Genomic DNA, 230,686 nt, shown 5'->3' on the forward strand with positions numbered 1-230,686 from the left:
CAGGTCGAGACCGCGGCGGACGGCCTGGTGGTGTGGTTCAACAGCGAACCCAAGCTGCATGGCGAGCATATCGACGGCACCGTGGCGCTGCTGTTCGACGCGCTGGGCAAGGCCGCCGGCGGGCAGCTTAAGGTCAATGACAAGGATGTGAACTGGCGCATCCGCAAGACCGATGCCGGCTTGCTGCTGAACCTGGTGGCGGCTCGGCCGTTGCGCGGGGAGTGGAAAGGGGAGAAGGCCGATGGCCGTTGGCGGTTGCAGATCCATCTGCGCGAGGAATAAAAGAGGGAATCCCCGGCCTGCCTGTACCAAGGTTCCCAAAACGGGCTGGGGCTACGGGCGCTGTGCCACATAAGCCCCGGGTGTAAAGAAGGGAGTTCCCGGCCTGCCTGTACCAGGGCTCCCAAAACGGGGTGAAGCCAAAGGCTTCGGTGTTAAAGAGGGAATCCCCGGCCTGCCTGTACCGAGGTTCCCGAAACGGGTGTGGGGCGCGACGCGATCCGCATCAAGCACCCGGGTGTAAAGAGGGGATTCTCGGCCTGCCTGTACCAAGGTCCCCGAAACTGGGTAGTACAAGGGTTGTTGCAGGGCGCGTGCCAGAACTTGCAATGTGTGCCAAAAAAAATTGCCAGAAAGCGCAAAGCCCCGAAATACGGGGCTTTGGTGTTTTTGGCGATTCATTTTTTGTTAATGATTTGGTCGTTTCAGGGGTTGGAGCAGTGCCCGATGCCGGTTCATGGTGCATTGAAGCGGTGCACGGTCTGAAGCCTGGTGGAGATCCAAACGTGCAGGAGATTCAAATGTGGGAGGGGGGCAAGCCCCCTCCCACATTTGATATTCAGTGGATGAGAAGGCTGTGATCAGCCCTCATCACCCTCATCATCATCGCCGCCATCGACCTTCATCCCCAGCTCCTTGATCTTGCGCGTCAAGGTATTGCGGCCCCAGCCCAACAGCACGGCGGCGTCGCGGCGGCGGCCGGCGGTGTGCTTCAAGGCGGTTTCGATCATGATCCGTTCGAACGCCGGTACGGCGCTGTCGAGCAGGTTCGACTGGCCGCGTGCCAAGGCCTGATCGGCCCATTGGCGCAGCGCCTGTTCCCAGTTGGTCACCGGTGCCGAGTCCTGCGGCAGGCTCAGCAGCTCCGGCGGCAGGTCGCTGATATGCACTTCACGGCCGGAGGCCATGACGGTGATCCAGCGGCAGGTGTTCTCCAGCTGCCGCACGTTGCCCGGCCACGGCAGATTCTTGAGATATTCCTCGGTCTCGCTTTTGAGCAACTTCGGCTCGACGGCCAGCTCTTGAGCGGCGCGGCTGAGGAAGTGACGAGCCAGGGTCGGAATGTCTTCGCGGCGATCCGACATGCGTGGGATGTGAATGCGGATCACGTTCAGACGGTGGAACAAGTCCTCACGGAATTTGCCCGCGTGCACCAGGGTTTCGAGGTTCTGGTGGGTCGCTGCAATGATGCGCACATCGACCTTGACCGGCGTGTGCCCGCCCACGCGATAGAACTCACCGTCAGCCAATACGCGCAGCAAGCGGGTTTGGGTGTCGGCCGGCATGTCGCCGATTTCATCCAGAAACAACGTGCCGCCGTCCGCCTGTTCAAAGCGCCCGCGACGCAGGTTGGCCGCGCCGGTAAACGCGCCTTTTTCATGGCCGAACAGCTCGGATTCCATCAAGTCCTTGGGAATCGCCGCCATGTTCAGCGCGATGAACGGCGAAGCCGCCCGCGGGCTGTGGCGGTGCAAGGCATGAGCCACAAGCTCTTTGCCGGTGCCCGATTCGCCGTTGATCAGCACGGTGATGTTGGAGTGGCTCAAGCGCCCGATGGCGCGAAACACTTCCTGCATCGCCGGCGCTTCGCCGATGATTTCCGGGGTGCGGGTCAGGGCCGGTGGGGCTTCCTGGTTCTGTTGTTCCTGGGCGTGCTGGTTGGCGCGCTTGACCAGCGCCACGGCCTCGTCCACGTCGAACGGCTTGGGCAGGTATTCAAAGGCACCGCCCTGATAGGACGCGACAGCGCTGTCCAGGTCCGAGTGCGCGGTCATGATGATCACCGGCAGGCGCGGGTGCTGCTCGCGGATGCGCGCGAGCAAATCCAGGCCACTGGCGCCGGGCATGCGGATGTCGGAGATGATCACGTCCGGCTGCTGGCGCGCCAGGCGGCTCATCACCCCGTCGGCGCTGTCGAAGCTCTGGGTGGTCATGCCTTCCTGTTGCAAGGCTTTCTCGAGGACCCAGCGGATAGAACGGTCGTCATCGACGATCCAGACAGTTTCACTACGGCTCATGTCGATGGGGCTCCTTGTTCCAGAGGCAGAAAGATCGAGAAGGTGGTGTGACCGGGATGGCTCTCACACTCGATCAAACCCTGGTGCTGGCTGATGATGTTCTGGGTAATGGCCAGGCCCAGCCCGGTACCGTCCGGGCGGCCGCTGACCATGGGGAAGAAGATGGTTTCCTGCAGCTCTGCGGGAATGCCCGGGCCGTTGTCGATGATCTCGACCTTGGTTACCAGGCGGTGGCGCACATGGCCGATGGTGAATTGGCGCAGCGCGCGGGTGCGCAGGCTGATGCGACCCAGGCGCAGCTCGTTCTGGCTGCTGATGGCCTGCATGGCGTTGCGCACGATATTGAGCACGGCCTGGATCATCTGTTCGCGGTCGATCAACACGTCCGGAATGCTTGGGTCGTAGTCGCGTACCAGGGTGATGCAGCCTTGGCTTTCGGCCTCGACCAACTGGCAAACGCGTTCCAGCACTTCGTGCACGTTGGTCATCGCCAGCGACGGCAATTTGTTGGAGCCGAGCATGCGGTCCACCAGGTTACGCAGGCGGTCGGCTTCTTCGATGATGACGTTGGTGTAGTCCTTGAGGTTCTCGTCCGGCAGCTCGCGGGCCAGCAATTGCGCGGCGCCGCGAATCCCGCCCAGCGGGTTCTTGATCTCATGGGCCAGGCCGCGCACCAGCATCTTGCTGGTTTCCTGCTTGGACAGCTGCGCTTCTTCTTTAGTAATACGCAGCAGGCGGTCGCGCGGGTGCACTTCGAGCAGCAGCAAGGTGGCGCCGTTGCTCAGGATCGGGGTTACTGCGTAGTCGACGGTCAGCGTCTGGCCGGTGAGGGCGGTGAGCATCGCTTCGCGCTTGGTGAACGGGTGTGCCTGCTCCACCGCCTGGCGCAACGAGCTCAAGGCTTCGGCCGACTCGGTGAACAATTCGCTGATGAACTGCCCATGGCTGCGCTGGCCGCTGATGGCCAGGAGCATCTCCGCCGCCGGGTTCATGTACTCAAGACGCAAGTCGTCATTGAGCAGAATGGTCGCGGTGGTCAGGTTGTCGAGTAATAAACGGTGCAGTGCATCGCTGATGGTCATCAGGACCTCTTTTGGAGCAAGGCGCGGGCTTGAGGCACACGCTGATACAAGGAAAATGCAAAAACCAAACCAAGGCTCCGAAAAGAAGCGTTAAAGCCCTGAAATAGGGGTTTAAGGCGCGAAACTGTGGCGTTCTGCCAGCTCACTCGGGAAGATTCGAACCAAAATGGGCTGCCGGGGTGGGAAGGGTGCGGCGCTACGCACCAATATAGTGCAGTTTTGCGGGGTTTGTTCAGGAAGGTTTTTTAGGCGTGCTTTTTCGATTGTTCAGGCAAGGCTTGATGACCTCGCGCAAGCCTGTGCTGTCTTTGGGCAGGATGAACTCGGCGCTCAGTGGCGAATCACCGGGAATGGCGGAGGGAATGGTCATCCTGATGCGCTGGCCACCCATGTCGTCGGTGATCCACTCGCGCAGCTCTTGGCGGTTGGCGGGCATGGTGAGTTTGAACAGCACGCCGTGCTGCTGCGTGGGCTCGGCGCTGTAATAGCCGTTTACGCGGTAAGTGCGGGCTGGAAGCACGCCGGTGGTGAGGCTGAGCGGGCCGGTGGAGCGAGCATCCGGGCCTTCATAAATACCGGGTTTGAAATGCAACTGGTCGGTGTGGGTGAGCAGCGAGATCATTGGGCGCAAGGGCGCGCTGTAGCACGCCACATGCAGGATCGCCATGCTGGAATTGCCGTCGTGGGCAGCGGTGCCATTGATGCGGGCATTGATAATCGTGCTTTGCGGGTAAGGCGCTTCTACCGTCCAGGCCGTGGGCTCAAGGTCGAGGGTCGTTGACGGTGTGGGTTTTTGCGCTGCGGCGATTGGGCTGAGCACGAGCGTCAGTGAACACAGGGTCTTACAGATAAGGTTCATCGCAAAAACATCGGCGAGTGGCGGCAGGACGCTGCATCGTAGAGGCGCGATGGCCTGGGATGTATCAGACATTTCCGCGATTTAACCAAAATGCGGGAAAGGGCCTTCAATGAAGCAGGCCCTTATCCTTCAAGGCGTGTAGACGCACAACTCGGCCGTGGCGCGGGTCATTGCGATCTGCACCAAGGGATCGTTAAGCGGTTCGTGCACGGCCAGGGCTACCCAGTGCGGGCACTGCGGGTTGCTGCGCTCGGGGCCGAAGTCGGCTAATTGTTGCAGCATGCGTTTTTGTAGTTGGTCCAGTTGAGGGCGAATCTTGCCGGTCAGGTCCGGGCGCGGCGTATCGGGCGCCTTGCCTTTAAACTGCCAGTCGGACAGTCGGGTGTATTGCACCAGTTTATTCGCCTCTATCTGCGCGGAGAAAAACTGCTCCGCCGCCTCGGGCGAGACTTTGTAGTCGGGGGCCTGGGCTCTCGCGCTGGCGATTACAGCCTGTTCGCGAGGGCGATCTTCCACGGCTTTGTGGCTGTCCCATTTGCTCAGTGCGACCTGGTCGGCGATGGTCAGACGCTCGGCGATGCTGTTGAGCAGCGGTTCGAGTGTCGGCGGCGCGGCAGTGGCGGTGGCGCTGGCGAACAGCAAGGCAAGTACGAGTCGATGTTTCAAAGGCGGTCCCCTGTAGGCACGAGCGTGTTCGAAGGTCGCCAACGATAACGCGTAATTATTGAAGGCGCGCGGCACGCTTGAGCTTTTTTGCGCGCGCCCGCGCCCGGCAGTTAGTGGCGCAGGCCAGCATCAATCGGTGTGGGAGAGCGGCATGCCGGGGCTGCCGGCATAAAACACCAGTAACTCCACCGGCGTATCCCCTGTGACGCCTCGATGGACGATGTTGACCATCTCGGCGAGTGTCTGCCCTTGTCTGAAAACCCGGGCGTGCCCGCTGTCGCGGCTTTGCACCGTGAGTTCGCCGCTGAGTATGTAAGCCGCATTGGGCATCGGGTGTGTGTGCCAGGCGAGGGTGGTGTGTGGCGCAATCTTGAGCTTCAACAGTGTCAGCTCCGGGGCGCTTTGGGGGTAGCCGGTATAAGGCGTACCGTCCCAGGATGCGCTGCTTTGCAGCAGGATTTGCCTTTCGATCGGCGCAGGGGCTTTGGGCGGGGTGCCACACCCGTGCAGAAACAGGCAGGCGATGAGCGCGAGCGAGCGGTTGTACATGATTTGATCCGTTGAGCAGAGTAGTGCCTCAGGCTACGGGCGTTAGATCGGGATGGATGTCGGGCGAGGCGGTGAGTCTGCGCAGTTATCTGCCTGTGTGATGTAAGAGGTGGGCGTGGCAGGTGCCGCAACGCCGCCAGAAACACGATGGCTTTGACGGGTACCGACGGCGGCCGTCTCTCACGCCGCCCGGGTAGCTTCGATATTTTCAGGCATAAAAAAGGCCTCCCGAAGGAGGCCTTTTTTGTCACGCCGCTTTAAGCGGCGCTACCGGATCAGCAGCTGTAGTACAGCTCGTATTCCAGTGGGTGTACGAAGGTGCGTACTTTGATTTCTTCTTCGCTTTTCAGCTCGATGTAGGCATCGATGAAGTCGTCGCTGAATACGCCGCCTTTGGTCAGGAACGCACGGCCCTTGTCCAGCTCTTCCAGGGCTTCTTTCAGGCTGCCGCACACTTGTGGGATCTCTTTGGCCTCTTCAGGCGGCAGGTCGTACAAGTTTTTGTCGGCGGCGTCGCCTGGGTGGATCTTGTTCTGGATACCGTCCAGGCCGGCCATGACCAGGGCAGCGAAGGCCAGGTACGGGTTGGCTGCTGGATCCGGGAAGCGCGCTTCGATACGGCGAGCGCGAGGGCTGGACACGTAAGGAATACGGATTGAGGCGGAACGGTTACGCGCCGAGTAAGCCAGCATTACAGGTGCTTCGAAACCTGGGACCAGACGCTTGTAGGAGTTGGTCGACGGGTTGGTGAAGCCGTTCAGGGCCTTACCGTGCTTGATGATACCGCCGATGAAGTACAGGGCGGTGTCGGACAGGCCGGCATAACCTTCGCCAGCGAAGGTGTTTTTGCCTTCTTTAGCGATGGACAGGTGAACGTGCATACCCGAGCCATTATCGCCGTACAGCGGCTTAGGCATGAAAGTAGCGGTACGGCCGTAGGCATCAGCCACGTTGTGTACGCAGTATTTCAGGGTCTGAACTTCGTCAGCCTTGGCCACCAGGGTGTTGAACTTCACGCCGATTTCGTTCTGGCCGGCAGTCGCCACTTCGTGGTGGTGAACTTCGATGACCAGGCCCATTTCTTCCATGGCGTTGCACATGGAGGTACGGATTTCATGGTCGTGGTCGAATGGCGGAACTGGGAAGTAGCCACCTTTGATGCCTGGACGGTGGCCTTTGTTGCCGCCTTCGATGTCCTGGTCGGACATCCACGAACCTTGTTCGGAGAAGATTTTGAACATGGAACCGGAGATGTCGGACTTGAACTTGACCGAATCAAAGATGAAGAATTCTGGCTCTGGGCCTACGAATACGGTGTCGCCGATACCGGTCGACTTCAGGTATTCCTCGGCACGCTTGGCGATCGCACGTGGGTCGCGGTCGTAGCCTTGCATGGTCGAAGGCTCGATCACGTCGCAGACGATGATCAGGGTTGGGTCTTCGGTGAACGGGTCGAGAACGGCAGTGCTGTCGTCCGGCATCAGGATCATGTCGGAGGCTTCGATGCCTTTCCAGCCAGCAATGGAGGAACCGTCGAACATTTTGCCTTCTTCGAAGAAAGCATCATCCAGCGCGTCGCGAGCCGGCATGGTCACGTGGTGCTGAGTACCTTTAGTGTCCGTGAAGCGCAGATCAATCCATTTAACGTCATGATCTTTGATGAGTTGAACCGACTTCGACATGGTGTCCTCCGGGTGGCTTCGGGCTGGGGTAGTGGAGTTAGCCCTTAGAATGTGGGTGATGCCGGCGCGAATACTCGACCAAGGCAACCTGCCTCACAAGAGAGCAAATTGCATGCCAGTGCGCCAACATGGCCTTTTTGCCTCAAAATGGCCCCTATAAAGGTGCAATCCGCTGAAGCGCAATAAATAACGCACTGCAATGTAGCGCCAATTTGCGCAAATGACCCGTTTTGGTGCGTGTTGTGTCTGATGCATATTAACTGGTTAAACCTTGAGCGATTTCCGCTATAATCCGCGCCCCCCTTTTTCAGCAGGCCCGGCGCGCGCTGTTTCCATGAAATTAATCGTTAAAGTGTTCCCCGAGATCACCATCAAAAGCCGACCGGTACGGACGCGTTTCATCCGTCAGTTGGCCAAGAACATCCGTGCCGTGCTCCGTGACCTGGACCCGGCTGTGGTGGTGAACGGCGTGTGGGACAACCTCGAGCTGGAAACCCGTGTCACCGACGCCAAAGCCTTGAAGGACATGACTGAGCGCCTGAGCTGCATGCCGGGCATCGCGCATTTCCTGCAGGTGGATGAGTACCCGCTGGGCGACTTCGACGACATCACCGAAAAGTGCAAACAGCACTACGGTAGCGAGCTTGAAGGCAAGATCTTTTCGGTGCGCTGCAAGCGCGCCGGCAAGCACACCTTCAGCTCCATGGACGTCGAGAAATACGTCGGCAGCAAGCTGCGTCGCGAGTGCGGCGCTGCCGGAATTTCCCTGAAAGCGCCGCAAATTGAAGTGCGCATGGAAATTCGCGACCAACGGTTGTTTGTGATCCACAGCCAGCACAACAGCATCGGCGGCTACCCGCTGGGTGCCCTGGAACAGACCCTGGTACTGATGTCCGGCGGTTTCGATTCCACGGTGGCGGCCTACCAGATCATGCGCCGCGGCCTGATGAGCCACTTCTGCTTCTTTAATCTGGGCGGGCGTGCACACGAATTGGGCGTGATGGAAGTCGCGCACTTTATCTGGAAGAAGTACGGCAGCTCCCAACGCGTGCTATTCGTAAGCGTGCCGTTTGAGGAAGTGCTGGGCGAAATTCTCGGCAAAGTCGATAACAGTCATATGGGCGTAGTATTGAAGCGTATGATGTTGCGCGCTGCGTCGCGGATTGCCGATCAGCTGCAGATCGACGCGCTGGTGACCGGTGAAGCGATTTCCCAGGTCTCCAGCCAGACGCTGCCGAACCTGTCGCTGATCGACTGCGTGACCGAGAAGCTGGTGCTGCGCCCGCTGATTGCCAGTCACAAGCAGGACATCATCGACCAGGCCGAAGAAATCGGCACGGCAGCGTTTGCCAAACACATGCCTGAATATTGCGGGGTCATCTCGGTGAACCCCAAGACCCACGCCAAGCGCAACCGCGTGGAGTACGAAGAACAACAGTTCGACATGGCGATTCTGGAGCGTGCGCTCGAGAACGCCAAAATGGTCCCGATCGATCGCGTCATCGACGAACTGGGCCAGGATGTGCAAATCGAAGAAGTCAGCGAAGTCCTGGCCGGCCAGATTGTCGTCGACATCCGTCATCCGGATGCCGCCGAAGATGAGCCGCTGGAAATCGCTGGCATCGACGTGCAAACGCTGCCGTTCTACGCATTGAACGCGCGTTTCAAGGAACTGGATAACAGCCGTCAGTACCTGCTGTATTGCGACAAAGGCGTGATGAGTCGCCTGCATGCCCACCATTTGCTCAGTGAGGGGCATGCCAATGTGCGCGTTTATCGACCGAGCTAAGAGCCCGGGGCTGTTTGCCTGTGGCCTGCGTCACCGGCCCCCGACTCTGCCGTCAAGCTGTAACGGCAAGGCCTGACTCTACTGTTAATCGCTGCCACGACCTGTCAGCACACCGAATCCTCTGATCGAGATACACAAGTGATCGAAAATCTACGTAACATCGCCATCATTGCTCACGTTGACCATGGTAAAACCACCCTGGTAGACAAACTCCTGCGTCAATCCGGCACCCTGGAGCGCAACGAGCTCAACGACGAGCGCGTGATGGACTCCAACGACCAGGAAAAAGAGCGCGGTATTACCATCCTGGCTAAAAACACCGCTATCAACTGGAACGGCTACCACATCAACATCGTGGACACCCCGGGCCACGCCGACTTCGGCGGCGAAGTTGAACGTGTAATGTCGATGGTTGACTCCGTTCTGCTGCTGGTTGACGCTCAAGACGGCCCTATGCCGCAAACCCGTTTCGTGACCAAGAAGGCGTTTGAAGCCGGCCTGCGTCCGATCGTGTGCATCAACAAGGTTGACCGTCCAGGCGCGCGTCCGGACTGGGTTCTGGACCAGATCTTCGACCTGTTCGACAACCTGGGTGCTACCGAAGAACAGCTGGACTTCAAAGTCGTCTACGCCTCGGCCCTGAACGGCATTGCCGGTCTGGAACACACCGACATGGCTGAAGACATGACCCCGCTGTACCAGTCGATCGTCGACAACGTACCGGCGCCAAAAGTTGACCGTGACGGTCCGTTCCAGATGCAAATCTCGGCACTGGACTACAACAGCTTCCTGGGTGTTATCGGTGTTGGCCGTATCGCTCGTGGTAGCGTCAAGCCGAACACACCGGTTGTCGCCATCGGCGCCGACGGCAAGAAACGCAACGGCCGTATCCTGAAGCTGATGGGTCACCACGGTCTGCACCGTATCGACGTTGAAGAAGCGTTTGCCGGTGACATCGTGTGCGTGAGCGGTATGGACTCGCTGTTCATCTCCGACACCCTGTGCCAGCCGGACAACGTCGAGGCGATGAAGCCTCTGACCGTTGACGAGCCAACCGTTTCCATGACCTTCCAGGTAAACGACTCGCCTTTCTGCGGTAAAGAAGGCAAGTTCGTGACTTCCCGTAACATCAAGGAACGTCTGGACAAAGAGCTGCTGTACAACGTTGCACTGCGCGTTGAAGAAGGCGACTCGGCTGACAAGTTCAAGGTTTCCGGCCGTGGTGAGCTGCACCTCTCGGTACTGATCGAAACCATGCGTCGCGAAGGCTTCGAAATGGGCGTTGGTCGTCCTGAAGTGATCATCCGTCAGGTTGACGGCGTGAAGCAGGAACCGTTCGAAAACGTCACCATCGACACCCCTGAAGAATCCCAGGGCAAGGTCATGGAAGAGATGGGCCTGCGTAAGGGCGACCTGACCAACATGGTGCCGGATGGCAAAGGCCGTGTGCGTCTGGAATACAACATCCCTGCTCGTGGTCTGATCGGTTTCCGTAACCAGTTCCTGACCCTGACCAACGGTGCTGGCATCCTGACCTCGATCTTCGATCGCTACGACACCATGAAGTCCGGCGACATGTCCGGCCGTCAGAACGGTGTTCTGGTATCGGTAGAAACCGGCAAGGCACTGACCTACTCCCTGGAAACTCTGCAGGCGCGTGGCAAGCTGTTCGTTGAACACGGTCAAGAGATCTACAACGGTCAGATCGTTGGTCTGAACAGCCGTGACAACGACATGGGCGTCAACCCAACCAAAGGCAAGAAGCTCGACAACATGCGTGCTTCGGGCAAAGACGAAACCATCGCTCTGGTTCCACCTGTTCGCTTCACCCTGGAACAGGCCCTGGAATTCATCCAGGACGACGAGCTGTGCGAAGTCACGCCTAAGTCGATCCGCCTGCGTAAGAAGATCCTGGACGAAGGCGAGCGTACCCGCGCTGCCAAGAAAGCCAAGAACTGAGTTAACTCAGGCTGAATGAAAAACGCCCCCGGTCGAAAGGCCGGGGGCGTTTTTTTGTGCCTGCAGAATTTGTGGTGAATGTACCGGCCCTATCGGGGGCAAGCCCCCTCCCACCTTTGAAATGCGTTCCAATGTGGGAGGGGGCTTGCCCCCGATAGGGCCCTCAAAGCCCCACAAAAACCGGATCAGAACTTATCGAGCGTCTTGAACTTGGTCTCGCGCACCACTTCCTTGGGCTTATACGCGCAGTACCCCGGCCGCGGCCCGATTTTGGGGTGGTTGCGGCACGTATCCGGACGCTTGTCATAAATAGTGCAGAAGCGCGTTTTACGATCCAGGTACAGGCAATCGTTGTTGCTCATGCGCTGCAAGGTAAAAATCTCGGATTTGGAATTGAAACGCTCGACGATGCCTTCTTTCTGCAAGCGCTTGGCGATGTTCTTGGGCGGGTCGCCGCGCTCGAATTCATCGACGATGCCAATGCGGATAAGGTCCTTGATCTTCACCTCAACCGGCAGCGTGCAGCAGCTGGACACGCAGCCACCGCACATGTGGGCGGAATATTTCTGCCAGGTCTCGAGACGGTCGAGTTCCGCGGCGGCGATCAGTTGAGGCTTCATCAGGGTTCCAAGGTGGGGCTGTATCCGGGCGCGCGATCATACCGGGATTGATGGTTTTTTGAACAATATTTTGTGGTTTTCAGCCCGAAGGCTGCTCAAGCACCGATTGGGCACGACCCCTGCATCAATTTGCCGCAAAGGTGAATGAGTAAAAATACTGCCGAACCAGAGCGTCTACCGTCTGTCAGACCGACTAGGCTCTAGCAACTCCTTCAATCTCGCCCGAGGTCGCACCGATGTCTCAGGAACCGCTTGCACGAGAAGCAGAGGTAGCCGCATTCCGCGATGCTGTCTTGACCAAACTCACCTACGCGGTGGGCAAGGACCCCGACCACGCCTTCGACCACGACTGGTTCGAAGCCATTGCCCTGGCCGCCCGCGACCAGATGGTCGATCACTGGATGGACCACACGCGGCGCATTTACCGCAAAGGCCAGAAGCGGGTTTATTACCTTTCCCTGGAATTTCTTATCGGCCGTTTGCTCTACGACAGCCTGAGCAACCTCGGCGTGCTGGAGATCGCGCGCGAAGCGCTGTCCGAACTCGGTGTGGACCTGGAGCGCATCCGCCTGCTGGAGCCCGACGCGGCGCTTGGCAACGGTGGCCTGGGCCGCCTGGCCGCATGCTTTATGGAAAGCATGTCGACCTTGGGCATTGCCGGCCACGGTTATGGCATTCGTTACGAGCACGGTTTGTTTCGCCAGGCGATCGTCGATGGCTGGCAACAGGAGCAGACCGAGCGCTGGCTGGACTTTGGCAACCCGTGGGAATTCGAACGGGCCGAGGTGATTTACCCCATCGGTTTTGGCGGCAGCGTCGAAACCCTGGCGGACGCTTCCGGCAAGATGATCCAAGTGTGGTCGCCGAATGAAACCGTGCGCGCGGTGGCTTATGACACTCCCGTGGTCGGCTGGCGCGGCGCCAGCGTCAACACCCTGCGCCTGTGGCGTGCACGCGCCGTGGAAGACTTGCACCTGGAGCGTTTCAACGCGGGTGACCACTTGGGCGCCGTCGCCGAAGTCGCCCGTGCCGAAAGCATCTCCCGTGTGCTTTACCCGGCCGACAGCACCGAAGCAGGGCAGGAACTGCGTCTGCGCCAGGAATACTTCTTCGTCTCTGCCTCGCTGCAGGATCTGCTGCGCCGCCACAAAAACATGCACGGCTCGGTATTGAGCCTGGGCGAACACGCCGCCATCCAGCTCAACGACACGCACCCCTCGATTGCCGTCGCCGAGCTGATGCGCCAACTGGTCGACCTGCATGACATTCCGTGGGAAGCGGCGTGGGACGTGACGGTTGAAACCCTTTCCTACACCAACCACACCTTGCTGCCCGAAGCCCTGGAAACCTGGCCTGTAGGTTTGATGGAACGCATGCTGCCGCGCCACATGCAGATCATCTACCTGATTAACGCCCAGCACATCGACTCGCTACGGGCCAAAGGCATTCACGACTTCGACGTGCTACGCGCCGTGTCGCTGATCGAAGAAGACAACGGCCGCCGCGTGCGCATGGGTAACCTGGCGTTCCTCGGCTCGCATAGCGTCAACGGCGTGTCTGGCCTGCACACCCAGCTGATGCGCAGCACGGTGTTCTCCGAGCTGCACAAGCTGTACCCGGAGCGCATCAACAATAAAACCAACGGCATTACCTTCCGCCGCTGGCTGTACCAGGCCAACCCCAAGCTCACCGATATGCTGGTGGACGCGCTGGGCCCGGACATTCTCGACACCATGGAAACGCGCCTGACGGAGCTGGAAACCTTCGCCGAGAAGCAATCCTTCCGTAAAGCCTTTGCCGATCAGCGCCTGCACAGCAAGCGTGCACTGGCCGAGATCATCCATGAGCGCCTGGGTATTTCAGTGAACCCGGCGGCGATGTTCGACGTGCAGGTCAAACGCATCCACGAGTACAAACGCCAGCTGCTCAACCTGCTGCACACCGTGGCGTTGTACCAGGCGATCCGCGCCGAGCCTGGCACCGACTGGGTGCCACGGGTGAAGATCTTCGCCGGCAAGGCCGCGGCGAGTTACCACCAGGCCAAGTTGATCATCAAGTTGACCAACGACATCGCCCGTACCGTGAACAACGACCCGACCGTGCGCGGTTTGCTCAAGGTGGTGTTCCTGCCCAACTACAACGTCAGCCTGGCGGAAAGCATCATTCCGGCGGCGGATTTGTCGGAGCAGATCTCCACGGCCGGCTTTGAAGCCTCGGGCACCAGCAACATGAAGTTCGGCCTCAACGGCGCGCTGACCATCGGCACCATGGACGGCGCCAACGTGGAGATGCACGAGCGCGTGGGCGCCGATCACATGTTCATTTTCGGCCTCAGTGCTCAGCAGGTCGAAGCCCGCAAGCACGCGGGCGAATTCAACGCCGGGCCGGAAATTGCTGCTTCTCATCGTCTCAACGACGTGTTGCAAGCGATTCGGGGCGGGGTGTTCTCGCCGGATGATCCCGGCCGCTATGTGGGCCTGATCGACGGGCTGATCGACTACGACCGCTTCCTGGTGTGTGCCGACTTCGACTCCTACTGGGACGCCCAGGCGCGGGTCGAAGCGCATTGGCATGACTCCAAAGCGTGGTGGCGCTCGGCTGTGCTGAATACGGCGCGGATGGGCTGGTTCTCGTCCGACCGCACCATCAGGGAGTACGCGACCGAAATCTGGAAAGCGCTCGACTAATCACCGCAATACAAAAATGTGGGAGGGGGCTTGCCCCCGATAGCGAATTGCCAGTTTGCAGATATATCGACTGGCACACCGCTATCGGGGGCAAGCCCCCTCCCACATTGGCCCCGCGTCGATATACTAGGCCCCGGTTTGCCCGCCTCGGGCTGCTTAGGGATATCAACCATGCAATGGATTTTCATGCTGATTGGCCTGGTGCTCGGCTGGACACTCGATGAGTCGTTCAGTGATGCGGGTATCGGTGCGCTGCTGGGCTTGGGCATTGGCCAGGCCATCCGCCTGGCGAAGCTGTCGGCGCAAGCGGACCAGCAGGCGCGTCAGTTGGAAACCACGCAAAAGGCGCTGATTGCGCTGGGTGAGCGCCTGCGGCAACTGGAGGTGCCCGCGCCGACGAACAGCGTGATTGTCGAACCCTCCGTGCCTGAACCTCCTCCTGTCGTTGCAAAGCCCGAACTTGTCTGGGAGCTGCCCGCCGAACTGGCGCCTGTCGCCGTGGTTGCCGAGGCGAGCCAGCCGCTGCCGGATCACGTCTGGGCCCCAGCGCCGACGCCAGAACCTAAAGAGCCTGCTATTGCCCGCGGCCCCAACCTGATCGAGCGCGCCATCAGTGGCGCACGCAATTGGCTGTTTGGCGGTAACACCGTGCTGCGCGTCGGCGTGGTGCTGTTGTTCCTGGGCCTGGCCTTTTTGCTGCGCTATGCCACCGAAGGCGTGGTGGTGCCGATCGAGTTGCGTTACGCCGGGGTTGCCGCTGCCGCCATCGGCCTGTTGGGCCTGGGGTGGTGGTTGCGGCTGCGTAACAGCAATTACGGCCTGATGCTGCAAGGCACCGGCATTGCCGTGTTGTACCTGACGGTGTTCGCCGCAATGCGCTTGCACCCGTTGATCGATCCGGGCGCCGCGCTGGGCCTGCTGGTGGCGGTCACGGTGTTCTCGGCGATCCTGGCGATCACCCAGGATGCCCTTGGCCTGGCTTGCGCGGCGGCGTTGGGTGGCTTTGCCGCGCCGATTCTCACGTCAACCGGCGCCGGTAACCACGTGGCGTTGTTCAGCTACTTCGCTTTGCTCAACGCCGGCATCCTCGCCATCGCCTGGTTCAAGGCCTGGCGCTTGCTCAACCTAATCGGGTTCGTGGGTACTTTCGGCATTGGTTTCGCCTGGGGCATGCGTTCCTACACACCGGAACTGCTGTGGAGCACCGAGCCGTTCCTGATCCTTTTTTTCCTGATGTACCTGGTCATCGGCCTGTTGTTCGCCCGGCGTAAACTGCTTGAGATGAGCGACGCACCCGAAGACGACAGTCGGGGTGCGCTGCTGCGCTGGTCGGCGGCCAAGGGTGATTACGTCGACGGCAGCATGCTGTTCGGCCCACCGTTGGTGGGCTTTGGTTTGCAGTTCGCGCTGGTGCAGCACCTGGAATTTGCCACCGCATTCAGTGCGCTGGGCCTTGGCATCCTCTACATGGGGCTGGCGCAATGGCTGCGTGGCGGGCGCGCCTTGCTGCTGGCGGAAACCTGCCTGGCGTTGGGCGTGATCTTTGCCAGTTTGGCGATTCCGCTGGGCCTCGACGCACGCTGGACGGCTGCGGCGTGGGCGGTGGAGGGCGCGGGGATTTTCTGGCTCGGCTTGCGTCAGCAGCGGCCACTGGCGCGCGCGTTCGGCCTGTTGCTGCAATTGGGCTCGGCGCTGGCGTTCCTCAGCGAACTGCGCGTAGGCGAACTGACCTTGCTTGACGGTGCGCCATTGGGCGCGCTGTTGCTGGGTGCGGCGCTGTTGTTCAGCTTTAATCAGTTGCGCAAGGCGTCGACCGAGCAGGCGGCGGACTGGGAGCGCAAAGGCCTGCCCGTGCTGGCGAGCCTGGGCCTGAGCTTTTTGTACCTGCTTGCACCGTTGCTGCTGCTGACCCAAGGCACCGCCATCAGTTGGGCAATCGCGGGTCTTGTGACGCTGCTTGTCGGCCTGCGCATCGGCTCGCGCACCTTCCTGTTCACCGCGTTTGGCGTGCAATTGCTCGGTGGTGCGTTGTTCCTGTTGCGCTTGCAGGGCGGTGACGGCGCGGCGGTATTCAGTGCGGGCTGGAGCGGTTTGCTGACCGCCTCGCTGATCGGCCTGGCGTTGGTCGGCGGCATGCTGCTGGCCGCGCGCGACGACAAGGTGCGCAGCGACATAGGCCTGCTGCGCGGTCTGTCGGTGGTGCTGCTAGCCGGTCTGGTCCTGATCAACCTCGCGGTGCTGTTCGTGCTGCCGTGGGAAAGCGCCAGCGGCGTGTGGGCGGCCAGCGGTTTGCTGATTATCTGGCTGAGCCTGTACCTGCAACAGCGTGTGAGCTTTGTGTTTGGGTTGCTGCTGCAACTGATCGGCGGCGCCTCGTTCCTGTTGGCGGTGCCACAGCTGCTCGGGTCGTTGAGCAGTGAAGGCTTGCGCCCCTTGGCGCACAGCGGTTTCTGGACGCCAATGGTGTTGGGCCTGGCTGCCTTGGTCGGCGCCTGGCGCTTGCAGCGTGAGCCGCATGCGCCGGTGTTTGCCGTGTTGAAACTGCAACGCCTGTCTGACCTGCTGCTGGTGTGGGGCGCAGCCTGGTGGACGCTGGCGCTGATCGGTGAAGTGTTGCGGTTTATCCCGCAGTCGCTGCAAGGGCCATTTTTGCTCGGCATCGCGGCGGTGAGCGTGGCGATCTGGGCGCTGCTGGCCGAACGTTCGCGCTGGGCGTCGCTGGGCATGCTTTGCACCTTGCTGATGCCGGCGGCGGGTGTGGTGTTGCTGGCCTCAGCCGATGACTACTACCACCCGGCAGCGCAGTACGGCTGGCTGGCCTGGTTGGCAGTGTTTGTGGTGCATTTCATTTCGCTACGGCGTTTGGCGGCGGTGGTGCCGAGCAACGTGCTGAGCATCGCTCACGTACTCGGCTGCTGGATGCTGATCGGCGTGCTGGCGCTGGAGCTGCGTTACGGCCTGTTGCTGCTGTCGAGCGAATACAACGCCTGGCGCTGGCTGGGTTGGGCGATCCTGCCAAGTCTGTACCTCGTGTTGGCGGCTGCGCCACGCCGCTGGCCATGGCCGGTGTCGGCGTATCCGCGTGAATACCGTGTGCTCGCCGCGCTGCCGCTGGCGGTGTTGATGCTCGGCTGGTTCTGGTTGGCCAATATCTTCAGCGACGGTACGGCCAAACCGCTGCCGTATGTGCCGCTGCTCAGCCCCTGGACCTGGGCCTGCTGTTCGCGTTGCTGGGTATTTACCTGTGGTCGCGCAGCGTAGCGCCGCAGCGCGGTCCACGTGCCGAGCTGATCGCCCAAGGTGTCGCGGGGGTTTCGCTGTTTGCCTTTTTCACGGCCCTGGTGATGCGCGCTGCCCACCATTGGGCAGGCGTGCCGTTCCATCCGGAGGCGTTGCTGGAGTCGATGCTGGTTCAGGCCGGCCTATCGATTGTCTGGACCCTGATCGCCCTCGGGCTGATGATCGGCGGCCATCTGCGCCATCGTCGCGAAGTGTGGTTGATCGGTGCGGCGCTGATTGCGGTGGTGGTCGCCAAGCTGTTCTTCGTCGAGCTGAGCAACCGTGGCGGGCTGGCGCGGATCGTGTCGTTTATCGGCGTGGGTGGGTTGCTGCTGGTGGTGGGTTACTTTGCGCCGCTGCCGCCCAAGCGTGCCGAACCTGTGTTGGAAACTGAAGGAGCATCCTCTTGATCGGTAAGTTGAGCGTGATCGCGGTGGGCGTGTGTATGACGTCGTCGGTGTGGGCGCAGGAAACGTCTGCCGACTTCACCACGCAAGTGCCGCTGGCGGTGAGTGGCAGCGGCCCTTGGTATCGCCTGGAGCTGCCGCTGTCTGTGCAACTGAGCGCGCGTCAGGCGGATCTCGGCGATGTGCGCGTGTTCAATGCCGCCGGTGAGCCTCAGGCCTACGCGCTGTCACGCCAATCTGCGCAACGCACTGAAAGCCGCACTGTGACCGACGTGAAGTGGTTCCCGCTGTACGCCGCCGACACGCGCGAAAGCGTGCCGGATGTGGTGATGAAATCCACGGCCGAAGGCACGCTGCTCGAAGTGCGCCCGTCCAAGGCGGGCAAGCAAGTGCTGCGCGGCTGGGTGCTGGACGCCAGTGCGATCAAGGCGCCGTTGCAGCAACTGAGCCTGGACTGGAGCCGCGAACAGGACGGCTTCCAGCGTTTCAGCATTGAGGCCAGCGACGACTTGCAGCACTGGGAGTCGTGGGGCGATGGCCAGGTGGCACGTCTGTCGTTTGCCGACGAGCGTGTCGAGCAACACGAGGTTAGTTTGCCGGGGCAACCGGCGCGTTACCTGCGCCTGGTGTGGCAGGGCCAGGTCGCGCCGACGCTGACCTCGGCCAAGCTGGTGAGCGCCACCAGCAGCAGCCTGCCGATGGCATTGGTGTGGTCGCAGCCATTGTCGGGTGCGCGGCTCAAGGCGGGGGAGTACAGCTGGCAGTTGCCGACGGGGCTGCATGTCGAGCGTCTGCGCATCGAGCTCAAGCAGCCCAACACGCTGGCGCCCGTCACCTTGGCGGGGCGCCGTGACGCCAATCAAGCCTGGCAGCCGCTGAGCAATGGTGTGTTGTACCGCTTGACCCAGAATGGCCAGGACGTGGTGCAGGATGAGTTGCAACTGCCGGGAGTGGCTGTCGGCGAGCTTAAATTGCAGGTGGATGAGCGCGGCGGTGGCCTGGGCGTTGAGGCGCCAGCCCTGCGTTTTGCCGTGCGCGCCACGCAGTTGGTGTTCCTGGCGCGCGGTGAGCCGCCGTTTACCCTGGCGTTGGGCAATGGCGCGGTCAAGGCGGCAAACCTGCCCTTGTCGACCTTGATTCCCGACTACAGCGCCGAGCGCCTCAAGACGCTGGGCCAGGCCAGGGTCAGCGGTGACGCTGTGGTTAAAAGCGCCAGCGTTGCCGCATCGCCCGAAGTGGGCACCGACTGGAAGAAACTCGGCCTGTGGGCCGTGCTCCTGTTGGGTGTGGCGGCGCTGGGGGCGATGGCCTACAGTCTGTTGCGTGCGCCTGCGGCCAAATCGTGAACTCTATTGGCGTTAAATCCTCTGATTAGAGGAAATAACCCTCGACTCGCGTTAAACTGCGCGGGTTTTTAAGCCCCCCATTCTCCGGAGCCTTACATGTCCCGCGTTACCCTGAGTCGCTATTTGATCGAGCAGACCCGCAGCAACAACACGCCTGCCGATCTGCGCTTCCTTATCGAAGTGGTGGCGCGTGCTTGCAAGGAAATCAGCCACGCCGTGTCCAAAGGTGCACTGGGTGGTGTTCTGGGCAGCATGGGCACTGAAAACGTCCAAGGCGAAGTGCAGAAGAAGCTCGACGTGATCTCCAACGAGATCCTGCTCGAAGCCAACGAATGGGGTGGTCACCTGGCCGGCATGGCGTCCGAAGAAATGGACAATGCCTACCAGATCCCGGGCAAATACCCGAAAGGCGCCTACCTGCTGGTGTTCGACCCACTGGACGGTTCGTCCAACATCGACATCAACGCGCCGGTCGGCACCATCTTCTCGGTACTGCGTTGCCCGAACGAATACCTGAGCCAGAACGAAGCCCTGAACGAAAAGGCCTTCCTGCAGCCAGGCACTGAGCAAGTGGCTGCCGGCTACGCGATCTACGGCCCACAGACCATGCTGGTGCTGACCCTGGGCGACGGCGTCAAAGGCTTTACCCTGGACCGTGAAATGGGCAGCTTCGTGCTGACTCACGAAGACATCACTATTCCTGCCTCTACCCAGGAATTCGCGATCAACATGTCCAACCAGCGCCACTGGGAAGAGCCGGTGACTCGCTACGTCGGCGAGTTGATGGCAGGTGAAGAAGGCCCGCTGAAGAAGAACTTCAACATGCGCTGGGTCGCCGCGATGGTAGCTGACGTGCACCGTATCCTGACCCGTGGTGGCTTGTTCATGTACCCGCGTGACAGCCGCGAGCCGTCCAAGCCTGGCAAGCTGCGTTTGATGTACGAAGCCAACCCGATGTCCTTTCTGGTTGAGCAAGCGGGCGGCGCGTCCACCGACGGCCACCAGCGCATCCTCGACATCCAGCCCGAAGGCCTGCACCAGCGCGTGGCGGTGTTCCTGGGCTCCAAAGAAGAAGTTGAGCGCGTGACCGGTTACCACAAGAAGTAAGACGCGGCGATAACTTATCCGCGATGTTGTGAGGCTGTTCACTGTTGAAAAAGCCCCGAAACGTTTCAGCGTTTTCGGGGCTTTTTTGTTTTTGCTCATCGGGAACCAGACACCTCTTTTCCCTTCTAAGCTTCTGGCAGATACCCAAGCTGCTTCGTCCCTCCAGGAGTTTTTCCATGTCGTTACGCCGTCTCGCCCTGCTGGCTTTTTGCGTGCTATTGGCCGCTTGCAGCAAGGTCAACCAAGAAAATTACGCGAAGTTGTCGGCTGGCATGGCCAAGGCTGAGGTGGAGTCGCTGCTGGGCAAACCGACCGATTGTTCTGGCGCACTGGGCATGTCCAGTTGCACCTGGGGCGATAAAAACAGCTTTATCAGCGTTCAATATGCCGGTGACAAAGTTTTGATGTTTTCCGGGCAAGGCCTGAAGTAAACCGGGCGCGAGCCTGCGGGAGAAGAAGAATGATGCGTTTTGTTTTTTGCCTTTGTGCCAGCCTGTTTTTGGCAGGCTGCGCCAGCCATTCTGGCGATGATCTGCAACCCAAGACAGCAAGCAACGTCAACCTCAAGCGTTACCAGGGCACCTGGTATGAGTTGGCCCGCTTGCCCATGTACTTCCAGCGCAACTGCGCGCAGTCCGAAGCCCGCTACACGCTGCTGCCCGATGGCGACATGTCGGTGTTCAACCGCTGCCTGACGCCTGAATGGAAGTGGGAAGAAGCCAAGGGCACGGCCACGCCGCAAGTGCCAGGCAAGACCGACAAGCTTTGGGTGGAATTCAATAACTGGTTCACGGCGCTGCTGCCGGGCGTCGCCAAGGGCGATTACTGGGTGCTGTATGTCAGCGATGACTACAAGACCGCCATCGTCGGCAGCCCAAGCCGGCGTTACATGTGGATATTGTCACGTACGCCGACGGTGAATGCCGACACCCGCGAAGACCTGCTGAGCAGGGCGCGTCAGCAAGGGTATGACACCACGCGATTGATCTGGCGTACGTCGGACAAGCAGATGGCCAAAACCTCGCAGTAATCTGAGGTCACCCTCAATCTAATGTGGGAGTTGGCTTGCCTGCGATAGCATCACCCCGGTGTAACTGATACACCGAGGTGTCTGCATCGCAGGCAAGCCAGCTCCCACATTTGTTATGGGTTGTTGGTCAACCGAGCAAGTCCCTCAAGACCTGCGTGAATGCCCGGCTGCTCTCTTCTTCACCGGCATGGCGGCCATCGCGCACCACCCACTTGCCGTTGACCAGCACATCGCGCACTTGCCGATCACCGCCGGCGAACAGCCAGCGATTGAGAATCCCGTCCTCGGTTGCCGTTGCCAGGTACGGATCGCTGCCGTCCAGCACTATCCAATCCGCGCGTTTACCCACTTCCAACCGACCAATCGGCTGGCCCAGCGCCTGGGCGCCGCCGTCCAGCGCGGCATCAAACAGCGTGCGGCCGACCATCGGCTGATCACTGCGGTACAAGCGGTTGCGTCGTTGATCGCGCAGGCGCTGGCCGTATTCCAGCCAACGTAATTCTTCCACCACACTCAACGACACATGGCTGTCGGAACCGATGCCCATGCGCCCGCCTTGAGCGAGGAAATCGACTGCGGGGAAAATCCCGTCGCCCAGGTTGGCTTCGGTGGTCAGGCACAGACCGGCAATCGCGCGGCTCTTGGCCATGCGCGCCACTTCGTCAGCATCAGCGTGAGTGGCGTGCACCAGGCACCAGCGCTCATCCACCTCAACGTTGTCATACAGCCATTGCAACGGGCGCTTGCCGCTCCAGGCCAGGCAGTCATCGACCTCTTTTTGCTGCTCGGCGATGTGGATATGCACCGGGCACGTCTTGTCGCTGGCAGCCAGGACCTCATTGATTTGTTGCGGCGTGACGGCGCGCAAGGAGTGGAAGCACAGGCCCAACTGCTGCGCCGGTTGCGCGGCGAGGATTGGCTTGAGGCGCGCTTGCAGGTCCAGGTAGTTCTCGGTGCTGTTGATAAACCGCCGCTGGCCTTCATTCGGCGCCTGGCCGCCAAACCCGGAATGGCTGTAGAGCACCGGCACCAGCGTCAGGCCAATCCCGCTGCTGGCGGCCGCCTGGCTGATCTGCCGCGACAGCTCCGTGCGGTCGGCATACGGCTGGCCGCTGACGTCGTGATGCACGTAGTGAAATTCGGCCACCGAGGTGTAACCAGTCTTGAGCATCTCGATATACAGCTGGCGCGCGATGATCTGGAGTTGGGCCGGGTTGATCTTGCCGACCATGCGGTACATCAGATCGCGCCAGGTCCAGAAGCTGTCATTCGGGTTGCCGGCCACTTCCGCCAGGCCCGCCATGGCGCGCTGGAATGCATGCGAATGCAGGTTCGGCATGCCCGCCAACACCGGGCCTCTGAGCCTTTCGGCGCCGTCTGCACTGGCGTTGGGCTCAACGTGGGTCAGCACGCCATCGGCGCTGACTTCAAAGCGTACATCGTTGGCCCATCCATTAGGCAGCAGCGCGCGTTCGGCAAAGAAAGCGGACATGATCAAGGCACCCCGGTCGTGTGTTTATTTGTATATACATATACAGACGTTTGCCTGCTCGGTAAACTCCGGCAATCTATGCATCTTTTCCCCCTGCAAGGATTCCCTGTGCCGACTCCGCCTGCCAAGTCTTCGCTGGCTGCCCACATGGACGAAAGTCCGGCGCCCTTGTATGCCCGCGTCAAACAGATGATCAGCCAGCAGATCCTCAACGGCAACTGGCCGCCGCATTACCGCGTGCCGTCCGAGAGCGAGCTGGTCAGCCAGCTGGGCTTCAGCCGCATGACCATCAACCGCGCCCTGCGTGAACTCACCGCCGAAGGGTTGCTGGTGCGCATGCAAGGCGTCGGCACGTTCGTCGCCGAACCCAAGAGCCAGTCGGCGCTGTTTGAAGTGCACAACATTGCCGATGAGATCGCCTCCCGCGGCCATCGGCATACCTGCCAGGTCATCCATTTGTGCGAAGAGGCCGCAGGCTCCGAGCGCGCCGTCGCCCTGGAAATGCGCGAAGGCGGGCGGGTGTTCCACTCGCTGATCGTGCACTTCGAAAACGACATTCCAGTGCAAATCGAAGACCGTTTCGTCAATGCCCTGGTCGCGCCGGATTACTTGCAGCAGGACTTCACCCAGCAAACGCCATATGCCTACCTCAACCAGGTTGCACCGCTGACCGAAGGCGAACACGTGGTTGAAGCGATCCTCGCCGATGCCGAGGAGTGCAAGCTGCTGCAGATCGAGCCGAGCGAGCCGTGCCTGTTGATTCGTCGGCGTACCTGGTCCGGTCGCCAACCGGTGACCGCCGCGCGTTTGATCCACCCCGGTTCCCGCCATAGCCTGGAAGGACGTTTCAGTAAATGAGTGCAGTGAAAGTCTGGCGCGCCACCGATTACATCCGCATGCCGTGGAAGAACGGCGGCGGCAGCACCGAAGAAATTACCCGTGACGCTGGCACCGGCCTGGATGGCTTCGGCTGGCGCCTGTCGATTGCCGATATCGCCGAGTCGGGTGGGTTTTCCACCTTCGCCGGCTACCAGCGTGTGATCACTGTGATCAAGGGTGCAGGCATGGTCCTGACCGTGGATGGCGAAGAGCAGCGTGGTTTGTTGCCGCTGCAGCCCTTTGCGTTCAGCGGTGAAAGCGAGGTTTCGTGCCGCTTGATCACCGGGCCGATTCGCGATTTCAACCTGATTTATTCACCGCAGCGTTATCAGGCACGCTTTCAGTGGATTGATGGCGTGCAGCGGTTTTTTACCACGGCGCAGACGGTGCTGGTGTTCAGCGTGGCGGATGAAGTGAAGGTGCTGGACCAGAAGCTGGGGCATCACGATTGTCTGCAGGTGGACGGTAACACAGGCCTATTGGATCTCTCGGTCAGTGGCCGCTGCTGCGTCATCGAACTGACCGCACGCGGTTAAAAAATGTGGGAGGGGGCTTGCCCCCGATTAGGGTGCATCAGTACCCGATGGGCTGGCTGATACACCGCAATCGGGGGCAAGCCCCCTCCCACATTTGCTTCTGTGGCGCTCACAGAATCTGTTTCCAGTCCCGCACCAATTTGTTACCGAACGCCCCAGCGTGGCGCAAAGCCGCGCCATCGTGACAAATTTCCCTCGCTTAAAAACGCCTCTGTAAGAAATTTCACCAAACCTCCAAGCCTTAATTTTCAAGGCTTACACACGCCTTCCAAAAAAATCCCAACAACTCACCCGCAAAGTTGGCCGCTTGATTGCATATGCTTGTATGTACAAGTAAAGATGTGTGCGTAAGACTCTCCTTCGCACCATCAATGTTCGCGCATCGATCGCCGAGGAGTCTGTTGTGACCAAGCCTACAAAGTACCGTGACGTCGAAATCCGTGCCGCTCGCGGTAACAAGCTCACCGCCAAAAGCTGGCTGACTGAAGCGCCGCTGCGCATGCTGATGAACAACCTCGACCCGCAAGTGGCCGAGAACCCGAAAGAATTGGTGGTGTACGGCGGTATCGGCCGTGCAGCGCGCAACTGGGAGTGCTACGACCAGATCGTCGAAAGCCTCACCAACCTGAATGACGACGAGACCCTGCTGGTGCAATCCGGCAAGCCGGTCGGCGTGTTCAAGACCCACAGCAACGCCCCGCGCGTGCTGATCGCCAACTCCAACCTGGTGCCGCACTGGGCCAGCTGGGAGCACTTTAACGAGCTGGATGCCAAGGGCCTGGCCATGTACGGCCAGATGACCGCCGGCAGCTGGATCTACATCGGCAGCCAGGGCATCGTCCAAGGCACTTACGAGACCTTCGTCGAAGCCGGTCGCCAGCATTACAACAGCGACCTGACCGGCCGCTGGGTCCTCACCGCCGGCCTCGGCGGCATGGGCGGCGCGCAGCCGTTGGCGGCAACCCTGGCCGGCGCCTGCTCGCTGAACATCGAGTGCCAGCAGGTCAGCATCGACTTCCGCCTGAGCAGCCGCTATGTCGACGAGCAAGCCACCGACCTCGACGACGCCCTGGCCCGCATCGCCAAATACACCAAGGAAGGCAAGGCCATCTCCATCGCCTTGCTGGGTAACGCGGCGGAAATCCTGCCGGAACTGGTCAAGCGCGGCGTGCGCCCGGACATGGTCACCGACCAGACCAGCGCCCACGACCCGCTCAACGGCTACCTGCCGGCCGGCTGGACCTGGGACGAATACCGCGCTCGCGCCAAGACCGAACCAGCTGCTGTAATCAAGGCCGCCAAGCAGTCGATGGCCGTGCACGTCAAAGCCATGCTGGAATTCCAGAAGCAAGGCATCCCGACCTTCGACTACGGCAACAACATCCGCCAGATGGCCCAGGAAGAAGGCGTGGAAGATGCCTTCGCTTTCCCAGGCTTCGTGCCGGCCTACATCCGCCCACTGTTCTGCCGTGGCATTGGCCCGTTCCGTTGGGCTGCACTGTCCGGCGACCCGCAGGACATCTATAAGACCGACGCCAAAGTCAAAGAGCTGATCCCCGACGACGCCCACCTGCACAACTGGCTGGACATGGCCCGCGAGCGCATCAGCTTCCAGGGCCTGCCGGCACGTATCTGCTGGGTTGGCCTGGGCCAGCGCGCCAAGCTCGGCCTGGCGTTCAACGAAATGGTGCGCAGCGGCGAGCTGTCCGCGCCGGTAGTAATCGGCCGTGACCACCTCGACTCCGGCTCGGTTGCCAGCCCGAACCGCGAAACCGAAGCCATGCAGGACGGTTCCGACGCCGTGTCCGACTGGCCACTGCTCAACGCCTTGCTCAACACCGCCAGCGGCGCAACCTGGGTGTCGCTGCACCACGGCGGCGGCGTGGGCATGGGCTTCTCGCAGCATTCGGGCATGGTGATCGTCTGCGACGGCACCGACGAAGCGGCTGAGCGCATTGCCCGCGTGCTGCACAACGACCCGGCCACCGGGGTGATGCGTCACGCCGATGCCGGTTACCAGATCGCCATCGACTGCGCCAAGGAACAGGGCCTCAATCTGCCGATGATCAAGTAACGAACGGCCAGGTTCCGGTGGGAGTGGGTTTGTGTGGGAGCTGGCTTGCCTGCGATGCGGGCGACTCGGTCTCTCGGCAGAACCGAGGGGATGCCATCGCAGGCAAGCCAGCTCCCACATTTGCCCTGCTGTTTACACAAAACCTGTTTCACCCGCACCACCGAAAAACAATCCATCAGAGGTTGAACACACATGGCTGCAAATGACGCACGTGCAAGCACTACCCCGTTGATCGAAAGGCGTTCGATCGACTACATCCCGGAAGCGGAAAGACACGGTCGTCTATTGAGTCAGTTCACCCTGTGGCTGGGTGCCAACCTGCAAATCACTGCGATTGTTACCGGGGCCTTGGCCGTGGTGCTGGGCGGTGATGTGTTCTGGTCGTTGATCGGTCTGTTGATCGGTCAACTGCTGGGCGGCGGCGTGATGGCGCTGCATGCGGCGCAAGGCCCGCAACTGGGCTTGCCGCAGATGATTTCCAGCCGCGTGCAGTTTGGCGTGTATGGCGCGGTGATCCCGCTGGTGCTGGTGTGCCTGATGTACATCGGTTTTTCGGCCAGCGGTTCGCTGTTGGCGGGGCAGGCGGTGGCGCAGCTGCTGCACGTCGAAGACTGGGTCGGCATCGTGTTGTTCGCCGGGCTGATCATGGTGTTCACCGTCTTCGGTTACCGCGTGATCCACGGTATTGGTCGCGTCGCCAGCGTGCTCGGCGTGGTTGCCTTCATCTACCTGTTCTACAAATTGCTCGCCGCAAACGATGTCGGTGCGCTGTTGGGCAACAAGCATTTTTCGCTGAGCAGTTTTCTGCTGGCGATTTCGTTGTCGGCGTCCTGGCAGATCGCGTTCGGCCCGTATGTGGCGGACTACTCCCGCTACTTGCCGCGCAGCACGCAGGCGTCGAAAACCTTCTGGGCGGTTGGCCTGGGTTCGGTGATCGGGGCGCAGGCGTCGATGGTGTTCGGTGTGTTCGCGGCGGCCCTGGCCGGTGCGCAATTCGCCCACCACGAAGTGTCGTTTATCGTCGGCTTGGGCGGCACCGGCATTGTCGCGGCGCTGCTGTATTTCAGCATCGCCTTCGGCAAGGTCACGGTGACCACGCTCAATGCCTACGGCAGCTTCATGTCGATTGCGACGATCATCAGCGGCTTTCGTGGCAGCCGGCACATTTCGAGTGCGGTACGCCTGCTGTACATCTTCCTGATGGTGTCGATTGCCGCCGCACTGGCGTTGCTGGGCAAGGACTCGTTCCTCAAGGATTTCTCCGCGTTCATCCTGTTTCTGCTGGCGTTTTTCACGCCGTGGAGCGCGATCAACCTGGTGGATTTCTACTGCATCACCAAAGAGCGCTACGACATTCCGGCGCTGTCCAACCCCAATGGTCGCTACGGCCGCTGGAACTGGATGGGCATCAGCATCTACGTGCTGGGCGTGCTGATTCAGATGCCGTTCATCTCCACGCATTTCTACACCGGCCCACTGGTTGCCAGCCTCGGCGACACCGATATCTCCTGGATCATCGGCCTGGTGGTGCCCGCTGCGCTGTATTACTGGGCCGCGAAAAAGTGGCACAGCGCAATTCCTGAGCACCTGATCCTGCCGGTAGAGCAGGGCGCTATACCAACGACAAACGGGCTGGCCGCACAAGCCTGATGGGACGTGGACAGGGCAGGATGCCTACTGACTGCCGTAATCCATTTCAAGATTGGGAGCGTCACAACAATGAAAATGAATAAGACCCTGCTGGCCACGCTGCTCTCTGCAGGCTTGCTCGCCTCCGCTGGCGCACAGGCGGCCGGTTGGTGCGAATCCGGTAAGCCGGTGAAGTTCGCAGGCCTGAACTGGGAAAGCGGCATGTTGCTCACCGACATCCTGCAAACCGTGCTGGAAAAAGGCTACGACTGCAAAACCGACAGCCTGCCGGGTAACTCCATCACCATGGAAAACGCCCTGAGCAGCAACGATATCCAGGTGTTTGCCGAAGAGTGGGTCGGCCGCAGCGAAGTCTGGAACAAGGCCGAGAAGGCCGGCAAAGTCGTCGGCGTCGGCGCGCCCGTTGTCGGTGCCGTCGAAGGCTGGTACGTGCCGCGCTACGTGATTGAAGGCGACGCCAAGCGCAAGTTGGAACCCAAGGCGCCGGACCTGAAAAACATCGCTGACCTGGCCAAATACGCCTCGGTGTTCAAGGACCAGGAAGAACCTTCCAAAGGCCGTTTCTACAACTGCCCGGCCGGCTGGACCTGTGAGCTGGACAACAGCGAAATGCTCAAAAGCTACGGCCTGGAAAGCACCTACACCAACTTCCGCCCAGGCACCGGCCCGGCGCTGGATGCGGCGGTGCTGTCGAGCTACAAGCGTGGCGAGCCGATCCTGTTCTACTACTGGTCGCCGACGCCGCTGATGGGCCAGGTCGATCTGGTCAAGCTCGAAGAAAAGCCTGGTGTGGATAAAAGCGTGAGCATCAAGGTCGGCTTGTCCAAGACCTTCCACGAGCAAGCGCCAGAGCTGGTGGCTGTGCTGGAGAAGGTCAACCTGCCGATCGATTTGCTTAACCAGAACCTGGGCCGCATGGCCAAAGAGCGAATTGAGTCGCCAAAACTGGCGAAAATTTTCCTCAAGGAACATCCTGAAGTCTGGCACGCATGGGTGAGCGACGACGCAGCCAAGAAAATCGACGCGGCCTTGTAGGTCAAGCGTGTCCGACTACCCTGAGGGGCTCGTCGGACACCCGGCCACAACCCACTGGATCGAGAGCACGCTATGTTTCCTGAGAGTTTTACGTTTTCCATCGCCGACTGGGTCAACGGTTGGGTGGACTCACTGGTCACCAACTACGGCGATGTGTTCCGGCACATCTCCGACACCCTGCTGTGGGCCATCGTCAACCTGGAAGGGTTGCTGCGCGCGGCGCCCTGGTGGCTGATGCTGGTCATCGTCGGCGGCATCGCCTGGCATGCCACCCGCAAGGTAGTGACCACGGCGGTGATCGTCGGCCTGTTGTTCCTGGTGGGCGCGGTTGGCCTGTGGGACAAGCTGATGCAGACGCTGGCGCTGATGATGGTCGCCACGGTGATCTCGGTGCTGATCGGCATTCCGCTGGGCATCTTGTCGGCGCGCAGCAATCGCCTGCGCTCGGTGCTGATGCCGTTGCTGGACATCATGCAAACCATGCCGAGCTTCGTGTACCTGATCCCGGTGCTGATGCTGTTCGGCCTGGGCAAGGTGCCGGCGATTTTCGCCACGGTGATCTACGCCGCGCCGCCGCTGATTCGCCTGACCGACCTGGGCATTCGCCAAGTCGACGGCGAAGTCATGGAAGCCATCAACGCCTTCGGTGCCAACCGCTGGCAGCAACTGTTCGGCGTGCAACTGCCGCTGGCGCTGCCAAGCATCATGGCCGGTATCAACCAGACCACCATGATGGCGTTATCGATGGTGGTTATCGCCTCGATGATCGGCGCGCGTGGCTTGGGTGAAGACGTGCTCGTCGGCATCCAGACCCTCAACGTCGGCCGTGGCCTCGAAGCCGGGCTGGCGATTGTGATTCTCGCAGTGGTCATCGACCGCATTACCCAGGCCTATGGTCGTCCACGGCATGAGGCGAGCAAATGACTACTGTCAGCAAAATTGAAGTTAAAAACGTCTTCAAGATTTTCGGCAACCGTTCCAAGGACGCCCTGGCCATGGTTAGCCAAGGCAAGACCAAGGATCAGGTACTGGCCGAGACCGGTTGCGTGGTCGGCGTCAACGACTTGTCCCTGAGCATCGGCACCGGCGAGATCTTCGTGATCATGGGCCTGTCGGGCTCGGGCAAATCCACGCTGGTGCGTCACTTCAACCGCCTGATCGACCCAACCAGCGGCGCGATTCTGGTGGACGGCGAAGACATCCTGCAACTGGACATGGAAGCCCTGCGCCAATTCCGTCGGCACAAGATCAGCATGGTGTTCCAGAGCTTCGGCCTGCTGCCCCACAAGAGCGTGCTCGACAACGTCGCCTACGGCCTGAAAGTGCGCGGCGAAACCAAGCAGGTGTGCGCCGAGCGCGCGCTGCACTGGATCGAAACCGTGGGCCTCAAAGGCTACGAAAACAAATACCCGCACCAGCTGTCCGGCGGCATGCGCCAGCGTGTGGGCCTGGCCCGCGCCTTGGCAGCCGACACCGACATCATCCTGATGGACGAAGCCTTCAGCGCCCTCGACCCGCTGATCCGCGCCGAGATGCAGGACCAGTTGCTCGAGCTGCAAAAGACCCTGCACAAAACCATCGTGTTCATCACCCACGACCTCGACGAAGCCGTGCGTATCGGCAACCGCATCGCGATCCTCAAGGACGGCAAGCTGATCCAGGTCGGCACGCCGCGCGAGATTCTGCATTCGCCGGCGGATGAGTATGTGGACCGGTTTGTTCAGCGGCGGGCGGCGGTGGTTTGAGCCCGATTGTGTGGTGAGGCTGCGGGCCCTATCGGGGGCAAGCCGCCTCCCATAGGTTGAACTGTGAACACCTTCAAAGGTGGAAGGGGGCTTGCCCCCGAAGAGGCCGGTAAGGCTGCACAAGAATTGAAGAAGGTATGAAGATGTCCCAGGCAGCAAAAATCATCATCGCCGACGCCCCCCTGCGTTGGCAGGACGTGGTCGCCGTCGCCCGCTTTGGTGCGCAGCTCGAACTCTCGGGCCACGCCTGGGCGCGCATCGACAATGCCCAGGCCATCGTGCAGCGCATCGTCACCAGCGGCGAGCGCGCCTATGGCGTGAACACCGGCCTGGGCGCGCTGTGCAATGTGTCGCTCAAGGGCGAGCAACTCAGCCAGCTGTCGCGCAATACCTTGCTGAGCCACGCCTGCGGCGTCGGCCCGGTGCTGAGTGACGAGCAAACCCGCGCGATTATTTGCGCGGCAATTATCAACTACAGCCACGGCAAATCCGGCCTGCACCCACAGGTGGTGCATTCGCTGCTGGCGCTGCTCAACCACGGCATCACGCCGCAAGTGCCGTCCCAGGGTTCGGTGGGTTACTTGACTCACATGGCCCACGTCGGCGTGGCGTTGCTCGGTGTCGGCACGGTGAGCTATCGCGGTCAGATCGTGACAGCGCAAGAAGCATTACACGCAGAAGGTTTGCAGCCGGTGATACTCGGCGCCAAAGACGGCCTGTGCCTGGTCAACGGCACGCCGTGCATGACCGGCCTGAGCTGCCTGGCCCTGGCCGACGCACATCATTTGCTGCAATGGGCCGACGTGATCGGCGCCATGAGTTTCGAGGCCCAGCGCGGCCAGATCGACGCCTTTGACGAAGCCATCATCGCCCTCAAGCCGCACCCGGGCATGCAGCAAGTCGGCATCAACCTGCGCGCGCTGCTCGATGGCAGTGAAGTGATCGCCAGCAGCCAGGGCATTCGTACCCAGGACGCCTTGAGCATCCGCTCGATCCCGCAAATCCACGGCGCCGCGCGCGACCAGGTTGAACACGCCACGCGCCAGATCGAGACCGAACTCAACAGCGCCACCGACAACCCGCTGGTGCTCGGCACGCCAGACGCCTACCGCGTAGTGTCCCAGGCCAACCCGCACGGGCAGTCCGTGGCCTTGGCGGCCGACATGCTCGCTATCGCCATGGCCGAAATCGGCTCGGTGGCCGAGCGCCGCCTGGACCGCCTGATCAACCCGCACGTCAGCGTCTTGCCGGCGTTCCTGGTCAGCAACCCAGGCGTCAACTCCGGGATGATGATCGTGCAATACGTCGCCGCCTCGCTGTGCGGGCAAAACCGCCAGCTGGCGCAACCGGCGGTGCTCGACAACTTCGTCACCTCCGGCCTGCAGGAAGATCACCTGAGCATGGGCACCAACGCCGCGCTCAAGCTGCACCAGTTGCTGGCCAACGTCACCCAGATTCTCGCCATCGAGTACCTGCTGGCGGCCCAGGCTTTCGAGTTTCTCAAGGACCAGCGTTTCGGCGCGGGCACCGACAGCGCCTGGCGTCTGCTACGTGAAAAAGTCCCACCTTACGAGCAAGACCGCTGGCTGGCGCCGGACATCGCCAGCGCCGCCGCGTTGCTCAAGGACACCGCTTTGCTGCACCACGTATTACCCCATTTGCACTGATTACTTATTCAAAAATTTCAGAAGAACAATTCAAAGGAGCATGAATGTGACTGCGCTAAATCTGATTCCAGGCCAACTGAGTCTTGCCCAACTGCGGGCCATCTACCAGCAGCCGGTAACCCTCAGTCTGGATGACAGCGCCACGGCGCAGATCGAAGCCAGTGTTGCCTGCGTGGAGCAGATTCTCGCCGAGAATCGCACCGCCTATGGCATCAACACCGGTTTCGGCCTGCTGGCCTCGACCCGCATCGCCAGCGAAGACCTGGAAAACCTCCAGCGTTCGCTGGTGCTGTCCCACGCCGCCGGCGTTGGTGAGCCGATCAGCGACGCGCTGGTGCGGTTGGTTATGGTGCTCAAGGTCAACAGCCTGAGCCGTGGTTTCTCCGGGATTCGTCGCCAGGTGATCGACGCGCTGATCGCACTGATCAACGCCGAGGTGTACCCGCACATCCCACTCAAAGGTTCGGTCGGCGCTTCGGGCGACCTGGCGCCGTTGGCGCACATGTCGCTGGTGCTGCTGGGCGAAGGCAAGGCGCGCTACAAAGGCGAATGGCTGGAAGCCACCGAGGCACTCAAAGTCGCAGGCCTGACGCCGCTGACCCTTGCCGCCAAAGAAGGCCTGGCCCTGCTCAATGGCACCCAGGTGTCCACCGCCTATGCGCTGCGCGGCCTGTTCGAGGGCGAAGACTTGTTCGCCGCTGCACTGGCGTGCGGCGGGCTGACCGTGGAAGCCGTGCTCGGCTCGCGCTCGCCGTTCGACGCGCGTATTCACGCCGCGCGTGGCCAACGTGGGCAGATCGATTCGGCTGCGGCCTATCGCGACCTGCTCGGTGAAAGCAGCCAGGTCTCCCAGTCGCACCAGAACTGCGACAAGGTGCAAGACCCGTACTCCCTGCGCTGCCAGCCACAAGTCATGGGCGCCTGCCTGACCCAGTTCCGCCAGGCCGCCGACGTGCTGGTGGTAGAAGCTAACGCCGTGTCGGATAACCCGCTGGTGTTTGCTGCCGAAGGCGACGTGATTTCCGGCGGCAACTTCCACGCTGAACCGGTGGCCATGGCGGCTGACAACATGGCGTTGGCCATCGCCGAAATCGGCTCCCTGAGCGAGCGCCGTATCTCGTTGATGATGGACAAACACATGTCGCAATTGCCGCCGTTCCTGGTGGGCAATGGCGGGGTCAACTCCGGCTTCATGATCGCCCAGGTGACTGCTGCTGCACTCGCCAGCGAGAACAAGGCGCTGTCCCATCCGCACAGCGTGGATAGCCTGCCGACTTCGGCGAACCAGGAAGACCACGTGTCCATGGCCCCGGCTGCGGGCAAACGCCTGTGGGAAATGGCTGAGAACACCCGTGGCATCCTGGCGGTGGAATGGCTGGCCGCGTGCCAGGGCCTGGACCTGCGCGACGGTTTGAAAACCTCGCCGAAGCTGGAAAAAGCCCGTGGCATCCTGCGCGCCAAGGTCGGCTTCTACGACAAGGACCGCTTCTTCGCCCCGGACATCAATGCCGCCAGCGAACTGCTCGCCAGCCGCTGCCTGAATGAGCTGGTGCCGGCCAAGTTGCTGCCGAGCCTCTAAGCTCGCCGCTGTCCAACTGTGGGCGCTGGCTTGCCTGCGATAGCTATCTGTCAGTTGACACATGTGTGACTGACATACCGCCATCGCAGGCAAGCCAGCTCCCACAGGTTGAGCATTCGCCGATTTGAATTTTCTCGGGATAACAATAACTAGGGAAGAGAAATGCACCAGCAAGAAAAGGGTTTGAAACGCGGGCTGAACGCCCGACATATTCGCTTCATGGCACTCGGTTCCGCGATCGGCACCGGGCTGTTCTATGGCTCTGCCTCCGCCATTCAGATGGCCGGCCCCGCCGTGCTGCTCGCCTACCTGATCGGCGGCGCCGCTGTATTCATGGTGATGCGCGCCCTCGGCGAAATGGCTGTGCACAATCCGGTTTCCGGCTCCTTCGGCCAGTACGCCAGCACCTACCTGGGCCCGATGGCCGGGTTTATCCTCGGCTGGACCTATGCGTTTGAAATGATCATTGTCTGCCTCGCCGACGTCACCGCGTTCGGCATCTACATGGGCTTCTGGTTTCCCGAGGTCGCGCGCTGGGTGTGGGTGCTCGGCATTGTGTTTTTGATCGGTGGCCTGAACCTGTGCAACGTCAAAGTGTTTGGCGAGATGGAGTTCTGGCTGTCGCTGCTCAAGGTCGGCGCCATTGTGGCGATGATCCTCGGCGGTTTCGGCATCATGCTGTTCGGCATTCATTCGGCCGGCGACACCCAGGCCAGCGGCATCAGCAACCTGTGGGCCCATGGCGGCTTCATGCCCAACGGCGTTGGCGGCCTGATCGCCTCGTTCGCGGTGGTGATGTTTGCGTTCGGCGGCATCGAAATCATCGGCATCACCGCCGGTGAAGCCAAGGACCCGCAACGCGTGATCCCCAAGGCGATCAACGCAGTGCCGTTGCGCATCCTGTTGTTCTACGTGCTGACGCTGTTCGTGTTGATGGCGATCTATCCGTGGCCGCAGATCGGCAGCCAGGGCAGCCCGTTCGTGCAGATCTTCAGCAACCTGGGCATCGGCTCGGCGGCGACCATCCTTAACATCGTGGTGATCTCGGCGGCCGTCTCGGCCATCAACAGCGACATCTTTGGCGCCGGCCGCATGATGTACGGCCTGGCCCAGCAAGGGCAGGCGCCCAAGGGCTTTGCGCAGCTGTCCAAACAGGGCGTGCCATGGATGACCGTGGTGGTGATGGGCGCGGCGTTGCTCGGCGGCGTGGTGCTCAATTACCTGATCCCGGAGAACGTGTTCCTGGTGATCGCCTCGATTGCCACCTTCGCCACTGTGTGGGTGTGGCTGATGATTCTGTTCACTCAGGTCGCGATGCGCCGCTCGATGACCAGGGAGCAGGTCGCCGCGCTGAAATTCCCGGTGCCGTTCTGGCCCTATGCGCCCGCAGCGGCCATCGTGTTCATGCTGTTCGTGTTTGGCGTGCTGGGTTACTTCCCGGACACCCAGGCCGCTTTGCTGGTCGGCGCCGTGTGGATTGTGCTGCTCGTCGTCGCTTACCTGCTGTGGGTCAAACCCGCTGCCGGGCAAGCGGCCAAGGTTCATTACGACCCGGCTTTGTCTCATCGTTAACTTAGGGAGGCGTTGATGAAAACGCTTTGGCAACACTGCCACGTCGCAACCATGGCAGACGGCAAATACTCGATCATCGAGGACGCCGCCATGGTCACTGCCAATTCGCTCATCGAGTGGATCGGCCCCCGCAGCCAGGCGCCGACGGCGGATTACGCCCAGGTGCATGACCTGCAAGGCGCGTGGGTCACCCCCGGGCTGATCGACTGCCACACCCACACGGTGTTCGGCGGCAATCGCAGCGGCGAATTCGAGCAGCGCCTTGAAGGCGTGAGCTACGCCGACATCGCGGCCAAGGGAGGCGGTATTGCCAGCACCGTGCGCGCCACCCGCGCGGCCACTGAAGATGAGCTGTTTGCCAGCGCGCACAAGCGCCTACGCAGTTTGCTGCGTGACGGCGTGACCACGGTGGAGATCAAGTCCGGCTACGGCCTGGACCTGGCCAGCGAGCGCAAACTGCTGCGGGTCATCCGTCGCCTCGGCGAAGCGCTGCCGGTCAGCGTGCGCGCCACGTGCCTGGCAGCGCACGCATTGCCGCCGGAGTACAAGGACCGCGCCGACGATTACATCGACCACATCTGCCACGAGATGCTGCCGGCCCTGGCAGCCGAAGGGCTGGTGGACGCGGTGGACGCCTTCTGCGAATACCTGGCGTTTTCTCCTGAACAGGTTGAGCGCGTGTTCAAGGTCGCCCAGCAACTTGGCCTGCCGGTGAAGCTGCACGCCGAGCAACTCTCTTCGTTGCATGGCTCAAGCCTGGCCGCGCGTTACCACGCGCTGTCGGCGGACCATCTGGAATTCATGACCGAAGACGACGCCATCGCCATGGCCGCGTCGGGCACCGTCGCCGTGTTGCTGCCGGGCGCGTTCTACTTCCTGCGTGAAACCCAGCTGCCGCCGATGGATGCGCTGCGCAAGCACGGCGTGAAGATTGCCATCGCCAGCGACCTCAACCCCGGCACCTCGCCGGCGCTGTCGGTGCGCCTGATGCTGAACATGGCCTGCACGCTGTTCCGCATGACCCCGGAAGAAGCCCTGGCCGGCGCCACGCAACACGCGGCTACCGCGCTGGGCATGGGCGACACCCACGGCTCGCTGGAAGTGGGCAAGGTCGCCGACTTTGTCGCCTGGCAGATTGATCGCCCCGCCGACCTGGCCTACTGGCTGGGCGGCGAGCTGGATAAACGCGTCGTGCGCCACGGCGTCGATGTCACTGTTTAAGGAGCACTGCTGTGGATAAGGTTCTGAACTTCAAACAAGGCCGAGTGCCGCTGCTGATCAGCATGCCCCACGCGGGCCTGCGCCTGACGCCTGCGGTGCAAGCCGGGCTGATCCCCGAGGCACACAGCCTGCCGGACACCGACTGGCATATTCCCACGCTGTATGACTTTGCCGAAGACCTGGGCGCCAGCACCCTGTCGGCAGAGTACTCGCGGTTTGTGATCGACCTGAACCGGCCATCGGACGACAAGCCGCTGTATGTCGGTGCCACTACGGGGCTGTACCCGACGACATTGTTCGACGGCGTGCCGTTATTTCGCGAAGGCCTGGAACCTTCCGCCGAGGAGCGCGCCACCTACCTGCAGAAGATTTGGGGGCCGTACCACCGCGCCCTGCAAGAGGAACTGGCGCGGCTCAAGGCCGAGTTCGGCTACGCGCTGCTGTTTGATGCGCACTCGATCCGCTCGGTGATCCCGCACCTGTTTGAAGGCAAGCTGCCGGACTTCAACCTCGGCACTTTCAACGGCGCCGCCTGTGATCCTGAGCTGGCCAGCCAGCTGGAGGCGATTTGCGCCGCGCACCTGCAGTACACCCACGTGCTTAACGGGCGCTTCAAGGGCGGGCATATCACTCGCCATTACGGCGACCCGGCGCAGGACATTCACGCGGTGCAGTTGGAGTTGTGCCAGAGCGCTTATATGGAGGAGTTTGAGCCGTTTCGTTATCGGCCGGATTTGGCCGAGCCGACACGGGTGGTGTTGAAGCAGTTGCTGGAAGGGTTGTTGGCCTGGGGGCAGAAGCGTTACGGCTGAAATGGCTATCGCAGGCAAGCCAGCTCCCACATTTGGAATGCATTTCAAGGTGGGAGCTGGCTTGCCTGCGATGAGGCCTCACAGTCGCCCCAGTGCAACTGCCGGTCGCCACAGGTCGTGTTAACAGAGGTCCCGCTGGTTAAGGTTGTGGGCAGGGCGCGCCAGACGCCACTCCCCACAATAAAGCTGCCGAGTGAGACCTCATCCATGAAAAGACTGTTGTTGATCCTCACCGGTGCCGCTTTGATCAGCGCCAACGCCATGGCCGCAGAACCTGCATCCTGCAAAGCCATACGCATGGGCGTGGTCAGTTGGACCGATGTGGTCGCCACCTCCGGCATGGCCGACGTGCTGCTCAATGGCTTGGGCTACGACAGCAAACAGACCAGCGCCGTGCAACAGATCATCTTTGCCGGCATCCGCGACAAGCGCCTGGATATTTTCCTCGGCTACTGGAAACCGGCGATGGACAACAACATCGCGCCGTTCCTGGCCGCCAAGCAGGTCAAGGTCTTCGACACGCCCAGCCTGTCTGACGCCCAGGCCACTCTGGCGGTGCCGCAATACGTGGCCGATGCCGGGCTGAAAACCTTTGCCGACATTGCGCGCTTCAAGGACAAGCTGGGCGCCAAGATCTACGGCATCGAGCCTGGCAGTGGCGCGAATACCGATATCCAGAAAATGATCGACACCAACCACTTTGGCCTGGGCGGCTTCAAGCTGGTTGCCTCCGGTGAAGCGGGCATGCTCGCGGCCGTACAGCGTGCGGTGAACCGCAAGGAGTTTGTCGTGTTTGTCGGTTGGACCCCGCACCCGATGAACATCAACATGAAAATGGCTTACCTCACCGGCAGCGAAGATGTGTTTGGCGCTGACGAAGGCCGGGCCACGGTGTCCACCGTGACCGCGCCGGATTTCGCCGAGCGTTGCCCCAACGCCAACCGGCTGCTGACAAACCTGACCTTCACCGCCGCGCAGGAAAGCCAGTTGATGGTGCCGATCATGGAGCGCCAATCGCCGCAGGACGTCGCCAAGCAATGGCTGCGCGAGCACCCCGAGGATTTGCAGCGCTGGCTGGCTGGGGTGACAGCGTTTGATGGCGGCGATGGCGTCGCGGCCGTCCAGTCCAGCCTCAAACCCTAAGCCAACGCACGGTAGCTCAAACAACACAGGGCAAATGTGGGAGCGGGCTTGCCCGCGATGGCGGCGTATCAGGTCATTCACAAGTGGCTGACACACCGCTATCGCAGGCAAGCCAGCTCCCACACTTGATCTACAGCGATTAGGGATATTTGCGCATGTATCCGATTTCTCCGCAGCTTGCGGCCTTCGTCACTAAAACCGAATCCTTCAGCAGCGACGACTCGTCGCTCGCAGGTTTGCGCCGCAACTACGACCGCATGTGCCAGGCATTCACCCCGCCGAAGCCAGCAGGGCTGCAAGTCGCTGACTTTGCCCTCGGTGCAGTCGGCGTGCGCAGCTATCTCCCTTCGGCGCCCACGCCAACCGAAGGCTGGCCATGCCTGCTTTATATGCACGGCGGCGGCTGGGTGGTCGGCGGGCTGGATTCCCATGACTTCATCTGCTTCGAGCTGGCCAGCACGCTTGAAGTACTGGTGATCGCCATCGACTACCGCCTGGCGCCGGAACACCCGTTCCCGGCGGCATACCAGGATTGCCGCGCAGTGTGGCAGGCCATCCAGGCCGGGCAGGGGCCGCACGCCATCAACCTGCAGCGCCTGGTGGTGATGGGTGACAGCGCGGGCGGCAATCTGGCTGCGGCGTTGTGCCTGGGTTTGCGCGATGACGGCCAGCCGCTGCCCCGCGCCCAAGTGCTGATTTACCCAGGTTTGGGCGGCGCGGCGGACCTGCCGTCGCGCCGTGATTGCATGGATGCGCCCTTGCTCAGTACTGCCGACACCGACTGCTACCTGGCGCTCTACCTGCCGGGCGCGGACACGCCATCGGCCTATGCCATGCCACTGCTGGCCAAGGACTTCAGCGGTTTACCCAAGGCGCTGATCGCCGTGGCCCAGTTCGACCCGCTGCGCGATGACGGCATGCTGTATGCCGAACGCCTGCGGGCGGCAACTGTGGAGGCGGTGTTGTATCCCGGCAAAGGTCTGGTCCACGGCTGTTTGCGCGCGCGCGGCCAAGTGGCGCAGGTGGATCAGCTCTACGACTATCTATTGGGCTACGTGCGGCGCTGCCTGGGGAGCGAAGGGCTGACACAGGTCTAAGTGCTCAAGGACATGCTCATTGCACAATTCGGGTTTATGATGCCAGACGGCAAAAATAATAGACGTCCCCTCAGGGATGAATCCGACACCCTACGGAGCGCGCAATGCAGACTTGGTACCCGCAGATCAAACCCTACGCCCGGCACGATCTGGCCGTCGATGACACCCACACCCTGTACGTCGATGAAAGCGGCTCCCCCGAAGGCTTGCCCGTCGTCTTTATCCACGGTGGCCCGGGCTCCGGCTGCGACGCCCAGAGCCGCTGCTACTTTGATCCGAACCTGTACCGCATTGTCACCTTCGACCAGCGCGGCTGCGGACGCTCCACGCCTCGCGCCAGCCTGGAAAACAACACCACCTGGGACCTGGTCGCCGACCTTGAGCGCATTCGCGAACACTTGGGCATCGAAAAGTGGGTGCTGTTTGGCGGCTCCTGGGGCTCGACCCTGTCGCTGGCTTACGCGCAAACCCATCCCGAGCGCGTGCATGGCCTGATCCTGCGCGGGATCTTCCTGGCGCGTGACCAGGACATTCACTGGTTTTACCAGGAAGGCGCGAGCCGCATGTTCCCGGATTACTGGCAGGACTACCTGGCACCGATCCCGGCGGATGAGCGCCACGACCTGGTCGCCGCGTACCACAAGCGCCTGACCGGCAACGACCAGATCGCCCAGATGCACGCCGCCAAGGCGTGGTCCGGCTGGGAAGGCCGCATGCTGGGCCTGTGCCCGAGCCCGCAGCATGTCGAGCGGTTTTCCGAGCCGCAGCGCGCGCTGTCGATCGCACGTATCGAATGCCACTACTTCACCAACAACTCCTTCCTGGAACCCAACCAGCTGATTCGCGACATGCACAAGATCGCCCACTTGCCTGGCGTAATCATTCACGGGCGCTACGATATGATTTGCCCGCTGGACAATGCCTGGGAGCTGCATCAGGCGTGGCCCAACAGTGAGCTGCAGGTGATTCGCGAGGCCGGCCATGCCGCGTCCGAGCCCGGCATTACCGATGCCTTGGTGCGTGCAACCGGCGAAATGGCACGGCGCCTGCTTGATCTGCCGCCAGAAGAAGCATGAAGGGCCTGTTGCAACGGGTGCGTGGCGCCCGCGTCGAAGTGGCGGGCGAGGTCGTAGGCGCAATTGACCAGGGTTTGCTGGTGCTGGTCGCCGTTGAGCCTTCAGATACCCCAGAGAGCGCCGACAAACTGTTACACAAGCTGCTTAACTACCGGGTATTCAGCGATGACGAGGGCAAGATGAACCTGTCCTTGAAAGACATTGGCGGCGGTTTGCTGCTGGTGTCGCAGTTCACCCTGGCGGCCGATACCAAAAGTGGCCTGCGGCCAAGCTTCTCCACGGCGGCCCCTCCGGCGCTGGGAGCAGCGCTTTTTGATCACTTGCTGTTACAAGCGCAACAATTGCATGGCAAGGTGGCGTCAGGGCGTTTTGGGGCGGATATGCAGGTGCATTTGGTCAATGATGGCCCTGTGACCTTCCTCTTACAGACATGAATGTATTAAAAACGACGTTAATGCCTAAAAACGCAGGGTTTCGCTACAAATACTTCGTTGTCCCTGATGCGTTGTTTCGCGGGCTACTAGATAATCGCGCGCTACGGGGATCAGCGTTGTTTGGTCCATTTTTGACTTAGGTAGAGACTTGTCCGACAAACCAATGGGGAATCATTTTGACCCAAGGGAGTCGGAACAATGCTCGCCAACCTGGCATATAGATAGCTGGCCGTTGGTTTTTTGATCTGTTTTCGGCGAGGGTTGCTCGTGATTGTTAGTCCCTGTAATGCACCAAAATTGTCTGCCAAACGGTTACGAAACGCACTGGTAACGGGCTCTGCCCTGTTTTGCCTGTTCGGCGCGGGTCAACTGTGGGCATTCAGTCTGGATGATGTGTCGGCCAAGGCAAAAGAGCTGGCCGGGCAGAAATACGAAGCTCCGCGCAGCAATCTGCCGAACGAATTTCGCGAAATGAAATTCGCCGACTATCAGAAGATTCGTTTCCGTAACGAAAAGGCCGAGTGGGCCGATCAGAACACGCCGTTCAAGTTGTCCTTCTATCACCAGGGCATGCACTTCGACACGCCGGTGAAAATCAACGAAGTCACCGCCGACACCGTCCAGGAAATCAAATACGACCCGACGCGTTTCGATTTCGGCGACGTGAAATACGATCCCAAGTCCACTGAACAGCTGGGTTATGCCGGTTTCCGTGTGCTGTACCCGATCAACACGCCCGACAAGCAAGACGAAATCATGACCATGCTTGGCGCCAGCTACTTCCGCGTCGTCGGCAAAGGCCAGTCGTATGGCCTGTCTGCCCGTGGCATGGCGATCGACACTGCATTGCCGTCCGGTGAAGAATTCCCGCGTTTCACCGAATTCTGGATCGAGCGTCCAAAACCGGGTGAAAAGCAGTTGGTGATCTTCGCCTTGCTGGACTCCCCACGCGCCACCGGCGCCTATCGCCTGACCCTGCGCCCTGGCACCGACACCGTTGTCGACGTCAAGTCGCAGATGTTCCTGCGCGACAAGGTCAGCAAACTGGGCGTTGCCCCGCTGACCAGCATGTTCCTGTTCGGTGCGAACCAGCCGTCCAAGGTGCTCAATTACCGTCGTGAACTGCACGATTCCAGCGGCCTGTCGATCCATGCAGGCAATGGCGAGTGGATCTGGCGCCCTCTGAACAACCCTAAACACCTGTCGGTCAGCAACTTTGCCATCGAAAACCCGCGTGGTTTCGGCCTGCTGCAACGTGGCCGCGACTTCAGCCACTACGAAGACCTGGACGACAACTACGACAAGCGCCCAAGCGCCTGGATCGAGCCTGAAGGCGACTGGGGCAAGGGTTCGGTCGATTTGGTAGAGATTCCGACCGCCGATGAAACCAACGACAACATCGTTGCGTTCTGGAGCCCGGCCGAGCTGCCAAAAGTCGGCGAGCCGCTGGACATCAGCTACCGCCTGCACTGGACCATGGACGAGAAAGCCCTGCACCCGGCCGACAGCGCCTGGGTCAAGCAGACCCTGCGTTCGACCGGTGACGTGAAGCAATCCAACCTGATCCGTCAGCCGGACGGCAGCGTGGCCTACCTGGTTGACTTCGAGGGCCCGTCCCTCAAAGCCCTGCCGGCAGACGCCGCGGTGCGCAGCCAAGTGAGTGTCGGCGACAACGCCGAAATCGTTGAAAACAGCGTGCGTTACAACGAACACACCAAAGGCTGGCGCTTGACCCTGCGGATGAAGATCAAGGACGCAGGCAAACCGACTGAAATGCGTGCGGCCCTGGTCCAGGACATCCCGCAGCCGGAGCCTGAAAAAGCGTCGACCCAAGTGATCAAGGCCGACAAGCTCTTGGCCAAGCAACACGAGAAGCAGGCCAAGAAAGAAGCTAAAGAAGCTAAAGAAGCAAAAGACGCGAAAGAAGCCAAAGACAAGGAAGCCAAGCAGCCAGAAGCTGCCCGGCCACGCCACTCTCTAATCCGGAGCCGGCCAAGACAGAACACGTCCTGACCGAAACCTGGAGCTATCAGTTGCCTGCCGATGAGTAATTCTCAAGCCACGCCCGAGACTCTGTCCGAGTACCTGGCGCACCTCCCGATGACCGCCGAGCAGCGCGCCGAGCTGGCGGGCTGCACGTCCTTCAGCGAGCTGCATGAGCGGCTTTCGTCCGCGACCTTCGATGCACCAACCGACGCTGCCCAAGCGTCGGTCGGCCGTCGGCTGACGCTCAACACCGCCGAAGAGCTGCAAGACGCGGAAATGCTTGCGCTCGACGCCAGTGGCCGGGTTTGCCTGAAGGCCACACCGCCGATCCGTCGGACCAAAGTGGTGCCTGAGCCTTGGCGCACCAACATTCTGGTGCGCGGTTGGCGCCGGATGACCGGTCGCACCAACCCGCCGAAGCCGCCCAAGGACGATCGTGTACTGCCGGCCGCGCGCTGGCGTACCGTCGGTTCGATCCGCCGCTACATCCTGCTGATTTTGATGCTCGGTCAGACCATCGTTGCCGGCTGGTACATGAAAGGCATCATGCCGTACCAGGGCTGGTCACTGGTCGACTTCGACGAAGTGCGCAACCAGACCTTGCTGCAAACCGCGACCCAAGTCCTGCCTTACGCCCTGCAAACCAGCATCCTGATCATGTTCGGGATCTTGTTCTGCTGGGTCTCGGCCGGTTTCTGGACCGCGCTGATGGGCTTTCTGGAACTGCTCACCGGCCACGATAAATACCGGATTTCCGGTAAAAGTGCCGGTGACGAGCCGATTCCCAAAGACGCCCGCACCGCGCTGGTAATGCCGATTTGCAACGAAGACGTGCCCCGGGTATTTGCCGGTCTGCGCGCCACCTTCGAGTCGGTGGCCGCCACGGGCGATCTGGACCGTTTCGATTTCTTCGTCCTCAGCGACAGTAACGAAGCCGATATCTGCATCGCCGAACAGCAAGCCTGGCTTGACGTGTGCCGCGAAGCCGGAGGGTTCGGCAAGATCTTCTATCGCCGCCGTCGCCGTCGCGTCAAACGCAAAAGCGGCAACCTCGACGACTTCTGCCGTCGCTGGGGCGGTGACTACAAGTACATGGTGGTCCTCGACGCCGACAGCGTAATGAGCGGCGAATGCCTGACCAGCCTGGTGCGCCTGATGGAAGCCACGCCGGATGCCGGGATTATCCAGACCGCGCCGCGTGCGTCGGGCATGGACACCCTGTATGCGCGCATGCAGCAGTTCGCCACCCGTGTGTACGGCCCGCTGTTTACCGCTGGCCTGCACTTCTGGCAGCTGGGTGAATCCCACTACTGGGGCCACAACGCGATCATCCGCATGAAGCCGTTTATCGAGCACTGCGCCCTGGCGCCGTTGCCGGGTAAAGGCGCGTTTGCCGGTGCGATCCTCTCCCACGACTTCGTTGAAGCAGCGCTGATGCGCCGTGCCGGCTGGGGCGTGTGGATTGCCTACGACTTGCCGGGCAGCTACGAAGAACTGCCGCCGAACCTGCTGGACGAACTCAAGCGTGACCGTCGCTGGTGCCACGGTAACCTGATGAACTTCCGCCTGTTCCTGGTAAAAGGCATGCACCCGGTGCACCGCGCGGTGTTCCTGACCGGCGTGATGTCGTACCTGTCGGCGCCGTTGTGGTTCTTCTTCCTGGTGCTGTCGACGGCGTTGCTGGCGGTGAACACCCTGATGGAGCCGCAGTACTTCATGGCGCCACGCCAGTTGTACCCGCTGTGGCCGCAATGGCATCCGGACAAGGCGGTGGCGTTGTTCTCCACCACCATCGTGCTGTTGTTCCTGCCTAAGTTGCTGAGCATCATCCTGATCTGGGCCAAGGGCGCGAAAGAGTTCGGCGGCAAGTTCAAGGTGACCTTGTCGATGCTGCTGGAGATGCTGTTCTCGATGCTGCTGGCGCCGGTGCGGATGATCTTCCACACCCGTTTCGTGCTGGCCGCGTTCCTCGGCTGGGCTGCGACCTGGAACTCGCCGCAGCGTGACGACGACTCCACGCCGTGGAGCGAGGCGGTCAAACGTCACGGTCCGCAAACAGTGCTCGGCTTCCTCTGGGCGTTGTTGGTGGTGTGGCTGAACCCAAGCTTCCTGTGGTGGCTGATCCCGATTGTCGGTTCGCTGATGCTGTCGATTCCGGTGTCGGTGATTTCCAGCCGCGTGAAGCTGGGCCTCAAGTCCCGCGACGAGAGCCTGTTCCTGATCCCTGAGGAATACAATCCGCCGCAGGCCTTGCTGTCGACCGAGAAGTACACCCACGAAAACCGCTGGCACGCGCTGAACGACGGGTTTGTGCGTTCGGTCGTCGACCCGCAGCAGAATGCGCTGGCCTGCGCCCTGGCGACCTCGCGTCACCGTGAAGCGGAGCCGATCGAGCATCTGCGTCAGGAGCGTGTCCGCCACGCATTGAAAGTCGGCCCTGCCGGCCTCAACAACGGCGAGCGCGTGGCGCTGCTCAGCGATCCGGTCGCCCTGGCTCGCCTGCACCAGCAAGTCTGGAGCGAAGGCCACGCCGAGTGGCTCGGCGCCTGGCGTGCTTCGATCAAGGCGGACCCGCACGCGCCTTTGCTGCCGCTGCAACCGCTGTCGTCCCAGGCTCAACCGGCCTGATTCATACGCCCCCGAGGGCCCACCTCGGGGGCGTTTGAAGCGCTGGTCCTACAGCGTTTCGCGCTTCTTCCTCTACGCACTAACGCCTTGTTATTTCGAAACAAAAGTCCTTTGTTCGCGACGTATTGCCGTGCCTGTGGCTGGGTTAGCATCGCCCCCTCGAATTGACGAGGTCACAGGGGGAATCATGAGCAAAAGCTATTGTTGGGCGTGGCTGACAGGCGCTGTCGCATGGGTGTACGCGGGCCTGCTGAGTGCCGGCGCCCTGGATGACGCCGTGCGCCGTGGCGTGCTTAAGGTCGGCACCACGCCCGCCTATGTGCCCTTCGAGATGACGGACAAGCAGGGACGCATCGTCGGCTTCGAGATCGATTTGCTCAAGGCCATGAGCCACGCCCTGGGCGTCCAACTCGAATTGGTCACCATGCCCTATACCGACCTGGTACCGGGGCTGATGGCGAACAAGTTCGATCTGATCGGCAGCGGCATGACGGTCACTCAAGAGCGCAATCTGAAGCTCAATTTCAGCGACTCCTTCATCGTGGTTGGCCAAACCGCGCTGCTGCATCCGAGCCTGGCCGGCAAAATTTCCAGTATCGAAGACCTCGACGAAGCGGGTTATCGGATCGCCGCCACGGCAGGTACCACCGCAGAGACAGCGGCGCGACGCTTTCTCGGGGCAGCCCGGTTAAGCAGTTTCGCCACCGCGGAAGAGGGCGTACGGCAGGTGGTGGAGGGCAATGCCGATGCCTTCATTCATGACGCACCCTACAACCTGATCGCAATGGCCCGGCCGGAAAACCGCACTCTGTTGGCGCTCGAGCAGCCATTCACCTTTGAGCCTCTGGCGTTCGGGTTGAAAAAAGGTGATTACGACAGCCTCAACTGGATCAACCACTTCCTCAGCCAGGTGGCCCAGGACGGGACCTACGATCGCCTGCACGACAAGTGGTTCAAGGACACCGCCTGGATGGCCGAGATTGATTGATCGTCATAACCACTTATCTATCAAGACGTTGCCGCGCTCTCCCGCTGAACCTGTCTGACCCTGCGCGTTGCTGCACCGTTGTGGGGCTTTTCCGACATACGCAGGGAACATTTACCCGTGAAACCTTTGTGACGGGCAGCGAGTGGGGTAGGATCGCACCCCGAATTGGTGCAGCCCTTTTGCGCGCCGACTTTATAAGAACCGTTCAGGGGACTTGATGATGAAAAAGTATCTTTCGATGCTGATGCTCGGCGTCACCGCGCTGGTCGCGGCCACTGCGGCCCACGCTGGCGCCATCGATGATGCGGTCAAGCGCGGCACGCTGAAAGTCGGCATGGACCCGACTTACATGCCGTTCGAAATGACAGACAAGCGCGGTGACATCATCGGCTTTGAAGTCGACATCCTCAAGGCCATGGCCAAATCGATGGGCGTCAAACTGGAGCTGGTGTCCACCGGTTACGACGGCATCATCCCGGCCTTCCTGACCGGCAAGTTCGACATGATCGGCAGCGGCATGACGCTGACTCAGGAACGCAACCTGCGACTCAATTTCAGCGAACCCTTCATCGTGGTCGGCCAGACGTTGCTGATTCGCAAGGACCTGGAAGGCACCATCAAGTCCTACAAAGACCTCAACGATGAGAAATACCGCCTGACCTCCAAGCTGGGCACCACCGGTGAGATGGTCGCCAAAAAGCTGATCTCCAAAGCCAAGTACCACGGCTATGACAACGAGCAGGAAGGCGTGCTCGACGTGGTCAATGGCAAGGCTGATGCCTTTGTGTATGACGCGCCGTACAACGTGGTTGCCGAGAAAAAGGTCGGCAACGGCAAACTGGTGTTCCTGGAAGAACCCTTCACCTTCGAGCCGTTGGCGTTCGGCCTGAAAAAAGGCGATTACGACAGCCTCAACTACATCAATAACTTCCTGCACCAGATCCGCAACGACGGCACCTACGATCGCATCCATGACAAGTGGTTCAAGAGCGCCGAGTGGCTCAAGGACATGGAATAAGGGCTGACACCCAGTCGACTTCATCGCAGGCAAGCCAGCTCCCACAGTTGAAATGCGTTCCCTTGTGGGAGCGGGCTTGCCCGCGATGACGGCATGCCAGGCGATACATCTTCGGAAAGTGAAATGAAACAGAAAAAAGCCCAATGGCCCTGGCACCTGCTGACCGTGGTCGTGCTGGTTGGCCTGGCTGGCGCGTTGTACTACGCCACCTCGCTGATGTCTTACGAGTGGCGCTGGAACCGCGTGCCGCAGTACTTCGCCTATCAGGCCGAAACGTCGCAGCGCGCCGCCGACATCTCCACCGTGGTGGAACTGGTGCACAAAGGCGACGTCGCTGAAGTGACCCTGCGCAACGACGCCGGCACTGAGCAAAAGCTCACCGTGGCCGACAACAGCCTGCAAGTGTCGCGTGGCGACGATGTTGCCGAGGGCGACGTGGTGGGCGTCACCCGGCATTGGGCGCTGGGGCCGTTGATGTGGGGCTTGTGGACCACATTGTGGCTCTCGGTGGTGTCCGGCATTCTCGGCCTGGCGATCGGTTTGGCAACCGGCCTGTGCCGTCTGTCCAGTAACCCGACCCTGCGCGACCTGTCGACGATCTACGTCGAGCTGGTACGCGGTACGCCGCTGTTGGTGCAGATCTTCATTTTCTATTTCTTCATCGGCACGGTGCTCAATCTGTCGCGGGAGTTTGCCGGGATCGCGGCGCTGTCGCTGTTCACTGGCGCTTATGTGGCGGAAATCGTGCGCGCCGGTGTGCAGTCGATCACCCGCGGCCAGAATGAAGCCGCGCGTTCGCTGGGCCTCAGTGCCAGCCAGTCGATGCGCCATGTGGTATTGCCGCAAGCGTTCAAGCGTGTGCTGCCGCCTTTGGCCGGGCAATTTATCAGCCTGGTCAAGGACACGTCGCTGGTGTCGGTAATCGCGATTACCGAGCTGCTCAAAAGTGGCCGCGAGGTGATCACCACCTCGTTCTCGCCGTTTGAAATTCTGTTCTGTGTGGCAGGCCTGTACCTGCTGATCAACCTGCCGCTGTCGAAAATGGCCAGCCGGCTTGAGCGGAGGCTCGCGCAAAGTGATTGAAGTCCGCGATCTGGTAAAAGTCTTCGACACCCGTGGTCACGTGGTGCGCGCGGTGGACCACGTCACCACCCAAGTCGCCAAGGGCGAAGTGCTGGTGGTGATCGGCCCGTCGGGTTCCGGCAAATCCACCTTCCTGCGTTGCCTGAATGGTTTGGAAGCATTCGACTCGGGCTCCGTCAGCATCGACGGCCTGCAACTGGCTGACCCGAAAACCGACGTGAACGCCTACCGCCGCGAAGTCGGCATGGTGTTCCAGCATTTCAACCTGTTCCCGCACATGACGGTGCTGGAAAACCTGTGCCTGGCGCAAAAAGTCGTGCGCAAGCGCGGCAAACAAGAGCGCGAGGCCAAGGCCCTGGCGCTGCTCGAAAAGGTCGGCATTGCGCAAAAGGCCAACGAGTTTCCGTCACGTTTGTCCGGTGGACAGCAACAGCGCGTGGCCATCGCCCGCGCGTTGGCGATGGAACCCAAGGTCATGCTGTTTGACGAGCCCACTTCGGCGCTGGACCCGGAAATGGTCGGTGAAGTGCTGGACGTGATGAAGACCCTCGCCCTGGAAGGCATGACCATGGTCTGCGTCACCCACGAGATGGGTTTTGCCCGCGAAGTGGCCGACCGCGTGCTGTTTTTCGACCATGGCAAATTGCTGGAAGACGCGTCTCCTGCCGCGTTCTTTGACGCGCCGAAAGACCCGCGGGCCCAGGCCTTCCTGCGTCAGGTCCTGTAAACCTCAACGCCGGGCACGACTGGGTCAACTGAGCACCGGCCGCCGCGGGGTGTGGCGACACACCGCACCCTCATCACACCGCGATTAATCTTCCCCGGCACGGTGCCTGCAAGCGGGTGAGCCGAAACAGGCTCAAACGCTCAATGGATTCGGCGGCTCGGGTCGGCCGCCGTGCAAGGCGGCTCAGATGCGGAAGCGGCCTACCAGGGTTTGCAAGTAAATCCCCAGGCGCGCCAGTTCGGCACTGGAGGCGGCGGTTTCCTCACTGGCCGAAGAGGTCTGTTCAGACACATCGCGCACATTCAGTACACTGCGGTTGATCTCTTCGGCCACGGCACTCTGCTGCTCGGCGGCGGTGGCGATCTGCGAGTTCATCGCCTGAATGGTCGAGACGGTGCGGGTAATATTGCCCAGCGCGTTGCCGGCCCGACGGGTCAGCTCGACGCTGCTGTCGGTGAGGCCACGGCTGTTGTCCAGGATGGTGGCCACCTGCTGGGTGCCGCTTTGCAGGCCGACGATCAGCTCTTCGATCTCTTCAGTGGACTTCTGCGTACGCTGGGCCAGGCTGCGCACCTCATCGGCGACCACGGCAAAGCCACGTCCGGCTTCACCGGCACGCGCGGCCTCGATCGCGGCGTTAAGCGCCAGCAAGTTGGTTTGCTGGGCGACCGACTTGATCACGTCGAGCACGCTGCCGATCTTGTCGCTTTCGCGCTTCAGATGGCCCATGGCTTCGGTGGAATTGCCCACCTCAGTGGCCAGGCGCTCGATCTGGGCGATGGCTTCACCCACGACCTTGTCGCCTTCGCGGGCCTGCTGGTCAGCGGCCACGGCGGCTTCAGAGGCTTCCTCGGCGTTACGCGCCACTTCCTGCACGGTGGCCGCCATTTCATTCATGGCAGTGGCCACCTGATCGGTCTCGACCTTTTGGCTATTGACCCCCGCGCTGGTCTGCTCGGTGACGGCCGACAGTTGCTCGGCGGCGCTGGCGATCTGAGTGACGCCATCGCTGATGCCGCCGATCAGCTCGCGCAGGCCGACGGTCATGCTTTGCGTGGCGCGTTGCAGCTGCCCCAACTCATCCTGGCGCGCAGAGTTGAGGTTGTGGCTCAGGTCGCCGGAGGCGACGTGCTCAGCGACTTTGAGCGTCTGGTTCAGCGGAATGACGATTTGGCGCGTGATGGCCCAGGCGGCGACCACGCCGAAGATCAGCGCCAGTACGGTGGCCAGCAGCAACAGCTGCTTGGCATGCGCCGCGTCGGCATCGCGTACTGCGGTTTGCGAGACGGTGAGTTTTTCGCTGTGGCCCAGCAGGATATCGCCTTGCTCGGTCATGATTTTCAGGGCCGCAGCGCTGGCGACCTGGGAGTCGCGGTACTGGCTGACGGCGGTGCGATAGGCTTGCAGCGACACGCCGGCTTCTTGCAGGTTGGCCTGGTACTGGGCAGGCAATTGGCCTTCCAGTTCGGTGATTTTCTTCAGGGCGTTGTCGATGGCATCCAGGGCAGGCTGCTCGGCCTCCGTCTTGGCGCTGTAGGTGTAGCCGCGCACCTGGAAGCGTGATTGCTGGATCAGCTTGCTCAAGTCGACCACGCTGTTGAACTGGGTAACGCTGTCACCTTGCAGCAGCGCCTTCTCGACCTCATTGGTCTTGGCCACGGCGTTGTCGGCGGTGTCGCCGAGCTTGCTGCGCGCGCCTTCGCGCTTCAAACCGGCCTGGACCATGGTGGCGAAGGCTTTTCTGTATTGGTTCAAGGCCTCCTGTTGTTGCTCCACCAGGGCCTTGTCGTCGGGTTGCTCGATCAGGGTTTGTGCGGTTTTAAGGCCGTTGTCCAGCTGGGTAAGTAGGCTGTTGACCGCATCCGTGCCTTGTTCGCCGCGACGCATTTCGAAGTCCAGGCGTGCCAGGCGCAGGTCTTTGGTCAGGCCGTTGAGGCTGGAGATAAAGCCCAGTTTGTCACCGCGACTGATCACATCGCCCAGGCCGGTCCAGCCGGTGAAGGTGGTCAACAACGTCAGGACTAACACCAAGCCAAAGCCAATGCTCAGCTTGCGGTTGACGCTCACATTCCCCAGTTTTTCGGCTAACCAACGATACATACTGCGAACTCCCTTTGAACAAGGCTTGGACTTATTCAGAGGCTATCGGCTGCGCAGGACTATTCTGTAGGCGCGATGGATCATGTTGCGCGTTTGAGGTGGGCAGGTTTTTTGTGGCGAGCGGGCTTGCCCCGCGTTGGGCTGCGCAGCAGCCCCAGTCAGAGCAACGCCGTATGTCAGGCATACCCAGTTGACCGTTTTTGGGCTGCTTCGCGCCCCAACGCGGGGCAAGCCCCCACAAAAAGCCCGCTGGGCAGCAAACGGCGAGGTTTAGAACAGGCGGGCGAGCAGGGCGGTCACGGCGGTTTCTACGCGCAGGATTCGTGCGCCGAGCTGCACGGGTTGCAAGCCGGCTTTGGTCAGCAGGTCCACTTCGTAGGGTATCCAGCCACCTTCCGGGCCGATGGCCAGCGTTACCGGTTCATCCAGCGCACGCGGGCAGGCTGGGTAGTCGCCGGGGTGGCCGATCAGGCCGAGGGTGCCTGCGGTCATGGCTGGCAGGCGATCTTCGACGAACGGCTTGAAGCGCTTTTCGATAACGATCTCGGGCAGCACCGTATCGCGCGCCTGCTCCAGACCCAGAACCAACTGCTCGCGAATCGCCTCGGGCTCAAGGAACGGGGTTTGCCAGAAGCTCTTCTCCACGCGGTAGCTGTTGACCAGCACCACCTTGGGCACGCCCATGGCTGCGACGGTTTGCAGCACTCGGCGCAGCATCTTCGGGCGCGGCAGGGCCAGCAGCAGGGTCAGCGGCAGTTTGGCCGGCGGCTGCAGGTCGAAGCTGACTTGCAGTTCGGCTTCGCCCGGTTCCAGGCGCAGCAGTTGGGCGTTGCCCATCAGCCCGCCAATGCGCCCCACACGCAGGTTGTCACCCACCACTGCGCGGTGGACGTCCTGCATATGCACCAGGCGCCGATCACGCAGAATCACCCGGTCGGCCGCGATAAAGTCGGCCTCCTCAAGCAGCAGCAGGTTCACGGCTGGGTCGCTGGCGGTTGATCGTCGTCGGCGGGTTGGTCATCCGGATGCTCGCCACGTTTGCTGATCAAACTGCCAAACAGGATGCCGATCTCGAACAGCATCCACATCGGCACAGCCAACAGGGTCTGCGAGAAGATGTCCGGTGGCGTCAGGATCATGCCGACCACAAAGCAACCGATGATCACGTACGGGCGCACTTTCTTCAGGTACTTGACGTCAACCACGCCGATCCATACCAGCAGCACCACGGCGACCGGGATTTCAAAGGCCACGCCAAAGGCGAAGAACAGCGTCATCACGAAGTCGAGGTAACTGGTGATGTCGGTCATCATCTCCACACCGGCCGGGGTGGCGGCGGCGAAGAACTTGAAGATCAGCGGGAACACCAGGAAATAGGCGAAGGCCATGCCGGTGTAGAACAGCAGGATGCTCGACACCAGCAATGGCACCGCGATGCGTTTCTCATGCTTGTACAGGCCCGGCGCGATAAAGCCCCAGATCTGGTGCAGGATCACCGGGATCGCCAGGAACAGCGAAACCATCATGGTCAGCTTCAACGGCGTCAGGAACGGTGACGACACGTCGGTGGCGATCATCGTCGCGCCGGCCGGCAGGTACTGGCGCAGCGGTGTCGAAACGAAGGTGTAGATCTGCTGGGTGAAGGCGAACAGCCCGGCAAAGATGATGAAGATCGCCGCTACGCAACGCAGCAGGCGGGTACGCAGCTCGGTGAGGTGCGAGACCAGCGGCATGTGCTGGTCGTTTTCCGGTTTATCAGCGCTCATGGGGCTCGCGGCGGCAATGTAGGGTCATGGGGAGCGGGCGACGCAACGGGCGTCGGCGCTGGCGCTGTCGGGGCAGGTGCGGTGGGTGCCGGGGTGTGTTCCATCACGGGGGCAGCATCAGCCGCAGCCGGCGGCGCGATGCTGTGCTCGGCCACGGGCTCTGTCGGTTTGCTCGGCTCATTGACCGGCGACAGAATCTTGCGCGCTTCCTGCTCCAGCGAAAGGATATGTTCGTTGTGCAGTTGGCGGCGAATCTCGTCAGCGCCGATTTCCCGTTCAACTTCCTGTTTGATGGCGTTGAAACTGCGTTTCAGGCGCCCGATCCATAGGCCGGCCGTGCGCGCGGCACCGGGCAGGCGTTCCGGCCCCAATACCAGCAGGGCGACGAGGCCGACGAGGAGCAGTTCAGAGAAGCTGATACCAAACATTAGTCAGTGCTCACGAGTCTTTGCGGGTCGGCTCTTGGACTTTTTCAGCCTGCACGTCGAAGGTACGACGCTCGGTGATGGGCTGGGTGGCCTGCGGGTGCACAGGCTGCGCCGGGGGACCGGGTTGGCGGCAGGTTCGGCGGGCTTTTCATCGTCGTTCATGGCTTTGCGAAAGCCCTTGATCGACTCGCCCACGTCAGTGCCCAGGTTTTTGAGTTTCTTGGTGCCGAACACCAGTACCACCACCACCAGAATGACGATCCAGTGTTTCCAGTCAAAAATGCCCATGCTGCAATTCCTCTGTAAAAGTTATTCAGGTGGACGGGCGCGAGGCCTTTTCGGCATGCCCGGACAAGCCGAAGCGACGGTCCAGTTCATCCAGCACTGCCTGCGGATGCTGCCCCAGTTGGGCGAGCATGACCAGGCTATGGAACCATAGGTCAGCGGTTTCGTAGATGACATCGCTGCAGTCGCCGCTGATTTGCGCATCCTTGGCAGCAATGATGGTTTCGACGGATTCCTCGCCGAGTTTTTCCAGAATCTTGTTCAAACCCTTGTGGTACAGGCTGGCGACATAGGAGCTGTCGGCGTCCGCGCCTTTGCGGTCTTCCAGCACCTGGGCCACGCGGTTGAGGGTATCGCTCATGTCTAGTGTCCTGCCGAGTAAATGGCGTGCGGGTCTTTGAGCACCGGTTCGACCACCTTCCATTCGCCATTCTCGAACACGCGATAGAAGCAGCTGTGACGGCCGGTGTGGCAGGCGATGTCGCCGATCTGCTCGACTTTGAGGATTACCACGTCGGCGTCGCAGTCGATGCGCATCTCGTGCAGGGTTTGCACGTGCCCGGACTCTTCGCCCTTGCGCCACAGTTTGCCACGCGAACGTGACCAGTAAATGGCGCGCTGCTCAGTGGCAGTGAGGCTCAGGGCCTCACGGTTCATCCAGGCCATCATCAGCACGCGCCCGGTCTTGTAGTCCTGGGCAATGGCCGGCACCAGGCCGTCACTGTCCCATTTGATCTCGTCCAGCCAGTCTTTCATGTTCCGCTCCGGCAATTTGCGACAGTGTATAACCGGATCGGCTATCGACGCACGATCAGATAAACACCCACGGCGACCATGATGCCGGCCGGCCAGTGGCCCAGTTGGTTCAGCGGCCCACCGATGGCCAGCATCACACCGCCGACCAGGTGCGCGGCGCCCAGCAGGCGCAGGAACCAATCGTCCTTGCGCTTCTGCCAGGGCGGCGCGGGGTCTTTGGCGTGGGGCTGGGACATGCGCTCGAGCAGGTCGCGCGTCATGTTGGCCAGGTGCGGCAGTTGCTCGACCTGGCTTTGCAGGTTGCCCAGCAAGGTTTTCGGGCTGACCCGCTCACGCATCCAGCGCTCCAGGAACGGCTGCGCGGTGTTCCACAGGTCGAGGTCGGGGTACAGCTGACGGCCCAGGCCTTCGATGTTGAGCAGGGTTTTCTGCAGCAGCACCAGTTGCGGCTGCACTTCCATATTGAAGCGCCGCGCGGTCTGGAACAGGCGCATCAGTACCTGGCCGAATGAAATATCTTTTAACGGTTTTTCAAAGATCGGTTCGCACACGGTGCGGATGGCCGCTTCGAATTCGTTGAGCTTGGTTTCTGCCGGCACCCAGCCCGAATCGATGTGCAGTTGCGCCACGCGGCGGTAGTCACGCTTGAAGAAGGCGAACAGGTTGCGCGCCAGGTAATCCTGGTCTTCCGGGGTCAGGCTGCCGACGATGCCGCAGTCGATCGCAATGTACTGCGGGCTCCACGGGTTGACGGTGCTGACGAAGATGTTGCCCGGGTGCATGTCGGCGTGGAAGAAACTGTCGCGGAACACCTGGGTGAAGAAGATCTCCACGCCGCGCTCGGCGAGCATTTTCATGTCGGTACGCTGGTCGGCCAGGGTGGCGAGGTCGGTCACTTGCACGCCGTAGATGCGCTCCATCACCAGCACTTTGGGGCGGCACCAGTCCCAATACACTTGCGGCACGTACAGCAGTTGCGAGCCTTCGAAGTTGCGCTTGAGCTGGCTGGCGTTGGCGGCCTCGCGCAGCAGGTCGAGTTCGTCGTAGATGGTTTTTTCGTAGTCGGCGACCACGTCCACCGGGTGCAGCAGGCGTGCGTCGGCGGAGAAGCGCTCGGCGGCGCGCGCAAGAATGAACAGCCACGCCAGGTCCTGGCCAATGATCGGCTTGAGGCCGGGGCGAATCACCTTCACCACCACTTCTTCGCCAGTTTTGAGCTGCGCGGCGTGCACTTGTGCGACCGAGGCCGAAGCCAGCGGGTCGACGTCGAAACGGCTGAATACTTCGCTGATTTTTTTGCCCAACTGCTCTTCGATCAGCTTCATCGACTGTTGGGAATCAAACGGCGGCACGCGGTCCTGCAGCAGCATCAACTCGTCGGCGATGTCTTCGGGCAACAGGTCGCGGCGGGTGGAGAGGATCTGCCCGAACTTGATAAAAATCGGCCCCAAATCCTGCAACGCCAGGCGCAGGCGCGCGCCACGACTCAGCTCCAGCGGTCTGCGCGGGAACCAGCGCCACGGCAGCACATAGCGCACCGCCAGCAGAAACCACGGCAAGGGCAGGGCGAACAGCAGGTCATCGAGGCGGTAGCGGATTACGACGCGCTGGATACGAAACAGACGGCGGACGGCGAGCAGCTTCATGCGTTATCGCTTGGATCAAGGGAACGGCTCAGGCGCTCAACGCGCGCTTCGAGGCGTTCCAGGTCGATTTTGGCCTTGTCGAGTTCGCGAAAGCGCGCTTGCGCTTCCCGTTCTCCGACCAGGGTGCGCGATTCTTCGCTCAGGTATTCGGCAAGGTTCTGGTTGAGGGCGGCGAACCCTTGCTGGTACCAGCGCGAGCGGCTGCGCAGGTGCCCGCTGATCAACTGGGTAGCCACGGGGCCGATCCAGCGTGACAGCTCGTATTCCCAATCCAGTTCCAGGTCTTGCAGCACGGCGGCCAGGTCCATCAGCACCGCGCTGTCGCCTTCCAGTTCCACGTCGGGGCCGTGGAGGATGGCGGTTTTGTTGCGGCTCAGCACCAGGTGCAACAGGCTCGAGGCGGGCGCACGCAGGGTGCAGTCGGCTTCGGCGGCCCATTGGGTCGCGAGCAGCACGCCTTCATCGCTGGGCAGGATAAACAGCTGCAAGGCGGGGCTCGTGCAGTCGACGGCAATGATTTTGCCGTTCAAGTGCGCGAGCCGCGCCAGGGCGGTGCTGTCCAGGCGCAGCACACGGTTGAGGCCGTGTTCAACGCTGGCGAGAAGGCCTGCGAACAGCATCAGGGTTTGATGCCGCGGTGCAGGGCGACGATGCCGGAGGTCATGTTGTGGTAGGTCACGCGGTCGAAACCGGCGTCTACCATCATCGACTTCAGCGTTTCCTGGTCGGGGTGCATGCGGATCGATTCGGCCAGGTAGCGGTAGCTCTCGGCGTCATTGGTGATCAGCTTGCCCATCAACGGCATGAAGGCGAACGAGTAGGTGTCGTAGACCTTGGACATCAGCGCGTTGGTCGGCTTGGAGAACTCCAGCACCAGCAGGCGGCCACCCGGCTTGAGCACACGCAGCATCGAACGGATGGCGTCTTCTTTGTGGGTTACGTTGCGCAGGCCGAAGGCGATGGTCACGCAGTCGAAATGGTTGTCCGGGAACGGCAGCTTTTCAGCGTCGGCCTGGACGAATTCGATGTTGCCGGCCACGCCTTTATCCAGCAGGCGATCACGGCCAACCTTGAGCATCGAGCCGTTGATATCCGCCAGCACCACCTGGCCGGTCGGGCCGACGAGCTTGGAGAACTTGGCGGCCAGGTCGCCCGTGCCGCCGGCAATGTCCAGCACGCGGTTGCCGGTGCGTACACCCGACAACTCGATAGTGAAGCGCTTCCACAGGCGGTGCATGCCGCCCGACAGCACGTCGTTCATCAGGTCGTACTTGGCGGCTACGGAGTGGAACACCTCAGCGACTTTTTCCGCTTTCTGGCTTTCCGGAACGTTCTTGAAGCCGAAGTGAGTGGTGGGTTCGGCATCGCTGCCTTTGCGCTGATCAGTCATATCGCTGTCACCAAAAGAGAATGCGGGACATGATAATCCCCAAGGCTTGCTTTGTCTTGGCAAGGCTGAAGGTAAGATAGACGGTCACCGAGACCTTTTGCCGCATGGCAGGTGTTCTGAGTCGTTATAAAGAGGAGTCATTGCAATGGCCCGTATTACCGTAGAGCGTGCACATTCCCTGGGTAAAGAAGGCGCGCGGGCGAAGGCCGAGAAGTTGGCGCACAAACTCAAAGAGCAATATGGCCTTGAGCCCACGTGGTCCGGCGACACCCTGATGCTCAAACGGTCCGGGGTGAAAGGCACGGTACTTGTAGCGGATGAATCGCTGCGCATTGATGTGGAACTCGGCCTGTTGATGTCGGCCATGAGTGGCACTATCAAATCCGAAATCGAGAAAGCCGTGGATAAGGCGTTGGCCTGATTCGAGTGCGCTTAGGGTGCCGATTCTAATTTTTCACCCTACTTTGTGCCCAAGCCCCCAACTCCTGTGGGCCGTTCCTCGACCCTGATTTGCGTGAGGTGCACCATGGCCAAAGTTATTTTGAAGAAAAAAATCGACATTCAGACCACCGCCCTGAGTGACGTTAAAAGCTACGCCCGCAAGATCTGGCTGGCAGGTCTTGGTGCCTACGCCAAGGTCGGCAATGAAGGCAGCGAGTACTTCAAAGAGCTGGTTAAGACTGGTCAACATGTTGAAAGTAAAGGTAAAAAAGTTGTCGTTGAACAACTTGATGCTGCCAACAGTCAGATTGATCAAGTAAAGAGTAATGTCTCAAGCGTCAAAGGCTTGGTTGAAGTTCAACTGGATAAAGTTGAAAAAGCTTTTGACACGCGTGTTGCAAGTGCCTTGAATCGGATCGGCATTGCGTCTAAACATGACGTTGAGACACTCTCTGCTAAGCTCGAAGAGCTGACGGCATTGCTAGAACGTGTCGCGCGTAAACACTAAGGAGACATCGGGATGGCTGTTAAAAAGACTACTCAGAAAGAAGGCAGCTCGTGGATCGGGGAAGTTGAAAAATATTCCCGTAAGATCTGGCTTGCTGGTTTAGGCGTGTACTCGAAGGTTAGCAGTGACGGCGGTAAGTACTTCGAGACTTTGGTCAAGGACGGCGAAAAGGCCGAGAAGTTGACCAAGACTACAGTCGGTAAGAAAGTAGAAGCGGCAAAGGCGAGTGCGGGTTCTGCCAAGTCGAGCATTTCTGACACGTGGGGCAAGTTGGAAGAAACTTTCGACAAGCGCCTTAACAGTGCCATTTCGCGACTGGGCGTGCCGAGCAAAGCTGAGCTGAAGACGCTGCACGGCAAGGTCGATACGCTGACCCGTCAAATCGAAAAGCTCACGGGCGCAAAAGTGGCCCCGGCTAAAACCGCAGCGGCCAAACCAGCTGCCAAGCCTGCCGCTAAAACGGCTGCGGCTAAACCTGCTGCGAAAGCTGCAACCAAGCCTCTGGTTAAAGCGGCGGCTAAACCCGCTGCCAAACCTGCGGCCAAGGCTCCAGCCAAAGCCGCGGCTAAACCGGCTGCCAAGCCTGCCGCTAAAACAGCCGCTGCTAAACCTGCCGCCAAGTCTGCTGCTAAACCCGTGGCCGCTAAAGCAGCCACCAAGCCAGCGGCTAAACCTGCTGCCAAGGCGGCTGCGAAACCTGCGGCTAAAACGGCTGCTGCAAAACCCGCTGCCAAGCCTGCCGCGAAATCTGCAGCCAAGCCAGCCGCGGCAAAACCGGCTGCCAAAGCTGTGGCGGCCAAGCCAGCGGCAAAACCAGCCGCCGCCAAGAAGCCTGCTGTAGCGAAAAAACCAGCAGCGGCAAAACCGGCGGTTGCGGCCAAGCCTGCAACGCCGGCGCCGACCGCTTCGACAGCCAACTCGGTGTCCGCACCGACGCACGCTGCTACTGCCCCGACTGCATCGCCGGCAACCCCGACGCCATCCAGTCAGTCCTGATTTTTTCAGGGCACAAAAAACGCCGGCCTGTGAAGGTCGGGCGTTTTTTATTGGCGATCTTATTACCCACATAGTTCCAATGTGGGAGCGGGCTTGCCCGCGATTGCGGTCTGCCGATGACATAGGTGCTAACTGACTCACCGCTATCGCGGGCAAGCCCGCTCCCACATTTTCAATCCAGATCATCCAGATATTTCAGGGCAAACTTCTCGGTCGCCTGCCGTGCCGGCAACAGCAAGTGCGGCGCCACCAGCATCATGATCTGGTACACCACCACGCGCACTTCGCCTTCTCGGTCGAGGATGCGCTGGTAGTCCAGCGAAAACAGCAGCGTCAGAGTGATCTGCTCTACCAATTGGCCCAGTGCCTGGGTATCACTGACCAACTGCCCCGCCGCCTTCAAACGCGCAAGCAGCGATGCCAGCGTGCGCTTGAGCGCCGTGAGCAAGGTGCGAATGCCCTTGGCCAGCTTTGGCAGGCGCCCCGCCAGGTTTGACAGGTCCTGAAACAGGAACCGGTAATGGGCCATGCGCTCGACGATCAGGTGCAGGAACAGCCAGTAATCCTCGGCGCTGAGTTGCGCGTCCGCCGGCGGGTCAAGCAGCGGCGCCAGTTCATTCTGAAAGCGCTCGAACAGCCCGAGCACTAACGGCTCCTTGCCATGGAAGTGGTAGTAGAGGTTGCCGGGGCTGATCCCCATTTCATTGGCTACCTCCATGGTCGACACGTTCGGTTCGCCCTTGTGGTTGAACAACTGCAAGGCACATTCAAGGATACGGTCGCGGGTCTTCATCCAGTCTTCTTAATGTGATCGTTGAGCTCAGCGCACATGCACGTAAGTGCCCGGCGCCGCTTCCATCGGTGGGTAATTCTGGTTGCCCAGGGCGGTGAGGGTTTCGCGCTGCACGCCGGAGCGTTGTTGAATCCACTCCAGCCACTGCGGCCACCAGCTGCCTTCGACGTGGTGGGCGTCGTAGTACCAGGCACGCGGGTCGCTGCTCAGCTTGAGGTTTTCGACGTAATTGGCCTTGGGGTTGCCCGGCGGGTTGAGAATGCTCTGCACATGCCCGCTGTTGGACAGCACGAAGCGCCGCTCACCGCCCAGCAATTGCGTGGAGCGATACACCGCATCCCACGGCGTGATGTGGTCGTTGATGCCCGCCACGCTGAAGCTGTCCACCGTGACTTTCTGCAGGTCGATAGGCGTGCCGCACACCTCCAGGCCACCGGGATGGCTCAACGGGTTGTGCTTGAAGAAGTCCAGCAAGTCGCCATGCAGCGCGGCAGGCAGGCGCGTGTTGTCGTTGTTCCAGTACAGGATGTCGAACGCCGGCGGCTCCTTGCCCAGCAGGTAATTATTGATCCAGTAGTTCCAGATCAGGTCGTTGGGACGCATCCAGGCAAACACCTTGGCCATGTCCCGGCCGTCGAGCACGCCTTGCTGGTAGGAACGGCGCTTGGCGGCTTCCAGGGTCTGCTCATCGGCGAACAGAGTGGCGGGGCTGTCGATCTGGCTGTCCAGCAGGCTCACCAGGTAACTGGCGCTGGAGATGCGTCGCAACTGGCGCTTGGCTTGCAGATGGCCTTGCAGTGCGGCGATGGTCAGGCCACCCGCGCAGGCGCCCATCAGGTTGACTTCGCGGGCCCCGGTAATCGCGCGGCACACGTTCAGCGCTTCCTCCAGCGCGGCGACGTAGGTGGACAGGCCCCATTCTCGGTGACGCACATCCGGGTTACGCCAGCTGACCATAAACGTCTGCAGGCCGTTTTTCAGTGCGTACTGCACAAAGCTGTTGGCTGGGCTGAGGTCAAAAATGTAGTACTTGTTGATTTGCGGCGGCACGATCAGCAGCGGCTTGGCGTACTGTTTTTCGCTCATGGGTTTGTACTGGATCAGCTCCAGCAGCTCGTTGCGAAACACCACCGAGCCGGGTGTGGTCGCCACGGTCTTGCCGACTTCGAACGCATGCTTGCTGACCTGGCGGGGCAGGCCGTTGTTGTGCAGCAAATCATCAACTAGGTTGCTCACGCCGCGCACCACGCTGTTGCCGCCGGAGTTGAGCAGTTCCTTGACGGCCAGTGGGTTGAGCAAGGTGTTGGAGGGCGACACCGCATCGTTGAGCAGCGAGAACGCAAAGTGCGCGCGGGCGCGATCGTCAGGGTTGAGGGTGCTGTCGTCGATCCAGTGGCGGGTTTGTTTCTGCCAGCTCAAATAGGCTTGCAGGCTGCGGCGGTACAACGGGTTGAGCTTCCAGGTCGGGTCAATGAAGCGCGCGTCGTTGGGGTTGGGCTCATGCACGGTTTCGCCCAGCAGCACGCGGCCCAGCTGACCACTCAGCGCCAGGGCGTGGCGCGCGGTGTGCACCGGGTTGCGCAAGCCGTGGGCGGCGACGCTGCGCAGGGTCGCCAGCAAATCCCGACCGCGCAGGCCGGTGATTGCATTTTGCGCGTTGATGAACACGGCAGGGGTGGGCGCCGGGTTCGTCACGGGTCTTTCTCGCATGAGCCAACACTCCTTCGTCAAGGCAACAACGGGCACGCCAATTCAGAACCATAGTCGGTTCTCGGCAAGTTGCGCGGCGGTGCGGTCCTTACACGGCCGGTCGCGGGTGAATCACGGCCCGCAGGCGCTCCTCTTCGAGAAACTTCATGATGATCGGCGCCACGGCTTCGGCCCGGGTGATCAGGAACAGGTGACCGTCATCGATGATGTGCAACTGCGCGTTGGGAATCCGCCAGGCCAGCATGCGCATATTGATCAGCGGAATCAGCGGGTCGTCGTCGCCCGCCAGCACCAGCGTGGGTTGGCGGATCTTGTGCAGCCAGTGAATGCTGGTCCAGCCCAGCCCGGCGAACAGCTGCCAGTAATAGCCGAGCTTGCCGGCCGAGCGCACTTTGCTGGCGTGCTCGGCGGCCAGTTTCGCGTCACGCCGGAACGAGCCGCCATAAATCATCGGCGCGATGCGCACCACGTGGGACGGTTGGATATAGCGCCGTGGGCTTGCCATCAGCCACAGCACCTTGGGCTTGCCCGGCACCATAAATGCACCGGCAGCGGTGGCGGCGAGGATGAGTTTTTTGCAGCGCTCCGGGTAGTCATAGGCGAACTGCTGCGCGAGCGCGCCGCCCCAGGACACACCCACGGCATTCACTTGGCCGTAGTCGAGGTAATCGAGCATGCGCGCGGTGAGTTTGGCCAGGCCAGGAAAGCGATAGGGCCGACTCGGTGTCGAGGAACCACCGACGCCGGGCACATCGAAGGCGATCACTTCCAGGTCCGGGTCCAGCGCCTGGACGAACGGAAACACCAGCTCAAGGTTGGCGCCGATGCCGTTGAAAATCAGCAACGGCGTCAAGTGAGGCTTGCCCGGGCGTACCGCCGTGCGGATGGCTTGGCCATCCAGGTCGATGGTACGGAAGATGAACGGTTGCGGCATGGGCTTACCCTGCAAAATGGCGCTATTTCCCTGCGGGAACACGGTCAATGTGGGAGCTGGCTTGCCTGCGATAGCAATCTGTCAGTTAGCTCATCATCTAGCTGACCCACCGCTTTCGCAGGCAAGCCAGCTCCCACATTGACCTCATTTCAAGCACAAAATTTATTTATCGTTCATGCACATAAGTACCCGGCGCCGCCTCGCCGGCGGCATAGGTCTTGTTACCCAGGCTTGTAGGTGCTTTCTTCATTTTTCCCGCGCGCTCTGCCTGCCACACCTGCCAATGCAGCCACCACGAGTCAGTGTGTTTGGTCGCATTTTCCTGCCATTCCAGCGCCTTGCCCGCCAGGCCATCGCTGGTCTGGTAGCGTGCCTTGGGGTTGCCCGGCGGGTTGAGGATGCTCTGGATATGCCCACTGCTGGACAACACAAACTCGACCTTGCCGCCAAACAACTGCGCCGACTTGTAGCAGGATTGCCACGGCGTAATGTGGTCGTTGGTGCCGGCCAGTGAGTAGATGTCGGCGGTAACCTGCTTGAGGTCGATCGGCGTGCCGCACACTTCCAGTGCGTTGGCACGCACCAGCGGGTTGTTCTTGAACAGTTCAATCAGGTCGCCGTGAAAGGCGGCCGGCAAACGCGTGGTGTCGTTGTTCCAGAAGAGGATGTCGAACACCGGCGGCTCGTTGCCCAGCAGGTAGTTATTGACCCAGTAGTTCCAGATCAGGTCGTTGGGGCGCATCCAGGCAAACACCTTGGCCATGTCGCGGCCTTCCAGCACGCCGGCCTGGTAGGAGTGGCGCTTGGCTGCCTCCAGGGTCTGTTCGTCGACGAACAGCGCTACCTGGGTGTCCAGCGTGGTGTCCAGCACGCTCACCAGCAAGGTCAGGGCGTTGACCTTCTTCTCCCCCAGCGCCGCGTAGTGGCCCAGCAGCGCGGTGCAGGTGATACCGCCGGAGCAGGCGCCGAGCATGTTGATGTCTTTGCTGCCGGTAATCGCCGTGACCACATCGACCGCTTCCTTGAGCGCCTCGATATAGGTCGATAGGCCCCACTCGCGCTGGGCCTTGGTCGGGTTGCGCCAGCTGACGATAAACGTCTGCTGGCCATTACGCAGGCAGAAGCGCGCCAGGCTCTTTTCCGGGCTCAGGTCGAATACATAGAATTTGTTGATCTGCGGCGGCACCACCAGCAGTGGGCGCTCGTGCACCTGTTCGGTGATCGGCTTGTACTGGATCAGCTCCAGCACGTCGTTGCGAAAGACCACGGCGCCTTCGGTGGTGCCCAGGGTCTTGCCCACTTCGAAGGCACCCATGTTGACCTGGCTCGGCATGCCGCCGTTGTGCACCATGTCCTTGGCCAGATGGGACAAGCCATCGAGCAGGCTTTTGCCGCCGGTTTCAAAGAAGCGTTTGACCGCCGCCGGGTTGGCCGCGCTGTTGGTGGGGGCCATGGCTTCGGTCATCAGGTTGATCACGAAGTGGCCGCGGCTGATGTCCTGATCCGACAGGTTGCTGTCGCCGATCCAGTCGTGCAGTTCCTTGCGCCACGCCAGGTAGGTTTGCAGGTAACGTTTGTAGAGCGGGTTCTGGCTCCACGCCGGGTCGCTGAAGCGACGGTCATCGCCTTCAGGCACAAGCGCGGACTTGCCGAACATCACGTTCTTCAACTCAACACCGAAATGCGCGACGTGTTTGACGCTGTGTAACGGTTGCTTGATGGCTTGGGTCAGCACCATCTTCGCCGAAGCGAGTAAGTCCTTTTTTCGTAACGCGATGATCGGGTTTAGCCCCAGGGTGTTTTCAGAGGCCTGGCGTTTCAAGTCATCGTTATTCTTGTTACTCATCTACGACGCTCCATTGTCCGAAAGACGAGTACCGGCGATTGCTGCGCACCCAATTTCGATACACGACACCAGCCTGGTACTGCGACTCGGGTGACCGTTGATACCGCATCGTCAAATGCAGGGAACTTGCCAGTTCCATTGGTTACCCGAGTTTAATTTTTTTCGCAAGCGGGCCAATCGTTGACCACGCGACAGGGCATTCAAGCAGATGAAATTAGAAAATGCCCTCTAAAGAGCAAGACGCCTGAGTTAGAGCATCAGCCGCACGACCGACTCGCTCGGGTCGCGGGTTTTACCGGCTGCTTTGAGCTCAGCAAGATAGTCGGCCCACAGGGCTTCCTGGCGCACGGCCAACTGGTAGAGGTAGTCCCAGGTGAACAGTCCGCTGTCATGGCCGTCGTCGAAGGTCAATTTCAGTGCGTACTGACCGGCCGGTTCTACCTTGATCAGCCTGACGTTGATCTTGCCGAATTGCAGGATGGGTTTGCCGTGGCCCTGGACCTCGGCGGAAGGTGAGTGGGTGCGCAATAGTTCGGCGGGGAGCTGGTAGACCTCGTCGGGCCCGTAGGTGAGGCCGAGGGTGTTGGAGGTTTTGTGCAGGTTTACGGCAGTAGGAAATTTCGACATTGATAATAATCCTGAAGAAACCGGCTCAAAAATGTGGGAGGGCTTCTGTGGGAGCCGGGCTTGCCCGCGATGCAGGCACCTCGGTGTTTCAGAAACACTGAGGTGATGCTATCGCAGGCAAGCCAGCTCCCACAAAAGCCAGCTCCCACAAAAGCCAGGCTCCTACATACGCCTTTTTCTAAAAGGCTTACAGGATATAACGAGACAGGTCTTCGTTCTGCGCCAATTCGCCCAGGTGGCTGTTGACGTAGTCGGCGTCGATCTTGATCGCTTCGCCATTCTGCGCACCGGCCATGTCGCCAGCGCTGAAGGACACTTCCTCGAGCAGGCGCTCAAGCAAGGTGTGCAGACGACGCGCACCGATGTTCTCGGTCTTCTCGTTAACCTGCCAGGCAATCTCTGCCAGGCGCTTGATCCCGTCCGGCAGGAACTCAATGCCCAAACCTTCGGTTTTCAGCAGCTCACGGTATTGCTCGGTAAGCGACGCATGCGGCTCGCTGAGGATGCGTTCGAAGTCGCCCGGGGTCAGCGCCTTGAGTTCCACACGAATCGGCAGACGGCCCTGCAGCTCCGGCACCAGATCGCTTGGCTTGCTCAGGTGGAATGCACCGGAGGCGATAAACAGGATGTGGTCGGTCTTGACCATGCCCAGCTTGGTGTTCACGGTGCAGCCTTCGATCAGCGGCAGCAGGTCACGCTGTACGCCCTCGCGGGACACGTCGACGCCACCGGAGTTACCGCGCTTGGCCACCTTGTCGATCTCGTCGATAAACACGATGCCGTGCTGCTCGACCGCTTCCAGCGCCTTGGCCTTGAGTTCTTCCTCATTCACCAGGCGCCCGGCTTCCTCGTCGCGCACCAGTTTCAGCGCTTCTTTCACCTTGAGCTTGCGGCTTTTCTTCTTGCCCTTGCCCATGTTGGCGAACAGGTTCTGCAGCTGGCTGGTCATTTCTTCCATGCCAGGCGGTGCGGAAATATCCACGCCAGACACTTCGGCGACTTCGATCTCGATTTCCTTGTCGTCCAGCTGGCCTTCACGCAGGCGCTTGCGGAACAGCTGACGGGTATTGGAATCGGATGACGGCGCGGCGTCTTCGTTAAAGCCCATGCGCGCCGGTGGCAGCAGGGCGTCGAGGATGCGTTCTTCGGCGGCGTCTTCGGCGCGGTGGCTGACCTTGGTCATTTCCTGTTCGCGCAGCAACTTCAGGGCGGCGTCGGCCAGGTCACGGATGATCGACTCGACGTCGCGGCCCACATAGCCCACTTCGGTGAACTTGGTGGCTTCGACCTTGATGAACGGGGCGTTGGCCAGTTTGGCCAGGCGCCGGGCGATTTCGGTTTTACCGACGCCGGTCGGGCCGATCATCAGGATGTTCTTCGGCGTTACTTCAACGCGCAATTCTTCCGGCAATTGCATCCGGCGCCAGCGGTTACGCAGCGCAATGGCAACGGCGCGCTTGGCATCGTCCTGGCCGATGATATGGCGGTTAAGTTCATGGACGATTTCGCGGGGAGTCATGGACATAGTGTTTGGCGGCCTCAAGCGGGAATAAGCCTACGGCTTACTCGGCGAGGTCCTGCTCCTCAATGGTGAAGTTGTGGTTGGTGAACACGCAGATGTCGCCGGCAATGCCCAAGGCAGTCTCGACGACTTCACGGGCCGACAGATCGGTTTTCTTCAGCAAGGCGCTGGCGGCCGCTTGGGCATAACCACCGCCGGAACCCATGGCGATCAGGCCATGTTCAGGCTCAACCACATCGCCGTTACCGGTGATGATCAAGGACGCGTCTTTGTTGGCGACGGCCAACATGGCTTCCAGGCGGCTGAGGGAGCGGTCGGTACGCCATTCTTTGGCGAGTTCGACAGCGGCGCGAACGAGGTGGCCCTGGTGTTTTTCCAGCTGGCCCTCGAAACGCTCGAAGAGGGTGAAGGCGTCGGCGGTAGCGCCGGCAAAGCCCGCGAGAACCTGACCGTGGTATAGACGACGCACCTTTTTGGCGTTGCCTTTCATCACGGTGTTGCCAAGGGAAACCTGGCCGTCGCCGCCCATGACGACTTTGCCGTGGCGACGTACTGAAACGATGGTGGTCAAGGGGAGAGTCTCCACGCAGCGGGGCGAAAATGCCCTGATGGAATCTCATATGGGGGTGGCGGGAGGGATTTCAACCGTAGAGGGTTATGGCGGACGGGCGGTGTTTATAGGTCTTACACCTTCTCAAGCACACCGCAAAACCGAATGTGGGAGGGGGCTTGCCCCCGATGGCGGTGCATCAGTCGCCAAAAATAGTGACTGATCTACCGCTATCGGGAGCAAGCCCCCTCCTACATTTTGATCCGCGTTGACTCTGAATCAGCGGCTCTGGCGTTGTTGTAACAACAGGTTGCTAAACCCTGCGCCGGCCAGTTGCTTCTGCGCCACGGTCAGCTGTTCACGGTTGCTGAACGGCCCCACCAGCACGCGATACCAGGTCGCATCCTTCACCGTGCCGGACTCCACCGTCACCGCCTGGCCCAGCAGGATGATCTGTGCACGCACGCGATCCGCGTCTGCCTGTTTCGGGAACGAGCCCGCTTGCAGGAAGAACTTGGTCACCGGCGCAGCCTTGGTGGTGGCCACGGGCGGCGGCGGCGGCGGGGTGATCCCGGCCAGCGCAGCTTGCGCCCGCGCGGTATCGATTTTCGCCGCTTCCGCTGGCGTCACCGGCGTGGTCGGCACTTGCGGCGTCGGCAGGGTTTTCTCCGGCACGGCGTCGGGCGGCACAATCACTTCCGATTCCGGCAGCAGCGTGTAGAAGTCGTATTTCGGCTTCACCGGTGCAGTCGGGCTTGGCGCCGTCTTGTTGGCTTCAGCCATTTTCGTGGCCTTCTGCTGCTCTTGCTTGACGCGCTTGACGTCATCGCCCTTGCCCGGCTCCAGCTTCATCAGGATCACGACGAACGCACCGACCGCCAGGCCGATGGCCATCCACAACCAGCCCGGAATAGGCTTCTTTGCCGGGGCTTGATAGCGGCTGGCGCCGCGCTTGGGTGCAGGTTTTTTCTTGGCAGCCAACTTACATACGCTCCAGGGTTTCCAGGCCTAACAGTTCCAGGCCTTGCTTGAGGGTCCGTCCAGCCAGTGCGGCGAGGCGCAGGCGACTTTGCTTTTGGGCTTCGTCGTCGGCGGTGAGGATCGGGCAGTTCTCGTAGAAGCTGGAGAACAGACCGGCGACTTCGTACAAATAGGTGCACAGGATATGTGGCGTGCCTTTCTCACCGACGCTGTTCAGCACTTCGCCGAATTGCGCCAGTTTGGCCGCCAGTTCCTGTTCATGCGCGGCATCCAGCACGATCTGGCCTTCAACTTCGCTGAAGTCCTTGCCCAGCTTGCGGAACACACCGGCGACGCGAGTGTAGGCGTACAGCAGGTACGGCGCGGTGTTGCCTTCAAAGTTGAGCATCAGTTCGAAGTTGAAGCTGTAGTCGCTGGTGCGGTGCTTGGACAGGTCGGCGTATTTCACCGCGCCAATGCCCACCACGCGGGCGATGTTGCGCAGCTCGGCTTCGGCCAGTTCCGGGTTCTTTTCCTTCACCAGGTTGTAGGCACGTTCCTGGGCTTCGTTCAGCAGGTCGATCAGCTTCACGGTGCCGCCGTCGCGGGTCTTGAACGGGCGGCCATCGGCGCCGTTCATGGTGCCGAAGCCCATGTGTTCCATGTGCATCGGGTGGGTGACGAAACCTGCGCGGCGTGCCACTTCAAACACCTGCTGGAAGTGCAGGGCCTGGCGCTGGTCGACGAAATACAGCGCGCGGTCGGCCTTGAGCACGCCGCTGCGGTAGCGCACGGCCGCCAGGTCGGTGGTGGCGTAGAGGTAGCCGCCATCGGCCTTGACGATGATCACCGGCAGCGGCTCGCCGTCGGCGGTCTTGAATTCTTCGAGGAACACGCACTGCGCGCCGTTGCTCTCGACCAGCAGGCCTTTGGCCTTGAGGTCGTTGACCACATTGATCAGGTCGTCGTTGTAGGCGCTTTCGCCCATCACGTCGGCCATGGTCAGTTTTACGTTGAGCAGTTCGTAGATTTCCTGGCAGTGCGACAGCGAGATCTCGCGGAAGCGGCCCCACAACGCCAGGCATTCCTCGTCACCGGCTTGCAGCTTGACCACCAGGCCACGGGCGCGGTCGGCGAATTCTTCGGATTCGTCGAAACGCTTTTTGGCGGCGCGGTAGAAGTTTTCCAGGTCGGCCAGCTCGTTGCTGGTGATCGGGTTTTCCTGCAGGTAGGCCATCAGCATGCCGAACTGGGTGCCCCAGTCGCCCACGTGGTTCTGACGGATCACGGTGTCGCCGAGGAACTCCAGCACCCGCGCCACGCCGTCGCCGATGATGGTCGAACGCAAGTGGCCGACGTGCATCTCTTTGGCCAGGTTGGGTGCCGACAGGTCAATGGCCACGCGCTGCAGCGGGCCGGCCTTGCGCACGCCGATCCTGGCGTCGGCCAGGGCGGCGTCCAGGCGCGAGGCCAGGGCCTGGGTGTTCTGGAAGAAGTTGATGAAGCCAGGGCCGGCGATTTCGGCCTTGGTGACGCTGTCGTCAGCCGGCAGCGCGGCAATGATTTTTTCCGCCAGGTCGCGCGGCTTCATGCCCGCAGGCTTGGACAGCATCATCGCGATGTTGCTGGCGAAGTCACCGTGGGTCTTGTCGCGGGTGTTTTCCACCTGGATCGCCGGCGTCAGGCCTTCAGGCAACACACCTTCGTTGACGAGTTGGGTGAGGGCTTGTTGGATCAGCTGGCGAATGGTGTCTTTCATGGTGTTCTCTTTCGACCGCAAGCGGCGGCGCGCGATGCGCAGGTGGAAAAACTGGGCATTATCCGTGGCGAGGGCGGGCTTGCCAACCGTTCAGACCAGATGGCGGACCTGCGGGCCTCATCGCGGGCAAGCCCGCTCCCACATTTAAAGGTGTTCACATTTCAAAATGTGGGCGCTGGCTTGCCTGTGATCAATACAGGTCTACCGGGTCCACATCCAACGACCATCGCACCTGGCGGCCACTGGGCATTTGCTCCAGAGCAAGCAACCAGCTACTTAATAGCCGATGCAGGGGCGCGCGGGACGTTGCCTGCAAGAGTAGCTGAGCGCGATAACGCCCGGCGCGGCGTTCCATGGGCGCAGGCACCGGGCCGAGCAATTCGATGCCGGTCAGACCCAACTCGCCGAGCAAACGTTCGGCGGCGCTGCACGCCTCATCCAGAAAACCTTCCGCCTGCCCCGGTTTATGGGCTTCGGCCCGCAACAGTGCAAGGTGTGAGAAGGGCGGCAAGCCGGCAGAGCGGCGTTCGCTCAGTGCCTGTTCGGCGAAGGCGAAGTAGCCTTGTTCTGTCAGCTGGATCAGCAGCGGATGGTCGGCCAGGTGCGTCTGGATAATCACTTTGCCCGGTTCTTCAGCGCGCCCGGCGCGGCCTGCGACCTGCACGATCAGCTGCGCCATGCGCTCGCTGGCGCGGAAATCACCAGAGAACAGGCCGCCGTCGGCATCCAGGATCGACACCAGCGTCACCCGTGGAAAGTGGTGCCCCTTGGCAAGCATCTGCGTGCCGATCAGGATGCACGGCTGGCCTTTCTGGATGGTCGCGAACAGCTGGTTCATCGCGTCTTTGCGCGAGGTGCTGTCGCGGTCGACCCGCAGCACCGGGTAGTCCGGAAACAGAACGCCCAGGCGCTCTTCGGCGCGCTCGGTGCCCGCGCCCACTGGGCGCAAATCCACTTTGCCGCACTGCGGGCAGTGGCGCGGCACTCGTTCAACATGGCCGCAGTGATGGCAGCGCAGCTCGCCGTGGCGCTGGTGCACGGTCATGCGCGCATCGCAGCGCTCGCACTCGGACATCCAGCCGCAGTCATGGCACAGCAACGTCGGCGCAAACCCTCGGCGGTTGAGAAACACCAGCACTTGCTGGCCGGCGGCGAGGGTCTGGCCGATGGCTTGCTGCATCGGCCCGGAAATGCCGCTGTCCAGTGGACGGCTTTTTACATCCAGACGCAGGAAGCGCGGTTGCTTGGCGCCGCCTGCACGCTCATTCAGGCGCAGCAGCCCGTAACGGCCGGTGTAGGCGTTGTGCAGGCTTTCCAGGGACGGCGTGGCCGAGCCCAGCACAATCGGGATGTCTTCCTGGCGTGCGCGCACCAGCGCCAGGTCGCGGGCGTGGTAGCGCAGGCCTTCCTGCTGTTTATAGGAGCCGTCGTGCTCCTCGTCGATGATGATCAGCCCGGGGTTCTTCATCGGCGTGAACAGCGCCGAGCGGGTGCCGATAATAATGTCGGCTTCGCCGTCCCGCGCGGCCAGCCAGGACTCCAGGCGCTCGCGGTCGTTGACCGCCGAATGCACCAGGGCGATGCGCGCGTTGAAGCGCTGCTCGAAACGCGCCAGGGTTTGCGGGCCCAGGTTGATCTCGGGGATCAGCACCAGCGCCTGCTTGCCGGCCTGCAGGGTTTCGCGGATGAGCTGCAGATAGACTTCGGTCTTGCCGCTGCCCGTCACGCCCGCCAGCAGGAACGCATGGAAGCTGTCGAAGCCTGCGCGGATTGCTTCATAAGCGGCACGTTGCTCGATGTTCAGCGGCAGTTCAGGCTGGGCCAGCCAGTGTTCGTGGCGTGGGTCGGGGGCGTGCTTGCGGATTTCCACCTGCACCAAGCCCTTGGCCAGCAGCAGGTCGAGGCTGTCCTTGCTCAGCATCAGCTTGCTCAATAGCTGATGCGCCACGCCGTGGGGATGCTGCGCCAGCGTGGCCAGGGCTTCACGCTGGCGCGGCGCGCGGGCGATGCGTGGGTCATCGAGGCGCGCGCCGGGCACCATCGACCAGAAGCGCTCCTGGCGTGCCTCGGCCAGCTCGCCCTGACGCAGCAGCACCGGCAGCGCCCAGCTCAAGGTATCGCCCAAACTGTGCTGGTAATACTGGGCGGTCCACAGGCACAGCTTGAACAGGGCCGGTGGCAGCGGCGCAGTGGCGTCGAGGATCGCGATGGCCGGCTTGAGCTTTTCTGCGGGCACTTCGCTGTGGTCGGCGACTTCCACCAGAATGCCGATCATTTCCCGACGCCCGAACGGCACGCGCACGCGCATGCCTGGCTGCAACTGTGCCCGCAGCACGCCGGCGGGGGCTCGGTAGTCGAACAGACGGCGCAGGGGCGAGGGCAGGGCTAGGCGCAAAATGGCGTCGGGCACGCGGGGAGTCTCATATATAGGCAGGCGGTGGCGCAGGGGCGGGAGCCTAGCAGACCTGCGGTAGAGGTGTCCTGTCTCTACTGCACGAGGCAGCGCTTCTGTGGGCGCTGGGCCTTTTGTGGCGAGCAGGCTTGCCACAACACCACCCGGCTCCCATATTGATCGTGGTGTGTCGGGGGTTTTTCTGATGAAAGGGGCTTATATGTGGGCAATCGGCCGCAAGCGCCGCTTGCGCGTTTAAAAAGGTCTGGTAGAATCCGCGGCCTAATTACGTGCGGTATTCGACAATAGTGTCGAGTGGCGGCACGCTAGCCCGAGGAAGTCACCATGAAAGCCGATATCCATCCAGCGTACGAAACCATCGAAGTAACCTGCAGCTGCGGCAACAAGTTCGAAACACGTTCGAACCTGTGCAAGCCACTGGGTACTGACGTATGCAACGAGTGCCACCCGTTCTACACCGGTAAGCAGAAAACTCTGGACACCGGCGGCCGTGTACAGCGCTTCGCAGATCGCTTTGGTGCTTTCGGCAAGAAGCCTGCTACTCCAGCAGAGTAAGGCTCAAAAGCCCTTCGGGTTTTTGTCAGCTGTTGAAGAAGGCGTCCTTTGGGACGCCTTTTTTGTGCCTGCAATTTGGTCGCGCGTGATTCAAATCAATTTTAATAAAAAAATTGTAGACATTTTTTAATGCGATTGTGAACAGTTGAGCCCTTGTATCCCGTGGCTCTTGGCCAAAAGTCGTAGCGCAGGGCCCTTGACACCTGTGACTGCCCAGTCTTGTAGGGACTTTGCGACACGCGTATCCTCGGCGGTCCGTCGACCAACAGTAAAAGCGGAATGCCGATATGTCTGATTTGAAAACTGCCGCTCTCGAATATCATGCCCATCCTCGTCCAGGAAAGCTGAGTGTAGAGCTCACCAAAGCCACTGCCACCGCCCGCGACCTGTCGCTGGCCTACAGCCCTGGCGTTGCCGAGCCCGTACGTGAAATCGCCCGCGACCCTGAACTGGCGTACAAGTACACCGGCAAAGGCAACCTGGTTGCAGTGATTTCCGATGGCACCGCGATTCTCGGCCTGGGCAACCTTGGCCCATTGGCGTCCAAGCCAGTCATGGAAGGTAAAGGCGTGCTGTTCAAGCGCTTTGCCGGCATCGACGTTTTCGACATCGAAGTCGATTCCGAAAGCCCGCAGGCTTTCATCGACACCGTAAAGCGCATTTCCATCACGTTCGGTGGCATCAACCTGGAAGACATCAAGGCACCTGAGTGCTTCGAGATCGAAAAGGCCCTGATCGAGCAGTGCGACATTCCGGTATTCCACGATGACCAGCACGGCACCGCGATCGTTACCGCGGCCGGCATGATCAACGCCCTGGAAATCGCCGGCAAAACCCTGGCTGACGCGCAAATCGTCTGCCTGGGTGCCGGCGCTGCGGCCATCTCCTGCATGAAATTGCTGGTGAGCATGGGCGCCAAGCTGGAAAACATCTTCATGGTCGACAGCAAGGGCGTTGTTCAGTCCGAGCGTACCGACCTGAACCAGTACAAGGCGATGTTTGCCCACGCGACCGACAAGCGCACCCTGGCTGACGCCCTTGACGGTGCAGACGTGTTCGTTGGCCTGTCTGGCCCGAACCTGCTGAGCGCCGAAGGCCTCAAGTCGATGGCGGCCAACCCGATCGTGTTCGCCTGCTCCAACCCTGATCCGGAAATCTCCCCGGAACTGGCCCACGCCACCCGTAACGACGTGATCATGGCCACCGGCCGTTCGGACTACCCGAACCAGGTCAACAACGTACTGGGCTTCCCGTTCATCTTCCGCGGTGCCCTGGACGTTCGCGCCAAGCGCATCAACGAAGAGATGAAAGTGGCTGCGGCCAATGCCCTGCGTGAACTGGCCAAACTGCCGGTGCCTCAGGATGTATGCGATGCGTACGGTGGTGCTCCACTGGCGTTCGGCCGTGAGTACATCATTCCTAAACCAATGGATAAGCGCCTGATCACCCTGATCTCCGATGCCGTGGCCAAAGCCGCGATCGAGACCGGTGTGGCGACCCTGCCGTATCCGAAACATTACCCGCTGCAAAGCGTGGACGATGTGTTCAACGGCTAAGCCGTTGTAGCGCACCAACAAAAAGCCCCGGCTCTTGCGAGTCGGGGCTTTTTATTACCTGCGATTTAACTGGAGCTGTTTAGACATCCAAATGTGGGAGGGGGCTTGCCCCCTCCCACATTTTGCACCTCGTCGGCTTGAGGTCGCGATCAGAACAAATCGATCGGCGCCCCTTCATCCGCCGGCAGCGGGCTGCCCGGTGCAACGCCATTGCCCAGTTCGTTGACCGACGGCGGCGTGTCTTCGCTCTTGAACAGCTCGAAGTACGCGTTCGGCGTGCTTGGCGAAGCCGCACGGCCACTCACCGGGTCAATCCGCAGGCTGAGAATGCCTTCAGGCTCAGGCTGGGTGTGCAGCGGCTTGTCCTTCAAGGCCGCGCCCATGTAGCTCATCCAGATCGGCAGCGCGACGGTGCCACCAAACTCGCGGCGACCCAGGCTTTCCGGCTGGTCGTAGCCGGTCCACACGGTGGTCACGTAGTCGGCGTTGTAGCCGGAGAACCAGGCGTCCTTGGAGTCGTTGGTGGTACCGGTCTTGCCGGCGATGTCCGCACGGCCCAGCGCCAGGGCGCGACGGCCGGTGCCTTTCTTGATCACGTCTTCCAGGATGCTGTTGAGGATATACGTGGTGCGGCCATCCACTACGCGTTCAGCGACTGCTGGCGTTTGTGGCTCGTTCGCGGCGGTGGTGTTCGGTGTGGCTGGCGCTGCGCCCGGTGTCGGCTCGATGGTGATGCCGCCGTTGCTGGGCGCCGCGATGCCATCAGGCGCCGCCACGCCGTTGACCACGTCACCCGGCACGCGCGGAGGGTTGGCGGTAAACAGGGTGTCGCCATTGCGGCTTTCGATCTTGTCGATCAGGTACGGTGAGATCTTGTAGCCGCCGTTGGCAAAGGTGCTCCAGCCCGTGGCGATCTCCATCGGCGTGAGAGTCGCGGTGCCCAGCGCCAGGGACAGGTTGGGCGGCAGGTCCGACTTGTTGAAGCCGAAACGCGTCATGTAGTCGATGGTTTTGCCCACGCCCATTGCCTGCAGCAGGCGGATCGACACCAGGTTACGCGACTTGTACAGCGCCTCGCGGATGCGGATCGGGCCGAGGAAGGTGTTGGTGTCGTTCTTCGGGCGCCAGACCTTGTCCAGGTACTCGTCGACAAACACGATCGGGGCGTCGTTGACCAGGCTGGCGGCGGTGTAGCCGTTATCCAGTGCGGCGCTGTAGACGAACGGCTTGAAGCTCGAGCCCGGCTGGCGCTTGGCCTGGATGGCACGGTTGTAGTTGCTCTGCTCGAAGGCAAAACCGCCGACCAGGGCACGGATTGCACCGTTCTGCGGGTCCAGGGACACCAGCGCGCCTTGGGCCACAGGGACCTGGCTGAATTTCAGGCTGTCGTCTTTCTGGCGTTGCACGCGGATCAAATCACCCACCTGTGCCACGTCCGACGGCTGCTTGGGCATCGGGCCCATGCTGTTGGTGTTCAGGAAGGGACGTGCCCACTTCATGCTGTCCCACGCCACGTGCGCTTCGCCGGAGCGGGTCAGCACCTGCACGCCATCTTTCTTCACTTGGGTGACGATGGCGGGCTCCAGGCCGCTGATCGGGCGCTGTTTGCCCAGTTCAGTGGTCCAGGCGCTCAAAGTCTTGCCTGGCAGGCGGGATTCGGGGCCCCGGTAGCCGTGGCGCTGGTCATAGGTGACGAGGCCATCGCGTACCGCGTTGTTGGCAATTTCCTGCAAGTTGCTGAGAACGGTCGTGGTCACGCGGAAGCCTTCGGTGTAGGCCTCGCTACCGTAACGGCCGACCATCTCGGCGCGCGCCATTTCAGCGATGTACGGTGCGTTCACTTCCGGCGTCGGCACGTGGTAGCTGGCATTCAGCGGTTCGGCCACGGCGCTTTCATAGGCGGCCTGGTCGATCTTGCCCAGCTTGTACATGCGGCCGAGGATCCAGTCGCGGCGCTCTTTGCTGCGCGCCGGGTTGGCCAGCGGGTTAAAGCGCGAAGGGGCCTTGGGCAGGCCGGCAATCATTGCCATTTGCGCCAGGCTGGCGTCACGAATCGACTTGCCGTAGTAGACCTGCGACGCCGCCTCGATCCCGTAGGCGCGGTTGCCCAGGTAGATCTTGTTAACGTACAGCTCAAGGATCTCGTCCTTGGTCAGCTGGCGTTCGATCTGCAGGGCCAGCAGGATTTCAGTGGCCTTGCGCGAAAAACTGCGCTCGCTGGTGAGGAAGAAGTTCTTCGCCACCTGCATGGTGATGGTGCTGCCACCGGATTGAATGTGTCCGCTTTTTACCAGCTGGGTAGCCGCACGCACCAGACTGCTGGGGTCAACGCCGTAGTGATTGGCGAAATTATCGTCTTCTGCCGACAGCAGGGCATTGATGAAATTGGGTGGAATGTCGGCGAAACGGATCGGTGTGCGGCGCATCTCGCCGAACTCCGCGATCAGTTTTTCGTCGCTGCTGTAGACCCGCAAAGGAATCTGCAACTGGATACTTCTGAGTGCCTCTACGGAAGGCAAACCCGGACTAAGGTAGAGGTAGGCACCGCTGAGTACGAGCAGCAGCCCGCAGACAATCGCGACAATGGAGTACCCGAAAAACTTCAGCAGACGAATCAAGGCTTTTGGATTTCCAGAGAAAAGAATGAGTTAGGCGTCGGGGCATGCATGGCAAACGATGGATCGACCCGAGCAGCAGATAAATAGCGGGAAAAAACGCTGGGCATTAAAGCATTTTTCGGCTTGGGGCGTCATTCACGCCACTCAAACAAGTCGACCGAATGCACGATGGCCGGCGGCAATCAGGCGGTATGACAGGCAAAGTTTTGGGGAGTTTTATGAGAAAAGGATTTTTCAGGCGCAAAACCGACACCCTGCTGGGCGTCGACATCAATGACACGGGCATCAAGCTGATAGAACTGGGCCATTCGGCCGCGGGTTACCGGGTGCAGGGCTACAGCATCCAGGTGTTGCCGCCGAATGCGATGGTCGATGGCACCTTGCTGGACCTTGAAGAGGCAGGGCGGGCCTTGCACCTGGCGTTATCCCGGCTGCGTACGTCCGCTCGGCAGGCGGCCGTCGCTGTGGCGGGCCCGTCGGTCATCACGCGGGTCATCGACATGGAGGCCGGGCTCAGTGATGAAGAGATGGTCTGGAAGATCCAGATGGAAGCCGACCAGTACATTCCTTACCCGCTGGATGATGTAGCCATCGATTTTCAGGTGCGCGGCCCCTCGGCCCAGGATCCGGCCGGGTCGAGGTTTTACTGGCTGCCTGCCTGAGGGAGCAGGTCGAGGCGCGCACTGCGGTTTTGGCCCTGGCGGGGCTCGTGACACGGGTAGTGGATGTCGAAGGGTTTGCATTGGAGCGCGCTTGCAGTCAGGATTTCGCCAGCTTCACGCCGGGTCATCAAGTCGATGGCACACAATGGGCCGTGGATGCCCACGGGATGGGAATTGCTTGCGGGTTGGCCCTGAGGAGTTTCGCTTGATGACAAGAATCAACCTTTTGCCTTGGCGCCAAGCCCTGGCGGACCGGCGTCGCAAATACTTTCTGATGTTTTTGCTGGCGTTCGCCTGTGCGGCCTTCGCGGCGTTATGGCTGGCGGACCAGGTGATTGACCAGGCCATCGACCGGCAGGGCGCGCGCAATAACCATCTGAGCAAAGAAGTGACTGTCGTCGATTCGCGCATCAAGACCATCGACGACTTGCAGGAGCAAAGCCAGCAACTGGCCGCGCGCATGAAAGTCGTGCAGGACCTGCATGATGCCCGCTCTTCCAGCGCGCAGATGTTTGATCAACTGGCCCGCGCGGTGCCCGAGGGTGTCCATCTGCATGAAGTGGTGGCGAACGGCGACACCATCAGTGTCAGCGGCAGTGCCGAGTCCAGCCAGGACATTGCTCAACTGATGCGCCGCCTGGAAGCTTCGCAGGGCACCCACGCCACTCGGCTTCAGCATGTGCGGGTAGAGGGCGAGCGTGGCGGTAACGAATTCCAATTGATGGTGCGCCAGGGGGAATCCACCGAGGCTCAGCCTTGAGCCTGCCCAGGCTCGACTTTTCCACGTTCTCTCACAACGCTTCGAAATGGCCCTTGCCGGGCAAGCTTCTGCTGGGCTGTGCGCTGGCAGGCTTGGTGCTGGCGGTGGGCGATAGCGTTTATTTGAGCCCGTCACGCGAGCGTTTGCACGAGTGGGAGGCGCAGGAAAAGGTCTTACAACAGGTACTCGCGCAGAAGGTCGATCTGGCCACCCGCCTTGAGGGCAGCGCCCACCCGGCTCAGGTGATGCAGGAAAAAACCGATGGGGGCTTAGGGCAGTTGTCTGGCGCACCTGACATGCCAGCCCTGCTGGATGAAATTGCGCGGCTGGTGGCTGCCAACGGCGTGGTGGTTGAAGGTGTCACGGTGCTGGACGAGCAAACTCGGCCGTTTTACATCGAGGAGCCGGTGCAGGTCGATGTGGTTGGGGCCTACCACGACCTGGCTACCTTCGTGAGTGCGTTGGGCGGCTTGTCTCGGATTGTTACCGTGCATGACATCACGCTTCGTTCTGAAGGGTCGTTGCTGCGCCTTGGCATGTTGGTGAAGACCTACCGGAGCACGTCGCTGCGCGGCGAACCTGACTCGGTTTTCGAGTCGGCGCCAGCATTTGTCTACGACGCATTTTCCCTGCGTGACCCGTTCCAGCCGGTCGCATTGCAGGTTGAACACCTGCCCGGACGCCCGGTGCTGGCGCCTGACCTTGCCCGGGTCCGCGGCGCCCTGGAAAAAGTCGCCATCGACCAGTTCGAGATGGTCGGTACGCTGTCCCGTGGGGAGCAGAGCTTTGCGCTGTTGCGTGTGGCCTCCACGGTGCACCGGCTGGCCGTTGGCGACTACCTGGGGCCGAACCACGGCAAGGTCACGGCCATTCATGACGGCTACATCGAACTGGCAGAGCTGTTCCCCGATAAACAGGGCGCGTGGCTGGAGCGCCCGCGAACCCTCGTGTTGAAACTCAACTCATAACGGAATCAAACAATGAAATGGACTTTCTCGTCCTTCGGTGTGGCGCTATGGATAGCGTTCACGGCACCGACGGCATTCGCTGTGCCCACTCGTGTGGACCTGATCCAGCTGCCGCCGCCTGGCAGTGCGGCGCCAGGCACCTACCACGGCGCCAAACTGAACCTCAACTTCCAGAACATCGATGTGCGTGCGGTATTGCAGCAGATTGCCGATGTCGCCGGGCTCAACCTGGTTGCCAGCGATGAAGTGCAAGGCTCCATCACCTTGCGGCTCAAGGACGTGCCCTGGGACCAGGCGCTGGACCTGGTATTGCAGACCAAAGGGCTGGATAAGCGGGTGAAGGCCGGCGTTTTGCTGGTGGCACCCGCCGATGAGCTGGCTGCGCGTGAATTGCTCACGCTGGAATCGCGCAGGCAGATGGCTGAGCTGGCGCCTTTGCGCCGGGAGCTGTTGCAGGTCAACTACGCCAAGGCGGCGGACCTGGCCAAGCTGTTCCAGTCGGTGACAGGCCTTGAAGGCGTCGGCGATGAGCGCGGTTCCGTGGCAGTGGATGACCGCACCAATAACATCATTGCCTACCAGACTGGCGAGCGCCTCGAAGAGCTGCGCCGGATTGTGGCGCAGCTGGACGTCCCGGTGCGCCAAGTGATGATCGAGGCACGGATCGTCGAGGCCAATGTTGATTACGACAAAAGCCTCGGCGTGCGCTGGGGAGGGCGACTCAACCGTGCCAATTGGGGCGCTGGGGGCATCAGCAAACCCTTGGCCGCCGGTGCCGAGCCACCGCAGAACCCTGTCAGTTCGCCATTTGTCGACATGGGAGCGCTCACCGGTACATCGGGCTTGGGCATCGCCTATATCACCAACAACCTGTTGCTGGACCTTGAACTGACGGCCATGGAGAAAACCGGCAACGGCGAAATCGTCTCACAGCCCAAGGTGGTCACTTCCGACAAGGAAACGGCACGGATCCTCAAGGGCACCGAGATTCCCTATCAGGAATCCAGCTCCAGTGGCGCCACCTCAGTGTCGTTCAAGGAAGCTTCGCTATCGCTGGAGGTGACCCCGCAAATCACCCCTGATGGCTGGGTGATCATGGAGGTCAAGGTCACCAAGGATGAGCCCGACTACCTGAACAAGCTCAACGACGTGCCGCCGATCAAGAAAAACGAAGTCAACGCCAAGGTGCTGGTCAAGGATGGCGAGACCATCGTCATCGGTGGCGTTTTCTCCAACACCCAAAGCAAAGTGGTAGATAAAGTGCCATTTTTAGGCGATGTGCCGTATCTTGGCCGCCTTTTCCGGCGCGATGTGATGGCGGAAAGAAAATCCGAGCTGCTGGTATTCCTGACTCCGCGTATTATGAATAACCAGGCGATTGCTGTGAGTCGTTGATTCTGTGCGAAATTTGATTCTTGTAGGACCGATGGGGGCTGGAAAAAGCACCATCGGCCGTTTGCTGGCCAAAGAGCTGCGCCTGCCATTCAAAGATTCCGACAAGGAAATTGAATTGCGCACGGGCGCCAATATCCCATGGATCTTCGATAAGGAAGGCGAACTGGGCTTTCGCGACCGCGAGCAGGCGATGATTGCCGAGCTGTGCGGTTGCGACGGCTTGGTATTGGCCACCGGCGGCGGCGCTGTCATGCGCGATGAAAACCGCCGGGCGCTGCATGCCGGTGGGCGCGTGGTCTACCTGCATGCGTCAGTCGAGCAGCAAGTGGGTCGCACCGCCCGCGACCGGAATCGCCCATTGTTGCGCACCGCTGACCCGGCAAAAACCCTGCGGGATTTGCTGGCGCTGCGCGATCCGCTGTATCGGGAAATTGCCGATCTGGTGGTGGAAACCGATGAGCGGCCGCCGCGAATGGTCGTTCTCGACATTCTCGAGCGTTTACAGCAGCTGCCACCCCGTTAAAGCCAGACCCGAAATGCGCTATTCTCGGCGGCGCGCTAACAGCCTTCGAGGTGTGGCGTAGAGCCATCAGGCAGCGTCAGATCCGAGCGTTGCCGATCGTATATCCATCTTCACGCGGGGACACATGCAGACACTTAAGGTCGATCTAGGCGAGCGCAGCTACCCAATCCATATTGGCGAGGGTTTGTTGGACCTGCCCGAGTTGCTCGCCCCGCATATTGCCGGTCGGCAAGTGGCGATCATCTCCAATGAAACGGTCGCGCCGCTGTATCTTGAGCGCCTGAGCCGCAGCCTTGCGGCGTACTCGGTGATTTCGGTGATCCTGCCTGACGGCGAGGCCCACAAGAACTGGGAAACCCTGCAACTGATCTTTGATGGCCTGCTGACTGCGCGTCATGACCGCCGGACCACGGTGGTCGCTTTGGGCGGCGGTGTAATCGGCGACATGGCCGGCTTTGCGGCGGCCTGTTATCAGCGCGGTGTGGACTTTATCCAGGTGCCGACCACCTTGCTGTCCCAGGTCGATTCGTCGGTAGGCGGCAAAACCGGCATCAACCACCCGCTGGGCAAGAACATGGTGGGTGCGTTCTATCAGCCCCAGGCCGTGCTGATTGACACCGCGACGCTGAACACGCTGCCACCGCGCGAGCTGTCGGCGGGCCTGGCGGAAGTCATCAAGTACGGGCTGATCTGCGACGAGCCGTTCCTGACCTGGCTTGAAGAGCATATGGACGCCCTGCGCGCTCTGGATCAAGTGGCACTTACCGAAGCGATTTCCCGCTCCTGCGCCGCCAAGGCGCTGGTGGTGAATGCCGACGAGCGGGAGTCTGGCGTACGCGCCACCTTGAACCTGGGTCACACCTTCGGCCATGCGATCGAAACGCACATGGGCTATGGTGTGTGGTTGCATGGGGAAGCCGTAGCGGCTGGGACAGTGATGGCGTTGGAGATGTCGCAACGCCTGGGCTGGATCAGTGCCCAGGAGCGGGATCGGGGTATTGGCTTGTTCCAGCGCGCCGGTTTGCCGGTAGTTCCTCCTGAGGAGATGACCGAGGCGGATTTCCTCGAACATATGGCAATAGACAAGAAAGTGATCGACGGTCGCCTACGACTGGTGCTGCTGCGCCACATAGGCGAAGCGGTAGTGACCGACGATTATCCGAAAGAGATTTTACAGGCCACGCTGGGAGCGGATTACCGCGCCCTGGCCCAGCTTAAAGGTTAATAAGATCCCGATGACTAGTTTGCATGCCGACGAGGCGTTCCTCGGCCATTACCAGTTAAGCCACGACCCTTTTGCTCCGCGGGTACCTGGCTTCAAATTTTTCCCTGCCCAGCGCAAGCCGGTGCTTGGTCAGTTGCACCATCTGGCGCGCTACAGTCAGCTGTTGCTGGTGGTCACCGGGCCGTTGGGCAGCGGCAAGACCCTGCTGCGCCAGGCACTGGTCGCCAGCACCAACAAGCAATCGGTACAGAGCGTGGTGGTGTCGGCCCGCGGTGCCGGTGACGCGGCGGGCGTATTGCGCCAAGTGGCCCAGGCGCTGAACGTATCCAATGCCGAGCCGAACGCGATCCTCAAGCAAGTGGTGCAGCTGGGCCTGACCGGCCAGGAAGTCTACCTGCTGGTGGACGACGCCGAGCAGCTCGACGAATCCGCCCTGGAGGCGCTGTTAGCGCTGGCTGCGGGCACGCCTGAAGGCCGCCCGCACGTGTTCCTGTTTGGCGAGTCGTCGTTGATCGCCGATCTGGAGCAGATCAGCGGTGATCAGGAGCTGTTTCACGTTATCGAATTGCAGCCGTACGAAGAGGAAGAAACCCGCGAATACCTGGCGCAACGCCTTGAGGGCGCCGGGGCCGGTATCGAACTTTTCTCCGCTGCGCAGATCTCTGATATTCACGAAAGCTCCGACGGCTGGCCTGGCACCATCAACCAGGTTGCCCGGGATGCCTTGATCGAAGCCATGATTGCAAGCCGCTCTGCGGTTAAGCGTCCAAAGATGGGGTTTACTATGCCTAAGAAGCACGTATTGGCTATTTCCGCCGTTGTCGTGGTCGCTGTCGCCGCCGCCTGGTTGATCCCTGGCCGTAGCAAGGCGCCCACCACCGCCGGCGCGCCAACCGAACAGGCGCAGTTGCCACTGGGCAAGCCCACACCAAACGTCGAATTCGCCAACTCCGGCCAACCGACCAACCTGCCGATGGTTGGCCAGCCGGTAATGCGTGGCCCGCTCGCCGAAGAAGCCGGTGGCATTTCCGAAGGCGACGACGGTGTGCCGGTGGAGGGCTCCAGCGCCACGCCGCCGACCGTGACCACTACCGCGCCGCCTGCGGGCGTGCCAGCCGGTCAGCCGGCAGCTCCGGTTGCCAAGCCAACCCCTGCACCGACTGTCGCCACCGCCAAGCCAGCGCCAGCGCCGGTGACCAAGCCTGTCGCACCGGCGCCAGCCGCCAAGCCAGCGCCGGCACCGGCTGCCAAGCCTGCCGAGAAACCTGCGGCGACCGTCGCCAAAGCAGGCGGCGCCGGCAGCAGCTGGTACACCAGCCAGCCAACCGGCAACTTCGTGGTGCAGATCCTCGGCACCAGCTCCGAAGCCAACGCTCAGGCGTTCGTGAAAGAGCAGGGCGGTGAGTACCGTTATTTCAAGAAAGTGCTCAACGGCAAGCCTCTCTACGTGATCACCTACGGCAACTTCTCCAGCCGTGCAGCAGCTGAATCCGCTATCAAGGCCTTGCCAGCGAAGGTTCAGGCTGGTAAACCTTGGCCTCGCACTGTCGCCAGCGTCCAACAGGAACTGGCAACAACTCGCTGAAGATTCGGCGGCCTTACCCAGGCCGCCTCTCCCGGCACCTCAAAAAACTACAAAAGCGTGCAGCCCTGAAGGCCGCGCGCTTTGTGGTGTCTGCGCCCGTTGCTTTTGAGTCGTAGCGGTCAAAATTAAAAAAGTTTTGACTAGCACAGCATATCGTTTTAAACCTTTCATAAATGCGACATAGATTTGCGACATTTCGTCGTTAAATTTGTGAGCGTTCGTGTCGGTGTGTACAATGACCTCCCTTTTGCCCCCGCTAAGCCGGCGTACGTTCGGCGTGGAAGGTAACCGGTTGAATTGAAAAGAAATTTGCCTCGTTATAAGAGGCAGCCTGGTGAGAAAGTGTCTATGAAAGCAGGTCTGTACCAACCCGATGAATTCAAGGATAACTGCGGTTTCGGCCTGATAGCCCACATGCAGGGCGAGCCCAGTCATACCCTTTTGCAAACGGCCATCGAGGCCCTGACCTGCATGACCCACCGCGGTGGGATCAACGCCGACGGCAAGACCGGTGACGGTTGCGGCTTGCTGATTCAAAAGCCCGACCAGTTCCTGCGTGCTGTCGCAAAAGCGCAATTTGCGGTCGACCTGCCCAAGCAGTACGCCGTGGGCATGGTGTTTTTCAACCAGGACCCGGTTAAAGCCGAAGCCGCTCGCGAAAACATGAACCGCGAGATCCTGGCTGCCGGCCTGCAGCTCGTCGGCTGGCGCAAAGTGCCAATCGACACCAGCGTGCTCGGCCGTCTGGCCCTGGAGCGCCTGCCGCAGATCGAACAAGTGTTCATCGCAGGCGAAGGCCTGAGCGACCAGGACATGGCGATCAAGCTGTTCACCTCGCGTCGTCGTTCGTCGGTGGCCAACGCTGCCGACACCGACCACTACATCTGCAGCTTTTCGCACAAGACCATCATTTATAAAGGCCTGATGATGCCGGCGGACTTGACCGCCTTTTATCCAGACCTGAGCGATGAGCGCCTGCAAACCGCGATCTGCGTGTTCCACCAGCGCTTCTCCACCAACACCCTGCCGAAATGGCCGCTGGCTCAGCCATTCCGCTTCCTCGCCCACAACGGCGAGATCAACACCATCACCGGCAACCGCAACTGGGCCGTGGCCCGTCGCACCAAGTTCGCCAACGATTTGATGGACCTCGAAGAGCTCGGCCCGCTGGTCAACCGCGTGGGTTCGGACTCCTCGAGCATGGACAACATGCTCGAACTGATGGTCACCGGCGGCATCGACCTGTTCCGTGGCGTGCGCATGATCATTCCGCCTGCGTGGCAGAACGTCGAAACCATGGACCCGGACCTGCGTGCATTCTACGAGTACAACTCGATGCACATGGAGCCGTGGGACGGCCCGGCGGGCGTGGTCATGACCGACGGCCGCTACGCGGTGTGCCTGCTCGACCGTAACGGTCTGCGCCCGGCGCGTTGGGTCACCACCACCAACGGTTTCATCACCCTGGCGTCGGAAATCGGCGTGTGGGACTACAAGCCTGAAGACGTGATCGCCAAAGGCCGCGTCGGCCCTGGCCAGATCCTGGCTGTGGACACCGAAACCGGGCAGATCCTCGACACCGATGCCATCGACAACCGCTTGAAGTCGCGTCACCCCTACAAGCAATGGCTGCGCAAGAACGCCCTGCGCATCCAGGCGACCATGGAAGACAACGATCACGGCTCGGCTTTCTACGACGTCGACCAGCTCAAGCAATACATGAAAATGTATCAGGTCACGTTCGAAGAGCGCGACCAGGTGCTGCGTCCGCTCGGCGAGCAAGGCTACGAGGCCGTCGGCTCCATGGGCGATGACACGCCGATGGCCGTGCTGTCCCAGCGCGTGCGCACGCCGTACGACTACTTCCGCCAGCAGTTCGCCCAGGTGACCAACCCGCCGATCGACCCGCTGCGTGAAGCCATCGTGATGTCGCTGGAAGTGTGCCTCGGTGCCGAGCGCAACATCTTCCAGGAGTCGCCTGAGCACGCCTCGCGTGTGATCCTCAGCTCGCCGGTGGTGTCTCCGGCCAAGTGGCGTTCGTTGATGACCCTGGATCGCCCAGGCTTCGACCGCCAGATCATCGACCTGAACTACGACGAGAGCCTGGGCCTTGAAGCCGCGGTGCGTAACGTCGCCGATCAGGCCGAAGAAGCCGTGCGCGCTGGTCGTACGCAGATCGTGCTGACCGACCGCCACATCGCGCCGGGCAAGCTGCCGATCCACGCCTCGTTGGCGACCGGTGCGGTGCACCACCGGCTGACCGAAAAAGGCCTGCGTTGCGACTCCAACATCCTGGTTGAAACCGCCACCGCCCGTGACCCGCACCACTTTGCGGTGTTGATCGGTTTCGGCGCGTCGGCGGTGTACCCGTTCCTGGCGTACGAAGTGCTCGGTGACCTGATCCGCACTGGTGAAGTGCTGGGCGACCTCTATGAGGTGTTCAAGAACTACCGCAAAGGCATCACCAAGGGCCTGCTGAAGATCCTGTCGAAGATGGGCATCTCCACCGTCACGTCCTACCGCGGCGCGCAGCTGTTCGAGGCCATCGGCCTGTCCGAAGAAGTCTGCGAGCTGAGCTTCCGTGGCGTGCCGAGCCGCATCAAGGGTGCGCGTTTCGTCGACATCGAAGCCGAGCAGAAAGCCCTGGCAGCCGAAGCCTGGAGCGCGCGCAAGCCGATCCAGCAAGGCGGCCTGCTCAAGTTCGTGCACGGTGGCGAATACCACGCCTACAACCCGGACGTGGTCAGCACCCTGCAAGCCGCCGTGCAGCAGGGCGACTACGCCAAGTTCAAGGAATACACCGCGCTGGTGGATAACCGTCCGGTGTCGATGATCCGCGACCTGTTCAAGGTGAAAACCCTGGACACGCCGCTGGCCATCAACGAGATCGAGCCGCTCGAATCGATCCTCAAGCGTTTCGACTCTGCCGGTATTTCCCTCGGCGCCTTGTCGCCTGAGGCTCACGAAGCCCTGGCCGAAGCCATGAACCGCCTGGGTGCGCGTTCCAACTCCGGCGAAGGCGGTGAAGACCCGGCGCGCTACGGCACCATCAAGAGCTCGAAAATCAAGCAGGTCGCGACCGGCCGTTTCGGTGTCACCCCGGAATACCTGGTCAACGCCGAAGTGCTGCAGATCAAAGTCGCCCAGGGCGCCAAGCCGGGTGAAGGCGGGCAACTGCCAGGCGGCAAGGTCAACGGCCTGATTGCCAAGCTGCGTTATGCGGTGCCGGGCGTGACCCTGATTTCGCCGCCGCCGCACCACGACATCTACTCGATTGAAGACTTGTCGCAGCTGATTTTCGACCTGAAACAAGTCAACCCGCAGGCGTTGGTCTCGGTGAAACTGGTCGCGGAAGCCGGCGTGGGCACCATTGCCGCTGGCGTGGCCAAAGCCTATGCCGACCTGATCACCATCTCCGGCTACGACGGCGGCACCGGCGCATCCCCGCTGACCTCCATCAAGTACGCCGGTGCGCCGTGGGAACTGGGCCTGGCGGAAACCCACCAGACCCTGCGCGGCAACGACCTGCGCGGCAAAGTGCGCGTGCAGACCGACGGCGGCCTGAAAACCGGCCTCGACGTGATCAAGGCGGCGATCCTCGGCGCCGAAAGCTTCGGCTTCGGTACCGCGCCAATGATCGCCCTGGGCTGCAAATACCTGCGCATCTGCCACCTGAACAACTGCGCCACCGGCGTGGCGACTCAGAACGAGAAGCTGCGCAAGGATCACTACATCGGCACCGTCGACATGGTGGTGAATTTCTTCACCTACGTCGCCGAAGAAACCCGTGAGTGGCTGGCCAAGCTGGGCGTGCGCTCCCTCGAAGAACTGATCGGGCGTACCGACCTGCTCGACATCCTCGAAGGCCAGACCGCCAAGCAACAACACCTGGACCTGACGCCGCTGCTGGGCAGCGATCACATCCCGGCAGACAAGCCGCAATTCTGCCAGGTGGACCGCAACCCGCCGTTCGACAAAGGCCTGCTGGCCGAGAAGATGGTCGACATGGCCAGTTCCTCGATTAACGACGCCAGCGGTGGCGAATTCGCCCTGGACATCTGCAACTGCGACCGTTCCATCGGCGCACGCATCTCCGGCGAAATCGCGCGCAAGCACGGCAACCAGGGCATGGCCAAGGCGCCGATCACCTTCCGTTTCAAGGGCACTGCGGGCCAGAGCTTCGGCGTGTGGAACGCCGGCGGCCTGCACATGTACCTGGAAGGTGACGCCAACGACTACGTAGGCAAGGGCATGACCGGCGGCAAGCTGGTGATCGTTCCGCCAGTCGGCAGCGTCTACAAGACTCAAGACAGTGCCATCATCGGCAACACCTGCCTGTACGGCGCAACCGGCGGCAAGCTGTTTGCAGCCGGAACGGCCGGTGAGCGTTTCGCGGTGCGTAACTCCGGTGCCCACACCGTGGTGGAAGGCACGGGCGATCACTGCTGCGAGTACATGACCGGTGGTTTTGTCGCGGTGCTGGGCAAGACTGGCTACAACTTCGGCTCGGGCATGACTGGCGGTTTCGCCTACGTGCTCGACCAGGACAACACCTTTGTCGACAAGGTCAACCACGAGTTGGTCGAGATCCAGCGGATCAGCGGCGAAGCGATGGAATCCTATCGCAACCACTTGCAGCATGTGCTGGACGAATACGTCGAGGAAACCAACAGCGAATGGGGTCGTAACCTCGCTGAAAACCTCGATGACTACCTGCGTCGTTTCTGGCTGGTCAAGCCCAAGGCTGCCAACCTGAAATCGTTGCTTTCCAGCATCCGTGCCAACCCGCAGTGATATGCGCCTGAAGAGTTTGATGAGGTTTTAACATGGCTGAACGTCTGAATAACGACTTCCAGTTCATCGATGTCGGGCGCAAAGATCCGAAGAAGAAACTGTTGCGTCAACGCAAGAAAGAGTTCGTGGAAATCTACGAACCCTTCAAACCCCAGCACTCGGCCGACCAGGCCCACCGCTGCCTGGGTTGCGGTAACCCGTATTGCGAATGGAAGTGCCCGGTGCACAACTTCATTCCCAATTGGCTGAAGCTTGTGGCCGAGGGCAACATCCTCGCCGCCGCCGAGCTGTCGCACCAGACCAACACCCTGCCGGAAGTGTGTGGCCGGGTGTGCCCGCAGGATCGTCTGTGCGAGGGTGCCTGCACCCTCAACGACGGCTTTGGCGCGGTGACCATCGGTTCGGTGGAGAAGTACATCACCGACACCGCGTTCGCCATGGGCTGGCGCCCGGACATGTCCAAGGTCAAACCGACCGGCAAACGTGTTGCGATCATCGGCGCGGGCCCGGCGGGCCTGGGCTGCGCCGACGTGCTGGTGCGTGGCGGCGTAACACCGGTGGTGTTCGACAAGAACCCGGAAATCGGTGGCCTGCTGACCTTCGGCATCCCCGAGTTCAAGCTGGAAAAAACCGTACTGAGCAACCGTCGTGAAGTGTTCACCGGCATGGGTATCGAGTTCCGCCTCAATACCGAAATCGGCAAAGACATCACTATGGAGCAACTGCTCGCCGAATACGATGCGGTGTTCATGGGCATGGGCACCTACACCTACATGAAAGGCGGCTTTGCCGGTGAGGACCTGCCGGGCGTGTATGACGCGCTCGACTTCCTGATCGCCAACGTCAACCGCAACCTGGGCTTTGAAAAGTCGCCGGAAGATTTCGTCGACATGAAAGGCAAGAAGGTTGTGGTACTGGGCGGTGGCGACACCGCGATGGACTGCAACCGCACATCGATTCGCCAGGGCGCCAAGTCGGTGACCTGTGCATACCGTCGTGACGAAGCCAACATGCCCGGCTCGCGCAAAGAGGTGAAGAACGCCAAGGAAGAAGGCGTGAAATTCCTCTACAACCGCCAGCCGATCGCCATTGTCGGCGAGGACCGTGTCGAAGGCGTGAAAGTGGTCGAGACCCGTCTCGGCGAACCGGACGCCCGTGGCCGTCGCAGCCCCGAGCCAATCCCGGGTTCCGAAGAGATCATCCCGGCCGATGCCGTGGTCATCGCCTTCGGTTTCCGCCCAAGCCCGGCGCCGTGGTTCGAGCAGTTCGAAATCCAGACCGACAGCCAGGGCCGCGTTGTGGCCCCGGAACAAGGCCAGTACAAGCACCAGACCAGCAACCCGAAAATCTTCGCCGGTGGCGATATGGTGCGCGGTTCTGACCTGGTGGTAACCGCGATCTTCGAAGGGCGCAATGCCGCTGAAGGGATCCTGGATTACCTGCAAGTCTGATCCCAGGTTGAAATGGGATCAAAATGTGGGAGGGGGCTTGCCCCCGATAGCGGTGGTTCAGTGACAGAGACTGAAACTGACACACTGCAATCGGGGGCAAGCCCCCTCCCACATTGGTTTTGCAGCGCTTTAATGTCCGCGACAAATTGACCCGATAGACAAAAGGCACGGCTCACTCCGTGCCTTTTGCGTCGCGCTCTGAGAAAATGCCCGCACTTTTTTTGCGGATGCCGACATGACTGCCCTCAAGAACGACCGTTTCCTTCGTGCCCTGCTCAAGCAACCCGTAGACGTCACGCCCGTGTGGATGATGCGTCAGGCCGGTCGCTACCTGCCGGAATACCGCGCCAGTCGCGCCCACGCCGGCGACTTCATGAGCCTGTGCATGAACCCGGAGTTCGCCTGCGAAGTCACGATGCAGCCGCTGGACCGCTACCCACAACTGGACGCGGCCATTCTGTTCTCCGACATCCTGACCATCCCTGACGCCATGGGCCAAGGCCTGTACTTTGAAACCGGCGAAGGCCCGCGTTTCAAGAAAGTCGTCAGCACCCTGGCCGACATCGAAGCCCTGCCGATCCCCGATCCGCACAAAGACCTGGGCTACGTGATGGACGCGGTCAGCACCATCCGCCGCGAGCTCAATGGCCGTGTGCCGCTGATCGGCTTCTCCGGTAGCCCGTGGACCCTGGCCACCTACATGGTCGAAGGCGGCTCGTCGAAAGACTTCCGCAAGACCAAAGCCATGCTCTACGACAACCCACAGGCCATGCACCTGCTGCTGGATAAACTGGCGCAGTCGGTTACCGCCTACCTCAACGGCCAGATCATGGCCGGCGCGCAAGCGGTACAGATTTTCGATACCTGGGGTGGCAACCTGTCGGCGGCGGCGTATCAGGAATTCTCCCTGGCCTACATGCGCAAGATCGTCAGCGGCCTGATCCGTGAACACGAAGGCCGCAAAGTGCCGGTCATCCTGTTCACCAAAGGCGGCGGCCTGTGGCTGGAAAGCATCGCCGACGCGGGCGCCGATGCGCTGGGCCTGGACTGGACCTGTGACATCGGTGAAGCCCGTCGTCGCGTTGGCAACCAAGTCGCGCTGCAAGGCAACATGGACCCGACCGTGCTCTACGCCAAGCCTGAAGCGATCCGCACCGAAGTCGGCCGCATCCTGGCCAGCTACGGCAAGGGCACCGGGCATGTGTTCAACCTCGGCCATGGCATCACCCCGGAAGTGAATCCGGAGCACGCCGGCGCGTTCTTGCGTGCTGTGCACGAGTTGTCCGCCCAGTATCACGAATAAACGCAAAACCAATGTGGGAGGGGGCTGCCCCCTCCCACATTAAAAGCCAGAAATCTTCAGGCTTTCACATGGCCCAGTGGCGGCAGCTTCGCCAGCTTCAGCGCCACCAGCAGCGCGCCAATCAACAGCGCCACGATAAACCCGCCAATCCCGTTCCACCCGGCAAAGTGCCAGAAGAACCCGCCCGCCGTCCCCGCAATGCTTGAGCCCACGTAGTAGCAAAACAGGTACAGCGACGACGCCTGCCCCTTGGCCTTGACCGCGCGCCGGCCGATCCAGCTGCTGGCCACCGAGTGCGCGCCGAAGAAGCCGAAGGTAAAGATCAGCATGCCCGGCACCACCAGCCACAGCGGGGTGAACAGGGTCAGCAACATGCCCGAAAGCATCAACACGATTGTGCCCCACAGCACGCGCCGCCGGCCGAGGCGGTCGGCCAGCGAGCCGATTTTCGCCGAGCTGTAGATGCCCGACAGGTACACCAGCGACAACAGGCCGACCACGGCCTGGCTCAACGCGTAAGGCGACGCCAGCAGGCGATAGCCGATGTAGTTGAACATCGTCACGAACGCGCCCATCAGCAGGAAGGCTTCGAGAAAAAGCCAGGGCAGGCCGGCATCCTTGAAATGCATCACAAAGCCGTCTACCAGGCTGCGCGGTTTGAGGCTGCTGGCGCGGAAGTTGCGCGACTCGGGGAGGATCTTCCAGAACACCGTGGCAGCGATCAACGCCAGGGCGCCGATGATCAGCGTGGCGGTATGCCAACTGACGAAGTCGATCAGCACGCCCATGATCAGGCGCCCGCTCATGCCGCCAATCGCGTTTCCGCCGATGTACAAGCCCATGGCCAGGCCGATGTGTTGCGGGTGGATCTCTTCGCTCAGGTAAGTCATCGCGACGGCTGCCAGGCCGCTCAGGGACAGGCCGACCAGCGCACGCATCAGCAGGATGCCTTCCCAGGACGGCATCAGGCCGCTGGCGATGGTGGCCAGGGCGGCGCAAAACAGCGCGGCGACCATCACCGGTTTGCGCCCGAGGGTGTCGGAAATCGGTCCGGTGATCAGCAGGCCAAACGCGAGCATGGCGGTGGCGACTGACAGGATCAGGCTGCTCTGCGCCGCGTTGATGGAAAACTCGTGGGACAGCGCGGGCATCATCGGTTGCACGCAATACAGCAGGGCAAAGGTGGCAAACCCACCGGAGAACAGCGCCAGCACGGTGCGCATGAACATTGGCGTGCCTTTTTCGATGAACTGCTCGTTGAGCTGGGCCACCACCTCATCCAGGGCGGTAGGCGGGACTTCTTGAGCAAATGGAGCGACAGCAGATTTCAAGGGGACCTCGGCGAGGGAAAGCCTGCCAGAACTGGCAATGCAAAAAAGAATATAGCTGGCTAATGATTCTTTCCAATATATTGTTCGACCTGTTTGATAGCTTTTACGACCTAATGAGGTTTGCATGGAATTGCGTCACCTGCGGTACTTCATCGCCGTTGCCGAAGAACTGCATTTCGGCCGCGCCGCGCAGGTGCTGGGCATCTCGCAACCGCCGCTGAGCCAGCAGATCCAGGCCCTGGAGCAAGAGGTGGGCGCGCGCTTGTTTGAACGCACCAATCGTCGGGTCGAGCTCAGTGAGGCCGGGCGCTTGTTCCTGCAAGAGGCGCGACTGGTGCTGGCGCAAGTCGACAAGGCCGCGGATGTCGCTCGGCGTGCCCAGTTGGGAGAGCTGGGGGAACTGAAGATTGGTTTCACGTCTTCCGCACCCTTCAATTCGAGCATTCCGCAGGCGATCTTTGCGTTTCGCCAGGCCTTCCCGGCGGTGCACTTGAGCCTGCAGGAAATGAGCAGCACCGAAGTGGCCGAATCGTTGGTGGATCAATCGATCCAGGTCGGCCTGATGCGCCCGCTGCCGTTGCCGGATTCGCTGAGTGTCATCGAGCTGATGCGCGAACCGCTGGTTGCCGTACTGAACGCCGGCCACCCGCTGGCGGAAGGCAGCGAGCGCGGTTTGCACCTGGCGCAACTGGCGCAGGAGCCGTTTGTATTTTTCCCGCGCAGCTATGGCAGCGGCCTCTACGCGCAGCTGCTCAACCTGGCCCGTGACGCCGGCTTCAGCCCGCACTTCGCCCAAGAAGCCGGGGAAGCGATGACGATTATCGGGTTGGTGGCGGCGGGCTTGGGCGTGTCGGTGCTGCCGGCGTCTTACCAGCGCATACGCATTGATGGCGTGGTGTATCGCACATTGCTCGATCAGGAGGCGGTCACGGCGGTATGGCTGGTGCAGCGCAAGGGTGCGCAGTCGCCGAGGGCAAAGGCGTTTGTGGAGTTGTTGACGCGCAAGGCCGTGGTGTAGGCGAAGTCACATATCAGGTAACGGAACTGGCTTAGTGATTAGCCAGAAACCTGCGCAGAATCGCTCTTTTTCAAGCGAGTGATATGGATGGCACTTCTCTATCAGCCCAAGGAGGGCAGCGTGTTGATTTGTGATTTTCGAGGCTATGAGGTCCCGGAAATCATCAAGATTCGACCCGTCATTGTGATACGCAAACACCGGACCAATAAGCTGCTGGTGACGGTTGTGCCTTTGAGCACCACCGCCCCGCAAACGCTGCTGGAGCATCATTTGCAGCTAGACAGTCATCTTCAGGGCGCGAACCCCATCTGCTGGGCGAAGTGCGACATTGTGGCGACCGTAAGCCTGGGGCGACTGGATCGAATCAAAAGCAAAGACCGTCATGGAAAACGAACTTACAAAATCGCGGAGCTCACCAATGATCAGTTTTCAGCGATAAAAGCAGCGGTGCGCAGTGCGCTGGGGTTGCGATGAAGTGGGTAAGGAATAAGCGGCACTTTGCCACCGATTGCAGGCGAGTTGTTTTCAGGCATACTGGCCGAGTTCCCGAAAGGGGCTTGTGAGACTCTGAGGATCCTGGGTAACCAGCCATCGCAGAGCCAGGCAGGAAGCGGCGATGACAAGCCAACCTGTTTGTGAAGAGGGCGCCGAAAGGCGCCCTTTGTCGTTTCTGACGGACCGCGATCCTCAGTTCTGCTTCGACGCCCCTGTCTGCTCAAACGACTGCGCCGCAGGCCCCGGCGCGCTACCCACGCCATTGCTGCGCAGCGCCGCCATGATGTCGCGATCGAGCATGCTCACCCAGCGGTTGTAGTTGCGATGGATCTTGCCGTCCTTGTAGCCCAGGTCGCGGCTGTCGCGGTAGGTGATGGCGTAGCTGTTGCGGCTGTAACGGATGTCGATGGCCGCGTAGAACTGGTTGCGCACGGTGATCTGGGCCTGTACGAGTTGTGGGCTGAAACGCTGCACGGTCCACTCGCGTTTTTGCAGGGCCGTGACGATGACCTGCTTCATGGTTTCTTCGCTCACCTGAGTGCCGGCCGGCAGCTCGTGCTGGGTGTTGAGCACGGGTTTGCTGGTGCAACCGGCGGCGGTCAGCAAGGCCAGGGTGATCAGGGTGGCGCGTAGCAAGGAAGACATTCCATTTTCTCCAATCAATTAAAAAATCAGGCCCAGCGACGGAAGATCAGCGAGGTGTTGACGCCGCCAAACGCAAAGTTGTTGTTCATCACGTAGTCGTGGTGCATCTCGCGAAAGCCACCCTGCAGGTAATCCAGCTCGCCACATTGCGGGTCGACCACATCCAGGTTGAAGGTGTGTACGTACTGGTCGCGGTTCATCATTTCGATGCTGAACCACGACTCCAGCGCGCCGCATGCGCCCAGGGTGTGACCAAGGAAGCTCTTCTGCGAACTGATCGGCATGTGGCGGCCGAACAGGCTGCTGGTGGCCAGGGTTTCGGCAATATCACCTTGATCGGTGGCGGTGCCATGGCCGTTGACGTAGCCAATGGCCGACGGCTCCAGCCCGGCATCTTCCAAGGCCAGCTCCATCGCGCGGCGCATGGTTTTCTGCTCCGGGCGGGTGGTGTGCTGGCCGTCGGCGTTGCTGCCGAAACCCACGAGTTCGGCGTGGATGTGCGCACCGCGCGCCAACGCGTGTTCCAGTTCTTCGAGCACCAGCATGCCGCCGCCTTCACCGATCACCAGGCCATCACGGCCGCTGTCGTAAGGACGTGGGCTGGTCTGCGGCGCGTCGTTTTTCAGGCTGGTGGCGTAGAGCGCATCAAACACCATGGCTTCGGTGGGGCACAGCTCTTCGGCGCCGCCGGCGAGCATCAACGGCAGGCGTCCGAACTTGATCGCTTCATACGCATAGCCGATGCCCTGGCTGCCGCTGGTGCAGGCGCTGGACGTCGGGATCAGCCGCCCGGTAAGGCCAAAAAAGATGCTGATATTCGCCGCCGTGGTGTGCGGCATCATGCGCACGTAGGAGTTGGCATTCAGCCCCTCGGCCACCGAGTTCAGCAGCATGTTGCCGAATGCCTTGATCTCGTCGGTGCTGCCGGTGGACGAGCCACAGGCCACGCCCATCCGTCCGTCCTTGATCGACTCGTCGCCGAGCAAGCCGGCGTCCTGCAACGCCTGCTCCGCCGCCCACACCGCCAGGCGCGACACGCGGCCCATGCTGCGCAGTTGCTTGCGCGTCCAGTGGGCCGGCACCACGAAATCGTCAATCGGCCCGGCCAGGCGCGTGTTCAGTTCGGTGAAACGGTCCCACTCGTCCATGCGCCGAATGCCACTGCGGTTGGCGCGAAAATTGGCGGCGATGGTGTCCCAATCGCTGCCCAGGGAGGTCATGCCGGCCATGCCGGTGACGACGACGCGTTTCATCAGCACAGGCCTCCGTTCACGGCCAACACTTGGCGCGTGATGTAGCCGGCTTCGGCCGACATCAGGAAATTCACTGCACCGGCCACTTCTTCCGGGGTGCCCATGCGCTGCGCCGGGATCATTTTCATCAGTTCTTCGACCGGCACGTTTTCATCCAGCATCGCGGTGTCGATCAAGCCGGGGCTACACAGTTGACGGTGATCTTGCGCTTGCCCAGCTCGATGGCCAGCGCCTTGGCCGCGCCAATCAGACCGGCCTTCGACGCGCTGTAATTGACCTGCCCACGGTTGCCGATCAGCCCCGACACCGAGGTGATGCACACAATGCGGCCGGCGGCGCGACGACGAATCATCGGCATCATCACCGGGTGCAGCACGTTGTAGAAACCGTCGAGATTGGTGCGCATCACCACGTCCCAATCGTCTTCGGACAAGGCCGGGAACGCGCCGTCACGGGTCAGGCCGGCATTGAGCACCACGCCGTAGTAGGCGCCATGCTGCTCCACGTCGGCTTCAAGGATTTGCTTGCAGCTGGCGCGATCGGCCACGTCAAACTGCAGCACCCGCGCCTTGCGGCCCAGGGCTTCAATCTCGACCTGCACCGCGTCCGCTTCCGCGCGGCCGCTGCGGCAATGCAGCACGATGTCATGCCCGGCCTGCGCCAGACGCAGGGCAATGGCGCGGCCGATGCCACGGCTGGAGCCGGTGACCAGTACGGATTCAGTCATGGCGTTTCGTCCTTCGATTCATCTAAATAGGTGGCCGCCTGGGGCGGTCGAAATACATTCAAGCGCGCGCTGGCCTGGATACCGTCGCCGGTGAGGTGGCATTCGAACACACCCATGCCGTTGTCGTCTTCCAGCGAGCGCAGGCCGTGGATACGCAGTTCGGCGCCTGCCGGAAAGTGCTCCACGTTGCACTCGAACTTACGCGTGCCGAGCAGGAAGCCCAGCTCCACTGCTTCGCCGTTCTGGCGCGCGCGGCACCCGGCATACGCGGCGACGCTCTGCGCCATCAGCTCGATGCCAACCCAGGCCGGCAGGCTGCCGTCCGGGCGGTTGAACAGGCCGCCGGGTTTGACGGTAAGGCGCGTGTGAATCTGCTCTTCATCGAACGACAGCACCTGGTCGATCAGGATCATGTCGCCCGCGTGGGGCAGCAATTGGGCGAGTGGCCAATCAATCATGGGGCCTCTGCGATTATCAGGCTGACGTTGTTACCGCCGAAGGCAAACGAGTTGCTCATCAGGCAGCGTTTTTCCAAGGTGTCGCCGGTCTGCGCCCATTGCAGGGCGGGCAGCGCCGGGTCGGCCTGGCCGTCCCACACATGCGGCGGCACGCAGCCGTGGGTCAGGCTCAGCCAGCAGAACGCCGCTTCCAGCGCGCCGGCTGCACCGAGGGTGTGGCCGCTCATGGGTTTGGTCGACGAACAGGCCACGCCGTGGGGAAACAGGTTGGCCACGGCCAGGCTTTCCATGGCGTCGTTGTGCTGGGTGGCGGTGCCGTGCAGGTTCAAGTAACCGATCTGCTCGGGCACCAGCTTCGCGCTGGCCAAGGCCTTGCGCATCGCCTGCAATGCGCCTTTGCCGGTAGGCTCGGGCGCGGAGATATGGTGCGCGTCGCAACTGGCGCCACTGCCCAGCAGGGCAATCGGCGCCGGTTGTTGGGTCATCACAAACAGCACGGCCGCTTCGCCGATATTGATGCCATTACGGTTCACTGAAAACGGATTGCAGCGCTCGTTGGAGACTGCTTCCAGCGCGGTAAAACCGTTGAGTGTCAGCTTGCACAGGCTGTCGACACCGCCGCAGATCACCGCGTCGCACACGCCCAGGTCCAGCAGGCGTTGGGCGCTCATCAACGCGCGGGCGCTGGAGGTGCAGGCGGTAGAAATCACATAGGCCGGGCCACTCAGTTGCAGCCAGTCGGCGAGGAAGTTGGCGGGGGCGCTGAGTTCCTGTTGCTGGTAGTCGTAGTCGCCGGGGAACTGCTTGTCGCGCAGGTAATTGGCGATGCCGCGGCTGGCCTCGTCGATGCCCGAGGTGCTGGTGCCCAGCACCACACCGACTCGCGAGGCGCCATAGGTGTGAATGGCCTGGCGGATCTCGCCCTCGATCTGCAACGCCGCTTCCAGCAACAACTGGTTGTTGCGGCTGCTTTGCTGGTTCAGTTCGAGCGGAATAGTCACCAGCTCGCTGCGCACGCCGCCGACCGGCAACACGCGTTCCGGCACCCAGCCACTCTCGGCACGCATGCCCGAGCAGTCGCCGGCAAACAGGTTGCGGCTGACCTCGGCCTGGCCGCGTCCCAGGGCGCAAATCACGCCCAGCGTATTCAGATAAGCCGTCATCGAGCGACCCCCAGCGGTGTGATGCGATAGCTCAGCGGTTGGTCCGTCATGTTCACGCTGAACACCTCTGAAGACTGATAGACGATTTGCCAATGGCCCGGCAGCGTGCGCGTGAGGTCCATGGCCTGGGCGCTCGGGTAAAGTGCGCGCACGTTATCCGATGAAGTCAGGGCAAACAGCAAGGCGGCAAACAGCTCGCGCGCCGCCGGGTTGGGCGGCAGCAGACCATCGGCCTGCCACTGGCCATTAAGCAGTTTTTGCCGGGCCTGGGGAATGCCCAGCGGGTCCATCATCGACCAGCGAAGGGCCGCGCCTTCGCGCTGGATCACCAACAGCCAGTCCTGGCTCTGGCCACCCGAAAGGCGCTGCACATGCAATTGCATCGGCAAGGCCAGCGCCGGGGTTTTTGCGGGCAGCGGCGGTTGGCTGGCGCAGGCGCTCAGCAGCAACAGGCAACCGATCAACAGCAGGCGGATCATGGTGCGGCGCTCGCGAAAGGTTTACGCACCACACAGTTGACCAGCGTCTCTTCGCGCTGGCCCACCGGTGGCGGGTTGCGCAGGCCCCAGCGCTCGAGCAGGCCAAAATCACTGGAGCGGCTCCACCACAGATACGGGTACGAGACATTCTGCGGGGCGAATTCAAAACCCTGCTCGCGCAGCATCTCCAGGTATTCGTCGGCGCTTCTCTGTACGTGCATCGGGTGGCGGAACAGCCAGCGAATCACCCAGGTATCGATATAGGCTTCGGTGGACTCGGCAAACAGCAGGTAGCCGCCCGGCTTGAGCACGCGGTAGAACTCTTTCAAGGCGCGATGCTGTTCGACCAGATGATGGAAGGTCTGGTGGCAGAACAGGATATCGACGCTGGCGTCGGGCACCTCAAGGGTGGCGCAGTCACTGCCGATCAGCTCGACGGCCAGGCCCTGGCGCGCGGCTTCGGCCTTGCTCAGCGCCAGGCTATGCGGGTCGGCATCCACACCGATCAGGCGCTGCGGCGCGAACACCTGCTGCAAGTACTGGAACGACTTGCCCTGGCCGCAACCGGCGTCCAGCAGCACCGGCGCGACCGGCAATGGCTCGGTGAACAAGCTGCGCAAATCGTTGATCGCCACGCGCAACACGTGGTGCTGCCAAGTGTGGCTGCGCAGGAACCAGAAGCCGAACCGGGTTTCTTCGACGTAGTTTTTGCTCAGGTAGTTTTTTTCCAGCGCTGGACTGCTCATACCGGCTCACTCGCGCAAATCTCCGACAACATCCGCAACCGCCGCTTGGGCTCGCTGACAAACGGGTTGCGCTCATCCCATGCGTAGCCGGCGAGGATCGAGCTGATCATCCGGCGAATGTCCGGCGAGCTGCCCGGATGGAAAATCACATCCTGGAAGGTGCCGGCGTACCAGCCTTCGACGTAGCAGCGGAAGGTGTCGACGCCGCGCTTCAACGGCTCGGCAAACTCGGTTTGCCAGTCCACTGTTTCGCCTTTGAGTTGGCGATGCAGCAAGCCTGCCGCCATGCTCGCCGAGCGCATGGCGATGGTCACGCCGGACGAAAATACCGGGTCGAGGAATTCCGCCGCGTTGCCCAGCAGCGCAAAGCCCGGACCGTGCAGGGTTTTGACGTTGGCCGAGTAGCCGCCGATGGTGCGCGCAGGCGTGTCCCACACGGCGTTTTGCAGCACGCCGGCCAGGCTCGGCGTTTCAGCGATAAAGCCGCGCAGGCACGCGTCGAGGTCGCTGTCGCGGCCGTCGAAATGCTCCTTCGCCGCGACCACGCCCACCGAGCAGCGGCCGTTGCTGAACGGGATGGTCCAGAACCAGATGTCACGCTGGGTCGGGTGGGTGGTCACGAGGATTTTGGTGCGGTCGAAACCGGGGTGTTCGATGCGGTCTTCGACGTGAGTGAACACCGCCTGGCGCACCGGGAAATTCGATGGCGCCTCAAGGTCCAGCAGGCGCGGCAACACACGGCCATAGCCGCTGGCGTCGAGCACAAATTTGGCCTTGAGGTGGTATTCGCTGCCATTCTCGCGGCGCACGTGCAGGTAGCGGCTGTCACCGGAAAAATCCACACCGACGACGCTTTCGCCGTAGCGAATGTCGACGCCTTGCAAGGCGGCCTGGTCGGCCAGCAATTTGTCGAATTCACCGCGCTGCACCTGGAAGGTGGTGGGTTTGCCGTGGCTGAACGTGTCGCCAAAATCAAACGCGCTGTAGCGCTCGCCCCAGGCAAACGCAGCGCCGGTTTTTACCTGGAAACCCGCCGCCTGCACGGCCTCGAGCATGCCGGCTTCTTCGATAAAATCGATGCAGTGCGACAGCAGGCTTTCGCCAATCGAGAAGCGTGGAAAATGCTGGCGCTCGATAATCAATACATCATGCCCGTTGCGCTTTAACAGCGCGGCGGCGATGGCACCGGACGGGCCGGCACCGATCACCACCACCTGGCGACGTTCCATTTCAACTGTGGGCACGAGGGCTCCTTGCCGCTATGGCGATAATCACATTCATAAGGCGTGCTTCTGATGGCCGGCCCAGGGCGCCAGCATAAAGCTGAAGGCCAGGCCCAGGCTGACCGACAGGCCGAAATTGCTCACGGCCGGTGTACTCGACACCGCCAGCAGGCCAAACGACAACCAGGTCGTCAGCGCCGCCAGCAGCGTACCTAAAAGACTCACGGCAGGGCCGCCGATCTGTTCGCGCATCAAGATCGCGTAGTCAACGCTGATCGCCGTGACCAGCAGCAGGCCGAACAGGCTGAACAAGGTCAGCGGCTGGCCCAGCCAACCCAGGCTGGCCAGGCTGCACAGCGCCGCGAGCAGCGGCAGGGCGACGATGCGCAAGGCGCCGCCAAACCCGAACGGCAGGATCAGCAACAGCACGATCAGCACGCACGACATCAATTTCAATTCAGCGGCGCTGATCTGCGTGTCGGCGAATACCCGGTTCAAGTCGCCCAGGCGATCCACCAACTGTACGCCAGGCAGGTCCAGCGCCTGCACCCGCAGCAGCGCCGGGTTGTTCAGGCCTTGCAAGCTGACCATCGCCGCCACGCCGCCGTCCACCGGGCCCAGCCACAGCGTGCGCCAAGGCTCGGCGAGCGGGCCGAGCAGAGCCGCGTCGATGTCTTCGGTGGGCAAGGCTTGCAGTTGCGCGATTTCGGCGTGCAGGGCGCTGGCGGGCACGCCCAGGTCCAACAGCGGCTGCCAGTGTTGCGGCAATTGGTTGAGCGCGTCGCGCAGCTGTTGCTGCTCGGCGGGCAGGTTGACCAGCTGGTTGAGCGCCAGGTAGCCCTGCAGCTTGTCCATGTTCACCAGTTGATCCAGGCGCTGGCCCAGAGCGGCCTGACGTTCGAGCAACTGCTGCTGATTGTCGGCGCGCACCAGAAAGAACTGGCTGGTGGGCTGGAACCCGGTGATGCGCGCCACGGCCTGGGCTTCCTGCAGCAATTGCGGCGGGGCGCCGATCCATTGGCGGATATCGTTCTTGCTGTTCAGGTGCCACAGGCCACCGGCGCAAAACAGCAGCACCAGCGCCAGGAGCAGCGGGCTCGGTAAGTGTTTGATCAAAGTGGCCCGCAGCACCCACAGGCCTTCAGCGATGCGCAGCGGCCATTGCGCCGGGCGCAAGTCCACGCCTTTGAGCAGCGCGGGCAACAGGCACACGGCCGACAGGTAGGCACCGACCAGACCGGCGGCAGAGAACACCGCGATCAGGGTGAGCGCCGGGAACGGCGTCCAGGCCAGCGCCAGGTAACCGATGCAGCTGGTCGCCAGGCTCAGGCTCAACCCCGGCAGGGTCAGGCGCAACGCCGGCCAACTGCGCCACGGCTGCAGGCTCCAGCTTTTGGACAGGTAATGCAGCGGGTAATCCACCGCCACGCCGATCAGGCTGGAGCCGAGCACCAAGGTCATCACATGCATATGGCCGAACAGCGCCACACAGGCCACCGCGCCAAACAGCATGCCCACCAGCACCGGCACAAAGGCCAGCAGCACACGCCAGCGGCGGAAGGCGAGCAACAGCAACAACAGGATGCCCAGCGTGGCGCCGCCGCCTACCCAGGTGATTTCCCGGGTCGCCTGCTGCTGCCCATTGGCCGCATAGAGCAAACCGCTGGCGGCGAGCAATTGCGCGCCCTGTTCGCTGGCCTGCGCGCGGCTGGCCTGGAGCAGATCCGCCACTTGCACCGGCAGTTTCATATCAAAGGCATTGCCGGTGGTGCGCGCCCGCAACATCACCCAGCTTTTGCCGTCGGCATCGGCGATCAAGGTGCCGCTGCCGATATCCAGTTGCACCGAGCCGTGTTGCGGCTGGCTGTTCTGGATACGCCCGGTCAGGCCCAGCCAGTCGTCCTGGCTCGGCACCAGGCTGAACCCGGTGAAGGGGTCGAACAGTGCTTGCACGCGCTGCTGGATGAAAGCGTCGGGATGCTCGATCAGTTGTTCGCGGTCCTTGGCCGAGAGCATCGCCAGACGCCCGCGCAGCAATTGCTCGCGCAGGGCCGGTAAGTCGGCTTGCAGGTTCCACTGCACCTTTTCAAACAGCCCGCTGGCCTGCCAGCGCTCGCCCAACTGCTGCGCCACCGTCACGGCTGTTTGCCGATCGGCATGCCCGACCAATACCAGCATTTCGCGGTTCAGCGGCTCTTGCATGCGTTGTTCGGCTTTGAGCTCAAGCGCATCCGGCGTGCTGCCCGGCACCAGCTCCATCAGGTTGGCCGACAGCGGCGCGCCATGGCGCCACTGCCAGCCGGCCAGCGCCAGCACGGCCACCAGCAGGATCAGGAACAGGCGCGGCAGCAGGCGCTCACTGGGCAAAGTCGTGTTGCTCCGCATCGCTTAACGGTTGGGCGGCAGTGCTGTCCTGCATGCGCAGCACGGTGCTGTCGCCTTGGGTTTCCAGCAGTTGGATGGTCTGCACCAACTCGCCGCCGTCGATATTGATCTGGGTGAAGACCTGCTTGAGCAGCAATGAGCGCGGGATCAGCGTCAGCTTCCACTGCTTGGCTTCGCCTTGCAGTTGCAATTCGAAGTCGCGTTGCAGGCCGCTGCTGTCGCCTTGGAGCACGGCGAGGAACAGGCGGTTCTGCTCGGCCCCGGCGCTCTTGTTTGGCAGCAGTTGCCAGCCATTGGCGTCACGGCGCGCGATGCCTTGGGCGCTGATGCGGTAGTCCTGCTGCAGTGGGGTTTTCAACAGCCACAGCAGGCCATGGTCTTTGGCGAGCACGAAGGTGCCTTTGCTGACCAAGGGTTGGGGCAGGGCGCGCAGGTGTTTTTCCTGGATGAAGTTGCCGTGGATCACCGAGGGCTTGGCTAACTGATCGCTCAGCTGTTGCAGATCAAAAGCATGGGCGAAACCTGGAATGCTTAATAACAGAGTCAACGCGATCCCTGTGGGAGCGGGCTTGCTCGCGAAGGACGTTAACGATGACGCGGACCGTCTGATACTACACAGGGCCCTCAAGACCTTCGCGGGCAAGCCCGCTCCCACAGGGAATCTCATTTCAAGGCTCTCTCTACGGCGTCTGTAAAGACGTTGGGGGAGGCCAGCTGCATTTCGCGGCTGGCGATTTCTACCGCCACTTGCACGGTGCTGGCGCGGGTCAGGCGTTCGCCGCTGGCGAGGTCGGTGATCAGGTAATTGACCTTCAAACGGTTCTCCCACTCCACCAAACTGGCGCGCACATTGATCGTCTGGCCGAACACCGCGCCGCGCACGTAGCGCAGCTGCATGTCGATCACTGGCCATGCGTAGCCGGACTCGAGCATCGCCGTGTAGTTATGGCCGATCTTGTCAAGCAGCGCGCAGCGCGCCACTTCCAGATACTTCACGTAATGCCCGTGCCACACCACGTGCATGGTGTCGATGTCGAAAAACGGCACGAGGATTTCAGTGTCGCAATGCAACACGCCCTGGCTACGCATGCAGCCTCCAGTGTTGCTCGGCAATACGTTTGAGGCACAGGCGCAGCTCGCCTTCCAGCGCACGGTCTTCGATGACCGGCGGGAAGTCTTTACCCAGCGCTTCATGCATGGCTGCCAGCGCCGGTGGCAGGGGTCGCGCATCGTCCGCCTGGGCGCGCAGCCACACACCCTGGTTGGCCGCGAGCAACGTCGCGGCCGCCACTTGTTCGGTCAGCTCCAGCACGCGGATAGCATCACGGGCGGCAATGGTGCCCATGCTGACTTTGTCCTGGTTATGGCACTCGGTGGAGCGCGAGAACACGCTGGCCGGCATGGTGTTTTTCAACGCTTCGGCGGTCCAGGCGCTGGTGCCGATCTGCACGGCCTTAAAGCCGTGGTTGATCATCGCGCGATCGGCCGGCGCGCCGGACAAGTTGCTCGGCAAACCGTGGTTGTAACGCACGTCCACCAGCAGCGCGAGCTGGCGGTCGAGCAGATCGGCGACGTTGGCCACCAGGGTCTTGAGGCTGTCCATGGCAAAGGCGATGTGCCCGCCGTAGAAGTGCCCGCCGTGCAGCACGCGCTCTTCTTCGGCGTCGATGATCGGGTTGTCGTTGGCGCTGTTCAGTTCGATTTCGATAAACGAACGCAGCCAGTTCAGGCTGTCGGCCAGCACGCCAAGCACGTGCGGTGCGCAGCGCAGCGAGTAGCGGTCCTGCAGGCGGTGCAGCGGCGCGGTCGGTGCATCAATCGCCAGGTCTTTGCGCAGCCACGCGGCGACTTGCATCTGCCCTGGGTGCGGCTTGGCGGCGAACAGACGCTCGTCGAAGTGTTCCGGGTTGCCTTGCAGCGCCACCACGTTCAGCGCGGTGATGCGCGTGGCCAGTTGCAGCAGGTAGTCGGCGCGGGCGAAGGCCAGGCAGGCCAGGCCGGTCATGACGGCAGTGCCGTTCATCAGGGCCAGGGCTTCCTTGGGGCGCAGCACCAGCGGCTCCCAACCGAGTTCGCGGTGCACGTCAGCCGCCTGGCGACGCTCGCCACGGAACATCACTTCACGCTCGCCGGACAAGGTCGCGGCCACGTAGGATAGCGGCGTCAAATCACCGCTGGCGCCCACCGAGCCTTCTTCCGGAATCAGCGGCAGTACGTCGTGTTCCAGAAACGCATGCAGACGCTCGAGCAATTCCACACGCACCCCGGAAACGCCGTGGCACAGCGACTGCAAACGCGCTGCCAGCACGGCGCGGGTGGCTTGTGCGTCGAGCAATTTGCCCAGGCCGCAACCGTGAAAGGTATACAGATGACGCGGCAGCGCCTCGACGTGCTGCAACGGCACCGCCACCACGCACGAGTCGCCGTAGCCGGTGGTCACGCCGTAGATCACGCCTTCCTTGTCCAGCAGCGAGTCGAGGAACTGCGCACCTTTGGCAATGCGCTGGCGATACGCTGCGTCGCCCTGCAACTGCGTGGGCGCCTGACGGTTGGCCAAGGCCAGCACGTCTTCAATGCGCAAAGCGCGTTCGCCAAAGGTTACCGGCTCAAGATGCGTCGTCATCGGTCTTCCAGAAAGGGTAAAAGTTGAACCACTGTTGGGGCGCTTCCAGGCAGAACTGGCCCAGGCGTGCGGCGTAGCGCGCGGTCCACAGGGCGATGACCTGCTCGCGGGTGCTGCGCTTCCATTCGATCAATTGCGCGAACGGCTCGATAGTCAGGCGATAGCGACCGTCGTGCTTCAGGCACATCAGCAGGTTCACCGGGCATTTGAGCAGCCCGGCCAGCAGCCACGGGCCTTGCGGGAACGCCGCGTCAAAGCCGAGGAAATCCACGCGCACCTTGCGCCCGCCGTGCAGCGGCACGCGGTCGCCGGCAATCGCCAGCCACTCGCCGTCGTCCAGACGCTGGCTGAGCAGCAGCATGGTCGCCGGGTCCAGTTCGCTGACCTGGATCAGGCGCAAATGCGTGGCCCCGGCTTCGCCCAGCAGGCGGTTGAAACGCTCGGCGTGCTTGGTGTGCACCAGCACGTTCATGGTGACTTGCTCCCCTATCTCGGCCAGCGCGCGGCACACTTCGAGGTTGCCCAGGTGCGCGCCCACCAGCATCTGCCCGCGCTCGCCGCGCAGTTGCCCGCGCAATTGCGCCGGGTCGTTGATTTCGATCTGTTCGATGCGCAGCTTGCCGTTCCACACGTCGAGTTTGTCGAGCAGCGAGTCGGCAAACGCCATGAACTGGCCGAAGACTTTTTTATGCGTGGGCCGCAGCTCATCGCGCCCGCTCCAGTCGGCCAGGCGTTGCTGGTATTCCCAGGCGCTGTGGCGCGCGGTGCGGCCGAACACGAAAAAGTACAGCACGATGCTGTACAGCAACGGGCTCAGCAGGCGACGGCCGAGGACCTTGGCGGCGACGGCAGTGAGCTTCATCAGCCAGAAGCTGCCGCGCTCCTCGCGGTCGGCCCAGTGTTTGGTGCGGTCGCTCATGCCTGCCACCGTCGCCACAGAATCATCGGCGCGCGCACCAACATGCCGAAAAACAGCCGCGTGTGCATGGCCGAGATGCGCACGTTGTCGCGAAACAGGCGGAAGTGCGACAAGCCATCGGCGGGGTAATGCACCTGGGTCGGCAGCCAGCGCATCGGCTGGTTACGCCAGGCCAGGCGCACCAGGATGTCGGAATCGAAATCCATGTGCGTGCCGATGTAGGCCGAGTCCATCAGCGCGAGCGTAGGCGCCAGCGGGTACACGCGAAAGCCGCACATCGAGTCGCGAATCTGCAGCGACAGGGTGTTGATCCACACCCACACGTGGGTCAGGTAGCGCGCGTACAAGCGGCCCTTGGGCACGCTGTCGTCGTATTCGGGGTAGCCGCAGATCACCGCGTCGGGGTGCCTGCGTGAAGTATCGAGAAAGCTCTCGACTTCGCGCAGGTCGTGCTGGCCGTCGGCGTCCACTTGCAGCGCATGCGTGAAGCCCCGGCGTGCGGCTTCGCGGAAGCCAGCCATCACCGCGCCGCCTTTGCCTGTGTTGTTGGGCAAGGTCAGCAGGGTGACGTTGTCGAGTGTCGCCAGTTGCGCCAATACCGCCGCGCACGCCGGGCTGCTGCCATCGTCGACCAGCAGGCACGGCAGGCCACTGTTCAACAGGCTGTGCACCACGGCTGGTACGGCGGCTTCGTGGTTGTAGACCGGGATGAGCGCGCAGGGGTTATGCATGGCTGATCCAACCGACTGATAGCGGACTTACTGTGGTGAGCGCGCTTGTTGTGGCGAGCGGGCTCATTGTGGCGAGCAGGCTTGCCCTGCGCTGGGCTGCGAAGCGGCCCCAAAACCTGCCAACTCGGTATGCCTGACACACCTCGATTACCTTACTGGGGCTGCTTCGCAGCCCAGCGCAGGGCAAGCCTGCTCGCCACAAAAAGTCTGCTGGCCACAGGAAACCCGCTGGCCACAAAAGTTTATGCACTTGGCGCCTCCAACACTATCCGGCCGCTGGAGCAGGCGGCGACGCCATTGCGGTAGGCAAAATACAGCTTGCCGCGTTCCTGGTCGAAGCGCAGGTGCAGTTCAACCTGATCGCCGGGGCGCACCAGTTGCTGGAACTTGAGCACTTCCATGCCGGCAAAGGTCGTGGGCACATCCAGCAGTTGCTGGCCGAGGTTGAACGCCCATTCCACTTGCACCACCCCCGGCAACACCGGCGTGACCGGGAAGTGGCCGCTGAAATACGCCAGGTCCGGCGGGATGCTCAGTTGCACGGTCCATTCGCCGTCAGCCTCGACTTGCTCCAGCACTTCCGGCGCTTTTGGCCGGGGTGCCAGCAGCAACGCCTCTACCTCGGTCTGCGGCAGTTTGCCCTGGCTGTTCAGCGGCAACTGGCGCAGCAACCGCCAGCGACGTGGCAGCGCCAGTGCTTCGCAGTGTTGGCTCAGGTGCTGGCGCAGAGTTTGAGTGACGGCGCGGCGGCCTTGATTGCGCAGGGCATGCAGGCCATCGGCGCTCAACACCACCAGCGCGCCGAGCGAGGCGCGGTTTTCCTGCACCACGCCCAGGCGGGTTTCGGCGACCCAGGCGTGGGCCATCAGCGCCTGTTCGAGCATCGGCAGGGAGATGCGTTTCTCTTCCAGCTTGACGATACGGTCCAGGCGGCCGAGCAACTCGAAGCGCCCGTCGCAGTGAATGCGGGCGGCATCGGCGGTCTGTTCAATGTGCCCGGCCGGTAGATAAGGTGAGGCAATGCGCAGGGCGCCGTCGGCATCCTGGCTCAGTTCTACCTCGGCAAACGGCTGCCACGGCTGCGCGCCTTGGCGCCAGGCAATGCCGCCGGTTTCCGAGCTGCCGAGGATTTCCGTCGGCCATTGCTGCAAACGGTCGTACAGGCTGCCGGCAGCCTCGATGGGCAGCGCGCCACCGGACGAAAACACCCGCGACACGTGGCTCAGGGCGGGCCAGTCGAGGTTGTCGCCCATGCGTTTGAGCAGCGCGGGGCTGGCGACCCAGGCAAATTGTGGGTGTTCGCGGCTGGCGCGCTGCAGGTCTTCGGGGAAGGCCAGTTGTTTGCGTACAAAGGTGCGCCCGGCGCACAGCGGCCACAACACCCGGAACAGCAACCCGTAGATGTGCTGGGTGGCGACGCTGCCGATGATGCAGGCGTCTTTAAGGTCCGCGCCCCACAAGGCTTCCAGTGCTTCCACCTCGTTGGCAAGTTGGCGCAGGGTCTTGTCGATGCGCTTGGGCTCGCCGCTGGAGCCGGAGGTGCACAGGCTCAAGTGGCAGGCGTCCAGGTCGAGTGCGGCGGCGCTTAACGGCGGCTGATACAGCGTGTCGAGATCGGCGGCCTCAACCAGCCAGGCGTCCACGGCGTCGTCCCAGCGCTGGCGGGTCTGGGGTTGCAGGTCGGCCGGCAGCAGCACGCTGACCCCGGCCCGCCAAGCGCCCAGCAGGGCAATGGCCAACAGGCCGGCGTCTTCCAGGTGCACGGCCAAACGCCGGATGCCGCGCGCTTGCAGGCCCGCCGCCAGGCTCAGGGAGTGCGCCCACAGTTGGGCATGGTTCATTTCAGGCTCGGTGGTGACCCAGCGCTGTTGCAGCGGCTCAAGCAGCAGGTGCTCAAGTTTCAACCCATTCATACGCGGCCTCGAACCCTTTGTCGTACCAGCCATTCCACGGCAAACAACAACCCCATCAGCCCGTAGGCGATCAGGCCGTTGTACAACGTCCACCAGCTCAGCGGCGCCCACAGGGTGAGGGCGGCGGCGAGCAGGCCATTACACAGAAAAAATACACTCCACACCACGGTGACCTGACGCGTATAGCGGATGGCCTCGGGCGGCAATTGCGGTTCAGTGATGCGGGCCAGGCGCTCGACCATCGGCGGGCCGTATTTCAGGCTCAAGCCGAACAGCGCCAGCATGAACGCGCTGACCAGGCTGGGGTACCAGCGCAGCAGCTGCGGGTTGTCGAACCAGGCCAGCAGCAGGCAAAACACGATCACCGCCATCGCCATCCAGCGGCTGCCCGGGCGGCGTGCGCCGGTCAGCGCGCGCAGCAACCACAGGCTGCCCAGCAGCAGGCCGAATTGCCACGGCGCAAAGTGCTCGGTGCCGTAATACACCGCAAAAGGGTACAACAGCCCCGCCAGCAACAGGCCAAGGCCGATCAGCCGGCTCATGCGGCAGGTGCGACCAGACGGTACACCGCCTCAACCACATCGTTCACGGTGCGCACGGCCTTGAATTCTTCGGCGGCGATCTTTTTGCCAGTCTGGCGCTTGATGTGATCGATCAAGTCCACGGCGTCGATGCTGTCGATTTCCAGGTCCTGGTACAGATTGGCGTCGAGGGTGACGCGCGAAGGCTCCAGTTCAAACAGTTCCACCAAGGCGTCGCGCAGGGTGTTGAAAATATCGTCACGAGTTTGCATGGTCCGGTCTCAAGCTGCCTGTCTGGCCGTGACGAACGCCGCAAGGCTGGCCACGTTGGTGAAGTGATTGCGCGTGTCTTTGGCGTCGGCATCGATCTTGATGCCGTACTTTTTCTGGATCGCCAGGCCCAATTCCAGGGCGTCTACCGAATCCAGGCCCAGGCCTTCGCCGAACAGGGTCTGCTCGCTGCCGATATCGTCGACGCTGATGTCTTCCAGGCCCAGGGCCTCGATGATCAGCATCTTTATGTCGTGCTCAAGGCGGTGTTGGTCGCTCATCTTCGGCGAGCTCCTTAATGAAATAGTGGTGCAGGTAATCGTTGAGCTTGCGTGAAGCCTGGGGCGCGGGCCCGAGTGCGGCAAAGGTGTGTGGTTCTATATCGGCACCCACGCGCAAACTGAAGTGAAATCGACGTTTGGGAATGCGGTACCAGGGTTCTGCCTTGGTCAACGTCGTAGGGCTGACCTTGATCACCACGGGGGTGATGATTGTCGCACCGCGCAGCGCGATGGCGGCGCCACCGCGATGAAAGGCGGGCGCCGCGCCGGGTGTGGTGCGGGTGCCCTCGGGAAAAATGATCAGGGTCTGGCCCTGGCGCAACGCCTCGGCGGCGGCGTCGAGCATGTCGGCGCTGCCGTCATTGCTGATATAGCCTGCATCGCGCACCGGCCCACGGGTGAACGGGTTCTGAAACAGGCTCTGCTTGACCACGCAGTTGGTCTGGCGCATCAGGCCGATCAGGAACACCACGTCGATCAGCGACGGGTGGTTGGCGATGATCATCTGGCCCGGGCGACCGAGCTTTTCCGCGCCTTCGACGCTGTAGGTCAGCACGCCGGCGCGCTGCATCAGGCGGACGAAGAACCAGAACAGTTTGCTGATGGTGTGGCGGGCGCGGCGCTGATGTTTTTCAGCGCTGCCTGGCAGGCAACTGAGCAGCGGAAACACCAGCAAACGCAGGCACAACCCGCCGACGCCGAAGAAGAAAAAGCTCGCGGCGGTGGCAAACAGGCGCCAGTAATAGGCGTCCCGGGGTTTTTCGGTCAGGGCTTGCGTTGCCAGTTCCATACACGGTTCTTCCAGGCATGTTGGCAGGCAACCTGTTCGGTGAGCAGGGTGCGTAGCAGGTTCAGAGCGTGGGGCCACTGGGTTTGAGTGAGTTGGACAGCGCCGCTGTTTAGTTCCAGTCGCCACTCGTCGCCCGGTGTCAGCAGCAGGCCGAGGGCGTAAGGGAAGGGCACGTCATGAATCCAGCGAGCATAGGCTTCGGGGGGCTGTTCCTCGGTGATCACCAGCAACACCGCCGGGGCACCTTCGTTGAGCAGCGCGGCGGCTTCGAGCATGCCGTGCTCCAGGCCGTCGCCTGCGGCGGCGAGCGCGGTCATTTCGCTGGTTTCATTGCGCAGGATCGACCACAGGCCGATCACCGCGTTATGCACCGATAGGCTGAACTGGGTCGGCGACAGTGGCTGGCCGTCGGCCAGATCACTGAGGATGTCGAGGGTGCGCGGGGTTTCGCCGTGCCGGGAAATAAACACCAGCGGCAGGTCTTGCAGGCCTTCGGCCAACGGCCAGCCGACACTGAACGCCATGCGTGCCAGGCGGCTCAGGCGTCGGCGCTGCATGGCCGGCAAAAAGGACACGTCAGGCCAAGCATCGCTGGCAGGCAGCGCCACTGGGGCCTGGCACCAGGCGTGCCAGTCGTGCGCACTCTCCAGGCCGGGAGCCCAGGCGCGCCATTGGGCGATGTTGAAAGTGATCACTGAGAAGTTATCCCGCCCCTGCGGGCTTCCATGTGCGGCCGTTGGCCCCGAATACCGGGACAGGGAACGCAGGCCGAATGGCGCGCATTATCCCGGTGCTGCGGGCTTCTAGCAAACTTTGGTAAAGAATTGTTCACGGCTGATTACAATTTACTGGGAAAGATTTACAGATTGTCCTTTACGCGAGGACTGACGGGGTCGTCGGAGTATTCCTTTTAGTTTGTCGGCGCTGGATTACGGGTATCGCGCATCCGGCCGTGCAATGCGCCAGTGCATGGATGAACGAGGTAGCTAACAGGCGCTTTTGCCCTCTACACTCGGACATTCATTGATACACGGAGGTTTTTCCATGCGGCGTGTGGTGTTCAATCAGAAAGGCGGCGTTGGCAAGTCCAGCATTGCCTGCAACCTGGCGGCGGTCAGCGCCAGTGAAGGCTATCGAACCCTGTTGGTGGACCTCGATGCGCAAGCCAACTCGACTCAGTACCTCACCGGGCTGACCGGCGACGATATCCCGATGGGCATCGCCGAGTTCTTCAAGCAAACCCTGTCATCCGGGCCGTTTTCCAAGAAAAACCGCGTGGATATCTACGAAACGCCGTTCGACAACCTGCACGTCATCACCGCGACTGCCGAGCTTGCCGACCTGCAGCCCAAGCTTGAGGCCAAGCACAAGATCAACAAGCTGCGAAAGCTGCTCGATGAACTGAGCGAGGACTACGACCGGATTTACCTGGACACGCCGCCGGCGCTGAATTTTTATGCGGTTTCGGCGCTGATTGCTGCTGATCGTGTATTGATTCCGTTCGATTGCGACAGCTTTTCACGCCAGGCGCTATATGGCCTGCTGGCGGAAATCGAAGAATTGAAGGAAGACCACAACGAAGGCCTGGAAGTGGAAGGCATCGTGGTCAACCAGTTCCAGGCCCGCGCGAGCCTGCCGCAGCAGATGCTCGATGAGCTGATTGCCGAAGGCCTGCCGGTGCTGCCGGTGTACCTGGCCAGCTCCGTGCGCATGCGCGAGTCGCACCAGGAGAGCAAGCCGCTGATCCACCTGGACCCACGGCACAAGCTGACGCAGCAGTTTGTGGAGTTGCATAACTTGCTGGAAAGCGCGTGATTCTTGCCGGCACCGCCTGACCCTGTGGGAGCTGGCTTGCCTGCGATAGCATCACCTCGGTTTAACTGGCAAACCGAGTTGCCTGCATCGCAGGCAAGCCAGCTCCCACATTTGTTTTTGCATTCCTGCAGGGGGAATTGGATTGTTCCCACAGAGGCTGTAGGACACGTCTGGCAAGCGGGGTTGCGCCTTGTCTCGCTGCCTACAGATAAGCCAGAATCCGCCGGCTTGTGCGTCTGGATGGGCGTCTCTAAGGTTCTTCGGTCGTTGAATGTTCAGCGACCGGGTTTAGTAGCCCGTGGTGAGACGTACAGCAACTCTTCGGTCAGGATCTTCCTGAGCGTGATGGTGGCTGTACGGAGGGCGCTTTCGAGCGCGCCGGTTGCGTCTCCCCGGTCTACTAACCTGCGTACAGCTGCCACCCTCCGTTTAGTAGCGGCTGGTTGCGGCTCCTGCTCGGAGACGTTCCATGGTTAACCTTTATACCGTTGCACCCAACCTCCCTACCGAAACCCTCGTGCTCAACAGCTACGAAACCTTCTCTTCCGTGCGCACGCTATTACTCAAGCTATCCAACGACCTAAGCGGCGAACACCGCGACGTGGCCCTGGCCATCCATCAATTAAGCGAGCTAGGCGTACAGCTCGTAGGCCAGATGATGGACCGCGAAACCCCCGTAGCACGGGCTTAAAACGCGGTCAGTGTGGGAGCTGGCTTGCCTGCGATGCAGGCACCCGGTCTGTCAGGCAAACCGAGGGGATGCCATCGCAGGCAAGCCAGCTCCCACATTTGACCGAGTTGATGTTGGGTGTGGGTTATACGCCCTGGCTACGCAACCAGCTCATCAACTGCGGCAACGGGAATGCCCCACTCTGGCGCGCCACTTCGCGGCCGTTCTTGAACAGAATCAAACTGGGAATCGAGCGAATCCCCAACTGCGCCGACAGCTGCTGATTGGCCTCGCTGTCGAGCTTGGCCAACCGGCACTTGCCCTCCAACTGCCCAGCCGCCTGCTCAAACACCGGCGCAAACGACTTGCACGGCCCGCACCATTCGGCCCACACATCCACCAGCAGCGGCAGATCGCCCTTGATCTGGCTGGCGTAGTCGCCCTGTTTCAACTCAAAGGGCTTGTTCAAAAACACCGGCTGTTTACAGCGCCCGCATTTAGGCGCATCACCCAGGCGCTCGCCGGGGATGCGGTTAAGGCCGTTGCAATGGGGGCAGGGAATGACGAGAGGTTCGGACATGGTGGGCTCCTTGGAATTGACCATGGAGTGAAGTTGGAGTCCGCGACCGGGTTTATCAAGGTGTGGAGCAAACGACTCATCCACTCACAGTTTGCCCAAGCTGATGTGAGATCGCCTATCTAGGCTGTTGGGGCGTGTGTTGTTTTGCGCCATCTGTCTGTTTGCAAATATAGCAAATTGCGATAATTCGACTTCGGGTTTAACCTTCATAGCAAGATGCGATAAGGATGTTGCATGCGAGTGATCAGCGAGAAAAGGATTTGGGAAGCCAAGCAAAAGTGGCCACGTTCAGCCAGTGCTTTAGATGAATGGTACCGCCGGATAAAGCGCAACAGCCCGGCTGACTTCGCGTCAATGAAAGGCATTTTTCCCGCAACGGATAAAGTCGGGCAGTTTCATGTGTTCGACATTGGGGGAAACAAACTGAGGCTAATCGGTTTCGTGCGCTACCAAGCGCAAAGAATTTACATCAAGTATTTGCTCGATCACCGTGAATACGAACAAGACAACTGGAAGGAGAAAATCAGATGAGCGCACTCATCCGGCTCGCTGCTGAACATTGGCAATTTGTTTCACCTTTGCTGCGCAAGCCAAAAAACGAGGCGGATTACGATGTATTGGTCAATGCTCTCGACGAACTGCTGGAGCTGATCGGTGAGGATGAATCAGATCCGCTGATGAGCTTGGTGGATATTCTCAGTGACTGGATCGAAGCCTACGATCTTGAGCATCGCCCGATGCCTGTCGCCAGTGGTGTCGACGTGCTGCGCGCAATGATGCGCGAGCACGGCTTGAACCAGAGTGATCTGCCAGGCGTAGGCACACAGTCGGTTGTGTCGGAAGTCCTGAGCGGTAAGCGCAAGCTCAATCTGCGGCAGATTCGATGGCTGGCCGAGCGATTTGGCGTTTCCGTGGAAACGTTCATCTAGTCGGTTCTACGACGAACAACTAATCTCCAAATGCTTGCCCCAATCCGGCGGCCGCTGGGCGTATTGCTCCATCCCCGCCTGCTCTTCAAAGGGTTTGCTCAGCACTTCATGCAATCGACGTACTTCGCTGTAGTCGCCTGACTCGGCGGCGGCGATGGCGTTTTGTGCAAGGTAGTTGCGCAGGATGTACAGCGGGTTTACCGCGTGCATGCGCTCACGGCGCTGCACTTCGCTGTAGTCCCCGTCTCGCGCAACGCGGGCTTTGTAGCGTTCGGCCCAAGCATCAAACCCTGCGAGGTCGACGAAGTCATCGCGCAGCCGCGCCACAGCTTGCGCTGCGGGCTCATCACCCAAGCGGCGGAAGAACAGCGTGTAATCGACGCCGCTGTTTTGCATCAGCTTGAGCAACTGCTCCACCAGCTTCTGGTCATCGTCTTCGGCGGTGGTCAACCCCAGCCGGCGGCGCATCAGGTCCAGGTAATGGGCCTGGTACAGCGGCAGGTAAAGGCCAAGCGCCTCTTTCAAGGCGTCAACGCTGATAAACGGCGTGAGCGCCTGGGCCAGCGCGCTGAGGTTCCACTGCCCAATGGGTACCTGATTACTGAAGGAATAGCGCCCTTCGTGATCGGAGTGGTTGCAGATGAAGTGCGCGTCAAAGTCATCGAGGAACGCAAACGGCCCGAAGTCGAAGGTGATGCCCAGGATCGACATGTTGTCGGTGTTCATCACGCCGTGGCAGAAGCCATAGGCCTGCCATTTGGCGATCATTTCGGCATTGCGCTCAACGATTTCGCGGAACATCGCCAGGTACGGCTCGGGCTGCTCGCGGCACTCGGGGTAGTGCAGGTTCAACACGTGTTCGGCCAGTTCAGCCTGCTGCTCGGGCTTTTTGGTGTAGTAAAAATATTCGAAATGCCCGAAGCGGATATGGCTGTGCGCAAGGCGCAGCACCATGGCGCCGCGTTCCTGTTTCTCGCGCCAGACGGGTGTGCTGGAGCCGATCACGCACAGGGCGCGGCTGCTGGGGATGCCCAGCGCATGCAAGGCCTCGGATGCGAGAAACTCACGGATCGAAGAGCGCAGCACCGCGCGGCCGTCGCCCATGCGCGAATAAGGCGTCATCCCGGCGCCTTTGAGGTGCAGGTCCCAGTGTTCGCCGGCCTCGTTGTACACCTCGCCCAGCAACAGCCCACGGCCGTCGCCCAGTTGCGGGGTGTAGCCGCCAAACTGGTGTCCGGAATAGACCATCGCCCGCGGCTCTGCTTCGGCCCACAACTTGTGCCCGCTGAACAGCTCGGCAAACACTGGCGTTTCGGCCACCGCCGGGTCGAGGTCGAGCAGCGCCATGGCGGCGTTGCTCGCCACCACAAGGCGCGGCTCATCGAGGGGTTCAGGCAGTACGTGGGTTGAGAACGCGTCGCCCAGGCGTGCGAAGCGGTTGTCGAAGGTCAGTTCGTCGAGGGCTTTCACCGGCCATCTCCAGCAGAATGTCCGAGCATTCTGCTGGGGATAGGCGCGTTAGTCGAGTTTGCTCGGCGGTGGTTCTTGCACGCCGCCGTCGTTGGCGGGTTTGGCTGGGGTGTCGACTTCCACCAGTTTGTATTCCTGGCCGTGGAGGTTCTTGAGGTAAACCTCCATCTGGCGGAACGAGATGTTGATGTGGTGGTTCTTGAACTCGCGGTTGATAAAGCGGTTCACCTCGTCGATCACCGGGTTGCGGTCACCGAGGTCACGCACGTGCATGCGCAGTTCGTGGTCGAGGGTGCTTTCGCCGAAGTTGAGGAAGTACACGTGGGGCTCTGGCTCTTTCAACACGCGCGGGTTTTCTCGCGCCGCCTTGAGTAAGAGTTCCTTCACCAGGTCCAGGTCGGAGCCGTAGTCCACGCCCAGCTTCAGGGTCACGCGGGTGATGGTGTCGGTCAGCGACCAGTTGATCAGTTGCCCGGTAATAAACGTCTTGTTCGGGACAATGATGTCTTTGCGGTCAAAGTCGGTGATGGTCGTCGCACGGATGCGGATCTTGCTGACCGTGCCCGACAGGTTGCCGATGGTGATGGTGTCGCCGATACGCACCGGGCGTTCGAACAGGATCATGATGCCGGAGATAAAGTTGGCGAAGATCTCCTGCATCCCGAAGCCCAACCCCACCGACAGCGCTGCCACCAGCCATTGCAACTTGTCCCAGCTCACGCCGAGCGTGGACAGGGTGGAGACAAAGCCGACGCCGGCAATCACGTACGACAGCAAGGTGGTTGTGGCGTAGGCGCTGCCTTGAGCCAGGTCCAGCTTGGACAGCACCAGCACTTCCAGCAAACCCGGCAAGTTGCGCGCCAGGGCGAAGGTGATGCCGATGATGATTGACGCACCCAGCAAGTCGCCGAAGCTGATCGGCACCATGCTGATGTTGGCGCCGGTGCCGCTGGTGTATTCGTACAGGGTGATGTTATCCAGGTAGGAGAACACGGTGATCAGGTCTTTCCACACCCAGTACAGCGCCGCGATAAAGCCGCCGAGCAGGGCCAGGCGGATCAGGCGCATGGACTGTTCGTTGACCTGTTCGATGTCCAGGGTCGGTTCTTCGATCACCGCTTCGCCATCCCCGGCTTCCTTGGCCGCCTGGCGTTTGGCCAGTGCGCGCGCGTAGGCCAGGCGCCGTGCGGCGACGCCCAGGCCGCGCACGAAGGTGGCTTCGATCACCAGCCAGAACATCAACAGGTACAGGGTATTGATCAAGCGGTCGCTGAGTTTGAGCGCGGTGTAGTAATAGCCAAAGCACACCGCCAGAAACAGGGCGACGGGCAGGGCGGTGAACACCAGGCCCACGGCTTTACGAAACAGTGAGGCTTTCTCGTGGGTCGGGCTGTTCAGCAGCAGGCGGCCCAGCAACCAGGCCATCAGCGCGTAGCACGTCAGCACCACACCGATGCCCAGCACGTCGTCGGCCAGCGCCTCGGGTTGGTGCTCGGCGATGGCCACTACGGCCACCAATGCCAGCACTACCAGGCCGAGTTTGCGCACCCAGCCTTGCAGGAATTCAACCTGGGGTTTCTCCCAGCGAAAGTGCAGTTCCGCCACGCCGCCCGGCGCCAGGATGCGGTAGGCGGTGTAGAACACCAGCCACGCTTGGGCGATCTGCAGCAGTGCATCGCCCAGGTTGGCGTTTTGCCCGCGGGCGTCGATCTGCAGCGCGTAGCCGCACAGCGCCAGGCCCAGGGACACCGGCATCGCCAACAGAATGTTGATCAGGATGGCCTGCGGCGTGTGCCACTGGCTGTCGCGCTTGAAGTGGCCGATGTCCAGGTGAACCTTGTTCAGCCGCTGGTACAGCGCTTTACGCCGCCACAACAATGCACCGATCAACAGCAGCAGTGGCAGGAACAACAGCGGGCGCTGGGTCAGGCCGTCGTACAGTTCGCTGACGCTGGAGGCCCACGGCAGAGTGGTGATCTGTTTGTTCAGGTGCGCCGGTACGGTTTCCAGCCACTCGGTGTCCAGCGGCTTATTGCTGGGGATCCAGAACATTTGCTCATCCAGCGTCGCGCGCAGGGTGGTGGCGGTGCTGAGCAGTTGTTTCTGGTTCAGTTGCAGGGTGATCGATTCGTTCAGCAGTGCGCTCAGCTCACGGCTCAGGCGCTCGAGCAAGTCGCTGCGGGTGATCGCCAATTCCAGCAAGGTGCGGCGCAGTTGCGGCGTCACGTCTTCCGGTGGCTGGTTGGCCAGCAAGTTATCCACATAGGCACTGGGTGAGTTGATCTGCTCACGTTGCTGGTTGATCTCGAACTGGTACAGGCGAATGTTGGCGATATCGTCCGCCAGGTCGCGGTCGACCGTGAGACGGGGCAGCGCCTGTTTCTGCTTGTAGAGGATCTTGGAGAGCAGCAGGCTGCCCTTGAGCACGTTGATTTGCTCGTCCAGGGCCGAGTCGCTTTGCGTCACTGCGTCCAATTGCTGCTTGGTCTTGAGGTTGGCCTGGGTCAGCTCGTTAAGGCGGTCGGTACTCTTGAGCAGGTAGTCGGACAGTTTGAGGTTGGCCGCGCTTTCCGAGGCCAGCAGGCTGCTGCCCCCGGCTTTCTGCGCTTCGATGGACTGTTGGGTCACGGTCTGCTGGGACTGGGCCAGGCGTTTCTGGTTGATCAGCGTTTGCAGGTCCTGGATTTCCTGCTCCAGGCGGCTGGTTTTCTCGGTTGCCAGGTCGCGCTGGCTATTGCCCAGGTCTTGCAGTTGGCTGTTGCCGGCCAGTTCCTGGCGGCGCAGTGGAATCAGGGCATTGAGGGCGGCCAGTTCGGCATTCAGCTGGTTGCGCTGGTCGCCGGTGAGGGTCTTGCCGTTGTCTTTGCCCGCCTTGAGGATCGAATTGATCTGCTGGATGCGCGTCTGGCTGTTGCTGATTTCGGTCTGGGCGCGTTCGGGGCGGGTCTGGGCGGCGACGGACATGCTGTTGGCGTCGGCCACGGTTTTTTGCAGATCGCCTTGCTGGGTGGTGCGTTGCACCAGCAATTGCTCAAGCTGCGGCACCGGCAGGGTGGCGTAGCGCTGCGCCACCGGGATGATTTTAGTGGCCTTGAGCCGCACCAGTTCGCGCTGGTTTTCAGTGGTCTGGCGCGGAGCGTCTTCGAGCTGGCGCTTGAGGTCGACAAGGCGCTGCTCGTAATCCTGCTTGTTGCCCAGGTAGGTCAGGGTCTGTTGCAGGATGGTTTGCAGCGCCTTCATGTCGGCGTCGGGCAGCTTGCGGTCGGGCAGTTTGTCCAGGGTTTGCTGGATGGACTCGGCGCTGGGCGGGTCGGCGGCGTAAACGCTGCCGACACAGAGGGTCAGGCCCAGCAGGGCAGTGGCTAAAAAGGTGCGCAGAGTTGTCATGGATACCGGTCGAGCAAGGTAAAGAAGGTGGGGGCGTGGCGCCATAGCCCCGCAGTTTAGAGGAAGAGTCCAGGGCCTGGACGACTTCCTTCGGGGAATTTGACGCCGACTTTTCCGATTCTGTTCCCGTCCATGACCGCGACGGTCCACAGCGTGTTGTTCCATTCCACTTGGTCGCCCACCACTGGTGCGCCGCCGACCTTCTGGGTGATGAAGCGACTCAGCGGCATATCCGGGTCGATACCCTCGAGCTTGAGGCCGTACAGCGCCGACACCGCGCCCAGCTGGGCGTCGCCTTCGAGCACAAAGTCGCCGAAGAAGCGCAGGTCGAGACCACGTTGCGGCGCCTGGCTGAACAGTTTGCCCAGGGCCGGCAGGTTGTGTTCGTGGCCGATCACACAGAGCAAATCGTCGACTTCAAGCACCGTACTGCCCGACGGATGGAGCAGTTGCTGGCCACGGAACAGCGCGGCGATCCGCGTGCCTTCGGGCATTTTCAGTTCGCGCAGGGCCGCGCCGATGCACCATTTTTCTGCGCCCAGACGGTAGACGAACAGCTCCCACTCGCTGGTAACGTGCACTTCCAGGGCGGCGCGGGAGATCGGCGCAGGGTCGGGCGGTACGGTCACTTTCAGCAGCTTGGCCACCCACGGCAGGCTCGTGCCCTGCACCAGCAGCGAGACCAGCACGATAAAGAACGCCAGGTTGAAATACAGCTGCGCGTGCGGCAGGCCGGCCATCAGCGGGAACACCGCCAGGATGATCGGCACCGCGCCGCGCAGGCCTACCCAGGCGATAAAGGCTTTCTCGCGCCCGTGGAACGCCTTGAACGGCAGCAGGCCGACCATCACCGACAGCGGCCGCGCAAACAGGATCATCCACAGCGCCAGGCCCAGGGCGGGCAGGGCGATGGGCAGCAAGTCATGCGGCGTGACCAGCAGGCCCAGCACCAGGAACATGCCGATCTGTGCCAGCCAGGCCATGCCGTCGAGCATATGCAAAATGCCATGGCGGCTGCGCACCGGGCGGTTGCCGATTACCAGGCCGCACAGGTACACGGCGAGAAAGCCGCTGCCGTGCAGGGCGTTGGTCAGCGCGAACACCACCAGGCCACCGGCGATCACCAGGATCGGGTACAGGCCGGTGGCCAGGTTGATGCGGTTGACCATCTGCAGCATCAGCCAGCCGCCGCCCAAACCGACGATGCCGCCGATGCCGAACTCGCGGATCAGGTGGGTCAGCAGGCTCCAATGCAGGCCGGTCTGGCCGGTGGCGAGCATGTCGATCAGGGTCACGGTGAGAAACACCGCCATCGGGTCGTTGCTGCCGGACTCGATTTCCAGGCTGGCGGTCACCCGTTCGTTCAGGCCTTTGCCGCCCAGCAGGGAGAACACCGCGGCGGCGTCGGTTGAGCCGACAATCGCGCCGATCAGCAAGCCTTGAATGATATTGAGGTTGAATAGCCACGCTGCGGCCATGCCGGTGAGGCCGGTGGTGATCAACACCCCGACCGTGGCCAGCGACAACGCCGGCCAGAGTGCCACGCGAAAACTCGCCACCCGTGTGCGCAAGCCGCCGTCGAGCAGGATCACTGCCAAGGCAAGGTTGCCCACCAGGTAGGCGGTCGGGTAATTGTCGAAGATAATGCCGCCGCCATCGACGCCGGCGATCATGCCCACGGCCAGGATGATCACCAGAATCGGGATCCCCAGGCGGGACGAAAGAGAACTCACCAGAATGCTCGCACCCACCAGCAACGCGCCGATCAAGAACAGGCTGTTGATGGTCGTCGCATTCAAAGGCAGTACTCCAGAACTGGGAAGACAGGGCGCAAACTGACCATGCAGTCTGCGTGCCAGCGATTCTAACCTGTTGAATTGCTGTGCTGTCAAAAAGCTTTTGCGGGTTGGCTCAGATCTGATGTGGGAGCGGGCTTGCTCGCGAATACGGTGTATCAGCTACACATCAAGTGACTGACACTCCGCCTTCGCGAGCAAGCCCGCTCCCACATTTTTTACCCAGGTGTGTCAGTTACAGACGAAAGCGCCCCACCATCCCGTTCAAATCCACTGCCAGGCGCGACAACTCGCTGCTTGCTGCACTGGTTTGGCTGGCGCCGGTGGCCGATTGCACCGACAGATCACGAATGTTCACCAGGTTGCGGTCCACTTCCCGCGCCACCTGCGCCTGCTCTTCTGCCGCGCTGGCGATCACCAGGTTGCGCTCGTTGATCTCGACAATCGCGGTATTGATGGTGTCCAGCGACAGGCCCGCGCCTTTGGCGATGTTCAATGTCGATTCGGCGCGTTCGGTGCTGTTACGCATCGAATCCACCGCGTGTTCGGTGCCGGCCTGAATGCTGCCAATCATCCGCTCGATCTCGCTGGTCGACTGCTGGGTGCGATGGGCCAGGGCGCGCACTTCATCAGCCACCACGGCAAACCCGCGACCGGCTTCACCGGCGCGTGCGGCTTCAATTGCGGCGTTCAGCGCCAGCAGGTTGGTCTGGTCGGCCAGGCCTCGAATCACGTCCAGCACCTTGCCGATGTCACGCGATTCATTGGCCAGGTCGCCAATCAGCGTGGCGGTGGCCTGCACATCACCGCTCATGCGCTCGATGGCGCTGACGGTTTCCTGCACCAGATCACGGCCATCACCGGCGGAGGTGGTGGCGTTGCGCGAGGCTTCTGAAGTGCTGACCGCATTGCGCGCGACTTCTTCCACGGCGCTGGTCATCTCGTTCACCGCTGTGGCGGCTTGTTCGATTTCGTTGTTTTGCTGGGTCAGGCCGCGAGCGCTTTCGTCGGTGACGGCGTTCAGCTCTTCGGCGGCCGAAGCCAACTGGGTTGCCGAGCCGGCGATGCGTTGCAGGGTGTCGCGCAGCTTGTCCTGCATCTTGGCCATCGCCGCCAGCAGGCGTCCGGCCTCGTCGTTGCCGTCGACCTTGATCGGGCGGGTCAGGTTGCCTTCGGCCACTTCTTCCGCTGCTTCCAATGCCTGGGAAATGGGCAGAGTGATGCTGCGGGTCAGCAGCCAGGCGAACAACAGGGTCAGCAGGGTAGCGATCACCAACAGGCTCACCACCATATTGAAGGCCATGTTGTATTGGTCCTCGGCGTCCTTATTGGTGGTCAGGGCCATTTTGTTGTTGAGCTCCAGCAGGCGCGTGAGCACGGCATTGACCTGCTCGGAGTTGCTGAGCAATTCGGTGTTGAGCAATTTGCGCAGATCGTCGACTTGATTGGCCTGGGAGAAGCTCTTCATGCGCTCTTCAATCTGATGGTATTGACCGAGCAAGCGCACGTACTCGTCGTAGGCCGAACGCTCTTCAGCACCCTCGATGAGTTTTTCGTAGACAGCCTGGGCGGTGCGGATCTGCTGATTACGCAGCTCAAAAGCTTCCAGGGTTTTTTGCTGGATCTCCGGCTCGCGGTTGGTCAGCAGGCGGTACGACAATACCCGCAGGCGCAGGGTCAGTTGGGTGAACTCGTCGAGGGCGCGAATGCTCGGCACGCTGGCCAGGGTGATGTCTTCCGTGGCAGCACGGATCTTGCTCATTTGGTTCAGGGCGAACACACCGAGAAACAACATCAACGCGCCAATCAACGCAAAGCCGAGGAAGGCCCTCGGAGCGATATTCATATTACGAAGCGACATGCGGGAATCCTGGGGGAGAGCGCGATCCGTGCGGCCATGAGACGGTCAGTCCACCTCTATCGGTCGTAGGACTAAAGTCTAAAGGGGCCTGTGCGTTTTTGTCGCATCTGACGAGGGGTTGGGCGGATTCAGGAACCAGATCGGGTAAATGCAGTCACTAAGGCTCGAAAGTGCGGCCCGGCCCTTAAATATCGGGCTGCGCGCCTGGGATAACCCTGGCATCCGAGGTGAATTTTCTTTATCGTCACCGCCCTTTGAAAAAGCCCGAGAAATCAAAATGTTAGAAGCATCCCTCAGCCAACTGGAACAACTGGTCAGCGACCTGGTACAGCAGAATCAGGACCTACTGGGCAGCAACGAATCCCTCAAGGCCGAACTGGCCCGCGCCAAGGATGAAAACGACAGCCTGCAATTGAACCTGATGGAACAGGAAGAAAAGCACGGCGCTACCGCCGCGCGCATCCAGGCCCTGGTTGAGCGTGTGAGCGCAGGTCCTGTCGGCGCATGAATGAAGGCATAAAGGTCGTTTCGATTCTCGGAGAGGATTACTCGATCAAGGCGCCGGACGGGGAAGATCAAACCCTGATGCACGCCGTGACCATGCTCAAGGCCTCCCTGGCCACCACCAAGAAAAAGTACCCGACCCTGATCGGTGACAAATTATTGGTACTGGCTGCGCTGAACCTGTGCGCCGAGCAGATCGAAATGCAAAAGCACCACCAGCAGGAACTCGACCGTTACCAAGAGCAAGTCAGCGCCACGGTCGAAGTGATTTCCAAGGCGATCGGAACGCCTTAGAACCACGCATCCTGCATCCCCAGGCACGTGTCATCGCGTGCCTCCAGAATCGCCAGTTCATGATGGCAGCTCGGCACTTCCCAGGTCAGGAAGTACCGAGCGGCCTGGAGCTTGCCTTTATAGAAGGCAACATCCGCCGCATTGCCTTTGGCCAGGCCTTCCTCGGCGCGAATCGCCTGTTCCAGCCAGCGCCAGCCAATCACCGTGTGCCCGAACACCTTCAAATACAGTGCCGAATTCGCCAGACTGCTGTTGACCTTGCCTTGGGCGAGATCGGTCAGCAGGCCAATTGTCACGCTTTGCAGGCGGCTGACCAATTGCTCCAGCGGTTCGCGCAGGGCCGTCAGTGAGGCGTATTCCTGAGCCCGAGCGCCGGTTTCGGCGATCAGGCGGATCAGTTGCTTGAGGCCCGCGCCGCCATTCTGCGCCAGCTTGCGCCCGAGCAAATCCAGGGACTGGATGCCGTGGGTGCCTTCGTGGATCGGGTTCAGGCGGTTGTCGCGGTAGTACTGCTCCACCGGGTATTCGCGGGTGTAACCGTGGCCGCCGAGAATCTGGATCGCCAGCTCGTTGGCCTTGAGGCAGAACTCCGACGGCCAGGATTTGACGATGGGCGTGAGCAGGTCGAGCAGTTCGTGGGCTTGCTTGCGCTCGCTTTCGGTTTCCAGCGTGGTGGTGTCATCGAACAACCGCGCGGCATACAGGCCGAGGTCGAAGGCGCCTTCGACGTAGGCTTTTTGTGTCAGCAGCATGCGCTTGATATCGGCGTGCTGGATGATCGAAACCGGCGCGGTGCCTGGGTCTTTGCTGTCAGGCAGGCGACCTTGTGGGCGTTCGCGGGCGTATTCCAGCGAATAGAGGTAGCCGGCATAACCGAGCATGACTGCGCCCATGCCCACGCCGATGCGCGCCTCGTTCATCATCTGGAACATGCAGCTCAGACCCTGATGCGGCTTGCCGACCAGATAGCCGACGCAATTGCCGTTATCGCCGAAGTTAAGCGCCGTGGACGTGGTGCCGCGCCAGCCCATCTTGTGGAACAACCCGGCCAGCAGCACATCGTTGCGCGCGCCCAGGCTGCCATCCTCGTTGACCAGGAACTTGGGCACGATAAACAGCGAAATACCCTTCACCCCGGCCGGCGCATCCGGCAGCTTGGCCAGCACCATGTGCACGATGTTTTCCGACAGCGAATGGTCGCCGCCGGAGATGAAGATCTTGTTGCCCTTGAGGCGATAACTGCCGTCAGCCGCTGGCTCTGCGCGTGTACGAATATCCGACAGGGATGAACCGGCATGCGGCTCGGTCAGTGCCATGGTGCCGAAAAAGCGGCCCTCGATCATTGGCTGCAGGAAGCGCTGCTTCTGTGCCTCGGTGCCGAAGCTTTCGATCAGGTTGGCGGCGCCCATGGTCAGGAACGGGTAGGAGGTCGAGGCCGCGTTGGCCGACTGGAAGTGCGCAAAGCAGGCTTGCGATAGCAGGGTCGGCAACTGCATGCCGCCGGCGTCGAAGCTGCGCGCGGCGTTCAGAAAGCCGGCTTCGAGGAACGCGTCCACGGCGGGTTTGACGTCCGGAATCAGGATCGCCTTGCCGTCTTCATAGCGCGGTTCGTTTTCGTCGTTCTTGCGGTTGTGCGGCGCGAAGTACTTTTCGGCAATGCTGCGCGCGGTGCTGATGGCGGCATCGAACGTTTCGCGGTTGTGCTCGGCAAACCGCTCGCGCTGGGTCAGGCCCTCGGCATCGAGGACTTCGTACAGCTCGAAAGCCAGATTGCGGGAACTGAGCAGCGTCTCGGACATGGCGGCTTACCTTTTAAGGGAATGGCCGGAGTCTAAGTGCGCAAATAGAGGCTGGATAGCAAGATTGATTTGCGTGATGCAGAGGCAGAACGCGAGAAGGGAGTTGCGAACGCGGTCAATGTGGGAGCTGGCTTGCCTGCGATGAGACAGTGCCAGCCGACATCTTTGTCACTGACCCGCCGCTATCGCAGGCAAGCCAGCTCCCACATTTTTCCGCGTTTTGTCAGTTAGCCGATAGTCATCAGGCTGGCGTTACCGCCCGCCGCAGCGGTGTTAACACTCAACGCCCGCTCAATCACCAGACGCTCCAGCGCAATCGCCGTCTCACCTTGCGACAAACCATGCACCCCGACAATCGCCCCACCACGCTGCGCCACTTGCTGGCACACCGCACGCAATTGGTCGGAATCACCGTGGTGCAGGACCGCGTCGAATACCACCTCATCCTTGGTCCAGTCAGCCACGCGCTTGATCTTCGCCTGAACTTCCCTCGGCAGACGTGGGAACAATGCTTTAGTCAGGTCAGTTTCCGGCCATACCGCCGAACCGCCGACGGCCAATACCGCCGCCAGTTGCGTCAGCAGATCACCTTCCACGTCCGCCAGACACAGCACGTGCTCGCGGGGCAGGATCGCGTAGCTGTTGCGCTCGCCGGTCGGGCCGGCCAGCTGGCGGGTAATACCGCTTTGCGACTGCGCGGCGAACTGGTTGCACAGGGCGCTCAGTTCGCTGAACTTGTGGCTGTCGGCCCAGGTTTTCAGGGCGGTCAGCGGTTGGCTCATGGCATCGCGCAGACGCACGTCCGGCGTGGCCAGCTTGTCGCCACGCACGAAGGATTGTTCGATCGCATCGGTAGGACGAGTCGACAGCAGACGGTACAGGTACAGCGGCCCACCGGCTTTCGGGCCAGTGCCCGACAAGCCTTCGCCGCCGAAGGGCTGCACGCCAACCACCGCGCCCACGATGTTGCGGTTCACATAGACGTTACCGGCGTGAACATTGTCGATCACCTTGGCGATGGTCTCGTCGATGCGGGTGTGCACGCCCAGCGTCAGGCCGTAGCCGGAGGCGTTGATCTGCGCGATGAGCTGGTCGATCTCTTTGCGCTTGTAACGCACCACGTGCAGCACCGGGCCGAAGATCTCGCGTTGCAGCTCGTCGAAGCTTTCCAGCTCGATCAGGGTGGGCATCACGAAGGTGCCGCGCTTGATCTCTTCGCCGTCGGCAATCGCCACTTGGTACACGTTGCGGCCGTTGTCGCGCATGGCCTGGATGTGTTTCTCGATGCCAGCCTTGGCTTCGGCGTCGATCACCGGGCCGATGTCTACCGACAGGCGCTCCGGGTTGCCCAGACGGCATTCAGCCATGGCACCCTTGAGCATTTCGATCACACGGTCTGCCGAATCTTCCTGCAGGCACAGAACGCGCAGGGCCGAGCAGCGCTGGCCGGCGCTGTCGAAGGCCGAGGACACAACGTCGATGACCACTTGCTCGGTCAGCGCCGAAGAGTCGACGATCATTGCGTTCTGGCCACCGGTTTCGGCGATCAGCGGAATCGGGCGGCCCTGGGCATCCAGGCGGCCCGCAACGCTGCGTTGCAGCAGGCGCGCCACTTCGGTGGAGCCGGTGAACATCACGCCTTTGACGCGATCATCCCCCACCAGGCGGGCACCGACGCTTTCGCCCTGGCCCGGCAGCAGTTGCAGCACGCCTTGCGGAATGCCGGCTTCGAGCAAAATGCGCACGGCTTGTGCCGCCACCAGCGGGGTTTGCTCGGCAGGCTTGGCCAATACCGGGTTACCGGCAGCCAGTGCGGCAGCCACTTGGCCGCTGAAGATCGCCAGCGGGAAGTTCCACGGGCTGATGCACACCACTGGGCCCAATGGGCGGTGGGCGTCGTTGGTGAAATCGTTACGGGCCTGTACCGCGTAGTAGCGCAGGAAATCCACGGCTTCGCGCACTTCGGCGATGGCGTTGGCGAAAGTCTTGCCGGCCTCGCGGGCCAGCAGGCCCATCAACGGCTGGATCTCACCTTCCATCAAGTCGGCGGCACGCTCCAGGATCGCGGCGCGCTCGGCGGGCGGGGTGGCCTGCCAGATCGGGCCGGCATTGATCGCGCATTGAATGGCGTTGTCGACGTCTTCGACGGTGGCTTCCTGTACATGGCCCACCACGTCACGCAGGTCGGACGGGTTCAGCACAGGTGCGGCCGGCTCATTGCTGGAGGTGCAGCCCAGCATCGGCGCGGCTTTCCAGTCGTTATGCGCGGTGGCCAGCAGCGCGCAAGACAGCGACGCCAGGCGGTGTTCGTTCGCCAGGTCGATACCGGCCGAGTTGGCGCGGTCGCTGCCATACAGGTCACGCGGCAGTGGAATACGCGGGTGCGGCAGGCCGAAGCCGCCTTCCAGCGTGGCCATCTGCTCGATGCTGGCCACTGGATCGGCCACCAATTCCTGAATCGAAATAGTGTGGTCCGCAATACGGTTGACGAACGAGGTGTTGGCGCCGTTTTCCAGCAGGCGACGCACCAGGTAGGCCAGCAGTGTTTCGTGGGTACCGACCGGTGCGTACACGCGGCACGGACGGTTCAGCTTGCCCTCGGAAACCTTGCCTACAACCTGCTCGTACAGCGGTTCACCCATGCCGTGCAGGCATTGGAACTCGTACTGGCCGGGGTAATAGTTCTGGCCGGCGATATGGTAAATGGCCGACAGGGTGTGGGCGTTGTGCGTGGCGAACTGCGGGTAGATGGCTTCCGGCACCGACAGCAGTTTGCGTGCGCAGGCAATGTAGGAAACGTCGGTGTACACCTTGCGGGTGTACACCGGGTAGCCTTCCAGGCCTTCAACTTGGGCGCGCTTGATCTCGCTGTCCCAGTACGCACCTTTTACCAGGCGGATCATCAGGCGATGGCGGCTGCGGCGTGCCAGGTCGATGACGTAGTCGATCACATACGGGCAGCGTTTCTGGTAGGCCTGGATCACGAAGCCGATGCCGTTCCAGCCGGTCAGTTGCGGCTCGAAGCACAGGCGTTCGAGCAGGTCGAGCGACAGCTCCAGGCGGTCGGCTTCTTCGGCGTCGATGTTCAAGCCAATGTCGTAGTGCTTGGCCAGCAAGGTCAGCGACAGCAGGCGCGGGTACAGCTCGTCCATCACACGCTCGTACTGAGCACGGCTGTAACGCGGGTGCAGTGCCGAGAGCTTGATGGAAATGCCCGGGCCTTCATAAATCCCACGGCCGTGAGAGGCTTTGCCGATGGAGTGAATGGCTTGTTCGTACGAGGCCAGGTACTTCTGGGCGTCGTGTTCGGTCAGCGCGGCTTCGCCGAGCATGTCGTAGGAATAGCGGAAGCCCTTGGCTTCGAACTTGCTCGCATTGGCCAGGGCTTCGGCGATGGTTTCGCCGGTGACGAACTGCTCGCCCATCAGGCGCATGGCCATGTCGACGCCCTTGCGAATCATCGGCTCGCCGCTCTTGCCGATAATGCGGCTCAGGGACGAGGTCAAACCCGCTTCGTTGTGCGTGGCGACCAGTTTGCCGGTCAGCAGCAGGCCCCAAGTGGCGGCGTTGACGAACAGCGACGGGCTGTTGCCCAGGTGCGGCTGCCAGTTGCCAGTGCTGATTTTGTCGCGGATCAGTGCGTCGCGCGTGCCCTTGTCCGGGATGCGCAGCAGCGCTTCGGCCAGGCACATCAGGGCCACGCCTTCCTGGGACGACAGCGAAAATTCTTGCAGCAGGCCTTGAACAATACCGGCACGGCCGCCGGCGCTCTTCTGATTGCGCAACTTCTCGGCAATCGAGGCGGCCAGCTTATTGGTGGCTTCGGCCATCTGCTGCGGCAGGCGCGCCTGCTCGATCAGCATCGGCACCACTTCCGGTTCCGGGCGGCGGTAGGCGGCGGTGATCGAGGCGCGCAGTACCGATTGCGGCAGGATGCTTTCGGCGAACTCCAGGAAGCACTGGTGGGCGTGGTCAGGCTGAACCTCGCCAGCGTCCTCCGCGTCCTTGCTGCCCAGGCCATTGAGCTCGTTCAGGGTTGCACCACCCTCCAGTTTCTCCAGGTAATTGAAAATCGCCTGCTTGATCAGCCAGTGCGGCGTGCGATCAATGGAGGTCGCGGCGGCCTTGAGGCGTTCGCGGGTCGGGTCGTCGAGTTTGACCCCAAGGGTGGTCGTTGCCATCTTTTTATCCTCATGGGTGCCACTACTGCGTGGCATCTGCTGGCGGCAAGATTAGCTTTGCCCATGCAGAGGTGCAACCGGGTGCAACCCAAATTGTTCAGGAAATTTTTGATCGTGATCGGGAAAAAATCCGGCCTTCAGCAAAAACTGCTTTCCTTTGGTGCGTTTACTTCTGAGGTCGGCTGTTCTTGCTCCGAAAAGGAGCAAAAAACCGTGGTTTTGGGCTAAACATGCCTAGGTGCAACTTATTCTCAAGAAACTGGTTGCACCTTATTTGCTTTGTTGAATAGCATTCGCGCCCAAGGTGCAACCGCCTGCAAGGTTCGGTTCATCGGCTGGCGGCTTTCCTGGGGAAACGCCAGTCATAAATGCACGGCACGCAGTCTCGTCTATCCGCTTATCAACGGGTGGCCGTCTGACACAGACCGTCGCTACATAAAAACAAAGCCAGGGCGTCACTCTTATGAGCGTAAGTAATCCTACCCTGATCACATTTGTGATCTACATCGCAGCAATGGTGTTGATCGGCTTCATGGCCTATCGCTCCACCAACAACCTCTCTGACTACATCCTCGGCGGTCGCAGCCTCGGCAGCGTGGTCACCGCGTTGTCCGCCGGTGCTTCCGATATGAGCGGCTGGTTGTTGATGGGCCTGCCGGGCGCCATCTACATGTCCGGTCTGTCGGAAAGCTGGATCGCCATAGGTCTGATCGTCGGCGCGTACCTGAATTGGTTGTTCGTGGCCGGCCGCCTGCGGGTGCAGACCGAACACAACGGCGACGCCCTGACGCTGCCGGATTACTTCTCCAGCCGTTTCGAAGACAAAAGCGGCCTGCTGCGGATCATCTCTGCGGTGGTGATTCTGGTGTTCTTCACCATTTATTGCGCTTCCGGCATCGTGGCCGGCGCCCGTCTGTTTGAAAGCACCTTCGGCATGTCCTACGAGACCGCGCTGTGGGCCGGTGCTGCCGCGACAATTGCCTACACCTTCGTCGGTGGTTTCCTGGCAGTCAGTTGGACAGATACCGTACAAGCCACGCTGATGATCTTCGCGCTGATCCTGACGCCGATCATTGTGTTGCTGGCCACCGGTGGCATCGACACCACGTTCCTGGCGATCGAAGCCAAGAACCCCGACAACTTCAACATGCTGAAAAACACCACCTTCATCGGCATCATTTCGCTGATGGGCTGGGGCCTGGGTTACTTCGGCCAGCCGCACATCCTCGCGCGTTTCATGGCGGCGGATTCGGTGAAGTCGATTGCCAAGGCGCGTCGCATCTCCATGACCTGGATGATCCTGTGCCTGGGCGGCACCGTGGCGGTGGGCTTCTTCGGTATCGCTTACTTCTCGGCGCACCCGGAAGTGGCCGGCCCGGTCAACGAGAACCACGAACGTGTGTTCATCGAACTGGCCAAGCTGCTGTTCAACCCGTGGATCGCGGGCGTGCTGCTGTCGGCCATTCTGGCTGCGGTCATGAGTACCCTGAGTTGCCAGTTGCTGGTGTGCTCGAGCGCGCTGACCGAAGACTTCTACAAAACCTTCCTGCGCAAAAACGCCTCCCAGGTTGAGCTGGTGTGGGTCGGCCGCGCGATGGTGCTGCTGGTTGCCCTGATCGCGATTGCCATGGCAGCCAACCCGAACAACCGCGTGCTGGGTCTGGTGAGCTACGCCTGGGCCGGTTTCGGCGCCGCGTTCGGGCCTGTGGTGCTGATCTCGGTGATCTGGAAACAGATGACCCGCAACGGCGCACTGGCCGGCATCCTGGTCGGCGCGGTCACTGTGATTGTGTGGAAGCACTTCGAGCTGCTGGGCCTGTACGAAATCATCCCGGGCTTTATCTTCGCCAGCCTGGCGATCTACGTCGTCAGCAAGCTGGGCGCACCGACTGCCGGTATGGTCGAGCGTTTTGACGCGGCGGAAAAAGACTACAACCTCAACAAGTAATTCGTCGGGTGTTAAGCGCCTGTTGAATTGGAAAAAAGGCCCGCGTCCTACGGATGGCGGGCCTTTTTTTGCGTGTGATTTGGGTTGGTCCGAAGAACTTTCTGATGCGCGCGCGTAGGGATTTACTGATTTGTCTGGGGCGTGCTCAGCAGGGCGCACCCGTAGTGCAGAATCGGCCGCCTACCCTTCGCAGAGAAACACCGGATGTTCGCTCCTGCCAATCAAAGTGCGTTTAACCTGACCCTGGATGGGATTGCCAGCGACCTCAAGGTCTACAGCTTCCAGGGTGAGGAGGCGCTGAGTCAGCCTTACTGTATCGACCTTGAACTGGTCAGCGAACAGCCCGATCTCGATTTGGAAAGCTTGCTGCATCGCCAGGCCTATCTGGGGTTCGATGAGCAGGGGCATGGGGTGCATGGCCAGGTCTATCGAGTCGGGCAGGGCGAGTCGGGGCGGCGCCTGACGCGTTATCAGATCCGTCTTGTGCCGCATCTTAAGTACCTGGCGCACAGCAGTCATCAGCGTATTTTTCAGCACAAGAGTGTGCCGCAGATTGTGGCGCTGGTGTTGGTCGGGCAAGGCATCCTGAGCGACCGCTTTGAGTTTCGCCTGAGCGGTACTTATCCACTGCGCGAGTATTGCGTGCAGTTCGGCGAGACTGATCTGGCGTTCATTCAACGTCTGTGCGCCGAGGTGGGCATCCACTACCACTTCCAGCATTCGCCCGATGGGCACCTGCTGGTATTCGGTGATGACCAGACGGTGTTCGCCCAGGCCGAACACCCCACTCCCTACAGCCCCGGTTCCGGGATGGTGGCGGCAACACCGGCGATCAAGCGCTTTGCGATGCAACTGGAAACCCGCACAACAGGGGTAAACCTGCGCGATTATGATTTTCGTAAGCCGCGCCTGACGCTGGAAAGTGCCGTGGCTGGCGAACAGCTTCCGCGCCTTGAAATGCAGCAGTATCCCGGCCACTTTTCCGATCGCCCCCATGGCAAATACCTTGCGCAGCGAGGCTTGGAGCGCCTGCGCACAGACTCAAGAGCCGCCCAGGGTGAAGGGGATGATCCTGCCTTGGCCAGTGGCCGGTTCCTCAGGCTTGGCGGGCACCCGCGAGAAAGCTGGAATGATTTGTGGCTGGTCACCCAGGTTTCCCATCAGGGCAAACAACCCCAGGTGCTGGAAGAGGCTGTTACTAAGGTGGCAGGCGAAGATTTTCGTCAGGGCTACCGCAACACGTTTATCGCCGTGCCATGGGATGTGATTTTCCGCCCGCCCTTGCCTGAATTGCCGCGCCCGAGCATCGGCGGTTATCAACACGCGGTGGTTACCGGGCCTGCCGCCAGTGAAATCCATTGCGACGAATACGGTCGGGTCAAGGTGCAACTGGCCTGGGACCGTGACGGGGAACACAACGAGCACTCCAGCTGCTGGCTGCGTGTCGCCAGTGGCTGGGCGCATGATCGTTACGGCTCGGTGCTGATACCCAGGGTCGGTATGGAAGTGCTGGTGGGGTTCGCCAATGGTGACCTGGACATGCCGCTGGTGATGGGCTGCCTGCCCAACGCGGCGAACCCTCTGCCCCTTGACCTGCCGGCAGACAAGACCCGCAGCATCTTTCGCAGCCAGAGCAGTCCGGGGGGTGGCGGTTACAACGAGCTGCGCATCGAAGACCGCAAAGGCGCCGAGGAAATCTACCTGCGCGCCCAGCGCGATTGGACTCAGCATGTGCTGCATGACCAGCAAGTGCAGGTGGATAACCAGCGCCGGGTGAAAGTGGGCGGCGAGTCGCACCATGAACTGCAAGGCGAAGAGCAGCGCATTACCCATGGCAACCGCCTGACTGAACTCAAGCAGGACGATCATTTGGTGGTCGGTGGCTCGCAGCAGATGCGTGCAGGTCGCACCATCCAGATCGGAGCGGGGCAGAGCATCGTCATCGACGCCGGTGCGAGTGTGACAATCCAGGCCGGCGGGCAGTCGATCACGCTGTCGGCGGGTGGGATTTTCAGCAGCGTGCCGATTCAGCTCGGCGGCGCGCCGGCTGCCGCGACTGCGCCGTTAATGCCGGGAATAAAGGAAAAGCTCCTAGCGGTTGTTCCTGCCCCGTTAAGCCGCGTGCAAGTGGCCAGCCTGAAACGTAGCGCACCTTTTTGCGAAGAGTGCGAGCGCTGCAAGAACGGCCAGTGTGACCTCCCGCAGCATGGGAATAAAGGTCCGGGACCCTCTGCCGGGAAAGCTGCTGGCGTCGAGCCGGGGTTTCATATCGTGCAGCGCGCAATGTCTCGGGATGCCTTGGAAAAGTCGCTGTTCGAATCGCCCAGTGCGATCGTGCTGGAGCGGTTTCGCGGCCTCAATCCACAACTCACGCAGTACGCCAGGCCGGGGCAAATGCTCGTCCTCAGCGACCCGCTTAACAGCCAATGCACGCGTGAAGAGGCATTGCTGATGGAGGCGGCGAAAGAAGTGAACGATGCACTGACGCCGATGAGCGATGACGAGGCGGCGTTTATGGTTGAGCACCAGCAAGAGGTTGGTGCTTTTTTGGCGCAGAGTTCGATGGCGTTGGGGGTGGGATCAAGCATGGTGGAAAATCATTTAACGCGGACCAAGTCCGTCCTCGTAGATCTTGAAAAGTTGCACGTCAAAACCTTCCAGGCTCAGGGCAATTTGCAAGGTGCAGAATTTTTCGCTAAACGTCAGAAGCTGTTAACTCAACTGGATAACAGCCTCGGGCCTCTGGTACGCAAAGGAGTTGGCATTGCCGATCACCCAAAGCTCAAAAAAGCATTGGGGATTTCCAGTCGTAGTTTGGTTCATCATTGGAGCAAAGCGGGTGTGTCAGGGGGGATTCCTGGATATGCGACGCATATTCAAAGTGTGGCGCGGGCGAGCCAGTATATGAAGGCCGGCGGGTTTATCGGTATTGGGCTAGGGGGGGGCAGCGTCCGCATTGAAGGTGAAGGAAACGTGTCGAGTTGGAAGCCGGGATGAGTGTCAGCAGGTCAAGTTCACCGAAAGTGGGGCATTCGTTGGAATGGTAACTGGTGGGGTGGTTGGTGCTATGGGAAGTGGGGCCATATGTGTCGGTATTGGCGTTGCTACCGTCGGGGTGGGTGGAGCGGTTTGCGCTGTTGTAGTCGCGGGGTTGGGATCTGCTGTAGGGGATAACGCATTTTCTAAAGTGGGTGAAACTATTGGGGAAGTTGTTTATAAGGTTGTCCGATGATAAGTGACTCGGAAATCATTTTTTTGATGTCCTCCTTAGGCTTGTTTTTGTCCGGTATTTTTATTATTGGTATTTGGTTTTATATGGTTTTTTTTAGAATGTCAGAAATTGTCAGATGTTTGGGGCGGTCATTAGTTGTTCAAAATAGGAGCTCCCTTTTGAACGCTGGGCTGGTCGGTAAGCTTTATATTCTAAGTGGTGTCTCGGGTGTGTTGGTTTTTCCTCAAAAATCAATTGAAAGAGGTGAGCTTGACCCAGATGACTATAGACGGTTTCCGAAGCCCTTAAAGTTTTGGATTGTATCCTCTGCGACAGCAGCAATTGTGCTCACATTAGGTGGTGTGGTGATGGCCTTGGCAATTAATTTTCTAGGGTGGCCTACCTAGAGTACTTAAGATTTTATCGCGTAGCGATAAAATTTACTGAGTCAATTGAATAACTGTCTCGGACCTCTGGTGCGTAAAGGCGTTGGCAAGTGTAAGTGCATTATCTGGCAATAGGGGCGAAAAGTTAGGCGAAAATATCTATGAGGTTGTACATTGACTCATGGGGGGTGTGACATGTTTGGCTTTGTTGCCTCAAGTTAGTCCTTTGGAGATGTAAGGATTATTACTGGAGCTTAATGGTTGCGTGTTTTTTATTTATTTTGATTGTTCCTGTGTGGGCTTTGTATCTTTCTTATTTTAAGGTGTAAAAGATACGGAAGAACTTAAGGCGTAGTTGGTATGTTATAAGTTCGGATGGAAGTATCGGTTGGGATCCTATAAGTAGATCGTGGGTGATAAGGACTGTGATCGGTGCTTTCGCCTTTCCCGCACACTCTATAAAACACGGACGTCTTAGTGCTGAGGACTACGCTGAGTTTCCGAAGATGCTCAAATTTATTTTGAAAAGTCTAGGTGTCTGTTCAGTGGCCTCCGTCCTTGGCATTTTTATTTTGCTTGTAATGGGAGAGCTTGTGGGATGGGAGGATGTTGATTGGTTCTAGATTAGGCGAGAGCTTTTCAAAATGTAATTGTTGACGCTTTGTTTGTGACAGCAATTGTTATGAAAAACGAATCATTGCTTGCGTCCTCCTTTGATTGGAATGTACCTAATGCCGAATCAGTTGTTACCAGAAACTTGGTTAACCCATTGTCCCCTTCAGACGACTGAGAATGCCTTCGTCATTCTCAGTAACGCCAGCGACGCAAAGCCGGTAGATGTCTGGCGAAAAATGGCAGCTGGTATGCCGCCCCAGCCCATCTGGGCAAGCACGGCCTATGCTGAGTGGACTGAGGTCATGCCTTACGTCGCCATCATCGAGCCCGAAAGCCCATTCCTCGACTGGATAGCAACCACCGAATCTACGGACTGGGGTTGGCTGGCCGTATCGTCCAGCCCACTGGAAACAGTGGTCGCGCACCTGCAAAGCTTGACCAAGGTGCTGTTGCCCGAGGGGCAGGAAGTGTTTTTGCGCTTCTGGGATGGCGGTCAATTTCTGGCGATTGTGCAAAACATCGGCGATGAGGCGGGGAAGGTGTTGCCGGTATTTCAGCGTTACCTGATCAACGGCCAACCGCTAACGGTTGCGACTGGCCCGGTCACTGCCGCCAAAACCAGCCCATGGTGGCAAGTGCCTGCCTCGTTGCTGGAGCATCTGGCAGAGCAATCACCCCACGTGCTGATCGACAACTTGCTGCAATGGCTCGAAGAGCAGCGCCCCGACCTGCATACCGCTTTCAAGCCTGCGATCTTGCGCCACAAGGTCGCCTGCTTTGCGCGCGGGGCGGATGTCAGCCAGGGGGCGCTGGCCGACTATCTGGCCTCAGAGTTGAGTTGACGCAGCGCCTGCTGAAAATAGTCATCGGTGCGAGGGGTTGTTGTGGCGAGCAGGCTTGCCCTGCGTCGGGCTGCGTAGCGGCCCCAAAACCTGCCACTGAGTTCTGGCAAAAAAAGAACGCGGTGACCTTATCCAGGGCTGCTGCGCAGCCCAACGCGGGGTGAGCCCGCTCGCCACACTCTGCCCCTTTGCGCCTGTAGAAGGTAAACTTCGCCCCCTGCGCAGGAGCAACCATGAATTATCGTCACGCCTTTCACGCCGGCAACCACGCCGATGTCTTCAAACACCTGACCTTGACCCGCCTCATCGCTCTGATGTCGCGCAAGGAGCAGCCGTTCGCCTACCTCGACACCCACGCCGGGATCGGGCTGTACGACCTGCAAGGTGATCAGGCCAACCGCACCGGTGAATACCTGGAAGGCATCGCCCGCTTGTGGGGCGAGAGCGACCTGCCGCCGCTGACCGCCGACTACATGCGCGTGTTGCATGAGATGAACCCGGATGGCCAGTTGCGCTACTACCCGGGCTCGCCAGAACTGGCGCGCCGCCTCACGCGGCCTCAGGACCGTGTCCTGCTGAATGAAAAACACCCGGAAGACGGCGTGCTGCTCAAGGACAACATGAAGGGCGATCGCCGCGTCAAAGTGCACTTGGGCGAAGGCTGGCATGTGCCGCGCGCCTTGCTGCCGGTACCGGAAAAACGTGCGTTGATGCTGATCGATCCGCCGTTTGAAAAGCTCGACGAAATGCAGCGCTGCGCGGCGTCCCTCAAGGAAGCGGTCAGCCGCATGCGCCAGACCGTTGCGGCGATCTGGTACCCGGTGAAAGACCAGCGCATGTTGCGTCGCTTCTACCAGGACCTGGCCGGCACCGGTGCGCCGAAGTTGCTGCGGGTGGAGTTGCTGGTGCATCCGCTGGACACGCCCAACACCCTGACCGGCTCGGGCCTGGCGATTGCCAACCCGCCGTGGGGTTTGGAAGAGGAGTTGCGTGAGCTGCTGCCGTGGTTGTCTAAAAAACTTGGCCAGACCCAGGGTGGGTGGCAGATGGATTGGCTTATCGCTGAGTAATCAGATCTCAAGCCAAGCACAAGACTAAATGTGGGAGCGGGCTTGCTCGCGAAAGCGGAGTGTCAGTTAACAGATATGTCGACTGATATACCGCATTCGCGAGCAAGCCCGCTCCCACATTTTTTGATCTGCGTTGTGCTTAGATCGGGCAGGTCACGCCCGTGCCGCCGATCCCGCAGTAGCCCTGCGGGTTCTTCGCCAGGTATTGCTGGTGATACGCCTCGGCGAAGTACACCGTCGGTGCTTCTTCGATTTCTGTGGTGATGGTGCCCAGGCCGGCCTTGGTCAGCTCGCCCTGATACGCCTCGGCGCTGGCTTTGGCCGCTTCCAGGTGCTCAGGCTTCACGGCGTAGATCACCGAACGGTACTGGCTGCCGATGTCGTTGCCCTGGCGCATGCCTTGGGTCGGATTGTGCAGCTCCCAGAACATTTTCAGCAGCTCTTCGTAGCTGATCTTGTCCTGGTCGAACACCACCAGTACCACTTCGCTATGGCCGGTCAGGCCCGAGCAGACTTCTTCGTAGGTGGGGTTCGGCGTGTAGCCGCCGGCGTAGCCGACCACGGTGCTGACCACACCGTCGCGCTGCCAGAACCGGCGTTCGGCACCCCAGAAACAACCGAGACCGAAGATCGCGAACTCGACGTTGTCGACAAAGGGGCCGAGCAGCGGGTTGCCGTTGACGAAATGCGTCTCTGGCAGTGCCATCGGGGTTTCACGGCCAGGCAAAGCTTGTTCTTGAGTGGGCAACACGTTTTTGTTCACCAGAATTTCCGAGCGCAAGACCATGAGCAGTCCTCTCGTCAGGTTGAGTTAGCGGTAAAGATTCAGACAGCCAGTGTGCCCGAGTGTTACAGCGCTGTCAGGCGATTGGCCCGCGCGGGTAGCGTTTAAGCTTCTCGAGCAGCTCTGCACCGGGGATCGGCCGGTCGAACAAATAGCCCTGGCCCACATCGCAACGATGCCGGCGCAGGAAGGCCAGTTGCTCGGAGGTTTCGATGCCCTCGGCCACCACTTTGAGCTTGAGGTTGTGGGCCATGGCGATCACTGCCGAGGTGATTTCCATGTCGTCCTGGTTGTCCGGGATTTCGTGGATAAAGCTGCGATCGATCTTGATGATGTCGATGGGGAATTTCTTCAGGTAGCTCAGCGACGAATAGCCGGTACCGAAGTCATCCATGGCCAGGGTCAGGCCAAAGCTCTTCAACTGGTCCAGTTGAAGGCGTGTGTCTTCGGTGGCTTCCAGCAGCAAACCTTCGGTCAGCTCCAGCTCCAGCAGTTTCGCGGGCAACTGTTCTTCCTTGAGGATGGTGGCAATCGAGGCCACCAGGTCCGGGTCGGAGAATTGCTTGGGCGACAGGTTGATCGCCACCTGCAAGTTGCCCATGCCGGCGGCGCTCAATTGCTTGCTCATGCGGCAGGCCTGGCGCGCGATCCATTTGCCGATGGGGATGATCAGCCCGGTTTCTTCCGCCACGCTGATGAACTGGTCGGGACGGATCATGCCCTTTTCCGGGTGGTTCCAGCGCAACAGCGCTTCCATGCCCAGCAGCCGGCCGCTGCGCAGGCACAGCTTGGGCTGGTAGAACACGTCCAGCTCGTTTTGGGTCAGGGCGCGGCGCAGGTTGTTTTCCACAAACAGTTTGTAACTGGCCTCGGCGTTCAGCGCCTCAGTAAACACCTGTACCTGGTGTTTACCATTGGCCTTGGCCTTGTGCAGGGCCAGCCCGGCGTTACGCATCAGGGTTTGCGGGTCGCGGCCGTGCAACGGCGCACAGGCCAGGCCCACGGAGCCGGTGACACTGATCAGTTGGTTGTCGACGAACATCGGTTTGTCGAGGGTTGCCAGCAACTGGCTGGCGACCTGTTGGCCACTCTCCAGGTCGGTGTCGTCGAGCAACACCGCGAACTCGTTACTGGCAAACCGCGCCAGGCTGCCGCTGGCACTCAGGCTGTTGCGCAGGCGCCGGGCCAGGCTGATCAGCAACTTGTCGCCGGTCTGGTGGCCGAGGCTGTCGTTGATCCGCTTGAAATTGTCGATGTCCACCAGCAACAGGCTGATCGGGCTGTCGCTGTCGCGCGCGAAGCGCTCATCCAGGTTGCGGATAAACGCCGGGCGGTTGCCCAGGTTGGTCAGGTTGTCGGTGTAGGCCAGGCGCTCGATGCGCTGCTGGGCCAGCTTGGTCTGGGTGATGTCTTCGTAGATGCCGATGTAGTGGGTCAACTCACGGTTGTCGCCATACACCTTGGAAATCGACAGCTGGCCCCAGTAGGGTTCGAGGTTTTTGCGTCGGCTCTTGAACTCACCTTGCCAGCTGTTGCTCTTGGCCAGGCTCGACGGTGCGTCGAAGAGCATTTCGCTGAGGTTTTCCAGGGCCGGCAACTGCGCCAGTCGATGGCCATGGACTTCTTCGGCGCTGTACTGGGTGATCGCGGTAAAGCTTGGGTTGACGTACTCGACCACGCCGTCGCAATTGACCAGCAGAAACGCGTTGGCGCTTTGCTCCACAGCCCGCTGGAACAAGTGCAGCGCGCTGGTGGCGGCGCGCCGGTTGTGGTTGTTGATCACTTGCGCGAACTGGTCCGCCAGCTCGCCGGCGAAGGCGATCTCATCAGCCTGCCAGGCACGCGAGCTGCCGCTTTGTTCCAGGCACAGCACGCCGATGACTTGGCCATCCACACGGATGCTCGCGTCGAGCATCGCGTGCACGTCCTTGGCGCGCAGGCTTTCGGCCATTTCCCGGGTGCGCGGGTCACGCAACGCATGGGTGGCGTCGATGGCGCGGCTCGAGTGCAGGGCTTCCAGGTAGTCCGGGAAGCCGCTGGCGTCGATCGCTTCAGGCAAGTGGTGCTGTTGGTTGTCGCGGTGGTACGCCGAGATCGGCACCAGGTGCTGGCCTTCCAGGTTCCAGATGCTCGCGCAATCGATCTGGTAGATGTCGCACGCGCTGCGGGTGATCAGCTCGGCGGCTTCCTGCAGCGAGTTGGGCGTGGTGTAGCGCTGGCGAGCCAGCAGCAGGATCAGCTCCTGTTGGGCGCGCACGCGCTCCAGGTGCTGCAACTGTTCCTGCTGGGCACGCTGGTTGAGTTCCAGGGCGATCTGCAGGCGGCTGTTCTGGTTTTCCAGGTCTGCGGTCGGGACGGCAGTGGGGATTTCGCTAAACAGTCCGTCGACCACCATCAGGTAGCCGCGCAGCAGGTGGCGATTGTGCTGTTTGTAGGTCTCGCCCATTTCCAGCAGACTCAAAGGCCCGTCGCTGGTGTGCAAGGTGTAGCGCACCAGGTAATGCGGGCTCTGGGTCAGCTGTTGCTGGATGGCGTCGTGCAGTTGGTAGCGCGCCTGCGGTTCCATCAAGCTGGCGTAGGGCGTGCCGACCAGGGCGCACAGTTCGACCGCCGGCAGACCAAACTGGCGCTCGCAATTGGGGTCGAGGTACAGCAGCGCCCAGCTTGCCTCATTAAGCCGTTCGAAACGCAACATGCCGAGGCGCGAAGGCACCGGTAACTGCGTCACTACCTCGGCCGCCATATGGGCGGCATCGGGTTGGCTTTTCATGGGGAAACTCGCTTGGAAAAATGCGCACGGCGCCGGGCTCACGCCCTCTTTACTGTCGCCTGCGGCAAGGTTGCATCATGCAGCACGCACTGACAAGAGAGGATGAAGGCTAAGTGCTATATGGCTGTTATCGGCCGCGGGAGCGGTTTCTACAATCCAGGTGATGGGTGGCGAGTTGACGCACGCGCTACAGCCCTTACCCCGACAAAAAAGCAGGCCAAAAAAAGCCCCGCCAAGTGGCGGGGTTGAGGTACGAGCGTGGCGCTCGGAAATCGGTGCAGCCAGGCCTCCCCGGTGAAAGGGAGGCCCGTTTGCGGCTTACAGCAGGATGGTGCGGATGTCGTTCAGCAGTTGGCTCAGACGCTGCGTGAAGCGTGCAGCGGCGGCGCCGTTGATCACACGGTGATCGTAGGACAACGACAGCGGCAGCATCAGCTTCGGTTGGAACGCTTTACCGTCCCACACAGGCTGGATAGTGGCCTTGGACACACCCAGGATCGCCACTTCCGGCGCGTTGACGATCGGCGTAAAGCCAGTGCCGCCAATGTGCCCGAGGCTGGAGATGGTGAAGCACGCGCCTTGCATGTCGTCTGCAGTCAGCTTCTTGTCACGGGCCTTGGCGGCCAGTGCAGCCGCTTCAGCAGCCAGTTGCAGCAGGCTCTTCTGATCAACGTTCTTGATCACAGGCACCAGCAGGCCGTCCGGGGTATCAACTGCAAAACCGATGTGCACGTATTTCTTGCGAATGATCGCTTTACCGCTTGGCGCCAGCGAACTGTTGAAGTCCGGCAGTTCCTTGAGCAGGTGCGCGCAGGCCTTGAGCAGCAGTGGCAGCACGGTCAGTTTCACGCCAGCCTTCTCGGCCACGGCTTTCTGCGCAACGCGGAAAGCTTCCAGGTCGGTAATGTCGGCCTGGTCGAACTGGGTCACGTGCGGAATGTTCAGCCAGCTGCGGTGCAGGCTCGACGCGCCGATTTGCATCAGGCGGGTCATCGGCACTTCTTCGGTTTCGCCGAAGCGGCTGAAGTCCACGACCGGAATCGGCGGAATACCAGCGCCACCGGTAGCAGCGCCGGCAGCCGGAGCTTCCTTGGCCTTCTGCATCATGGCCTTGACGTAAACCTGCACGTCTTCTTTCAGCACACGACCGTGCGGGCCAGTGGCCGACACAGCATTGAGCTCAACACCGAACTCACGGGCCAGCTGACGCACGGCTGGGCCGGCGTGAACCTTGGCACCGCGTGGCGCAGGTGCGGCAGCCGCAGGAGCCGGTGCAGCCTCGGCTTTCGCTGCCGGTGCAGGGGCGGCAGCAGCCGGAGCCGCTTCAGCTTTTGCAGCAGGTGCAGCCGCAGCCGGTGCTGGAGCAGCAGCCGGCGCAGCGCCTTGTACTTTGAGCTTGAGGATGAAGTCGCCAGTGCCGACTTCGTCTTCGAGCTTGACCGCGATGCTTTCCACCACGCCGGCAGCCGGCGATGGGATTTCCATGGAGGCCTTGTCGGACTCCAGGGTGATCAGCGACTGGTCGGCTTCGACGGTGTCGCCGACCTTGACCAGCAGCTCGATGATCTTGGCCTTGCCCGACGAACCGATGTCCGGGACGTGAATGTCCTGAACAGAGGCCTCAGCCGGAGCAGCGGCCGGGGCTGCAGGCGCCTCGGCAGCGGCGGCAGGCTTTTCAGCAGCCGGTGCAGGTGCAGCAGCGGCAGCAGGAGCCGCCGCAGGGGCCGCGTCAGCGGCGCCTTCGATTTCCAGTTCCAGCAGTTCGTCGCCTTCTTTCAGGCGGTCGCCCAGCTTCACTTTCAGGCTTTTGACCACGCCGGCCTTGGGAGCAGGGATTTCCATGCTCGCCTTGTCCGATTCCAGGGTCAGGATGCTCTGGTCGGCTTCGACGGTGTCGCCGACCTTCACAAACAGCTCGATTACTTCACCTTCACCGCTGCCGATGTCAGGTACGCGAATGAGTTCGCTCACAAAAAATCTCCTCAGCAGTCCAGTGGGTTGCGTTTTTCCGGGTTGATCCCGAACTTGACGATAGCGTCAGCCACCACCTTAGGTTCGATCTCACCACGGTCAGCCAAGGCTTCCAGGGCTGCCAACACCACGAAGTGACGGTCAACTTCGAAGAAGTGACGCAGCTTCTTGCGGCTGTCACTGCGGCCGAAACCGTCGGTGCCCAGGACTTTGAATTCCTTGGACGGGACCCACTGGCGAATCTGTTCAGCAAACAGCTTCATGTAGTCGGTAGAGGCAATGACTGGACCTTTACGGCCGGCCAGGCACTCTTCGACGTAGCTTTTCGCTGGCTTCTGACCTGGGTGCAGGCGGTTGTTACGCTCCACTGCCAGGCCGTCGCGACGCAGTTCGTTGAAGCTGGTAACGCTCCACACGTCAGCGCCGACGTTGAACTCTTCACGCAGGATCTTGGCCGCTTCACGCACTTCGCGCAGGATGGTGCCGGAGCCCATCAGCTGTACGTGGTGCGCCGCTTCCTTGGTGTCTTCTTCGAGCAGGTACATGCCCTTGATGATGCCTTCCTCGACACCGGCCGGCATGGCTGGCTGCTGGTAGGACTCGTTCATCACGGTGATGTAGTAGAAAACGTCCTGCTGCTCTTCGGTCATCTTCTTCATGCCGTCCTGGATGATCACCGCCAGCTCATAGCCGTAGGTTGGATCAAAGGTGCGGCAGTTCGGGATGGTGGCAGCCAGGATGTGGCTGTGACCGTCTTCGTGTTGCAGGCCTTCGCCGTTCAGCGTTGTCCGGCCGGCGGTACCGCCGATCAGGAAGCCACGGGTACGGCTGTCGCCTGCTGCCCACGCCAGGTCGCCGATACGCTGGAAGCCGAACATCGAGTAGAAGATGTAGAACGGCAGCATCGGCTGGTTGTGGCTGGAGTACGAAGTACCGGCAGCGATAAAGGAGCTCATGGCGCCCGCTTCGTTGATGCCTTCTTCGAGGATCTGGCCCTTTTTGTCTTCCTTGTAGAACATCACCTGGTCTTTATCGACTGGCTCGTAGAGCTGGCCGACGGAGGAGTAGATGCCCAACTGACGGAACATGCCTTCCATACCGAAGGTACGGGCTTCGTCCGGGATGATCGGGACGATACGCGAACCGATTTCCTTGTCCTTGACCAGCTGCGCGAGGATCCGCACGAAGGCCATGGTGGTGGAGATTTCACGGTCGCCCGAGCCGTCCAGGATAGCCTTGAGGGTATCGAGTGGCGGTGTCGGGATGTTGAAGCTCTTGGCGCGGCGCTGTGGCACGAAACCGCCCAATGCATTGCGACGCTCGCTGAGGTAGCGGGCTTCGGCGCTGTTTGGCTCTGGCTTGAAGAACGGCAGGTTCTCCAGCTCTTCGTCCTTGACCGGGATGTCGAAGCGGTCGCGGAACAGCTTCAGGCTTTCAACATCAACCTTCTTGGTGTTGTGCGCAGTGTTCTTCGCTTCGCCGGCACCGGTGCCATAACCCTTGATGGTCTTGGCCAGGATGACGGTCGGTTGTTCTTTGTGGTTGACCGCTTCGTGGTACGCCGCGTAGACCTTGTATGGGTCGTGGCCGCCACGGTTGAGTTTCCAGATCTCGTCGTCGGACAGGTCTGCAACCATTGCCTTGAGTTCAGGCGTGTTGAAGAAGTGTTCACGTACGAACGCGCCGTCTTTGGCTTTGTAGTTCTGGTACTCGCCGTCGATGACTTCGTCCATGCGACGTTGCAGGATACCGTCGACGTCTTTCGCCAGCAGTGGGTCCCAGAAACGGCCCCAGATGACTTTGGTCACGTTCCACTGAGCACCGCGGAACACGCCTTCGAGTTCCTGGATGATCTTGCCGTTGCCGCGAACCGGGCCGTCGAGGCGCTGCAGGTTGCAGTTGATGACGAAGATCAGGTTGTCGAGCTTCTCGCGGCCGGCCAGGGAGATGGCGCCCAGGGATTCCGGCTCGTCACACTCGCCGTCGCCCAGGAAGCACCAGACTTTCTGCTTGCCTTCAGGGATGAAGCCACGCGCTTCCAGGTACTTCATGAAGCGTGCCTGGTAGATCGCCTGGATCGGGCCCAAGCCCATGGATACAGTCGGGAACTGCCAGAAATCAGGCATCAGCCAAGGGTGCGGGTACGACGACAGGCCGTTACCGTCCACTTCCTGGCGGAAGTTGTTCATGTGTTCTTCGGTGATGCGGCCTTCCATGAACGCACGGGCGTAAACGCCTGGAGAAGTGTGGCCCTGGAAGTAGATCAGGTCGCCGCCGTGTTCGTCGGTCGGGGCCTGGAAGAAGTAGTTGAAACCGATGTCATACAGGGTTGCGCTGGAAGCGAAGCTGGAGATGTGACCGCCCAGGTCAGAATCTTTCAAGTTCGTGCGCATTACCATCGCCATGGCGTTCCAGCGTACCAACGAGCGAATGCGGCGTTCCATGAACAGGTCGCCAGGCATGCGTGCTTCGTGGGTAACGGGGATGGTGTTGCGGTATGGCGTGGTGATGGCGTAAGGCAATTGCGAGCCGCTGCGGGTCGCGAGTTCGCCCATACGGGTCATCAGGTAGTGAGCACGGTCTTCGCCTTCTTTGTCGAGAACCGATTCCAGGGCGTCCAGCCATTCCTGGGTTTCGACGGGATCGAGGTCTTGCATGGCTTGCTCCAGGGCGGAAAGGCTACCAGAATCGGTTGCCTGAAGTTTGCGACTGGCCTTGTGGGCAGACGACATAAATTCTTGGATGGCCGAAGGTTGCTTCGGCGTCCTGTAGTTTTACTACAAATCGTCGGCCATTTCAGCCTTTCGAATGTATATACGAGTAGTAAAACTACACAAGACCGAGTGGATTGCTCGGTCTGGCTGGTGAGCATAATCGTTATTGTTGATCTTTTGCGAACAAGAAAAGGTGAAAGTTTGATGTTGCCTGCCAAGATTAATTTAATTTCAGCTATTTATAACCTTTGTTCGACAGTCCTTCACCGAGCGTGGTTCTTGCGTTCACAGCAACAAGCCTTTTACGCGCCGATCAAGGATAGACCATGAGCCTTCCAACGCTGGCCCCATTACCGGCCATTCTCTTGCCTTTTGCCCAGCGGGCCGAGCAGTCATTTCGTGACGCAGTGGCCGCGCTGGACGACGATCATGGACTTTCTGCCTGGACGCCGCAACGGTGGGCTGACTTCGCCCGCGTGTGCGCCGCCAGTGATTTTGTCATTGAACAGAGCCTGCGTGACCCTTTGATGTTGCTCGAGCTGGTGGCCTGGGGCGAGCTGGACCGCGGCTTTGCGCCCGGCGAGCTGTGCGGCCAGATCGCCGGCGCCGTGCAACAGGCCGAAACAGAAGATGAGCTGGGTCGCGTGCTGCGTCGCCAGCGCACTCGCCAGCAAGTGCGCATCATCTGGCGCGACCTGACGCGCCAGGCCGACCTGGTGCAAACCTGTCGCGACCTTTCCGACATGGCCGACGCCAGCATCGACCAAGCCTACCAATGGCTGTACCAGCGCCATTGCGTGCAATTCGGCACCCCCACCGGCCGACGCAGCGGCGAAGCCCAGCACATGGTCATCCTCGGCATGGGCAAGCTCGGCGCCGTGGAGCTGAACCTGTCGTCTGATATCGACCTGATCTTCGCCTACCCCGAGGGCGGCGAAACGGTGGGCGTGAAGCGCGCGCTGGACAACCAGGAATTTTTCATCCGGCTTGGTCAAAAACTGATCAAGGCGCTCGACCCGATGACGGTCGACGGGTTTGTGTTCCGCGTCGACATGCGCCTGCGCCCCTACGGTTCGGCTGGCGCCCTGGTGCTCAGCTTCAACGCGCTGGAACAGTACTATCAGGACCAAGGCCGTGATTGGGAACGCTACGCGATGATCAAGGCGCGCGTGGTTGCCGGTGACCAAGTGGCCGGTGCGCAACTGCTGGATATGCTGCGCCCGTTCGTCTATCGGCGTTACCTGGACTTTTCGGCCATCGAAGCGCTGCGCACCATGAAGCAGCTGATCCAGCAGGAAGTGCGGCGCAAAGGCATGGCCGACAACATCAAGCTGGGCTCGGGTGGTATTCGCGAAGTGGAATTTATCGCCCAGGCGTTCCAGTTGATCCACGGCGGCCGCGACCTGAGCCTGCAACAACGGCCATTGCTCAAGGTGCTCGGCACGCTCGAAGGGCAGGGCTATTTGCCTGCGGCAGTCATTGCCGAGTTGCGCAACGGCTACGAATTCTTGCGTTACACCGAGCATGCGATTCAGGCGATCGCCGACCGTCAGACGCAAATGCTCCCGGACACCCCGGAAGATCAGGCGCGTATCGCCTTTATGCTGGGCTTTGCCGATTGGTCCACGTTCCATGAGCGCCTGATGTACTGGCGTGGTCGGGTGGACTGGCACTTCCGCCAAGTCATCGCCGACCCTGACGAAGAAGAAGGCGCAGAGAGTGAGTTGGTCGTAGGCGGCGAGTGGCTGCCACTGTGGGAAGAGTCTCAGGACGAAGACGCCGCTCGCCTGCAATTGCAGGAAGGTGGCTTCACCGACGCGCCCAAAGCCCTGAAAGCCCTGGCCGGCTTGCGCGGCAGCCCGCAATTGCGTGCCATGCAGCGCCTGGGGCGGGAGCGGTTGGATGCCTTTATTCCGCGTCTGCTGGCCCAGGCCGTCGAACACGCCAACCCGGATTTAGTGCTTGAACGTGTACTGCCGCTGGTCGAAGCCGTCGCCCGCCGTTCCGCTTATCTGGTGCTGCTCACCGAAAACCCCGACGCGTTGCGCCGTCTGCTCACACTGTGCGCCGCCAGCCCGTGGATCGCCGAACAGATCACGCGCTTCCCGCTGTTGCTCGACGAATTGCTCAACGAAGGCCGCCTGTTCAAGCCGCCGTTGGCGCCGGAACTTGCCGCCGAGCTGCGCGAGCGCCTCACGCGCATTCCCGAGGATGACCTTGAGCAGCAGATGGAGGCGCTGCGCCACTTCAAGCTGGCTCACCGTCTGCGCGTGGCCGCTTCGGAAATCGCCGGCAGCCTGCCGCTGATGAAAGTCAGCGACTACCTGACGTGGCTTGCCGAAGCCATTCTCGAACAAGTACTGGCCCTGGCGTGGCGCCAGACCGTGGCCCGCCACGGCTCGCCGCAGCGGCTTGACGGTACGCTGTGCGACCCGGGGTTCATCATTGTTGGTTATGGCAAGGTTGGCGGCATCGAGCTGGGACATGGTTCCGACCTGGACCTGGTGTTTATCCACGACGGTGACCCGCAGGCCGAGACTGACGGCGCCAAGCCGATCGACGGCGCGCAGTTCTTCACGCGCCTGGGCCAGCGCATCATCCACTTGCTGACCACCCAGACCAACTCCGGCCAGCTGTATGAGGTCGACATGCGCCTGCGCCCATCCGGCGCGTCGGGTTTGCTGGTGAGTTCACTGGGAGCCTTCGAGCGCTATCAGCAAAATGAAGCCTGGACCTGGGAACATCAGGCGCTGATCCGCGCGCGGGTGCTGGTGGGCAGTCAGGATGTGGGCCAGGCGTTCGAGCAGGTCCGCGCTAAAGTACTCGGGCGTGAGCGCGACCTGGTCAAGCTGCGCCAGGAGGTCAGCGAGATGCGCGCCAAGATGCGCGACAACCTGGGCACCCGGTCTACGGCGGCCGGCACCGGCGCCAATGCCTTTGAGCCCACGGTGGTGTTCGACCTCAAGCAGGACGCCGGAGGTATCGTCGATATTGAATTTATGGTGCAATACGCGGCTTTGGCGTGGTCTGCGCAACATCCATCGTTGCTGCGCTACACCGACAATATCCGCATTCTGGAGGGCCTGGAGCAGGTCGGGCTGATGCCCGCCGCCGATGCCCATCTGCTGCGCGAGGTGTATAAAGCCTACCGTTCCGCCGCGCACCGCCAGGCCTTGCAAAATGAGGCTGGCACGGTAGCCGGGGATCAGTTCGCCGACGAACGGCGCCAGGTGATGCGAATCTGGCAGGCGCTGGGGTTAAGCTGATTAATTGAGTGGCGCCAATTTAATGTGGAAATCGGCCTTATGTGGGAGCCGGGCTTGCCCGCGATGCAGGCGCCTCGGTACTTCAGTCATACCGAAGCGATGCCATCGCAGGCAAGCCAGCTCCCACACAAAGCGCGATCTACAATCATTGTCGATGCGGGGAGGCATAAGCCTCCCCGCATCGTTTGTGGAAACTACATGAATATTCTGATCGTTGGGCCCAGTTGGGTCGGTGACATGGTGATGGCGCAGACACTGTTCCAGTGCCTGAAACAGCGTCATCCCGACTGCCAAATCGACGTGCTCGCCCCCGAGTGGAGCCGGCCGATCCTCGAGCGTATGCCCCAGGTGCGCAAGGCCTTGAGCTTCCCGCTCGGCCACGGTGCCCTCGAATTGGCGACGCGCCGGCGCATCGGCAAATCCATGGTCGGCCAGTACGACCAGGCGATCCTGTTGCCCAACTCGCTCAAGTCGGCGCTGGTGCCGTATTTCGCCGGCATCCCCAAACGCACCGGCTGGCGCGGCGAGTTTCGCTACGTATTGCTCAACGATGTGCGCACCCTCGACAAAGCACGCTACCCGCTGATGATCGAGCGCTTCATGGCCCTGGCCTACGAGCCAGGTGCCGAGCTGCCGACGCCGTACCCGCGCCCCAGCTTGCAGATCGACCCGGTGACCCGTGACGCGGCCCTGGCCAAGTTCGGCCTGATGCTCGACCGTCCGGTGCTGGCGCTGTGCCCAGGCGCGGAGTTTGGCGAGTCCAAGCGCTGGCCTTCGGAGCATTACGCCAAAGTCGCCGAGATGAAGATTCGCGAAGGCTGGCAGGTGTGGTTGTTCGGCTCGAAAAACGATCACTCGGTGGGCGAGGACATCCGCCAGCGCCTGATCCCTGGGCTGCGCGAAGAAGCGGTGAACCTCAGCGGCGACACGTCACTGGCCGAAGCCATCGACCTGCTGTCCTGCGCCGACTCGGTGGTGTCCAACGACTCCGGGCTGATGCACGTGGCTGCCGCGTTGAACCGCCCACTGGTGGCGGTGTACGGCTCGACCTCGCCTGGCTTCACACCGCCGTTGGCCGACAAGGTCGAAGTGGTGCGCCTGGGCCTGGATTGCAGTCCGTGTTTTGAGCGTACCTGCCGTTTCGGCCACTACAATTGCCTGCGCCAACTGCTGCCGCAACCGGTCAGCGACGCGTTGCAGCGGTTGCAAGGCTCCGTGGTCGAGGTCCGTTAGTTTGCGAGTACTGGTAGTCAAGACCTCATCCCTGGGCGACGTGATCCACGCCTTGCCGGCACTGACCGACGCGGCGCGGGCGATCCCCGGCATTCGCTTTGACTGGGTGGTGGAAGAAGGCTTTGCCGAGATCCCCACCTGGCACCCGGCGGTGGACCAGGTGATCCCGGTGGCAATTCGTCGCTGGCGCAAAAACATCTGGCAAACCATCAAGAGCGGCGAGTGGCGACGGTTCAAGCAGCGTGTTCAGTCGACCAAGTATGACTTGGTGATTGATGCCCAAGGCCTGCTGAAAAGCGCCTGGCTGACGCGCTACGTGCGCGCTCCGGTCGCGGGTTTCGACAAGCATTCTGCACGCGAACCCATCGCTGCGCGTTTCTACTCGCGCCGTTTGGCCGTGGCCCGTGGGCAGCATGCGGTGGAGCGTTTGCGCCAGCTGTTCGCCGTTGCGCTGGGCTACGACCTGCCCAAAGGGTTGGGCGACTACGGCCTGAGCACTGAAAAGCTGCTCGGCCTGCCGCCGAAAAAACCATTTGTGCTGCTGCTGCACGGCACCACCTGGGACACCAAGCATTGGCCCGAAGCCTATTGGCGCGAGCTGGCCGAGCGCATGGGCCGCCTGGGTGTGGACGTGAAGTTGCCGTGGGGCAATGCCGACGAAAAAGCCCGTGCCGAGCGCCTGGCCCATGGCCTGCAACACGCCGAAGTGCTGCCCAAGCTCAACCTGGCCGGCGTGGCCCGCGTGCTGGCCGGCGCCCGTGCCTGCGTGGCGGTGGACACGGGCCTGGGTCACTTGGCCGCTGCGTTGGACGTGCCGACCATTTCCCTGTTCGGCCCCACCAACCCCGGCCTGACCGGCGCCTATGGCAAGGGCCAGATTCACCTGGCCAGCGACTTCCCGTGCGCGCCGTGCCTGCAAAAACACTGTACCTATCAACCAACGGCCGACGACCTGCGTCGGTTCGACATCAAGCGCGAGTCGCCCCTGTGCTTCACGCGCCTGAACCCTGAGCGTGTGGCAAGCCGACTGAGCACGTTGTTACTGGCTGAGGAGCTGCACTGATGCAACTGGCTTTTGTTCTGTACAAATATTTCCCCTTCGGTGGCCTGCAGCGCGACTTCATGCGCATCGCCCTGGAGTGCCAGCAGCGCGGCCACCAGATTCGTGTTTACACGCTGATCTGGGAAGGCGACATTCCGCCCGGCTTCGAAGTGCTGGTGGCGCCGGTCAAGGCGTTCTTCAACCATCGGCGCAATGAAAAGCTCAGCGCCTGGATGGAAGCCGACCTGGCCAAACGCCCGGTGGACCGTCTGATCGGCTTCAACAAAATGCCCGGCCTGGACGTGTACTACGCCGCCGATGGCTGCTTTGAAGACAAGGCGCAAAACCTGCGTCATTCGCTGTACAAACGCTTTGGCCGTTACCGCCACTTTGCCGAGTACGAGCGCGCGGTGTTCGCCAGGGACGCCAGGACTGAAATCCTGATGATCTCTGAAGTGCAGCAACCGCTGTTCATCAAGCATTACGACACCCCGCTGGAACGCTTCCACCTGCTGCCGCCGGGCATCGCCCAGGACCGCCGTGCGCCGCCGAATGCCGCCGAGATCCGCGAAGGTTTTCGCCAGGAATTCAACCTCGCCGGCGACGACTTGCTGCTGGTGCAAATCGGTTCCGGCTTCAAGACCAAGGGCGTCGACCGCAGCCTCAAGGCCGTGGCCGCCTTACCGGCGGAACTGAAAAAACGCACGCGTCTGTTTGTAATTGGCCAGGACGACCCCAAAGTATTCCAATTGCAGAGTGCTACGTTGGGGCTGGGCGATAACGTGCAGTTCCTCAAAGGGCGCAGCGATATTCCGCGTTTCCTGCTGGGCGCCGACCTGTTGATCCACCCGGCGTACAACGAAAACACCGGCACCGTGTTGCTTGAAGCCCTGGTGGCCGGGTTGCCGGTGCTGGTCTCGGCGGTGTGTGGTTACGCCCATTACATCAGCGAGGCCGACAGTGGGTTGGTGCTGGACGAGCCGTTCGATCAAACGCAGCTCAACCACTACCTGACACGCATGCTCACCGACACTGCACAGCGCGCGGCCTGGGGCCGCAATGGGTTGGTGTACGCCGAGACGGCCGACCTCTACAGCATGCCGCAGCACGCGGCGGATGTGATTCTGGCGGAGCCAAAACGATGAAGTTGATGCTTGCCGAACCGTTCAAGACCCTCTGGGCCGGGCGTGATGCCTTCGCCGAAGTCGAGCGGCTGGAAGGCGAGGTGTACCGTGAACTTGAAGCCCGGCGCACCTTGCGCACCGAGGTGGATGGGCGTGGCTATTTCGTGAAGATCCACCGTGGCATCGGCTGGGGTGAGATCGTCAAGAATCTGGTCACCGCCAAGCTGCCGGTGCTCGGTGCGGGCCAGGAGTGGCAGGCCATCCAGCGCCTGCAGCAGATCGGCGTGCCGACCATGACCGCCGTGGCGTACGGCGAGCGCGGCAGCAACCCGGCCGACCAGCACTCGTTCATCATCACTGAAGAACTGGCGCCGACTGTCAGCCTGGAAGACTTCAGCATCGACTGGCTCAAGCAGCCGCCCGCGCCGCGCCTCAAGCGCGCACTGATCGCCGAAGTGGCGCGCATGACCGGCATGATGCATCGCGGTGGGGTCAACCATCGCGATTGCTACATCTGCCACTTCCTGTTGCACACCGATACGCTGGTGACGGCTGACAACTTCAAGTTGTCGGTGATCGACCTGCACCGCGCCCAGACCCGCGACAAAATCAGTCATCGCTGGCGCGACAAAGACCTGGCCGCGTTGTACTTCTCGGCGCTGGACATCGGCTTGACGCGTCGTGACAAGTTGCGCTTCCTCAAAGGCTACTTCCAGCAGCCGTTGCGCCAGATCCTCGCTGAAGAAAATGCCTTGTTGCAGTGGCTGCAAACCAAGGCCGACAAGCTTTATGCACGTAAACAACGCTACGGGGATGCGCTCTGATGGCGGGTTGGAACCTGGAACCTGCTTACGCCGCCCTGGCGGATGATTTCGGCAGCCTCGAAGCGGTATTCGCCCTGCAAGGCGAGCGCCTGACCCGCGACCCATTGTCGGAAGTGATTCGGGTGGCGCGCGGCGGGATCAATTACTACGTCAAGCGCTACGTCGGTGCCGGCAAGGGCCTGCGCCGCTACTTGGGCAAACCTCGGGTGAAGTCCGAATGGCAGAACCTCAAGCGTTTCGCCAAGTGGGGCATTCCCACCGCCGACGTGGTGGCTTGGGGGCTGGAACGCAAAGGCCTGGCCTACGCGCGAGGCGCGATGATCACCCGCGAGCTGCCCAAGACTGAAGACCTGTCGATGCTGGCTGATCGCAAAGATCCGCGCTTGAAAGACCCCAAGTGGGTCAGCGTGATCAGTCGCCAGCTCGCCGAATACACGCGCACCATGCATGAGCACCGCTTCACCCATAACGATTTGAAGTGGCGCAACCTGCTGGTCGACGACCAGCAGACCCTGTACCTCATCGATTGCCCCAACGGTGATTTCTGGCGCGGTTTCTGGCTCAAGTACCGAATTACCAAGGACCTGGCCTGCCTGGACAAGGTCGCCAAGTATCACTTGTCGGCCACGCAGCGCCTGCGCTTCTACATGCAATACCGCCAACGCACGCACCTGACGGCGTCAGACAAACAGCGAATTCGCCACGTGGTGAAGTTTTTCGAGGGACGCGAATGAGTGATTTCCTGGCGGCCGAAGACCGCGCTCTGCTGGAGCGCCATGGTCTGGCAACCTTCGACGCCCTGTGGGCCAGGCAACTGGACGCGGTGGACGAGCCCAATACCAGCAAGGGTGGCTGGAGCAGCGTGTTTCGCCTGGAGCTTGAAGGGCAGGGTTACTACCTCAAGCGCCAGAGCAACTACCTGACACGCACGCTGCACAAGCCGTTTGGCGAGCCCACCTTTGCGCGCGAATTCCGCAATATCAGTCGTTATCAGAAACTCGGTATTCCGGCGTTGCAGGCCGCGTTTTTCGGTGAGCGCAAGGTCAACGGTGAGCACCGCGCGATGTTGCTGACCCGTGCCCTGGACGGTTGGAATGACCTGGATTCGTTGCTGGAACAGTGGCCGCAACTGACCGATGCCCAGCACCGCGCGATTCTGCTGGCCTGCGGTCAGTTGGCCCGTCATCTGCACAGCGTAGGCCAGGTACATGGCTGTTTTTATCCCAAGCATATTTTTCTGCAGACCCTGGGCGACGGTTACGCCGCGCAGCTGATCGACCTGGAGAAAACCCGCCCGCTGTTGTTCGGCCAACGTGACCGGGTCAAAGACCTGGAGCCGCTGCTGCGCCGCGCGCCGCAGTGGACGGACGCACAAGTGCGGCAGTTGCTGGCGGCCTACCTGGCAGAGCCTGAAAACAGCGCAAAGGTGGGCGCCTGGTTTGAACGGCTGACGGCGCGTCGCAGCCACAAGGAGAACCGCTGATGCGTTTGTCCGAGCTGAAAAAAGCCGGCCGCACGCCCAGCCTGCCGCTGACCATTGAACTGGCGGATGCCGCCGGCCCAGGGCAGCTGCAATTGCTCAGTCTGCTGCGTGTGTTGCCGGGCGAGCGTTATGTGGGCGCCGGCGTCTGGCGCGGGCGCACGGTGCTGGCCAAGTTATTGGTGGGCAGCAAGGCGGCACGTCATTTTCAGCGCGAGCTCAGCGGCGTACGCCTGCTTGCCGAGCAAGGCCTGACCACGCCGCAGCTGTTGGCCGATGGCTTGCAGGAAGGCGAGGGCGGCTGGCTGCTGTTCGAATTCATTGAGGGCGCCGAGAGCCTCGCCGATGCCTGGCAGGCAGTTGAAGGCTTGCCGCCGCTGGCGGACGAACAAACAGCCGTGCTCGCCGAGGCGCTGGGGGCGATTGCCCACATGCATGCCAAAGGGCTGTGGCAGGAAGACCTGCACCTGGACAATCTGCTGCGCCAGGACGGCAAGCTGTACCTGATTGACGGCGCCGGCATTCGTGTCGAAGCCGCGGGCAAGCCGCTGTCGCGCAACCGGGTACTGGAAAACCTCGGGGTGTTTTTTGCGCAATTGCCGAAAAACCTCGAACCCTTTACCGAAGAATTATTGGTCTATTACCTGCTGAGCAATGGCGAGCACGCCGTGCCGCTGGAAGCGCTCGAAAAACAGGTGCGCAAGGTCAGCGCCTGGCGCTTGAAGGACTTTTTGAACAAGGTTGGCCGCGACTGCACGCTGTTCAGCGTCGTGCGTGGCGCCTTTGCCTTGCGCGCGATTCGCCGTGAGGAAGAGGCCGCCATGCTGCCGGTGCTGGAGCAGGCCGACGCATTGCTGGATCAGGGCCACCTGTACAAAACCGGCGGGGCCGCCAGCGTGGGCAGGGTCGAGGTGGCCGGTCGGCCGCTGGTGATCAAGCGCTACAACATTAAGGGTTTTGCCCATTGGCTCAAGCGCTTCTGGCGCCCGAGCCGCGCCTGGCATTCGTGGCGCGAAGGCAACCGCCTGGCGTTTCTGGGGATTGCGACGCCCAAGCCGCTGGCGGTGTTGGAGAAGCGGTTTTTGTGGCTGCGCAGCCGGGCGTACCTGGTGACTGAATACTTGCCGGGGCCGGACATCATCGAGCGTTTTGCGCCGTACGTTGAGCGCGGTGACGCGCCAGAAAACGAGCTGCTGGCGCTGGATCATCTGTTTGCCGAGCTGATTCGCGAGCGCATCAGTCATGGTGACTTCAAAGGCCATAACCTGTTCTGGCACGCAGACCGCTGGGCCTTGATCGACCTGGACGCCATGTGTCAGCACAGCTCACTCGCCAGCTTCGCGCCAGCGTTTGCCAAGGACCGCGCGCGGTTTATGCGCAACTGGCCCGAGAGCAGCGCGCTGTATCAGCTGATCGATCAGCGTTTGCCCAAAGAGATCGGCGCCGCCAGTTAAAGCGGGCTTTCGGCCCTATCGCGGGCTTGCCCGCGATGACGGTCGCCCAGACGCTGCACTGGCTGATCAAAATTGATATTCGGCCCCCGCCCCCGCGTACCACGACCTTCCCGGCGCCGCTTCGTAATAGCGGAAGTTGCCGTCCCCGACGATCACCGAGCCCACGTACTGGCGATCCAGCAAGTTATCCAGGCGCAGGGTCTGGTGGAAGGTCCAGTGCTCGACCTTCTGCTCGAAGCGCGCACGCCAGTTGAACACGCTGTAGGCCGGCGCGGCGCGTTGCTGGTTGGTGTCTTCCACGTAGACTTTGCTGCGGTACATGCCTTCGAGGCCAGTGCTGACCCAGTCGCGGGGTTTCCAGTTCAGCTCGGCGAAAAGCGTGGTCTGGGGCACGCCGGGCAGGTAGTTGCCTTTGTCGATCGCCGTGCTGGCGCCGCTGACGAAGTCGCTGTCATAGGTGGCGTGCAGGCGGGTGTAGGCGAGGTGGGTGCTCCACTGTTCGGTCAATTGGCTTTCCAGGCTCAGTTCGAAGCCACGGCGCAAGGTGCGACCGGCGTTCTGGTAGGTGGTGCGACCGCCGCTGGATTGCTGCACGACCAGTTCGTCATCGGTGGTGATCTGGAACACCGCAGCATTCACGCGTGTGTCTTGGCCAATCCGGGCCTTGAGCCCCATTTCATACTGCTTGCTGACCGACGGCTTGAGCGCGAAATTGAAGCCGTTCGAGCTGCTGGAATACGCCGACTCCGCCTGGGTCGGGGTTTCGAAGCCTTTGCCCGCGCTCACATAGCCATGCAGGTCCGGCGTGAAGGCATACATCACGCTCACTGACGGCGTGTTCTTCTGGTAGGTCTTGTTGCCGCTGTCGTTGCCATCGCTGAGGAAGTGGTCGTCCACGTCCATCTTCATGGTGCTGTGACGCAGGCCGGCTTGCAGGGTCCAGTCGCCCAGCAGCCAGTTGGCCTGCACGAACGGGTCGAGGCTGGTGGCGGTGTCGATTTCATCGCGGCCCAGCGCGCCTTTGACGCCGTGCACGCCGTTGAGGGTGTTGGAGTAACCTTGGCGATCATCCTGGCTGCGGTCGTAGTCGAGGCCGGTGATCAGGGTCAGGTCGCCAGGGGCGCTGGTGATGGGTTGCAGCCAGTGGACGGAGCCGCCGTAGAACTTGCGGTCGAAGTCCACCACGCCACCGCGCTTGTCTGACGGCGTACCGCCGGGAATCGACAAATACTGAATCACACTGCGCCGTCCCGTATACGCATTCACCTGCAGCGTCGCATCGCCGATATAGCGCTCGTAATTCACGCCCAATTGCTGATGATCGATGCTTTTTCGCGTGTTGTACTGCAGCGCGGCCGGCGCCACCGAGCGCGGGTCCGCCTTGTACGCGGCCCAGGTCTGGCCCAGCGGGTCTTGCGTGCCGTTTTGCTCCAGGCTGCTGTAGATCAGTGCCAGTTTGCTGTCGTCATCCGGGTGGACATTCAGTTTGGCAAAGGTCTGGTCACGACGGGCGCTGCTGTGGTCGCGGTAGCCGTCGGTGTCCATGCGCGAGGCGTCGAGTACAAAACCGGCGCCATTCGCCGCGCCTTCGGCCGTCAGGTGGTTCTTGCTCAGGCCGTCGCTGCCCACCAGCGTTTCGGCGCCGATGCGCGGCGGGCCTTCGCCATCGCGCGAGAACATCTGGATCACGCCGCCGGCATTGCTGCCATACAGCGTGGCGGCCGGGCCGCGCAGCACTTCGATGCGTTCGGCGGTGTCGAGGTTGAACGTGGCGGCCTGGCCTTGGCCATCCGGAGTGCTGGCAGGGATGCCGTCGGCGATCAGCTTGATGCCGCGCACGCCAAACGCCGAGCGCGCACCGAAGCCGCGCGAGGAAATCTGCAGGTCCTGCGCGTAGTTCTGACGGTTCTGCACCACCAGGCCAGGCACGCGGGACAGGGCTTCAGAGGCATTGATGCCGAGTTGGCCGTCGCTGATCTGCTCACGGCTGATGCTGTCGACCGAATACGGAAGGTCGAACGTCGGGCTGGCGCTGCGTGAACCGGTCACTACGCTGGGGTCGAGGATCAGGGCTGCGTCTTCAGCCTGGGCGGTGTCGCACAAGGTGAACAGGCTTGGCAGCAATAGGGTGAGGCGAGCGAGGGTTTTCATGGGGCAGCCCGAATCCGTGGCGCATAAGACATAAACGCGCAAAAGGGCGCGAGTTTAGTGAAATGCTGAGTTTTTACCATTTCGGATTTTTCGTACGCAATTTGGCGATGCACTTGGGTGGGGGAGCCGACATTTCGCTGATAGCGTGGCCGGCCGTTGGCGATCACAGGACAATCACAATGAAAATCACGGCTGCAATGGGCATTGCCGCACTGCTGGTGGGCGGTTGTGGGACCGTCAACAGCGTCATCCGCAAAGACGGCGATACCGCGCGTGAGCTGCGGCTTATCAAAACGTACTGCCAGTCCATACCTCGCGTTTACAGTGGCGTGGCCTTTGATTTCTGCGCGCTGCACGCGGCTCCCGATCCGACCGGCGTGCTGATACCCTTCGTGCTGCTGGACATTGCAGCGTCCGGCGTTGCCGATACCGTTGTGTTGCCGTACACGATTTATCGCCAGGCAAACGACGGCAACATCAGCGTCTATTGGCGCCCTGGCGGTTCATGAACGAGGCTGTGCATAAGCTGGCCATGACAAATGGAGTTGTCTATGAATCGTGGTTTCACCCTTCTATGGATGCTGGCGCTTGCACTGCTCACCGGCTGCGGCACCATCAATAACGACCCAACCTTTGCGCCGCGCGAAAGCAATGCGTTCCCGATCATCGCCATTGAGGCGATTACCTCCGGTGTGGCGGACACGCTGGTGCTGCCCTACACGATCTACCGCTAGGCGCAGTGACAACCGGTCGCCACATTCCCTAGATCATCACGTGGCGTGTTTACGCTATAATCCCGCCCTTTAGCTGTTTCTCGTCCAGGCGAGAGGCACACTTTTTTCAGGCGCACCCCGCCTGCATGCAGACTAAAAGAGGCTAGACCCCTGTGGCATTGACGATTCTTGGCCTGTCCGGCGCCCTTAGCCATGATCCTTCCGCAGCCTTGTATATCGACGGCAAGCTGATCGCGGCCGCCGAAGAAGAGCGCTTCGTACGCGACAAACATGCAAAGAACCGCATGCCCTACGAGTCGGCGAAGTTCTGCCTGGAACAAGCCGGTATCAAGCCCTCCGACGTTGATGTGGTGGCGATTCCGTTCGCCCCGATCAGCCTGTTCGGCGAGGCCCGCTGGCACTATGCCAAGCGTTACTGGTACGCCCCGGACCGCGCCCTCGACGCGATCCTGATGGGCAACCGTCGCTACAAGCGCTATCGCAACAAGATCGTCTGGTGCCTGGAGCAACTGGGCTTCGACCCGAAGAAAATTAAGATCGAACCGGTTGAGCACCACCTGGCCCACGCCTCCAGCGCTTACCACTGCTCGGGTTTCCAGGAGAAAACCGCGATCCTGGGGATCGACGGCAAGGGCGAGTACGCCACCACCTTTTTCGGCTACGGCGAAAACGGCAAGATTCACAAGATCAAGGAATTCTACGACCCGGACTCCCTCGGCGGCCTGTATGGCGCGATCACCGAGTTCCTCGGTTTCGAGATGCTCGACGGCGAGTTCAAGGTCATGGGCATGGCGCCGTATGGCGATGCCAGCAAGTACGATTTCTCGCGCCTGGCCTCGTTTGAGAACGGCGAGCTGGTGATCAACACCGACTACGCCAACGTCATCGGCCTGCGTCGCTACAAAGAGAAGGGCAAGGGGTTCTACTTCTCGCCAAAACTGATCGAGTGGCTGGGTCCCAAGCGCGAAGGCGATATCGCCGACGAGCCGTACATCCACTACGCGGCCAGCATGCAAGCGCTGTTCGAGAAGCTGGCCCTGCAGATGATCGACCACTACTTGGGCGACATCCTCAAAGACACCGGCAAGCTGGCCTTCGCTGGCGGCTGCGCGCTGAACGTCAAGCTCAACCAGAAGATCATTGCCCGCGATGACGTGAAAGAGCTGTTCGTGCAGCCGGCGTCCGGCGATGCCGGCACCGCGGTGGGTGCCGCCGCCTACGTGTCCCACGCCCGTGGTGTACCGGTCGAGAAGATGGAACACGTCTACCTCGGCCCGTCCTACAGCAACGAAGACGTGATCGCCGCGTGCGCCAAGCACGCAAGCAAACCGGTATGGCGCAAGATCGAGAACATGCCCAAGCGCATCGCCAAGATCATGGTCGACGGCAACCCGGTGGCCTGGTTCCAGGGCCGCATGGAGTTTGGCCCGCGCGCGTTGGGCGGTCGTTCGATCATTGGTTGCCCGAGCGCCACCGGCGTGGCGGATCGCATTAACCACCAGATCAAGTTCCGCGAGCGTTGGAGGCCTTTCTGCCCGTCGATGCTCGACACCGTTGCGCCACAGATGATCAAGGTCGATCACCCGGCGCCGTTCATGACCTTCACCTTTGAAGTGTCGGAAGAATGGAAAACCCGCGTGCCGGAAGTGGTCCATGAAGATGGTACTTCCCGCGCCCAGGTGCTCAAGCGCGAATACAACCCGCGCTACTACGACATGATGAAAGAGCTGGAAGTACTCACCGGCAACGGCGTGTCGCTGAACACCTCGCTCAACCGTCGTGGCGAAGCAATGATCTGCTCGCCGACCGACGCGCTGAACATGTTCTTTGGCTCGGACCTGCAGTACCTGATCATGGAAGACATCCTGGTCGTCAAAGACGGCGTGGACCCTTATGACTCGGTCGGCTGATCGCCACGTCCTGCAGTTCTGCCACGGCTATGACGGGCCGTTCCTCGATTGCGCGCGGCAGTACGCCAGCCTGTTCGCAGGCTCGGGCTACAAGGTGACCACGGTGTTTCTCACCGGGGTCGCCGACCCCGATGTGGCGGCCGGTTGTGCCTCTGATGAAGTGTTGTTCATGGAATTCAGCTCCAAGGCCATTCGTGGCCTGAAGCTGGGCGCCATCGGTGAGCTGCGCAAGATCGCGGCATCACGCAATTTCAGTTTCTGCATTGCTCACCGGTTCAAGCCGATCTATATCGCCCTGCTCGGCACGCGCTTGCCGGTGATCGGTGTGCATCATGCGTTTGGTGACTATGGGCGCCGCAGCCGCAAGCTGTTTGCGTCGATTTTCCGCAAGCGTTTGAGCCTGCTGGGTGTGTCCGATGCGGTGCGTGATGACATGCGCCGTTGCTTGCCGGCCTGGCCGGCAGCGCGGATTCAAACGCTGTACAACCGCATCGATGTCGACGCCATGCAGGCCCTGCAGGTTCCGGCCGAAGCGGCGCGCGATGCGCTGGGGCTGTCGCCGGATGAGTGGGTGGTCGGCAATGTTGGCCGCCTGCACCCGGACAAGGACCAGGCCACCTTGCTCAAGGGGTTTGCCCTGGCGCTGCCGCATTTGCCGGCACAAAGTCGTCTGGCCATCCTCGGCACCGGCCGCTTGGAGAAAGACCTCAAGGCCTTGGCCCGTGAGCTGGGGATTGCCGAACAGGTGCTGTTCCTCGGCCAGGTGCCGGATGCGCGCCGTTACTTCCGAGCCTTCGACGCCTTTGCCCTGAGTTCCGATCACGAACCTTTCGGCATGGTACTGCTGGAGGCCATGGCCGCCGGCGTGCCGCTGTTGGCAACAGCGTGCGGTGGCGCCCGGGAAGTGGTCGAAGGCGTGGGGATCCTGTTTCCCTTCGGCGATGCCGAACACTTGGGCCAGGGGCTTCGGCACCTGGCGGCAATGGATCGTCAGCAGCACGCGCAATGCGCCCAGATGATGCTCGAGCGCTTGCACGAGCAGTTCTCGGACCAGGCGGTTCGCGCTGCCTTCTGGCGGCTGCCGCACGTTACTGAACTGACCGCGAGGGCGTGATGCTCAATCGATTCCAAGGCTGGCGCGAGCGTGGCTGGTCCGTCGTTGACGCGTCCACCTACAGCGACGCCTGGCAGCGTTACGGTGGCAGTGTTGCCACCCATCCGCAGGTGGTTGAGCGTCTTGCCGGGCTGGCCGAGATTCCTGTGCGCTACCTGGCGTGGGAGCAAGGCGGCGAGCTCAAGGCCTGTATTGCGACCTGGGGCCAGGACTTGGCGTTATCCAAGGATGTGCTCAAGCGCAAAGGCAAGAAGGGCTTGTTCGACCTGGGCAATGCCGAGTTGATTCTGCCTGCCGCCGCCGATGCCCAAGCCCCGTTGCGTCATCGCGCGCGCTACCTGTCGGCACTGAATGAAGGCCGTTTTGCCGGCATCCAGCTGCAGACCGAGCAGTTGGCCATGGCGCGTACCCCGGAAGAACTGTCGAAGAAATTTCGCTATAACCAGCGCCGCGAGTTGCGTCTGCTGGAAGAGGCGGGCGGTGTGGTGCGTGCGGTCCAGACATTCACCAGTGCCGAGCTGGCGGCAATTTACTGTGATTTGTTCCAGCGCCGCTGGGGCTTTCCCGCCACCGGCGCCGAGCGCATGGCGCAGGTGATCGAGCTGCTGCGTGAATGGTTGATCGGTTCGGTGATTTTCCTCAACGATGCGCCGATCGCCATTCAGCTGGTTTACCGCGTTGAGGCGCCAGAGTGGGTCAGCGTTGAATACGTCAATGGCGGCGTAGACCCTCAGACGCGTGAGTTCAGCCCCGGTAGCGTGCTGAGTTTCCTCAATACGCAAAGTGCCTGGGAACAGGCGCGGGAAGCCGGCAAGCCGCTGCGATTTTCGTTTGGCCGGGCAGACCGCGAGTACAAAGACCGTTGGTGCAACCCGGTGCCGGTGTTCAAGGTATGAGTGATTCTCCCAGCCGCAAGCAAGCCCTGCTCAAACGCCACCGCCGCAACAAGCGCGTGGCGCTGCTGGTCGGTTTGCTGGTGTTGATCGGCGTCGGCGTGGCGGTGGCCTGGTGGCTGCCGCTGCTGTTGGCAATCCTGGCCTGGGTGGCCCATGAAGCCTGGTTTGCCGACCATCTGTTTTACTCGCCCGGCGATGACTATCAGTACGCCTTTGCGGCCGAGACCGAGCAACCCAAGGTTGTTCTGGATAACGGCCGATTGCTGCTGGAGCAGGCGCTGGAGCTGTCGGGCGACGAGACGCTGATCCTTGCGCTGCGGCTCAAGAGCGGCTTGCTGGGGCGCTTTATTGATCCGTTTATCGCCTTGCCACAGGGTGATCGGCAGGTGTTCGAGCGCGGCGTCAACGGCTTGCGCTACTTGAATCTCACCGGCCAGGCGCAAGCGCTGCTCGCTGGGCAACTGCGCCTGAGTGGCCGGTTCTGCCGTGTGCAAGGTACGCCGGTGTTGTCGGTATTTCGCCAGCCCGACGTGCGTCAGCAACGGGTGATGGTGATTGCACCCCATGCCGATGATGCCGAGCTTGCCGCCTTTGGCCTGTACAGTCAGGCGGCGCAGCCCTGGATCGTGACGTTGACGGCCGGCGAAATCGAAGCCGAGCATTATCAACAGATGGGCCTGGGCAAGCCCGAGGCTGCACGCCTCAAGGGCCGGTTGCGCGCCTGGGACAGTATCGCCGTGCCGCGTTGGGCGGGTGTGCCGCAGGAACATTGCGTGCAGCTGGGGTATTTCTGCCTGCAGCTGGCGGCGATGAGGGCAGAGCCAGATCGCGCCGTGGCGTCCCGAGAGGCCGCGTTGAGCGACATTCGCGTGTTTCGCCAATTCAACCCGTTCCCACTGCCTGCGGATGCCGATGGCCTGCCGACCTGGAACAATCTGCTGGCAGACTTGCGGGCGGTGCTGCTGATGGCGCGTCCTGACGTTATCGTGCTGCCGCATCCGGTGCTCGACCCGCACCCTGACCATGTCTGCGCACAGCAGGCCGTGCTGCAAGCCCTGCAAGGGCTGGAGTGGCAGCCGACCACGCTGCTCGGCTACGCCAATCACCTGCATGACAATGACCGCTGGCCGATGGGCGATTCGGGCAACGGCATCGCGTTGCCACCCTGTTTTGATTCGAGCATCACCTTGCAGCCTTTTTGCGTGCCGGTGTCTGCCGAACAACAGCGTGACAAGGCCATGTCGCTGGGCATGATGCATGACTTGCAGCCCAGGATGCCGTTCAAGCGGCGCGTGCGGCGTGCGATCCAACGGTTGCTGGCCGCAAGGGCCATTTCACCCTGGGGGGAAAATGAGTTTTACCGCAAGGCTGTAAGGCGACATGAACTTTTTTGGTTCATCAAGCACAAGTAAGGTTACGTAACGTGGAGGGGCGCAGCGCGCTCCCGTAAAAAATGACAGTGAGTCCGTTTTGATCAATCAGTGCCCCCGCATCCTCTTCCTCATTCCGTACTTTGGCCGCTGGCCATTCTGGATGCCGTTTTTTCTCGAAAGCTGCAGACACAATGCAGATATTGACTGGCTGTTGTTCAGCGACTGCCCGATACCGAGCAACGTTCCTGACAACGTCAGGATTGAAAGCATTACCTTTGCCGATTACTGCGCGTTGGTTTCGCAACGGTTGAACATCCCGTTTGCCCCGCAAGCGGCTTATAAGTTGTGTGACATCAAGCCTGCGCTGGGGCATATCCATGCCGATCGCCTCGAGGGGTATGACTTTTGGGCGTTCGGCGACCTGGACCTTATTTACGGCGACCTGCGCCGCTATTTCACGCCCGACCGACTGGCTGGCTATGATTTGTTCTCGACCCACGAACGACGGGTCGCCGGCCATTTGTGCCTGATGCGCAATACCGCCAGAAAGCGCCAGGTGTTCATGCAGATCAAGGATTGGGAAGCGCGTTTCACCGATCAGGCGCATCATGCGCTGGATGAAGGCGCGTTCAGCAGGATTTTCCTGTGGCGCAAGAATTTTCCGAAACCGTTGTTCGAGTTGGTCGGCAAGCTCAATCCCTGGCGCCGCCGCAGTGAGTTCACCGAGGCGTTCAGTACGCCGGGCGGTGTGATCAAATGGCACGACGGCAGTGATCGCTTCCCGCATCAGTGGTTCTGGAATAACGGTCGCCTCACCAATGACCTGGACGGCGAGCGCGAATTTCCCTATTTCCATTTTGTCTGCTGGAAGCGTAATCAGTGGCCACGGTTACCGGAGCCCGACAGCGAGTACGTCGAGGCGCTGGCGGCTGAACCGTCGTGGGTCGTTGATGCCACAGGTTTCCATCGAGGAGAGTTATGAGTCGGCGTTTCAAGGTCCTGCAATTGCAGCCTGACTACAATGTTAAATCCCATGATTTTGCCGACCTGGCCGAACAGATCGTCAAGGCATTGCCTGCGGACCGCTACGAAGTCACCGCCGCGTTTTTGCGTGGCCGACCCGGGCCTGCGGACCCGGTCAGCCGGGCGGCAACGTCGGTCTATTTCGATTTCTCCGACAAGGCGCTCAAGGGCTTGAGGCTGCGCGCCATGTGGCAGATGTATAAGTTCTGTCGCAAGGAACAGTTTGACGTGGTGGTGTGCAACCGCTTCAAGCCGGTCAACATGATGTTGCAACTCAACCGCTGGTTGAAGATTCCACTGTGTATCGGGATCTCCCACGGCTTTGGCGAGTATGACCGTCTCTACCGCCGCAAACAGGCGCAGCGCTGGATTGACGAGCATTGGCGGTTTGTCGGGGTTTCGCCGGCGGTCAAACAGTACTTGCTGGACTGCCAGTGCGGGTTTACCGACAGCAATACCTACGCGATTACCAACGCCATCGACATCGAGCAGGCCGAAGGCTTGCAGCATTCGCGCGAACGCGCGCGTGAGTTACTGGGCATCGACCCTTCGGTGCGGTTGATCGGCGCCCTGGGGCGTCTGGTTCCGGTCAAGGGTCACACCTATTTGCTGCAGGCGTTTGCAGCGCTCAAGGATAAATACCCTGCGGCGCAACTCGCCATCATTGGCGCGGGGCGTGAGCAGGCCAACCTGGCCGCGCAGATCCAGAGCCTTGGCCTTGATGGGCGGGTGCACTTGCTGGGCTTCAAGGAAAACGCCCTGCAGTACGTGCGCGCTTTCGATATCTGGGCCATGCCCTCGCTGGCTGAAGGCTTGGGCCTGGCGCTGCTGGAAGGCATGAGCGGCCGCCTGCCGGTGATCGCCTCCAGTGTGCCGGCCATGCTGCCACTGATTGAAGGTGCCGGTGGCCTGGCGGTGGAGCCGGCCAACGTGCCCGAATTGACCCAGGCGCTGGACACCTATCTGGCGCTGTCCGATGAGGCGCTCGCGCAAAAGGGCGAGCAGGCTTACCAGTACCTTCAGGCGCAACATGACATTGAGGTGTTCCGCCAGCAATACCTGGAGCTGATCGAGTCCGGGTTGGCCCAAGCACGCAGGAACAGCGTATGAACCAGAGTCAGCCCTTGGTCACGGTGATCATCGCCTCGTACAACCACGGCCCGTACATCGAGGAAAGCATCCTCAGTGTGTTGAACCAGACCTACCCCAACATCGAACTGCTGGTGATCGATGACGGCTCGACAGACGACAGTGTCGAGCGCATCCGCCGCCTGCAGGAGCGCTACACGTTCGACTTTCGCGTCCAGCAGAATCAAGGCCTGACGAATACGCTCAATGGCGCTATTGCACGCTCCCACGGCCCGCTGATCGTGCCGTTCGGCTCCGATGACATCATGAAGCCAGAGCGCATTGCGACTCAGGTGGCTTACATGGACGGCAAGCCGGAAGTGGGTATCTGTGCGGGTAACATCGAGCTGATCGATTCGCGAGGCGAACTGCTTCCCGAGAAGCGCCAGCGCCGCGACGTGCCATTTCGGCGCCTGGACTTCGACGACATGTTCCTGGAGCGCAAACCCTATCCGCCGGCACCCACGCTGATGATTCGGCGTGAGGCGCTGGAAAAGGTCGGTGGGTTTGACCCCGAGATTCGCCTGGAAGACTTGTTGATCGAGTTGAAGATCACCCATGCCGGGTACTTCATCGATGGTCTGAACGTGGTCATGGCCCGCTACCGCAAGCACGCCACCAACTCGTACAAGAACCACCGATTCATGATCGACAATATCCTGCGCTCTTACGCGTTGTTCAGTGACCACCCGCTCTATGACGAGGTGCGTTACAAGTTTCTCAGCTCCATGTTCCTCAAGACCTCCAACCGCAATCGCGCGTTGGCGCGAGAGTTGTTGGCGCAGATCCCGTTTCGGGCCTGGAACAAGAAAACCTGGCGGGGTTTGGCGCGGCTATATTTTTCGCCGCTGGAAAAAGACTGACACACCCTGTGTGCGCCCCTCGCCGGGGCGCACTTGGCGTGCTTCAAGCGGCGGGGCGTGCCAGGGTCAGCACGTGCTCACGGATTTTGACCGTGGCTTGCGGCGACGCAACCAGCGCATAGCCACTGGCCAACTGTTCAAAGTGCGCTTCGAACAACCAATTGCGGTCCTGCGAGTAGCGTTGCATGTGTTTCACGTTGCGCTGGCGCAGCGTGTTGCGCAGCGGCGAGGGATAAAGGCGCATGTCGGCCACGTCGATCAGGCCGAACTCACCATCATCCATCAGCAGAACGTTGCCCAAGTGCAGCGAGCGGAAGTACACGCCGCGTTCATGCAGCTGGGCCATGAACCTGCCAAAGCGTTCGATCAGCGATTCTCGCAGGCTACTGTCCAGGCTTTGCAGCGCCTGGCGCAGGGTTAGGCCGGGGAGTGGCTGATAGCGCACGGCACTGCTGCCATCGCGCAAGCTATACACATCGAGAATCCGCGGTGACGCGATACCCAGTTGCTGCAGGTGTTCGCTGTTGCTGGCAAAGCGTTCCGAATACGGATTGAAGCCCCCGGAGGTGTACCAGCGGCGCGCCCTGAACAGCTTGAGGAAGCTGCCATCCTCAAGACGCAGGACCTTGGGCCCAAGACCATCTTCCTCGATGACGGCAGCGCCTTTACGCAGGGCGTCGAACGCCAGCGGTGCGGGCGTTTGCACACGCATGCTCAGCAGGCTGTGACGGCGCTTGGCGATACTCAGGCCGGCGATCAGCGCCAGCGGAATCCACAGCAGGAACCAATGCTCCTTGGGGCGCGACAGGATCCCGCCGCCTTCGGTCAGACCGGCGCCGATGCCGTAGGCCAGCAGGGCGGACGTCAGCAGAAACAGCGGTTGTGCGCGCTCTTTGAAACCTTTGTACAGGCCCCAGCCGAGCATGAAGATCCACGGGATAAAGCCGATGATGCCGACGTAATAGAGCACGCCGAGGGCAAAGCTGTGCGGCTCCATCAGTTCGTAACCGTCCACGATCAAGGACAGTTCGGAGTCGTAGCTGTGGCCGATCAGCGGATGGTCGGCGATACGCTGCAGGGTCATGCCCCACAATTCAAAACGGTATGAACTGCCACGCTCGGTAATCGCTTCAGGATAAAACAGCAGCAGCGCTGCAGCGCCAAGCACCAGGACCGCGATCATCAGGGCCGAGCGGCGATTGCGGCTGACAAACGCCATCCACACGGCGGCCAGCGTCAGCGCAACCAGCGGCGTGCGAGAGCCGGTGGCCAGCACCGCGAGCGTCATGACCGCCAGCGCAGGCGCGCTGAACAACAACACCTGCAAGCGCTGGGTGGTGATGCAGACATACAGCCAATAGATGCAGAAAAAGCCGAACAGATGGGAGCTGAGCAGCGGATTATCGAGAGCGCCCAGGCCGCCGATCATGCGCACGCTCACGCCGGGCACGAAGCCTTTGGCGAATGCCACCAGGTTGAACAGGCACACCACCAGGGCAATCACGGCGGCGCTGAAAAAAATCGGTTTGAACAGCTCGCTGCGGTAGTGCAGCAACAGCCCACAGCCGGCAAACAGCATGAAGGTTTGCAGCGGCACCTTGAACAGGTTGGAATCGCCGGTGGGTTGCGGGCTCCACAGCACGGTGATCAGTGCCCAGGCGCAAAATGCCAGAAGCGCAATAATCAAAGGTTCGCGCAGCAGTTCTTTGATTTCCCGCGGGCGCAGGCACAGCAGGAACAAGGTCGGCACACTGAAAAAGCCGTAGTAGAGACGGTGCATGACGTTGCGGTTGGTGACGTAGAACAATGAACTCAGAAGCAACAACAAGCCAATGGGCAAAATCCATAGGACCAGGAAGTCGAAAACGCGATTTGAGCCATAAATAAGGCGCTTGGAGTGCATACAGAAAAGCCATTCCAGAATAGAGAAAGCCGACCATCTTAAAGTAGTGGCTATATAATGTCGTCGGCTGGATCCAACCAGGCCGAGGGTCATACCGGGTGCAAGTACAACAGAGAAGCTGTGCTAAAGTCAGCCTCCTTTTTCAAAACGCCGCGTGATATGACCGACTCCAGTCCGAGCGCAAGCCCTTCGAGCTTGAAAATATACTTCCGCCTGCTCATGTACGTTAAGCCCTATGCCGGCTTGTTCGCGTTGAGTATTGTCGGATTTCTGATTTTCGCGTCGACCCAGCCCATGCTGGGGTACATCCTCAAGTACTTCGTCGACGGTTTGTCCAACCCTGAAGCGGTGCTGTTCCCCAGCGTACCGTTCCTGCGTGACCTGCAATTGCTGCAAGCCGTGCCCTTGTTGATCATTCTGATCGCAGCCTGGCAGGGCCTGGGTTCGTTCCTGGGCAACTACCTGCTGGCCAAGGTTTCCCTGGGCCTGGTCCACGACCTGCGCGTGCAGTTGTTCAACAACCTGCTGACGCTGCCCAACCGCTACTTCGACAACCACAACTCCGGGCACTTGATTTCGCGCATCACCTTTAACGTGACCATGGTCACGGGTGCGGCGACCGACGCCATCAAGGTGGTGATCCGCGAAGGCATGACGGTGATCTTCCTGTTCGCCTCGCTGCTGTTCATGAACTGGCGCCTGACGCTGGTGATGATCGCCATCCTGCCGTTGATTGCGGTGATGGTCAGCACGGCCAGCAAGAAATTCCGGAAGCAGAGCAAGAAGATCCAGGTGGCCATGGGCGACGTGACTCACGTCGCCTCCGAAACCATCCAGGGCTACCGTGTGGTGCGCAGCTTCGGCGGTGAAGTCTACGAGGAGAAGCGTTTCCTCAAGGCCAGCCAGGGCAACACCGACAAGCAACTGCGCATGACCCGCACCGGGGCGATCTACACCCCGTTGCTGCAACTGGTGATCTACACCGCCATGGCGGTGTTGATGTTCCTGGTGCTTTACCTTCGTGGTGACGCATCGGCCGGTGACATGGTGGCTTACATCACCTTGGCTGGCTTGCTGCCCAAGCCGATCCGTCAATTGTCGGAAGTCAGCTCGACCATCCAGAAAGGCGTGGCCGGCGCTGAAAGCATTTTCGAGCAGTTGGACGAAGAGCAGGAAATCGACCGCGGCACCGTTGAGCGCGACAAGGTCAGCGGCCGCCTGGAAGTGCGTCACCTGAACTTCACCTACCCAGGCACCGAACGCCATGTGCTCAAGGACATCAGCTTCACCGCCGAGCCTGGGCAGATGATCGCGCTGGTGGGGCGTTCCGGCAGCGGCAAGTCGACCCTGGCCAGCCTGATTCCGCGTTTCTACCACCACGAGAGCGGTGAAATCCTGCTCGACGGCGTAGAGATCGAAGACTACAAGCTGCTCAACCTGCGCCGGCACATCGCCCAGGTCACCCAGCACGTGACCTTGTTCAGCGACACCGTCACCAACAACATCGCCTATGGCGACCTGGCGGGTGCGCCCCGCGCGGACGTTGAAGCGGCGGCGGCGGATGCCTATGCCAAAGACTTTATCGACCAGTTGCCGAAGGGTTTCGACACCCAGGTTGGCGAAAATGGCGTGCTGTTGTCCGGCGGCCAGCGCCAGCGCCTGGCAATCGCGCGGGCGTTGCTCAAGAACGCGCCGCTGTTGATTCTCGACGAGGCCACCTCGGCCCTCGACACCGAATCCGAGCGGCACATCCAGGCTGCGCTGGACAAAGTCATGCAGGGCCGCACGACGTTGGTGATTGCGCATCGCCTCTCCACCATTGAGAAGGCCGACCTGATCCTGGTGATGGACGACGGTCGGATTGTCGAGCGCGGCACCCACGCCGAGCTGCTGGCCCAGAACGGCTATTACGCCCGCCTGCATGCCATGGGCCTGGACGCGCCGGTCGCGGCCGACATCACCTAAAACCTTGTGGGAGCGGGCTTGCCCGCGATAGCGGAGTATCAGTCACCGATGTTTCGACTGATTCACCGCCATCGCGGGCAAGCCCGCTCCCACATGTGTTCCTCGGTGGATTCAATGGCAGGCCCGTCGCACTATCTTCTGTGCACACCCTCCACAAGCCTCCTGTAACCCTGTGCTAATATCGCGCCCCTGTTCATTTTGTATGTGGGTTGCTCCATGAAGTTGTCCATGCCGCGATTCGATCAAGCCCCTGTCTTGGTGGTCGGCGATGTCATGCTCGACCGTTACTGGCATGGCGGAACCTCACGGATTTCCCCTGAGGCACCGGTACCGGTAGTCAAGGTCGAGCAAATCGAAGACCGTCCAGGTGGCGCTGCCAACGTTGCCCTCAATATTGCCGCTCTCGGCGCCCCGGCCTCCCTGGTGGGTGTGACCGGCGACGACGAAGCCGCCGACAGCCTGGCCAACAGCCTGCGCGGTGCCGGCGTGCGCGCACTGTTCCAGCGCATTGCCCATCAGCCGACTACCGTCAAGCTGCGGGTCATGAGCCGTCACCAGCAATTGCTGCGTATTGATTTTGAAGAACCCTTCGCCACCGACGCCCTGGCACTGAGCGAGCAGGTCGACACGTTGCTTGAAGGCATCAAGGTGCTGGTCTTGTCCGACTACGGCAAAGGCGCCCTGAAGAACCACCAGATGCTGATCCAGGCCGCCAAGGCCCGCAACATCCCAGTACTGGCCGATCCCAAGGGCAAGGATTTCTCGATTTATCGGGGCGCCAGCCTGATCACGCCCAACCTCAGCGAGTTCGAAGCCATCGTCGGCGGTTGCGCCGACGAGCACGAGCTGGTGACCAAGGGCGCCACGTTGATGGCCGACCTCGACCTGGGCGCCTTGCTGGTGACCCGTGGCGAGCACGGCATGACGCTGCTGCGTCCGGGCCACCCGGCGATGCACTTGCCGGCGCGTGCGCGTGAAGTGTTCGACGTTACCGGCGCCGGCGACACCGTAATCTCCACCCTGGCCGCTTCGATTGCAGCCGGTGAGGAATTGCCCCACGCCGTGGCCCTGGCCAATCTGGCGGCGGGCATTGTGGTCGGCAAGCTGGGCACCGCGGCCATCAGCGCGCCGGAATTGCGCCGGGCTATCCAGCGCTCAGAGGGCTCCGAGCGCGGTGTGCTGACCATCGAGCAATTGCTGCTGGCGATTGACGATGCGCGTGCCCACAACGAAAGCATTGTGTTCACCAATGGCTGTTTCGACATCCTGCACGCCGGTCACGTGACCTATCTTGAGCAGGCGCGAGCCCAAGGCGATCGCCTGATCGTGGCGGTCAATGACGACGCTTCGGTCAGCCGCTTGAAAGGCCCCGGCCGTCCGATCAACAGTGTTGATCGGCGCATGGCAGTATTGGCCGGTCTGGGCGCGGTGGACTGGGTGATCAGCTTCTCTGAAGGCACTCCGGAAAACCTGCTGGCCCAGGTCAAGCCCGATGTGTTGGTCAAGGGCGGCGACTACTCCGTCGACCAGGTGGTGGGTGCCGATATCGTCGGCGCTTACGGCGGCAAGGTGAAGGTGCTCGGCCTGGTCGAGAACAGCTCGACCACCGCCATTGTCGAGAAGATCCGCAACAATGAGTAACGCTGATAAGTGGGTCCTGATCACCGGCGGTGCCGGTTTTATCGGTTCGCATCTGGTTGATGCGTTGCTTGCCAAAGGCTATGCCGTGCGGGTGCTGGATGACCTGTCCACCGGCAAGCGCAGCAACCTGGCGTTGGGCAACCCGCGTGTGCAACTGATTGAAGGTGATGTCGCCAATGCCGAGTTGGTGGCGCAAGCCGCCGTCGGCGTGAGCGCCGTGGTGCACCTGGCCGCAGTGGCCTCGGTGCAGGCGTCGGTGGATGACCCGGTGAGCACTCACCAGAGCAACTTCGTCGGTACCCTGAATGTCTGCGAAGCGATGCGCAAGGCCGGAGTCAAGCGCGTGGTGTTTGCTTCCAGCGCGGCGGTGTACGGCAACAATGGTGAGGGCGCGTCGATTGACGAAGAGACCACCAAGGCGCCGCTGACACCTTATGCGTCGGACAAATTGGCCGGTGAGCATTACTTCGATTTCTACCGCCGCCAGCATGGCCTGGAGCCGGTGATTTTTCGCTTCTTCAACATCTTCGGGCCACGCCAGGATCCGTCCTCGCCGTATTCCGGGGTGATCAGTATTTTCAGCGAGCGCGTGCAGCAGGGTGTGCCGATCAGCGTGTTTGGTGATGGCGAGCAAACCCGCGATTTCATGTACGTGGAAGATTTGGTCGATGTGCTGGTACAGGCCATCGAAGCGCCCGACGCGCCGCTGGGTGCGATCAACGTAGGCTGGAACCGCACCACCACGCTCAAGCAGGTATTGCAGGCGCTGGAAGAAGTCGTGGGTCAGTTGCCGACGATCACTTACGGCCCGGCCCGCTCGGGGGATATTCGGCATTCGCGGGCCAATAACCAGCGGCTGTTGGCGAGTTTCACGCTGCCTGAGCCTACGCCGTTGAAGGTGGGTCTGGAGCGGTTGCTCACGGGCTGAACACCGTCAAAGGGGGGAGCCGCTTTATCTGGGCGCCGGGCAAGCCAGCGCCCAGATCAGAGCGGTTTCACCCCTTGGCTTTTTTCTTCGGCACAATCTTGCGCAGCATCTGCCGCGCCTTGCCGGTCAATCGCTTCAGTTTCGACTCTTTTTCAGGCTGGGCCAGGCCTTGTTGCCTGAGCCAATCCTTCCAACGAATCCGCTCATCACGTACCAGCCAGCCGTCTTGCTGAGCAAAGCTTTCGGCCAGGTATAAACCGCGTGTGCTGGCTGGATACAGCTGGTCTTTCTTGACGGTGTACAGCTCTGCTACAGGCTGGCCATCTTTGAGCGGCATCAGGTACAAGTCCGGGCGCTTGCGGTCCAGCCGGGCTACCAGCTGATCGCCTTCAAGTCGCTCATCCACATGAAACAGGCTGAGGGATTTGGCTTCCTTCGGCACCTCAAGGCGCAAGTCATAAATCAATTGCAGCGACGCCGTCGGCAGGTGCACGTAGGCCCGCGGGCGCTCGATCAATTGCGTGGTCGCGCAGCGCACCGGGCGGGCGGCGCCCGACAAAGGGCTCAGCCGGAACGGCAGTGCTTCACGGTAATGCAGGGCGGTGGAGTAGGGCGCCGGCAGCCAGGTGTCGTTGAAGCGTCCACCGAGCCAGCCTTCAGGCGTCTCCAGCAGGCATTCTTCGGCAATTTCCTGGATGGCGGTGTGCAGCGGCAGGTTCAATTCGTGGGCCGGCACATAGCCCGAGATCAGCTTGAGCACCACGTCGCCACGGTCCTGGCGGCGTTGGCGTACCAACACCCAGTAATCCTTGTTTTGCCAGTGCAGGGTCAGTCGCACCGACACGCCCAGATTCGCCAGTTCCAGGGCGAAACGCTCGGGGTCCGCCACCTCCACCGGCTTGCGCCGTTGCAGGGTCTGGGCGAAGTTGAGCGGCATGCCCACGCTCTGGTAACTCAGGCCTTCGGGGGTGGCTTCGACGTGCAGCGGCAGTGTTTTAAAGTTGCTGGGGTTTTTTCTAATAAGCGTGCGCGGCATGTCGGCTCCTTCTTGCGACGGGGTCGGCCGCGTCGGCGGCATCAGAGTTGACGAATGACCTTGGCAGCGGTCGCCACGTTATGGGCCAGGTGCAGCGGATTAATGGTCCCGACAATAGCACTGGCGACGCCCGTTTGCGCAAACAACAACATGAAACTGGCATGAATTGGATCCATTCCAGGTTCCAGGCATACGTGGCCGCTGGCCAGGGCTTTTTTCACCAGGATGCCTTTGCCGTGGGCCGCTGCGTAATCAATGACGGTTTTCTCGCTCTGTTCGTTCAGATTGTAGGTGACCATTGCGCAATCACCTTGTTCCAGAGCCTTCACGCCGCCTTCGACGGTTTTGCCTGAGAAGCCGAAACCGCGAATCTTGCCCTCTTTTTTCAGCTCCGCCAGGGTCTGGTAAACCTCGCAATCATTGAGGATATGCAGGTCATTGCCATCGGAGTGCACCAGCACCAGGTCGATAAAATCCGTTTCAAGTCGTTTCAAGCTGCGCTCGATCGACATCCGCGTATGGGCCGCACTGAAATCATGCTGCGACACGCCATCGGCAAACTCTTCACCGACCTTGCTGACAATCACCCAGTCATTGCGTTGGCCGCGTAACAGCGGCCCCAGGCGTTCTTCGCTGCGGCCGTAAGCCGGTGCGGTGTCGATCAGGTTGATACCCAACTGGCGCGCCTGGCGCAGCAGCATGCGCGCTTCTTCATCATCAGGAATCTGGAAGCCGTTGGGGTATTTCACCCCTTGGTCGCGGCCCAGTTTTACTGTGCCCAGGCCCAGTGGCGACACCAGCAGGTCGGTGCTGCCCAAGGGGCGATGCAGGTCGTGCAGGGAGGGCAGGCTCATGGCAACAGGTGCTCCCAGGCAGGTTGGCCGAGGGCTGGTTTTGGCAGCTCGGGCAGGGCGTCGTTGTTGGCGCTCGGCTGGATGCCGTCGCGTTGCAGGGCGTTGAGTACGCGGTCAGCGAAGTCTGGCGCCAGCGCCAGTTTGGTCGGCCAGCCCACCAGCAGGCGGCCCTCTTCGGCAAGAAACGCATTGTCGGGGCGGGTCAGGCCCGACTGCAGCGGCTCGGCACGGTCCACACGCAAGGTCGCCCATTGCGTCTGGCTCATGTCGATCCACGGCAGCAATTGCGCCAGCTCTTTTTGCGCGGTGGCGATCTGTTCTTCAGGTGTGCGCGCCACGCCATCGGCCTCGGCGATATCACCGCCCATGTACCACACCCAGTTGCCATCGGCGGCCGGGTGGGTGGTGATGGTCAGGCGCGGCTTGGTGCCGCCGCCCAGGCAGTGCGCATACAGCGGCTTCAAGCCCGGGCCCTTGGCGATGATCATATGCAGCGGGCGCTTTTGCATGGCGGGCTGGCTCAGGCCCAGGGCACTGAGCAGATCTGCCGTGCCGCCACCGGCACTCAGCACGATGCGCTGGGCGCGAATCTCGCGGCCGTCAACCTTCAAACCCACCAGGGTGTCGCCATCGCGCAGCGGTTCGATGTGCTGGCCGGCGAGCAAACCGTCACCCGCCAGTTGGGCCAGACGCTCGATCAGGCTTGGCACGTCGACCACCAGCTCGGCCAGGCGGTAGACCTTGCCCTTGAAGCGGCGGTCCTGCAGGGCCGGCGGCAATTCGTCGCCCTTGACCTGGTCGACCCGGCCACGCACGGCCTTGCTGGCGAAGAAGCTGGTGAGGTTGCCGGCAAGTGTGCCGGGCGACCACAGGTAATGGGCCTCGGACAGCAGGCGCACGCCGGACAGATCGAGTTCGCCATCACCCGCCAACGCCTCGCGCCAGCGGCGCGGCATGTCGGCAATCGCTTCGGACGCGCCGGTGAGCGCGCCGTGCAGGGCGTATTTCGCGCCGCCGTGGATGATCCCCTGGGACTTCACGCTTTGCCCGCCGCCCAGCGTGGCGCTTTCCACCAACACCGTGGAAAACCCCTGGCGGCGCAGGCGCGCATTAAGCCAGAGGCCGGCAACCCCGGCGCCGACAATCAGAACGTCGGTGGAAATAACGGATGGCATCGGCGACCTCAGTGTTCAAGACAAGAGGCGCAGTATACAGGCTGTTGAGTGGCGGTCAGTGCCCGGCGGTTTTCGAGAACAGCTGAATCACCACCACGCCCAGCACAATCAGGCCCATGCCCAGCATCGCCGGCAGGTCGAGCTTTTGCCCATAGATAAACAGCGCGGCGACACTGACCATCACGATGCCCATGCCGGCCCACACCGCATACGCCACGCCCACCGGCACGGTACGCACCACCAGGGTCAACATCCAGAACGCAATGCCATAGCCGACGATGACCAGCGCCAGGGGAAGCGGTGTGCTCCAGCCTTTAACGGCTTTCATGGACACGGTCGCGATCACTTCCGAGCAAATGGCGATGGCCAGGTAGAGGTAGGCGGCATTCATGGGTAATCCTCGGTGTGTGACGTGCTTGAATAAGGTCAGCATTCTAACGCTTCGGCAGATGGGATAAAGTCATTACCTATCCGAATTCAAGATGGGTTGAGCCATGAGCGTGCAGTGGAACCTGGACCAGATGCGCCTGTTTGTCAGCGTTGCCGAACAGCGTTCGTTTTCGGCAGTGGCCCGCGACCAGCGCAAGGCGCAATCGGCGGTGAGCAACGGTATCGCGCTGCTGGAAGCAGACCTGGGGCTGAGCCTGTTTGAGCGTAGCAGCGGCCGCCAGCCCCGGCTGACCGAAGCCGGCAGTGTGTTGCTGGAGGAAGCCCGTGAGGTATTGCGCCAGTGTGAACGGCTCAATGGCCGCGCGCTGTCACTGACGCGTGGCGAGGAAGCCTGCCTGCGCCTGGCCCAGGACGAGGCCATGCTGTTCCAGCCGGTACTCGACAGCCTCGAGGCGCTCGCCGGGCAATACCCGCAGCTTGAGGTGCAGCTTTCCAGCGCTGCTCAAGGCGATGTGGCGCGCAAGTTGGTGGAGCGCAAGGCCGACCTGGGCCTGTTGTTTTATCACGACCAAATCCCTGAAGCGCTTGAGCGGCGGGTGGTGGGCAGTGTGGAAATGGTCACCGTGTGCGGTGTGAATCATCCGCTGGCCAAGCAAACGTACGTGACCTGCCAGCATCTGGCGCAGTTTCGCCAACTGTTGATGTCGACCCAGACCAGCGTCTACCCCGGCAGTGAAGCCGCCAGCCCGCTGGTGTGGCGCGCCGACAGTTTCTACGTGCTGGCCGAATGGCTGATGAGTGGCTTGGGCTGGGCCTGGCTGCCGCGGCACATCGTGCAGTACCCCACCTATCAACAACAAATGGTTGAGCTGGACAGCGAATGGACACCGCCCGCGCTGGTGGTGGAACTGGTCTGGCGCCGTGACGAGCACCTCGGTCCCGCAGCGCGCTTCCTGGCCGCACGATTTGCCGAGTGCTTGCAGGCGATCGACTGAAAAAGCCGATAAACTCCGCCGCCATGAATAGAACTCTCTATAGCTGTCTGTTTTACCTGGCGCTGCCGTTGGTGGCTTTACGTCTGTGGCTGCGTGCGCGCAAGGCGCCGGCCTACGCCAAGCGCGTCGGCGAGCGGTTTTCCTATGGCCTGCCGGTGATGCAGCCGGGCGGGATCTGGGTGCATGCGGTATCGGTAGGTGAAAGCATCGCCGCCGCGCCGATGATTCGCGGGCTGATGGCGCGGCATCCGACGCTGCCGATCACCGTCACCTGCATGACGCCCACCGGTTCCGAGCGCATCCAGGCGCTGTTCGCCAATGAACCGCGCGTACAGCATTGCTACTTGCCGTATGACTTGCCGTGCGCGGCCAAGCGTTTTCTAGATCGCGTGCAACCTAAGCTCGCCGTGATCATGGAGACCGAGTTGTGGCCCAACCATATTCACGCCTGTGCCCAGCGCGGTATTCCAGTGGTACTGGCCAATGCGCGGTTGTCGGCGCGTTCGGCCAAGGGCTACGCACGATTCGCCAAGCTCACCGCGCCGATGCTCGCAGAAATGAGCCTGTTCGCCGTGCAGACACACACCGAAGCCCAGCGCTTCCTGGGCCTGGGCGCACGCCCGGAAACCGTCGAGGTGACCGGCTCGATCAAGTTTGACCTGACCATTGACTCCGAGCTGCCGGTGCGGGCTGCTGCCTTGCGTGAGCAATGGGGCGCCAGTGAGCGCCCGGTGTGGATCGCCGCCAGCACGCACGAAGGCGAAGACGACGTGGTCCTGGCCGCGCATCGCCAGTTGCTCGAAAGTTATCCCAATGCATTGTTGATTCTGGTGCCGCGTCATCAGGAGCGCTTCGGTCCGATGTTCGAGCTGTGCGGGCAACAAGGCTTTGCCACGGTGCGCCGTTCCAGTGGCGAGCCTGTGACCGCGCAAACGTCGGTGCTGCTCGGCGACACCATGGGCGAGTTGCTGTTTCTCTACGCCCTGGCCGACAGCGCGTTTGTCGGCGGCAGCCTGGTGCCCACGGGCGGGCATAACCCGCTGGAGCCGGCAGCGCTGGCCAAGCCTGTGATCATGGGGCCGCACCTGTTCAACTTCCTCGAAATCAGCGCGATGATGCGCGAGGCCGGGGCGTTGCGAGAGGTGGATGACGCCGAGGGTTTGGCCGAGGCGGTGCGGCAGCTGTTCGAGCTACCGCAGGATGCGCGCAAGATGGCGCAGGCGGGGCTGGCAGTGATGCAGGCCAACCAGGGCGCGCTCAAGCGCTTGTTGGATGGCCTGGACAGACTGATTCAACGCTGACCCAAAGGTGAGAGCTGGCTTGCCTGCGATAGCATCACCTGGGTGTAACTGATACACCGCGGTGTCTGCATCGCAGGCAAGCCAGCTCCCACATTGGTTTTGAGGTGTTTTCAGTAATCTGGGCGAGCCTTGAGCTGTTCGGCGGCGGCCTTGGCCAGGTCCGGCGGCAGGAAGTCCTTGTCCGGGTTGTAGTCAGCCTTGAGGTAGCGCGTCAGGTCCTGCAAATCGCCCGGGCTCAGCGTGCCCGCCGCCTGCTTCAAGCGCAGGTTGTCGAGGATGTAGTCGTAGCGGCTGTTGTTGTAGTTGCGCACCGACGAGTAAAGCTGGCGCTGTGCATCGAGCACGTCGACGATGTTGCGCGTGCCCACCTGATACCCGATTTCCGTGGCTTCCACCGCGCTCTGGTTGGAGATGATCGACTGGCGGCGTGCTTGCACCTGTTCCACGTCGGTGTTCACCGCACGGTGCAGGTTGCGGGTGTTTTCCACCACTTGGCGGCGCAGGCCTTCGCGTTGTTGTTCGCTCTGGTCGAGGCGTGAATAGGATTCGCGCACTTGCGAGCTGGTGAGGCCGCCGCTGTAGATCGGGATGTTCAGGCGCAGGCCGATGGTGCGTTGCGACACATCACCGCCGTAAGGGATGGGCAGTTGATTCGGGTTGCTGAAACCCAGCGCGTCGTTGTCACCCTTTTCGTATTGCGCCACGGCATCGAGGGTCGGCAAGTGGCCGGCCTTGCGCTGGCGCAGGGTTTCTTCGGCGGCCGTGACCGCGTAGTTGCTGGCCAGCAGGTTGAGGTTCTGGCGGCCGGCCGTCTCGACCCAGGCCTTGGCATCATTCGGCGCCGGTGGCAGCACTGGCAGCGTGTGCACGATGCCCTGGATGGCGTTGTACTCGCGGTTGGTCAGGGTGATCAGCGCTTCGAAGGCGTCATCCACCTGGCGCTGGGCGACGATGCGGTTGGCGCGGGCGGTGTCGTAGCTGGCCTGGGATTGCAGCACGTCGGTCTTGTCCGACAGGCCCACGTCAAAGCGTTCGTTGGACTGATCGAGCTGGCGCTTGAAGGCGTTTTCTTCGGCCTTGGTCGAGGCCAGGTTGTCCTGAGCGCGCAGCACCGCGAAGTAGCTCTCGGCGCTTTGCAGGATCAGGTTCTGTTCGGTGGCCGAGAGCTGCAGCGAGGCCTGCTCGTTGACGGCTTCGGCGGCTTGCAGCTGGAACCAGCGGTCGGCACGGAACAGCGGCTGACTCAAGGTTGCGCGCCAGGAGTGCGCATCACGGTTGGCGGTGGCCGCCGGCTGGTCGATCTGGGTGCGCACGTTATTGCTGTCGGCGCCGGCCGACAGGTTCGGCAGCAAGCCGGCACGGGCCTGGGGCACCACTTCTTTCTGCGCGCCGTATTGGGCGCGTGCGGCGGCCAGGTCGGCGTTGTTGTTCACCGCTTCCTGGTAGACGCTGACCAAATCGGTTTTGGCGGACAAGGGCGCTTCAGCTGCCCAGACCATTCCATTGGTCGCACAAGACACGGCAAGAGCCAGTGAGAGTTTGCGCAGCATGAGGCGATCCCTAGTGTGAATATTACGGCGATAATTTAGCGCCCAAGGCTAAGGCTGGCCATTTCTGGCGTCAAGCCATTGTGGCGGCAACCGAGTGTAGTGTTGCTGACCCGGCGCAACAATCCCGCAATCACGCCATTCATCACGCTGAATGCACCGCCATTGGCAATTTGCCCACGCCATGGTCTAGACTGGCCGCGTTCTTGTCGGGGTGCCTTGTTGGAAGGCTGAGATCGGTAAATACCGGATCCCGTTGAACCTGATCAGGTTAGCGCCTGCGTAGGGAACAAGATTTCTCGTCACCCGGCGAGTCCTCTTGTGCTTCGTCCGGGATGTTGTTCGACAATCGAACAGCCCTCGTGCCTTGCACAGCACTGGTTTCAGTGCGTCCATCCGTCACAGGTTCGCTCCGACAAAAATCCACCGCCTGGATAGTTGGAGAGCCCGTGATGAGCACAGAAATAAAAAGTACAAAACTGAAAACCACCGTGCACTTGAGTGAATCGGCCAAGGTCGACTCCGGCTCCGTGCAGCCGTTTACTCGCTCGCAAAAAATCTACGTGCAAGGCACTCGTCCGGACATTCGTGTGCCGATGCGCGAAGTCAGCCTGGACGTGACCCCCACCGACTTCGGCGGCGAAATCAACGCGCCCGTGGTGGTCTACGACACCTCCGGCCCGTACACCGACCCGAATGTGATCATCGACGTGCGCAAAGGCCTGGGCGATGTGCGCTCGCCGTGGATCGAGTCGCGTGGCGACACCGAGCGCCTGTCGGGCTTGAGCTCGCACTTCGGCCAACAGCGCCTGAGCGACGCCGAACTCACCGCGCTGCGTTTTGCCCATGTGAAAAACCCGCGCCGCGCCAAGGCCGGCGCCAACGTCACGCAGATGCACTACGCGCGCAAAGGCATCATCACCGCCGAGATGGAATACGTCGCCATCCGCGAAAACATGAAGCTCGAAGAAGCCCGCGCCAGCGGCCTGCTCGACCAGCAACACGCCGGCCACAGCTTCGGCGCCAGCGTGCCGAAAATCATCACCCCCGAATTTGTGCGCGAAGAAATCGCCCGTGGCCGCGCGATCATCCCGGCCAACATCAACCACACCGAACTGGAACCGATGATCATCGGCCGTAACTTCCTGGTGAAGATCAACGGCAATATCGGCAACAGCGCTTTGGGTTCGTCCATCGAAGAAGAAGTGGCGAAACTGACCTGGGGCATTCGCTGGGGTTCGGACACCGTCATGGACTTGTCCACCGGCAAACACATTCACGAAACCCGCGAGTGGATCATCCGCAACTCGCCGGTGCCGATCGGTACCGTGCCGATCTACCAGGCCCTGGAAAAAGTTGGCGGCGCCGCTGAAGACCTGACCTGGGAGCTGTTCCGCGACACCCTGATCGAACAGGCCGAGCAGGGCGTCGATTACTTCACCATCCACGCCGGCGTGCTGCTGCGCTACGTGCCGCTGACCGCCAAGCGCGTCACCGGGATCGTCTCGCGTGGCGGTTCGATCATGGCCAAGTGGTGCCTGGCGCACCACAAAGAGAACTTCACCTACACGCATTTCGACGAAATCTGCGAAATCATGAAGGCCTATGACGTCAGCTTTTCCCTTGGCGACGGACTGCGTCCGGGCTCGATTGCCGACGCCAACGACGCCGCGCAATTCGGTGAGCTGGAAACATTGGGCGAGCTGACCAAGATCGCCTGGAAGCACGACGTGCAAACCATGATCGAAGGCCCCGGCCACGTGCCGATGCAGTTGATCAAAGAGAACATGGACAAGCAACTCGAATGCTGCGACGAGGCGCCGTTCTACACCCTTGGCCCGCTGACCACCGACATCGCGCCTGGCTACGACCACATCACCTCGGGCATCGGCGCGGCGATGATCGGCTGGTTCGGTTGCGCGATGCTTTGCTACGTCACGCCCAAAGAACACTTGGGCCTGCCGAACAAGGATGACGTGAAGACCGGGATCATCACTTACAAGATCGCGGCGCACGCTGCGGATTTGGCCAAGGGACATCCGGGTGCGCAGATCCGCGATAACGCCTTGAGCAAGGCGCGGTTCGAGTTCCGCTGGGAAGACCAATTCAACCTTGGCCTGGACCCGGACACCGCGCGTTCGTATCACGATGAAACCTTGCCGAAAGACTCGGCCAAGGTCGCGCACTTCTGCTCGATGTGCGGGCCGAAATTCTGCTCGATGAAGATCACCCAGGAAGTGCGTGAGTACGCGGCCAACCAGCGCATTGAAACGGTGGATGTGGACGTGGCCAAGGGCTTGGCCGAGCAGGCGCAGCGGTTCAAACAGGAAGGCAGTCAGCTTTATAAGAAGGTCTGATCCACAGGCGGCGGTGCCTGCACCGCCGCCATCGCGGGCAAGCCCGACTCCCACATTTGATCGAGTTCCACCTTTGGAATGCGGTCGAATGTGGAAGGCAGTCAGCTGTACAAAAAGTTCTGATCCGGGATTGCGGGCGCCTGTAGGGGCCTCTTCGCGAGCAAGCCCGCTCCCACATTTGATCGAGTTCCACCTTTGGAATGCGGTCGGATGTGGAAGGCAGTCAGCTGTACAAAAAGTTCTGATCCGGGATTGCGGGCGCCTGTAGGGGCCTCTTCGCGAGCAAGCCCGCTCCCACATTGATCGAGTTCCACCTTTGGAATGCGGTCGAATGTGGGAGCGGGCTTGCCCGCGATAGCGATCCAGCAAACAACACATGCCCCTCAGAGATAACACCCTTGAGCATTCAACCGAGTACCTACTCCCCTGATATAGCGGTGCCGAGCGACAAACGCGTCTTCGGCGCCCGCGATCTCTTTTCCCTGTGGTTTTCCCTCGGCATCGGCCTGATGGTCCTGCAAACCGGCGCCTTGCTCGCACCGGGCTTGGGCTTGTCCGGTTCGCTGCTGGCGATATTTCTCGGCACGCTGGTGGGCGTGCTGTTGCTGGCCGCCGTTGGCGTGATCGGCAGCGACACGGGCCTGTCGGCCATGGCCGCGCTCAAACTCAGCCTCGGGGCCAAAGGCGCCAGCCTGCCGGCATTGCTGAACCTGCTGCAGCTGATCGGCTGGGGCTCGTTCGAAATCATCGTGATGCGCGACGCCGCCAGTTTGCTGGGCACCCGAGCGTTCAGCGAGGGTAGCCTGCTGGCGAGTCCTTTGCTGTGGACGCTGTTTTTCGGTGGTTTGGCGACGTTACTGGCCGTCAGTGGCCCGCTGACTTTTGTGCGCCAGATCCTGCGCAAATGGGGCATCTGGCTGCTGCTGGCCGCCTGCCTGTGGCTGACCTGGAACCTGTTCGCCAAGGCTGACCTCGCCGCGTTGTGGGCAAAGTCCGGTGACGGCTCGATGCCGTTTGCGGTGGGTTTTGATATCGCCATCGCCATGCCGTTGTCGTGGCTGCCGTTGATTGCCGATTACTCTCGCTTCGGCAAACGCGCAAAAAATGTATTCGGCGGGACGGCGCTGGGCTTTTTTATCGGCAATTTCTGGCTGATGAGCCTCGGCGTGGCTTACACCCTGGCGTTCGCGCCAAGCGGTGAAGTGAATGCGCTGTTGCTGGCGCTGGCCGGTGCGGGCCTGGGCATTCCGCTGTTGCTGATCCTGTTGGACGAGTCGGAAAACGCCTTTGCCGATATTCACTCGGCGGCAGTCTCCAGCGGGATTTTGCTGCGTTGGAAGGTCGAACACCTGGCGTTGGCCATCGGCGTTATCTGCACGCTGATCGCCTGCTTCGCGCCGTTGGCGCAGTACCAGAACTTCCTGTTGCTGATCGGCTCGGTGTTCGCGCCGCTGTTCGGCGTGGTGCTGGTGGATCACTTTATCCTGCGCCGCCGTGGCCAGGGTTCAGTTGGCAACCTGCACTGGACGGCGCTGGTGGCCTGGCTGGGTGGCATCGCCACGTATCACGTGCTGGCCAACCTGTATCCGGATATCGGCGCGACCCTGCCGGCGCTGGTGCTGGCAGGGCTGTTGCAGTTGATACTGGGCCGGGTTTTTAGTGGCGCGCGGGCATCAGTTCAGGCTTGAGCACGCCCGTCAGGCGCGCATAGGGGATGGTCATTTCGATCAGCCCCAATGCGTACGGGCCAATGGTGGCCACGTTGTACTTAAGCACCACGCCGTCGCTGGTCAAGGCCACGTTCGGGGTTTTCTGGAACGGCCAGTTCTTCACGAACTCCGGGTCGCGGTCCATCTGCGAATTGATCAGCCAGCTGTTGTGGGCGACTTTCGCGGTGTTCCAGAACGCCTGTTCCTGACCCGGCAGCAGCATGTCGGTCAGGCTCAGCTCTTTGTGCTGCAGGCGTGAATAGTTGATGAAACCGCGGCCGGGTTCACCGTGGGCGGCTCCGGTGTCCAGGTAGCTGGACACTTCAATGATCACCAGTCCGTCATGCTGGTCACGTACCTTGGCCTGCAAGTACATGCTGTTGCGGTCTGGCGATTCGCGCAGGAACTTGTCCCGGTAGGCATTCAGCGTCGGCGGCACGCTGGCGCCGGGCGTGGTGCGGGTCATTTGCAGCAGGCGTTGCTCCACAATCGTGTCGAGCTGCGGCTCGCTGGGGAAGTGCACGGTATCAATGTTCACCAGCGGGCAGTCAGGGCTGCCGCAGCCGGGTTTGATCTGTTCGGAGGCGTCCGGTTTGGTGTCCAGCGGCTTCAGGTAGCTGGGCTGGAACAGGCTCTGGCAGGCACCCAGGGTCAAGGCAATACAAGCCACGGAGGCGATTTTTAAAAGCGACATGTGCGTCCTTCGGAAATCGATGGAAAGCGAAAAAGAGTAGCGCTTCGACTGCGAACAGAGCCGTCAGTTCGCCACTAAGCTGATTAGAGTGAGTTTGACCTCCGCCGTCTATCCCGGCAACTGGAAAGGGGCTGCATCAAGTGGCAAGGGCGCGTTAGGATGGCGCGAATTGCACCCGCGTAAACGAGGAAGAATATGACGGACATTGCCAAATCGACGCCGAACAAAATCGAGATTGTTCAGCGCGACAATGCCTACAAGGGCTTCTACAAGCTTGATCGCGTGCAACTGCGCCACGAGAAATTCGACGGCGGCATGAGCCGGGTGATCAACCGTGAAGTCTTTGTTCGGCATGACGCGGTGTGCGTGTTGCCTTACGACCCGCAGCGCGATGAAGTGGTGCTGATCGAGCAATTCCGCGTGGGCGCCATGGGCCGTACCGACAACCCGTGGCTGATAGAAATGGTTGCCGGCCTGATCGACAAGGATGAAGAACCGGAGGAGGTTGCACACCGCGAAGCCGAGGAGGAAGCTGGGCTGACATTCTCCGCGCTGTGGCCGATTACTAAATATTTCCCATCGCCCGGCGGCAGTACCGAATTTGTCCACTTGTACCTGGGCCGTTGCGACAGCACCGGGGCCGGTGGCGTCCATGGACTGGAAGAAGAGGCAGAAGATATCCGCGTCACCACCTGGGCTTTCGAAGATGCCCTGCAAGCGGTGCGTGACGGCAAAATTTCCAACGCAGCCAGCATTATCGCCCTGCAATGGCTTGCGCTTAATCGCGCGGAAGTGAGGGGGTTATGGCAGTAAAGGCACGGGAACGATATCGCGTTGACCTGATCGGGTTGCAAGCCGCCTGCGAGGCCAACTATGCGCGGCTGATGCGCTTGCTCCCCGACATGCGCCACACCCCGGAGGCGCGGCGCATTGCCGTGACCCACGGCGACCAGATGCTTGGCGTGCTGACCCTTGAAGTCATCGTCAACTGCCCGTACACCACCACCCTGCGCGTGCGTCAGGAGCACAGCCTGCCGTGGCTGCCGGTGCCGCAGTTGGAGGTGCAGGTCTACCACGATGCGCGCATGGCCGAAGTGATCAGCGCCGAACATGCGCGACGCTTTCGCAGCATCTATCCTTACCCGAACGTGTTCATGCACCAACCCGATGAGAAAGCACAGCTCAATGTGTTCCTCGGTGAATGGCTGAGCCACTGCCTGGCCCTGGGCCATGAGTTTGAAGTCGTGCGGTAGATGTGAACTGCGTCTTTCCTCTTTGCGTCCTGCCCTAGCATAATCGCCCACCTGTCCTTTTCTGTGATTGCCTTGGGAGAGCGCCTTGCCGAGCGTATCCACCGTGAACCCTGATGCGCCAGCGCTGCTGGTGCAGCTGTCCGACAGCCACCTGTATGCCGAGGCCGATGGCACGCTGCTGGGCATGAACACCCGCGAAAGCCTGCAGCGAGTGATCGGGTTGGTGCGCTCGCAACAGCCGCAGATCGATTTGCTGCTGGCCACCGGCGACCTGTCCCAGGACGGCACGCTTGAGTCCTATCAACAGTTTCGCGACCTGACCCGACAGATCGACGCGCCGGCGCGCTGGATTCCCGGCAATCACGACGAGCCGCAGATCATGGCCCTTGCCGCCGAACACAGTGATTTGCTGGAACCGGTCGTCGACATCGGCAACTGGCGCGTCACCTTGCTGGATTCGGCTGTTCCAGGCTCAGTGCCCGGTTACTTGCAGGATCAGCAACTGCAATTGCTTGCCCAGGCCTTGAGCGAGGCGCCTGCCCGTCATCATCTGGTGTGTTTTCACCATCATCCGGTGCCCATCGGCTGTGCGTGGATGGAGCCCATTGGCCTGCGCAACCCGGAGGCTTTGTTTGCGGTGCTCGACCGCTTTCCGCAGGTCAAGGCGCTGCTCTGGGGCCATGTGCATCAGGAGATCGACCGCGATCGCAACGGGGTGCGCTTGCTGGCGTCGCCGTCCACCTGCATTCAGTTCGCGCCGGGCAGCGAAGACTTCAAGGTCAGCGAGCAAGCGCCGGGTTACCGCTGGCTGCGCCTGCACGCCGACGGGCGGTTGGAGACCGGCGTAGAGCGGGTCGAAGGCTTCGCGTTTACCATCGATTACGGCAGCAACGGCTATTAACGGCTGCGAACACTGAGCAAAATGTGGGAGCTGGCTTGCCTGCGATTGCGCTATACCGGTTAATAAATGTGTGACTGATACACCGCCATCGCAGGCAAGCCAGCTCCCACAGTGGATCTTCTGAGTCCTTTAGATAGAGGGCCTCACACACCACCCCGATCCCTGTAAACTGCGCCTCTTTGGCTGACGCACGGAGAGCCCGGCATGTCTGCTTCGATCTTATATATCCACGGTTTCAACAGTGCGCCAGCCTCCAACAAGGCCAGCCAGTTGATCGCCGTGATGGACAGCCTCGGCCTGGCCGACCAATTGCGCGTGCCGGCGCTGCATCACCACCCGCGCAAGGCAATTGCTCAATTGGAAGACGCGATTGCGCAGCTGGGGCGGCCGCTGCTGGTAGGCAGCTCACTCGGCGGCTACTATGCAACCCATCTTGCCGAACGCCATGGCCTCAAGGCGCTGCTGGTCAACCCGGCGGTCAGCCCGCATCGGATGTTTGACGGTTACCTGGGGACCCAGAAGAACCTCTATACCGATGAAACCTGGGAGCTGACCCACGACCACGTTGCGGCCCTGGCCGAACTGGAAGTGCCAGCCCCGCAGGACGCCGCGCGTTATCAGGTGTGGTTGCAGACCGGGGATGAAACCCTGGATTATCGCCTCGCCCAACAGTATTACCGGGCCTGTGCCTTGCGCATCCAGGCCGGTGGCGACCATGGCTACCAAGGGTTCGCCCGGCAACTGCCTGCGATGTTGAGCTTTGCCGGCATTGGTGCAGATCAGTATCAATCCTTCGACTTTGCAGCCCTGTAAAGCCGCAGGTTACTTTTTAATCGAACGACTCACGACGAGACCCCATGGCCACTCCCAGCGCTAGCTCTTATAACGCCGACGCCATCGAAGTCCTCTCGGGCCTCGACCCGGTGCGTAAACGCCCAGGCATGTACACCGACACCAGCCGGCCGAACCACCTTGCCCAGGAAGTCATCGACAACAGCGTCGACGAAGCCTTGGCCGGGCATGCCAAGTCGGTACAAGTCATCTTGCACGCCGACCATTCCCTGGAAGTGTCCGACGATGGTCGCGGCATGCCGGTGGACATCCACCCCGAAGAGGGTGTGTCGGGCGTCGAGCTGATCCTCACCAAGCTGCACGCCGGCGGCAAGTTCTCCAACAAGAACTACCAGTTTTCCGGTGGCTTGCACGGTGTGGGTATTTCCGTGGTCAACGCCCTGTCCACGCAGGTCAGGGTCAAGGTCAAGCGCGACGGTAACGAGTACCAGATGACCTTCGCCGATGGCTACAAAGCCACCGACCTGGAAGTGATCGGCAGCGTTGGCAAGCGCAACACCGGCACCAGCGTGTACTTCGCGCCGGACCCGAAATACTTCGATTCACCCAAATTCTCCATCAGCCGCCTCAAGCATGTGCTCAAGGCCAAGGCCGTTCTGTGCCCGGGCCTGTTGGTCAGCTTTGAAGACAAAGGCACCGGCGAGAAGGTCGAGTGGCATTACGAAGACGGCCTGCGTTCCTACCTCGAAGACTCTGTCAGCGACTTCGAACGCCTGCCCAACGAGCCGTTCTGCGGCAGCCTGGCCGGTCATAAAGAAGCCGTCGACTGGGCGCTGCTGTGGTTGCCTGAAGGCGGCGACAGCGTGCAGGAAAGCTACGTCAACCTGATCCCCACCGCCCAGGGCGGCACCCACGTCAACGGTTTGCGCCAGGGTTTGCTGGACGCCATGCGCGAATTCTGCGAATACCGCAGCCTGTTGCCACGCGGCGTGAAGCTGGCGCCGGAAGACGTGTGGGAGCGCATCGCGTTCGTGCTGTCGATGAAAATGCAGGAGCCGCAATTCTCCGGTCAGACCAAAGAACGCCTGTCGTCGCGTGAAGCGGCGGCGTTTGTCTCCGGCGTGGTCAAAGATGCGTTCAGCCTGTGGCTCAACGAGCACCCGGAGCTGGGCCTGGCCCTGGCGGAGTTGGCGATCAATAACGCCGGCCGCCGTTTGAAGGCCAGCAAAAAGGTCGAGCGCAAGCGCATCACCCAGGGCCCGGCGTTGCCGGGCAAGCTGGCCGATTGCGCCGGGCAGGACCCAATGCGTTCCGAGCTGTTTCTGGTCGAAGGTGACTCCGCCGGCGGCTCTGCCAAGCAAGCGCGGGACAAGGAATTCCAAGCGATCCTGCCGTTGCGCGGCAAGATCCTCAACACCTGGGAAGTCGATGGCAGCGAAGTCCTCGCCAGCCAAGAGGTGCACAACATCGCCGTGGCCATCGGCGTCGACCCAGGCGCGGCGGACATGAGCCAGCTGCGCTACGGCAAGATCTGCATCCTCGCCGACGCCGACTCCGACGGTTTGCACATCGCCACGTTGCTGTGCGCGCTGTTCGTCCAGCACTTCCGCCCATTGGTGGATGCCGGTCACGTCTACGTTGCCATGCCGCCGCTGTACCGTATCGATTTGGGCAAGGAGATTTTCTACGCGCTGGACGAAGCCGAGCGCGATGGCATCCTTGACCGCCTGGTCGCCGAGAAGAAACGCGGCAAGCCACAGGTCACGCGATTCAAAGGCCTGGGTGAGATGAACCCACCGCAGCTGCGCGAAACCACCATGGACCCGAACACGCGGCGCCTGGTGCAGTTGACCCTGGAAGACTTCGCCGGCACGTCGGAAATGATGGACATGCTGCTGGCGAAAAAACGTGCGCCGGATCGCAAGGCCTGGCTGGAGTCCAAAGGCAACCTGGCCGAGGTTTTGGGCTGATGCGCACAGGTTTCGCCCTGGCGATCCTGATGTTGAGCGGGTTGGCGGCGGCCCAAGTGGTCGCCGAGCCCGTGGCTGAGCTGAAGCTGATATCCGAGCATCCGGTGGACGGCATGCGTGGCGGTAACCTGTCGGGCCTGGCGGTATGTGGCCAAGAGCTGTGGACGGTGTCCGATCGCGATGACGATCAGATTTACCGACTCGACATCAGTGCACCGACCTGGCAGGCCGAAACCGTGAAGATTGACGTGCCGCCGGTGCCCGAGTCCGGTTTGCCCTGGGGTTTGCGCTCGCGCACCAAGGCTGCGTCATTCATCCGCGGTGGCGACCTCGATTTTGAAGGCATTACCTGCGATGCCGCCGGCAACCGCTACATTGTCAGCGAAGCCCATGCGGCGGTGCTGCAAGTGCCGATGGCGGGCGCCCCCGAGTGGTTGAAAATCGCCCCTGGCATGGTGCGTGAAGCCCGCGCCAGTGGCATGTTGCTGCACTTCAACGCGTTGTTCGAAGGCCTGGCGGTGAATCCTGCCGGTAATCAGATTTGGCTGGCGGCCGAGCGTGAGCGGCGTGGCTTAATCTCGATCAAGCGCGGGCAGAGCGTATGGGATTGTGACGGTCCCTGTGTGTTGTTGAGCGAGGCTGGCCAGGAAGTGCAGCCGGCGCAGTTCACCAACGCCAAGGCTGTGTCCAAGGACTTTGCCGACCTGGCGCTGTTTGACGGCAAGCTGTTTACCCTGGAGCGCAATGCGTTCCAGATTTGCCGGCGTGATGCGGTCACCGCCAAAGTCGAGCTGTGCTGGTCGTTTGCCGACGAAACCCTGCTGCCGAAACGGCGCTATGCCCAGCCCTACGGCCTGGCCGAAGCCCTGGTGGTGGATGCAGAGGGCGCCTGGCTGGGGATCGACAACAATTTTGGCCCGCGTGCCGATGGTGAAAAGCGCCCTGTGGTCTATCGTTTCGCCGCGCCTGCCGGCGGCTGGAGCGCCCAGCCATGAGCGGGCAGCCGCCCGGCAAGCGCGCCGGACGTGTGCTGATGTTTGTGGCATGGGGCGCCGGGCTGTTTTTGGCTACGCGGTTTTTTGGGCAGTGGGAAGCGCGTCAGGAAAATCCCAATGCGGTGGTGACCTCGCAGCAACACGAGGGTTACATCGAAGTGAAATTGCTGGGCAACGGCCAAGGGCATTTTGTTGCCAGCGGCCAGATCAATGGTCAGCCGGTGGAGTTTATGCTCGATACCGGCGCGACCGATGTGGCGGTGCCGGCCGAATTGGCCGACCGCCTCGGGCTTAAACGTGGCCTGCCGGTGACCTTGAGTACCGCCAACGGCCGTGTTCAGGGCTACCGCACCCACCTCGACCGCCTGAAGCTGGGCGATATCGTCCTGCAGGACGTCCGCGCGATCGTGGCGCCGGGCTTGGACGGGGAACAGGTGCTGCTGGGCATGAGTGCATTGAAACAACTTGAATTTACCCAGCGCAGCGGCACATTGCTGCTGCGCCAGACCAAACAATGATGAGGCCCGCATGAGTGACATCCTCGCAGACAGCTTAGACGGCGTAGAACGCCGGTCGCTGGCTGACTTCACCGAAAATGCCTACCTCAACTACTCCATGTACGTGATCATGGACCGTGCCTTGCCGCATATCGGCGACGGCCTGAAGCCGGTACAACGGCGCATCATCTACGCCATGAGTGAGTTGGGGCTGGACGCTGATTCCAAGCACAAGAAGTCGGCGCGTACCGTCGGCGACGTGCTCGGCAAGTTCCACCCGCACGGCGACTCGGCGTGCTACGAAGCCATGGTGCTGATGGCCCAGCCGTTCAGCTACCGCTACACGCTGGTGGACGGTCAGGGTAACTGGGGTGCGCCGGATGATCCCAAGTCCTTCGCGGCCATGCGATACACCGAAGCGCGCCTGTCGCGTTACTCCGAAGTGCTGCTCAGCGAGTTGGGCCAGGGCACCGCCAACTGGGGCCCGAACTTCGACGGCACCCTGGACGAACCCTTGGTGTTGCCGGCACGTTTGCCGAATATCCTGCTCAATGGCACCACCGGCATCGCGGTCGGCATGGCCACCGACGTGCCGCCGCACAACCTGCGTGAAGTCGCCACCGCCTGCGTACGCTTGCTGGATGAACCCAAGGCCACGGTCGAGCAGCTCTGCGAGCATATCCAGGGCCCGGACTACCCGACCGAAGCGGAAATCATCACACCGCGCGCCGACTTGCTGAAGATGTACGAAACCGGCAAGGGTTCGGTACGCATGCGCGCCGTGTACCACATCGAAGACGGCGACATTATTGTCACCGCGCTGCCGCACCAGGTGTCCGGCGCCAAGGTGCTGGAACAGATCGCCGCGCTGATGCAGGCCAAACCGTCGAAATTGCCGCAAGTCGCTGACCTGCGTGACGAGTCCGACCACGAGAACCCATGCCGCATCGTGATCATCCCGACCAACAGCCGGGTCGACCACGAAGTGCTGATGCAGCACCTGTTTGCCAGTACCGACCTGGAGTCGAGCTACCGGGTCAACGTCAACATCATCGGCCTGGACGGCAAGCCGCAGCTGAAGAACCTGCGCAACTTGCTGGTGGAGTGGCTGGAGTTCCGCATACAGACCGTGCGCCGCCGCCTGCAATTTCGCCTCGACAAGGTCGAGCGTCGCCTGCACCTGTTGGACGGCTTGCTGATTGCTTATCTCAACCTGGACGAAGTGATCCACATCATTCGTACCGCCGAGCACCCGAAAGCCGAACTGATCGCGCGTTTCGAGCTGAGCGAGATCCAGGCCGACTACATCCTCGACACCCGCCTGCGTCAGTTGGCGCGCCTGGAAGAGATGAAGTTGCGCGACGAGCAGGATGCACTGCTCAAGGAACAAGCCAAGCTGCAAGCGCTGTTGGGCAGCGAAGCCAAGCTCAAGAAGCTGGTGCGTAGCGAACTGATCAAAGATGCCGAAACCTATGGTGATGACCGTCGCTCGCCGATCGTAGAGCGCGCAGAAGCGAAAGCTCTGACAGAAACCGAGCTGTTGCCTAACGAGAAAATTACCGTCGTTCTGTCGGAAAAGGGTTGGGTTCGCTCTGCCAAAGGGCATGATATTGACGCTACCGGGCTCTCGTACAAGGCCGGTGATGGCTTCAAGACCGCGGCTGCCGGGCGTTCCAACCAATTTGCAGTGTTCATCGATTCCACCGGGCGCAGTTACTCGGTGCCGGCGCACACGTTGCCTTCAGCGCGTGGCCAGGGCGAGCCTCTGACCGGGCGACTCACACCGCCACCGGGGGCGAGTTTCGAATGCGTGCTGCTGCCGGACGATGATTCGCTGTACGTGATCGCTTCCGACGCGGGATACGGTTTTGTGGTCAAGGGTGAAGACCTGCAGGCCAAGAACAAGGCGGGCAAGGCGTTGTTGAGCTTGCCCAACAACGCCAAGGTGATCCTGCCGCGCACAGTGGAAGACCGCGAGAGCAACTGGCTGGCGTCGGTGACCACCGAAGGGCGTCTGCTGGTGTTCAAGATCAGTGACTTGCCGCAGCTGGGTAAAGGCAAGGGCAACAAGATTATTGGGATTCCCGGGGAGCGGGTGGCCAGTCGCGAAGAGTACGTGACCGACATTGCCGTGATCCCGGAAGGCTCTACCCTGGTGCTTCAGGCTGGCAAACGCACGCTGTCGCTACGTGCTGACGACCTGGAACATTACAAGGGTGAGCGTGGGCGGCGCGGTAACAAACTGCCGCGGGGCTTCCAGCGAGTGGATGCTTTGTTGGTCGAAACGCCGGTTTAAGGCGTATTAGAGCCCTCGATCTACGATTTAACGCGTAGATCGGCGCTTTCGCGCTGGAGTCATGGAGCATATTCACGGATGATATGGCCTTTCCAGCGCCGGCGTGGCCGAGCGTATTTAGGTTATTTTTAGTATTACATTGTGGTTCGCCTTGTGGCAGCCACCTGGATGGGATGATGACTGCTCCACGCCTTCCTTTATTTTTGATGCTCGCTGGCCTTTTGGGGCTGGCGGGTTGCAGCACGCACCAACCGGTGTCGCTGTACCAGCTGGACAGCGGAAGTCCAGCTCAGCCGGCGCAAACCGCTGGCATGGCCGTATTGCTTGGCCCGGTAGTCGTTGCCGATTACCTGCAACGCGAAACCCTGCTGCAACGTCAGAACGATGGCAGCCTGCAAGGTTCCACTGACGGCCGTTGGGCGGGCAGCTTGTCGTCCGACATCAACCAGCTGATGTTGCGCCAGGTGGCCGGTCATCTGGACAGTCAGCGTGTAGTGCTCGCGCCTGCGCCAACCGGCTTTACTCCGGATGTGCAGGTGTTGCTGACCATTACGCGGCTCGACTCGGGCGCCTCGCAGCCGGCCATCCTCGACGCGCAGTGGCGTCTGATCGACCGCCGTGGCCAGGTGCGCGACAACCGCATCGTGCATTTGCAGGAAGAACACAGCGGCACCACCGCGTCCCAGGTCCAGGCCCAGGGCGTGTTGTTGCAGCATCTGGCGCAGCAGTTGTCGGTGGCGCTCAAGCCATTGGCCAACCAGCCGCCGATTGCCGAGGCACCGCGCAAGCAAGCCCCGGCTCAGGCCAAGCCCGCAGCGCCGGAAAAGCCGAAGATGCCGATGGCTACGCCGATTCGTACGGACATGGAAGTGTTCAGGTTCTGATCTGAATCGCAGACAAACAAAAGGCCCGCTTATTCAGCGGGCCTTTTTGTTTGTCTGCGATTCGAGCCATGCTGAAGATCAACTGTGGGAGCGGGCTTGCCCGCGAATGCGTTGGATCAGTCGATAAGTCTGGCGACTGACACACCGCCTTCGCGAGCAAACCCGCACCCACACAAGCCCACTGCTCTCAGTGGGCTTGGCGGTGTTCCTCAGGACTTGGTACGGGTCTCATGCATCCGCGCCAACTGCCGCTCCAGCATCGACGGATACGGCTCCATCAAGCGTTCCACACAGCTGGCGCCTTCAGGGCTGGCAATCGGGCGGATACGCGCGCGTTGGCGAATCAGCGTGTCTTCGCTGATCTTGCGCTCCACCAGCAGCAGGTTGCGGCTGTGTTGCGACAAGGCCAGCGCATCCTGGGCGATTTCAGTCAGCAGCAGGTCGATCTGGCTCATGCCAAACAGATCATCGCCCACGGTCAAACCAAGCTGCAGTTGCAAGGTGATGCCGCTGTCGGCCACTTCGATCTGCAGAGCATGGCCCAGTGCGCGCAACAACTCGCCGCAGCAAATAGCGTTGGTCAGGTAATCTTCGCCGCTGTCTTCGCTGTGGAACAGCATCAGCGTGCTGCCGTCGTTCAGGGTGTGCAGCTCGCTCTGATACAGCGAGGCGGCCTGGTCCAGGCAGTCGCGGTAGCGTTCCAGCAATTCCGTCAGGCGGGCGCGGGGCAGGCGGCGCAGTTGGTCCTGGGCGCCCAGTTGCACGGCCAATACGGCGCTGTGCTGAGGCTCGGCGTTCTTCACCGGTTCAGGCTTAGGCGCAACCGCCGGGGTGGCGGCCGAGGTATCGCGCAGGTCGGAGAACGGGTCTTCATCATCCAGTTCATCTTCCTCAGCCTTGATGACCTGGCGGGGCGCGGGCTTGAGGCCTGCCACCGGGGCACTTTCGTCAAAGCCCGGATCACGCAGGTCGCGCACTTCAAACTCGGGTTCGTCGTCGTAATCGGTATCGTCGTACTCGGGCTCGGGTTCGACCTCGGGCACTACCGGTTCTGGAGCGAAGCTGGCGTGAAGCTGGCGGGCGAGGTCGCCGATTTCATCCTGGCGATCGGTGGCCGGGGTGTGTTCGTCAATATCGCGCAGCCAGATGCGCAGCTGCATCAGCGGCGTGGAGATATGCCGGCCCAGGCGCAAGCTCAAGGCCAAGGCCAATGCCAACAGAATCGCACTGAGAATGCCCATGCTTTGCAGGCTGATGGTCATCGGCTGCTGGAATTGCTGCATGTCCAGGCTGATGCGCAGTTGGCCGGCCTTCACATCCTGAAACGTGATGTTGCTCGAATACAAACCTTCGGCTTCACCCAGCAGGCCGTTTTTCGGGCGTTGCCCGGCTTCGGCCATGATCCGGTTGTCCACGCTGTAGATCGCGGCGTGGGCCACCAGCGGGTTCTTGGTCAGGTTGTTGAGCAGCACGTTGAGGCTGAGGATGTCGTTGGACACCAGCAGCTCAGTCGCCGACGTGGCGGTCTGAGTGGTCAGGCTCTCGCCCAGGGCGTCGGCTTGCTCGTGCATGGCCTGCTTGAACTGCAAGCCCATCACGCAGGCATAGATCACCAGGGCCAGAGCGACCAGGATCACGTTATGGCTGGCGATGCGTAATGCGATCGGTACACGGCGGTGGCGCAGTGCCCGGAAGATCAGCAGGAAGAAGTTATCGGTTTTTACTGGCGTAGGCCGGTTCACTTGAGCTCGGCTCTTTAGTCCGTGAAGTTGACGCGCAGTATAGCGACAGGCCTGGGACCGGCAAAGCGCTGGCTGTGCCCGATGGTCACTGAAAGTGGGTAGAATGCGGTTTTTTTCCAGCCTGGGGGTGCGCTTTGCGCGAAATTGTCCTGATAAACATCACAGGTGTTGACCGACCGGGTCTCACCGCAGCCATTACCGGTGTGCTGGCCCAGGGTGGTGTGAACATTCTCGACATCGGCCAGGCGGTGATCCACGACACCCTGTCGTTCGGCATCCTCGTGGAAATCCCGAGTACCGAACAGGCTTCGTCGGTGCTCAAGGACATCCTGTTTACGGCGTATAAGCTCGATCAGCAGGTGCGTTTCACCCCGGTCTCCGAAGCCGACTACCAGCACTGGGTCGACGGCCAGGGCAAAAAACGCCACATCGTGACGCTGCTGACTCGCAAGGTCACCGCCGAGCAGTTGCAGCGCGTCAGCTCGATTACTGCCCAGTACGGGCTGAATATTGATCATATCGACCGTCTGTCGGGTCGCATGCCGCTCGATACGCCAGCCGACAAGGGCAAGGGCTGCATCGAGTTTTCCGTGCGCGGCGAACCGGCGGATCCACAGGCGCTGCGCGCCGAGTTTTTGAGCGTGGCTCAGGAGCTGAATGTCGACATCGCCTTCCAGGAAGACTCGCTGTTCCGCCGTAACCGCCGCCTGGCGGTGTTCGACATGGACTCCACGCTGATTGAAGCCGAAGTCATCGACGAGTTGGCCAAGGCTGCCGGTGTGGGCGAGCAAGTGTCTGAAATCACCGAGCGCGCCATGGCCGGTGAGCTGGATTTCCGTGCCAGCTTCAAGGAGCGCCTGGCGCTGCTCAAAGGCCTGGATGTGGGTGTGCTGGACTCGATCGGCGCCTCGCTGCGCCTGACCGAAGGCGCCGAAACCTTGTTCGCCGAACTCAAGCGCCTGGGCTACAAAACTGCGATTCTATCGGGCGGCTTTACCTACTTCGCCAAGCAACTGCAGGCCAAGCTGGGCATCGACTATGTGTTCGCCAACGAGCTGGAAGTGGTGGATGGCAAGGTGACGGGCGTGGCGGTGGAGCCGATTGTCGACGCGCAGCGCAAGGCGGATCTGCTGAGGGAATTGGCCCATAAGGAAGGTTTGCGTCTGGAACAGACCATTGCGGTCGGTGACGGCGCCAATGACTTGCCGATGCTGGCGATTGCCGGCTTGGGTGTGGCGTTCCGCGCCAAGCCGCTGGTCAAGCAATCGGCCAAGCAGGCGATCTCGACGTTGGGGTTGGATGGCGTGTTGTACCTGCTGGGCTTGCGCGACCGCGACGGTCAGTTGTAACTGGCAAAACCTAGTTAAAAATGTGGGAGGGGGCTTGCCCCCGATTGCGATGAGTCAGTCACCAGATGAGTTGACTGAAAAACAGCTATCGGGGGCAAGCCCCCTCCCACATGGGGTTCGGTGTCAGGCTTTAGGAGCGGCGATGCCTTGGCCCATCTGCACCGGCGTACCCGCCACCAGTTCTTCAGCCCACTTAACCTGATCCGGCCCGAACAGCACAATTGCAGTCGAACCCAGCTTGAAGCGGCCCAGCTCCGCGCCTTTCTCCAAGTGAATCGGTGCGCGTGCAGCCTCGTCGTAGCGGAAGGTTTTCAGCTCGCGTTTTGGCGGCGTCACCAGCCCGGCCCATACGGTTTCAATCGACGCGACGATCATCGCACCTACCAACACTACAGCCATCGGGCCGCGTTCGGTGTCGAACAGGCAGACAACACGTTCATTACGGGCAAACAGCTCAGGCACGTTTTCGGCGGTGGTCTGGTTGACCGAGAAAATCCGCCCCGGCACGTAGACCATCTCGCGAAGCGTACCGGCCAGCGGCATATGCACGCGGTGGTAGTCCTTTGGCGACAGATAAATAGTGGCGAAATCACCGCCCATAAACGGTGCAGCCAATGCTGCATCGCCGCCCAGCAATTCCAGCACGCTGAAGCTGTGGCCCTTGGCCTGGAACACACGGCCGTGTTCGATTGGGCCAAGCTGGCTGACGGCGCCGTCGGCCGGGCTGAGTACCGCGCCTGGGGTTTGATCCAGCGGGCGCGCGCCGTCTTTCAAGGCGCGGGTGAAGAAGGCGTTGAAATGCTCGTAGGCGGTCAAGTCTTCAACCAGGGCTTGGGACATGTCCACCTGGTAGCGCTTGGCGAACCAGGCGGTGAAGGCGTTCTTGAACCAGCGCACGCGGCACTCGGCGATGCAGCCGGCCAGTCGCGAGAGCAAGTGGTGCGGCAGCAAGTACTGGCTGAGGATAAACAACTGCTTTTTCATTAACTGTCCTTAAACCTTAAATCTCAACGGGGGTGTCGGGGTGGTTGCCCCATTCGCCCCAGGAACCGGCATAACCTTTGACTCGCGGATAACCGAGCGCCTTGGCCACCAGGTAGGTGAAGCCAGAGCGGTGGTGAGTCTGGCAGTGGGTGATGATTTCTTTGTCTTTGGTCAACCCGAGGTCTTCGAGGATCTGCGGCATGTCGCGACGGATGCGCAGGTTGCGCGCCTTATCCATGCCGGCGGTCCATTCGAAGTTCACGGCGCCGGGGATGTGTCCGCCCTTGGCGGCGAGCACTTTCTCGCCGGAATATTCCAGCGGGCCGCGGGCATCCCAGATACCCAGGTCGGCCGCGCCGAGTCGGCTTTGCAAGTATTCGCGAGTGGCCGTGGGGCCGTCATGCAGCGTGAGGCTGACAGGGCCGCCGACGGGGGCGGGCACTTCGGTGGAAACTGGGTATTTCTCTTCCAGCCAGGCCAGCAGGCCGCCGTCCAGGTAGTGGTATTTCTGGTGGCCGATCACGTCGAGCATCCAGATGAAGCGCCCGGCCCAGCCGCCGCCTTCGTCGTCGTAGACCACGTAGGTGGCATCCGGGGTGTGGCCCAGTTCGCCGAACAGTTTTTCGAGGTCGGCCTTGGGCGGCAGCAAACCGGGTGCGGGCGCCTGGCCCAGTTGGGTGCGCTTGGGGTCAACGAAATGCGCACCGGGGATATGCCCTTCGGCGTAGCGGGCGGCACTGGTGAGGTCCACCAGAATCAGGTGTTCGGCATCCAGTTGACCGAGCAGGTCGCTGGACTCGATCACCAGCGGCAAGCCAGAGAAGTCAGGCATGTGAGGTCTCCTGGGCACAATTGTTGGCGATAAAAGAGGGCGATTGTAGCGCAAGCATCAAGCGCTGCGGTTGGTAAAGCTGTGCAGCGCTTTCTCGATGCATTGAGCGGTTTTGCCGAAGGCCTGCACGGTGGTTTCCGAGAACGGCCCGCCGCCCTGATCGGCGACCATCAGCATCACGACCTTGCCGTTGCAGCTCAAGGAACGCAGCAACAGGTGTTCGCCATTGAACAGGCGGCGCAGGATCGGCGGCAGCAAGGCTGAGAACTGTGCGTGATTGTCTGGCGTGAGGCGTACCTGGGCAGACTTTTCCAGCAGGCGCTGCAGCAGCGTGCTGTTGACCACATCCAGGCTCAGGTTCGCCGCGTCCTTGGGCAAGCCGTCGGCCTGGTGCACGCGCAAGGTGCTCAAGGCGCGGTCCGCCATGAACAACAAGACGCGCTGCATGCCACTGGCGACCAAGGCTTCTCGGGCACAGGTGGTCAGGTGCATGGCATTGGCAAAACGGCTCGGTTCGACCAGCAGCTCGGTGCAACGCTTGCGCCACACGGCGAGTGCTTCGGCAGTGGGCGGCGGCGCCGGCAACAGGCCGCGATGGATCTTCTGCACATGCCACGGCCAGATCAGCGACAACGCCGGGTGCCAGAGGTCAGGCATCAAGGTCGTGCGTGCGCTGGTCACCGCTTGCTGGTGAACCTGCTGCTGCACGTCACTCAGCGGCTCTTGCAGGTACAGCGCGGTGAGGTACTGCCAGCGCTCGGTGTGCGGGCAGGTCCAGGATTCCTGCGCCGACATCGCCAGGCCGTTGGCCAGCAGCACAGTGTTGGCCGGCTGGTTCAGCCAGCGGCGCAGGTTGGGTTCGGCGTCGAGCAATTGCTGTTGGCGCAGCGCGTCGTCTTCACGGGCGATGTGCAGCGCCTTGACCAGCAAGCGCTGTTCGGTCAGCAGCAGGCTGTAGCCTTGGGAGACCCAGATCGGCAGGTGCCAGGCTTCGGTCAAGCCGCGGCACAAGTCCAGCAGGCGCACGCCGAACAATGCCTGTTCGACCTTGTGTGCCGACTGGCCTTTGTGGATCACCCGCAGTTCCCATTCTTCCAGAAGCTTGGGGTAGGCGACGGCCATCGGCCACAGCGGCGACAGAAACAGCAGGCTGCCCCAATGAATGTCTTGCCACAACCGCGCGAGGCGGCTGGCGAACAAACCGTTGGCTTGCTGGGAAGCGTGCTGGCTCACCAGCAGCAGTTGGCGCAGGGCCACCGGAATGTCTTTTTCCGGCACCGAGGGCAGGCGCGCCAACAACTCCTCGGCGCGTTTGAGGCCGAGGCGGTTGAGCGCCACTTCGAGGTTTTCCGCCGGCCCTGACAGGCTGCCATGGGCCTGGCCGTTCGCCTCGCGCATCACGCTGAGCACCAGCGCCGGGCTGTGTTGCATCAGCTCGGCAATATCCCGTAAAGAACTACGGCTATCGCGGATGGCCTTGCACACGCGTTCGTGACTAGCCTGAGGAACAGGCAGCAGCACATCGTCCAGGCGCTTTATCCAAGCCGCGAGGGTAGTGGGTTTTGTCGTTGGAGCTGTCGTTTCATTAGCCATGATTGGGGCGCGATCATCACTTGCGTTCTACACGCCCGGAACGGGCCGAATTGGCTTTTCGCCTTAACGGGCTATAGTCTGGCGCAGTTTTGCCGATAAGTAGAACAAGAGTTTTCAGCTTCACCCAATATGTCCATGAACCCGACGGCGCAAGTACCAATCTCCTATGGCTAAAATTATCGGCATCATCGTCGTCATCGCAAGTGTGCTCGGTGGGTACGTCCTGTCCCACGGTAAAATTGCCGCGCTGATCCAGCCCTTCGAAGTGTTGATCATCGGCGGTGCCGCGTTTGGCGCATTCCTGCAGGCCAACCCCGGCTACATGACCATGCACGTGATCAAGAAGTCGCTGGGCATGTTCAGCTCGCGCTTTTCCCACACCTTTTATTTGGAAGTGCTGGGGTTGATTTACGAGATCCTCAACAAGAGTCGTCGCGAAGGCATGATGGCCATCGAGGGCGACATCGAAGACGCCGCCGCCAGCCCGATTTTCGCCAAGTACCCGGCGGTGCTCAAAGATGAGCGCATGACCGCCTACATCTGCGATTACCTGCGCATCATGTCCTCCGGCAACATGGCGCCGCACGAGTTGGAAGGCCTGTTCGACATGGAGCTGTTCAGCCTTAAGGAAGAGCTGGAGCATCCGTCCCACGCCGTGACCGGCGTTGCCGACGGCATGCCCGGTTTCGGTATCGTCGCGGCGGTACTCGGCATCGTGGTGACCATGGCTTCCCTGGGCGAAGGCGACCAGAAGGCCATCGGCATGCACGTGGGCGCGGCCCTGGTGGGTACCTTCTTCGGTATTCTCGCCGCTTACGGCTTCTTCGGCCCACTGGCCACTTCCCTGGCGCACGATGCCAAGGAAGAAGTGAATTTGTACGAAGCGATCAAGGCCTGCCTGGTGGCTTCGGCGTCCGGCATGCCGCCATCGCTGGCAGTGGAGTTCGGGCGCAAGGTGCTGTACCCGAAACATCGCCCAAGTTTTGCCGAGCTGGAACAAGCGGTTCGCGGTCGCTAAGTCATGGAAAACAACCAGCCGATAATCATCAAGCGCGTCAAGCGCTTCGCTGCGGGGCACCATGGCGGCGCCTGGAAAATCGCCTTCGCCGACTTTGCCACGGCGATGATGGCGTTCTTCCTGGTGCTGTGGCTGATGTCCACCGCCACGCCCGAACAGAAGATCGCCATCGCCGGTTACTTCAAAGACCCGATTGGCTTTTCGGAAAGCGGCACACCGTTTGTGATTGACCTGGGCGGCTCGCCGCAGCTGGCGCCTGAGCGCACCATCAACCCGGAGGTCAAGACCGAAGCGCCCCAGGAAAAAATCCCGATCGAGCGCGACACCGTCGAATCGATGGCCGAGCAGGTCGAGCAGGAACGCCTGGAGTTGTTGCTGCAGGAACTGCAGACCAAGGTTGAAGAGAACCCGCAGTTGCTGAAGTTCAAGGATCAGATTTCTTTCGAGATCACGCCGGAAGGCTTACGCATCCAGATCACCGACGCCGCCAACCGGCCGATGTTCGACTCCGGCAGCGCGCGCCTGAAACCGTACTTTGAAGACATCCTGCTGGCCATGGCTGACACCATCAAGGCGGTGCCGAACAAGATCAGCATCAGCGGCCACACCGACGCCAAGCCGTATGCGGGCCAGGGTGACTTCGGCAACTGGGAACTCTCGGCCAACCGCGCCAACGCCGCCCGCCGTGCGCTGGTAGCGGGCAGCTACCCGGACCCGCAAGTGGCGCGCGTAGTGGGTTTTGCGTCGTCGCAGCTGTTTGATCCTAAAGACCCGTTCAACCCGATCAACCGTCGGATTGATATTGTCGTGCTGACCAAAAAGGCCCAGCGTGCGATCGAAGGCGATCAGGGCGCAGCGCCGGCGGCACCGGCCCAAGGCGAGGGCGCACCGGGCGAAGTGCCGGCCGACCCGAACGCGATTCCGCCAGGGCAGGAGCCGCTGCCGGCCCACGAGCTGCGGCAGAAGCTGAACCTGTTTGATGATGGTGGGGTGAAAGATCCTACGGCGCCTGGGTCGTAACAGAGCGATTGTGGCGAGCGGGCTTGCCCCGCGTTGGGCTGCGCAGCAGCCCCAGCACACTCACTGCACCTTGTCAGACAAACCGAGGGTGTAGGTTTTGGGCTGCTTCGCAGCCCAACGCGGGCCGAGCCCGCTCGCCACAACAAGCGGGCTCGCCACAACGGGTCAGTAACTGCTCTCGGGCAAGCTCGCAATAATCGACCGATAGCTGTTCATGCGCTGCTGCTGTACGCGACCATCTTCCAGCGCCTTGAGCAGTGCACAGCCCGGCTCGCGGTCGTGTTTGCAGTCGCGGAAGCGGCAGGTGCCGATCAGGTCGTTGAACTCGATGAAACCCGCTTCCACATCGGCACGGCTGACGTGGCCGAGGCCGAATTCACGGATGCCTGGGGAGTCGATCAGTTCGCCGCCGCCGGGGAAGTGGAACAACCGCGCGGTGGTGGTGGTGTGGGTGCCCTGGCCGGACAGCTCCGACAGCGGGCCCACGCGTGTGTCGACTTCTGGCAGCAAGCTGTTGACCAGCGACGACTTGCCCACGCCCGACTGGCCGACGAACACACTGATGCGCCCGTCCAACTGCTGTTGCAGCTGTTCCATGCCATTGCCGTGATGCGCCGAGACTTCCAGCACCGGGTAACCCAGCGTGCGGTAGACCGCCAGCAGCGCGTTGAGCGCCGGGGCGTTTTGCTCGTCGATCAAGTCGAATTTGTTCAGCAGCAACAGCGGGCGAATGCCGGCATGCTCGGCCGCGACCAGGTAACGGTCGATCAGATTGGCATGCGGCTCGGGCAGCGGCGCGAACACGATCACGATCATGTCGACGTTGGCGGCCACCGGCTTGAGCTGGCCGCGGCTGTCAGGGCGACGCAATTCAGTAGTGCGGGGCAACTGGGCGACGATCACGCCGATCCCCTGGTTGCCGGCGCGCCACACGACCTTGTCGCCGGTCACCAGCGCAGGCAGGTTGGCGCGCAAGTGGCAGCGGGAAACAGAGCCTGCGAGTTCGCCTTCCAGCGCCTCGACTTCGACCTGCACACCAAAGTGCGCGATCACCAGGCCCGTCTGTTCGGGGCCCAGGTCGCCGCCCTCGAGCGCCTCTACGGCGGAGGATTCACGTTTGGCGGCGCGCGCTGCGCGTTCACCTTGGATCTTTTCGATGCGCCAGTTTTGGCGACGATTGAGCTGGCGTTTGGCCATGGGTGTTCCGTGTCGATAATGCAAAAGTTAGGTAAAACGGTCGCGAGTCTAGCACGCCCCTGCCTGCTAAACTGCGCAGCTACGCCAAGGTGCCAAGAGAATCAAGCCATGCAAAACCCACAGAACCTGATTTGGATCGATCTGGAAATGACCGGTCTGAACCCCGACACCGACGTCATCATCGAGATGGCGACGATTGTCACCGACAGCAATCTCAACACCTTGGCCGAAGGTCCGGTGATCGCCATTCACCACAGCGACGCCGTACTCGCCACCATGGATGAATGGAACACGCGCACCCACGGCAACTCCGGCCTGACCCAGCGCGTGCGAGACAGCCGCATCAGCATGCGCGACGCCGAAGCTGAAACCATCGCCTTCCTGGAAAAATGGGTGCCCAAGGGCAAGTCGCCCATCTGCGGCAACAGCATCTGCCAGGACCGCCGCTTCCTTTATACGCACATGAAAGCGCTGGAAAGCTACTTCCACTACCGCAACCTGGATGTGTCGACGCTCAAAGAGCTGGCCGCGCGCTGGGCGCCGGAAGTCAAAGACAGCTTCCATAAAGGCAGCACGCATTTGGCGCTGGATGACATTCGTGAGTCGATTGCTGAGCTGCAGCATTACCGTAAGCATTTCATCAAGGCTTGAATCTGTGGCGCCTAGCCCGGCGCCATCGCAGGCAAGCCAGCACCCACATTTTGATGTGTGAATACATTCAAGTGTGGGAGCTGGCTTGCCTGCGATGCTGTTGACGCGGTCTTTCGCCTGGCGCCCCCTTTTGGTGCCATCACCAAATGATTAGACTGCGCGCCTCATTGCAAGGATCGCCATCATGCTGTTGATGCTCTACCTCATCGCCATCACCGCCGAAGCCATGACCGGCGCGCTGTCCGCCGGGCGGCGTGGCATGGACTGGTTTGGGGTGGTGCTGATTGCTTGCGTCACGGCATTGGGCGGTGGTTCGGTGCGCGATGTGTTGCTTGGGCATTACCCGTTGACCTGGGTCAAACACCCGGAATACCTGGTGCTGACCTCCATCGCTGCCTTGGTGACGATCTTTATTGCTCCGTTGATGCGCCACCTGCGTTCACTGTTCCTGGCGCTGGACGCCGTGGGCCTGGTGGCGTTCACCTTGATCGGCTGCATGACCGCCCTGGAAATGGGCCACGGCATGTTGGTGGCGTCGGTCAGCGGCGTGATCACTGGCGTATTCGGCGGCATCCTGCGGGATATTTTCTGCAACGACATCCCGCTGATCTTCCGCCGCGAGCTGTACGCCAGCGTGTCGTTCCTTGCCGCCTGGTTCTACATGCTCTGCCTTTATCTGCAGTTGCCCAGCGAGCAAGCGATTCTGCTGACCTTGTTCAGCGGCTTTCTGTTGCGCCTGCTGGCCATCCGTTTTCACTGGGAAATGCCCAAGTTCGTCTACAACGACGACGTGCACTAGCGCGTAGCGTGCTGGTTGAGCGCCCACTCGACGTGTTCGCGCACCAAGTCCGAAGGGTAATCCCGGCGCGCCTTCAAGGCTTCAAGCACTGGAATGCTCGACGGCGCATTGCCCAGGCCCACGGCCAGGTTGCGCAGCCAGCGCTCGTAGCCGGCGCGGCGTAGTGGCGAGCCTTCGGTGCTGCTGAGGAATTTATCCTCGTCCCACATAAACAGTTCGGCCAGCTCGGCGTTATCCAGATTGTGCCGAGGCTTGAAATCGCCTTCGGTGGTAGGTCGGGCGAAACGATTCCACGGGCAAACGATCTGACAGTCATCGCAACCGAACACGCGGTTGCCGATCAGCGGGCGCAGGTCTTCTGGAATCGAGCTTTTGAGCTCGATGGTGAGGTAGGAAATGCAGCGTCGTGCGTCCAGTACATAGGGACCGACAAACGCGTTGGTGGGGCAGATATCCAGGCAAGCAGTGCAGCGGCCGCAGTGCTCGGTGGTGTGAGGCGGATCTACCGGCAGTGGCAAATCGACAAACAGCTCGCTGAGGAAGAAATAGCTGCCGGCCTTGCGATTGAGCACCAGGGTGTTTTTGCCGATCCAGCCGAGACCGGCCTGCTCGGCGATGGCTTTTTCCAGCACCGGCGCGCTGTCGACAAACGCGCGAAAGCCAAACGGGCCGATCTGGGCCTGAATGCGATCGGCCAGTTGCTGCACGCGCTTGCGGATCAGCTTGTGGTAGTCGCGGCCGAGGGCGTAACGGGATATGTAGGCTTTTTCTGGCTTGGCCAGCAACTGCGCCATTTGGGTGTCGCCTGGCAGATAATCCATGCGCAGCGAGACCACGCGCAGCGTGCCCGGCACCAGTTCATCGGGGTGCGAGCGCTTGCTGCCATGGGCGCCCATGTAGTCCATCTCGCCGTGGTAGCCCGCGTCGAGCCAGCGCTGCAGGTGCTGTTCATGCTCGGCCAGGTCCAGGCCGCTGATGCCGACTTGTTGAAAGCCCAGCTCGCGGCTCCAGTCTTTGATCGATTGGGCAAGGGCGGGCAAATCGGTGGTGATGGCAGGCATGAGACAAGGGAAACCGCAGGTGAGATAGGTATAATTCTGCCAGACATCGGAGCTTGAAGACGCATGCCGCAGACAAAACACGCAATAACCGACGTACAGCCGCTGTTGCACGGCCATTTGCCGCAACTGGCTGCACGCTCCCCGGATGCCCATAAAGGCCAGTTCGGTCACCTGCTGGTCATCGGCGGCGACCACGGCTTTGGCGGCGCCGCGCTGCTCAGCGCCGAAAGCGCCTTGCGCAGCGGCGCGGGCATGGTCTCGCTGGCCACCCGCCCTGAGCACGTCCCCGCCGCACTGGCGCGCCTGCCGGAAGTCATGACGGTTGGCGTGAGTTCGGCCAATCAGTTGATGGGGCTGCTGGAAAAAATTTCGGTGATTGTTATCGGTCCAGGCCTCGCAGAGGCGTCCTGGGGCAAAAGCCTGTTATCCGTCGCCGCCAACGCCAAACAGGCGCAAGTCTGGGATGCGGACGCCTTGAATCAACTGGCTACCGGCAGCGTCAGCCTGCCGGCCAACTCGGTGATCACGCCACATCCTGGCGAAGCAGCGCGCTTGATGGGCATGAAGACAGCCCAGGTTCAGGCCGATCGCCTTAAGGTGGCGCGCGCGTTGAGCCAGAAATTCAATGCAGTGGCTATTCTCAAGGGTGCTGGCAGTTTGATTGCCAGCCCGGACGGGCGTGTTTCGCGCTGTGACCAGGGCCACCCGGCGATGGCCACGGCGGGCCTGGGCGATGTGCTGAGTGGCCTGGTCGGCGCGTTGCTGGCCCAGGGCATGCCGGCTTATGAAGCCAGCTGCCTGGCGGTGTGGTTGCACGCCACGGCGGGGGATCGCCAGGGCACTTTCGGTCGCGGGCTGGCTGCCAGCGACCTGATACCTGCCATTCGTCAATTGCTGGAGGAGCAGTCACCGTGTCTGAAGTAACGCTTTTTCTGAGCGATGAAGACGCCATGGTTGCGTTCGGAAATCGCATTGCCCAAGTCACGAACGGCGCGGGGCTGATCTTTCTCGAAGGCGACCTGGGGGCGGGCAAGACCACGCTGTCACGCGGCATTATTCGCGGGTTGGGCCACACGGGCGCGGTAAAAAGCCCGACGTTCACCCTGGTCGAACCCTACGAGATCGGTAGGGTTCGCGCCTTCCATTTCGACCTGTATCGTCTGGTCGATCCGGAAGAACTGGAATACATGGGTATCCGTGATTACTTCGACGAAGACGCTTTGTGCCTGATCGAGTGGCCAGATAAAGGCACAGGCTTTTTGCCAAAGCCGGACCTGACCATTACCATTACGCCGCATGACCACGGACGTCAGCTGAAGTTGTTGCCCCAGAGCGCGCGCGGTGAGTCGTGGTGCGCCGCTCTGGCACTGGAATTCAAATAAAATTGGTGGGGTTAGGTATGCGCTTTCGCGCGATGGTTGCTGTCGTAGGGGTGTTGCTTGCGGCAATGACTTTCAATGCTCTGGCTGCTTCACAGGTGAAAAGTGTTCGCCTGTGGCGAGCGCCGGATAACACGCGACTGGTGTTTGACCTGTCTGGCCCGGTCCAGCACAGCGTCTTTACCCTCACGGCGCCTGATCGCCTGGTGATCGACATCAACGGTGCGACCCTGGCCGCGCCGTTGAAAGTCTCCACCGCCAACACGCCGATTACCTCGATGCGCTCTGCGCAGCGCACGCCAACCGACCTGCGAGTGGTGATCGACCTGAAAAAGGCGGTGACCCCGAAAAGCTTTGTGCTGGCGCCGAACGCCCAATATGGCAACCGCTTGGTGGTCGATCTGTTCGACAATGCCGCCGATGCCGCGCCGCCGCCTGCGCCGACGCCAAGCGTGGCGACTGTGCCGGCCGTGCCGGTCAATCCATCGCAGCCTCAGGTCAAGCTGCCACCGCCGCCGCCCGCGCCTGCGGGTAAGCGCGACATTATTGTGGTGATCGACGCCGGTCACGGCGGTGAAGACCCGGGCGCCTCCGGCTCGCGCGGCCAGCATGAAAAAGACGTGGTGCTGGCCATCGCCCGTGAACTGCAACGTCAGGTCAGTGGCATGAAAGGCTATCGCGCCGAGCTGACCCGTACCGGCGACTACTTCATTCCTTTACGTGGCCGTACCGAAATCGCTCGCAAGAAGGGCGCCGACCTGTTCGTGTCGATCCACGCCGACGCCGCGCCATCGGCCGCTGCCTTCGGCGCTTCGGTGTTTGCCCTGTCGGATCGCGGCGCCACGTCCGAGACCGCGCGCTGGCTGGCGGACAGCGAAAACCGTTCCGACTTGATCGGCGGGGCCGGCAACGTGTCCCTCGACGACAAAGACAAAATGCTCGCCGGCGTACTGCTCGACCTGTCGATGACCGCCTCGCTGACCTCCAGCTTGAACGTCGGCCAGAAGGTCCTGAGCAACATCGGTCGCGTGACCTCGCTGCACAAGCAGCGCGTGGAGCAGGCCGGGTTCATGGTGTTGAAGTCGCCGGACATTCCGTCGATCCTGGTCGAAACCGGGTTTATCTCCAACTCCAACGAAGCCTCGAAGCTGGCCAGCGCCAGCCACCAGCAGGCGTTGGCGCGCTCGATCAGCGCCGGCATTCGCCAGTTCTTCCAGCAGAACCCGCCGCCGGGCACCTACATTGCCTGGCTGCGTGACTCCGGGAAAATCGCCCAGGGCCCACGTGACCATCGCGTGCAGCCTGGCGACACCCTGGCGATGCTGGCCGTGCGTTTTCAGGTGTCGGCCGCTACCTTGCGCAGCGCCAATAACCTGAAGACCGACGAGTTGAAAGTCGGCCAGGTGTTAACCATCCCTGGCACCGAATTGGCGGCGCAGTAATGAGCGAATCAGTCTTGAACAGTGGCTCGCGCATCGAGCTGCTCAGCCCGCGCCTGGCCAACCAGATTGCCGCGGGCGAGGTGGTTGAGCGCCCGGCGTCAGTGATCAAGGAGCTGCTGGAAAACAGCATCGACTCCGGCGCCAAGCGCATTGATGTCGACGTGGAACAGGGCGGCGTCAAGCTGCTGCGCGTGCGCGATGACGGCAGTGGCATCTCTTCCGAAGACCTGCCGCTGGCCCTGGCGCGTCACGCCACCAGCAAGATTCGCGACCTGGAAGACCTTGAACGGGTGATGAGCCTGGGTTTTCGCGGTGAGGCGCTGGCGTCTATCAGCTCGGTGGCGCGCCTGACCCTGACTTCGCGCACCCGCAGCGCCGAGCAGGCCTGGCAAGTGGAAACCGAAGGCCGCGACATGGCGCCCAGGGTCCAGCCGGCGGCGCACCCGGTGGGCACTTCGGTGGAAGTGCGCGACCTGTTCTTCAATACCCCGGCGCGGCGCAAATTCCTCAAGGCCGAAAAAACCGAATTCGATCACCTGCAAGAAGTCATCAAGCGCCTGGCCTTGGCGCGTTTCGACGTGGCGTTTCACTTGCGCCATAACGGCAAGACCATCCTCAGCCTGCACGAAGCCCATGACGACGCGGCGCGCGCTCGGCGTGTGTCGGCAATCTGCGGCGCGGGTTTCCTGGAGCAGGCGCTGCCGATCGAGATCGAACGCAATGGCTTGCGGCTGTGGGGCTGGGTGGGTTTGCCAACCTTTTCCCGTAGTCAGGCGGACTTGCAGTATTTTTTCGTGAATGGCCGCGCGGTGCGCGACAAGCTGGTGGCTCACGCGGTGCGTCAGGCCTACCGCGACGTGCTGTTCAACGGGCGGCATCCTACGTTTGTTCTGTTTTTTGAGGTCGATCCGTCGGTGGTCGACGTCAACGTGCACCCGACCAAACACGAAGTGCGCTTCCGTGACGGGCGCATGGTGCATGACTTCCTTTATGGCACCTTGCACCGCGCCCTGGGCGATGTGCGCCCGGATGATCAGCTGTCTGCGCCGATCGTGACGGCCGTTGTGCGGCCGAGCGGCCCGGAAGCCGGCGAGTTCGGCCCCCAGGGCGAAATGAGCCTGGCGGCCAACCTGCTGCAATCGCCACAGCCTCAGCCTGCTTACACGGCGCCGGGTTCCGGGTCGGGCGCGGGTTATCAGTATCAATACACGCCGCGTCCGCAGTCGGCAGTGCCGGTGGCAGAAGCCCAGGCGGCCTATCGCGAGTTTTTCGCGCCGCTGCCGGGGGCCGAGCCCACTGCTGTCGCGTTGCCAGAAGGTGGCGGTGATATCCCGCCGCTGGGCTATGCGCTGGCGCAACTCAAGGGCATCTACATTCTGGCGGAAAACGCCCACGGCCTGGTGCTGGTGGACATGCACGCCGCCCATGAGCGGATCATGTACGAGCGCTTGAAGATCGCCATGGCCAGCGAAGGCCTCAGCGGCCAGCCATTGCTGGTGCCCGAATCCCTGGCCGTCAGCCAGCGTGAAGCCGATTGCGCTGAGGAGCACCACAGCGTGTTCCAGAAACTGGGGTTCGAGTTGCAGCGCCTGGGCCCGGAAACCCTGGCGATCCGCCAGATTCCTGCGCTGCTCAAACAAGCTGAAGCTAACCGTCTGGTCGCCGACGTACTCGCGGACCTGATGGAATACGGCACCAGTGACCGCATCCAGGCACACATCAACGAACTGCTCGGCACCATGGCCTGCCACGGCGCGATCCGCGCCAACCGCCGGCTGGCCTTGCCAGAAATGAACGGTTTGCTGCGCGACATGGAAAACACCGAGCGCAGCGGCCAATGCAACCACGGCCGACCGACCTGGACCCAGATGGGCCTGGACGATCTGGACAAACTGTTCTTGCGCGGCCGTTGATGAGCGCCTTACCCCCCGCAATCTTCCTGATGGGCCCCACGGCTGCCGGCAAGACTGACCTGGCCATCGAGCTGACCAAGGTGTTGCCGTGCGAGCTGATCAGTGTCGACTCTGCCCTGGTTTACCGGGACATGGACATCGGCACGGCCAAGCCTTCAAAAGCGCTGCTGGCCGAGTATCCGCATAAGCTGATCGACATTATCGACCCGGCCGAGAGCTATTCCGCGGCAGATTTTCGCACCGATGCCTTGGCCGCCATGGCCGAAATCACCGCGCGGGGCAATATCCCGTTGCTGGTGGGCGGCACGATGCTCTACTACAAGGCGTTGCAGGAAGGTCTGGCGGATATGCCGCCGGCCGACGCGCAGGTTCGCGCCGAACTCGAGGAAGAGGCTGCACGCCTTGGCTGGCAAGCCCTGCACGACCAATTGGCGGCGGTTGACCCGGTGTCGGCGGCGCGCATTCATCCCAATGACCCGCAGCGACTCACTCGCGCCCTGGAAGTCTGGCGGGTCAGCGGCCAGACAATGACTGAACATCGGCTGAAACAAACTGCGCAAAGTGCTGACGCAGGCGCGTCTGGACAGGCAGTATTACCCTATACTGTGGCGAATCTGGCCATTGCTCCGGCAAATCGTCAGGTGCTGCATGAACGAATTGCACAAAGATTCACAATTATGTTGGAACAGGGGTTTGTGGATGAGGTCGTAGCACTGCGTTCCCGAGGTGACCTGCATGCTGGGTTGCCGTCGATACGTGCTGTTGGCTACCGCCAAGTCTGGGATCATCTGGATGGCAAGCTGACGTCAGCCGAAATGCAGGAGCGCGGCATCATTGCCACGCGCCAATTGGCGAAACGCCAGTTCACCTGGTTGCGCAGCTGGAGCGATTTGCACTGGCTGGACAGCCTGGACAGCGACAATCTGTCACGCGCCTTGAAATACTTGGGAACGGTCTCCATATTGAGCTGAGTCCTTGCAATTGCCGTCTATCCTTGGGGGTGTGACGGCCATAAGCTATCTATTTTCCGAATTTTATTATTGATCCTTAAAGGAGTGCGGCACATGTCAAAAGGGCATTCGCTACAAGACCCTTACTTGAATACTTTACGTAAAGAGAAAGTGGGGGTTTCCATCTACCTGGTCAACGGGATCAAGCTGCAAGGCACGATCGAGTCGTTCGACCAGTTCGTGATCCTGCTGAAAAACACCGTCAGCCAGATGGTTTACAAGCACGCTATCTCGACAGTCGTTCCCGTTCGTCCTATCCGTCTGCCTAGCGCAACTGATACCGAACAGGGTGACGCTGAGCCAGGTAACGCCTGATAGGAGTCTCCTTTGTTCTTTGAGCGCCACGGTGGTGGTGAGCGAGTAATCCTCGTTCACTTGGATGGACAGGACCCTGAGGCGCGCGAAGATCCGCAGGAGTTTCAGGAGTTGGCAAATTCGGCCGGCGCCGAGACCGTTGCGTTTTTTAACGTACCGCGTCATCGGCCAACCGCCAAATTCCTGATCGGCAGCGGCAAGGTCGAGGAACTGCGCGACCTGGTCCATGCTGAAGAAGCCGATCTGGTGATCTTCAATCACACCCTCACGCCTAGTCAGGAACGTAACCTCGAACGTGTTTTCGAGTGTCGCGTGATCGACCGCACCGGTTTGATTCTCGATATTTTCGCCCAACGCGCCCGTACCCATGAAGGCAAGCTCCAGGTCGAACTGGCCCAGCTTGACCACATGAGCACCCGGCTGGTTCGCGGCTGGACTCACCTTGAGCGTCAGGGTGGCGGTATCGGCATGCGCGGTCCGGGTGAAACCCAGCTGGAAACCGACCGCCGTCTGCTGCGGGTTCGCCTGCGTCAGATCAAGGGTCGCCTGGAAAAAGTGCGCAGCCAGCGTGAGCAATCGCGTCGCGGCCGCATGCGGGCGGATATCCCTACCGTTTCCCTGGTGGGCTATACCAACGCCGGCAAATCCACCCTGTTCAATAACGTGACGAAATCGGACGTGTACGCGGCCGACCAACTGTTCGCCACCCTCGACCCGACCTTGCGCCGTCTGGAACTGGACGACCTGGGGCCGATTGTCCTGGCCGACACCGTGGGTTTCATTCGTCACTTGCCTCACAAGCTGGTCGAGGCGTTTCGGTCTACGCTCGAAGAGTCGAGCAATTCCGACCTGCTGTTGCACGTGATCGATGCGGCCGAACCGGATCGCATGTTGCAAATCGAGCAGGTGATGGTGGTGCTGGGCGAGATTGGTGCACAGGACTTGCCGATCCTCGAGGTCTATAACAAACTCGATTTGCTTGAAGGCGTTGAGCCACAAATTCAGCGTGATGAAGACGGCAAGCCCCAGCGGGTCTGGCTGTCGGCGCGCGATGGCAGTGGTTTGGAATTGCTTGAACAAGCCATTGCCGAGTTGCTGGGTAGCGATTTGTTTGTCGGCACCTTGCGCTTGCCTCAGCGTTTTGCTCGACTGCGTGCACAGTTTTTCGAGCTGGGTGCCGTACAGAAAGAAGAATACGACGAAGAAGGTGTCAGCTTGCTGGCCGTTCGATTGCCGCGCTCGGAGCTGAATCGGCTGGTCAGCCGTGAAGGTGTGGTGCCGACGGAGTTCATCGAACAACACACTTTGCAATAAAAGCCTCCGAAAGCGGTTGTGCCGCAGTAGCAGGCATTCTGTAGCATTGGTCGGCGCGCCGTGGGTGCGTCTTTGCTTTATCAGATGGAGAGCGCTATGGCTTGGAATGAGCCGGGTGGCAACTCGAATAATCAGGATCCTTGGGGTGGTAAGCGCCGCAATAATGGCGACCGCAAGGGGCCACCGGATCTCGACGAGGCCTTCCGAAAGCTGCAGGAAAGCCTGAATGGGTTGTTCGGTGGTGGGAAAAAACGTGGTGGTGACGACGGCGGTCGCACAAGCAAGGGCGGTGGCTATGGCCTGCTGGGCCTGGGTCTTGTCGTGCTCGCAGCCGTGTGGCTGTACAGCGCGGTTTACGTCGTGGACGAGCAGGAGCAGGCCGTGGTGCTGCGCTTCGGCAAGTACTACGAGACTGTCGGCCCGGGCCTGAATATCTACTTCCCCCCGATCGACAAGAAGTACATGGAAAACGTCACGCGTGAGCGTGCCTATACCAAGCAGGGCCAGATGCTGACCGAAGACGAGAACATCGTCGAAGTGCCGCTGACCGTGCAGTACAAGATCAGCAACCTGCAGGACTTCGTGCTGAACGTTGATCAGCCGGAAATCAGCCTGCAACACGCAACCGAAAGTGCACTGCGTCACGTGGTCGGTTCCACCGCCATGGACCAGGTGCTGACCGAAGGTCGTGAATTGATGGCCAGCGAGATCAAGGAGCGCCTGCAACGGTTCCTCGACACTTATCGCACCGGTATCACCGTTACCCAGGTGAACGTACAGAGCGCAGCTGCACCGCGCGAAGTGCAGGAAGCCTTTGACGACGTGATCCGCGCCCGTGAAGACGAGCAGCGTTCGCGCAACCAGGCAGAGACCTATGCCAACGGCGTCGTGCCGGAAGCGCGCGGTCAGGCCCAGCGTATCCTCGAGGATGCCAATGGTTACCGCGACGAAGTGGTTTCCCGCGCCAAGGGTGAGGCGGATCGCTTCACCAAGCTGGTCGCCGAGTACCGCAAGGCTCCGGAAGTCACGCGTGAGCGTCTGTACCTGGACACCATGCAGGAAGTCTTCAGCAACACCAGCAAGGTTCTCGTGACCGGCAGCAAAGGTGGGCAGAACAACCTGCTGTACCTGCCGCTGGACAAGATGATCGAAGGTGGTCGTAGCAGCACCAGCGCACCGGCTACCGGTTCGACCGCTGCTGCCAATGAAGCGAGCGCCCGTGCGGCCGCTGACTTGCTGCAACAGCAAACACGTACCAGGGAGAGTCGTTGATGAGCAATAAATCGCTGACCGCCCTGATTGTGGGCGTCGTCGTGGTCATCGCTGCCTGGAACTGCTTCTACATCGTGTCTCAGACCGAGCGCGCGGTGTTGCTGCAATTCGGTCGTGTGGTCCAGGCGGATGTCCAGCCGGGCCTGCATGTGAAAGTCCCCTACGTGAACCAGGTGCGCAAGTTCGACGGCCGCCTGATGACCTTGGATGCACCGACACAGCGCTTCCTGACCCTGGAAAAGAAAGCCGTGATGGTTGACGCCTACGCCAAGTGGCGCGTCAAGGATGCCGAGCGTTTCTACACCGCGACATCCGGCCTCAAGCAGATTGCCGACGAGCGTTTGTCGCGCCGTCTGGAATCGGGCCTGCGTGACCAGTTCGGTAAACGCACCCTGCACGAGGTGGTGTCCGGTGAGCGTGATGCGCTGATGGCTGACATCACGCGTTCGCTGAACACCATGGCTGAAAAAGAACTGGGCATCGAGGTTGTTGATGTCCGGGTCAAGGCGATCGACCTGCCCAAGGAAGTGAACCGCAGCGTGTTCGAGCGTATGAGCACCGAGCGTGAGCGTGAAGCCCGTGAGCACCGCGCCAAAGGTAACGAGTTGGCCGAAGGTATCCGTGCGGATGCCGACCGTCAGCGCCGTGTACTGCTGGCAGAGGCCTATCGCGAGTCTGAAGAGGCCCGTGGTGATGGCGATGCTCAAGCTGCGGCGATCTACGCCAAGGCTTACGGTCAGGATCAGGAGTTCTACGCGTTCTACCGCAGCCTGCGCGCTTACCGTGAAAGCTTCGCGAACAAAACCGACGTCATGGTGCTGGACCCAAGCAGCGACTTCTTCCGCTACCTGGAAAAGTCCAAGTAACCAGCCGGTGATTCTGTAGGACACACTCCGTCGGGCGGCTAAAATGCCTGGCGGGGTGATCCTTTCAGAAAACGGGTGTATGATGCGGCAGCCGGGAAATTCCCGGCTTTTTTGCGTCTGCATGTTTGATTGTTGTGGTGCGTTGCAGACGCCACAGGTTTTTCGAGGAAAGTGCCCGACGAGGCCGCTAGCAGGCCATTCGTCACGTCGTTCTTGCGCGTTGTTTATGCAGGGGTCGGGCATTTTCTGCTTCACTCAGGGCTCGGCCGAGGGCTGGCCGCCCGGATCATAGGGGAATGGCGTAATGGCAACGGTAGACCGCTGGCTGCTGCCAGATGGCATCGAAGAAGTACTGCCACCAGAAGCTGCGCGCATTGAAGTAGCGCGTCGCCAGGTGTTGGATCTGTTCCAGAGCTGGGGTTACGAGTTTGTCGTGACCCCCCATATCGAGTACCTGGAATCCCTGCTGACCGGCGCGGGCCAGGACCTGGATTTGCGCACCTTCAAGGTCATCGACCCGCAATCGGGTCGGCAAATGGGCTTTCGCGCCGACATCACGCCGCAAGTGGCGCGTATCGATGCGCACACCCTGCGCCGCGAAGGTCCCAGCCGTCTTTGCTATGCCGGCAGCGTGCTGCATGCGCAACCGCGTGCCTTGTCGTCTTCGCGTAGCCCGATTCAATTGGGCGCCGAGTTGTACGGTGATGCCAGCCCGAGCAGCGACGTTGAAGTGATCAGCTTGATGCTGGCCATGCTGCAACTGGCTGACGTGCCGGATGTGCACATGGACTTGGGCCACGTCGGTATCTACCGTGGCCTGGCCCGCGCGGCCGGTTTGTCCGGTGAAGTGGAGCAGCAGTTGTTCGATGCCCTGCAACGCAAGGCTATCGATGAAGTGATCGCCCTTACCGAGGGTGTACCTGCTGACCTCGCCGGCATGCTGCGCGCGCTGGTTGATCTGTGCGGTGGCCGTGAAGTGCTGGTGGCTGCGCGCGAGCGCCTGGCCAATGCGCCGGCGTCCGTATTGGCGGCGCTCGATGACGTGCTGGCGATTGCCGAGCGTTTGTCGGCGCGCTTCCCGCAACTGCCGCTGTATTTTGACCTGGGCGAATTGCGCGGCTACCACTACCACACCGGTGTGGTGTTCGCCGTGTTTGTACCGGGTGTTGGCCAGGCCATCGCCCAAGGCGGTCGTTATGACGATATCGGCGCCGACTTCGGTCGCGCCCGTCCGGCGACCGGCTTTTCCACCGATTTGAAAACCCTGGTGACCCTGGGGCGTGCTGAGGTCGAGCTGCCGTCTGGTGGCGTCTGGATGCCCGACAGCACGGACGCAGCACTCTGGCAGCAGGTTTGCCAGTTGCGCAGTGAGGGTCAGCGTGTCGTCCAGGCTTTGCCTGGGCAGCCATTGGCCGCCGCCCGTGAAGCGGACTGCGACCGGCAATTGATTCTGCAGAACGGGCTTTGGCAAGTATCGCCACTGGCTTCTTGAGTTTTCCTGCCGGCCATCGCCGGCACCAAGTTTGCGCGAATGAGGACAAGTGTTATGGGTAAGAATGTCGTAGTCCTGGGCACCCAATGGGGTGATGAGGGCAAAGGCAAGATCGTTGATCTGCTGACCGAACATGCTGCCGCCGTAGTGCGCTACCAAGGTGGCCACAACGCTGGCCACACCCTGGTCATCGATGGCGAAAAAACCGTCTTGCACCTGATCCCGTCGGGCGTATTGCGCGAAGGCGTACAGTGCCTGATCGGCAACGGCGTGGTGGTTGCACCTGACGCCCTGCTGCGCGAGATCACCAAGCTGGAAGAAAAGGGTGTGCCGGTGCGCGAGCGCCTGCGTATCAGCCCGTCCTGCCCGCTGATCCTGTCCTTCCACGTTGCGCTGGACCAGGCCCGTGAAAAGGCCCGTGGCGAGCTGAAGATCGGTACTACCGGTCGCGGCATCGGCCCGGCCTACGAAGACAAGGTTGCACGTCGTGGCCTGCGTGTGGGCGACCTGCTCAACATGCCGCGCTTTGAAGACAAGCTGCGTGAACTGGTGGACTACCACAACTTCATGCTCGTTGGTTACTACAAAGAGCCGGCCATTGAGTTCGAAAAGACCCTGGCCGAGTGCAAAGAGTACGCCGAGCTGCTTAAGCCGCTGATGCTCGACGTGACGGCTGAGCTGCACGACCTGCGTCGCGCCGGCAAAGACATCATGTTCGAAGGCGCCCAGGGCTCGTTGCTCGACATCGACCACGGCACCTACCCGTACGTGACCAGCTCCAACACCACCGCTGGCGGCGTTGCTACCGGTTCGGGTGTCGGCCCGATGTTCCTGGACTACATCCTGGGCATCACCAAGGCTTACACCACGCGCGTAGGTTCGGGCCCGTTCCCGACTGAGCTGTTCGACGAAGTCGGCGCGCACCTGGCCAAGCAAGGTCATGAGTTCGGCGCCACCACCGGCCGTGCTCGTCGTTGCGGCTGGTTCGACGCGGTTATCCTGCGTCGCGCTATCGATGTGAACAGCATCTCGGGCATCTGCCTGACCAAGCTGGACGTACTCGACGGTCTGGAAGCCATCAACATCTGCGTCGGCTACAAAGATGCAGACGGTAAGGACGTTGCGCCAACCGACGCCGACAGCTACGTGGGCCTGCAGCCTGTGTACGAAGAAGTGCCGGGCTGGACCGAGTCCACCGTGGGTGCCAAAACCCTGGAAGAGCTGCCAGCCAACGCCCGTGCATACATCAAGCGCGTTGAAGAGCTGATCGGTGCGCCAATCGACATTATTTCGACGGGCCCGGACCGCAACGAAACCATCGTTCTGCGTCACCCGTTCGCTTAATAAGCTGTTGATGTAAAAAGCAAAGGGCTCCTTCGGGAGCCCTTTTTCGTATCCGGCTGGCAAACGGCACGACCCTTGCTATGGTTCTTTCTTTCGCGGTGCTATCAAATTAATGGCACCCGTGGTGGAGGGATTTCCAGTGTCTGCCGTTCTCTCATTGTTACAAAGCCGGCTGTTGCGGCCGGTGTTCGTTACCCTTGGTATCGCTCTTTTGGTGCAAGTGCTGGTCGCCGTCGCTCTGACGCGGAGCACGGTCACCGCATTGGAAGCCGATCTGGGCAACCGCCTGGGTATCGACAGCCAGAAACTGTCCGGCGAGCTGGCGCAAGCCGGCAAGGAAGTCACCTCCAGTCTGGACAGTCTGTCTTCGAGCACGCGCCAGCGTCTGACGGCGGGGCTTTCCACGCGCTTGCAGGATGAGCAGAAGCAACTGCGTGCGACCCTGGAAAAAGACCTGCAAGACTCGGCCAGCGACATGGCACAACTGCTGGCCTCGGTGGCGCCACGCGCCATGTGGGACAGCGACGTGCCAACGCTGTCGGAGTTCGCTCGTCGCGCTCAGCGCAATCCCAACGTGCTGTTTGTGGTTTACGACGATGCGGCCGGCGAGCATTTGACCCGTTATCTGAACCGCGACAACCCGATCAACCAGGCGTTGCTGGCCAAAGGTCAGGGCGACCGTGCGCTGGATAAAGTCCTGGATGCGGCGAAAAATGATCCTGCCGTGTTCTACGTCGAAGCGTCGATCAGCCCCAATGGCGTAGAGATTGGCAAGGTGCGCATGGGCGTTTCGACCGCGGCGGTAGAAACCGACCTGGCGGCGCTGGACAAGCGTTTTGCCGCGCTGATCGCCAGCAGCGATCAGCTGGTGGGCGACAGTCTTAAGGGTGCTGCCGCAGACAGCGCGGCCTCCATGGGCGCGCGGCTGCAGTCTGCGCAAGCCACCGCCACGCAGATGGCCGCCAACACCACCAGCGCCGTGCAGGAGACCGCAGGCACCTTGCGCTGGCGCATCGGCATGGGGCTGGCGATGGTTGGGTTCGGCGTATTGCTGCTGATCGCTGTCGTGCTGGGGCGCCGTGTGGTCAATCGTCTGAAGCTGCTGATTGCGGCCATGGATGATCTGGCGGCGGGCGAGGGCGACCTCACCAAGCGCGTGCAAATCAGCAGCAAGGACGAGATCGGCGACATGGCCTCGGCGGTCAATCGCTTTGTGGATAAGTTGCAGCCCATCGTGCGCGAGGCCGGCGATGTGGCCCAGCGCACCGGCGTGGAAATCGGCGCGATGACGTTACGCAATGCCGGCGCTGATGCGGCGGCGGGCCTGCAGCGTGATGAGGTGGCCGAGAGCTTGCGCGCGCTGTCGCAAATGGCCGATGAGGCCCAGGCCGAAAGCCACGCGATGCAGGCGGCGTTGCAGCAGGTGGTGGATATTCGCCAGGCCACGGATGAAAACTCGCGGACGTCGGCGGAAGTTGGCAGCTTGATCGAGGCGTTGGCCGGGCAGGTGCAAGCCGGCTCCCAGGTCATTGAGCGGCTGGCTCAGCAAAGCGAGCAAATTGAAGTGGTGCTCACAGTGATTCATGGCATTGCCGAGCAGACCAACCTGCTGGCGCTCAACGCGGCCATCGAAGCGGCGCGTGCCGGTGAGACCGGGCGTGGTTTTGCGGTCGTGGCCGATGAAGTGCGGGCGCTGGCGAGTAAAACCCAAAGCTCGACCGGTGATATCCAGGCGCACATCGTGGCGTTGCAGCAAGGCGCGCGCGAGGCGGTGGAAACCATCGGCAAGGCCGGGCGTCAGGCCAATGAAGGTTTGCTGGTGCTGCGCGACAGCGTGCGCTTGCAGCAAACGGTGCAGGCTTCAGTGGAGCAGGTGCACGCAGCAATTGGGTTGGCGACGCGCGCGGCTGAGCATCAGGCGCAGGGTGCGCATGCGGTGCGTGGGCGGGTCGAGGTGATTCATGCCCAGGCCGAGCGTGCTGCGCAGGCGGTGGTTGAGACTACCGCCAGTGGCAAGGTGCTGGATGGGTTGGCGGCGCAGTTGAAGGCGAGCCTGGGGCAGTTTCGGGCTTAGCGCCGCCTGTACCGGCGCTATCGCAGGCAAGCCAGCTCCCACATTGGAATGCACTCGAATGTGGGAGCTGGCTTGCTGCGATAGCGGTCTCAGCGGCTCAGATACATCCGAGTCGTAAGCAGATACACCGGCAACCCCGACACCAGAATCAACAACGCCGCATAAGGCGCCGCCGCCGCGAACTCCACATTCGAGGTATGCGCCCACACGGCCGTCGCCAGCGTGTTCAACCCCGTCGGACTGAGCAGCAACGTCGCCGTCAATTCCTTCATTGCGTCCAGAAACACCAGCGCAAACGCCGCGCCCAATGCCGGGAAAATAATTGGCAAGGTCACCCGGCAAAATGCGCTGAACGACGAGGCGCCTAGCGTGCGCGCTGCCTCTTCCAGTTGCGGCGCCGCCTTGTTCAAGGCCGTACGGATCGGCGCCTGTGCCAGTGGCAAAAACAGCAGCGCATAGGCAATCAAAAGCAGCGCGGAAGTCTGGTACAGCACCGGCACGTAATGCAGGGCGAAATACACCAGCGTCAATGCGATCACCAAGCCGGGCAGGGCATGCAGCAGGTACGGCAGGCGCTCGGCCCAGATCGCCAGTTGGCCTTTGTAGCGCACCACCAGTAGCCCGACCGGCACGGCCAGCACCAGGCAAAGCGCCGCGCCGCCCAGTGACAGTGCCAGCGACGACAGCAGTGCCTCACTGATCTCGGCCACGGGAAACGCTGCCGATGAGCCCACCGCCAGCCAATACCCAAGCATCCACAGTGGAATGCCGCTGCCAATGATCGCCAGCGCCAGGCAATACACCTGACCCAGTGGCGCCCACTTGCCCAGCTTGACCTGTTCGGCATGCCGCGCCGCGCCCTGGCCAATGCGCACGTGCCGGCCCTTGCCGCGCACGCGCAGTTCCAGCCACAGCAGCGTCAGGCACATCACCAGCAACACCGCCGACAGCATCGCGGCGTTGGCATTGCTGAATTCCAGTTCAAATTGTTGGTAGATCGCGGTGGTAAAGGTTTGCAGGCCGATGATCGACAGCGCGCCGAACTCCACCAGCATATGCAAAGCAATCAACAGCGCCCCGGCCAGTAGCGAAGGCCACAGCAAGGGCAGTGTGATACGAAAAAAGACGCCCCAGCGATTCAGCCCCAAGGTGCGGGCCGACTCTTCCAGGGAAGGATCAAGATTGCGCAGCGTCGCCGCCACCGGCAGAAACACCAGCGGGTATTTGGACAGGGTCATCACCAGGATCGCCCCGCCCAAGCCTTCGAAGTTGGCGCTCAGTGACACCCAGGTAAAGCTGCTGACAAACGCCGGCACCGCAAACGGCAGGCACAGGATCACGCCCCATATGCGCCGCCCGGGCAAGTTGCTGCGCTCGAGCAGCCACGCCAGGGACAGGCCGATCACGCCGCAGGCGACCGTCACGCCAATCATCAGCGCCAGGGTGTTGCGCAGCAGGCCGAATACATAGGGGCGCCACAAAAGGTGTATCGCCTCCGCCCAGCCCGCCTGCCATGCTTTGGTGCCGACATAGACCAGCGGCAGCAGGCTCAAGCCAACCAGAAACAGGACGGGGATCAGCAACCAGATCGACGGGCGCTTGCGTCGCGGGCTCAAACCCCCGCGCAAGGCAGGGGCGGATAGCGATGGGTTCATCAGTTCAAGCCAACGTCACGTTCCAGGTCCAGGGCTTCTTCGGCATTGCCAAGGTCCGCAGGGGTGACTTTCGGCGGTTGCAGCTCGCTGAACGGCTTGAGGCCACGGTTGGATTCCATGCCCTTGCGCAGCGGGTATTCGGCCGAGGTGTTGGTGATCACGCGCTGGCCTTCTTCGCTGGCCATGAAGGCGAGCAACTGTTGGGCTTCCTTGGGGTGCTTGCTGGATTTCAGCGCGGCAGCCGAAGACACGGTGATCAGGCCGCCCGCGTCGCCATCGGTGAAGTAATGCAGCTGGGAATCCAGGTTGGTTTTTTCCTTCTTCAGGGCAAACCAGTAGTAGTTATTCACCAGCACGGTGGCGACTTCGCCGTTTTCCACAGCCTTGAGGGCGACCATGTTATTGCTGTAGACCTTGCCGAACGCGCGCAGGCCGGTCAGCCATTCTTCAGCGGCTTCGCGGCCGTGCAGTTTGATGATCGCCACGGCTTGTTCCTGGAACGCGCCGCTGGTAGGGACGAAGCCGACTTTGCCTTGCCACTCGGGGCCGGCGAAATCCAGAACCGACTTGGGCAGGTCTTTTTCGGCGATCAGTTTGGGGTTGAACGCGACAACGCGGGTGCGTGCGGTGACGCCCATCCAGTCGCCGTTGCTGCCGACATAATCCTTGGGCAATACGTCGAGGGTGCTGGCATCGATCTTGGCCAGCAGGCCTTGTTCGCCAAGTTTGTTCAGTGGCGGCGACTCTTCGGTGTAGATCACGTCGGCAGGGGAGCGGTCGCCTTCTTCCACGACCTGGCTGGCCAGCTGGTTGCTGCTGCCCTTGCGCACATTGACGTGGATGCCGGTCTTGGCTTCGAAGGCTTTGGCGAGTTCATCGCCGACCTCCTTGTGTTGGCCGTTGTACAAGGTCAGTGCAACCTTGTCGGCAGAATAGGCAGCGGGCGAGAGCAGGGTCAGGCCGAGCAGAGTGATGGTCAGGCCACGCAGAAGGGATGTCTTGAGACGGGTATCGCGGATCATCATCCGGGGTTTTCCTCACTTGAGTGCAACAAATCCTTACAAGGATAAACGATAAAACTTCTCAAGTGCGGACAAGCGGGGAAATCGCCAGGCAGGTTTTCAAACCCCGGAAACGAAAAAACCCGCTTTCGCGGGTTTGATCTGAATTTGGTGCCCAGGAGAAGACTCGAACTTCCACGACCTTGCGATCACCAGCACCTGAAGCTGGCGTGTCTACCAATTTCACCACCTGGGCTTATCAACAACGCTTGCGCCGTTGATGGAGCGAACTATACGGAGGGCTTTTTGATCTGTAAACCCCTGATTCAAAAATATAAATCAAGATTCTCGTTAAAAATCAAAGGCCTGAAACGCAAAAACCCGCTTTCGCGGGTTTTTGGAGGCTCGAGGCAGAACCTTGAGTTTGAAATTGGTGCCCAGGAGAAGACTCGAACTTCCACGACCTTGCGATCACCAGCACCTGAAGCTGGCGTGTCTACCAATTTCACCACCTGGGCAGCATCAACAACGTTGCCGTCGTCGATGGCGCGCACTATACGGAGGCGATTTTGCGCTGTAAAGCCCTGCTATGAAAAAATCCTGGAAAATTTCGTCAATGGTCGTGCAAGGTGCGTTCCGAGGGCGACAAAGGCCTATAAAACGCTTGTTGATGCCTGAAATTTCCCGTTTCAATACGCGTATGCCAAACTAACCCGCATATAGACAAGGTGAAAACTCTCTAATGGCCGATTGGCAGTCCCTCGATCCCGAGGCCGCTCGTGAAGCGGAAAAATATGAAAACCCTATTCCTAGCCGCGAACTGATCCTGGCGCATCTCGCCGATCGTGGTTCGCCTGCTAGCCGCGAGCAGTTGGTTGAAGAATTCGGTCTGACCACCGAAGACCAGCTCGAAGCCCTGCGCCGCCGTTTGCGTGCCATGGAGCGCGATGCCCAACTGATCTACACCCGCCGAGGCACTTACGCGCCTGTGGACAAGCTCGACCTGATCCTTGGCCGCATCGCCGGCCACCGTGACGGCTTCGGCTTCCTGATTCCGGACGACGGCAGTGACGACCTGTTCATGAGCCCGGCGCAAATGCGCCTGGTGTTCGACGGCGACCGTGCCCTGGCGCGCGTTTCCGGCCTCGACCGTCGTGGTCGCCGTGAAGGCGTGATCGTCGAAGTGGTGTCGCGTGCCCACGAGTCCATCGTCGGCCGTTACTTCGAAGAAGGCGGCATCGGCTTTGTCGTGCCGGATAACCCGAAGGTCCAGCAGGAAGTGCTGATCACCCCGGGCCGCAATGGCGCTGCCAAGGTCGGCCAGTTCGTCGAGGTGAAAATCACCCACTGGCCAACTGCGCGCTTCCAGCCGCAGGGCGACATCGTTGAAGTGGTCGGCAACTACATGGCGCCGGGCATGGAAATCGACGTTGCATTGCGCACCTATGATATCCCTCACGTCTGGCCAGAGGCTGTGCTCAAAGAAGCCGCCAAGCTCAAGCCGGAAGTGGAAGAAAAAGACAAAGAAAAACGCATCGACCTGCGCCATCTGCCGTTCGTCACCATTGACGGCGAAGATGCCCGCGACTTCGACGATGCGGTTTACTGCGAAGCCAAGCCTGGCAAGCTGCGCCTGTTCTCCGGTGGCTGGAAGTTGTTCGTCGCGATTGCCGACGTGTCCAGCTACGTGAAGATCGGTTCGGCCCTGGATAACGAAGCTCAGGTGCGCGGCAACTCCGTGTACTTCCCTGAGCGCGTGATCCCGATGCTGCCTGAGCAGCTGTCCAACGGCCTGTGCTCGCTGAACCCGAAAGTCGACCGTTTGGCCATGGTGTGCGAGATGACTATCTCGAAAACCGGCGAAATGACTGACTACCAGTTCTACGAGGCGGTGATTCACTCCCAGGCGCGCCTGACCTACAACAAGGTCAGCACCATTCTGGAACAGCCGAAAACCAGCGAAGCCAAGGCCTTGCGCGGTGAGTACGGCCATGTCGTGCCGCACCTCAAGCAGCTGTATTCGCTGTACAAGGTATTGCTGGGCGCTCGTCATGTACGTGGCGCGATCGACTTTGAAACCCAGGAAACCCGAATCGTCTTTGGCTCCGAGCGCAAGATCGCGGCGATCACGCCGACCACGCGTAACGATGCTCACAAGCTGATCGAGGAATGCATGCTGGCCGCCAACGTGGCCACTGCCGAATTCCTGAAAAAGCACGAGATTCCTGCGCTGTACCGCGTGCACGACGGCCCGCCGCCGGAGCGTCTGGAGAAGCTGCGCGCGTTCCTCGGTGAGCTCGGCCTGTCCCTGCACAAAGGCAAGGACGGCCCGACGCCGAAGGACTACCAGGCACTGCTGGCAAGCATCAAGGACCGTCCGGATTACCACGTGATCCAGACCGTGATGCTGCGCTCTCTGAGCCAGGCGGTGTACAGCGCGGATAACCAGGGCCACTTCGGCCTGAATTACGAGGCGTACACCCACTTCACCTCGCCGATTCGCCGTTACCCGGACCTGCTCACGCACCGCGCGATCCGCAGCGTGATCCATTCCAAGCAGAACACCCCGCACGTCAAGCGCGCTGGTGCCATGACCATTCCGAAGGCGCGGATCTATCCGTACGACGAAGCGGCCCTGGAGCAGTTGGGCGAGCAGTGCTCCATGAGCGAACGCCGTGCCGACGAAGCCACCCGCGACGTAGTGAACTGGCTCAAGTGCGAGTTCATGAAGGATCGCGTTGGCGAATCGTTCCCGGGTGTGATCACCGCCGTGACCGGCTTTGGCCTGTTCGTCGAGCTGACCGACATCTACGTCGAAGGTCTGGTGCACGTTACCGCGTTGCCGGGCGACTACTACCACTTCGACCCTGTGCATCACCGCCTGGCGGGCGAGCGCACCGGTCGCAGCTTCCGTTTGGGCGACACGGTGGAAGTGCAGGTCATGCGCGTCGACCTCGACGAGCGCAAGATCGACTTCGGCATGCCAGATAAACCAGCCGAGCCGACTGGCCGTAAAAAACGTGGCGCCGAGACAACTGCGCCGGCAAGCAAAGGCAAAGGTGCTCCTGCGAAAGCCGCGGTCGCCGAGCCTGCGTCAGCCAAACCTGCGCGTCGTTCGTCTGCCAAGGACAAGGCCCCCGAAGCCTACCGCCCAAGCGATGCTGCTGCGAAAAACGCCGAGCTGCGCAAGAGCCGCGAGTTGAAGCAGCAGTTGCTCAACGAAGCCAAAAGCGGTGGTAAAGCGGCGTCTGGGGGAAAGTCCCGCGAGGCGGAAAAACCGTCGAGCAAGCCGAGCAAACATCGTAAAGGCCCGCCAAAAGCGGGTTCGGCCCCCGCGAAAAGCGGCGGGTCGCGCAAACCTAAGGCCAAGTCATGAGTCTGGAAAAAATCTACGGCGTGCACGCCGTAGAAGCACTGCTGCGTCATCACCCTAAGCGCGTCAAACAGGTGTGGTTGGCCGAAGGTCGCAGC

Annotated in this window: 182 protein-coding genes, 2 tRNA genes, 9 pseudogenes and 1 riboswitch (2 of these 194 only partly in view); of the genes and pseudogenes, 112 read left to right on the top strand and 81 right to left on the bottom strand. The window is 61.3% G+C overall.

Going from position 1 to position 230,686, the window contains the following annotated elements:
* Both AB5I78_RS02185 and AB5I78_RS02190 read left to right on the top strand, forming a co-directional pair.
* Positions 1 to 282, top strand: partial view of a hypothetical protein gene (locus tag AB5I78_RS02185; protein ID WP_369301665.1) — the 3' portion only. The gene continues 159 nt to the left of window position 1, outside the view; 282 of the gene's 441 nt are visible here — the last part of the coding sequence; the start codon falls outside the window, past its left edge; its stop codon occupies positions 280 to 282.
* A 326-nt stretch (positions 283 to 608) separates the two neighbouring features.
* Positions 609 to 860, top strand: coding sequence for a hypothetical protein (locus AB5I78_RS02190; RefSeq protein ID WP_369301664.1), 252 nt, complete (start codon positions 609 to 611; stop codon positions 858 to 860).
* Here AB5I78_RS02190 and ntrC read toward each other — a convergent pair whose 3' ends face one another.
* The 6 genes from ntrC to glnA form a co-directional block, all read right to left on the bottom strand.
* On the bottom strand, positions 861 to 2,297 hold the full coding sequence (gene ntrC, locus AB5I78_RS02195; RefSeq protein ID WP_003218003.1) for a nitrogen regulation protein NR(I): 1,437 nt from the start codon (positions 2,295 to 2,297) through the stop codon (positions 861 to 863).
* Positions 2,294 to 3,379, bottom strand: a complete 1,086-nt coding sequence (gene glnL / locus AB5I78_RS02200; protein ID WP_016979130.1) for a nitrogen regulation protein NR(II) — start codon at positions 3,377 to 3,379, stop codon at positions 2,294 to 2,296. Before glnL ends, ntrC begins: the two co-directional genes overlap by 4 nt.
* A gap of 232 nt (positions 3,380 to 3,611) precedes the next feature.
* On the bottom strand, positions 3,612 to 4,238 hold the full coding sequence (locus tag AB5I78_RS02205; protein WP_369301663.1) for a hypothetical protein: 627 nt from the start codon (positions 4,236 to 4,238) through the stop codon (positions 3,612 to 3,614).
* 129 nt (positions 4,239 to 4,367) lie between these two features.
* Positions 4,368 to 4,904, bottom strand: a complete 537-nt coding sequence (locus tag AB5I78_RS02210) for a chorismate mutase (RefSeq protein ID WP_145159903.1) — start codon at positions 4,902 to 4,904, stop codon at positions 4,368 to 4,370.
* Between the two features lie 129 nt (positions 4,905 to 5,033).
* Entirely contained in the window at positions 5,034 to 5,453 is a 420-nt protein-coding gene (locus AB5I78_RS02215) for a cupin domain-containing protein (RefSeq protein WP_145159904.1), read from the bottom strand.
* A gap of 275 nt (positions 5,454 to 5,728) precedes the next feature.
* On the bottom strand, positions 5,729 to 7,135 hold the full coding sequence (gene glnA / locus AB5I78_RS02220; RefSeq protein ID WP_034117297.1) for a glutamate--ammonia ligase: 1,407 nt from the start codon (positions 7,133 to 7,135) through the stop codon (positions 5,729 to 5,731).
* A gap of 334 nt (positions 7,136 to 7,469) precedes the next feature.
* On the opposite strand from glnA, the gene thiI reads away from it, so the two are divergent.
* Both thiI and typA read left to right on the top strand, forming a co-directional pair.
* A complete protein-coding gene (gene thiI, locus AB5I78_RS02225) occupies positions 7,470 to 8,924 on the top strand; it encodes a tRNA uracil 4-sulfurtransferase ThiI (protein ID WP_106577484.1) in 1,455 nt (484 codons plus the stop codon).
* 138 nt (positions 8,925 to 9,062) lie between these two features.
* A complete protein-coding gene (gene typA, locus AB5I78_RS02230) occupies positions 9,063 to 10,883 on the top strand; it encodes a translational GTPase TypA (RefSeq protein ID WP_032890153.1) in 1,821 nt (606 codons plus the stop codon).
* Between the two features lie 185 nt (positions 10,884 to 11,068).
* Here the strand turns inward: typA and AB5I78_RS02235 are convergent, their stop codons facing one another.
* On the bottom strand, positions 11,069 to 11,503 hold the full coding sequence (locus AB5I78_RS02235; RefSeq protein ID WP_017529542.1) for a YkgJ family cysteine cluster protein: 435 nt from the start codon (positions 11,501 to 11,503) through the stop codon (positions 11,069 to 11,071).
* Positions 11,504 to 11,739: 236 nt separating this feature from the next.
* On the opposite strand from AB5I78_RS02235, the gene AB5I78_RS02240 reads away from it, so the two are divergent.
* The 7 genes from AB5I78_RS02240 to AB5I78_RS02270 all read left to right on the top strand — a co-directional run bounded on the left by AB5I78_RS02240 (position 11,740) and on the right by AB5I78_RS02270 (position 21,359).
* Positions 11,740 to 14,190, top strand: coding sequence for a glycogen/starch/alpha-glucan phosphorylase (locus AB5I78_RS02240; RefSeq protein ID WP_262208047.1), 2,451 nt, complete (start codon positions 11,740 to 11,742; stop codon positions 14,188 to 14,190).
* A 171-nt stretch (positions 14,191 to 14,361) separates the two neighbouring features.
* Complete coding sequence (locus AB5I78_RS02245; protein WP_370004332.1) at positions 14,362 to 17,451, top strand: DUF2339 domain-containing protein; 3,090 nt, start codon at positions 14,362 to 14,364, stop codon at positions 17,449 to 17,451.
* Entirely contained in the window at positions 17,418 to 17,879 is a 462-nt protein-coding gene (locus AB5I78_RS02250) for a DUF2339 domain-containing protein (RefSeq protein ID WP_370004333.1), read from the top strand. The genes AB5I78_RS02245 and AB5I78_RS02250 overlap by 34 nt, the downstream gene beginning before the upstream one ends.
* Positions 17,879 to 19,222, top strand: coding sequence for a DUF3999 domain-containing protein (locus AB5I78_RS02255; RefSeq protein ID WP_369301669.1), 1,344 nt, complete (start codon positions 17,879 to 17,881; stop codon positions 19,220 to 19,222). Before AB5I78_RS02250 ends, AB5I78_RS02255 begins: the two co-directional genes overlap by 1 nt.
* Positions 19,223 to 19,318: 96 nt before the next feature.
* Complete coding sequence (locus AB5I78_RS02260) at positions 19,319 to 20,329, top strand: class 1 fructose-bisphosphatase (RefSeq protein WP_053253909.1); 1,011 nt, start codon at positions 19,319 to 19,321, stop codon at positions 20,327 to 20,329.
* 176 nt (positions 20,330 to 20,505) lie between these two features.
* Positions 20,506 to 20,760, top strand: coding sequence for a hypothetical protein (locus tag AB5I78_RS02265; RefSeq protein ID WP_017849914.1), 255 nt, complete (start codon positions 20,506 to 20,508; stop codon positions 20,758 to 20,760).
* Positions 20,761 to 20,789: 29 nt separating this feature from the next.
* On the top strand, positions 20,790 to 21,359 hold the full coding sequence (locus AB5I78_RS02270) for a lipocalin family protein (protein WP_145159912.1): 570 nt from the start codon (positions 20,790 to 20,792) through the stop codon (positions 21,357 to 21,359).
* A gap of 127 nt (positions 21,360 to 21,486) precedes the next feature.
* On the opposite strand, the gene AB5I78_RS02275 is transcribed toward AB5I78_RS02270, so the two are convergent.
* On the bottom strand, positions 21,487 to 22,851 hold the full coding sequence (locus AB5I78_RS02275) for a formimidoylglutamate deiminase (RefSeq protein WP_369301661.1): 1,365 nt from the start codon (positions 22,849 to 22,851) through the stop codon (positions 21,487 to 21,489).
* A 147-nt stretch (positions 22,852 to 22,998) separates the two neighbouring features.
* On the opposite strand from AB5I78_RS02275, the gene hutC reads away from it, so the two are divergent.
* The 22 genes and pseudogenes from hutC to AB5I78_RS02385 all read left to right on the top strand — a co-directional run bounded on the left by hutC (position 22,999) and on the right by AB5I78_RS02385 (position 49,801).
* The gene (gene hutC / locus AB5I78_RS02280; protein ID WP_232000148.1) at positions 22,999 to 23,709 is read left to right on the top strand and encodes a histidine utilization repressor; all 711 of its coding nucleotides are present in this window, start codon (positions 22,999 to 23,001) and stop codon (positions 23,707 to 23,709) included.
* Positions 23,706 to 24,266: a HutD family protein gene (locus AB5I78_RS02285; RefSeq protein WP_106577489.1), complete on the top strand. Its 561-nt coding sequence runs from the start codon at positions 23,706 to 23,708 to the stop codon at positions 24,264 to 24,266. Before hutC ends, AB5I78_RS02285 begins: the two co-directional genes overlap by 4 nt.
* A gap of 403 nt (positions 24,267 to 24,669) precedes the next feature.
* Positions 24,670 to 26,340, top strand: coding sequence for a urocanate hydratase (gene hutU / locus AB5I78_RS02290; RefSeq protein WP_094949334.1), 1,671 nt, complete (start codon positions 24,670 to 24,672; stop codon positions 26,338 to 26,340).
* A 192-nt stretch (positions 26,341 to 26,532) separates the two neighbouring features.
* Positions 26,533 to 27,990 (top strand): cytosine permease, encoded by a 1,458-nt coding sequence (locus AB5I78_RS02295; protein WP_369301660.1) that lies wholly within the window; start codon positions 26,533 to 26,535, stop codon positions 27,988 to 27,990.
* A gap of 69 nt (positions 27,991 to 28,059) precedes the next feature.
* Complete coding sequence (locus AB5I78_RS02300) at positions 28,060 to 29,025, top strand: ABC transporter substrate-binding protein (protein WP_369301659.1); 966 nt, start codon at positions 28,060 to 28,062, stop codon at positions 29,023 to 29,025.
* Between the two features lie 72 nt (positions 29,026 to 29,097).
* Positions 29,098 to 29,949: a proline/glycine betaine ABC transporter permease gene (locus tag AB5I78_RS02305; RefSeq protein ID WP_145159921.1), complete on the top strand. Its 852-nt coding sequence runs from the start codon at positions 29,098 to 29,100 to the stop codon at positions 29,947 to 29,949.
* A complete protein-coding gene (locus AB5I78_RS02310) occupies positions 29,946 to 30,770 on the top strand; it encodes a glycine betaine/L-proline ABC transporter ATP-binding protein (RefSeq protein WP_369301658.1) in 825 nt (274 codons plus the stop codon). The genes AB5I78_RS02305 and AB5I78_RS02310 overlap by 4 nt, the downstream gene beginning before the upstream one ends.
* Before the next feature lie 143 nt (positions 30,771 to 30,913).
* Positions 30,914 to 32,437 (top strand): histidine ammonia-lyase, encoded by a 1,524-nt coding sequence (hutH, locus tag AB5I78_RS02315; protein ID WP_369301657.1) that lies wholly within the window; start codon positions 30,914 to 30,916, stop codon positions 32,435 to 32,437.
* A gap of 40 nt (positions 32,438 to 32,477) precedes the next feature.
* Entirely contained in the window at positions 32,478 to 34,016 is a 1,539-nt protein-coding gene (hutH, locus tag AB5I78_RS02320; protein ID WP_369301656.1) for a histidine ammonia-lyase, read from the top strand.
* A 162-nt stretch (positions 34,017 to 34,178) separates the two neighbouring features.
* Positions 34,179 to 35,588, top strand: a complete 1,410-nt coding sequence (locus tag AB5I78_RS02325) for an amino acid permease (protein WP_369301655.1) — start codon at positions 34,179 to 34,181, stop codon at positions 35,586 to 35,588.
* Between the two features lie 15 nt (positions 35,589 to 35,603).
* Positions 35,604 to 36,809, top strand: coding sequence for an imidazolonepropionase (gene hutI, locus AB5I78_RS02330; protein ID WP_145159929.1), 1,206 nt, complete (start codon positions 35,604 to 35,606; stop codon positions 36,807 to 36,809).
* 11 nt (positions 36,810 to 36,820) lie between these two features.
* Entirely contained in the window at positions 36,821 to 37,621 is an 801-nt protein-coding gene (gene hutG / locus AB5I78_RS02335; protein WP_369301654.1) for an N-formylglutamate deformylase, read from the top strand.
* 207 nt (positions 37,622 to 37,828) lie between these two features.
* The gene (gene choX / locus AB5I78_RS02340; RefSeq protein ID WP_369301653.1) at positions 37,829 to 38,764 is read left to right on the top strand and encodes a choline ABC transporter substrate-binding protein; all 936 of its coding nucleotides are present in this window, start codon (positions 37,829 to 37,831) and stop codon (positions 38,762 to 38,764) included.
* 155 nt (positions 38,765 to 38,919) lie between these two features.
* Positions 38,920 to 39,861 (top strand): alpha/beta hydrolase, encoded by a 942-nt coding sequence (locus AB5I78_RS02345; RefSeq protein WP_369301652.1) that lies wholly within the window; start codon positions 38,920 to 38,922, stop codon positions 39,859 to 39,861.
* Between the two features lie 104 nt (positions 39,862 to 39,965).
* Positions 39,966 to 40,937 carry a prolyl aminopeptidase gene (gene pip, locus AB5I78_RS02350; protein WP_119738084.1) on the top strand — a complete coding sequence of 324 codons (972 nt, stop codon included), beginning with the start codon at positions 39,966 to 39,968 and terminating at the stop codon, positions 40,935 to 40,937.
* Complete coding sequence (gene dtd, locus AB5I78_RS02355; RefSeq protein WP_078740275.1) at positions 40,934 to 41,371, top strand: D-aminoacyl-tRNA deacylase; 438 nt, start codon at positions 40,934 to 40,936, stop codon at positions 41,369 to 41,371. Before pip ends, dtd begins: the two co-directional genes overlap by 4 nt.
* 267 nt (positions 41,372 to 41,638) lie before the next feature.
* A pseudogene (locus AB5I78_RS02360) lies at positions 41,639 to 43,422 on the top strand (glucan biosynthesis protein G).
* Positions 43,415 to 46,023, top strand: a pseudogene (mdoH, locus tag AB5I78_RS02365) (glucans biosynthesis glucosyltransferase MdoH). The pseudogenes AB5I78_RS02360 and mdoH overlap by 8 nt, the downstream one beginning before the upstream one ends.
* A gap of 149 nt (positions 46,024 to 46,172) precedes the next feature.
* A complete protein-coding gene (locus AB5I78_RS02370) occupies positions 46,173 to 46,973 on the top strand; it encodes a transporter substrate-binding domain-containing protein (RefSeq protein WP_145159943.1) in 801 nt (266 codons plus the stop codon).
* Positions 46,974 to 47,193: 220 nt separating this feature from the next.
* Positions 47,194 to 47,991, top strand: a complete 798-nt coding sequence (locus AB5I78_RS02375) for a transporter substrate-binding domain-containing protein (RefSeq protein WP_145159945.1) — start codon at positions 47,194 to 47,196, stop codon at positions 47,989 to 47,991.
* Between the two features lie 123 nt (positions 47,992 to 48,114).
* Positions 48,115 to 49,074 (top strand): amino acid ABC transporter permease, encoded by a 960-nt coding sequence (locus AB5I78_RS02380; RefSeq protein ID WP_145159947.1) that lies wholly within the window; start codon positions 48,115 to 48,117, stop codon positions 49,072 to 49,074.
* Positions 49,067 to 49,801: an amino acid ABC transporter ATP-binding protein gene (locus tag AB5I78_RS02385; RefSeq protein ID WP_369301648.1), complete on the top strand. Its 735-nt coding sequence runs from the start codon at positions 49,067 to 49,069 to the stop codon at positions 49,799 to 49,801. Before AB5I78_RS02380 ends, AB5I78_RS02385 begins: the two co-directional genes overlap by 8 nt.
* 183 nt (positions 49,802 to 49,984) lie before the next feature.
* On the opposite strand, the gene AB5I78_RS02390 is transcribed toward AB5I78_RS02385, so the two are convergent.
* The 11 genes and pseudogenes from AB5I78_RS02390 to ubiE all read right to left on the bottom strand — a co-directional run bounded on the left by AB5I78_RS02390 (position 49,985) and on the right by ubiE (position 58,172).
* Positions 49,985 to 50,848 carry a methyl-accepting chemotaxis protein gene (locus AB5I78_RS02390; RefSeq protein ID WP_370004708.1) on the bottom strand — a complete coding sequence of 288 codons (864 nt, stop codon included), beginning with the start codon at positions 50,846 to 50,848 and terminating at the stop codon, positions 49,985 to 49,987.
* Positions 50,849 to 50,869: 21 nt separating this feature from the next.
* Positions 50,870 to 51,901 (bottom strand): annotated as a pseudogene (locus AB5I78_RS02395) (methyl-accepting chemotaxis protein); the annotation flags it as partial.
* 270 nt (positions 51,902 to 52,171) lie between these two features.
* The gene (locus AB5I78_RS02400) at positions 52,172 to 52,879 is read right to left on the bottom strand and encodes a 16S rRNA (uracil(1498)-N(3))-methyltransferase (RefSeq protein ID WP_145159953.1); all 708 of its coding nucleotides are present in this window, start codon (positions 52,877 to 52,879) and stop codon (positions 52,172 to 52,174) included.
* Entirely contained in the window at positions 52,876 to 53,667 is a 792-nt protein-coding gene (gene tatC / locus AB5I78_RS02405; protein WP_106577507.1) for a twin-arginine translocase subunit TatC, read from the bottom strand. The genes AB5I78_RS02400 and tatC overlap by 4 nt, the downstream gene beginning before the upstream one ends.
* Positions 53,664 to 54,095, bottom strand: a complete 432-nt coding sequence (gene tatB / locus AB5I78_RS02410; protein ID WP_369301646.1) for a Sec-independent protein translocase protein TatB — start codon at positions 54,093 to 54,095, stop codon at positions 53,664 to 53,666. The genes tatC and tatB overlap by 4 nt, the downstream gene beginning before the upstream one ends.
* A 10-nt stretch (positions 54,096 to 54,105) precedes the next feature.
* Positions 54,106 to 54,383, bottom strand: a pseudogene (locus AB5I78_RS02415) (twin-arginine translocase TatA/TatE family subunit).
* A gap of 25 nt (positions 54,384 to 54,408) precedes the next feature.
* Positions 54,409 to 54,741 carry a phosphoribosyl-ATP diphosphatase gene (locus AB5I78_RS02420; protein WP_049710425.1) on the bottom strand — a complete coding sequence of 111 codons (333 nt, stop codon included), beginning with the start codon at positions 54,739 to 54,741 and terminating at the stop codon, positions 54,409 to 54,411.
* A 2-nt stretch (positions 54,742 to 54,743) separates the two neighbouring features.
* The gene (hisI, locus tag AB5I78_RS02425) at positions 54,744 to 55,136 is read right to left on the bottom strand and encodes a phosphoribosyl-AMP cyclohydrolase (protein ID WP_012721796.1); all 393 of its coding nucleotides are present in this window, start codon (positions 55,134 to 55,136) and stop codon (positions 54,744 to 54,746) included.
* A 41-nt stretch (positions 55,137 to 55,177) separates the two neighbouring features.
* Positions 55,178 to 56,782: a ubiquinone biosynthesis regulatory protein kinase UbiB gene (ubiB, locus tag AB5I78_RS02430; RefSeq protein ID WP_145159957.1), complete on the bottom strand. Its 1,605-nt coding sequence runs from the start codon at positions 56,780 to 56,782 to the stop codon at positions 55,178 to 55,180.
* On the bottom strand, positions 56,779 to 57,402 hold the full coding sequence (locus AB5I78_RS02435; protein WP_369301644.1) for an SCP2 domain-containing protein: 624 nt from the start codon (positions 57,400 to 57,402) through the stop codon (positions 56,779 to 56,781). The genes ubiB and AB5I78_RS02435 overlap by 4 nt, the downstream gene beginning before the upstream one ends.
* Positions 57,402 to 58,172, bottom strand: a complete 771-nt coding sequence (gene ubiE / locus AB5I78_RS02440) for a bifunctional demethylmenaquinone methyltransferase/2-methoxy-6-polyprenyl-1,4-benzoquinol methylase UbiE (protein ID WP_106577513.1) — start codon at positions 58,170 to 58,172, stop codon at positions 57,402 to 57,404. The genes AB5I78_RS02435 and ubiE overlap by 1 nt, the downstream gene beginning before the upstream one ends.
* Positions 58,173 to 58,317: 145 nt before the next feature.
* Between ubiE and AB5I78_RS02445 the strand changes: the two genes are divergently transcribed.
* The 3 genes from AB5I78_RS02445 (at position 58,318) to AB5I78_RS02455 (ending at position 60,117) form a co-directional block, all read left to right on the top strand.
* On the top strand, positions 58,318 to 58,593 hold the full coding sequence (locus AB5I78_RS02445; RefSeq protein ID WP_242198787.1) for a polyhydroxyalkanoic acid system family protein: 276 nt from the start codon (positions 58,318 to 58,320) through the stop codon (positions 58,591 to 58,593).
* 105 nt (positions 58,594 to 58,698) lie between these two features.
* Positions 58,699 to 59,121 (top strand): phasin family protein, encoded by a 423-nt coding sequence (locus tag AB5I78_RS02450; RefSeq protein ID WP_369301643.1) that lies wholly within the window; start codon positions 58,699 to 58,701, stop codon positions 59,119 to 59,121.
* A gap of 12 nt (positions 59,122 to 59,133) precedes the next feature.
* A complete protein-coding gene (locus tag AB5I78_RS02455; RefSeq protein ID WP_369301641.1) occupies positions 59,134 to 60,117 on the top strand; it encodes a phasin family protein in 984 nt (327 codons plus the stop codon).
* A 172-nt stretch (positions 60,118 to 60,289) separates the two neighbouring features.
* Here AB5I78_RS02455 and AB5I78_RS02460 read toward each other — a convergent pair whose 3' ends face one another.
* From AB5I78_RS02460 to AB5I78_RS02505, 10 genes are all read right to left on the bottom strand, one after another.
* Positions 60,290 to 60,910 carry a TetR/AcrR family transcriptional regulator gene (locus AB5I78_RS02460; RefSeq protein WP_145159967.1) on the bottom strand — a complete coding sequence of 207 codons (621 nt, stop codon included), beginning with the start codon at positions 60,908 to 60,910 and terminating at the stop codon, positions 60,290 to 60,292.
* Between the two features lie 27 nt (positions 60,911 to 60,937).
* On the bottom strand, positions 60,938 to 62,620 hold the full coding sequence (phaC, locus tag AB5I78_RS02465; RefSeq protein ID WP_262207982.1) for a class II poly(R)-hydroxyalkanoic acid synthase: 1,683 nt from the start codon (positions 62,618 to 62,620) through the stop codon (positions 60,938 to 60,940).
* 88 nt (positions 62,621 to 62,708) lie between these two features.
* Positions 62,709 to 63,554, bottom strand: coding sequence for a poly(3-hydroxyalkanoate) depolymerase (gene phaZ, locus AB5I78_RS02470; protein ID WP_106577519.1), 846 nt, complete (start codon positions 63,552 to 63,554; stop codon positions 62,709 to 62,711).
* Between the two features lie 166 nt (positions 63,555 to 63,720).
* Positions 63,721 to 65,400: a class II poly(R)-hydroxyalkanoic acid synthase gene (gene phaC, locus AB5I78_RS02475; RefSeq protein WP_369301638.1), complete on the bottom strand. Its 1,680-nt coding sequence runs from the start codon at positions 65,398 to 65,400 to the stop codon at positions 63,721 to 63,723.
* 249 nt (positions 65,401 to 65,649) lie between these two features.
* Entirely contained in the window at positions 65,650 to 66,027 is a 378-nt protein-coding gene (locus AB5I78_RS02480) for a gamma-butyrobetaine hydroxylase-like domain-containing protein (protein WP_145159973.1), read from the bottom strand.
* Positions 66,028 to 66,214: 187 nt separating this feature from the next.
* Positions 66,215 to 67,552 (bottom strand): ATP-dependent protease ATPase subunit HslU, encoded by a 1,338-nt coding sequence (hslU, locus tag AB5I78_RS02485; RefSeq protein ID WP_008439258.1) that lies wholly within the window; start codon positions 67,550 to 67,552, stop codon positions 66,215 to 66,217.
* Between the two features lie 37 nt (positions 67,553 to 67,589).
* Positions 67,590 to 68,120 (bottom strand): ATP-dependent protease subunit HslV, encoded by a 531-nt coding sequence (hslV, locus tag AB5I78_RS02490; RefSeq protein WP_003237338.1) that lies wholly within the window; start codon positions 68,118 to 68,120, stop codon positions 67,590 to 67,592.
* Positions 68,121 to 68,378: 258 nt separating this feature from the next.
* Entirely contained in the window at positions 68,379 to 69,080 is a 702-nt protein-coding gene (locus AB5I78_RS02495) for an SPOR domain-containing protein (protein ID WP_053253947.1), read from the bottom strand.
* A 1-nt stretch (position 69,081) separates the two neighbouring features.
* Positions 69,082 to 70,818 carry an arginine--tRNA ligase gene (gene argS / locus AB5I78_RS02500; RefSeq protein WP_242198799.1) on the bottom strand — a complete coding sequence of 579 codons (1,737 nt, stop codon included), beginning with the start codon at positions 70,816 to 70,818 and terminating at the stop codon, positions 69,082 to 69,084.
* Between the two features lie 190 nt (positions 70,819 to 71,008).
* Positions 71,009 to 73,228: a primosomal protein N' gene (locus AB5I78_RS02505; protein WP_369301636.1), complete on the bottom strand. Its 2,220-nt coding sequence runs from the start codon at positions 73,226 to 73,228 to the stop codon at positions 71,009 to 71,011.
* Positions 73,229 to 73,555: 327 nt separating this feature from the next.
* Here AB5I78_RS02505 and rpmE point away from each other — a divergent pair, with 327 nt between their 5' ends.
* Positions 73,556 to 73,786, top strand: coding sequence for a 50S ribosomal protein L31 (rpmE, locus tag AB5I78_RS02510; protein ID WP_049710411.1), 231 nt, complete (start codon positions 73,556 to 73,558; stop codon positions 73,784 to 73,786).
* 287 nt (positions 73,787 to 74,073) lie between these two features.
* A complete protein-coding gene (locus AB5I78_RS02515) occupies positions 74,074 to 75,342 on the top strand; it encodes a malic enzyme-like NAD(P)-binding protein (protein WP_056860619.1) in 1,269 nt (422 codons plus the stop codon).
* 149 nt (positions 75,343 to 75,491) lie between these two features.
* On the opposite strand, the gene AB5I78_RS02520 is transcribed toward AB5I78_RS02515, so the two are convergent.
* Positions 75,492 to 77,957 carry a penicillin-binding protein 1A gene (locus AB5I78_RS02520; protein ID WP_370004710.1) on the bottom strand — a complete coding sequence of 822 codons (2,466 nt, stop codon included), beginning with the start codon at positions 77,955 to 77,957 and terminating at the stop codon, positions 75,492 to 75,494.
* A 221-nt stretch (positions 77,958 to 78,178) separates the two neighbouring features.
* Here AB5I78_RS02520 and pilM point away from each other — a divergent pair.
* The 10 genes and pseudogenes from pilM (at position 78,179) to hemE (ending at position 92,626) form a co-directional block, all read left to right on the top strand.
* Positions 78,179 to 78,831 (top strand): annotated as a pseudogene (gene pilM / locus AB5I78_RS02525) (type IV pilus assembly protein PilM).
* Positions 78,831 to 79,382 carry a PilN domain-containing protein gene (locus AB5I78_RS02530; RefSeq protein ID WP_369301632.1) on the top strand — a complete coding sequence of 184 codons (552 nt, stop codon included), beginning with the start codon at positions 78,831 to 78,833 and terminating at the stop codon, positions 79,380 to 79,382. Before pilM ends, AB5I78_RS02530 begins: the two are co-directional and overlap by 1 nt.
* Entirely contained in the window at positions 79,379 to 80,350 is a 972-nt protein-coding gene (locus tag AB5I78_RS02535) for a pilus assembly protein PilP (protein WP_369301631.1), read from the top strand. The genes AB5I78_RS02530 and AB5I78_RS02535 overlap by 4 nt, the downstream gene beginning before the upstream one ends.
* Before the next feature lie 141 nt (positions 80,351 to 80,491).
* Positions 80,492 to 81,745 (top strand): annotated as a pseudogene (locus tag AB5I78_RS02540) (type IV pilus secretin PilQ); the annotation flags it as partial.
* 4 nt (positions 81,746 to 81,749) lie between these two features.
* Positions 81,750 to 82,268, top strand: coding sequence for a shikimate kinase AroK (gene aroK, locus AB5I78_RS02545; protein ID WP_145159987.1), 519 nt, complete (start codon positions 81,750 to 81,752; stop codon positions 82,266 to 82,268).
* A 124-nt stretch (positions 82,269 to 82,392) separates the two neighbouring features.
* Entirely contained in the window at positions 82,393 to 83,493 is a 1,101-nt protein-coding gene (aroB, locus tag AB5I78_RS02550; protein WP_145159990.1) for a 3-dehydroquinate synthase, read from the top strand.
* A 10-nt stretch (positions 83,494 to 83,503) separates the two neighbouring features.
* Positions 83,504 to 85,078 (top strand): SPOR domain-containing protein, encoded by a 1,575-nt coding sequence (locus AB5I78_RS02555; RefSeq protein ID WP_369301627.1) that lies wholly within the window; start codon positions 83,504 to 83,506, stop codon positions 85,076 to 85,078.
* Positions 85,079 to 85,426: 348 nt separating this feature from the next.
* Complete coding sequence (gene gltB, locus AB5I78_RS02560; RefSeq protein ID WP_369301626.1) at positions 85,427 to 89,872, top strand: glutamate synthase large subunit; 4,446 nt, start codon at positions 85,427 to 85,429, stop codon at positions 89,870 to 89,872.
* A gap of 32 nt (positions 89,873 to 89,904) precedes the next feature.
* A complete protein-coding gene (locus AB5I78_RS02565) occupies positions 89,905 to 91,323 on the top strand; it encodes an FAD-dependent oxidoreductase (RefSeq protein ID WP_003171228.1) in 1,419 nt (472 codons plus the stop codon).
* 235 nt (positions 91,324 to 91,558) lie between these two features.
* Positions 91,559 to 92,626: a uroporphyrinogen decarboxylase gene (gene hemE / locus AB5I78_RS02570; protein ID WP_106577532.1), complete on the top strand. Its 1,068-nt coding sequence runs from the start codon at positions 91,559 to 91,561 to the stop codon at positions 92,624 to 92,626.
* A gap of 56 nt (positions 92,627 to 92,682) precedes the next feature.
* On the opposite strand, the gene AB5I78_RS02575 is transcribed toward hemE, so the two are convergent.
* On the bottom strand, positions 92,683 to 93,909 hold the full coding sequence (locus AB5I78_RS02575; RefSeq protein ID WP_370004712.1) for an MFS transporter: 1,227 nt from the start codon (positions 93,907 to 93,909) through the stop codon (positions 92,683 to 92,685).
* Positions 93,910 to 94,081: 172 nt separating this feature from the next.
* On the opposite strand from AB5I78_RS02575, the gene AB5I78_RS02580 reads away from it, so the two are divergent.
* Both AB5I78_RS02580 and AB5I78_RS02585 read left to right on the top strand, forming a co-directional pair.
* On the top strand, positions 94,082 to 94,975 hold the full coding sequence (locus AB5I78_RS02580; RefSeq protein WP_106577534.1) for a LysR family transcriptional regulator: 894 nt from the start codon (positions 94,082 to 94,084) through the stop codon (positions 94,973 to 94,975).
* An 87-nt stretch (positions 94,976 to 95,062) separates the two neighbouring features.
* The gene (locus AB5I78_RS02585) at positions 95,063 to 95,449 is read left to right on the top strand and encodes a type II toxin-antitoxin system PemK/MazF family toxin (protein ID WP_145160000.1); all 387 of its coding nucleotides are present in this window, start codon (positions 95,063 to 95,065) and stop codon (positions 95,447 to 95,449) included.
* Positions 95,450 to 95,662: 213 nt separating this feature from the next.
* Here AB5I78_RS02585 and AB5I78_RS02590 read toward each other — a convergent pair whose 3' ends face one another.
* From AB5I78_RS02590 to AB5I78_RS02685, 20 genes and pseudogenes are all read right to left on the bottom strand, one after another.
* Positions 95,663 to 96,115, bottom strand: a complete 453-nt coding sequence (locus AB5I78_RS02590; RefSeq protein ID WP_106577536.1) for a hypothetical protein — start codon at positions 96,113 to 96,115, stop codon at positions 95,663 to 95,665.
* Between the two features lie 26 nt (positions 96,116 to 96,141).
* The gene (locus tag AB5I78_RS02595) at positions 96,142 to 97,368 is read right to left on the bottom strand and encodes a beta-ketoacyl-ACP synthase (RefSeq protein ID WP_106577537.1); all 1,227 of its coding nucleotides are present in this window, start codon (positions 97,366 to 97,368) and stop codon (positions 96,142 to 96,144) included.
* Positions 97,368 to 98,095 (bottom strand): annotated as a pseudogene (gene fabG, locus AB5I78_RS02600) (3-oxoacyl-ACP reductase FabG). The gene AB5I78_RS02595 and the pseudogene fabG overlap by 1 nt, the downstream one beginning before the upstream one ends.
* Positions 98,092 to 98,553 carry a hotdog family protein gene (locus AB5I78_RS02605; RefSeq protein ID WP_145160007.1) on the bottom strand — a complete coding sequence of 154 codons (462 nt, stop codon included), beginning with the start codon at positions 98,551 to 98,553 and terminating at the stop codon, positions 98,092 to 98,094. The pseudogene fabG and the gene AB5I78_RS02605 overlap by 4 nt, the downstream one beginning before the upstream one ends.
* The gene (locus tag AB5I78_RS02610) at positions 98,550 to 99,716 is read right to left on the bottom strand and encodes a beta-ketoacyl-[acyl-carrier-protein] synthase family protein (protein WP_369301623.1); all 1,167 of its coding nucleotides are present in this window, start codon (positions 99,714 to 99,716) and stop codon (positions 98,550 to 98,552) included. The genes AB5I78_RS02605 and AB5I78_RS02610 overlap by 4 nt, the downstream gene beginning before the upstream one ends.
* Entirely contained in the window at positions 99,713 to 100,195 is a 483-nt protein-coding gene (locus AB5I78_RS02615; RefSeq protein ID WP_369301621.1) for a hypothetical protein, read from the bottom strand. The genes AB5I78_RS02610 and AB5I78_RS02615 overlap by 4 nt, the downstream gene beginning before the upstream one ends.
* Entirely contained in the window at positions 100,192 to 100,926 is a 735-nt protein-coding gene (locus tag AB5I78_RS02620) for a class I SAM-dependent methyltransferase (protein ID WP_369301668.1), read from the bottom strand. The genes AB5I78_RS02615 and AB5I78_RS02620 overlap by 4 nt, the downstream gene beginning before the upstream one ends.
* An 11-nt stretch (positions 100,927 to 100,937) precedes the next feature.
* Positions 100,938 to 102,185: an NAD(P)/FAD-dependent oxidoreductase gene (locus AB5I78_RS02625; RefSeq protein WP_369301620.1), complete on the bottom strand. Its 1,248-nt coding sequence runs from the start codon at positions 102,183 to 102,185 to the stop codon at positions 100,938 to 100,940.
* Positions 102,186 to 102,218: 33 nt separating this feature from the next.
* Positions 102,219 to 104,531: an MMPL family transporter gene (locus AB5I78_RS02630; RefSeq protein ID WP_369301618.1), complete on the bottom strand. Its 2,313-nt coding sequence runs from the start codon at positions 104,529 to 104,531 to the stop codon at positions 102,219 to 102,221.
* Entirely contained in the window at positions 104,521 to 105,216 is a 696-nt protein-coding gene (locus tag AB5I78_RS02635) for an outer membrane lipoprotein carrier protein LolA (RefSeq protein WP_262207964.1), read from the bottom strand. Before AB5I78_RS02635 ends, AB5I78_RS02630 begins: the two co-directional genes overlap by 11 nt.
* A complete protein-coding gene (locus tag AB5I78_RS02640) occupies positions 105,213 to 105,638 on the bottom strand; it encodes a thioesterase family protein (protein ID WP_262207963.1) in 426 nt (141 codons plus the stop codon). The genes AB5I78_RS02635 and AB5I78_RS02640 overlap by 4 nt, the downstream gene beginning before the upstream one ends.
* Positions 105,631 to 107,172: a histidine ammonia-lyase gene (hutH, locus tag AB5I78_RS02645; protein ID WP_369301616.1), complete on the bottom strand. Its 1,542-nt coding sequence runs from the start codon at positions 107,170 to 107,172 to the stop codon at positions 105,631 to 105,633. The genes AB5I78_RS02640 and hutH (AB5I78_RS02645) overlap by 8 nt, the downstream gene beginning before the upstream one ends.
* Positions 107,156 to 108,091, bottom strand: a complete 936-nt coding sequence (locus AB5I78_RS02650) for a glycosyl transferase (protein ID WP_369301615.1) — start codon at positions 108,089 to 108,091, stop codon at positions 107,156 to 107,158. Before AB5I78_RS02650 ends, hutH (AB5I78_RS02645) begins: the two co-directional genes overlap by 17 nt.
* The gene (locus AB5I78_RS02655; RefSeq protein ID WP_145160027.1) at positions 108,088 to 108,822 is read right to left on the bottom strand and encodes a glycosyltransferase family 2 protein; all 735 of its coding nucleotides are present in this window, start codon (positions 108,820 to 108,822) and stop codon (positions 108,088 to 108,090) included. Before AB5I78_RS02655 ends, AB5I78_RS02650 begins: the two co-directional genes overlap by 4 nt.
* A gap of 242 nt (positions 108,823 to 109,064) precedes the next feature.
* A complete protein-coding gene (locus AB5I78_RS02660; RefSeq protein ID WP_369301614.1) occupies positions 109,065 to 110,735 on the bottom strand; it encodes an AMP-binding protein in 1,671 nt (556 codons plus the stop codon).
* On the bottom strand, positions 110,732 to 111,277 hold the full coding sequence (locus AB5I78_RS02665) for a hypothetical protein (RefSeq protein ID WP_106577550.1): 546 nt from the start codon (positions 111,275 to 111,277) through the stop codon (positions 110,732 to 110,734). Before AB5I78_RS02665 ends, AB5I78_RS02660 begins: the two co-directional genes overlap by 4 nt.
* Complete coding sequence (locus AB5I78_RS02670; RefSeq protein ID WP_106577551.1) at positions 111,274 to 111,528, bottom strand: acyl carrier protein; 255 nt, start codon at positions 111,526 to 111,528, stop codon at positions 111,274 to 111,276. The genes AB5I78_RS02665 and AB5I78_RS02670 overlap by 4 nt, the downstream gene beginning before the upstream one ends.
* A gap of 9 nt (positions 111,529 to 111,537) precedes the next feature.
* Positions 111,538 to 111,807 (bottom strand): phosphopantetheine-binding protein, encoded by a 270-nt coding sequence (locus tag AB5I78_RS02675; RefSeq protein ID WP_010213712.1) that lies wholly within the window; start codon positions 111,805 to 111,807, stop codon positions 111,538 to 111,540.
* Positions 111,785 to 112,597 (bottom strand): 1-acyl-sn-glycerol-3-phosphate acyltransferase, encoded by an 813-nt coding sequence (locus AB5I78_RS02680; protein WP_242198848.1) that lies wholly within the window; start codon positions 112,595 to 112,597, stop codon positions 111,785 to 111,787. The genes AB5I78_RS02675 and AB5I78_RS02680 overlap by 23 nt, the downstream gene beginning before the upstream one ends.
* Complete coding sequence (locus tag AB5I78_RS02685) at positions 112,573 to 113,292, bottom strand: beta-ketoacyl synthase chain length factor (protein WP_262207956.1); 720 nt, start codon at positions 113,290 to 113,292, stop codon at positions 112,573 to 112,575. The genes AB5I78_RS02680 and AB5I78_RS02685 overlap by 25 nt, the downstream gene beginning before the upstream one ends.
* A gap of 349 nt (positions 113,293 to 113,641) precedes the next feature.
* On the opposite strand from AB5I78_RS02685, the gene AB5I78_RS02690 reads away from it, so the two are divergent.
* Entirely contained in the window at positions 113,642 to 114,412 is a 771-nt protein-coding gene (locus tag AB5I78_RS02690) for a ParA family protein (RefSeq protein ID WP_106577554.1), read from the top strand.
* Between the two features lie 469 nt (positions 114,413 to 114,881).
* On the top strand, positions 114,882 to 115,103 hold the full coding sequence (locus AB5I78_RS02695) for a DUF6124 family protein (RefSeq protein WP_145160035.1): 222 nt from the start codon (positions 114,882 to 114,884) through the stop codon (positions 115,101 to 115,103).
* A gap of 124 nt (positions 115,104 to 115,227) precedes the next feature.
* Here AB5I78_RS02695 and trxC read toward each other — a convergent pair whose 3' ends face one another.
* Positions 115,228 to 115,662: a thioredoxin TrxC gene (trxC, locus tag AB5I78_RS02700; protein ID WP_369301612.1), complete on the bottom strand. Its 435-nt coding sequence runs from the start codon at positions 115,660 to 115,662 to the stop codon at positions 115,228 to 115,230.
* A gap of 234 nt (positions 115,663 to 115,896) precedes the next feature.
* On the opposite strand from trxC, the gene AB5I78_RS02705 reads away from it, so the two are divergent.
* Positions 115,897 to 116,193, top strand: a complete 297-nt coding sequence (locus tag AB5I78_RS02705; protein WP_369301611.1) for a type II toxin-antitoxin system HigB family toxin — start codon at positions 115,897 to 115,899, stop codon at positions 116,191 to 116,193.
* Positions 116,190 to 116,591: a type II toxin-antitoxin system HigA family antitoxin gene (locus AB5I78_RS02710; RefSeq protein WP_369301610.1), complete on the top strand. Its 402-nt coding sequence runs from the start codon at positions 116,190 to 116,192 to the stop codon at positions 116,589 to 116,591. The genes AB5I78_RS02705 and AB5I78_RS02710 overlap by 4 nt, the downstream gene beginning before the upstream one ends.
* A 6-nt stretch (positions 116,592 to 116,597) precedes the next feature.
* On the opposite strand, the gene selO is transcribed toward AB5I78_RS02710, so the two are convergent.
* The 5 genes and pseudogenes from selO to AB5I78_RS02735 form a co-directional block, all read right to left on the bottom strand.
* Positions 116,598 to 118,061 carry a protein adenylyltransferase SelO gene (gene selO / locus AB5I78_RS02715; RefSeq protein WP_369301609.1) on the bottom strand — a complete coding sequence of 488 codons (1,464 nt, stop codon included), beginning with the start codon at positions 118,059 to 118,061 and terminating at the stop codon, positions 116,598 to 116,600.
* Between the two features lie 48 nt (positions 118,062 to 118,109).
* Positions 118,110 to 121,448, bottom strand: coding sequence for a mechanosensitive channel MscK (mscK, locus tag AB5I78_RS02720; RefSeq protein WP_242198854.1), 3,339 nt, complete (start codon positions 121,446 to 121,448; stop codon positions 118,110 to 118,112).
* Positions 121,449 to 121,504: 56 nt separating this feature from the next.
* A complete protein-coding gene (locus tag AB5I78_RS02725; RefSeq protein WP_106577559.1) occupies positions 121,505 to 123,247 on the bottom strand; it encodes a potassium/proton antiporter in 1,743 nt (580 codons plus the stop codon).
* A 232-nt stretch (positions 123,248 to 123,479) separates the two neighbouring features.
* Positions 123,480 to 124,352, bottom strand: coding sequence for a methyl-accepting chemotaxis protein (locus AB5I78_RS02730; protein WP_370004714.1), 873 nt, complete (start codon positions 124,350 to 124,352; stop codon positions 123,480 to 123,482).
* A 30-nt stretch (positions 124,353 to 124,382) separates the two neighbouring features.
* Positions 124,383 to 125,105, bottom strand: a pseudogene (locus AB5I78_RS02735) (MCP four helix bundle domain-containing protein); the annotation flags it as partial.
* A gap of 277 nt (positions 125,106 to 125,382) precedes the next feature.
* On the opposite strand from AB5I78_RS02735, the gene AB5I78_RS02740 reads away from it, so the two are divergent.
* Both AB5I78_RS02740 and AB5I78_RS02745 read left to right on the top strand, forming a co-directional pair.
* Positions 125,383 to 125,613, top strand: a complete 231-nt coding sequence (locus AB5I78_RS02740) for a hypothetical protein (protein ID WP_038844376.1) — start codon at positions 125,383 to 125,385, stop codon at positions 125,611 to 125,613.
* Entirely contained in the window at positions 125,610 to 125,903 is a 294-nt protein-coding gene (locus AB5I78_RS02745; RefSeq protein WP_119738009.1) for a cell division protein ZapA, read from the top strand. Before AB5I78_RS02740 ends, AB5I78_RS02745 begins: the two co-directional genes overlap by 4 nt.
* On the opposite strand, the gene AB5I78_RS02750 is transcribed toward AB5I78_RS02745, so the two are convergent.
* Complete coding sequence (locus tag AB5I78_RS02750) at positions 125,900 to 127,702, bottom strand: acyl-CoA dehydrogenase (RefSeq protein WP_369301607.1); 1,803 nt, start codon at positions 127,700 to 127,702, stop codon at positions 125,900 to 125,902. The two genes, AB5I78_RS02745 and AB5I78_RS02750, sit on opposite strands and share 4 nt — an antisense overlap.
* Positions 127,703 to 127,929: 227 nt before the next feature.
* On the bottom strand, positions 127,930 to 131,883 hold the full coding sequence (gene putA / locus AB5I78_RS02755; RefSeq protein ID WP_369301606.1) for a trifunctional transcriptional regulator/proline dehydrogenase/L-glutamate gamma-semialdehyde dehydrogenase: 3,954 nt from the start codon (positions 131,881 to 131,883) through the stop codon (positions 127,930 to 127,932).
* A 463-nt stretch (positions 131,884 to 132,346) separates the two neighbouring features.
* Between putA and putP the strand changes: the two genes are divergently transcribed.
* From putP to AB5I78_RS02775, 4 genes and pseudogenes are all read left to right on the top strand, one after another.
* Positions 132,347 to 133,831 carry a sodium/proline symporter PutP gene (putP, locus tag AB5I78_RS02760; protein ID WP_145160050.1) on the top strand — a complete coding sequence of 495 codons (1,485 nt, stop codon included), beginning with the start codon at positions 132,347 to 132,349 and terminating at the stop codon, positions 133,829 to 133,831.
* A 204-nt stretch (positions 133,832 to 134,035) separates the two neighbouring features.
* Positions 134,036 to 136,039: pseudogene (tssI, locus tag AB5I78_RS02765) on the top strand (type VI secretion system tip protein TssI/VgrG); the annotation flags it as partial.
* Between the two features lie 2,120 nt (positions 136,040 to 138,159).
* Complete coding sequence (locus tag AB5I78_RS02770; protein ID WP_369301604.1) at positions 138,160 to 138,885, top strand: DUF4123 domain-containing protein; 726 nt, start codon at positions 138,160 to 138,162, stop codon at positions 138,883 to 138,885.
* A gap of 233 nt (positions 138,886 to 139,118) precedes the next feature.
* Positions 139,119 to 139,955, top strand: a complete 837-nt coding sequence (locus tag AB5I78_RS02775) for a 23S rRNA (adenine(2030)-N(6))-methyltransferase RlmJ (protein WP_016975658.1) — start codon at positions 139,119 to 139,121, stop codon at positions 139,953 to 139,955.
* A 139-nt stretch (positions 139,956 to 140,094) separates the two neighbouring features.
* Here the strand turns inward: AB5I78_RS02775 and msrA are convergent, their stop codons facing one another.
* The 4 genes from msrA to aceE all read right to left on the bottom strand — a co-directional run bounded on the left by msrA (position 140,095) and on the right by aceE (position 148,137).
* Positions 140,095 to 140,742 carry a peptide-methionine (S)-S-oxide reductase MsrA gene (gene msrA / locus AB5I78_RS02780; protein ID WP_106577569.1) on the bottom strand — a complete coding sequence of 216 codons (648 nt, stop codon included), beginning with the start codon at positions 140,740 to 140,742 and terminating at the stop codon, positions 140,095 to 140,097.
* Between the two features lie 73 nt (positions 140,743 to 140,815).
* The gene (locus tag AB5I78_RS02785; protein WP_369301603.1) at positions 140,816 to 143,509 is read right to left on the bottom strand and encodes a putative bifunctional diguanylate cyclase/phosphodiesterase; all 2,694 of its coding nucleotides are present in this window, start codon (positions 143,507 to 143,509) and stop codon (positions 140,816 to 140,818) included.
* 318 nt (positions 143,510 to 143,827) lie between these two features.
* Positions 143,828 to 145,480, bottom strand: a complete 1,653-nt coding sequence (gene aceF / locus AB5I78_RS02790) for a dihydrolipoyllysine-residue acetyltransferase (RefSeq protein WP_262207000.1) — start codon at positions 145,478 to 145,480, stop codon at positions 143,828 to 143,830.
* Positions 145,481 to 145,491: 11 nt separating this feature from the next.
* Complete coding sequence (gene aceE / locus AB5I78_RS02795) at positions 145,492 to 148,137, bottom strand: pyruvate dehydrogenase (acetyl-transferring), homodimeric type (RefSeq protein ID WP_369301602.1); 2,646 nt, start codon at positions 148,135 to 148,137, stop codon at positions 145,492 to 145,494.
* A gap of 383 nt (positions 148,138 to 148,520) precedes the next feature.
* On the opposite strand from aceE, the gene glnE reads away from it, so the two are divergent.
* The 8 genes from glnE to AB5I78_RS02835 all read left to right on the top strand — a co-directional run bounded on the left by glnE (position 148,521) and on the right by AB5I78_RS02835 (position 158,617).
* On the top strand, positions 148,521 to 151,460 hold the full coding sequence (gene glnE / locus AB5I78_RS02800; RefSeq protein ID WP_369301601.1) for a bifunctional [glutamate--ammonia ligase]-adenylyl-L-tyrosine phosphorylase/[glutamate--ammonia-ligase] adenylyltransferase: 2,940 nt from the start codon (positions 148,521 to 148,523) through the stop codon (positions 151,458 to 151,460).
* 198 nt (positions 151,461 to 151,658) lie between these two features.
* Positions 151,659 to 152,693, top strand: coding sequence for a lipopolysaccharide heptosyltransferase II (waaF, locus tag AB5I78_RS02805; RefSeq protein ID WP_262209743.1), 1,035 nt, complete (start codon positions 151,659 to 151,661; stop codon positions 152,691 to 152,693).
* Between the two features lies 1 nt (position 152,694).
* Complete coding sequence (waaC, locus tag AB5I78_RS02810) at positions 152,695 to 153,756, top strand: lipopolysaccharide heptosyltransferase I (protein WP_262209742.1); 1,062 nt, start codon at positions 152,695 to 152,697, stop codon at positions 153,754 to 153,756.
* The gene (locus AB5I78_RS02815) at positions 153,756 to 154,880 is read left to right on the top strand and encodes a glycosyltransferase family 4 protein (RefSeq protein WP_369301600.1); all 1,125 of its coding nucleotides are present in this window, start codon (positions 153,756 to 153,758) and stop codon (positions 154,878 to 154,880) included. Before waaC ends, AB5I78_RS02815 begins: the two co-directional genes overlap by 1 nt.
* Positions 154,877 to 155,683, top strand: a complete 807-nt coding sequence (gene rfaP, locus AB5I78_RS02820; protein WP_369301598.1) for a lipopolysaccharide core heptose(I) kinase RfaP — start codon at positions 154,877 to 154,879, stop codon at positions 155,681 to 155,683. Before AB5I78_RS02815 ends, rfaP begins: the two co-directional genes overlap by 4 nt.
* On the top strand, positions 155,683 to 156,417 hold the full coding sequence (locus AB5I78_RS02825) for a lipopolysaccharide kinase InaA family protein (protein ID WP_145160075.1): 735 nt from the start codon (positions 155,683 to 155,685) through the stop codon (positions 156,415 to 156,417). The genes rfaP and AB5I78_RS02825 overlap by 1 nt, the downstream gene beginning before the upstream one ends.
* On the top strand, positions 156,414 to 157,166 hold the full coding sequence (locus AB5I78_RS02830) for a lipopolysaccharide kinase InaA family protein (RefSeq protein WP_369301596.1): 753 nt from the start codon (positions 156,414 to 156,416) through the stop codon (positions 157,164 to 157,166). Before AB5I78_RS02825 ends, AB5I78_RS02830 begins: the two co-directional genes overlap by 4 nt.
* Positions 157,166 to 158,617 (top strand): lipopolysaccharide kinase InaA family protein, encoded by a 1,452-nt coding sequence (locus tag AB5I78_RS02835; RefSeq protein ID WP_369301595.1) that lies wholly within the window; start codon positions 157,166 to 157,168, stop codon positions 158,615 to 158,617. Before AB5I78_RS02830 ends, AB5I78_RS02835 begins: the two co-directional genes overlap by 1 nt.
* A gap of 66 nt (positions 158,618 to 158,683) precedes the next feature.
* Here AB5I78_RS02835 and AB5I78_RS02840 read toward each other — a convergent pair whose 3' ends face one another.
* A complete protein-coding gene (locus AB5I78_RS02840) occupies positions 158,684 to 160,768 on the bottom strand; it encodes a TonB-dependent receptor family protein (RefSeq protein WP_369301593.1) in 2,085 nt (694 codons plus the stop codon).
* A 179-nt stretch (positions 160,769 to 160,947) separates the two neighbouring features.
* On the opposite strand from AB5I78_RS02840, the gene AB5I78_RS02845 reads away from it, so the two are divergent.
* From AB5I78_RS02845 to AB5I78_RS02885, 9 genes are all read left to right on the top strand, one after another.
* Complete coding sequence (locus AB5I78_RS02845) at positions 160,948 to 161,277, top strand: YceK/YidQ family lipoprotein (RefSeq protein WP_242198891.1); 330 nt, start codon at positions 160,948 to 160,950, stop codon at positions 161,275 to 161,277.
* A gap of 42 nt (positions 161,278 to 161,319) precedes the next feature.
* Positions 161,320 to 161,502 carry a hypothetical protein gene (locus AB5I78_RS02850; protein ID WP_369301592.1) on the top strand — a complete coding sequence of 61 codons (183 nt, stop codon included), beginning with the start codon at positions 161,320 to 161,322 and terminating at the stop codon, positions 161,500 to 161,502.
* A 152-nt stretch (positions 161,503 to 161,654) separates the two neighbouring features.
* Positions 161,655 to 163,412, top strand: a complete 1,758-nt coding sequence (locus AB5I78_RS02855; RefSeq protein ID WP_119737974.1) for a carbamoyltransferase — start codon at positions 161,655 to 161,657, stop codon at positions 163,410 to 163,412.
* Positions 163,396 to 164,526: a glycosyltransferase gene (locus tag AB5I78_RS02860; RefSeq protein ID WP_369301591.1), complete on the top strand. Its 1,131-nt coding sequence runs from the start codon at positions 163,396 to 163,398 to the stop codon at positions 164,524 to 164,526. The genes AB5I78_RS02855 and AB5I78_RS02860 overlap by 17 nt, the downstream gene beginning before the upstream one ends.
* Positions 164,526 to 165,422, top strand: a complete 897-nt coding sequence (locus AB5I78_RS02865; protein ID WP_145160089.1) for an antimicrobial resistance protein Mig-14 — start codon at positions 164,526 to 164,528, stop codon at positions 165,420 to 165,422. Before AB5I78_RS02860 ends, AB5I78_RS02865 begins: the two co-directional genes overlap by 1 nt.
* Positions 165,419 to 166,834, top strand: coding sequence for a PIG-L family deacetylase (locus AB5I78_RS02870; protein ID WP_369301590.1), 1,416 nt, complete (start codon positions 165,419 to 165,421; stop codon positions 166,832 to 166,834). The genes AB5I78_RS02865 and AB5I78_RS02870 overlap by 4 nt, the downstream gene beginning before the upstream one ends.
* A 58-nt stretch (positions 166,835 to 166,892) precedes the next feature.
* Positions 166,893 to 167,777: a DUF6625 family protein gene (locus AB5I78_RS02875; RefSeq protein ID WP_242198901.1), complete on the top strand. Its 885-nt coding sequence runs from the start codon at positions 166,893 to 166,895 to the stop codon at positions 167,775 to 167,777.
* On the top strand, positions 167,774 to 168,928 hold the full coding sequence (locus tag AB5I78_RS02880; RefSeq protein WP_242198903.1) for a glycosyltransferase family 4 protein: 1,155 nt from the start codon (positions 167,774 to 167,776) through the stop codon (positions 168,926 to 168,928). The genes AB5I78_RS02875 and AB5I78_RS02880 overlap by 4 nt, the downstream gene beginning before the upstream one ends.
* Positions 168,925 to 169,809 carry a glycosyltransferase gene (locus AB5I78_RS02885; RefSeq protein ID WP_145160097.1) on the top strand — a complete coding sequence of 295 codons (885 nt, stop codon included), beginning with the start codon at positions 168,925 to 168,927 and terminating at the stop codon, positions 169,807 to 169,809. Before AB5I78_RS02880 ends, AB5I78_RS02885 begins: the two co-directional genes overlap by 4 nt.
* 43 nt (positions 169,810 to 169,852) lie before the next feature.
* Here AB5I78_RS02885 and AB5I78_RS02890 read toward each other — a convergent pair whose 3' ends face one another.
* Positions 169,853 to 171,712, bottom strand: a complete 1,860-nt coding sequence (locus AB5I78_RS02890; RefSeq protein ID WP_369301589.1) for an O-antigen ligase family protein — start codon at positions 171,710 to 171,712, stop codon at positions 169,853 to 169,855.
* A 159-nt stretch (positions 171,713 to 171,871) separates the two neighbouring features.
* Between AB5I78_RS02890 and msbA the strand changes: the two genes are divergently transcribed.
* The 3 genes from msbA to AB5I78_RS02905 all read left to right on the top strand — a co-directional run bounded on the left by msbA (position 171,872) and on the right by AB5I78_RS02905 (position 176,246).
* A complete protein-coding gene (gene msbA, locus AB5I78_RS02895) occupies positions 171,872 to 173,677 on the top strand; it encodes a lipid A export permease/ATP-binding protein MsbA (protein ID WP_145160101.1) in 1,806 nt (601 codons plus the stop codon).
* 216 nt (positions 173,678 to 173,893) lie between these two features.
* Positions 173,894 to 175,318, top strand: a complete 1,425-nt coding sequence (gene hldE, locus AB5I78_RS02900) for a bifunctional D-glycero-beta-D-manno-heptose-7-phosphate kinase/D-glycero-beta-D-manno-heptose 1-phosphate adenylyltransferase HldE (protein ID WP_145160103.1) — start codon at positions 173,894 to 173,896, stop codon at positions 175,316 to 175,318.
* Positions 175,311 to 176,246: an NAD-dependent epimerase/dehydratase family protein gene (locus AB5I78_RS02905; RefSeq protein ID WP_145160105.1), complete on the top strand. Its 936-nt coding sequence runs from the start codon at positions 175,311 to 175,313 to the stop codon at positions 176,244 to 176,246. The genes hldE and AB5I78_RS02905 overlap by 8 nt, the downstream gene beginning before the upstream one ends.
* Before the next feature lie 67 nt (positions 176,247 to 176,313).
* Here the strand turns inward: AB5I78_RS02905 and AB5I78_RS02910 are convergent, their stop codons facing one another.
* From AB5I78_RS02910 to AB5I78_RS02925, 4 genes are read right to left on the bottom strand one after another with little or no spacing between them, the layout of a single operon-like run.
* The gene (locus tag AB5I78_RS02910) at positions 176,314 to 177,282 is read right to left on the bottom strand and encodes a metal ABC transporter ATPase (RefSeq protein ID WP_106577594.1); all 969 of its coding nucleotides are present in this window, start codon (positions 177,280 to 177,282) and stop codon (positions 176,314 to 176,316) included.
* 41 nt (positions 177,283 to 177,323) lie between these two features.
* Positions 177,324 to 178,136 carry an aldo/keto reductase gene (locus tag AB5I78_RS02915; protein ID WP_369301588.1) on the bottom strand — a complete coding sequence of 271 codons (813 nt, stop codon included), beginning with the start codon at positions 178,134 to 178,136 and terminating at the stop codon, positions 177,324 to 177,326.
* Positions 178,133 to 179,311: an FAD-binding oxidoreductase gene (locus tag AB5I78_RS02920; RefSeq protein ID WP_262209727.1), complete on the bottom strand. Its 1,179-nt coding sequence runs from the start codon at positions 179,309 to 179,311 to the stop codon at positions 178,133 to 178,135. Before AB5I78_RS02920 ends, AB5I78_RS02915 begins: the two co-directional genes overlap by 4 nt.
* A 55-nt stretch (positions 179,312 to 179,366) precedes the next feature.
* Positions 179,367 to 179,702, bottom strand: coding sequence for a multidrug efflux SMR transporter (locus AB5I78_RS02925; RefSeq protein WP_106577597.1), 336 nt, complete (start codon positions 179,700 to 179,702; stop codon positions 179,367 to 179,369).
* A 103-nt stretch (positions 179,703 to 179,805) separates the two neighbouring features.
* Here AB5I78_RS02925 and AB5I78_RS02930 point away from each other — a divergent pair, with 103 nt between their 5' ends.
* Both AB5I78_RS02930 and waaA read left to right on the top strand, forming a co-directional pair.
* Positions 179,806 to 180,696 carry a LysR family transcriptional regulator gene (locus AB5I78_RS02930; protein WP_242198925.1) on the top strand — a complete coding sequence of 297 codons (891 nt, stop codon included), beginning with the start codon at positions 179,806 to 179,808 and terminating at the stop codon, positions 180,694 to 180,696.
* Positions 180,697 to 180,719: 23 nt separating this feature from the next.
* Positions 180,720 to 181,997 (top strand): lipid IV(A) 3-deoxy-D-manno-octulosonic acid transferase, encoded by a 1,278-nt coding sequence (gene waaA / locus AB5I78_RS02935; protein WP_369301586.1) that lies wholly within the window; start codon positions 180,720 to 180,722, stop codon positions 181,995 to 181,997.
* A gap of 110 nt (positions 181,998 to 182,107) precedes the next feature.
* On the opposite strand, the gene AB5I78_RS02940 is transcribed toward waaA, so the two are convergent.
* Positions 182,108 to 183,547 (bottom strand): TolC family outer membrane protein, encoded by a 1,440-nt coding sequence (locus AB5I78_RS02940; protein WP_369301585.1) that lies wholly within the window; start codon positions 183,545 to 183,547, stop codon positions 182,108 to 182,110.
* 197 nt (positions 183,548 to 183,744) lie between these two features.
* Positions 183,745 to 183,850: riboswitch (TPP riboswitch) on the top strand.
* Between the two features lie 146 nt (positions 183,851 to 183,996).
* Here AB5I78_RS02940 and thiC point away from each other — a divergent pair.
* Positions 183,997 to 185,901, top strand: coding sequence for a phosphomethylpyrimidine synthase ThiC (gene thiC / locus AB5I78_RS02945; protein ID WP_369301583.1), 1,905 nt, complete (start codon positions 183,997 to 183,999; stop codon positions 185,899 to 185,901).
* Between the two features lie 398 nt (positions 185,902 to 186,299).
* Positions 186,300 to 187,589 carry a putative hydroxymethylpyrimidine transporter CytX gene (cytX, locus tag AB5I78_RS02950; RefSeq protein WP_369301582.1) on the top strand — a complete coding sequence of 430 codons (1,290 nt, stop codon included), beginning with the start codon at positions 186,300 to 186,302 and terminating at the stop codon, positions 187,587 to 187,589.
* Here the strand turns inward: cytX and AB5I78_RS02955 are convergent.
* A complete protein-coding gene (locus AB5I78_RS02955) occupies positions 187,558 to 188,304 on the bottom strand; it encodes an RsiV family protein (protein ID WP_242198933.1) in 747 nt (248 codons plus the stop codon). The genes cytX and AB5I78_RS02955 overlap by 32 nt on opposite strands.
* A gap of 195 nt (positions 188,305 to 188,499) precedes the next feature.
* Between AB5I78_RS02955 and AB5I78_RS02960 the strand changes: the two genes are divergently transcribed.
* The 9 genes from AB5I78_RS02960 to AB5I78_RS03000 all read left to right on the top strand — a co-directional run bounded on the left by AB5I78_RS02960 (position 188,500) and on the right by AB5I78_RS03000 (position 197,892).
* On the top strand, positions 188,500 to 189,117 hold the full coding sequence (locus AB5I78_RS02960; protein ID WP_145160119.1) for an NUDIX domain-containing protein: 618 nt from the start codon (positions 188,500 to 188,502) through the stop codon (positions 189,115 to 189,117).
* Positions 189,108 to 189,557, top strand: a complete 450-nt coding sequence (locus AB5I78_RS02965) for a DUF1249 domain-containing protein (RefSeq protein WP_003209507.1) — start codon at positions 189,108 to 189,110, stop codon at positions 189,555 to 189,557. Before AB5I78_RS02960 ends, AB5I78_RS02965 begins: the two co-directional genes overlap by 10 nt.
* Positions 189,558 to 189,642: 85 nt before the next feature.
* Positions 189,643 to 190,458, top strand: a complete 816-nt coding sequence (gene cpdA / locus AB5I78_RS02970) for a 3',5'-cyclic-AMP phosphodiesterase (RefSeq protein WP_369301579.1) — start codon at positions 189,643 to 189,645, stop codon at positions 190,456 to 190,458.
* Positions 190,459 to 190,662: 204 nt separating this feature from the next.
* A complete protein-coding gene (locus tag AB5I78_RS02975) occupies positions 190,663 to 191,271 on the top strand; it encodes a YqiA/YcfP family alpha/beta fold hydrolase (protein WP_145160123.1) in 609 nt (202 codons plus the stop codon).
* Positions 191,272 to 191,315: 44 nt separating this feature from the next.
* The gene (parE, locus tag AB5I78_RS02980; protein ID WP_145160125.1) at positions 191,316 to 193,220 is read left to right on the top strand and encodes a DNA topoisomerase IV subunit B; all 1,905 of its coding nucleotides are present in this window, start codon (positions 191,316 to 191,318) and stop codon (positions 193,218 to 193,220) included.
* On the top strand, positions 193,220 to 194,215 hold the full coding sequence (locus tag AB5I78_RS02985) for an esterase-like activity of phytase family protein (RefSeq protein ID WP_369301578.1): 996 nt from the start codon (positions 193,220 to 193,222) through the stop codon (positions 194,213 to 194,215). Before parE ends, AB5I78_RS02985 begins: the two co-directional genes overlap by 1 nt.
* Positions 194,212 to 194,733 (top strand): TIGR02281 family clan AA aspartic protease, encoded by a 522-nt coding sequence (locus AB5I78_RS02990; protein ID WP_119737939.1) that lies wholly within the window; start codon positions 194,212 to 194,214, stop codon positions 194,731 to 194,733. Before AB5I78_RS02985 ends, AB5I78_RS02990 begins: the two co-directional genes overlap by 4 nt.
* Before the next feature lie 10 nt (positions 194,734 to 194,743).
* On the top strand, positions 194,744 to 197,008 hold the full coding sequence (gene parC, locus AB5I78_RS02995; protein WP_106577610.1) for a DNA topoisomerase IV subunit A: 2,265 nt from the start codon (positions 194,744 to 194,746) through the stop codon (positions 197,006 to 197,008).
* Positions 197,009 to 197,184: 176 nt separating this feature from the next.
* Entirely contained in the window at positions 197,185 to 197,892 is a 708-nt protein-coding gene (locus AB5I78_RS03000) for a membrane integrity-associated transporter subunit PqiC (RefSeq protein ID WP_145160133.1), read from the top strand.
* A gap of 209 nt (positions 197,893 to 198,101) precedes the next feature.
* Here the strand turns inward: AB5I78_RS03000 and AB5I78_RS03005 are convergent, their stop codons facing one another.
* The gene (locus tag AB5I78_RS03005; RefSeq protein WP_369301576.1) at positions 198,102 to 199,634 is read right to left on the bottom strand and encodes an AhpA/YtjB family protein; all 1,533 of its coding nucleotides are present in this window, start codon (positions 199,632 to 199,634) and stop codon (positions 198,102 to 198,104) included.
* 134 nt (positions 199,635 to 199,768) lie between these two features.
* Between AB5I78_RS03005 and serB the strand changes: the two genes are divergently transcribed.
* Positions 199,769 to 200,983 (top strand): phosphoserine phosphatase SerB, encoded by a 1,215-nt coding sequence (serB, locus tag AB5I78_RS03010; protein WP_145160137.1) that lies wholly within the window; start codon positions 199,769 to 199,771, stop codon positions 200,981 to 200,983.
* A 123-nt stretch (positions 200,984 to 201,106) separates the two neighbouring features.
* On the opposite strand, the gene asd is transcribed toward serB, so the two are convergent.
* Genes asd through AB5I78_RS03025 form a run of 3 tightly spaced genes read right to left on the bottom strand, consistent with a single transcriptional unit; the run spans position 201,107 to position 204,392 of the window.
* A complete protein-coding gene (gene asd / locus AB5I78_RS03015; protein ID WP_106577614.1) occupies positions 201,107 to 201,967 on the bottom strand; it encodes an archaetidylserine decarboxylase in 861 nt (286 codons plus the stop codon).
* A 16-nt stretch (positions 201,968 to 201,983) separates the two neighbouring features.
* Positions 201,984 to 202,799 (bottom strand): rhodanese-like domain-containing protein, encoded by an 816-nt coding sequence (locus AB5I78_RS03020; RefSeq protein WP_242198946.1) that lies wholly within the window; start codon positions 202,797 to 202,799, stop codon positions 201,984 to 201,986.
* 57 nt (positions 202,800 to 202,856) lie between these two features.
* Positions 202,857 to 204,392, bottom strand: coding sequence for an HDOD domain-containing protein (locus tag AB5I78_RS03025; RefSeq protein WP_369301574.1), 1,536 nt, complete (start codon positions 204,390 to 204,392; stop codon positions 202,857 to 202,859).
* Between the two features lie 166 nt (positions 204,393 to 204,558).
* Between AB5I78_RS03025 and motA the strand changes: the two genes are divergently transcribed.
* Both motA and motB read left to right on the top strand, forming a co-directional pair.
* A complete protein-coding gene (gene motA / locus AB5I78_RS03030) occupies positions 204,559 to 205,410 on the top strand; it encodes a flagellar motor stator protein MotA (protein WP_017138472.1) in 852 nt (283 codons plus the stop codon).
* Positions 205,411 to 205,413: 3 nt separating this feature from the next.
* A complete protein-coding gene (gene motB, locus AB5I78_RS03035) occupies positions 205,414 to 206,430 on the top strand; it encodes a flagellar motor protein MotB (RefSeq protein WP_262209708.1) in 1,017 nt (338 codons plus the stop codon).
* Between the two features lie 165 nt (positions 206,431 to 206,595).
* Here the strand turns inward: motB and rsgA are convergent, their stop codons facing one another.
* Positions 206,596 to 207,627: a small ribosomal subunit biogenesis GTPase RsgA gene (gene rsgA, locus AB5I78_RS03040; RefSeq protein WP_262208748.1), complete on the bottom strand. Its 1,032-nt coding sequence runs from the start codon at positions 207,625 to 207,627 to the stop codon at positions 206,596 to 206,598.
* 108 nt (positions 207,628 to 207,735) lie between these two features.
* Between rsgA and orn the strand changes: the two genes are divergently transcribed.
* On the top strand, positions 207,736 to 208,278 hold the full coding sequence (orn, locus tag AB5I78_RS03045) for an oligoribonuclease (protein WP_124416282.1): 543 nt from the start codon (positions 207,736 to 207,738) through the stop codon (positions 208,276 to 208,278).
* A 181-nt stretch (positions 208,279 to 208,459) separates the two neighbouring features.
* Positions 208,460 to 209,077, top strand: a complete 618-nt coding sequence (locus AB5I78_RS03050; RefSeq protein ID WP_177410090.1) for a trimeric intracellular cation channel family protein — start codon at positions 208,460 to 208,462, stop codon at positions 209,075 to 209,077.
* Here AB5I78_RS03050 and queG read toward each other — a convergent pair.
* The gene (gene queG, locus AB5I78_RS03055; RefSeq protein ID WP_369301573.1) at positions 209,074 to 210,138 is read right to left on the bottom strand and encodes a tRNA epoxyqueuosine(34) reductase QueG; all 1,065 of its coding nucleotides are present in this window, start codon (positions 210,136 to 210,138) and stop codon (positions 209,074 to 209,076) included. The genes AB5I78_RS03050 and queG overlap by 4 nt on opposite strands.
* A gap of 63 nt (positions 210,139 to 210,201) precedes the next feature.
* Here queG and AB5I78_RS03060 point away from each other — a divergent pair, with 63 nt between their 5' ends.
* The 12 genes from AB5I78_RS03060 to AB5I78_RS03115 all read left to right on the top strand — a co-directional run bounded on the left by AB5I78_RS03060 (position 210,202) and on the right by AB5I78_RS03115 (position 224,559).
* Positions 210,202 to 211,062 (top strand): NAD(P)H-hydrate dehydratase, encoded by an 861-nt coding sequence (locus tag AB5I78_RS03060; RefSeq protein ID WP_369301572.1) that lies wholly within the window; start codon positions 210,202 to 210,204, stop codon positions 211,060 to 211,062.
* Positions 211,050 to 211,520: a tRNA (adenosine(37)-N6)-threonylcarbamoyltransferase complex ATPase subunit type 1 TsaE gene (gene tsaE / locus AB5I78_RS03065; RefSeq protein WP_369301570.1), complete on the top strand. Its 471-nt coding sequence runs from the start codon at positions 211,050 to 211,052 to the stop codon at positions 211,518 to 211,520. Before AB5I78_RS03060 ends, tsaE begins: the two co-directional genes overlap by 13 nt.
* Before the next feature lie 17 nt (positions 211,521 to 211,537).
* Complete coding sequence (locus AB5I78_RS03070; protein ID WP_106577622.1) at positions 211,538 to 212,959, top strand: N-acetylmuramoyl-L-alanine amidase; 1,422 nt, start codon at positions 211,538 to 211,540, stop codon at positions 212,957 to 212,959.
* On the top strand, positions 212,959 to 214,872 hold the full coding sequence (mutL, locus tag AB5I78_RS03075) for a DNA mismatch repair endonuclease MutL (RefSeq protein WP_145160159.1): 1,914 nt from the start codon (positions 212,959 to 212,961) through the stop codon (positions 214,870 to 214,872). Before AB5I78_RS03070 ends, mutL begins: the two co-directional genes overlap by 1 nt.
* Positions 214,872 to 215,843 carry a tRNA (adenosine(37)-N6)-dimethylallyltransferase MiaA gene (gene miaA, locus AB5I78_RS03080; RefSeq protein ID WP_145160161.1) on the top strand — a complete coding sequence of 324 codons (972 nt, stop codon included), beginning with the start codon at positions 214,872 to 214,874 and terminating at the stop codon, positions 215,841 to 215,843. Before mutL ends, miaA begins: the two co-directional genes overlap by 1 nt.
* Before the next feature lie 93 nt (positions 215,844 to 215,936).
* Positions 215,937 to 216,197 (top strand): RNA chaperone Hfq, encoded by a 261-nt coding sequence (hfq, locus tag AB5I78_RS03085; RefSeq protein ID WP_083355553.1) that lies wholly within the window; start codon positions 215,937 to 215,939, stop codon positions 216,195 to 216,197.
* Between the two features lie 12 nt (positions 216,198 to 216,209).
* The gene (gene hflX, locus AB5I78_RS03090; protein ID WP_106577625.1) at positions 216,210 to 217,511 is read left to right on the top strand and encodes a ribosome rescue GTPase HflX; all 1,302 of its coding nucleotides are present in this window, start codon (positions 216,210 to 216,212) and stop codon (positions 217,509 to 217,511) included.
* 96 nt (positions 217,512 to 217,607) lie between these two features.
* Positions 217,608 to 218,783: an FtsH protease activity modulator HflK gene (gene hflK / locus AB5I78_RS03095; protein ID WP_106577626.1), complete on the top strand. Its 1,176-nt coding sequence runs from the start codon at positions 217,608 to 217,610 to the stop codon at positions 218,781 to 218,783.
* On the top strand, positions 218,783 to 219,649 hold the full coding sequence (hflC, locus tag AB5I78_RS03100) for a protease modulator HflC (RefSeq protein WP_017138460.1): 867 nt from the start codon (positions 218,783 to 218,785) through the stop codon (positions 219,647 to 219,649). Before hflK ends, hflC begins: the two co-directional genes overlap by 1 nt.
* A 304-nt stretch (positions 219,650 to 219,953) precedes the next feature.
* Positions 219,954 to 221,141: an ATP phosphoribosyltransferase regulatory subunit gene (locus AB5I78_RS03105; protein WP_369301567.1), complete on the top strand. Its 1,188-nt coding sequence runs from the start codon at positions 219,954 to 219,956 to the stop codon at positions 221,139 to 221,141.
* Between the two features lie 54 nt (positions 221,142 to 221,195).
* The gene (locus tag AB5I78_RS03110) at positions 221,196 to 222,485 is read left to right on the top strand and encodes an adenylosuccinate synthase (RefSeq protein WP_122718812.1); all 1,290 of its coding nucleotides are present in this window, start codon (positions 221,196 to 221,198) and stop codon (positions 222,483 to 222,485) included.
* Positions 222,486 to 222,624: 139 nt separating this feature from the next.
* Positions 222,625 to 224,559 carry a methyl-accepting chemotaxis protein gene (locus AB5I78_RS03115; RefSeq protein ID WP_262208759.1) on the top strand — a complete coding sequence of 645 codons (1,935 nt, stop codon included), beginning with the start codon at positions 222,625 to 222,627 and terminating at the stop codon, positions 224,557 to 224,559.
* An 89-nt stretch (positions 224,560 to 224,648) separates the two neighbouring features.
* Here the strand turns inward: AB5I78_RS03115 and AB5I78_RS03120 are convergent, their stop codons facing one another.
* From AB5I78_RS03120 to AB5I78_RS03135, 4 genes are all read right to left on the bottom strand, one after another.
* A complete protein-coding gene (locus AB5I78_RS03120; protein ID WP_369301565.1) occupies positions 224,649 to 226,214 on the bottom strand; it encodes an ABC transporter permease in 1,566 nt (521 codons plus the stop codon).
* The gene (locus tag AB5I78_RS03125) at positions 226,214 to 227,239 is read right to left on the bottom strand and encodes an iron ABC transporter substrate-binding protein (RefSeq protein ID WP_119737913.1); all 1,026 of its coding nucleotides are present in this window, start codon (positions 227,237 to 227,239) and stop codon (positions 226,214 to 226,216) included. Before AB5I78_RS03125 ends, AB5I78_RS03120 begins: the two co-directional genes overlap by 1 nt.
* Positions 227,240 to 227,384: 145 nt before the next feature.
* Positions 227,385 to 227,471, bottom strand: a tRNA-Leu gene (locus tag AB5I78_RS03130).
* Positions 227,472 to 227,646: 175 nt separating this feature from the next.
* Positions 227,647 to 227,733 (bottom strand) — tRNA-Leu (locus AB5I78_RS03135).
* A 224-nt stretch (positions 227,734 to 227,957) separates the two neighbouring features.
* On the opposite strand from AB5I78_RS03135, the gene rnr reads away from it, so the two are divergent.
* Both rnr and rlmB read left to right on the top strand, forming a co-directional pair.
* On the top strand, positions 227,958 to 230,591 hold the full coding sequence (gene rnr / locus AB5I78_RS03140) for a ribonuclease R (RefSeq protein ID WP_119737911.1): 2,634 nt from the start codon (positions 227,958 to 227,960) through the stop codon (positions 230,589 to 230,591).
* Positions 230,588 to 230,686, top strand: partial view of a 23S rRNA (guanosine(2251)-2'-O)-methyltransferase RlmB gene (gene rlmB, locus AB5I78_RS03145; protein WP_010213600.1) — the start only. It continues 657 nt past the right edge of the window; only the first 99 of its 756 coding nucleotides appear in the window; it begins with the start codon at positions 230,588 to 230,590; its stop codon lies beyond the right edge, outside the window. Before rnr ends, rlmB begins: the two co-directional genes overlap by 4 nt.

The organism is Pseudomonas sp. N2-3-1-14 (genome assembly GCF_041228395.1).
In the GTDB taxonomy this organism is placed as follows: Bacteria; Pseudomonadota; Gammaproteobacteria; order Pseudomonadales; family Pseudomonadaceae; genus Aquipseudomonas.

Bases quoted from the DNA above. Each gene is read 5' to 3' on its own strand.
- AB5I78_RS02190 (WP_369301664.1), top strand. From the start codon at position 609: ATGTGTGCCAAAAAAAATTGCCAGAAAGCGCAAAGCCCCGAAATACGG.
- ntrC (WP_003218003.1), bottom strand. From the start codon at position 2,297: ATGAGCCGTAGTGAAACTGTCTGGATCGTCGATGACGACCGTTCTATC.
- glnL (WP_016979130.1), bottom strand. From the start codon at position 3,379: ATGACCATCAGCGATGCACTGCACCGTTTATTACTCGACAACCTGACC.
- AB5I78_RS02205 (WP_369301663.1), bottom strand. From the start codon at position 4,238: ATGAACCTTATCTGTAAGACCCTGTGTTCACTGACGCTCGTGCTCAGC.
- AB5I78_RS02215 (WP_145159904.1), bottom strand. From the start codon at position 5,453: ATGTACAACCGCTCGCTCGCGCTCATCGCCTGCCTGTTTCTGCACGGG.
- glnA (WP_034117297.1), bottom strand. From the start codon at position 7,135: ATGTCGAAGTCGGTTCAACTCATCAAAGATCATGACGTTAAATGGATT.
- thiI (WP_106577484.1), top strand. From the start codon at position 7,470: ATGAAATTAATCGTTAAAGTGTTCCCCGAGATCACCATCAAAAGCCGA.
- AB5I78_RS02235 (WP_017529542.1), bottom strand. From the start codon at position 11,503: ATGAAGCCTCAACTGATCGCCGCCGCGGAACTCGACCGTCTCGAGACC.
- AB5I78_RS02240 (WP_262208047.1), top strand. From the start codon at position 11,740: ATGTCTCAGGAACCGCTTGCACGAGAAGCAGAGGTAGCCGCATTCCGC.
- AB5I78_RS02245 (WP_370004332.1), top strand. From the start codon at position 14,362: ATGCAATGGATTTTCATGCTGATTGGCCTGGTGCTCGGCTGGACACTC.
- AB5I78_RS02260 (WP_053253909.1), top strand. From the start codon at position 19,319: ATGTCCCGCGTTACCCTGAGTCGCTATTTGATCGAGCAGACCCGCAGC.
- AB5I78_RS02265 (WP_017849914.1), top strand. From the start codon at position 20,506: ATGTCGTTACGCCGTCTCGCCCTGCTGGCTTTTTGCGTGCTATTGGCC.
- AB5I78_RS02270 (WP_145159912.1), top strand. From the start codon at position 20,790: ATGATGCGTTTTGTTTTTTGCCTTTGTGCCAGCCTGTTTTTGGCAGGC.
- AB5I78_RS02275 (WP_369301661.1), bottom strand. From the start codon at position 22,851: ATGTCCGCTTTCTTTGCCGAACGCGCGCTGCTGCCTAATGGATGGGCC.
- hutC (WP_232000148.1), top strand. From the start codon at position 22,999: ATGGACGAAAGTCCGGCGCCCTTGTATGCCCGCGTCAAACAGATGATC.
- AB5I78_RS02285 (WP_106577489.1), top strand. From the start codon at position 23,706: ATGAGTGCAGTGAAAGTCTGGCGCGCCACCGATTACATCCGCATGCCG.
- AB5I78_RS02295 (WP_369301660.1), top strand. From the start codon at position 26,533: ATGGCTGCAAATGACGCACGTGCAAGCACTACCCCGTTGATCGAAAGG.
- AB5I78_RS02300 (WP_369301659.1), top strand. From the start codon at position 28,060: ATGAAAATGAATAAGACCCTGCTGGCCACGCTGCTCTCTGCAGGCTTG.
- AB5I78_RS02305 (WP_145159921.1), top strand. From the start codon at position 29,098: ATGTTTCCTGAGAGTTTTACGTTTTCCATCGCCGACTGGGTCAACGGT.
- AB5I78_RS02310 (WP_369301658.1), top strand. From the start codon at position 29,946: ATGACTACTGTCAGCAAAATTGAAGTTAAAAACGTCTTCAAGATTTTC.
- hutH (WP_369301657.1), top strand. From the start codon at position 30,914: ATGTCCCAGGCAGCAAAAATCATCATCGCCGACGCCCCCCTGCGTTGG.
- hutH (WP_369301656.1), top strand. From the start codon at position 32,478: ATGAATGTGACTGCGCTAAATCTGATTCCAGGCCAACTGAGTCTTGCC.
- AB5I78_RS02325 (WP_369301655.1), top strand. From the start codon at position 34,179: ATGCACCAGCAAGAAAAGGGTTTGAAACGCGGGCTGAACGCCCGACAT.
- hutI (WP_145159929.1), top strand. From the start codon at position 35,604: ATGAAAACGCTTTGGCAACACTGCCACGTCGCAACCATGGCAGACGGC.
- choX (WP_369301653.1), top strand. From the start codon at position 37,829: ATGAAAAGACTGTTGTTGATCCTCACCGGTGCCGCTTTGATCAGCGCC.
- AB5I78_RS02345 (WP_369301652.1), top strand. From the start codon at position 38,920: ATGTATCCGATTTCTCCGCAGCTTGCGGCCTTCGTCACTAAAACCGAA.
- pip (WP_119738084.1), top strand. From the start codon at position 39,966: ATGCAGACTTGGTACCCGCAGATCAAACCCTACGCCCGGCACGATCTG.
- dtd (WP_078740275.1), top strand. From the start codon at position 40,934: ATGAAGGGCCTGTTGCAACGGGTGCGTGGCGCCCGCGTCGAAGTGGCG.
- AB5I78_RS02370 (WP_145159943.1), top strand. From the start codon at position 46,173: ATGAGCAAAAGCTATTGTTGGGCGTGGCTGACAGGCGCTGTCGCATGG.
- AB5I78_RS02375 (WP_145159945.1), top strand. From the start codon at position 47,194: ATGAAAAAGTATCTTTCGATGCTGATGCTCGGCGTCACCGCGCTGGTC.
- AB5I78_RS02380 (WP_145159947.1), top strand. From the start codon at position 48,115: ATGAAACAGAAAAAAGCCCAATGGCCCTGGCACCTGCTGACCGTGGTC.
- AB5I78_RS02390 (WP_370004708.1), bottom strand. From the start codon at position 50,848: ATGACCGTCGGCCTGCGCGAGCTGATCGGCGGCATCAGCGATGGCGTC.
- tatC (WP_106577507.1), bottom strand. From the start codon at position 53,667: ATGAGCGCTGATAAACCGGAAAACGACCAGCACATGCCGCTGGTCTCG.
- tatB (WP_369301646.1), bottom strand. From the start codon at position 54,095: ATGTTTGGTATCAGCTTCTCTGAACTGCTCCTCGTCGGCCTCGTCGCC.
- AB5I78_RS02420 (WP_049710425.1), bottom strand. From the start codon at position 54,741: ATGAGCGATACCCTCAACCGCGTGGCCCAGGTGCTGGAAGACCGCAAA.
- hisI (WP_012721796.1), bottom strand. From the start codon at position 55,136: ATGAAAGACTGGCTGGACGAGATCAAATGGGACAGTGACGGCCTGGTG.
- ubiB (WP_145159957.1), bottom strand. From the start codon at position 56,782: ATGAAGCTGCTCGCCGTCCGCCGTCTGTTTCGTATCCAGCGCGTCGTA.
- AB5I78_RS02435 (WP_369301644.1), bottom strand. From the start codon at position 57,402: ATGCTGTTCGCAGGCCTTCTCGCCAGCGTTGAACACGGCCTCAACCGT.
- ubiE (WP_106577513.1), bottom strand. From the start codon at position 58,172: ATGACTGATCAGCGCAAAGGCAGCGATGCCGAACCCACCACTCACTTC.
- AB5I78_RS02445 (WP_242198787.1), top strand. From the start codon at position 58,318: ATGGCCCGTATTACCGTAGAGCGTGCACATTCCCTGGGTAAAGAAGGC.
- AB5I78_RS02450 (WP_369301643.1), top strand. From the start codon at position 58,699: ATGGCCAAAGTTATTTTGAAGAAAAAAATCGACATTCAGACCACCGCC.
- AB5I78_RS02455 (WP_369301641.1), top strand. From the start codon at position 59,134: ATGGCTGTTAAAAAGACTACTCAGAAAGAAGGCAGCTCGTGGATCGGG.
- AB5I78_RS02460 (WP_145159967.1), bottom strand. From the start codon at position 60,910: ATGAAGACCCGCGACCGTATCCTTGAATGTGCCTTGCAGTTGTTCAAC.
- phaC (WP_262207982.1), bottom strand. From the start codon at position 62,620: ATGCGAGAAAGACCCGTGACGAACCCGGCGCCCACCCCTGCCGTGTTC.
- phaZ (WP_106577519.1), bottom strand. From the start codon at position 63,554: ATGCCGCAACCGTTCATCTTCCGTACCATCGACCTGGATGGCCAAGCC.
- phaC (WP_369301638.1), bottom strand. From the start codon at position 65,400: ATGAGTAACAAGAATAACGATGACTTGAAACGCCAGGCCTCTGAAAAC.
- AB5I78_RS02480 (WP_145159973.1), bottom strand. From the start codon at position 66,027: ATGTCGAAATTTCCTACTGCCGTAAACCTGCACAAAACCTCCAACACC.
- hslU (WP_008439258.1), bottom strand. From the start codon at position 67,552: ATGTCCATGACTCCCCGCGAAATCGTCCATGAACTTAACCGCCATATC.
- argS (WP_242198799.1), bottom strand. From the start codon at position 70,818: ATGAAAGACACCATTCGCCAGCTGATCCAACAAGCCCTCACCCAACTC.
- rpmE (WP_049710411.1), top strand. From the start codon at position 73,556: ATGAAAGCCGATATCCATCCAGCGTACGAAACCATCGAAGTAACCTGC.
- AB5I78_RS02515 (WP_056860619.1), top strand. From the start codon at position 74,074: ATGTCTGATTTGAAAACTGCCGCTCTCGAATATCATGCCCATCCTCGT.
- AB5I78_RS02530 (WP_369301632.1), top strand. From the start codon at position 78,831: ATGACAAGAATCAACCTTTTGCCTTGGCGCCAAGCCCTGGCGGACCGG.
- aroB (WP_145159990.1), top strand. From the start codon at position 82,393: ATGCAGACACTTAAGGTCGATCTAGGCGAGCGCAGCTACCCAATCCAT.
- AB5I78_RS02555 (WP_369301627.1), top strand. From the start codon at position 83,504: ATGACTAGTTTGCATGCCGACGAGGCGTTCCTCGGCCATTACCAGTTA.
- gltB (WP_369301626.1), top strand. From the start codon at position 85,427: ATGAAAGCAGGTCTGTACCAACCCGATGAATTCAAGGATAACTGCGGT.
- AB5I78_RS02565 (WP_003171228.1), top strand. From the start codon at position 89,905: ATGGCTGAACGTCTGAATAACGACTTCCAGTTCATCGATGTCGGGCGC.
- hemE (WP_106577532.1), top strand. From the start codon at position 91,559: ATGACTGCCCTCAAGAACGACCGTTTCCTTCGTGCCCTGCTCAAGCAA.
- AB5I78_RS02580 (WP_106577534.1), top strand. From the start codon at position 94,082: ATGGAATTGCGTCACCTGCGGTACTTCATCGCCGTTGCCGAAGAACTG.
- AB5I78_RS02585 (WP_145160000.1), top strand. From the start codon at position 95,063: ATGGCACTTCTCTATCAGCCCAAGGAGGGCAGCGTGTTGATTTGTGAT.
- AB5I78_RS02590 (WP_106577536.1), bottom strand. From the start codon at position 96,115: ATGTCTTCCTTGCTACGCGCCACCCTGATCACCCTGGCCTTGCTGACC.
- AB5I78_RS02595 (WP_106577537.1), bottom strand. From the start codon at position 97,368: ATGAAACGCGTCGTCGTCACCGGCATGGCCGGCATGACCTCCCTGGGC.
- AB5I78_RS02605 (WP_145160007.1), bottom strand. From the start codon at position 98,553: ATGATTGATTGGCCACTCGCCCAATTGCTGCCCCACGCGGGCGACATG.
- AB5I78_RS02610 (WP_369301623.1), bottom strand. From the start codon at position 99,716: ATGACGGCTTATCTGAATACGCTGGGCGTGATTTGCGCCCTGGGACGC.
- AB5I78_RS02615 (WP_369301621.1), bottom strand. From the start codon at position 100,195: ATGATCCGCCTGCTGTTGATCGGTTGCCTGTTGCTGCTGAGCGCCTGC.
- AB5I78_RS02635 (WP_262207964.1), bottom strand. From the start codon at position 105,216: ATGAGATTCCCTGTGGGAGCGGGCTTGCCCGCGAAGGTCTTGAGGGCC.
- AB5I78_RS02640 (WP_262207963.1), bottom strand. From the start codon at position 105,638: ATGCGTAGCCAGGGCGTGTTGCATTGCGACACTGAAATCCTCGTGCCG.
- hutH (WP_369301616.1), bottom strand. From the start codon at position 107,172: ATGACGACGCATCTTGAGCCGGTAACCTTTGGCGAACGCGCTTTGCGC.
- AB5I78_RS02650 (WP_369301615.1), bottom strand. From the start codon at position 108,091: ATGAGCGACCGCACCAAACACTGGGCCGACCGCGAGGAGCGCGGCAGC.
- AB5I78_RS02655 (WP_145160027.1), bottom strand. From the start codon at position 108,822: ATGCATAACCCCTGCGCGCTCATCCCGGTCTACAACCACGAAGCCGCC.
- AB5I78_RS02660 (WP_369301614.1), bottom strand. From the start codon at position 110,735: ATGAATGGGTTGAAACTTGAGCACCTGCTGCTTGAGCCGCTGCAACAG.
- AB5I78_RS02665 (WP_106577550.1), bottom strand. From the start codon at position 111,277: ATGAGCCGGCTGATCGGCCTTGGCCTGTTGCTGGCGGGGCTGTTGTAC.
- AB5I78_RS02670 (WP_106577551.1), bottom strand. From the start codon at position 111,528: ATGCAAACTCGTGACGATATTTTCAACACCCTGCGCGACGCCTTGGTG.
- AB5I78_RS02675 (WP_010213712.1), bottom strand. From the start codon at position 111,807: ATGAGCGACCAACACCGCCTTGAGCACGACATAAAGATGCTGATCATC.
- AB5I78_RS02680 (WP_242198848.1), bottom strand. From the start codon at position 112,597: ATGGAACTGGCAACGCAAGCCCTGACCGAAAAACCCCGGGACGCCTAT.
- AB5I78_RS02690 (WP_106577554.1), top strand. From the start codon at position 113,642: ATGCGGCGTGTGGTGTTCAATCAGAAAGGCGGCGTTGGCAAGTCCAGC.
- AB5I78_RS02695 (WP_145160035.1), top strand. From the start codon at position 114,882: ATGGTTAACCTTTATACCGTTGCACCCAACCTCCCTACCGAAACCCTC.
- trxC (WP_369301612.1), bottom strand. From the start codon at position 115,662: ATGTCCGAACCTCTCGTCATTCCCTGCCCCCATTGCAACGGCCTTAAC.
- AB5I78_RS02705 (WP_369301611.1), top strand. From the start codon at position 115,897: ATGCGAGTGATCAGCGAGAAAAGGATTTGGGAAGCCAAGCAAAAGTGG.
- AB5I78_RS02710 (WP_369301610.1), top strand. From the start codon at position 116,190: ATGAGCGCACTCATCCGGCTCGCTGCTGAACATTGGCAATTTGTTTCA.
- mscK (WP_242198854.1), bottom strand. From the start codon at position 121,448: ATGACAACTCTGCGCACCTTTTTAGCCACTGCCCTGCTGGGCCTGACC.
- AB5I78_RS02730 (WP_370004714.1), bottom strand. From the start codon at position 124,352: ATGGCCAAGATGCAGGACAAGCTGCGCGACACCCTGCAACGCATCGCC.
- AB5I78_RS02740 (WP_038844376.1), top strand. From the start codon at position 125,383: ATGTTAGAAGCATCCCTCAGCCAACTGGAACAACTGGTCAGCGACCTG.
- AB5I78_RS02745 (WP_119738009.1), top strand. From the start codon at position 125,610: ATGAATGAAGGCATAAAGGTCGTTTCGATTCTCGGAGAGGATTACTCG.
- AB5I78_RS02750 (WP_369301607.1), bottom strand. From the start codon at position 127,702: ATGTCCGAGACGCTGCTCAGTTCCCGCAATCTGGCTTTCGAGCTGTAC.
- putA (WP_369301606.1), bottom strand. From the start codon at position 131,883: ATGGCAACGACCACCCTTGGGGTCAAACTCGACGACCCGACCCGCGAA.
- putP (WP_145160050.1), top strand. From the start codon at position 132,347: ATGAGCGTAAGTAATCCTACCCTGATCACATTTGTGATCTACATCGCA.
- AB5I78_RS02770 (WP_369301604.1), top strand. From the start codon at position 138,160: ATGCCGAATCAGTTGTTACCAGAAACTTGGTTAACCCATTGTCCCCTT.
- AB5I78_RS02775 (WP_016975658.1), top strand. From the start codon at position 139,119: ATGAATTATCGTCACGCCTTTCACGCCGGCAACCACGCCGATGTCTTC.
- msrA (WP_106577569.1), bottom strand. From the start codon at position 140,742: ATGGTCTTGCGCTCGGAAATTCTGGTGAACAAAAACGTGTTGCCCACT.
- AB5I78_RS02785 (WP_369301603.1), bottom strand. From the start codon at position 143,509: ATGAAAAGCCAACCCGATGCCGCCCATATGGCGGCCGAGGTAGTGACG.
- aceE (WP_369301602.1), bottom strand. From the start codon at position 148,137: ATGCAAGACCTCGATCCCGTCGAAACCCAGGAATGGCTGGACGCCCTG.
- glnE (WP_369301601.1), top strand. From the start codon at position 148,521: ATGAGCCTTCCAACGCTGGCCCCATTACCGGCCATTCTCTTGCCTTTT.
- waaF (WP_262209743.1), top strand. From the start codon at position 151,659: ATGAATATTCTGATCGTTGGGCCCAGTTGGGTCGGTGACATGGTGATG.
- AB5I78_RS02815 (WP_369301600.1), top strand. From the start codon at position 153,756: ATGCAACTGGCTTTTGTTCTGTACAAATATTTCCCCTTCGGTGGCCTG.
- rfaP (WP_369301598.1), top strand. From the start codon at position 154,877: ATGAAGTTGATGCTTGCCGAACCGTTCAAGACCCTCTGGGCCGGGCGT.
- AB5I78_RS02825 (WP_145160075.1), top strand. From the start codon at position 155,683: ATGGCGGGTTGGAACCTGGAACCTGCTTACGCCGCCCTGGCGGATGAT.
- AB5I78_RS02830 (WP_369301596.1), top strand. From the start codon at position 156,414: ATGAGTGATTTCCTGGCGGCCGAAGACCGCGCTCTGCTGGAGCGCCAT.
- AB5I78_RS02835 (WP_369301595.1), top strand. From the start codon at position 157,166: ATGCGTTTGTCCGAGCTGAAAAAAGCCGGCCGCACGCCCAGCCTGCCG.
- AB5I78_RS02840 (WP_369301593.1), bottom strand. From the start codon at position 160,768: ATGAAAACCCTCGCTCGCCTCACCCTATTGCTGCCAAGCCTGTTCACC.
- AB5I78_RS02845 (WP_242198891.1), top strand. From the start codon at position 160,948: ATGAAAATCACGGCTGCAATGGGCATTGCCGCACTGCTGGTGGGCGGT.
- AB5I78_RS02850 (WP_369301592.1), top strand. From the start codon at position 161,320: ATGAATCGTGGTTTCACCCTTCTATGGATGCTGGCGCTTGCACTGCTC.
- AB5I78_RS02860 (WP_369301591.1), top strand. From the start codon at position 163,396: ATGACTCGGTCGGCTGATCGCCACGTCCTGCAGTTCTGCCACGGCTAT.
- AB5I78_RS02865 (WP_145160089.1), top strand. From the start codon at position 164,526: ATGCTCAATCGATTCCAAGGCTGGCGCGAGCGTGGCTGGTCCGTCGTT.
- AB5I78_RS02870 (WP_369301590.1), top strand. From the start codon at position 165,419: ATGAGTGATTCTCCCAGCCGCAAGCAAGCCCTGCTCAAACGCCACCGC.
- AB5I78_RS02880 (WP_242198903.1), top strand. From the start codon at position 167,774: ATGAGTCGGCGTTTCAAGGTCCTGCAATTGCAGCCTGACTACAATGTT.
- AB5I78_RS02885 (WP_145160097.1), top strand. From the start codon at position 168,925: ATGAACCAGAGTCAGCCCTTGGTCACGGTGATCATCGCCTCGTACAAC.
- AB5I78_RS02890 (WP_369301589.1), bottom strand. From the start codon at position 171,712: ATGCACTCCAAGCGCCTTATTTATGGCTCAAATCGCGTTTTCGACTTC.
- msbA (WP_145160101.1), top strand. From the start codon at position 171,872: ATGACCGACTCCAGTCCGAGCGCAAGCCCTTCGAGCTTGAAAATATAC.
- hldE (WP_145160103.1), top strand. From the start codon at position 173,894: ATGAAGTTGTCCATGCCGCGATTCGATCAAGCCCCTGTCTTGGTGGTC.
- AB5I78_RS02905 (WP_145160105.1), top strand. From the start codon at position 175,311: ATGAGTAACGCTGATAAGTGGGTCCTGATCACCGGCGGTGCCGGTTTT.
- AB5I78_RS02910 (WP_106577594.1), bottom strand. From the start codon at position 177,282: ATGCCGCGCACGCTTATTAGAAAAAACCCCAGCAACTTTAAAACACTG.
- AB5I78_RS02915 (WP_369301588.1), bottom strand. From the start codon at position 178,136: ATGAGCCTGCCCTCCCTGCACGACCTGCATCGCCCCTTGGGCAGCACC.
- AB5I78_RS02920 (WP_262209727.1), bottom strand. From the start codon at position 179,311: ATGCCATCCGTTATTTCCACCGACGTTCTGATTGTCGGCGCCGGGGTT.
- AB5I78_RS02925 (WP_106577597.1), bottom strand. From the start codon at position 179,702: ATGAATGCCGCCTACCTCTACCTGGCCATCGCCATTTGCTCGGAAGTG.
- AB5I78_RS02930 (WP_242198925.1), top strand. From the start codon at position 179,806: ATGAGCGTGCAGTGGAACCTGGACCAGATGCGCCTGTTTGTCAGCGTT.
- waaA (WP_369301586.1), top strand. From the start codon at position 180,720: ATGAATAGAACTCTCTATAGCTGTCTGTTTTACCTGGCGCTGCCGTTG.
- AB5I78_RS02940 (WP_369301585.1), bottom strand. From the start codon at position 183,547: ATGCTGCGCAAACTCTCACTGGCTCTTGCCGTGTCTTGTGCGACCAAT.
- thiC (WP_369301583.1), top strand. From the start codon at position 183,997: ATGAGCACAGAAATAAAAAGTACAAAACTGAAAACCACCGTGCACTTG.
- AB5I78_RS02955 (WP_242198933.1), bottom strand. From the start codon at position 188,304: ATGTCGCTTTTAAAAATCGCCTCCGTGGCTTGTATTGCCTTGACCCTG.
- AB5I78_RS02960 (WP_145160119.1), top strand. From the start codon at position 188,500: ATGACGGACATTGCCAAATCGACGCCGAACAAAATCGAGATTGTTCAG.
- AB5I78_RS02965 (WP_003209507.1), top strand. From the start codon at position 189,108: ATGGCAGTAAAGGCACGGGAACGATATCGCGTTGACCTGATCGGGTTG.
- AB5I78_RS02975 (WP_145160123.1), top strand. From the start codon at position 190,663: ATGTCTGCTTCGATCTTATATATCCACGGTTTCAACAGTGCGCCAGCC.
- parE (WP_145160125.1), top strand. From the start codon at position 191,316: ATGGCCACTCCCAGCGCTAGCTCTTATAACGCCGACGCCATCGAAGTC.
- AB5I78_RS02985 (WP_369301578.1), top strand. From the start codon at position 193,220: ATGCGCACAGGTTTCGCCCTGGCGATCCTGATGTTGAGCGGGTTGGCG.
- AB5I78_RS02990 (WP_119737939.1), top strand. From the start codon at position 194,212: ATGAGCGGGCAGCCGCCCGGCAAGCGCGCCGGACGTGTGCTGATGTTT.
- parC (WP_106577610.1), top strand. From the start codon at position 194,744: ATGAGTGACATCCTCGCAGACAGCTTAGACGGCGTAGAACGCCGGTCG.
- AB5I78_RS03000 (WP_145160133.1), top strand. From the start codon at position 197,185: ATGACTGCTCCACGCCTTCCTTTATTTTTGATGCTCGCTGGCCTTTTG.
- asd (WP_106577614.1), bottom strand. From the start codon at position 201,967: ATGAAAAAGCAGTTGTTTATCCTCAGCCAGTACTTGCTGCCGCACCAC.
- AB5I78_RS03020 (WP_242198946.1), bottom strand. From the start codon at position 202,799: ATGCCTGACTTCTCTGGCTTGCCGCTGGTGATCGAGTCCAGCGACCTG.
- AB5I78_RS03025 (WP_369301574.1), bottom strand. From the start codon at position 204,392: ATGGCTAATGAAACGACAGCTCCAACGACAAAACCCACTACCCTCGCG.
- motA (WP_017138472.1), top strand. From the start codon at position 204,559: ATGGCTAAAATTATCGGCATCATCGTCGTCATCGCAAGTGTGCTCGGT.
- motB (WP_262209708.1), top strand. From the start codon at position 205,414: ATGGAAAACAACCAGCCGATAATCATCAAGCGCGTCAAGCGCTTCGCT.
- rsgA (WP_262208748.1), bottom strand. From the start codon at position 207,627: ATGGCCAAACGCCAGCTCAATCGTCGCCAAAACTGGCGCATCGAAAAG.
- orn (WP_124416282.1), top strand. From the start codon at position 207,736: ATGCAAAACCCACAGAACCTGATTTGGATCGATCTGGAAATGACCGGT.
- queG (WP_369301573.1), bottom strand. From the start codon at position 210,138: ATGCCTGCCATCACCACCGATTTGCCCGCCCTTGCCCAATCGATCAAA.
- AB5I78_RS03060 (WP_369301572.1), top strand. From the start codon at position 210,202: ATGCCGCAGACAAAACACGCAATAACCGACGTACAGCCGCTGTTGCAC.
- AB5I78_RS03070 (WP_106577622.1), top strand. From the start codon at position 211,538: ATGCGCTTTCGCGCGATGGTTGCTGTCGTAGGGGTGTTGCTTGCGGCA.
- mutL (WP_145160159.1), top strand. From the start codon at position 212,959: ATGAGCGAATCAGTCTTGAACAGTGGCTCGCGCATCGAGCTGCTCAGC.
- miaA (WP_145160161.1), top strand. From the start codon at position 214,872: ATGAGCGCCTTACCCCCCGCAATCTTCCTGATGGGCCCCACGGCTGCC.
- hfq (WP_083355553.1), top strand. From the start codon at position 215,937: ATGTCAAAAGGGCATTCGCTACAAGACCCTTACTTGAATACTTTACGT.
- hflK (WP_106577626.1), top strand. From the start codon at position 217,608: ATGGCTTGGAATGAGCCGGGTGGCAACTCGAATAATCAGGATCCTTGG.
- hflC (WP_017138460.1), top strand. From the start codon at position 218,783: ATGAGCAATAAATCGCTGACCGCCCTGATTGTGGGCGTCGTCGTGGTC.
- AB5I78_RS03105 (WP_369301567.1), top strand. From the start codon at position 219,954: ATGGCAACGGTAGACCGCTGGCTGCTGCCAGATGGCATCGAAGAAGTA.
- AB5I78_RS03110 (WP_122718812.1), top strand. From the start codon at position 221,196: ATGGGTAAGAATGTCGTAGTCCTGGGCACCCAATGGGGTGATGAGGGC.
- AB5I78_RS03120 (WP_369301565.1), bottom strand. From the start codon at position 226,214: ATGAACCCATCGCTATCCGCCCCTGCCTTGCGCGGGGGTTTGAGCCCG.
- AB5I78_RS03125 (WP_119737913.1), bottom strand. From the start codon at position 227,239: ATGATGATCCGCGATACCCGTCTCAAGACATCCCTTCTGCGTGGCCTG.
- rnr (WP_119737911.1), top strand. From the start codon at position 227,958: ATGGCCGATTGGCAGTCCCTCGATCCCGAGGCCGCTCGTGAAGCGGAA.